At 60.9% G+C, this 230,686-nt stretch carries 202 protein-coding genes and 2 pseudogenes (2 of these 204 running past the window's edge); 111 read left to right on the plus strand and 93 right to left on the minus strand.

What is annotated here, in order from left to right:
• The 8 genes in view from ACQY1L_RS17740 to ACQY1L_RS17775 are tightly spaced (at most 36 nt apart) and all read left to right on the plus strand, a layout consistent with a single transcriptional unit that may run on beyond the window.
• A protein-coding gene (locus ACQY1L_RS17740; RefSeq protein WP_430245208.1) for an ABC transporter substrate-binding protein crosses the window boundary here: on the plus strand, positions 1–759 show its 3' portion. The gene continues 276 nt to the left of window position 1, outside the view; the window shows 759 of its 1,035 coding nt (coding positions 277–1,035); its start codon lies beyond the left edge, outside the window; it ends in the stop codon at positions 757–759.
• Between the two features lie 17 nt (positions 760–776).
• On the plus strand, positions 777–1,580 hold the full coding sequence (locus ACQY1L_RS17745; RefSeq protein WP_430245211.1) for an ABC transporter ATP-binding protein: 804 nt from the start codon (positions 777–779) through the stop codon (positions 1,578–1,580).
• Complete coding sequence (locus ACQY1L_RS17750; protein WP_430245213.1) at positions 1,577–2,416, plus strand: ABC transporter permease; 840 nt, start codon at positions 1,577–1,579, stop codon at positions 2,414–2,416. The genes ACQY1L_RS17745 and ACQY1L_RS17750 overlap by 4 nt, the downstream gene beginning before the upstream one ends.
• Positions 2,417–2,444: 28 nt before the next feature.
• A complete protein-coding gene (locus ACQY1L_RS17755) occupies positions 2,445–3,803 on the plus strand; it encodes an FAD-dependent oxidoreductase (protein ID WP_430245215.1) in 1,359 nt (452 codons plus the stop codon).
• Complete coding sequence (locus tag ACQY1L_RS17760; protein ID WP_430245217.1) at positions 3,800–4,957, plus strand: CaiB/BaiF CoA transferase family protein; 1,158 nt, start codon at positions 3,800–3,802, stop codon at positions 4,955–4,957. Before ACQY1L_RS17755 ends, ACQY1L_RS17760 begins: the two co-directional genes overlap by 4 nt.
• On the plus strand, positions 4,954–5,727 hold the full coding sequence (locus ACQY1L_RS17765; RefSeq protein WP_430245219.1) for an enoyl-CoA hydratase-related protein: 774 nt from the start codon (positions 4,954–4,956) through the stop codon (positions 5,725–5,727). Before ACQY1L_RS17760 ends, ACQY1L_RS17765 begins: the two co-directional genes overlap by 4 nt.
• 36 nt (positions 5,728–5,763) lie before the next feature.
• The gene (locus ACQY1L_RS17770) at positions 5,764–6,687 is read left to right on the plus strand and encodes a LysR family transcriptional regulator (RefSeq protein ID WP_430245221.1); all 924 of its coding nucleotides are present in this window, start codon (positions 5,764–5,766) and stop codon (positions 6,685–6,687) included.
• Positions 6,684–8,090 carry an amidohydrolase family protein gene (locus ACQY1L_RS17775; RefSeq protein ID WP_430245223.1) on the plus strand — a complete coding sequence of 469 codons (1,407 nt, stop codon included), beginning with the start codon at positions 6,684–6,686 and terminating at the stop codon, positions 8,088–8,090. The genes ACQY1L_RS17770 and ACQY1L_RS17775 overlap by 4 nt, the downstream gene beginning before the upstream one ends.
• Here the strand turns inward: ACQY1L_RS17775 and fdxA are convergent.
• From fdxA to ACQY1L_RS17800, 5 genes are all read right to left on the minus strand, one after another.
• On the minus strand, positions 8,066–8,419 hold the full coding sequence (gene fdxA / locus ACQY1L_RS17780) for a ferredoxin (protein ID WP_430245225.1): 354 nt from the start codon (positions 8,417–8,419) through the stop codon (positions 8,066–8,068). The two genes, ACQY1L_RS17775 and fdxA, sit on opposite strands and share 25 nt — an antisense overlap.
• A 395-nt stretch (positions 8,420–8,814) precedes the next feature.
• Positions 8,815–10,152 carry an LLM class flavin-dependent oxidoreductase gene (locus tag ACQY1L_RS17785; RefSeq protein WP_430245227.1) on the minus strand — a complete coding sequence of 446 codons (1,338 nt, stop codon included), beginning with the start codon at positions 10,150–10,152 and terminating at the stop codon, positions 8,815–8,817.
• Between the two features lie 10 nt (positions 10,153–10,162).
• Entirely contained in the window at positions 10,163–10,885 is a 723-nt protein-coding gene (locus ACQY1L_RS17790) for an ABC transporter ATP-binding protein (protein ID WP_430245230.1), read from the minus strand.
• Entirely contained in the window at positions 10,882–11,733 is an 852-nt protein-coding gene (locus tag ACQY1L_RS17795) for an ABC transporter permease (RefSeq protein WP_430245232.1), read from the minus strand. The genes ACQY1L_RS17790 and ACQY1L_RS17795 overlap by 4 nt, the downstream gene beginning before the upstream one ends.
• A gap of 11 nt (positions 11,734–11,744) precedes the next feature.
• Positions 11,745–12,725, minus strand: a complete 981-nt coding sequence (locus tag ACQY1L_RS17800) for an ABC transporter substrate-binding protein (RefSeq protein ID WP_430245235.1) — start codon at positions 12,723–12,725, stop codon at positions 11,745–11,747.
• A 449-nt stretch (positions 12,726–13,174) separates the two neighbouring features.
• On the opposite strand from ACQY1L_RS17800, the gene ACQY1L_RS17805 reads away from it, so the two are divergent.
• The 5 genes from ACQY1L_RS17805 to fhuB all read left to right on the plus strand — a co-directional run bounded on the left by ACQY1L_RS17805 (position 13,175) and on the right by fhuB (position 20,022).
• Positions 13,175–15,298 (plus strand): TonB-dependent siderophore receptor, encoded by a 2,124-nt coding sequence (locus ACQY1L_RS17805; RefSeq protein WP_430245237.1) that lies wholly within the window; start codon positions 13,175–13,177, stop codon positions 15,296–15,298.
• A 156-nt stretch (positions 15,299–15,454) separates the two neighbouring features.
• A complete protein-coding gene (locus ACQY1L_RS17810) occupies positions 15,455–16,321 on the plus strand; it encodes an alpha/beta hydrolase (protein ID WP_430245239.1) in 867 nt (288 codons plus the stop codon).
• 17 nt (positions 16,322–16,338) lie between these two features.
• Complete coding sequence (locus ACQY1L_RS17815) at positions 16,339–17,151, plus strand: ABC transporter ATP-binding protein (protein WP_430245241.1); 813 nt, start codon at positions 16,339–16,341, stop codon at positions 17,149–17,151.
• A 13-nt stretch (positions 17,152–17,164) separates the two neighbouring features.
• Positions 17,165–18,055, plus strand: coding sequence for an iron-siderophore ABC transporter substrate-binding protein (locus ACQY1L_RS17820; RefSeq protein WP_430245244.1), 891 nt, complete (start codon positions 17,165–17,167; stop codon positions 18,053–18,055).
• Positions 18,052–20,022, plus strand: a complete 1,971-nt coding sequence (gene fhuB, locus ACQY1L_RS17825; RefSeq protein WP_430245246.1) for a Fe(3+)-hydroxamate ABC transporter permease FhuB — start codon at positions 18,052–18,054, stop codon at positions 20,020–20,022. Before ACQY1L_RS17820 ends, fhuB begins: the two co-directional genes overlap by 4 nt.
• Positions 20,023–20,219: 197 nt before the next feature.
• On the opposite strand, the gene ACQY1L_RS17830 is transcribed toward fhuB, so the two are convergent.
• From ACQY1L_RS17830 to ACQY1L_RS17885, 12 genes are all read right to left on the minus strand, one after another.
• Positions 20,220–21,167, minus strand: coding sequence for an ABC transporter ATP-binding protein (locus tag ACQY1L_RS17830; protein WP_430246057.1), 948 nt, complete (start codon positions 21,165–21,167; stop codon positions 20,220–20,222).
• 19 nt (positions 21,168–21,186) lie between these two features.
• Entirely contained in the window at positions 21,187–21,822 is a 636-nt protein-coding gene (locus tag ACQY1L_RS17835; RefSeq protein ID WP_430245248.1) for an ABC transporter permease, read from the minus strand.
• Positions 21,819–22,451 (minus strand): ABC transporter permease, encoded by a 633-nt coding sequence (locus ACQY1L_RS17840; protein ID WP_430245250.1) that lies wholly within the window; start codon positions 22,449–22,451, stop codon positions 21,819–21,821. The genes ACQY1L_RS17835 and ACQY1L_RS17840 overlap by 4 nt, the downstream gene beginning before the upstream one ends.
• 43 nt (positions 22,452–22,494) lie before the next feature.
• The gene (locus ACQY1L_RS17845; RefSeq protein ID WP_430245252.1) at positions 22,495–23,310 is read right to left on the minus strand and encodes a phosphate/phosphite/phosphonate ABC transporter substrate-binding protein; all 816 of its coding nucleotides are present in this window, start codon (positions 23,308–23,310) and stop codon (positions 22,495–22,497) included.
• Between the two features lie 2 nt (positions 23,311–23,312).
• Positions 23,313–24,317 (minus strand): ornithine cyclodeaminase family protein, encoded by a 1,005-nt coding sequence (locus ACQY1L_RS17850; RefSeq protein WP_430245254.1) that lies wholly within the window; start codon positions 24,315–24,317, stop codon positions 23,313–23,315.
• A 159-nt stretch (positions 24,318–24,476) separates the two neighbouring features.
• Complete coding sequence (locus tag ACQY1L_RS17855; RefSeq protein WP_430245257.1) at positions 24,477–25,370, minus strand: glycine betaine ABC transporter substrate-binding protein; 894 nt, start codon at positions 25,368–25,370, stop codon at positions 24,477–24,479.
• A 100-nt stretch (positions 25,371–25,470) separates the two neighbouring features.
• Complete coding sequence (locus ACQY1L_RS17860; protein WP_430245260.1) at positions 25,471–26,970, minus strand: HAL/PAL/TAL family ammonia-lyase; 1,500 nt, start codon at positions 26,968–26,970, stop codon at positions 25,471–25,473.
• Positions 26,967–27,737: a histidine utilization repressor gene (gene hutC, locus ACQY1L_RS17865; protein WP_430245262.1), complete on the minus strand. Its 771-nt coding sequence runs from the start codon at positions 27,735–27,737 to the stop codon at positions 26,967–26,969. The genes ACQY1L_RS17860 and hutC overlap by 4 nt, the downstream gene beginning before the upstream one ends.
• Complete coding sequence (locus tag ACQY1L_RS17870) at positions 27,734–28,585, minus strand: MaoC/PaaZ C-terminal domain-containing protein (protein ID WP_430245264.1); 852 nt, start codon at positions 28,583–28,585, stop codon at positions 27,734–27,736. The genes hutC and ACQY1L_RS17870 overlap by 4 nt, the downstream gene beginning before the upstream one ends.
• Positions 28,586–28,588: 3 nt before the next feature.
• A complete protein-coding gene (locus ACQY1L_RS17875; protein WP_430245266.1) occupies positions 28,589–29,389 on the minus strand; it encodes an SDR family NAD(P)-dependent oxidoreductase in 801 nt (266 codons plus the stop codon).
• The gene (locus ACQY1L_RS17880; protein WP_430245268.1) at positions 29,386–30,936 is read right to left on the minus strand and encodes an acyl CoA:acetate/3-ketoacid CoA transferase; all 1,551 of its coding nucleotides are present in this window, start codon (positions 30,934–30,936) and stop codon (positions 29,386–29,388) included. The genes ACQY1L_RS17875 and ACQY1L_RS17880 overlap by 4 nt, the downstream gene beginning before the upstream one ends.
• A gap of 289 nt (positions 30,937–31,225) precedes the next feature.
• Entirely contained in the window at positions 31,226–32,113 is an 888-nt protein-coding gene (locus ACQY1L_RS17885; protein ID WP_430245269.1) for a LysR substrate-binding domain-containing protein, read from the minus strand.
• 108 nt (positions 32,114–32,221) lie between these two features.
• Here ACQY1L_RS17885 and ACQY1L_RS17890 point away from each other — a divergent pair, with 108 nt between their 5' ends.
• On the plus strand, positions 32,222–33,232 hold the full coding sequence (locus ACQY1L_RS17890) for a YeiH family protein (RefSeq protein WP_430245271.1): 1,011 nt from the start codon (positions 32,222–32,224) through the stop codon (positions 33,230–33,232).
• 733 nt (positions 33,233–33,965) lie between these two features.
• Here the strand turns inward: ACQY1L_RS17890 and ACQY1L_RS17895 are convergent.
• Positions 33,966–34,634, minus strand: a complete 669-nt coding sequence (locus tag ACQY1L_RS17895; RefSeq protein ID WP_430245273.1) for a glutathione S-transferase family protein — start codon at positions 34,632–34,634, stop codon at positions 33,966–33,968.
• Between ACQY1L_RS17895 and ACQY1L_RS17900 the strand changes: the two genes are divergently transcribed.
• The 3 genes from ACQY1L_RS17900 to ACQY1L_RS17910 all read left to right on the plus strand — a co-directional run bounded on the left by ACQY1L_RS17900 (position 34,627) and on the right by ACQY1L_RS17910 (position 37,453).
• Positions 34,627–35,646, plus strand: coding sequence for a LysR substrate-binding domain-containing protein (locus tag ACQY1L_RS17900; RefSeq protein WP_430245276.1), 1,020 nt, complete (start codon positions 34,627–34,629; stop codon positions 35,644–35,646). The two genes, ACQY1L_RS17895 and ACQY1L_RS17900, sit on opposite strands and share 8 nt — an antisense overlap.
• Positions 35,647–35,831: 185 nt before the next feature.
• Positions 35,832–36,281, plus strand: coding sequence for a MarR family winged helix-turn-helix transcriptional regulator (locus ACQY1L_RS17905; protein WP_430245278.1), 450 nt, complete (start codon positions 35,832–35,834; stop codon positions 36,279–36,281).
• 53 nt (positions 36,282–36,334) lie between these two features.
• Entirely contained in the window at positions 36,335–37,453 is a 1,119-nt protein-coding gene (locus ACQY1L_RS17910; RefSeq protein WP_430245280.1) for an FAD-dependent monooxygenase, read from the plus strand.
• 453 nt (positions 37,454–37,906) lie between these two features.
• On the opposite strand, the gene ACQY1L_RS17915 is transcribed toward ACQY1L_RS17910, so the two are convergent.
• Entirely contained in the window at positions 37,907–38,536 is a 630-nt protein-coding gene (locus tag ACQY1L_RS17915) for a TetR/AcrR family transcriptional regulator (protein ID WP_430245282.1), read from the minus strand.
• Positions 38,537–38,692: 156 nt separating this feature from the next.
• Between ACQY1L_RS17915 and ACQY1L_RS17920 the strand changes: the two genes are divergently transcribed.
• Positions 38,693–39,604: an alpha/beta fold hydrolase gene (locus ACQY1L_RS17920; protein WP_430245284.1), complete on the plus strand. Its 912-nt coding sequence runs from the start codon at positions 38,693–38,695 to the stop codon at positions 39,602–39,604.
• A gap of 168 nt (positions 39,605–39,772) precedes the next feature.
• On the opposite strand, the gene ACQY1L_RS17925 is transcribed toward ACQY1L_RS17920, so the two are convergent.
• The gene (locus ACQY1L_RS17925; protein WP_430245286.1) at positions 39,773–40,498 is read right to left on the minus strand and encodes an SDR family NAD(P)-dependent oxidoreductase; all 726 of its coding nucleotides are present in this window, start codon (positions 40,496–40,498) and stop codon (positions 39,773–39,775) included.
• A gap of 95 nt (positions 40,499–40,593) precedes the next feature.
• On the opposite strand from ACQY1L_RS17925, the gene ACQY1L_RS17930 reads away from it, so the two are divergent.
• Complete coding sequence (locus ACQY1L_RS17930; RefSeq protein WP_430245288.1) at positions 40,594–41,016, plus strand: winged helix-turn-helix transcriptional regulator; 423 nt, start codon at positions 40,594–40,596, stop codon at positions 41,014–41,016.
• A 491-nt stretch (positions 41,017–41,507) separates the two neighbouring features.
• On the opposite strand, the gene ACQY1L_RS17935 is transcribed toward ACQY1L_RS17930, so the two are convergent.
• Complete coding sequence (locus ACQY1L_RS17935) at positions 41,508–42,404, minus strand: LysR family transcriptional regulator (RefSeq protein WP_430245290.1); 897 nt, start codon at positions 42,402–42,404, stop codon at positions 41,508–41,510.
• Between the two features lie 191 nt (positions 42,405–42,595).
• Here ACQY1L_RS17935 and ACQY1L_RS17940 point away from each other — a divergent pair, with 191 nt between their 5' ends.
• From ACQY1L_RS17940 to ACQY1L_RS17960, 5 genes and pseudogenes are all read left to right on the plus strand, one after another.
• The gene (locus ACQY1L_RS17940) at positions 42,596–43,330 is read left to right on the plus strand and encodes an SDR family NAD(P)-dependent oxidoreductase (RefSeq protein ID WP_430245292.1); all 735 of its coding nucleotides are present in this window, start codon (positions 42,596–42,598) and stop codon (positions 43,328–43,330) included.
• Positions 43,331–43,376: 46 nt separating this feature from the next.
• Positions 43,377–44,129 carry an SDR family NAD(P)-dependent oxidoreductase gene (locus ACQY1L_RS17945; RefSeq protein ID WP_430245294.1) on the plus strand — a complete coding sequence of 251 codons (753 nt, stop codon included), beginning with the start codon at positions 43,377–43,379 and terminating at the stop codon, positions 44,127–44,129.
• Positions 44,130–44,158: 29 nt separating this feature from the next.
• The gene (locus tag ACQY1L_RS17950) at positions 44,159–44,761 is read left to right on the plus strand and encodes an NADPH-dependent F420 reductase (RefSeq protein WP_430245296.1); all 603 of its coding nucleotides are present in this window, start codon (positions 44,159–44,161) and stop codon (positions 44,759–44,761) included.
• 81 nt (positions 44,762–44,842) lie between these two features.
• Positions 44,843–45,256: pseudogene (locus tag ACQY1L_RS17955) on the plus strand (nuclear transport factor 2 family protein).
• 107 nt (positions 45,257–45,363) lie between these two features.
• Positions 45,364–45,996, plus strand: a complete 633-nt coding sequence (locus tag ACQY1L_RS17960; protein ID WP_430245298.1) for a class I SAM-dependent methyltransferase — start codon at positions 45,364–45,366, stop codon at positions 45,994–45,996.
• A 416-nt stretch (positions 45,997–46,412) separates the two neighbouring features.
• On the opposite strand, the gene ACQY1L_RS17965 is transcribed toward ACQY1L_RS17960, so the two are convergent.
• A complete protein-coding gene (locus tag ACQY1L_RS17965; protein ID WP_430245300.1) occupies positions 46,413–47,312 on the minus strand; it encodes a LysR family transcriptional regulator in 900 nt (299 codons plus the stop codon).
• 219 nt (positions 47,313–47,531) lie between these two features.
• On the opposite strand from ACQY1L_RS17965, the gene ACQY1L_RS17970 reads away from it, so the two are divergent.
• The gene (locus tag ACQY1L_RS17970; RefSeq protein WP_430245302.1) at positions 47,532–48,314 is read left to right on the plus strand and encodes an NAD(P)H-dependent oxidoreductase; all 783 of its coding nucleotides are present in this window, start codon (positions 47,532–47,534) and stop codon (positions 48,312–48,314) included.
• Between the two features lie 22 nt (positions 48,315–48,336).
• On the opposite strand, the pseudogene ACQY1L_RS17975 reads toward ACQY1L_RS17970, so the two are convergent.
• A pseudogene (locus tag ACQY1L_RS17975) lies at positions 48,337–48,723 on the minus strand (transporter); the annotation flags it as partial.
• A gap of 18 nt (positions 48,724–48,741) precedes the next feature.
• Positions 48,742–49,098, minus strand: a complete 357-nt coding sequence (locus ACQY1L_RS17980; protein WP_430245306.1) for a hypothetical protein — start codon at positions 49,096–49,098, stop codon at positions 48,742–48,744.
• Positions 49,099–49,126: 28 nt separating this feature from the next.
• Between ACQY1L_RS17980 and ACQY1L_RS17985 the strand changes: the two genes are divergently transcribed.
• Both ACQY1L_RS17985 and ACQY1L_RS17990 read left to right on the plus strand, forming a co-directional pair.
• Positions 49,127–49,732 carry a VOC family protein gene (locus ACQY1L_RS17985; protein WP_430246059.1) on the plus strand — a complete coding sequence of 202 codons (606 nt, stop codon included), beginning with the start codon at positions 49,127–49,129 and terminating at the stop codon, positions 49,730–49,732.
• Positions 49,733–49,859: 127 nt separating this feature from the next.
• On the plus strand, positions 49,860–50,528 hold the full coding sequence (locus ACQY1L_RS17990; protein ID WP_430245308.1) for an isochorismatase family protein: 669 nt from the start codon (positions 49,860–49,862) through the stop codon (positions 50,526–50,528).
• A 76-nt stretch (positions 50,529–50,604) separates the two neighbouring features.
• Here the strand turns inward: ACQY1L_RS17990 and ACQY1L_RS17995 are convergent, their stop codons facing one another.
• Positions 50,605–51,543: an NAD(P)-dependent oxidoreductase gene (locus tag ACQY1L_RS17995; RefSeq protein ID WP_430262099.1), complete on the minus strand. Its 939-nt coding sequence runs from the start codon at positions 51,541–51,543 to the stop codon at positions 50,605–50,607.
• Between the two features lie 156 nt (positions 51,544–51,699).
• Between ACQY1L_RS17995 and ACQY1L_RS18000 the strand changes: the two genes are divergently transcribed.
• From ACQY1L_RS18000 to glpD, 9 genes are all read left to right on the plus strand, one after another.
• Positions 51,700–52,425, plus strand: a complete 726-nt coding sequence (locus ACQY1L_RS18000) for a GntR family transcriptional regulator (RefSeq protein ID WP_430245311.1) — start codon at positions 51,700–51,702, stop codon at positions 52,423–52,425.
• A 6-nt stretch (positions 52,426–52,431) separates the two neighbouring features.
• On the plus strand, positions 52,432–53,613 hold the full coding sequence (locus ACQY1L_RS18005) for a mandelate racemase/muconate lactonizing enzyme family protein (protein ID WP_430245313.1): 1,182 nt from the start codon (positions 52,432–52,434) through the stop codon (positions 53,611–53,613).
• 108 nt (positions 53,614–53,721) lie between these two features.
• A complete protein-coding gene (locus ACQY1L_RS18010) occupies positions 53,722–55,287 on the plus strand; it encodes an ABC transporter substrate-binding protein (RefSeq protein ID WP_430246061.1) in 1,566 nt (521 codons plus the stop codon).
• A 60-nt stretch (positions 55,288–55,347) separates the two neighbouring features.
• Complete coding sequence (locus ACQY1L_RS18015) at positions 55,348–56,307, plus strand: ABC transporter permease (protein ID WP_430245315.1); 960 nt, start codon at positions 55,348–55,350, stop codon at positions 56,305–56,307.
• Complete coding sequence (locus ACQY1L_RS18020; RefSeq protein ID WP_430245317.1) at positions 56,304–57,173, plus strand: ABC transporter permease; 870 nt, start codon at positions 56,304–56,306, stop codon at positions 57,171–57,173. Before ACQY1L_RS18015 ends, ACQY1L_RS18020 begins: the two co-directional genes overlap by 4 nt.
• Before the next feature lie 9 nt (positions 57,174–57,182).
• Positions 57,183–58,238, plus strand: coding sequence for an ABC transporter ATP-binding protein (locus tag ACQY1L_RS18025; protein ID WP_430245319.1), 1,056 nt, complete (start codon positions 57,183–57,185; stop codon positions 58,236–58,238).
• Positions 58,235–59,254: an ABC transporter ATP-binding protein gene (locus ACQY1L_RS18030; protein ID WP_430245321.1), complete on the plus strand. Its 1,020-nt coding sequence runs from the start codon at positions 58,235–58,237 to the stop codon at positions 59,252–59,254. Before ACQY1L_RS18025 ends, ACQY1L_RS18030 begins: the two co-directional genes overlap by 4 nt.
• Positions 59,255–59,301: 47 nt before the next feature.
• Positions 59,302–60,360: a 2-hydroxyacid dehydrogenase gene (locus ACQY1L_RS18035; RefSeq protein ID WP_430245323.1), complete on the plus strand. Its 1,059-nt coding sequence runs from the start codon at positions 59,302–59,304 to the stop codon at positions 60,358–60,360.
• A gap of 67 nt (positions 60,361–60,427) precedes the next feature.
• A complete protein-coding gene (gene glpD, locus ACQY1L_RS18040; protein ID WP_430245325.1) occupies positions 60,428–61,951 on the plus strand; it encodes a glycerol-3-phosphate dehydrogenase in 1,524 nt (507 codons plus the stop codon).
• 54 nt (positions 61,952–62,005) lie between these two features.
• Here glpD and ACQY1L_RS18045 read toward each other — a convergent pair whose 3' ends face one another.
• Both ACQY1L_RS18045 and ACQY1L_RS18050 read right to left on the minus strand, forming a co-directional pair.
• On the minus strand, positions 62,006–62,587 hold the full coding sequence (locus ACQY1L_RS18045; protein WP_430245327.1) for a cysteine dioxygenase: 582 nt from the start codon (positions 62,585–62,587) through the stop codon (positions 62,006–62,008).
• On the minus strand, positions 62,587–63,765 hold the full coding sequence (locus ACQY1L_RS18050) for a CaiB/BaiF CoA transferase family protein (RefSeq protein ID WP_430245328.1): 1,179 nt from the start codon (positions 63,763–63,765) through the stop codon (positions 62,587–62,589). Before ACQY1L_RS18050 ends, ACQY1L_RS18045 begins: the two co-directional genes overlap by 1 nt.
• A gap of 249 nt (positions 63,766–64,014) precedes the next feature.
• Here ACQY1L_RS18050 and ACQY1L_RS18055 point away from each other — a divergent pair, with 249 nt between their 5' ends.
• Both ACQY1L_RS18055 and ACQY1L_RS18060 read left to right on the plus strand, forming a co-directional pair.
• Complete coding sequence (locus ACQY1L_RS18055) at positions 64,015–64,767, plus strand: IclR family transcriptional regulator (protein WP_430245330.1); 753 nt, start codon at positions 64,015–64,017, stop codon at positions 64,765–64,767.
• Between the two features lie 31 nt (positions 64,768–64,798).
• Positions 64,799–65,530, plus strand: a complete 732-nt coding sequence (locus ACQY1L_RS18060) for an enoyl-CoA hydratase/isomerase family protein (RefSeq protein ID WP_430245332.1) — start codon at positions 64,799–64,801, stop codon at positions 65,528–65,530.
• A 204-nt stretch (positions 65,531–65,734) separates the two neighbouring features.
• On the opposite strand, the gene ACQY1L_RS18065 is transcribed toward ACQY1L_RS18060, so the two are convergent.
• From ACQY1L_RS18065 to ACQY1L_RS18085, 5 genes are all read right to left on the minus strand, one after another.
• Complete coding sequence (locus ACQY1L_RS18065; protein WP_430245334.1) at positions 65,735–66,478, minus strand: IclR family transcriptional regulator; 744 nt, start codon at positions 66,476–66,478, stop codon at positions 65,735–65,737.
• 120 nt (positions 66,479–66,598) lie between these two features.
• Entirely contained in the window at positions 66,599–68,035 is a 1,437-nt protein-coding gene (locus ACQY1L_RS18070; protein WP_430245336.1) for an NAD-dependent succinate-semialdehyde dehydrogenase, read from the minus strand.
• 74 nt (positions 68,036–68,109) lie between these two features.
• The gene (locus tag ACQY1L_RS18075; protein ID WP_430245338.1) at positions 68,110–69,195 is read right to left on the minus strand and encodes an extracellular solute-binding protein; all 1,086 of its coding nucleotides are present in this window, start codon (positions 69,193–69,195) and stop codon (positions 68,110–68,112) included.
• Positions 69,196–69,246: 51 nt separating this feature from the next.
• Positions 69,247–71,037 (minus strand): ABC transporter permease subunit, encoded by a 1,791-nt coding sequence (locus tag ACQY1L_RS18080; RefSeq protein ID WP_430245340.1) that lies wholly within the window; start codon positions 71,035–71,037, stop codon positions 69,247–69,249.
• On the minus strand, positions 71,034–72,203 hold the full coding sequence (locus ACQY1L_RS18085) for an ABC transporter ATP-binding protein (protein WP_430245342.1): 1,170 nt from the start codon (positions 72,201–72,203) through the stop codon (positions 71,034–71,036). The genes ACQY1L_RS18080 and ACQY1L_RS18085 overlap by 4 nt, the downstream gene beginning before the upstream one ends.
• A gap of 295 nt (positions 72,204–72,498) precedes the next feature.
• On the opposite strand from ACQY1L_RS18085, the gene ACQY1L_RS18090 reads away from it, so the two are divergent.
• Genes ACQY1L_RS18090 through ACQY1L_RS18150 form a run of 13 tightly spaced genes read left to right on the plus strand, consistent with a single transcriptional unit; the run spans position 72,499 to position 87,324 of the window.
• A complete protein-coding gene (locus tag ACQY1L_RS18090) occupies positions 72,499–73,308 on the plus strand; it encodes a CoA transferase subunit A (RefSeq protein WP_430259707.1) in 810 nt (269 codons plus the stop codon).
• Positions 73,305–74,093, plus strand: coding sequence for a CoA-transferase (locus ACQY1L_RS18095; RefSeq protein WP_430245343.1), 789 nt, complete (start codon positions 73,305–73,307; stop codon positions 74,091–74,093). Before ACQY1L_RS18090 ends, ACQY1L_RS18095 begins: the two co-directional genes overlap by 4 nt.
• Positions 74,090–75,304: a CaiB/BaiF CoA transferase family protein gene (locus ACQY1L_RS18100; RefSeq protein ID WP_430245345.1), complete on the plus strand. Its 1,215-nt coding sequence runs from the start codon at positions 74,090–74,092 to the stop codon at positions 75,302–75,304. Before ACQY1L_RS18095 ends, ACQY1L_RS18100 begins: the two co-directional genes overlap by 4 nt.
• Positions 75,301–75,975, plus strand: coding sequence for a class II aldolase/adducin family protein (locus ACQY1L_RS18105; protein ID WP_430245347.1), 675 nt, complete (start codon positions 75,301–75,303; stop codon positions 75,973–75,975). Before ACQY1L_RS18100 ends, ACQY1L_RS18105 begins: the two co-directional genes overlap by 4 nt.
• Positions 75,976–75,993: 18 nt before the next feature.
• Entirely contained in the window at positions 75,994–77,508 is a 1,515-nt protein-coding gene (locus ACQY1L_RS18110; RefSeq protein ID WP_430245349.1) for an FGGY family carbohydrate kinase, read from the plus strand.
• Positions 77,508–79,058 carry an acetolactate synthase large subunit gene (locus ACQY1L_RS18115; protein ID WP_430245351.1) on the plus strand — a complete coding sequence of 517 codons (1,551 nt, stop codon included), beginning with the start codon at positions 77,508–77,510 and terminating at the stop codon, positions 79,056–79,058. Before ACQY1L_RS18110 ends, ACQY1L_RS18115 begins: the two co-directional genes overlap by 1 nt.
• A gap of 36 nt (positions 79,059–79,094) precedes the next feature.
• A complete protein-coding gene (locus ACQY1L_RS18120) occupies positions 79,095–81,407 on the plus strand; it encodes a molybdopterin-dependent oxidoreductase (RefSeq protein WP_430245353.1) in 2,313 nt (770 codons plus the stop codon).
• A gap of 29 nt (positions 81,408–81,436) precedes the next feature.
• Positions 81,437–82,006, plus strand: coding sequence for a peroxidase-related enzyme (locus tag ACQY1L_RS18125; protein ID WP_430245355.1), 570 nt, complete (start codon positions 81,437–81,439; stop codon positions 82,004–82,006).
• A gap of 3 nt (positions 82,007–82,009) precedes the next feature.
• Positions 82,010–82,399, plus strand: coding sequence for a rhodanese-like domain-containing protein (locus tag ACQY1L_RS18130; RefSeq protein WP_430245357.1), 390 nt, complete (start codon positions 82,010–82,012; stop codon positions 82,397–82,399).
• 39 nt (positions 82,400–82,438) lie between these two features.
• Entirely contained in the window at positions 82,439–83,431 is a 993-nt protein-coding gene (locus tag ACQY1L_RS18135; protein ID WP_430245359.1) for an MDR family oxidoreductase, read from the plus strand.
• Between the two features lie 43 nt (positions 83,432–83,474).
• Complete coding sequence (locus ACQY1L_RS18140) at positions 83,475–85,112, plus strand: acyl-CoA synthetase (protein WP_430245361.1); 1,638 nt, start codon at positions 83,475–83,477, stop codon at positions 85,110–85,112.
• A gap of 1 nt (position 85,113) precedes the next feature.
• Positions 85,114–85,899, plus strand: a complete 786-nt coding sequence (locus tag ACQY1L_RS18145; protein ID WP_430245364.1) for an enoyl-CoA hydratase — start codon at positions 85,114–85,116, stop codon at positions 85,897–85,899.
• 3 nt (positions 85,900–85,902) lie between these two features.
• Positions 85,903–87,324, plus strand: a complete 1,422-nt coding sequence (locus ACQY1L_RS18150) for an FAD-binding oxidoreductase (protein WP_430245366.1) — start codon at positions 85,903–85,905, stop codon at positions 87,322–87,324.
• Positions 87,325–87,579: 255 nt separating this feature from the next.
• On the opposite strand, the gene ACQY1L_RS18155 is transcribed toward ACQY1L_RS18150, so the two are convergent.
• Positions 87,580–87,738 (minus strand): hypothetical protein, encoded by a 159-nt coding sequence (locus ACQY1L_RS18155; protein ID WP_430245368.1) that lies wholly within the window; start codon positions 87,736–87,738, stop codon positions 87,580–87,582.
• A 560-nt stretch (positions 87,739–88,298) separates the two neighbouring features.
• On the opposite strand from ACQY1L_RS18155, the gene ACQY1L_RS18160 reads away from it, so the two are divergent.
• Complete coding sequence (locus tag ACQY1L_RS18160; protein WP_430245370.1) at positions 88,299–88,733, plus strand: RbsD/FucU family protein; 435 nt, start codon at positions 88,299–88,301, stop codon at positions 88,731–88,733.
• A 338-nt stretch (positions 88,734–89,071) separates the two neighbouring features.
• Here the strand turns inward: ACQY1L_RS18160 and ACQY1L_RS18165 are convergent, their stop codons facing one another.
• The 5 genes from ACQY1L_RS18165 to ACQY1L_RS18185 all read right to left on the minus strand — a co-directional run bounded on the left by ACQY1L_RS18165 (position 89,072) and on the right by ACQY1L_RS18185 (position 94,692).
• Positions 89,072–89,434, minus strand: a complete 363-nt coding sequence (locus tag ACQY1L_RS18165; protein ID WP_430262129.1) for a triose-phosphate isomerase — start codon at positions 89,432–89,434, stop codon at positions 89,072–89,074.
• 165 nt (positions 89,435–89,599) lie between these two features.
• Complete coding sequence (locus ACQY1L_RS18170; protein WP_430245374.1) at positions 89,600–90,550, minus strand: sugar-binding transcriptional regulator; 951 nt, start codon at positions 90,548–90,550, stop codon at positions 89,600–89,602.
• 108 nt (positions 90,551–90,658) lie between these two features.
• On the minus strand, positions 90,659–91,591 hold the full coding sequence (locus ACQY1L_RS18175; RefSeq protein WP_062578348.1) for a sugar phosphate isomerase/epimerase family protein: 933 nt from the start codon (positions 91,589–91,591) through the stop codon (positions 90,659–90,661).
• 15 nt (positions 91,592–91,606) lie between these two features.
• Positions 91,607–93,124 carry a glycerol-3-phosphate dehydrogenase gene (locus ACQY1L_RS18180; protein ID WP_092663369.1) on the minus strand — a complete coding sequence of 506 codons (1,518 nt, stop codon included), beginning with the start codon at positions 93,122–93,124 and terminating at the stop codon, positions 91,607–91,609.
• Complete coding sequence (locus ACQY1L_RS18185) at positions 93,121–94,692, minus strand: FGGY-family carbohydrate kinase (RefSeq protein WP_430245377.1); 1,572 nt, start codon at positions 94,690–94,692, stop codon at positions 93,121–93,123. Before ACQY1L_RS18185 ends, ACQY1L_RS18180 begins: the two co-directional genes overlap by 4 nt.
• A gap of 773 nt (positions 94,693–95,465) precedes the next feature.
• Here ACQY1L_RS18185 and ACQY1L_RS18190 point away from each other — a divergent pair.
• From ACQY1L_RS18190 to cysG, 18 genes are all read left to right on the plus strand, one after another.
• Entirely contained in the window at positions 95,466–96,137 is a 672-nt protein-coding gene (locus tag ACQY1L_RS18190) for a DUF2291 family protein (RefSeq protein WP_430245379.1), read from the plus strand.
• Positions 96,134–97,672, plus strand: a complete 1,539-nt coding sequence (locus ACQY1L_RS18195) for a sugar ABC transporter ATP-binding protein (RefSeq protein WP_430245381.1) — start codon at positions 96,134–96,136, stop codon at positions 97,670–97,672. The genes ACQY1L_RS18190 and ACQY1L_RS18195 overlap by 4 nt, the downstream gene beginning before the upstream one ends.
• 26 nt (positions 97,673–97,698) lie before the next feature.
• Complete coding sequence (locus ACQY1L_RS18200) at positions 97,699–98,751, plus strand: ABC transporter permease (RefSeq protein WP_062578340.1); 1,053 nt, start codon at positions 97,699–97,701, stop codon at positions 98,749–98,751.
• A gap of 119 nt (positions 98,752–98,870) precedes the next feature.
• Positions 98,871–99,791: a D-ribose ABC transporter substrate-binding protein gene (locus ACQY1L_RS18205; protein WP_430246065.1), complete on the plus strand. Its 921-nt coding sequence runs from the start codon at positions 98,871–98,873 to the stop codon at positions 99,789–99,791.
• Positions 99,792–100,038: 247 nt separating this feature from the next.
• Positions 100,039–100,905: a DeoR/GlpR family DNA-binding transcription regulator gene (locus tag ACQY1L_RS18210; RefSeq protein WP_062578335.1), complete on the plus strand. Its 867-nt coding sequence runs from the start codon at positions 100,039–100,041 to the stop codon at positions 100,903–100,905.
• A 148-nt stretch (positions 100,906–101,053) separates the two neighbouring features.
• A complete protein-coding gene (locus ACQY1L_RS18215) occupies positions 101,054–102,580 on the plus strand; it encodes an FGGY-family carbohydrate kinase (protein WP_430245383.1) in 1,527 nt (508 codons plus the stop codon).
• Entirely contained in the window at positions 102,577–103,347 is a 771-nt protein-coding gene (locus ACQY1L_RS18220) for a DeoR/GlpR family DNA-binding transcription regulator (RefSeq protein WP_430245385.1), read from the plus strand. Before ACQY1L_RS18215 ends, ACQY1L_RS18220 begins: the two co-directional genes overlap by 4 nt.
• A complete protein-coding gene (locus ACQY1L_RS18225) occupies positions 103,340–104,995 on the plus strand; it encodes a glycerol-3-phosphate dehydrogenase/oxidase (RefSeq protein ID WP_192079051.1) in 1,656 nt (551 codons plus the stop codon). Before ACQY1L_RS18220 ends, ACQY1L_RS18225 begins: the two co-directional genes overlap by 8 nt.
• 832 nt (positions 104,996–105,827) lie before the next feature.
• Positions 105,828–106,427: an ANTAR domain-containing response regulator gene (locus ACQY1L_RS18230; protein WP_062463239.1), complete on the plus strand. Its 600-nt coding sequence runs from the start codon at positions 105,828–105,830 to the stop codon at positions 106,425–106,427.
• A gap of 19 nt (positions 106,428–106,446) precedes the next feature.
• Positions 106,447–107,730, plus strand: a complete 1,284-nt coding sequence (locus ACQY1L_RS18235) for a CmpA/NrtA family ABC transporter substrate-binding protein (protein ID WP_430245388.1) — start codon at positions 106,447–106,449, stop codon at positions 107,728–107,730.
• A 349-nt stretch (positions 107,731–108,079) separates the two neighbouring features.
• Entirely contained in the window at positions 108,080–109,378 is a 1,299-nt protein-coding gene (locus ACQY1L_RS18240) for a CmpA/NrtA family ABC transporter substrate-binding protein (protein ID WP_430262101.1), read from the plus strand.
• A gap of 246 nt (positions 109,379–109,624) precedes the next feature.
• On the plus strand, positions 109,625–110,521 hold the full coding sequence (gene ntrB / locus ACQY1L_RS18245) for a nitrate ABC transporter permease (RefSeq protein WP_430245390.1): 897 nt from the start codon (positions 109,625–109,627) through the stop codon (positions 110,519–110,521).
• A 10-nt stretch (positions 110,522–110,531) separates the two neighbouring features.
• A complete protein-coding gene (locus ACQY1L_RS18250; RefSeq protein ID WP_092663347.1) occupies positions 110,532–111,329 on the plus strand; it encodes an ABC transporter ATP-binding protein in 798 nt (265 codons plus the stop codon).
• Between the two features lie 5 nt (positions 111,330–111,334).
• Entirely contained in the window at positions 111,335–113,782 is a 2,448-nt protein-coding gene (nirB, locus tag ACQY1L_RS18255; RefSeq protein ID WP_430245392.1) for a nitrite reductase large subunit NirB, read from the plus strand.
• Positions 113,783–113,786: 4 nt separating this feature from the next.
• Complete coding sequence (nirD, locus tag ACQY1L_RS18260) at positions 113,787–114,122, plus strand: nitrite reductase small subunit NirD (RefSeq protein ID WP_062463257.1); 336 nt, start codon at positions 113,787–113,789, stop codon at positions 114,120–114,122.
• A gap of 32 nt (positions 114,123–114,154) precedes the next feature.
• Positions 114,155–114,601, plus strand: a complete 447-nt coding sequence (gene cynS, locus ACQY1L_RS18265) for a cyanase (protein WP_213014982.1) — start codon at positions 114,155–114,157, stop codon at positions 114,599–114,601.
• Between the two features lie 16 nt (positions 114,602–114,617).
• A complete protein-coding gene (locus ACQY1L_RS18270; protein ID WP_430245395.1) occupies positions 114,618–117,275 on the plus strand; it encodes a molybdopterin-dependent oxidoreductase in 2,658 nt (885 codons plus the stop codon).
• Positions 117,247–118,722 (plus strand): siroheme synthase CysG, encoded by a 1,476-nt coding sequence (gene cysG / locus ACQY1L_RS18275; RefSeq protein ID WP_430245397.1) that lies wholly within the window; start codon positions 117,247–117,249, stop codon positions 118,720–118,722. Before ACQY1L_RS18270 ends, cysG begins: the two co-directional genes overlap by 29 nt.
• A 240-nt stretch (positions 118,723–118,962) precedes the next feature.
• Here cysG and ACQY1L_RS18280 read toward each other — a convergent pair whose 3' ends face one another.
• Positions 118,963–119,718 carry a phosphatase PAP2 family protein gene (locus ACQY1L_RS18280; RefSeq protein ID WP_430245399.1) on the minus strand — a complete coding sequence of 252 codons (756 nt, stop codon included), beginning with the start codon at positions 119,716–119,718 and terminating at the stop codon, positions 118,963–118,965.
• 95 nt (positions 119,719–119,813) lie between these two features.
• On the opposite strand from ACQY1L_RS18280, the gene ACQY1L_RS18285 reads away from it, so the two are divergent.
• The 7 genes from ACQY1L_RS18285 to ACQY1L_RS18315 all read left to right on the plus strand — a co-directional run bounded on the left by ACQY1L_RS18285 (position 119,814) and on the right by ACQY1L_RS18315 (position 126,442).
• A complete protein-coding gene (locus ACQY1L_RS18285) occupies positions 119,814–120,512 on the plus strand; it encodes a response regulator transcription factor (RefSeq protein WP_062578313.1) in 699 nt (232 codons plus the stop codon).
• A complete protein-coding gene (locus tag ACQY1L_RS18290; RefSeq protein ID WP_430262104.1) occupies positions 120,505–121,647 on the plus strand; it encodes an ATP-binding protein in 1,143 nt (380 codons plus the stop codon). Before ACQY1L_RS18285 ends, ACQY1L_RS18290 begins: the two co-directional genes overlap by 8 nt.
• Before the next feature lie 357 nt (positions 121,648–122,004).
• A complete protein-coding gene (locus ACQY1L_RS18295) occupies positions 122,005–123,570 on the plus strand; it encodes a GMC family oxidoreductase (protein ID WP_430245401.1) in 1,566 nt (521 codons plus the stop codon).
• Between the two features lie 68 nt (positions 123,571–123,638).
• Complete coding sequence (locus ACQY1L_RS18300; protein ID WP_430245403.1) at positions 123,639–124,382, plus strand: SDR family oxidoreductase; 744 nt, start codon at positions 123,639–123,641, stop codon at positions 124,380–124,382.
• Positions 124,379–124,825 (plus strand): SRPBCC family protein, encoded by a 447-nt coding sequence (locus ACQY1L_RS18305; protein WP_113111346.1) that lies wholly within the window; start codon positions 124,379–124,381, stop codon positions 124,823–124,825. The genes ACQY1L_RS18300 and ACQY1L_RS18305 overlap by 4 nt, the downstream gene beginning before the upstream one ends.
• Before the next feature lie 84 nt (positions 124,826–124,909).
• On the plus strand, positions 124,910–125,830 hold the full coding sequence (locus ACQY1L_RS18310) for a LysR substrate-binding domain-containing protein (RefSeq protein WP_430245405.1): 921 nt from the start codon (positions 124,910–124,912) through the stop codon (positions 125,828–125,830).
• 36 nt (positions 125,831–125,866) lie between these two features.
• Positions 125,867–126,442 carry an NADPH-dependent FMN reductase gene (locus ACQY1L_RS18315; protein WP_430245407.1) on the plus strand — a complete coding sequence of 192 codons (576 nt, stop codon included), beginning with the start codon at positions 125,867–125,869 and terminating at the stop codon, positions 126,440–126,442.
• A gap of 145 nt (positions 126,443–126,587) precedes the next feature.
• On the opposite strand, the gene ACQY1L_RS18320 is transcribed toward ACQY1L_RS18315, so the two are convergent.
• The 3 genes from ACQY1L_RS18320 to ACQY1L_RS18330 all read right to left on the minus strand — a co-directional run bounded on the left by ACQY1L_RS18320 (position 126,588) and on the right by ACQY1L_RS18330 (position 130,454).
• The gene (locus ACQY1L_RS18320) at positions 126,588–127,595 is read right to left on the minus strand and encodes an Atu2307/SP_0267 family LLM class monooxygenase (RefSeq protein ID WP_174197826.1); all 1,008 of its coding nucleotides are present in this window, start codon (positions 127,593–127,595) and stop codon (positions 126,588–126,590) included.
• A gap of 135 nt (positions 127,596–127,730) precedes the next feature.
• Positions 127,731–129,314 (minus strand): Na+/H+ antiporter, encoded by a 1,584-nt coding sequence (locus ACQY1L_RS18325; protein ID WP_174197825.1) that lies wholly within the window; start codon positions 129,312–129,314, stop codon positions 127,731–127,733.
• A 366-nt stretch (positions 129,315–129,680) separates the two neighbouring features.
• A complete protein-coding gene (locus ACQY1L_RS18330; protein WP_197978113.1) occupies positions 129,681–130,454 on the minus strand; it encodes an SDR family oxidoreductase in 774 nt (257 codons plus the stop codon).
• Between the two features lie 108 nt (positions 130,455–130,562).
• Between ACQY1L_RS18330 and ACQY1L_RS18335 the strand changes: the two genes are divergently transcribed.
• Both ACQY1L_RS18335 and ACQY1L_RS18340 read left to right on the plus strand, forming a co-directional pair.
• On the plus strand, positions 130,563–131,438 hold the full coding sequence (locus tag ACQY1L_RS18335; RefSeq protein WP_430245410.1) for a helix-turn-helix domain-containing protein: 876 nt from the start codon (positions 130,563–130,565) through the stop codon (positions 131,436–131,438).
• Positions 131,439–131,552: 114 nt separating this feature from the next.
• Positions 131,553–131,864, plus strand: coding sequence for an SDR family oxidoreductase (locus tag ACQY1L_RS18340; RefSeq protein WP_430245412.1), 312 nt, complete (start codon positions 131,553–131,555; stop codon positions 131,862–131,864).
• Here the strand turns inward: ACQY1L_RS18340 and ACQY1L_RS18345 are convergent.
• The 6 genes from ACQY1L_RS18345 to ACQY1L_RS18370 are packed head-to-tail and all read right to left on the minus strand — an operon-like array spanning position 131,812 to position 139,222.
• Positions 131,812–132,663 carry an ABC transporter permease gene (locus tag ACQY1L_RS18345; protein ID WP_325265080.1) on the minus strand — a complete coding sequence of 284 codons (852 nt, stop codon included), beginning with the start codon at positions 132,661–132,663 and terminating at the stop codon, positions 131,812–131,814. The two genes, ACQY1L_RS18340 and ACQY1L_RS18345, sit on opposite strands and share 53 nt — an antisense overlap.
• Before the next feature lie 44 nt (positions 132,664–132,707).
• Positions 132,708–133,649 carry an ABC transporter permease gene (locus ACQY1L_RS18350; protein WP_062459249.1) on the minus strand — a complete coding sequence of 314 codons (942 nt, stop codon included), beginning with the start codon at positions 133,647–133,649 and terminating at the stop codon, positions 132,708–132,710.
• Between the two features lie 4 nt (positions 133,650–133,653).
• On the minus strand, positions 133,654–134,784 hold the full coding sequence (locus ACQY1L_RS18355) for an ABC transporter ATP-binding protein (RefSeq protein WP_430245415.1): 1,131 nt from the start codon (positions 134,782–134,784) through the stop codon (positions 133,654–133,656).
• Positions 134,781–135,821: an ABC transporter ATP-binding protein gene (locus ACQY1L_RS18360; RefSeq protein ID WP_113111576.1), complete on the minus strand. Its 1,041-nt coding sequence runs from the start codon at positions 135,819–135,821 to the stop codon at positions 134,781–134,783. The genes ACQY1L_RS18355 and ACQY1L_RS18360 overlap by 4 nt, the downstream gene beginning before the upstream one ends.
• Before the next feature lie 15 nt (positions 135,822–135,836).
• On the minus strand, positions 135,837–137,357 hold the full coding sequence (locus ACQY1L_RS18365) for an ABC transporter substrate-binding protein (RefSeq protein ID WP_092663319.1): 1,521 nt from the start codon (positions 137,355–137,357) through the stop codon (positions 135,837–135,839).
• 32 nt (positions 137,358–137,389) lie between these two features.
• On the minus strand, positions 137,390–139,222 hold the full coding sequence (locus ACQY1L_RS18370) for a gamma-glutamyltransferase family protein (RefSeq protein WP_430245418.1): 1,833 nt from the start codon (positions 139,220–139,222) through the stop codon (positions 137,390–137,392).
• Between the two features lie 204 nt (positions 139,223–139,426).
• Here ACQY1L_RS18370 and ACQY1L_RS18375 point away from each other — a divergent pair, with 204 nt between their 5' ends.
• From ACQY1L_RS18375 to ACQY1L_RS18390, 4 genes are all read left to right on the plus strand, one after another.
• Complete coding sequence (locus tag ACQY1L_RS18375) at positions 139,427–140,152, plus strand: GntR family transcriptional regulator (protein ID WP_430245420.1); 726 nt, start codon at positions 139,427–139,429, stop codon at positions 140,150–140,152.
• Positions 140,136–140,525: a YybH family protein gene (locus ACQY1L_RS18380; RefSeq protein ID WP_430245422.1), complete on the plus strand. Its 390-nt coding sequence runs from the start codon at positions 140,136–140,138 to the stop codon at positions 140,523–140,525. The genes ACQY1L_RS18375 and ACQY1L_RS18380 overlap by 17 nt, the downstream gene beginning before the upstream one ends.
• A 158-nt stretch (positions 140,526–140,683) precedes the next feature.
• Positions 140,684–141,430, plus strand: coding sequence for a histidine phosphatase family protein (locus ACQY1L_RS18385; RefSeq protein WP_430245424.1), 747 nt, complete (start codon positions 140,684–140,686; stop codon positions 141,428–141,430).
• Between the two features lie 474 nt (positions 141,431–141,904).
• Positions 141,905–144,073 carry a methyl-accepting chemotaxis protein gene (locus tag ACQY1L_RS18390; protein ID WP_430245426.1) on the plus strand — a complete coding sequence of 723 codons (2,169 nt, stop codon included), beginning with the start codon at positions 141,905–141,907 and terminating at the stop codon, positions 144,071–144,073.
• Positions 144,074–144,358: 285 nt separating this feature from the next.
• On the opposite strand, the gene dhaL (ACQY1L_RS18395) is transcribed toward ACQY1L_RS18390, so the two are convergent.
• The 8 genes from dhaL (ACQY1L_RS18395) to ACQY1L_RS18430 form a co-directional block, all read right to left on the minus strand.
• Positions 144,359–145,003, minus strand: coding sequence for a dihydroxyacetone kinase subunit DhaL (dhaL, locus tag ACQY1L_RS18395; protein ID WP_430246068.1), 645 nt, complete (start codon positions 145,001–145,003; stop codon positions 144,359–144,361).
• A gap of 42 nt (positions 145,004–145,045) precedes the next feature.
• Entirely contained in the window at positions 145,046–147,115 is a 2,070-nt protein-coding gene (locus ACQY1L_RS18400; protein ID WP_430246070.1) for a bifunctional sugar-binding transcriptional regulator/dihydroxyacetone kinase subunit DhaK, read from the minus strand.
• 192 nt (positions 147,116–147,307) lie between these two features.
• The gene (gene dhaL / locus ACQY1L_RS18405; protein WP_430245428.1) at positions 147,308–147,955 is read right to left on the minus strand and encodes a dihydroxyacetone kinase subunit DhaL; all 648 of its coding nucleotides are present in this window, start codon (positions 147,953–147,955) and stop codon (positions 147,308–147,310) included.
• 10 nt (positions 147,956–147,965) lie between these two features.
• Positions 147,966–148,958: a dihydroxyacetone kinase subunit DhaK gene (locus ACQY1L_RS18410; RefSeq protein ID WP_062578282.1), complete on the minus strand. Its 993-nt coding sequence runs from the start codon at positions 148,956–148,958 to the stop codon at positions 147,966–147,968.
• 9 nt (positions 148,959–148,967) lie between these two features.
• Positions 148,968–149,741 (minus strand): SDR family oxidoreductase, encoded by a 774-nt coding sequence (locus ACQY1L_RS18415; protein ID WP_192078551.1) that lies wholly within the window; start codon positions 149,739–149,741, stop codon positions 148,968–148,970.
• Positions 149,742–149,815: 74 nt separating this feature from the next.
• The gene (locus ACQY1L_RS18420) at positions 149,816–150,802 is read right to left on the minus strand and encodes a substrate-binding domain-containing protein (RefSeq protein WP_062578278.1); all 987 of its coding nucleotides are present in this window, start codon (positions 150,800–150,802) and stop codon (positions 149,816–149,818) included.
• 84 nt (positions 150,803–150,886) lie between these two features.
• A complete protein-coding gene (locus ACQY1L_RS18425; RefSeq protein WP_062578276.1) occupies positions 150,887–151,891 on the minus strand; it encodes an ABC transporter permease in 1,005 nt (334 codons plus the stop codon).
• A 67-nt stretch (positions 151,892–151,958) separates the two neighbouring features.
• Positions 151,959–153,437 carry a sugar ABC transporter ATP-binding protein gene (locus ACQY1L_RS18430; protein ID WP_062578274.1) on the minus strand — a complete coding sequence of 493 codons (1,479 nt, stop codon included), beginning with the start codon at positions 153,435–153,437 and terminating at the stop codon, positions 151,959–151,961.
• Between the two features lie 368 nt (positions 153,438–153,805).
• Between ACQY1L_RS18430 and ACQY1L_RS18435 the strand changes: the two genes are divergently transcribed.
• Positions 153,806–154,852, plus strand: coding sequence for an NAD(P)-dependent alcohol dehydrogenase (locus ACQY1L_RS18435; protein WP_175487276.1), 1,047 nt, complete (start codon positions 153,806–153,808; stop codon positions 154,850–154,852).
• A gap of 191 nt (positions 154,853–155,043) precedes the next feature.
• Here ACQY1L_RS18435 and ACQY1L_RS18440 read toward each other — a convergent pair whose 3' ends face one another.
• The 9 genes from ACQY1L_RS18440 to rsgA all read right to left on the minus strand — a co-directional run bounded on the left by ACQY1L_RS18440 (position 155,044) and on the right by rsgA (position 167,115).
• Positions 155,044–156,159 carry a TRAP transporter substrate-binding protein gene (locus ACQY1L_RS18440; RefSeq protein ID WP_062578270.1) on the minus strand — a complete coding sequence of 372 codons (1,116 nt, stop codon included), beginning with the start codon at positions 156,157–156,159 and terminating at the stop codon, positions 155,044–155,046.
• A gap of 62 nt (positions 156,160–156,221) precedes the next feature.
• A complete protein-coding gene (locus tag ACQY1L_RS18445) occupies positions 156,222–157,790 on the minus strand; it encodes a TRAP transporter large permease (RefSeq protein WP_062459274.1) in 1,569 nt (522 codons plus the stop codon).
• 21 nt (positions 157,791–157,811) lie between these two features.
• The gene (locus ACQY1L_RS18450; RefSeq protein ID WP_062459277.1) at positions 157,812–158,360 is read right to left on the minus strand and encodes a TRAP transporter small permease subunit; all 549 of its coding nucleotides are present in this window, start codon (positions 158,358–158,360) and stop codon (positions 157,812–157,814) included.
• Positions 158,361–158,748: 388 nt separating this feature from the next.
• Positions 158,749–159,852 carry a branched-chain amino acid ABC transporter substrate-binding protein gene (locus ACQY1L_RS18455; protein ID WP_092663305.1) on the minus strand — a complete coding sequence of 368 codons (1,104 nt, stop codon included), beginning with the start codon at positions 159,850–159,852 and terminating at the stop codon, positions 158,749–158,751.
• A gap of 414 nt (positions 159,853–160,266) precedes the next feature.
• Entirely contained in the window at positions 160,267–161,868 is a 1,602-nt protein-coding gene (locus ACQY1L_RS18460) for an ABC transporter ATP-binding protein (RefSeq protein ID WP_430245434.1), read from the minus strand.
• A 1-nt stretch (position 161,869) separates the two neighbouring features.
• Positions 161,870–163,003, minus strand: coding sequence for an ABC transporter permease (locus ACQY1L_RS18465; RefSeq protein WP_062459285.1), 1,134 nt, complete (start codon positions 163,001–163,003; stop codon positions 161,870–161,872).
• Entirely contained in the window at positions 162,996–163,919 is a 924-nt protein-coding gene (gene oppB / locus ACQY1L_RS18470) for an oligopeptide ABC transporter permease OppB (RefSeq protein ID WP_062459288.1), read from the minus strand. The genes ACQY1L_RS18465 and oppB overlap by 8 nt, the downstream gene beginning before the upstream one ends.
• A 57-nt stretch (positions 163,920–163,976) precedes the next feature.
• Positions 163,977–165,560: a peptide ABC transporter substrate-binding protein gene (locus ACQY1L_RS18475; RefSeq protein ID WP_244508866.1), complete on the minus strand. Its 1,584-nt coding sequence runs from the start codon at positions 165,558–165,560 to the stop codon at positions 163,977–163,979.
• 553 nt (positions 165,561–166,113) lie between these two features.
• Positions 166,114–167,115, minus strand: coding sequence for a ribosome small subunit-dependent GTPase A (gene rsgA / locus ACQY1L_RS18480; protein WP_430245436.1), 1,002 nt, complete (start codon positions 167,113–167,115; stop codon positions 166,114–166,116).
• Between the two features lie 446 nt (positions 167,116–167,561).
• Between rsgA and ACQY1L_RS18485 the strand changes: the two genes are divergently transcribed.
• From ACQY1L_RS18485 to ACQY1L_RS18495, 3 genes are all read left to right on the plus strand, one after another.
• Positions 167,562–167,771 (plus strand): cold-shock protein, encoded by a 210-nt coding sequence (locus ACQY1L_RS18485; protein ID WP_062459297.1) that lies wholly within the window; start codon positions 167,562–167,564, stop codon positions 167,769–167,771.
• Between the two features lie 129 nt (positions 167,772–167,900).
• The gene (locus tag ACQY1L_RS18490; protein ID WP_062459299.1) at positions 167,901–168,131 is read left to right on the plus strand and encodes a hypothetical protein; all 231 of its coding nucleotides are present in this window, start codon (positions 167,901–167,903) and stop codon (positions 168,129–168,131) included.
• Between the two features lie 13 nt (positions 168,132–168,144).
• Positions 168,145–169,134: a sensor histidine kinase gene (locus tag ACQY1L_RS18495; RefSeq protein WP_113166133.1), complete on the plus strand. Its 990-nt coding sequence runs from the start codon at positions 168,145–168,147 to the stop codon at positions 169,132–169,134.
• Positions 169,135–169,245: 111 nt separating this feature from the next.
• On the opposite strand, the gene ACQY1L_RS18500 is transcribed toward ACQY1L_RS18495, so the two are convergent.
• Complete coding sequence (locus ACQY1L_RS18500) at positions 169,246–169,647, minus strand: response regulator (RefSeq protein ID WP_062459305.1); 402 nt, start codon at positions 169,645–169,647, stop codon at positions 169,246–169,248.
• 746 nt (positions 169,648–170,393) lie between these two features.
• Between ACQY1L_RS18500 and ACQY1L_RS18505 the strand changes: the two genes are divergently transcribed.
• The 3 genes from ACQY1L_RS18505 to ACQY1L_RS18515 all read left to right on the plus strand — a co-directional run bounded on the left by ACQY1L_RS18505 (position 170,394) and on the right by ACQY1L_RS18515 (position 174,088).
• Complete coding sequence (locus tag ACQY1L_RS18505; RefSeq protein WP_430245439.1) at positions 170,394–171,584, plus strand: glycine C-acetyltransferase; 1,191 nt, start codon at positions 170,394–170,396, stop codon at positions 171,582–171,584.
• A 44-nt stretch (positions 171,585–171,628) separates the two neighbouring features.
• Positions 171,629–172,663, plus strand: coding sequence for an L-threonine 3-dehydrogenase (gene tdh, locus ACQY1L_RS18510; protein ID WP_113111568.1), 1,035 nt, complete (start codon positions 171,629–171,631; stop codon positions 172,661–172,663).
• A 150-nt stretch (positions 172,664–172,813) separates the two neighbouring features.
• Complete coding sequence (locus ACQY1L_RS18515; protein ID WP_430245441.1) at positions 172,814–174,088, plus strand: MATE family efflux transporter; 1,275 nt, start codon at positions 172,814–172,816, stop codon at positions 174,086–174,088.
• An 18-nt stretch (positions 174,089–174,106) separates the two neighbouring features.
• On the opposite strand, the gene ACQY1L_RS18520 is transcribed toward ACQY1L_RS18515, so the two are convergent.
• Together ACQY1L_RS18520 and ACQY1L_RS18525 are read right to left on the minus strand one after the other, a co-directional pair.
• Entirely contained in the window at positions 174,107–174,670 is a 564-nt protein-coding gene (locus tag ACQY1L_RS18520) for an NIPSNAP family protein (RefSeq protein WP_113111566.1), read from the minus strand.
• Between the two features lie 85 nt (positions 174,671–174,755).
• Positions 174,756–175,655: a helix-turn-helix domain-containing protein gene (locus tag ACQY1L_RS18525; protein WP_062459325.1), complete on the minus strand. Its 900-nt coding sequence runs from the start codon at positions 175,653–175,655 to the stop codon at positions 174,756–174,758.
• Between the two features lie 116 nt (positions 175,656–175,771).
• On the opposite strand from ACQY1L_RS18525, the gene ACQY1L_RS18530 reads away from it, so the two are divergent.
• Genes ACQY1L_RS18530 through ACQY1L_RS18540 form a run of 3 tightly spaced genes read left to right on the plus strand, consistent with a single transcriptional unit; the run spans position 175,772 to position 178,993 of the window.
• Entirely contained in the window at positions 175,772–177,481 is a 1,710-nt protein-coding gene (locus ACQY1L_RS18530) for an FAD-dependent oxidoreductase (RefSeq protein WP_430245444.1), read from the plus strand.
• The gene (locus tag ACQY1L_RS18535) at positions 177,478–178,257 is read left to right on the plus strand and encodes an SDR family NAD(P)-dependent oxidoreductase (RefSeq protein WP_430245446.1); all 780 of its coding nucleotides are present in this window, start codon (positions 177,478–177,480) and stop codon (positions 178,255–178,257) included. The genes ACQY1L_RS18530 and ACQY1L_RS18535 overlap by 4 nt, the downstream gene beginning before the upstream one ends.
• Positions 178,250–178,993: an SDR family NAD(P)-dependent oxidoreductase gene (locus tag ACQY1L_RS18540; RefSeq protein WP_430245448.1), complete on the plus strand. Its 744-nt coding sequence runs from the start codon at positions 178,250–178,252 to the stop codon at positions 178,991–178,993. Before ACQY1L_RS18535 ends, ACQY1L_RS18540 begins: the two co-directional genes overlap by 8 nt.
• Before the next feature lie 40 nt (positions 178,994–179,033).
• Here ACQY1L_RS18540 and ACQY1L_RS18545 read toward each other — a convergent pair whose 3' ends face one another.
• From ACQY1L_RS18545 to ACQY1L_RS18580, 8 genes are all read right to left on the minus strand, one after another.
• A complete protein-coding gene (locus ACQY1L_RS18545; protein WP_184655471.1) occupies positions 179,034–179,756 on the minus strand; it encodes an ABC transporter ATP-binding protein in 723 nt (240 codons plus the stop codon).
• A 1-nt stretch (position 179,757) separates the two neighbouring features.
• Entirely contained in the window at positions 179,758–180,516 is a 759-nt protein-coding gene (locus ACQY1L_RS18550) for an ABC transporter ATP-binding protein (RefSeq protein ID WP_430245451.1), read from the minus strand.
• On the minus strand, positions 180,513–181,487 hold the full coding sequence (locus ACQY1L_RS18555; protein ID WP_430245453.1) for a branched-chain amino acid ABC transporter permease: 975 nt from the start codon (positions 181,485–181,487) through the stop codon (positions 180,513–180,515). Before ACQY1L_RS18555 ends, ACQY1L_RS18550 begins: the two co-directional genes overlap by 4 nt.
• The gene (locus tag ACQY1L_RS18560) at positions 181,484–182,362 is read right to left on the minus strand and encodes a branched-chain amino acid ABC transporter permease (protein ID WP_430245456.1); all 879 of its coding nucleotides are present in this window, start codon (positions 182,360–182,362) and stop codon (positions 181,484–181,486) included. Before ACQY1L_RS18560 ends, ACQY1L_RS18555 begins: the two co-directional genes overlap by 4 nt.
• 101 nt (positions 182,363–182,463) lie before the next feature.
• Positions 182,464–183,591, minus strand: a complete 1,128-nt coding sequence (locus ACQY1L_RS18565) for an ABC transporter substrate-binding protein (RefSeq protein WP_430245458.1) — start codon at positions 183,589–183,591, stop codon at positions 182,464–182,466.
• A gap of 116 nt (positions 183,592–183,707) precedes the next feature.
• Entirely contained in the window at positions 183,708–184,520 is an 813-nt protein-coding gene (locus tag ACQY1L_RS18570; RefSeq protein ID WP_348635234.1) for a shikimate dehydrogenase family protein, read from the minus strand.
• Positions 184,521–184,628: 108 nt separating this feature from the next.
• Positions 184,629–185,516, minus strand: a complete 888-nt coding sequence (locus ACQY1L_RS18575; RefSeq protein ID WP_430245460.1) for an NAD-dependent epimerase/dehydratase family protein — start codon at positions 185,514–185,516, stop codon at positions 184,629–184,631.
• Positions 185,513–187,243, minus strand: coding sequence for an FAD-dependent oxidoreductase (locus ACQY1L_RS18580; RefSeq protein ID WP_430245461.1), 1,731 nt, complete (start codon positions 187,241–187,243; stop codon positions 185,513–185,515). The genes ACQY1L_RS18575 and ACQY1L_RS18580 overlap by 4 nt, the downstream gene beginning before the upstream one ends.
• 141 nt (positions 187,244–187,384) lie before the next feature.
• Here ACQY1L_RS18580 and ACQY1L_RS18585 point away from each other — a divergent pair, with 141 nt between their 5' ends.
• The 6 genes from ACQY1L_RS18585 (at position 187,385) to ACQY1L_RS18610 (ending at position 194,062) form a co-directional block, all read left to right on the plus strand.
• Positions 187,385–188,482, plus strand: coding sequence for a Gfo/Idh/MocA family protein (locus ACQY1L_RS18585; RefSeq protein WP_092663265.1), 1,098 nt, complete (start codon positions 187,385–187,387; stop codon positions 188,480–188,482).
• Entirely contained in the window at positions 188,479–189,315 is an 837-nt protein-coding gene (locus ACQY1L_RS18590) for an IclR family transcriptional regulator (RefSeq protein WP_430245464.1), read from the plus strand. The genes ACQY1L_RS18585 and ACQY1L_RS18590 overlap by 4 nt, the downstream gene beginning before the upstream one ends.
• A 51-nt stretch (positions 189,316–189,366) precedes the next feature.
• A complete protein-coding gene (locus tag ACQY1L_RS18595; protein ID WP_430245466.1) occupies positions 189,367–191,109 on the plus strand; it encodes an FAD-dependent oxidoreductase in 1,743 nt (580 codons plus the stop codon).
• Positions 191,106–191,717, plus strand: a complete 612-nt coding sequence (locus ACQY1L_RS18600; protein ID WP_430245468.1) for an NIPSNAP family protein — start codon at positions 191,106–191,108, stop codon at positions 191,715–191,717. The genes ACQY1L_RS18595 and ACQY1L_RS18600 overlap by 4 nt, the downstream gene beginning before the upstream one ends.
• A 200-nt stretch (positions 191,718–191,917) precedes the next feature.
• Complete coding sequence (gene pobA / locus ACQY1L_RS18605) at positions 191,918–193,087, plus strand: 4-hydroxybenzoate 3-monooxygenase (protein ID WP_430245470.1); 1,170 nt, start codon at positions 191,918–191,920, stop codon at positions 193,085–193,087.
• Between the two features lie 315 nt (positions 193,088–193,402).
• Positions 193,403–194,062 (plus strand): helix-turn-helix domain-containing protein, encoded by a 660-nt coding sequence (locus ACQY1L_RS18610; protein WP_192087257.1) that lies wholly within the window; start codon positions 193,403–193,405, stop codon positions 194,060–194,062.
• Here ACQY1L_RS18610 and cydC read toward each other — a convergent pair.
• Both cydC and cydD read right to left on the minus strand, forming a co-directional pair.
• Positions 194,056–195,717 (minus strand): thiol reductant ABC exporter subunit CydC, encoded by a 1,662-nt coding sequence (gene cydC, locus ACQY1L_RS18615; protein WP_430245472.1) that lies wholly within the window; start codon positions 195,715–195,717, stop codon positions 194,056–194,058. The genes ACQY1L_RS18610 and cydC overlap by 7 nt on opposite strands.
• Positions 195,714–197,480 (minus strand): thiol reductant ABC exporter subunit CydD, encoded by a 1,767-nt coding sequence (gene cydD, locus ACQY1L_RS18620; protein ID WP_430245474.1) that lies wholly within the window; start codon positions 197,478–197,480, stop codon positions 195,714–195,716. The genes cydC and cydD overlap by 4 nt, the downstream gene beginning before the upstream one ends.
• Positions 197,481–197,640: 160 nt before the next feature.
• Between cydD and ACQY1L_RS18625 the strand changes: the two genes are divergently transcribed.
• From ACQY1L_RS18625 to ACQY1L_RS18645, 5 genes are all read left to right on the plus strand, one after another.
• Positions 197,641–199,221 carry a cytochrome ubiquinol oxidase subunit I gene (locus tag ACQY1L_RS18625; protein ID WP_430246072.1) on the plus strand — a complete coding sequence of 527 codons (1,581 nt, stop codon included), beginning with the start codon at positions 197,641–197,643 and terminating at the stop codon, positions 199,219–199,221.
• 24 nt (positions 199,222–199,245) lie between these two features.
• Entirely contained in the window at positions 199,246–200,394 is a 1,149-nt protein-coding gene (gene cydB / locus ACQY1L_RS18630) for a cytochrome d ubiquinol oxidase subunit II (RefSeq protein WP_430245476.1), read from the plus strand.
• Positions 200,395–200,406: 12 nt separating this feature from the next.
• Positions 200,407–200,565 (plus strand): cytochrome bd-I oxidase subunit CydX, encoded by a 159-nt coding sequence (gene cydX, locus ACQY1L_RS18635; protein ID WP_184655460.1) that lies wholly within the window; start codon positions 200,407–200,409, stop codon positions 200,563–200,565.
• Complete coding sequence (hemN, locus tag ACQY1L_RS18640; protein WP_430245479.1) at positions 200,562–201,893, plus strand: oxygen-independent coproporphyrinogen III oxidase; 1,332 nt, start codon at positions 200,562–200,564, stop codon at positions 201,891–201,893. The genes cydX and hemN overlap by 4 nt, the downstream gene beginning before the upstream one ends.
• Before the next feature lie 123 nt (positions 201,894–202,016).
• Positions 202,017–202,463: a pyridoxamine 5'-phosphate oxidase family protein gene (locus tag ACQY1L_RS18645; protein WP_430245481.1), complete on the plus strand. Its 447-nt coding sequence runs from the start codon at positions 202,017–202,019 to the stop codon at positions 202,461–202,463.
• 84 nt (positions 202,464–202,547) lie between these two features.
• On the opposite strand, the gene ACQY1L_RS18650 is transcribed toward ACQY1L_RS18645, so the two are convergent.
• The 3 genes from ACQY1L_RS18650 to ACQY1L_RS18660 are packed head-to-tail and all read right to left on the minus strand — an operon-like array spanning position 202,548 to position 208,167.
• Positions 202,548–205,616 carry an efflux RND transporter permease subunit gene (locus ACQY1L_RS18650; RefSeq protein WP_430245483.1) on the minus strand — a complete coding sequence of 1,023 codons (3,069 nt, stop codon included), beginning with the start codon at positions 205,614–205,616 and terminating at the stop codon, positions 202,548–202,550.
• Positions 205,613–206,743, minus strand: coding sequence for an efflux RND transporter periplasmic adaptor subunit (locus ACQY1L_RS18655; protein ID WP_174197628.1), 1,131 nt, complete (start codon positions 206,741–206,743; stop codon positions 205,613–205,615). The genes ACQY1L_RS18650 and ACQY1L_RS18655 overlap by 4 nt, the downstream gene beginning before the upstream one ends.
• Entirely contained in the window at positions 206,743–208,167 is a 1,425-nt protein-coding gene (locus ACQY1L_RS18660; RefSeq protein WP_430245486.1) for an efflux transporter outer membrane subunit, read from the minus strand. Before ACQY1L_RS18660 ends, ACQY1L_RS18655 begins: the two co-directional genes overlap by 1 nt.
• A 145-nt stretch (positions 208,168–208,312) precedes the next feature.
• On the opposite strand from ACQY1L_RS18660, the gene ACQY1L_RS18665 reads away from it, so the two are divergent.
• The 5 genes from ACQY1L_RS18665 (at position 208,313) to ACQY1L_RS18685 (ending at position 213,905) form a co-directional block, all read left to right on the plus strand.
• The gene (locus ACQY1L_RS18665; protein ID WP_062459393.1) at positions 208,313–208,999 is read left to right on the plus strand and encodes a response regulator transcription factor; all 687 of its coding nucleotides are present in this window, start codon (positions 208,313–208,315) and stop codon (positions 208,997–208,999) included.
• Between the two features lie 2 nt (positions 209,000–209,001).
• Positions 209,002–210,294: a HAMP domain-containing sensor histidine kinase gene (locus tag ACQY1L_RS18670; RefSeq protein WP_430245487.1), complete on the plus strand. Its 1,293-nt coding sequence runs from the start codon at positions 209,002–209,004 to the stop codon at positions 210,292–210,294.
• Positions 210,295–210,375: 81 nt separating this feature from the next.
• Complete coding sequence (locus ACQY1L_RS18675; protein WP_325264763.1) at positions 210,376–211,389, plus strand: NADP-dependent oxidoreductase; 1,014 nt, start codon at positions 210,376–210,378, stop codon at positions 211,387–211,389.
• 253 nt (positions 211,390–211,642) lie between these two features.
• Positions 211,643–212,764 carry an alpha/beta hydrolase gene (locus ACQY1L_RS18680; RefSeq protein WP_430245490.1) on the plus strand — a complete coding sequence of 374 codons (1,122 nt, stop codon included), beginning with the start codon at positions 211,643–211,645 and terminating at the stop codon, positions 212,762–212,764.
• Positions 212,765–212,891: 127 nt separating this feature from the next.
• Complete coding sequence (locus ACQY1L_RS18685; protein WP_430245492.1) at positions 212,892–213,905, plus strand: DUF4105 domain-containing protein; 1,014 nt, start codon at positions 212,892–212,894, stop codon at positions 213,903–213,905.
• A 24-nt stretch (positions 213,906–213,929) separates the two neighbouring features.
• Here the strand turns inward: ACQY1L_RS18685 and ACQY1L_RS18690 are convergent, their stop codons facing one another.
• From ACQY1L_RS18690 to ACQY1L_RS18725, 8 genes are all read right to left on the minus strand, one after another.
• The gene (locus ACQY1L_RS18690) at positions 213,930–215,657 is read right to left on the minus strand and encodes a M14 family metallopeptidase (protein WP_430245494.1); all 1,728 of its coding nucleotides are present in this window, start codon (positions 215,655–215,657) and stop codon (positions 213,930–213,932) included.
• 31 nt (positions 215,658–215,688) lie between these two features.
• On the minus strand, positions 215,689–216,537 hold the full coding sequence (locus ACQY1L_RS18695) for an ABC transporter permease (protein ID WP_062459423.1): 849 nt from the start codon (positions 216,535–216,537) through the stop codon (positions 215,689–215,691).
• Between the two features lie 6 nt (positions 216,538–216,543).
• Complete coding sequence (locus tag ACQY1L_RS18700; RefSeq protein WP_092663235.1) at positions 216,544–217,467, minus strand: ABC transporter permease; 924 nt, start codon at positions 217,465–217,467, stop codon at positions 216,544–216,546.
• 67 nt (positions 217,468–217,534) lie between these two features.
• Positions 217,535–219,067: an ABC transporter substrate-binding protein gene (locus tag ACQY1L_RS18705; protein ID WP_430245496.1), complete on the minus strand. Its 1,533-nt coding sequence runs from the start codon at positions 219,065–219,067 to the stop codon at positions 217,535–217,537.
• 42 nt (positions 219,068–219,109) lie between these two features.
• Complete coding sequence (locus ACQY1L_RS18710) at positions 219,110–220,927, minus strand: dipeptide ABC transporter ATP-binding protein (RefSeq protein WP_430246074.1); 1,818 nt, start codon at positions 220,925–220,927, stop codon at positions 219,110–219,112.
• 2 nt (positions 220,928–220,929) lie between these two features.
• Positions 220,930–222,696, minus strand: a complete 1,767-nt coding sequence (locus tag ACQY1L_RS18715) for an acetyl/propionyl/methylcrotonyl-CoA carboxylase subunit alpha (protein WP_430245498.1) — start codon at positions 222,694–222,696, stop codon at positions 220,930–220,932.
• Complete coding sequence (locus ACQY1L_RS18720; RefSeq protein WP_430245500.1) at positions 222,693–224,291, minus strand: 5-oxoprolinase/urea amidolyase family protein; 1,599 nt, start codon at positions 224,289–224,291, stop codon at positions 222,693–222,695. Before ACQY1L_RS18720 ends, ACQY1L_RS18715 begins: the two co-directional genes overlap by 4 nt.
• Positions 224,292–224,335: 44 nt before the next feature.
• A complete protein-coding gene (locus tag ACQY1L_RS18725; RefSeq protein ID WP_430245502.1) occupies positions 224,336–225,103 on the minus strand; it encodes a LamB/YcsF family protein in 768 nt (255 codons plus the stop codon).
• Positions 225,104–225,412: 309 nt separating this feature from the next.
• Between ACQY1L_RS18725 and ACQY1L_RS18730 the strand changes: the two genes are divergently transcribed.
• Positions 225,413–226,075 (plus strand): GntR family transcriptional regulator, encoded by a 663-nt coding sequence (locus ACQY1L_RS18730; RefSeq protein WP_062578442.1) that lies wholly within the window; start codon positions 225,413–225,415, stop codon positions 226,073–226,075.
• Positions 226,076–226,079: 4 nt separating this feature from the next.
• Here ACQY1L_RS18730 and ACQY1L_RS18735 read toward each other — a convergent pair whose 3' ends face one another.
• From ACQY1L_RS18735 to ACQY1L_RS18750, 4 genes are all read right to left on the minus strand, one after another.
• On the minus strand, positions 226,080–227,060 hold the full coding sequence (locus tag ACQY1L_RS18735; protein ID WP_430245504.1) for a L,D-transpeptidase family protein: 981 nt from the start codon (positions 227,058–227,060) through the stop codon (positions 226,080–226,082).
• A 109-nt stretch (positions 227,061–227,169) separates the two neighbouring features.
• Positions 227,170–227,766, minus strand: coding sequence for a hypothetical protein (locus tag ACQY1L_RS18740; protein WP_430245506.1), 597 nt, complete (start codon positions 227,764–227,766; stop codon positions 227,170–227,172).
• On the minus strand, positions 227,763–228,953 hold the full coding sequence (locus ACQY1L_RS18745; protein ID WP_430246076.1) for a glycosyltransferase family 4 protein: 1,191 nt from the start codon (positions 228,951–228,953) through the stop codon (positions 227,763–227,765). Before ACQY1L_RS18745 ends, ACQY1L_RS18740 begins: the two co-directional genes overlap by 4 nt.
• Positions 228,953–230,023: a glycosyltransferase family 4 protein gene (locus ACQY1L_RS18750; RefSeq protein WP_062578174.1), complete on the minus strand. Its 1,071-nt coding sequence runs from the start codon at positions 230,021–230,023 to the stop codon at positions 228,953–228,955. The genes ACQY1L_RS18745 and ACQY1L_RS18750 overlap by 1 nt, the downstream gene beginning before the upstream one ends.
• 31 nt (positions 230,024–230,054) lie before the next feature.
• Between ACQY1L_RS18750 and ACQY1L_RS18755 the strand changes: the two genes are divergently transcribed.
• Positions 230,055–230,686 carry the 5' end (the start) of an HAD-IIB family hydrolase gene (locus ACQY1L_RS18755; protein ID WP_430245508.1) on the plus strand. It continues 1,435 nt past the right edge of the window, so 632 of the gene's 2,067 nt are visible here — the first part of the coding sequence; the start codon lies at positions 230,055–230,057; the stop codon falls past the right edge of the window.

Below are 230,686 nucleotides of genomic sequence, written 5' to 3' on the forward strand. Positions count from 1 at the left end.
ACAACAGGGCAGATCTCATCCAGCCCATCGGTGATGCTGGCGCGTGCTGCAGGCATTCCCGTCAAGGCGTTCCTTTCCGGATACCAAAAGCACCCGTTCACCTATTTCTCGCTGAAGGGCGCGCCTATCCGCGAGCCGAAGGACTTGATCGGCAAGACGATCGCCACCCAGCCGACCGCCTTTATCCTCTTGCGCGCGCTTCTTGCCCAGAATGGCATTGCAGAAGATCAAGTTAAGATGGTCAACATGGGCTCAGACATGAACCAGCTGATCACCGGCCAGGCGCAGGCGGTCACAGGCTGGCTGACCAATGTCAATGCTCTTAAGGTGCTGGGCGACGATCGCATCGACATGATGTTGTGGGACAGCGGCCTGCAGCTCTATGCCAACGTCTACTACACCACAGACGAACAGCTCGACAAACATGCCGACGTTCTAGCGCGCTTCACCCGCGCCACCGCAAAGGGCTGGGGGTATGTCCGTGACAACCAGCAGGAAGCAGCCGAGCTTCTCGTCGGAGCCTATCCGAACCTCGACAAGGCGAGCGAACTCGCTGCTGTCGGCGCTGTGGTGGAATTCTCCTTCGGAGACACCACCAAGGCTGCAGGCTGGGGCACGATGACACGGGAGAACTGGGCGGCGCAGATCAAGGCCTACTCGGAACTAAAGCAGTTTACCGGCAAGGTTCCGACTGTCGATGATGTCGCAAGTTTTGCGATCCTCGATGCGACCAGCGACAGCCGCAAAACGGTGGGTTGATCGTCATGCAGGGAGCCGTGCAATTGCAACCAACCGCGCCCGTTGCCAACCTTTCGGAACCGGCGGTCTCGATCCGTAATGTGTCTGTGCGTTTCGGCGATAAGGGCAACCAGTTCACAGCGCTCTCCGACGTTTCCGTCGAAATCCCGGAAGGTGCCTTCGTCACCATGCTTGGCCCTTCCGGCTGCGGAAAGTCGACCTTGCTGCGATGCGTCGCTGATCTGGTGCACGTCAGCGAGGGATCGATCTCCGTCCTAGGGCGCAGCCCGCAGAAAGCACGCGAAGGGCGCGATTTCGCGTTTGTGTTCCAGGATGCGACGCTGCTGCCGTGGCGTAGCGTCATCGACAATATCTGCCTGCCGCTGGAAGTCGGCAAACACGCATATACAGGCGATCACGCCGATCCCCATGAGCTTCTGGCAATGGTTGGGCTGAAAGGGCGCGAGAACGCCCTTCCACATGAGCTTTCCGGCGGCATGCGGCAGCGCGTGGCAATCGCCCGGGCACTGGTAACCCGTCCGCGCATTCTGTTGATGGACGAACCGTTCGGGGCGCTCGACGAGATCACCCGCGACCGGCTGAATGAGGAACTGCTGCGCGTCTGGCAGGAAACCGGGACGACAATCCTGTTCGTTACCCACTCCATCCCCGAGGCTGCGTTTCTTGGCCAGCGGGTGCTCATGCTCAAGGCACATCCCGGCAGGGTCAAGGAATTCATGGAGGTCGACCTGCCATTACCGCGCTCGCTTGCAGTGCGCGACACGGTGGAGTTCATTCGGGTAACGGCGCATCTGCGCAAGCTTCTGGAGGAATGCTTGTGAGCAACGCCATCCCTGACGTCGGCCCTGATGAGGCCACGACGACGGTAAAACGTGAAATTGCCTTTCTGGAGGCGACATTGGGTGTGTTCGGCCGACATGCGCCGGCCATCGGGGCCGCCATCGGCCTGATCGTTCTGTGGCAGCTGGTGATCTGGATCTTCAAGATCCCGACCTTCATGGCGCCAAGTCCGGCGGAAGTCGTGGCGGCGTTTCGGGACAATGCCACCACGTTGTGGCGCAACCTGCTGCCGACCCTGCTTGAAGCCGTGCTCGGCTTCGTGTTCGGCAATCTCGTCGCAATTTTGCTGGCGATCTGGTTCGTGCACAGTACCACAGCGGAAAAGGCATTTTATCCGATCGCGGTATTCATCAAGGCCATCCCGATCATCGCGCTGGCACCGATCCTGGTGCTGATCTTCGGCAATGGCATCGCCCCCAAGATCATCATCGCCGGGCTGATCTGCTTCTTCCCGACGCTGGTCAACATGGTTCAGGGCCTGAAGTCCGCCAGCCCGGCAATGCTCGATCTGATGCGCGTCCTGTCCGCCAGCAAGATGGAAATTCTCTGGAAGGTCCGCCTGCCGAGTTCGCTGCCTTTCCTGTTTGCGGCCCTGAAGATTGCCGCGACCAGCAGCGTCATGGGCGCGATCGTTGCCGAGTGGATCGGCTCCAGCTTCGGCCTCGGGGCGTTGATCATCGAGGCAACCTATAATTTCCGCTCGCCGCTGCTTTACGCAACCGTCGTCATCGCAGCTGTCCTTGCCGTCATTCTGTTCTTCATCGTGTCTGTGATCGAGGCTCGCGTCATCCGCTGGAAACCAGCCGGATCGCATTGAGCCAAGCCGCACAAGGAGTGTTCAAATCATGCTACAGACCATCATTCAGCCGGCGCGCGACGTCAAAGTCGTGGATCGCTCCGATGTCGTCGTCGTGGGCGGAGGCCCGGCTGGCATATCCGCTGCCGTTTCTGCGGCTCGCAACGGCGCAAAGGTGACACTGCTCGAACGTTATCCCTATGTCGGGGGCCTTGCGGCCGGCGGTATGGTGCTGGTGCTCGACGACATGATCAACGAGCTTGAGATCACCGTGCGTGGCATCTGCATGGAAATGATCGAGCGAATGAAACGCTGGGATCTCTGCGTCACCCCGACAGGTCGGGACCGCGAACTCGATATCCGCGAGACACCGGAGGCCTGGCGCCGCTGGGCGCGCTGGGGCCTGTTCGATTTCCATACCCAGTCCATGCCGCATCCGATCTGCTTTTCGGCGGCATTCGACCCGGATGGGTTCAAGCGCGCATCCTACGATATGCTGACGGAAGCGGGCGTCAAGCTGCGCACCCATAGCTGGTTCTCGTCGGCGATCGTCGAGGCCAGAACCATAAAGGGGGTTATCTGCCAGACCAAGTCCGGCATGGAAGCGATCCTGGGCGATGTGGTGATCGACACGACCGGGGATCTGGATGTTGCTGCCTCGGCCGGCGCGTCGCATGTGGAGTCCAACTTCATCCTGACCACAGTATCGCGCTGGGGTGGGGTCGATACCGACGCTGCCGAACGGTTCGAATTCGAAGAGCCGGAAGCCTTCAAGAAGATCGATCACGAGGCCAAGCGGTTGATCGGCGGGTGCTGGTCGTTCTGGTGGCTGAAGACGCCACTTCCAGGTGTCGTCTGGTTGAACTGCCCGCATATGCCGAATTTGAGTGGCCTCAAGACCGAGGACCTGACCAGGGCCGAAATCGAAGGCCGCAACCGCATTGCGCGGCTGCTCGACTTCACCCGTGAAAAGATGCCCGGTTTTGAAAAGGCTTATGTCGTCGATTTCGCACCTCAGACGGGTGTGCGCCAGACACGCCTGCTGCAGGGCGATTATGTGGTGAGCAAGGACGATGTGATGAACCGCGTCCACTTTGCCGATACGGTCTGCCGTGGCCGCGATTATTATACGCCCTATCGCTCCATGTTGCCGCGCGAAGTCGATCAACTGATCGTCGCCGGGCGGCATTATTCGGCAACACCCCAAGCGCAAAAATCGAGCCGCGAGATCCCGCCCTGCATGGCCATGGGCGAAGCGGCCGGCGTTGCCGCTGTCGTGGCGCTCAACGCCGGAACCACCGTGCGCAAGGCGGATGTCGGCGCGATCCAGAGACAGATGCGGGCGCAAGGGGCAGACCCCGGCGATATCCCATCCCTGAATGCAAGCATGCTGGAGGCTGCGGAATGACCATTCTTCCTCTCGACGGAATTCGCATCATCGATTTCACCCAGGTGATGCTCGGTCCCTGCTGCACCCAGACGCTGGCGGATTACGGTGCCGATGTCATCAAGATCGAAAAGGCGAAGATCGGCGACCTGTCGCGCTGGTCGCTCGGTGCCGATCCTGATGGCCTGAACAATCCGGTTTTCTGCTCGCTCAACCGCAACAAGCGGAGCCTAGCCCTCGATCTCAAGCAGGACGAGGCCAAGGCTGCGGTTCTGGCGCTGATCGAAGGCGCCGATGTGGTGGTCAACAATTTCCGGCCCGGCGTGATGGAACGGATGGGTTTCGGCTATGAGGACCTGAAGAAGATAAATCCCGGCCTGATCTACGCGGTTGGCACGGGCTTCGGCCTCACCGGTCCCTACCAGCACAAGGGCGGACAGGACATTCTGGCGCAGGCTCTTTCGGGCGTGATGCGCAGGAAGACGGATCCTGCTCACCCGACTGCGATCTACGGCACGTCGCTCGCCGATTATTCGGCAGGCATGCATCTCGTTCAAGGTATTCTTCTGGCCCTGCTGCAGCGGCAAAAGACCGGCCAAGGCCAGCAGGTAGCCGTTAGTCTCTACAGCTCGATGCTGGCGATGCAGATGCAGGAGGGCGCCGCCCATATGATGCGCAAGCGCGACCTCAACTGGGGCGCCTTTCCGCTGACCGGCGTATTCGAGACCACCGACAGCGCGCTGGTGATGGTCGGCGCGTTCAAACAGAACCCCTTGCAGGATATCTGCAATGCGCTCGGCATCGAGGATCTGTCGCTTCAGGAGCGATACAAGGATTTCGATGCTCAGATGGCACATCGCCCGGAACTGCAGGCGATATTCCGTCAGAGTTTCGCCACCAATAGCACGGCGCATTGGCTGAAGCGGCTGGAAGAAGTGGATATCCTCTGCGCACCGGTGCGCTCGCTGGGTGAAGCGCTGGAAGACGAACAGACGCTGATCAACAAGATGATCCTTGAGGCAGGCTCGACAGCGGCAGGTCCGGTGCGGCTGATCGGTTCGCCGATCGACATGTCCGCTGCGGAAGTGTCGGTGCGGATCGCCCCGCCACGCCTGGGCCAGCATAATGACGAGATCCTCGCGTCTCTAGAGGCACGGCGAGGGGACGCCGCATGAGCGTCGATTTTTCAGTCGAGAACCGTGTCGCACGGGTTACGCTCAATCGACCGGAGCGGATGAATGCGGTTGATGCCGCGACCGAACAGGAACTCGAGGCCATCTGGCACGAGATCGAGATGCGCGACGACATCAGCTGCGTCGTGCTGACCGGTGCAGGCGAAAAGGCTTTCTGCACCGGCGCGGACATGAAGGGCGTCAGCAAGACAGGGCTCGAATATTGGGCCGAGAACCGTGGCAACGGTTTTGGTGGCCTGGCTTTCCGGCGGTCGCTGGATGTGCCGGTGATTGCTCGCGTCAATGGATATGCCCTCGGCGGTGGGTTCGAACTGGTGCTCGGCTGCGATATCGTGATTGCTGCAGAGACCGCGAAGTTTGCGCTGCCCGAAGCCCGGGTCGGGCGGATGCCGCTCGATGGCGGCATGGTGCTGCTGCAGCGCAAGATCCCGCACAATCAGGCAATGGCGGTTATGCTGACCGGACGTCATTTCAACGCCACCGAAATGATGGGCTTCGGTCTCGTCAACGAAGTCGTGGCCATGGCGGACCTTGATGCCGCGGTTGAAGGATGGGTAGCGGATATTCTTAGCTGCGCGCCGCTCTCTCTGAAAGCCATCAAGCAAACCGTCAATCGGACGGGGCATCTGGGTCCTGCCGAGGCACAGGCACTGCGCACGCCAGCCCTGCTGCGAGCGCTTCAGAGCGAGGATGCGGAAGAGGGCGTCACAGCATTCCGCGAAAAACGTCAGCCGGTTTGGCAGGGCCGATGAGCATGATATGAATTTCGGCGTGTCGGGAGATCATCAGTGCACGCCAGTATCCTGAAATATTTCGTCGAAGTTGCGCGCGCGGGCTCCATCCGCAAGGCATCGGAAGAACTGCATGTCGCAACATCGGCAGTGAGCCGCCAGATCAAGAAGCTGGAAGAGGAGCTGGGTGCGCCGCTATTCGAGCGGTTTTCCGACGGATTGAGGCTGACCTCTGCGGGCAAGATCGTTCTGCGACATGCGCGTGAGACGATGCATCACTACGATATCATGAAATCGGACCTTGGCGATCTGCAGGGCAAGAAGGCCGGACGGGTCCATATCGCTTGCCTCGACAGCCTGACGGTGCAGTTCCTGCCGGAATTCGTTAGCGGCTTTCATAACAAACACCCGGCGGTCGATTTTCGCATTCGTGCCGACAACTTCAACAACATCTTTCGTTATGTCGCCGATGGCGATTGTGACGTCGGTTTCAATTTCGATCTCGCCAGGCCACACGATATTAAACTGGTCTGCGGCGTGCGGATGCCGTTGATGGTGATTGTTGCCAGACATCATCCGCTCGCCCGGCAGAAAAGCGCGACATTGCAGGAATGCGCCCAGTTCAAGCTGTTGTTACAGCTTGATAACGAAGTGATGAGTTCGATGATTTCCATCGAGCTCGCCGCACTTGATCGGGTTGGCCGAACCTTTGTTGCGACAAACCACCAGATGATGCTTAAGCCGCTCATTCTGTCCGGCGAAGGTGTCGCTTTCTTCACGCCCCTTGGTCTTCTGGAAGAACTGAAGGCGGGCGACGTCGTTGCTCTGCCGATTGCCGAATCCAAGCTACAGAATTTGGAAGTCGGCATCTTTGTGCCGAAATACCGGCAACTGACCCATGCCACCGAGGCGGTGGTCGAGGCCATGAGCCATGACCTGAAGAAATTCAGCCATCAGATTGAAAAGGCAATCCAGCGATGACGGAACCACGCGGTGAAATCCGTTATCTCGAGCGGCCTGGCCACCAGAAAGCCTTGCGCGGTGAAGTTGCCCGAGCCGCACTGCCGGTGGTTGCCGCAGGTATCCCGCTTAAGGCCGGTGACCTCATCCTCGCGTCACCTGTGAATGCCCATGATCATGGCTATGGCATCCGGACGCTGGATTTCGGCTTGCTCGACGAGGCGTTGGAGGTCTGGATTCCCGGGATGCGGTTGCGGCCTCGCACCGATCCTTATCTGGAGGCACTTGTCGCATTTTCCCGCTTGGCGAGGACCGGCGTCGGGGCGACGATGCATTGTCACAACTCGCTCAATATCGATAGTCTTGTCGACGAAGCAGGTGCCGTCATCCGGGCTGCCGGCGAGGTCGGAATCCGGCTGGCCCTATCGTGTCCGCTTGTCGACCACGACGCCTGGGCCTATGACGGTGGTCCGGAAAGGCTAGAGCCGTTTTTGGCGCCGGAGGATTGGCGGGCCTTGTCTGCAACATCGCCGCGATACGCTCCGGTAGATGTCCAGATCGCAGCGGTCGAGGCGGTCGCTGCCGCAAACGACAGTCCTCTCGTCGATGTCCAATATGGACCGATTGGGCCGCAATGGTGCTCTGACGCCCTACTGGAGGCGATTGCTGCGGCGTCCCTATCGACCGGCAAACGGATCCACATGCATCTGCTGGAGAGTCCGCGGCAACGGCTGTGGCTGGACCGGCGCTTTCCGCAGGGCGTGGTGTCCTTTCTCGACGAGATAGGATTTCTATCCCCACGGCTGGCCGTGGCCCATGGTGTGCACCTGCGACCTCACGAATACGAACTGCTCATGGATCGCGGTGTCCAGCTGGTCTCCAATCCGTCAGCCAATCTGCGCCTGCGATCCGGAATTGCGCCACTCGCTGCGGCCGCCGCGCGCGGCCTGCGGTTCGGCGTAGGACTTGATGGCGGCGCAATGGATGACGATCAGGATCTCTGGCGCGAGATGCGGCTTCTCCATCTTCTGCAGGGTGGTCGCGCATTGCGACGCAGCTTTACGACTGCTGCGGTTTTCGACGCCGCGATCGGCACAGGCGCGCATGTCATCAATGCGCCGACCGGGGAGGATCTCACGGTGGTGAACTACCATGCTCTCACTGAGGACAGCCTGTTCGATGATCTGGACGAGGCGGAGGTTCTTCTTTCGCGGATGACTGCGGCGCATGTGCGCGGGCTGTACGTTGCCGGGCGCCCGATCCTGCGCGATGGCCAATTGCTGACTGTGGATTTCGATACAGCCCGGGCGGAATTGCTGGCTCAGGCGAAGGCCGATCTGCCCCGCCTCGCCGTCGAGAGGCAGCGCTGCGAAAAACTCGCGGAAGCGACACGCGCGTATTACGAAAGCTGGACCAAAGCCTGATGCTGCCCCACAGATTTTGCTGAAACCAATGGATGATCCTTTGTGGTTGTCCGGTCCTTGTCCCATCCACCGGGCGAGCCCAGACCGGTAACCTCGACGCCGAAATAATCCCGATTGACCTGAATGAATGCCTGCTGTTCCGCCGTCGCCTCTTCGTCATAGGCGATGGCGTCGACTGGGCAAATGGAAAGACAGACACCGCAATTGATGCATTCATCTGGGTGGATATAGAACATGCGGCCGCCTTCGTAGATGCAATCTACCGGGCAGGCCGCAGTACAGGCGCCATCCTTGATATCGATGCAGGGTTCCGTGATGAGATAAGCCATAATATCAGCCTGCATGGGAGGGTACGAGCCGGCACTATCCCAGACATAGGGGTTGCTTGAAAGTGCTGTGTTTAGGCTCAAGGATTGCCGTTATGGCAACGCGAAATAATGTGCTGAGACAAACGACCGAAGGCCAAATCGTCATCCAGCACGACAGCCACCGGCCTAACACTACGCAATAATCCGCTCTGGCGGGATTTTCGATCGGCGATTAACTCTCAAACGGGTCGTTGGTTCGAATTGTTTCAAGGCGAAGAAGCTCATCCTGCGAAATTGACCGATGCAATATCGTCTACCTGAACAGCGGCTTCGCGCCATCAGCAAGGAAGTTATGACAAGCTTTCCCATCACCCGGAAGCTGCGTTGAATTCCGTTCTTGAAGTTCGCCGTGGGGATCACGCAGATCGCGCAATCGACTCCGAGTTTCCAACGGGGGCCAGTCCAAAATGTGAGCGTAGCGTGTGGCCTTCGTACTCCTTCCGGAACAGCCCGCGCTTCTGCAGTATTGGAACGACTTCCTCGGCAAACAGCGAGAGCTGGCTGTTGATAATCGGCGGCATCACGTTGAAGCCGTCGGCAGCGCCGGTGCGGAACCAGTCTTCAATGATGTCGGCGACTTGTTCGGGCGTGCCGGTCGCTACGAAATGCCCGCGGGCGCCCGCAAGCTTGCGCAGCAATTGCCTGAGGGTCAGATTTTCCTTCAATGTCATGTCGATATAGCCAATGACCCGGCTCTTCGAAGCTTCGACGGAATCCGGATCTGGAAAGTCGTGTTTGGTCAAAGTGCGGTCCAGCGGGACGCCGCTGAAATCGTGACCGCCGAACCGGGCCGCGAGCCGCGTCAGTCCCACATCCGTGCTGGTCAGCGCGTCGAGCTCCTCCCAGACCTGTTCCGCTTCCTTTGTCGTCGACCCGATCGCCGCGCTGATGCCTGGCAGAATGACGACATCCTCCGTGCTGCGTCCATGACCCACAGCGCGGTTTTTCACATCCGTGTAGAAGGCCTTGGCAGATTCCTTCGTCATGTGGGCGGTGAATATCGCTTCCGCCCATCTTGCCGCAAATCCGCGACCGGCGTCGGATTGGCCTGCCTGGATATAGACCGGGCGGGACTGCGGGCTCTCCGGAACGTTGAGGGGACCCTTGGTGCGGTAGTGGTCGCCTGCATAGTTGACGGGCTTGATCCGATCGATGTCAAGATAACGTCCCCCTACGCTGTCATCGAGAACGGCTTCTGCCGGAAAGCTCTTCCACAACGCATCGACGGCTTCGACGAATTCTTCCGCGAGCTTGTATCGATCCGCGTGGTCGAGATTTTGTTGCAGGCCGTAGTTCGCACCGGCCTCAGGTGCCCAGGAGGTGACGATATTCCATCCGGCGCGACCATTAGAGAGATGGTCGAGCGTGGCGAACTGGCGTGCCAAAGTGTAGGGCAGGCTGTAGGTCGTCGAGGCCGTTCCGATGAGGCCGATCTTCTTTGTATGAGCCGCGAGCAACGAGAGCAACACGATCGGCTCCAACGACCCCGACGACGCCAGGCCGCTGCTGTTTCCGGCCGCCAATGTATCGGCAAGGAAGACAGCATCGAACCTTGCGCTCTCCGCGATTGCGGCAGCTTCGACGTAGAGCTGAAGGTCGGTCAGAGCCTTGCGGTTGGCATGCGGATGACGCCACGCCCCTTCATGGTGGCCGCGGGACATAAGGAAGAGATTGAGATGCAACTGGCGCGACATGGGGTGCCTTTCAAATATTGTCGGCTTCGACGCCGAGGCTCTTGAGCAGTTTTGACCGAAGCGAAAACAGTTCGGCCTGATGCTCGTGGCGCGGGTGGGGAAGCGAGATCGAGTGATCTTCGATGATGCTGCCATCCTTGAGGACAAGGACGCGGTCTGACAAAAGCAGGGCTTCGTCGACGTCGTGGGTCACCAGGATAATGGTCGGTCGCTGACGTTCGACAAGGCGCATCAGCAGCGCCTGCATCTTCAGCCGCGTGAGCGCGTCAAGCGCACCGAACGGTTCGTCCGCCAGCAGAAGGTCTGGCTCGCGCAGGAGGGAACGCGCCAGTGACGCCCTCTGCTTTTGTCCGCCAGAGAGTGTCGACGGCCAGACGTCCGTCTTGTCACCTATCCCGACATCCCTCAACATATCACGTGCGGCAGCCTGACCATCGGCGCGGCGCAGCCCGAGCGTCACGTTGTCGATCACCGTCTTCCACGGCAGAAGCCGTGAGTCCTGGAAAAGCACGGAGACACTTTCCGGCGTAGTGTAATGTCCCTTGGTTTCCGCATCGTCGTCGAGCCCGGCAAGCGCCCGCAGCAGGGTTGTCTTGCCGGAACCGGACTCTCCAAGAAGAGCCACGAACTGCCCTGCCGGAATATCGAGCGAGATGCGGTCGAGCACGGTCTTCCCCTTGAAACTGCGGGAAAGGTCGCGCAGGACCACGGCATTCGTCACATGCGCGTTCATGAGCCCAGAGCCCGTCGATAGGAGAGCGCGCGGGCCTCAATGAATCTGACGACAGCGTCGGAAAGCAATCCGAGCAGCGCGTAGATCATAATGCCGACGACGATGATGTCGGTCTGGCCCCAGTCGCGTGCCCGGTTCATGAGATAGCCGATCCCTGTTTGCGTATTGATGAGTTCCAGCACGACGAGTGCCGTCCAGCACAGCGCGACGGCAAGCCGCAGTGACACGAAAAAGCCGGGTAGCGCCCCGGGCAGTGCGACATGACGGATGAACTCGGCGCGGGTCAGGCCGAGCGTGCGTGCAAGCTCCACATGCCCTATGTCGATTCCGCGCAACGCCGCATGGGTGTTGATGTAGACGGGGATGAGGACCGCCGTGAAGATCAGGAAGACCTTCATGGCCTCGCCGATCCCGAGCCAAATGATGACTAGCGGGATGAGCGCAAGTGTCGGCACCGCACGCTTGATCTGTACAAGACCATCAATCAGGGCTTCGCCGGTTCGCGTCAACCCCGACAGGAGAGCGAGGACGACACCAACCACGACGCCAAGGAGGAGCCCGGAATAGGCGCGTGCTGCCGAGGCGGCAAGGTGCGGCAGAAGGCTGCCGTCCACGACCATGTCATAGCCTGTCTTTACCGCCGTGGAAGGGGCGGCGAGTGTGCTGGGCGAGAGGACGCCGATGCGAGCCGCCGTCTCCCAAACGATCAGAAGGATGATAGGGCCGAGAAGCCTCAATCCGGGTGGAAGCTTTGCGGGCGTCAGTTGTGTCGGCCTGCGGTCGAGGGCACGACCTTTTATCCGCTCCGCGCGCGCGTTGACTACCCTGCCTGAAGATATGTCCGTCATACTACCTCCGATCAGCGCGATTGCTCTACGACCTTGTCGAACGTATCGACGAACGATCCCTTGGCATCCAGACGCTCTTTGATGGAGCCTGCCTGGTACAGGATGTCGATCAGCTTCTGGTGATGCGGGATCGCCTCAACCGATGTCTGGAAGAGAAGGGGCGACTGTCCTGCAAGGATAGCGGCGCTGTCGTCCGGAGACACACGCTGGAAGGTGGTATAGTAGAACTTCGCCCATTCTTGCTGGTGCTCGTTGCTCCAATTGCCGGCTTTAACGAAAGCGGCCAGAAATTGCTTGATCGATTCCGTCTTCTTCGGGTCGGCAAGAACATCTGGACGTGCATAGAAGTAGGATGTGCTCGGTAGAAGCTTGCGCTCTTCTGGATCAAGTACCGGGCTCGCGCCGGCTTGGTTCGTCAGCCGTGTGACGAAGGGCTCCTGGAGGACCGCGACATCGACTGCGCCGGACCGCAGAGCATCGGGCAAGTCCGCCACGCGAAGGTTAACGAGGGTAACATCCTTCAGCGTCAGCCCGGCCCGGTTGAGCGCCTCGATCAGGAATACCTGGCGGCCGGAGCCCTCCACATAGCTCAGCTTTTTGCCCTTGAGTTCGGACAACGCGTTGATCTTTAGGCCGGGACGACTGGTCAGCCGATACTGGGCGATCTCTCGTGTGAACGTGGCGACGATTGGTAGCAAGGTGCCGGAGGAGCGCGCCTGGATCGGCGGGGTGTCGCCGACATAAGCTATGTCCAGCGCGCCTGCCCGGATTGCCTCGAGGATGGCTGGGCCACCGGCAAAGTTTGGAAAATCGATGTCGAATGCCAGGTTCTTTCGCTCTCCGCTGGCGTCCAGCAGATTGCGCACGAATTCGGCCTGGTCGGCTACGATCAGCTTGGTTGCCGGATCGGCTGCGCTCGCCGCAGACGCGACCAAGGAAAGACCCGCGATTACGACGGACGCGGACGCTTGCAGAAATGTTCTACGATACAAGGAAGGCTCCATTCTGAACCTGCAAGCCCGGAGGACAAGCGGTGGTGAGGAAAGAGATTTCAGTGTAGTTTAACTCGACCGCATTGGTAGAGATACCGATGCGCCGAACATCGGAGCTGCGCATTTTCGTTCTTCAAGATGGAATCTGTTGAGGCGATCATTCTAATTTCACGAGTAACTGGAACGCTGGGGTAGGATGTTTGCCCTCAATATTAAGTCCGCCGTCAGTAAGCGGGTCTTTGACGCAATAGGATCTGCGGAGGCCTGTTGCAATTTTGACAACGACCACACAATACATGACAGATCCTCTCCACATTTATTGATTGCGCGAAATCTGGCTCTTATAGGTGGCACCCGTGGCAGCGTAGTGCTGTCTTCGCGACACCTTCGAATCCGCAACCTCTCGGGTCGCTGCGATAGTTTTCAGTTTTCAGACAAAGGGTCAGGCAATGACGTTCTTGTTCACTCGGCATCCTTTTTGCCGCATGCTCCAACACTCTACTGCCTTTGTCGGTTTGGTGGTTGTTTGCGCGCCGAGTGCGGCACTTGCGCAAGAGGCTCCTGTCAATACGACCCTTGCCCCAATTATCATTACAGGCGCTGGGCAAACCATCCGCGAAGACAACAATACGATCGTACCGACGCGTGCGATCACTGCCTTGAAGACAGATACGCCGCTCGCCGAAACACCCCGCTCGATTTCGGTGGTGACCCGCGAGGAAATCGAACAACGTGGCGCAACCGATCTGATCCAGGCAACGCGCTACAGTTCCGGCGTAAACACGGGTGGATTTGGTTTCGACCCGCGGTTCGATCAGGTCACTATCCGTGGTATCGAGACGACCACGAGCGGCGATTTCCGTGACGGCCTGCGCCAGCCGGTGATGACCTACGGCACGTTCACAACAGAAATCTATACGCTCGATCGAGTCGAAGTGCTCAAAGGGCCGGTATCCGTCATGTATGGGGCCGCGAGCGCGGCGGGCATCGTCAACAAGATTTCCAAATTGCCGCTTGAGGAAGCCCATCACGAGGTCGAGGTGCAATACGGGACGGTTGGTCGCAAGCAGGCCGCCTTCGATTTTGGCGGTCCGGTTGGCGAAAGTGGCGATCTGTTTTACCGCGTCGTCGGACTGGCCCGCGAGGGAGAAACCAATAATGAAATCGCGGACGACCGCTACCTGCTCCAGCCGTCCTTTTCCTGGGCGCCAACCGACAGCACGAAGCTGACGGTTTACGGACTGGCGCAGAAAAGCGAGGGAGAGGCCAGTGCCTGGACCTTCAAAAACGACGGCAAGATCTTCCGCGTAAGCGATCCGGATTACGATTATCAAAAGGTTCGCCAGTACCAGCTTGGCTACCAGTTTGAACATGAGTTCGAAAACGGTCTGACGTTTCGGCAGAACGCACGCGTGAGCGACCTCGACCTCGAAGCGCGTTATGTTGACCGTACGACGATGTTCAGCGCGCCGGCCGCGCCGTGGGGCACCGCCGCGGTGACTGAAGATGTGCGGGCCTACCAAATCGACAACCAACTACAGGCCAAGTTCGACACTGGTGCTGTGTCCCATACTGTTCTTGGGGGACTGGATTACACAAGCGTCACTTCAGACTTTGCCGATGGATATGGATCCACGCTACCGGAGGAAATAACCAGCGCACCGTCTCCGGCTCTGACCGGCTTTACCGGCAACGACCTTCGCCAGACAGGGATCTACGCGCAGGAGCAAGCCGAGATCGGAAACTGGCGCTTCGTGGGAGGTCTGCGTTACGACTGGCTGCATCAGGAGACCACGGACAAAGTGGCGGGTACGGGTGCCGAGAAAAGTGAAGGTGCACTGTCGGGCCAGGTCGGGCTGCTTTATCTCTTCGACAATGGTCTTGCCCCTTACGTGAGCTACGGTACTTCCTTCGTGCCCTCGACCGAGCGCTCCGCCGGGGGTGGCGTGCTTGATCCGACGGAAGGCCGCCAGATCGAAGCCGGTATCAAATACCAGCCGGACGGCGGCAATTTCTCGCTCAGCAGCGCTGTCTACCACCTCGTTGAAACCGGCAAGCCCCAGTATGCCGGCGTCTCCGGTCCGCTCTACATCTACGAGAATTCGGGCGAGAATACCTATACCGGATTCGAGGTCGAGGGCCGGAAGGAGTTCGACAACGGTATCAGCTTGATTGCCGCCTACACCTATACCCACGGGAAAATCACCGACAATCTCGATGGTTCGCTGGTCGGCAACACGCCAACGACAACTCCGCGGCATACGGCCTCGCTTTGGGTGAACTATGCTGTGCCGGAGGATTCCGTCATCGGCGGCCTCAGCATCGGCGGGGGCGTTCGTGCAGTGAGCACATCCTACACCGACGACTACAACACGGCGAAGAACGCGGGCGTCGGCTATCTGGATGCTTCCCTTTCCTATGACTTCGGTGCCAAGTCGCCGGAGCTGAAGGGGCTCTCGCTCATGGTCAGCGCAACGAACCTTGCCAACCGCGAGGAGCAGGTGTGCAATGGCGGCTATTGCTACTTCGGTCAGGGACGAACGGTGGTCGGTTCGTTGAAGTACAAGTGGTGATCGGCGTCAGATACCACCGACCATACCGCTCGGGTTCTCCTCGTTGCTCTGAGGAGGTAAGGGCAGCCTGCGCGGGGCCGTCCGTGGACTATCCGTCAGAGCCGGGACAATGCGTTCCTCGGCCGGCAAGCGCCATACAATTTTCGAGAGATTAGCATGACTGAACAGGCCTATTGCCTGCCCGGCACCACCTATTTCGACCTAGCGCCAGAGACCGGCGGCGAGCCCTATCGCATCTTCCTGTTCAGGCCGGCTGACGAGGCGCCCGTCGGGGGATGGCCGCTTCTGGTCATGACGGACGGCAACGCAAACTTTCCCTTCGCTTTCGCAAGCCTGGTGACGCAGGCGCCTTATCCAACGGGCACCGGGGTCGACTGGGGCGTTATCGCGGCGATCGGTTATCCGACCGACGACCCCTATGATGCCATGCGACGGGCGTGGGATCTTGGCCCCCCGCCGGTCAAATCCTATCCGCCCTATGTCGAGGGGGGGCCTCCGGTGCTCATCGGCGGATCCGGTGAGTTGCTTGATTTCATCGACAAGCAATTGCTGCCGCGGCTGGCCGAACTGGTTCTGCTCGATCCGGCACGGCGATCGCTCTTCGGGCATTCTTTCGGCGGCCTCTTCACGCTCTACGCCTTGTTTGAAAGGCCGGAGCTGTTTGTCAACTGGATTGCAGCGAGCCCAACCATTTACTGGGAAGGCAGCGAGATCCTTAACAACGAGGCGCGTCGCCAAACAGTCGCTGGCAACGAGGTGATGCTGCATCTTTCCGCCGGAGAATACGAGGGGGAGGAGCTCGCGCCGTTCCAATATTTGAACGAGGATGCCGCCGTCCGCCTGGATCGGAGGAAAGCCGAAAGGACGGTTGCGCTGGCGCAGGAAATGGCTGATCGGCTGGATGGCACGGCGGACGGCATCCGGACGCAGTTCGAGCTTTTCGCCGGCGAGACCCATATGTCCGTGGTCGGACCCGCGGTCAACCGCGCCATTGGCATCGCCTTCCGGCGTCTAAATTCGTGACGAGAGGAGCACGCGACATGGTCATGGGGGAACGCGTGCAGGACGCGCCTGATACGCAGAAAGCCTTCGGAGTCGACGGAGTCACTCTTGTGATCGACGGGAATGCCATCCTCTCGGACGTAAGCCTCGATTTTCCGGAGGGAGAGGTGGTGGCTCTTGTCGGCCACAATGGTTCAGGCAAATCCAGTCTCGTCAAAATCCTTGCGCGGCAGCTGACGCCAACTACCGGATCTGTCGCCTATGCCGGCCGCGACGTTTGGCGCTATCACGGTCATGATTTTCCGCGGACCGTTGCTTACCTGCCGCAGGATCTGGGCACCGGGTCGGATATGACGATCCGCGAACTGGTCGCATGCGGACGGTACCCGTGGCACGGCGCGCTCGGTCGCTTTTCTGCCGTCGACCGCGAGAAGGTGGAGGGAGCGATCGCTGCCACGCAAATCGACGCATTTGCCGATCGCATGGTGGGAACGCTTTCCGGCGGAGAACGGCAGCGGGCCTGGATCGCCATGCTGATCGCTCAGGACGCACGTTGCCTGCTACTCGACGAGCCGACCGCGGCACTCGATATCGCGCATCAGATCGAGGTGTTGTCGCTGGTACGACGTCTCGCGCATGAGAACGGTCGCAGCGTCGTCATCGTTTTGCACGACATCAACATGGCCGCACGCTTTTGCGACCGCATCCATGCGCTGAAAGGTGGACGGCTGGTCGCAAGCGGAACCCCAGCCCAAATCCTGGTACCCGAAACGCTTCATGCCATTTACGGGATTGAAATGAAGGTGATTTCCGCTCCCCACCTGCCGCATCCGCTTGCCTATGCCTGCTGAAGTGCGCAACGGAATGCAGATTTCAAGGCGCTCATTTCTGAATGGCGCAGCGGCGGCGGCGGCAGCGGTTTCCATACCGGCACCGCTGCTGGCGGGTGCCGGCGGCCAGAGGATCGTAAGCCTCGACTATGGGCTGGCGTCCACATTGCTGTCGCTCGGGGTGCAGCCAGTCGGCATTTCCGATCTCGCCGACTGGAACAAATGGGTCGTCGCGCCCGAAATGCCGAGCTCGGTCGTGGATATCGGCAGCTCCCACGAGGTCGATCTTGAGGTCCTCATCCAGCTGAAGCCGGACATCATCCTAACGACGCCCTATCTTGACCAACTTCTGCCAAGGCTCCAGCCGATCGCGAAAATCCTTCGGCTGGAGATCTTCACGCCCGACGGCGGTCCCATCTTGCCGGCGGCGATTTCGGCGACGCGCAAGCTGGGCTCAGGGCTCGGCCGCGAAAAGGAGGCGGAGCAATTCTTGACGCGGTCGGATGCATTCTTCGAGAGCTGCCGCGCACGGTTGGCGAGGAGAACCCTTCCACCGGTTGCACTGGCGTCGTTCATGGACGCCCGGCACGCCCGTATCTACTCCGCTCCAGGCCTGTTCCACAACGCGCTGGAGCGCATCGGGATACGCAACGCCTGGACCCGTCAATCGAACTACTGGGGCTTCGAGACGATCGGCATCGAGGAGCTTTCGACCATTACAGACAGGGACGCTCGCCTGATCACCTTTGAGCCTGTGCCGCCCGATGTGTTGCCAAAACTCGTGGAAAGCCCGCTGTGGCAGACGCTGCCGTTTTCCCGGCCCGGACACATGTCGGTCGTTCCGCCGGCGCTGATGTTCGGCATGGTCAACGAGGCGATGCGGTTTGCCGGTCTGGTGACCGACGTTCTGGACCATGGCGCATGACCGCCCTTAGTCGCGATAGTCTCGGGCCTGGCCTCGTCGTTTTCCTGCTGATTTGCGGCGGGTGTGTCGCATCCTGGTTTCTCGTTCAACCAGCGCTCTCGGGAACGGTGGCGCCGGGCTACGACATCGAGCGGATGGTGCTCTATTATTCGACCTTGCCGCGGCTGGCCACGGCACTGCTGGCGGGCGCGGCGCTGGCTTTGTCGGGCGCACTTTTCCAGCAGGTGCTGCGAAACCCGCTGGCCGACCCGACGACGCTCGGCGTGTCGGCGGGCGCCAATCTTGCGCTGGTCGTGGCCTCGCTTTTCATGCCGGTACTATTGGGCGCCGGCCGCGATCTCGTTGCCCTGCTGGGAAGTGCGGCGGCTGCCGCCATCGTCATCGGGTTGGGTGCTCGACGAGGTTTCTCGCCGTATTCCCTGGTGCTTTCGGGCCTCGTGCTCAGCCTATGGTGCGGCGGACTGTCGGCCATCCTCATCTATTTGAACCAGCGCTACCTCGCGAGCTTGTTTATCTGGGGCGCAGGATCGCTGGCGCAGCAGAGCTGGGTCATTCCGATCTCGCTCATCTGGAAAATTGTCCCCGTCGCAATCGTCTGCATCCTGGTCATCCGGCCGCTGTCGCTGCTCGATCTGGGGGAAAGCAGTTCGTCCTCGCTTGGGGTCAAACTCGTGCGCCTTCGTATCGTCGCTGTTGCCTGCGCGGTGTCGCTTGCGGCCTTTGTCACCAGTGCCGTGGGCGTCATCGGCTTTATCGGGCTGGTCGCCCCGACGCTGGCGCGGCTTTCGGGCGCGCGCCGGCCGGTGCAGTTGATACTGTGGTCTCCGCTCATCGGGGCGTCACTTCTCTTCCTCGCCGACTCCGTGCTGCAACTCGTTGCGGGCGGTCTCGGAGACTTTCTTCCGACCGGCGCAGTCACCGCAATCTTCGGATCGCCGCTGCTCCTGGCGCTGCTACCTTGGCTGAAGGTGCGTCACCGGGTCCAACACGCGGTGGCGGTGCGCGAGCGGCAGCGCCGATGGGGCGTAGGCAAACCAGCAACGGTCGCCCTTTCGAGCGTCCTGGTTATTGTTGCGCTTGGCCTTTTTGTCGGGCGCGGACCTGGCGGCGTCTGGTCTGTGCCTTCCGGCGAGTTTTTCAACGACATCCTCGCTATCCGCACACCCAAGGTGTTTGCAGCGCTCGCATCCGGCGCGATGCTGGGTGTTGCGGGAACGATCCTGCAGAGGTTGACCGGCAACGAAATGGCAAGCCCAGAGGTTCTGGGGATTAGCGCCGGTGCCACCTTTGGCGTCGCCATCGCGTTATTCGCCGTTGCGCCCGGCTTTGTTGGGCAGTTCGCTTTTGCAGCCGTCGGCGCGATCACGGTGCTCGCTGTCATTCTGCTGAGTTCGAGGCGGTCAAACTTCGCGCCGGAGCGGGTCCTGCTGGCAGGCATAGCGCTCAGTGCAATGGTGGATGCTGTCGTCGGCGTGCTGAGCTCCACCGGCGATCCGAGAGCGGTGCTGCTGATGCGTTGGATAAGCGGCTCCACCTATATGGTGGACGGCCAGACAGCCACCATGGAACTGGCAATCGGAGCTGTGCAGATTGCAATTGCTCTGTCAGCACGGCGTTGGCTCGATATCCTGCCGCTTGGTCCGGCCCCGGCATCGGCCGTCGGCATCCCGCTGGCGCGCTCAAGATTGGCGTTGTTCGGCCTCGCGGGCCTGATGACTGCGGCTGCGACCCTCACAGTCGGGCCGCTGTCCTTCGTCGGCCTCATGGGGCCGCACCTGGCGCGGGAGGCCGGGTTGAAGCGCGCTCTGCCGCAGATGATAGGCGCCGCCTTGATTGGCGGGGGACTGATGGTTTTAGCGGATCTGATTGGCCGCACGGCTGCAGCACCCTACCAGATCCCGGCTGGGCTCGTCTCAGCTCTCATAGGCGCTCCGTGCTTGATGATTTTGTTGGGTAAAAGGAGGTAGATTTTCTCGTTGCAGGATGCAGGTCGTAGGTTCGAACCCGCTCAAGGCGGTCACCGGCATCTATGCGTCCGCCAGCGTGGAAGTGGCGAATGCCCTCGAGATCGCAAGCTGCGGTGTACTCGGTCATCGAGCAGCGTGCCTAAGGCAATACCGCCCTGTCCGTCGTACGTTTCAAGCCCCCGCAAAGTGTTAGTGCCTCATCCGGCTCTGCGAAGCGCAGCAAGGACGGCGTCGCGCGACAGGTAGCCGACGGTCGCTCCATCCGGCCCATGAACGTCGAGACCTTGCAGATCGTCTGCCAGCATCAGGGCTAGTGCTGCATGCAGGCTTCCGCTCTGTTCGACCGAAGCGCCGGAGGCCTGTGCGATGGGCGCCGACATGGAGCCTGCCACAGGGATCAGGCTCAACCGCTTGATGGCGCGGTCCGGGCCGAGAAAGCTTTTAACGAAATCGTTGGCGGGATTGGCGAGGATCGCTTCCGGCGTATCGTACTGCAGTAGTCGTCCGTCGCGCATGATCGCGATGCGGTCGCCCATCTTGATCGCCTCGTCGAGATCGTGGGTGACGATCACCACTGTCTTGCTGACTTTCTTGAGGATCTGGCGGAATTCATCCTGCAGCTTGACGCGAGTGATCGGATCTATCGCCCCGAACGGCTCGTCCATCAGCATAATCGCCGGATCCGCGGCGAGCGCGCGGGCGAACCCGACACGCTGGCGTTGCCCCCCAGATAGTTCATGCGGCAGACGGTTCCGCATGATTGCCGGGTCGAGGCTGACCAGTTCGAGCAGCTCGTCGATGCGCCGGTCGATGCGCACCTTGTCCCAGCCGAGAAGGCGAGGCACTGTGGCTATGTTGCGCTCGATCGTCATGTGAGGGAACAGGCCGACCTGCTGGATGACATAGCCGATGCTGCGGCGAAGTTCCTTCGGATCCGTTGAGGCAATGTCTCGGCCGTTGACCAGCACACGTCCGACGGTTGGTGTCTCGAGCCGGTTGATCATTCGCATGGTCGTGGTTTTTCCACAGCCGGATGGCCCAATCATCGCAACCGTCATGCCACTTTCGATTGTCAGGCCGAGATTGTCGACAGCATGGCGGTCGCTCCCCTCGTAATTCTTGGTCACATGATCCAGTCGTATCATCGTCATGGCTTTCCGAGGGTCATCGTCTCTGGGTGAAGGAGCGTTCCAGCCAGCTGAACAGCAGCTCGGCGAGGATCGCGAGAAGGGCAATCGGTAGTGCACCGACCAGCAGGCGAGGCATGTTCATGATGGCGATGCCAGCATTGATGAAATCGCCCAGGCCGCCGCCGCCGATAAACGATGCAAGTGCAGCGCCACCGATTACCTGGATGGCGCTGGTGCGCGCACCGGCAAGGATGGATGGCACAGAAAGGGGCAGCTCGATCTGCCAGAGAATGTCGCGCTTGCCCATGCCCATACCAGTCGCCGCATCGAGAAGGGCCGGATCGATCTCGCGGATGCCGATGATGGTGTTGAGCAGCTGTGGCGGTACGGCGAGCACGACAAGCGCCAGCACAGATGGCCAAAGGCCGATGCCGAGGATTGGCATGGCGGCGGCAAGGATTGCAAGGCTCGGGATGGAGCGTAGTGAGCCAGCGATGTTAATGGCAATGAACGAGGCGCGCGGCGACCGCGCCACGACGAAACCCAACGGTAGCGCGATCAGCAAGGCGATGCCGAGCGAGATTCCGCACATCAGCAGATGACGGTTGAAGGCGCCGAAGAAACTGCTTGAGTTACTGGCGATCCAGGTGATGGCGTCGATCAGCATCATGCCAGCTGTCTCCCGCTGCGGCGACGAAGCGCAGTTTCAATCGAGGCAAACAGGTAGTCGGTGGACAGCGCCAGCACTGAGGTCATCAGGCCACCGGCGATGATCTTTTCCGGAAACCGCTGGTCTATGCCTTCGAAAATGATGACGCCGAGGCCGCCGGCATTGATGTAGGCAGCCACGGTGGCGATGCCGATGACGGTGACCATGGCAATACGGATGCCGCCGACAATGAAGGGCATGGCGAGCGGCAACTCGACTTCCCAGATGCGGCGCGCGGTGCCGTAACCCATGCCGTGGGCGGCATCGAGCACATCACGCGGGATAGACTGAAAACCGAGGCCGATATTGCGGATGAGGATCATCAGCGAATAAAGCGCGAGGCCGGTGATTGCCGGCGCTGCCCCGATACCGAGAACGGGAATGAACAGGGCAAAGAGTGCAAGGCTCGGGATGGCGAACAGCACGCCGGTCACGATGACGATGACGCCGAACGCCCGGGGCCTGCGCGAAGCCCAGATACCGACGATCAGCGAGATCACCAGCGCGATGACAACCGAGGAGAACACCAGATAGAGGTGTTCGAGCAAGGCCTCAAACAGGCGGTCATAGTTTTTTGGAACCCATTTCATGGGCAGGCTCCAGTCCTCGTGTGGTGACGAGGTATTTCAGGTTTCACCATGGCGAAAGAACCTCATCGGTGCGGCGGGCTCGGGCAGGCAGGTTTTCGTAGGATGCGAGATCGGGTTCGGTGAACGCTGAAAGCCCCAGCGAACTGCGAATCGCACGAGATTTGGCGTGCTTATGCGCGCTCCATAGCGCTTGCCGCAGAGCCGAAATGATCTCGGCTGGCTGCCGGCGCGCGGCAACGAGCATCGGGAAAGGAGCAGGCGCCGTCGTAGCGATTACATGCAGATCCGCGATCATCTGTGGCTCGTGCATCTCCATCAACTGGTAGGCATAGGCGTCGATGGCACCGACATCCGCCCGTCCGCTGGCTATAGCCTCGGCCACACCGGTCGGGTTGAGAAGCGGGCCGACGGTTTCGAAAGCGGAGTTGCCCTGTTGCAGACTTGCTGCGAATTCCCGCGGCGCATGGTAGCCCGATTGCGAATCCCGCACGGTCCAGCCCCATCGTGCCGACTGCAGATCGGCCGCCGTCAACGCCGAATTTCGGGCGGTGATAACGCGGCTGGCGTAAAGCGGCTTTCCACGGCCCCAGTCCGCGGTGGAGACGGGAGCGGCGAGAGGCAGCGGCCGTTGCTCCGGCTTCAGCTGCGAGAACGGATAACCGCACATGAAAACGGCCCCCATGTCCGGCCGTGCCCACAGGTCCGACAATGGTGCAGGCGACGCGTGCGCAACTATATCCATCGCAACGCTGCTTTCGTGGCCAAGCCATGCGAACAGTGCGTCCCACAAGCCGCGGATCTTCGGGCTGAGGTTGTACATCCGCGAGTTGGCAATGGTAGGGACGATGGACTCCGTCATGATCAGGCGAACCGCAACCGCTGGCCGAGCCCCATGGCCTTGGCCTTGTCGACCATGGCGGCTCCGAGCGCGATGTCCGTGGTGCTGAGGCCGCGATGCCAGAAAAGGATTGTCTCGTAGTCGCTTTCGCGGCCCGATTTCATGCCGCAGACGATCTGGCCGATCTCGGCATGCAGCGTCTCGGCCGTCACCTTGCCTTCGTCCACATGGCGGCGTAGCGCGCCGTAGGGCTTGCCGGGACCGCACTGGCCCCAGTCATCGACGACGACCTTGTCCATAATGTCGGTATGGTCGAACTCCAGCGCGCTCATCGTGCCGTAAGGTACGACGAAAGCGCCCTTCTTGATCCAAGCGGTCTTGAACAACGGCGTCGGCTCGGGCAGCCGGCTTGCCTCGATCATGATATCGGCGTCTTTGAGGCAATCTTCCCAGTTGTCGGTGAGGATTATCTTCTTGTCGAGATCCTGTTCCAGACGAGCGGCAAAGGCATTGCGGCTTTCGGGACGGCGCGAATGGATGCGGATCTCGTCGAAATCGAACAGGTGGTCGAGCAGCCGCACATTCCAGTAGGATGTGCCGCGGGCACCGATATGGCCAAGTACCTTGCTGTCCTTGCGGGCAAGATATTTGGCTCCGAGCGCGGTAACGGCGCCGGTCCGCATGTCGGTGATCGCCGTCGCATCGACGATGGCCTTGGGCATGCCGGTTTCCGGATCGAACAGGTTGAGGAGTGCCATCTCCGACGGCAGGCCGACCTTGTAGTTATCGACGAAATCGCCCACCACTTTCACGCCAGCATAACCCAACGCCTTCACGTAGCCGCGCAGCACATTGAAATGTCCCTTGTCGGAGCTTTCGGGCACCAGGTGGACACGCGGCTCAATGACTGTTTCGCCACGTCCCTGCGCCTCGAGTGCCTTCTCCACGGCCGAAAGGATCTCGTCATTGGTCAGGGCCATGGCCTTGATGTCCGGTCCGTTGAGATAGTCTATCCAGATTTCCTGCATTCCCGTTCTCCAGGGATTTGTCACCGGTTTTGCCGGTCATTTCGATTATGGCGACAGTGCCGTCTGCATGCGAACAACATTGCCGGCTTGGGGCCGCGTTGCCACTTGTCTTAAGGTGGGCGGCAGCTTGCGACCGCCGCCCATAGCTTGCAACTGGTCTTACTTGATCAGGCCCTTGTCCTTCAGGAACTCCTCGGCGACGTCCTTTGCTTCCTCATGGTCGGTTTCGACCTTTGCGTTGAGGACGCGCATGGTGGAGTTGTCGAGATGGGAGCCAAGCGCTTCCAACACTTCGGCGACTTTCGGATTGGCATCGATGGTCTGCTGGCGAACGACCGGAGCGACGTAATAGGGCGGGAAAAGGCCCTTGTCGTCTTCCAACGCCGTCAGGCCTTGAGCGCCGATCTGCCAGTCCGTCGCGGCACCGTTGGCGACATCGATATCCTTCTGGCCGAGCGCGTCATACCGTAAACCGAGCTTGGCGAACTGCTTGAACTCCTTGAACTCGGCTTCGTAGACGCGCTTCAGGCCCGGCAAGCCATCAGCACGGTCAGGGAACTCGGCACCGCCGCCGAAGACCAGCGTCTTAGATACCTTGGCGAGATCCGACAGCGTCTTGAGCTTGTTGGCATCGGCCGTTTCCTTGCGGACGACGATAACATAGCCGTTATTGATACCGGTCGGCTTCAGCCAGTTGAGCTTGAATTCCTTTGCATAAAAGGCCTTCACGTCGGCGTAGACCTTGTTGGCATCGGTTGACATCGTGCCCTTGACGACGGCTGACAGTGCCGTGCCGGTATATTCGGGATATATGTCGATTTCTCCGGTAGTCAGCGCCTGATGAGCGATCAGCGTACCACCCAGGTTGATCTTGCGTTCGACCTCGAAGCCAGCGTTTTCGAGTAGCTTTGCGTACATCTCGGCAAGAATATACTGCTCGGTAAAGTTCTTGCTGCCGACCTTGATCGTGTCGGCGGCGGCTGCCGGCTGGAGGCCGGTGGATGCGAATACGGCCGCCGCAATGGCGGAAAGGATCGATCTTTTCATCTTCATTCCCTCTGGTTCAGCTCATGGAAGGTGGTCTTGGCTTTTTGCCTTGCACTCGGGCCGTTGCGGCCTTCTCGTTGTTGAACTGCTTCGCTTTCCCGCACGGTCAGGGACTGCTGCGGATGAGCGCGGCAATCTGTTCGAAATCCGGCCCCTGGGCGCGGTCCTCCTCCAACGGCGCAACGCGTTCGCGGACGGCCTGATAGGCCTGCCGCGTGCGGGTGCCGAGCTCGTCCGCAACGCCACGCAGCTCGACGGCCTGGGCCGAGGCGATCAGCTCGATGGCGACCAGATAGCGCAGCCGTTCGACGATCGACCCCGTCTTGGCAATCACGCTCGGGGCCAGCGACGCCTGATCCTCGACGCCGTCGGCAACCGGAATGGGCGTCAGTGAAATGGGCGCCGCCAGATGGCGGATCTCGGCCTCGAGCGCTGACACGGTCTTCTGGACAGTCGCAAAGCCTGTCCGGCTCTGGCCGAGCGGCGTCAGGAAGCGCGGCAGGTCGGACATGCCGGCCGACATGATCTTCATCGTCCGGTAGGCGGTTCCGGCCGCGCAATGCGCCATCGCCTGGCCGAGCCGCTCCCAGGCGAGCACGAAAGCGGTCATGTCGAAATTGCCGTGCGACAGGATCAGGCCTTCGTCGGGGAGCACAACGGGATTGTCGCCGGAGCTGGCGATCTCGATCTCGGTCACCTGGCGCGCTTCGCCGATCGCGTGGAGGAGGGCGCCCCAGACCTGCGGTGCGCACCGGTAGCTCAAGGGATCCTGCAACCGCCGCGCCGCGCCATCGGCTAGCAGCGAGCTTCCGGCAAGTAGTTCGCGAAGCCGTGCGGCGGTCTCGCGCTGGCCGAAAGCCGGCCGTGCTGCCAGTGCCCGGTCGTCGAAGGCGGTGACGTTGGCGCGGAAGGCCTCGAAGTTGAGCGCGATGCCCGCCAGCGACCACTGGAACAGACGCTCGACATCGTCTAGGCAGAGGCAGGCCCTGCCGACGGACAGGCTGTTGGCGACGACGATGGCATGGCCGTCCTTCGGCGCCAGAGGCAGCGTCGCAAGCCCGGCTTTCGACAAAGCCTCCGCTGCCGCCATCACCGTTCCGCCGAATTCCGCCTCGCCGTCTCCGAGCAGTGCCCGGCCCATATGGGCGAGCGGTGCCAAATCGGCGGCACCGATCGAGCCCAGCGACGGGACAACGGGATGGACGCCGGCATTCAGTGCGGCGACGAGACCCGAAAACACTGGCAGCGATACGCCTGCGCCGCCGGCCGCCATTCCGGCGATCCGGACGGCCATCATTGCCCGGACGGCTTCGCGCGGCAGCGCCGATCCGACGCCGACGGCACGGGCCTGCGGCACGCGCAGCTGGAAGGCAACCAGGTCTTCGGTTGCAAGACGTGTATCGACGCCGGCACCGAGCCCCGTTGTCAGCCCGTAGACCGGCACGTCGGATGCAACGTAGCGGTCGACCACAGTGCGGGCAGCGAGGATTTTTTCCTCCACTTCGGGCGATATCACCAGATGAGCCGTGTGCCGCGCAATGGCGACGATATCGCCGATTGTCGGGGCCGTGCCGGCGAACGTGATGATATCGGTGGGTGCGGTCATTCTTCCCTCCCTTCGAGAAGAGCCAGTGGTTTTTGCGGGGCCTTCTCAGATCGGGCTTCGAGCCGGTATTTGTCGCCCGGATAGGAGAGCAGGGCGCAGGTCACCACTGCATCGCCCGACCAGGTGCGGCGGAAGACCCGCAGGCACGGCTGGTCTGCCTTGATTCCGAGCAGCTTCCGCACCGTGGCGTCAGGCTTGATTGCCTCGACGAAATGTTCGAACTCGGTGATCGGTGCAACTTTGGTCAGGTATTCGTTGGGCGTGGCAAGGGTGAAGTCGTTCGACAGATAATCGGGTGCGACGAAAGGATTGACGTAGCGTTCCTCGATCTGAATCGGCTGATCGTCCTCGAAATGCACGATCAGCGTCTCCATCACCTCGATGCCGGGATCAAGCTCCAGTGATTGCGCGACATCTGCGTCGGCGACGATACGGCGGGCCAAGAGTACCTTGGCGGTGTGACGCCGGCCGCGACTTGAAATCTCTTGGGCGATGCTCTTGATCTGAAGGAGATCGATGTCCTGGCGCTGCGACGAGACAAAGGTTCCAAGACCCGCCGAACGGGTCAGCACACCCTCGAACATCAATTCCCTCAGTGCCCGGTTGGCGGTCATCCGGCTGACCCCGAAGGAGGTTACCAGCTCGCTCTCGGAATAGACGCGATCGCCCGGCTTAAACTTGCCGTCGGCGATCAGCTCCATGATATTTTCCTTGATCCGAAGATATTGCGGCGCATCGCTCGCCGATTTGGGCCTTGGTATCGTCATGCCAACCTCGCAGTTCCGTTGTCGAGCGCGGTCACGCCGCGTGCAGCCACCTTTGCTCGGAAGCCTATGTCTTGACCGTCGCGCCAGATTTCGAAATCGAGCGTCTCGCCCGGATAAACGATGCCGGTGAAGCGGGCGGCAATCGAACTCACATCCGCAAGGCCTGCCGAACCGCATACCCGGCCGATCGCATAAGCCGCATGCCCGAAAGTGCAGAGACCGTGCAGGATTGGCCGCGCAAAGCCGGCGCCCCTGGCATAGTCCGGATCGGAGTGAAGCGGATTGAGATCGCCGTTCAGCCGGTAGAGAAGGGCAGCATCCTCACGCATCTCGATCGAAAAGACGGCGTCGGGATCCCGTTGGGGTGCTGCGGGGAGGGCATCGGGCGGCGTTCCGGCCGATCCGCATCCGCCATCGCTCCGGCAGGCATTGGTCTGGATAATCGTTGCCACTGGCTGCTCGTCCGCCATAGAAAAGATCACCCGCTCGAATGTCGCGAACATGCCCTTGTCCTGCCCCCGATCGACGACCGAGAGCATGCGCGAGCGCGACAGTAGCGGCTGATCGAGCGGAACCGGCCGACGGATGGTCAGCCGGTGCTCCGAATGTACCAGCTTCTGCCAGTCGACACCGGCGTCCTTCATCCACGGACCGGCATGGGCGACGACATTCGCAAATGTCGGGGCGTGCAGGAGGTCAGTTTCCGTCGTCCGCCTCATATGAGCCTTGTCGACCGGCGCGGCGCCGTATCCGACCGAAAGCGCATAGAGGATTGCATCACGCGCGGAGACCGCCTGCCGTGCTTGCGGGATCGGAAACGCCATCAGCGCATCTGCGGAAATGGCCATGGGTCAGGCTCCCGTCTTCGGAGCAGGCTTGCGGGCGCCCCCGGCCAGGCGAATGCCGCCATCTACGGAGAGCAGCTCGCCGGTGATGAAATCGGCGCCTTCTACCAGCCAGACGACGGCGCCTGCGACATCCTTGGGCGTCGCCACCCGGCCGAGCGGCGCGGTGTCGGAAAAGCGGGTGGCAAGCGCGTCGTAGGCGTCGGTCCCGAGCGTCTGGCGCATCCAGCGCGTATCGATGACACCCGGGCAGACCGCATTGACCCGGATATCCGGGCCGGAGGTTCGGGCGAGTGCCATGGTCAGCGCATTCAGCGCACCCTTGGAAGCGGTGTAGGCGAGCGAGGTGCCGCCTCCGGTGAAGGCGACGTTTGAGGAGACGTTGACGATCGCGCCGCCGCCGGCTGCGCGCATGGCGGGAATGGCGGCCCGGCACATCTGGTAGGCGCCGACGACGTTGACGCCGAAGACCTTCTGGAAATCCTCCGCCGACAGCGTCTCGAGGTCGAACGGGTCCGACTTCACGGTGACGGCCGCATTGTTGACGAGCGCATCGACCCGACCCCAGCGCGCGACGGCTTTGTCGACCATCCCCCGGCAGGCGGCATCGTCCGAGACGTCGGCCTGGACGACTTCCACTTCGGCGCCGATTGCCCGGCAGGCAGCGGCAGTCTCCTCCGCTTCCTCGCGGCTGCGGGTGTAGTTGACGACGACGCGGGCGCCCTTTTCGGCAAACATCTGCACGCAGGCGGCCCCGACGCCGGTGGCCGATCCCGTGACGATGACGACAGCACCTTCGATGATCATGGCTGGAAATCCTTCATGGCGGACAGGACGAAGAGACGGGGGTCCATCTGGGTGAGCTGGTCGGCGATCGGGACACCGGCCGGAAGCCTGTCGATGACATCCGTCTTCGGATCGATGCCCGGCGCCACTTCCGTCAGCGTCAGGCGGCCCTTGATTACATGGAAAACGGCGCGCTCGGTGATGACGATCTGGGTCTGGCTTTCCGGCGCTGCAGCAGGATCCGAACTGACCTGCGCCACCCGTTCGACGATCTTGCAGAACCGGCCGTCGGTAACGATCAAAAGCTTGCCGTCAGCGACTTGGATATCGGCGCCCCCATGGGAAAACGATCCCATGTAAATGACCCTTCCGGCAGTCTGTGAGATATTCGTGAACCCGCCGACGCCGATGATGGAGTTGCCGAACCGGCTGACATTGACTGCGCCGCGCACGTCGACTTCGGCCATGCCGAGGAAGGCGATGTCGAGGCCGCAGCCATCGTAGAAATCGAACTGCGAGGCTTGCGGGATGATCGCATGCGGATTGACCGCTGCCCCGAACGAAAGCTCTTCGGCCGGAATTCCACCGATGACGCCGGATTCGATCGTCACGGTATAGCCCTCGAAGTGCTCTTCGCTGGCAATGCGGCCGATTCCCGCTGCTATGCCGATCCCCAGATTGATGGTCGGATGGCCGCGCCCTGCCAGTTCCTGAAACGCGCGGCGCTGGATAACCTTGTCGACGGATAGCGGAAGCGGGGTTATGCTGCTGACCGCCGCGCGGAAACGGCCGGTATAGGCCATGTTGTCGGTCTCGCCGAAGCTGACGCCATGCTGTGCCGGATCGTCACAGACCACGACGTAGTCGACAAGCATTCCGGGGATCCGCACGTCGGCCGCCGGCATCGAGCCGCGTCCGGCGATGCGCTTAACCTGCACGATGACGATCCCGCCCGAGTTTCGGCCGGCCTGAGCCATGGCGAGGACGTCGACCGGAAAGGCTTCGTCTTCCATGGTGATATTGCCGTCCTCGTCCGCCGTTGTGCCGCGCAGCAGCACGCAGTCGAGCGGCATTGACGGATAGAGAAGCCAGTCGCGGCCGCGTAAGGTAATGCGCTCCACAAGTTCGGCCGTAGTGCGGGCGTTCATCCGGCCGCCGCCATGGCGCGGATCCATGAACGAGCCAAGACCGATATGGGTGACAACGCCCGGCTGACCTGCGGCAATCGCCCGATAGAGCTGGGCAATGACGCCTTGCGGCCAGCAATAGGCATCGATCTTTTCCGATAGCGCGAGCTCTCCAAGCCGCGGCGTCCCGCGCCAACCGCCGGCGATCACCCGCGAAACCAGGCCTTCATGACCGAAATGGCCCATGCCGCGCGTCTTGCGGTCACCCGCGCTTGCGGCAAACAGCAGCGTCAGATCCCGGGGTGCGCCCTCTAAAAGATAGCGTTCCTCGACAGCGGCCGAGATCATCTCAGGATGGCAGCAGCCGCCGAAGCCGGACGCGGCAACAGTCATGTTGTCTCGCAAAAGACCTGCTGCTTGAGTTGAGGAAATTACCTTCATATGACTTTTCGATTGCGGCACCTGTATATACAGGCACGGAGTTTGATCATTTGCAAGGCAGATTCTGGCTTCGTCTAATAATTGAGCTTCCGTTCGCAGCATGCCCATCTTCGCCGTATGAAATTCCGCGGCTGAACATGCGATGGCAATCCTAGACGCTGTTTTTCGCGAGTGGGTTCGTCCGGCCAGTGGAGGCCGATCAGTGCCGTCAACCGCCGCCACCGGTCTTTTACAAAAGCGATGCTTGTTAAAAGCACGCTTTGGGCACTGCCTCACCTCCGAGGTCTTGCTAGCCTTTCAGCTGGCGGCACAAGTCGATCAGCGCCAAGGCCGCCTTGCTGCTGTGCCGCTCCTTGTGCTTGAGAAGACGGAACTCTCTGACCGGTCGGCAGAACTCAACTTCAAGCAGTTTTCCCGCTTCGATGTGTTGTTGCGCCGCAAGCCGTGAGACCGCCGCTGCACACGAACCTTCCTGCAAGGCTGAAAGCACGGACTCATTGGAGGGCAGAACCAGGGCAATATCAAGATCGCGGGGCAAGATGCCGATCTCGGCGAGCGCATCTTCAAATACGGAGCGGGTCCCTGACCCGACCTCACGCATCAACCAGCTCGCTCCAATGAAATCACTAGCCGAAAGCGTGCCCAGGCTGGCCCAGGGATGAGACGACCCAACCACGACGACGAGCTCGTCTTCTGCGACGACGGCTGCGGCAAGCGCGGGCTCATCAAGCTCCCCCTCGACGAAGCCTATATCGGCCTCGCCATTGATGACGGCATCCGCGACCGTCCGGGTATTGCCAATTGTTAGCCTAAGATCAATCCCAGGATGTGCGGCGTGGAATTGCATGAGGCGAGGGGGAAGCCAGTAGCTGGCGATTGTCTGGCTTGCAAAGACGCTCAGCGTTCCTTTTTGCAGCCCCCCGAGCTCACCAAGGACGAGCTCCGTCGAGCGCGCCCGAGCCAGAAGCGTCCTTGCCTCTCCTAGAAAGATCCGGCCTGCTTCCGTCAGCTCGATGCGCCGGCCGACACGATTGAAAAGTTCGACACCGTAGTGATGTTCGAGGTTCTTGATCGTCGAACTGACCGCCGACGGTGTGAGGTTAATTGCAGCCGCCGCCTTTGTAAGGTGTTCGCGCTCAGCAACCGCCACAAAGATTGCCAGTTGTTCAAATGTCATGGGAAATCATTCTATTTCTTCGAACGAAACGTAGAAGAATATTCGATGGAAGTCGACGTCATTAGTTGAATAATCTGCGGGTTAATGTTGCTGAATGCGGGTGTGTAGATGAGATTGGTCGACAGCGCCCGAATTGTTCCCGGCCTTATGGTTTGTCTCGCAGTTGCAGGTGTCGCCTATCTGTTGGAGCGTCTTGAGCATGTCCTGTTCGGCGCTAATTTGCTCGAAGCGCTGGTATTCGCGATTGTCATCGGCATAGCGACACGAACAGCCATACCTGGCAAAAAATCTTGGCAGCCCGGCATCGATTTTGGGGCAAAGACATTACTAGAGATCGGCATTGTTCTCCTTGGAGCATCGATCAGCTTCGGAACCGTTCAAGGTGCCGGATTACTGGTTATCGTCTGCGTCATCGTCGTCGTCGTGCTCTCGATCTGTGTCAGTTTTGCCGTGGCGCGGCTGCTGAGACTACCTCCACGGCTCGCTGTGCTAATCGCCTGCGGAAATTCGATTTGCGGCAATTCGGCCATCATTGCCGTCGCCCCGATCATCCATGCGGACTCCGATGAGATCGCCGCAGCTCTTGCCTTCACTGCGGTCCTCGGTGTATTTGCGGTTCTGGCGCTCCCGGTTCTTTATACCTATACGGGCTTGAGCGTCGCGCAGTACGGTGCCCTTGCTGGGCTTACCGTATATGCTGTACCGCAGGTGCTTGCCGCCGCCGCACCCGCCGGCCTGGTTGCTGTGCAAGCCGGGACGGTCATCAAGCTACTGCGTGTTCTCATGCTGGGACCGGTTATATTCACACTGGGGATCCTGCAGAAGAAGATGGTCGGAAAAGAAGCCGGGGACCGGCGCAGTCACCTAGTTCCCTGGTTCATTCTCGGCTTCATTGCCATGGTCATCGCCCGGTCATCCGGATTGATCCCTGTCGACGTCATCCCTGTCATCCTGTCAGTGTCCAGCGCCCTTACGGTTATCGCTATGGCAGGGCTTGGCCTTTGCGTGAACGTGCGAACTGTTGCAAGCGCCGGCGGTCGCGTCATCCTGGCCTCTTTGGCTTCGTTGGTGTTGCTGGCGGGCATGAGCTACCTCTTGGTGACAGTAGTCGTGGCATGATAACCGGCGGACGCGATCCCGTCCCAACATCTGCGCCTCGTACATCGTCCCATTCATGGTTCTGGAGATAGAGATCATCGGATATCGGAGTCATCCGTCGGGCGCAGGCACTTACTCACATAATCTACACGCTGACTGACAGCCAAATCCAGACAAGTTGGTCTTCTTAATTATTTGGGGTTCCGATGGTCCGCAACTTAGCGCAAGCTAACGTCAGCGAGCGTTCCCAGATGCCTGGGAAGCCAAGCCGTGTCCTTGCCGGGGACTACGTTACGAAACCTTGCAACAGCGTGCAGACCGAGACTTTGCCGTAGGGGGTGTGCGGAAATCACTAAGCTCGAACGCTCATTCCTCAATGATACCATTGACAATCACGTTGGCTGCGGACGCCACGAGCTCGGTGTCCATGGCGACCGCAGTCCCTGTCTTCAGGCCCCTTCTACGAATATGCGTTCCACAGTTTCGTAGAAGGCGTTGGGTCCGCCAGCGGCACTGATGAGTGAAAGTTGATATGCAGCATTGGCTTTATGAACCGTGGCGGTGCTCGTCGGTATTGAGATCGCCAAACATAGCTGAGACGGCGTCCGAGAGCATCTTATGTGGGGCGCTGGCCGCATTGTGGTTGGAATAAACGGCGGGTCGTAAGTTCGACTTGGTTCAAGAGCAATAGTATGCGAATCCGCGTCTTCGACGTGGCGCCGGTCGCCATCCTGTTAACGCCGGCGCCAACCTGCTAAATTTCTACACCAGCCGCTTCGATAGCACGGTTCATGCGTTCATCCACCTCGCGCTTAGTAGCAGCCCATCCAGGGACTGTGTCCAGTAGGCGCTGTTGCCAGGCGACCAGATTGGGGAACTCATTGAGCGGGATTTTCGTCCGCTCATTCTGCGAGAAAGGGCCTGCGATGTCGAAGTCGGCGAGCGTCAGCCGATCGCCTACAATGTATCTGTGCTTTTCCAAGTGCGAGTCTAGCACGACCGCGGCTGCCCGTAGCTTGTCGGCCGCCAGCTTCACGATGGCAGCGTCAGCGAGTTCACCGACGAAGCGCTTCGCGAGCACTTCGTCAAAGGTGAGGGTGGCGAAGACGCGCCACTGTTCACCCGACCAGAACATCCACTGGAGGACCTCGTACCTCTCGCGGCTTGTTCTGCCAGCGAGATCGCTTCCGGCTTTCTCAGCGAGATAAAGGTTGATAGCAGCCGACTCGTAAAGAACAAAGTCGCCGTCGACCATAACGGGCGACAGACCATGCGGGTTAAGCTGCAGAAACTCGCGGGTATGGCTCTCGCCTTTAAACAGATCGATGTCCACAATCTCGATCTCGATGCCCATGGCGGCCGCTGCTGCCGTGACACGACGGCGGCTGCCCGAACCAGGGTCGCCGTAAATCTTGATGGCCATTGTGAGTTCTCCTTTTCATGATTGCTTGCCGGCGATTAAAGATCGGCAGCAGGAAACTAGGCGATCAACAAAAGTTGGTATATCCGTTGGTTTTGAAAAGCATTTATCTGGATTTCGAATGAGTGATCGTTGGCAGGAGATGAACGTGTTCGTTCGCGTCGCGGATTGCGGCAACCTTTCGCGGGCCGCACGCGAGCTGAAACTTTCACAGCCTTCAGTTTCGCGGATCGTAGGCACCCTGGAAGCGCGACTGGGCACGACACTACTGTTGCGCACTACGCGCAGTATCTCGTTGACGGAAGCTGGCGCGTTTTATCTCGAAAGAACGAAACGTTTGCTCGCGGAAATGGAGGAAGCAGATCAGGCGACAAGAGGCATAGATTCTCTCCACGGAGTGGTTCGTCTTGCGATGCCGCTCATGTATGGTACTCGCGCGATCATACCAGCGCTCGCTCCATTCCTGGCTCGGCATCCCGATCTCAAAGTGGAGCTCGTCATGAGCGACACTCGACAAAACCTGATCACGGACGGTGTCGATCTCGCGATTCGGATAAATGTTGGCCCCTTGGACGATTCAACCTTCGGCGCGCGCAAGCTGGGCCTGGTCGAGCGGCTTGTTATTGCGTCGCCGGACTATCTCTCCTCTCATGGCACCCCTGCAACCCCAGCCGACCTTTCTCGACACGACTGCATTCTTCAGCATGGCTCGTTTGGCGGCGAGAGCTGGCGTTTCACCCAAAATGAGACGGTTACTTCTGTCGATGTCCAGCCGAGGATTTGGATCAACTCAGCTCCGGGAGTGTTGGCTGCGGCGGTCGCAGGGCTGGGCGTTGCGTTAGGGACACGGGTCATGGCGGGGGAAGAGCTGCGCAACGGCCGTGTCAAGCAGTTGCTCAACACTTACAGTCTTGATCCGGCAGAGGTCTATGCAGTTTTCCCGGCAGGTCCAAGGCCGTCAGCGAAAGTGCGCGCGATCGTGGGGCACCTCGAGACGACGCTTGGGACTGTGTGACGCACGAGCAGCTGGCCGAGGCGACGGCCGTTTTGAATAATCGAATGCTACACCTCGATCACCCCCCGTAGGATGCTGCACTCTGTAATCTCGTTTCGAGGGTCGTGGGTCGTATTCCATCGGGGCTGTACTGCCGGCCAAACTGGCAGCTGGCCACACGATCTTGCTTGTCCTAAGAGTGAGCCATGTCAGATCAGGACGATCATATCCATCCGGAGGCGGCGGTTGCTCCCGGTTATCTTGCGAACCACGCTGCCCGTGTGTTCAACCGGCTTGTCGATGCGGAGCTCCGGCCATACGGACTATCACTTTCTCTGATTGGTCCGATCATGCTTCTGTCGTGGAAAGGATCCATGCTCCAGCGTGACCTTGTGCGCTCATCGGCTGTCAAGCAGCCGGCTATGGTGGCGCTTCTCGACAAGCTGGAGACAATGGCCTTGATCCGCCGGTCGCCATCGCCGACAGATCGACGCGCGGCACTGGTTGAACTGACAGACAACGGCCAGGAAGCAGCCTCACACGGCCGCGACGCGCTCCTATCGGCAAACGCCAAGGGTCTCGAAGGTTTTTCTGCCGAGGAGGCAAGCGCGTTGGTTCACCTATTTCAGCGACTGATCGAGAATTTCGAGCGCTAAAAGCGGAACAAATATATCATGTGTGATGTTCTTTTTGAAAAGGAGATCATCCCATGTCTCGTCGCATCCTCATTACTGGAGCCAGCATAGCCGGCAACACCGCCGCCTGGTGGCTCGGCCAATATGGCCTTGACGTCACCGTCGTCGAGCGCGCCTCCGAGTTCAGAGACGGTGGCCAGAATATCGATATACGAGGTGTCGGTCGTGAGGTGCTACGCCGAATGGATCTCGAACAGGTTGCCCTGGATCAGGGAACAGGGGAGGAAGGGACCATCTGGATCGACGAAGAAGGAAAAGAGGTCGCCAGGTTTGTCACCGACGAACTCGGAAGTGATGGCCCGACAGCAGAAATGGAGATCTTGCGCGGCGATCTCGCGCATCTGTTGTATGAGCCGGCCCGCGAACGTGCCACGTTTCGATTTGGCGATTGGATCGATCGGATTGAAAATGGCGTAGATGGAGTGTCGGTCAGTTTTGCAAGCGAACGATCCGAACACTACGATGCAATCATCATTGCCGAGGGTGTCGGCTCCGCGACCCGCGAGCTTGTCTTTCCGGGAGAAAACGAGCCGCGGTGGATGGATCTGACGATCGCTTACTTCACCATACCTCGACAGCGGGATGACGATCGGATGTGGCGCTGGTACAACGCAACCGAAGGCCGAAGCATCTCATTGCGACCCGACACGCACGGAACCACACGGGCGATGCTGTCGCTTCAGCAGCCGCCAAATGGGGAGCAGGAGTGGAGCGCTGAAAAACAGAAAGCCTATCTGCGCGAACGCTTCGCAAACGCTGGCTGGCAGGCAGGTCGCGTGCTGGCTGCAATGGACGACACCGACGACTTCTACTTCGACGTCCGACGTCAGGTCCGCATGGATGGATGGTCGAAGGGACCGGTCGTGCTCACCGGCGATGCCGCGTGGTGCAACGCCGCTCGCCGGAATTGGCGCCACACTGGCAGTGACTGGTGGCTACGTGCTCGCGAGCGAACTTGCCCGTTCCAGCGATGTCGGACACGCATTTTCGGCCTACGAAGAAGCGATGCGGCCGCTGGTCGAAAAGGGGCAGGGGGTGCCGAAGATAGCGCCGCGTATCATGAACCCTCATTCACGCCTTGGCATCAACCTCCTGCACAACGTCCTCAAGGTCGCGAGCAAGCCGGCCATTAGAGGAATTGCCGCCAAACTCTTTGCGAGCGAGCCAGAGGGCCCTGATCTTTCACGGTACGACGAGTTGTTGCCGAAGACGCCATGATCTCAAGAAAATCGCAGAGGCGGGCGTATGAAAAGACCTGGAGGGAAGCACTCGGGCTTCCTCGAGAGTAGCGGATCGGCGCTATAGGAAGAAGCTATGGCGTTTCATTTGCTGATTTTTAACGGGTCAAAGGTTCACATCCGGTCAAGGCGAGGACCACATTAGCCTGGCGCTCGTTCGGTACCGAATGCAATATGTATCAGCCTGGGCACGTCTCTGGTAAGGGCCCGTCCGCCCCGTCATCAAATGGATTTCCATAGAAAAGTTATCTCGCCTCACGGATTTAAGGCATCGACAGCTTCATGAACAATTGGCACGTATCTACGGCGAACGGCCGGACCGGAGCATGGCTAATCGGGTAGACAGCCTCAATCGTTAACAACAGCGTTTTGGCTTGCTGGTTTAAGTGGCAATGTCGCGCAGACGCCCGCCAAGACTTGATCAATGACTTGCTTTAGTTCGTCATGGGTTGCGCCGTCTCGGGCCTGCACAGACAGTCCTTGCAAGACGGTCACGAGATAACGAGCGAGAGGGTCGGCACGTGCCCTATCGATCCAGCGAAGTAGGGCTTTTGAGATCGAGTGACGCATGTCATCTCGCCGTGCGGTCAGTTCCCGCGCGAGATCGGAATGCTCCGACGCACTAGTCACCATTCCGCTCGAGACCATGCAACCACGCTCGCCCTCTGGTGATGTCACAGCGGCGACCGCACTATGCAACATCGTTTCTACAGCTTGCGGCAAATTCGTGGCGCCGTCGAGATCAGTTAACGCGCCCTGCATTCCGAAATATCGATCCAGCGCCTCTCGGTACAGCCCTGCCTTGCTGCCGAACGCGGCGTAGAGGCTTGGTGGAGCAACGCCAATTGCCGAGGTGAGATCGTTCAGAGATACCCCCTCGTAGCCGTGTCGCCAGAACAGACGCATCGCGGTCTCGATGGCTTCGTCTCTGTCGAAAGTCCGAGGACCGCTGCGCCGCTTACGAATGTTCTTATCCATAGTGATCACTAAAGACGAGTTGACATCAAAAATCAAGCTGCTAGTGTTTAGCGATCGATACAAATCAAGCGATGGCCATCGCGTCCCCTTTCTCTGCTGCGGCCTGCATTCCAAAATTATGGAAAGGCCCTGGCTATCAGCTATGGATGCTATTGGATGAGATTGAAGAGCTTAACCGGACTGGTGTGTGCGCTAAACTTCGCTGTCTTGATCGTGTTTTCGGCGTCGGCGGTGCACGCGGCCGGAAAAAATTACAGTGTAGAGTCGACGGATGGGGTCGAGATCGCCGTTCAGGAAAGTGGAAATCCTGATGGCAAACCGATTGTCTTTATCCACGGCCTGCTCGGGAGCCGCCTCAATTGGGAAGAGCAGACAAGCAGCCCAGAATTGCAGCAATACCGGATGATCACCTATGATCTTCGTGGCCACGGGCAATCGGATAAGCCGGATGACGCAGACGCCTATCGAGACGGGCGTCGTTGGGCTGATGATCTTGCCGCTGTGCTCAAAGCGAGCGACGCCGAAGAGCCGATCGTTGTAGGATGGTCGCTGGGCGGTATCGTCATTTCGAACTATCTTGCTGCCTATGGTGACGAACAAGTTGGGGGCATCGTCTATGTAGATGGCGTCATCGAGCTCACTTCGGCTCTCATCACGCCTCATCCTGAGGTCTATGCGGGGCTAGCATCCGATGATCTGAAAACGCACCTCGATGCCGTACGCACCTTCCTTGCTCTGTGCTTTCAGACGCAACCCGATGCGGCGACCTTCGAGCGGCTACTGTCGAATGCCGCGATGGCGTCTTGGGTGATGACAGAAACAGTACCGTCAATGACGGTTGATGTAGCGGATGGGCTGCCGAAAGCTCGGGTGCCCGTGTTGCTACTTTACGGTGGCAAAGACAATCTGGTCATGACTGGCCCCAGCATCTCCCGCGCGAAGGAGATCAATTCAAACGTGCAGTCAAAGGTCTACGCTAAATCGGGCCACGCGCCTTTTCTAGAGGAAGCCTCTCGCTTCAACAAAGATCTCATAGAATTTGCGAATTCGACCCAAGCGGTAAAGTGATTTGTGTCGGGGCGGCTCTCTCGCCCCGATTAGCTGCTTCAGGTCCTAAGATTCCTGCACGCAACGAAATGTAGGCGAACGAGGACCATACTGCTGTTCAATGAGCACACGCCTTCTAACCTGCGGCACGCCAAACTCAATTCTCGACGGCGATGGCGAAGTCCGGCATCAGATCTGTGCCATACCACCGTCGACAGCGATCTCTGAACCAGTCGTAAAACTGCTCTCGTCGCTTGCAAGGAAGAGAGCTGCCGCTGCGACTTCTTCGGGTCGGCCCATGCGCCCGAGAGGGATCATATTTGACAATGCGTCGCGAACTTCTTGAGAGGCTGCGGCCATCATCGCTGTATCGGTGGGACCAGGGCTGACGACGTTAACGCGGATGCCTTTGGGAGCAAGTTCGTTAGCCCAGGTTCGTGTAAACGAACGGACTGCAGCTTTGGTCGCTCCGTACACGCCATAGCCTTTGGTGCCGATGTCTCCCGCAATCGAGCCGATCAACACAATCGTTCCGCCCGTCGGCATCATGTTAATGGCACTTTGCGCCGCGAACACGAGGGATTTCACATTCAAGCCAAATGTCCGATCGAAATGATCCTCGGAAATGTCTTCAAGCGGTGCGTATTCGGATATTCCCGCGTTCACGACGAGTACGTCGACGCGGCCTTGCTCTAATCGGATTTGCTCGAATACGCGCTGAAGATCGGCTCGATCACTGGCATCTGCCCGGATCGTCTGGAGGTTTACGGTTTGGATCTGTGACTCGTCCCCAGCTCCACTGCGGCTGGTCGCGTAGACCTGTGCGCCTTCGGCTACGAACCTTTCAGAAATCGCTCCGCCGATCCCACCCACGCCGCCGATAACCACGGCAACCTTGCTTTCTAATCTGCTCATAATAACTCCATCAAATGTGACGGGGCAAAGATATAATTTCTATACCTACGGTCAATTACGCACTATTTGTAAAGCAGATATCAAGGAGTATATCTATGCCGATGGAGAGCGAAGGTCTGCTCATCAAAGCCTGCACGTCTCAAAGCCACAAGGCTGTCTCGGCTGAGGCTCTGCTGGACGTCGAGAAGGCGAGGCCGGTACTTGAGCAAATCGCCAATAAGTGGTCGATCCTGATCCTGACCGTCCTGTGCAGTAGGCCGTCACGCTTCAACGAGATCATGCGACGCCTCGAAGGGATCACGCACAAAGCGCTAGCAGATGCACTGAAGCGCCTGGAGCGCAATGGGCTCATTCGTCGCGAAGTGCTCACGACAACAACGCCTGTCGGCGTGGAATACACCATCACGTCGCTCGGCCGGTCCCTTCAGCAGCCGTTCGAGGCTCTCTATGCCTGGTCCATGAAATACGGACCCGAAATCGAACGGGCTCAACAGAAATACGATCAAGTACGAGACTAATTTTCTCAGAGTGGAATCACATCCAAGAACGCCAACAAGTATCCGGCGTAATAGGTCGGATGGTATCGCTTACAAACAACGGGTGGACCGCGATCCAAGCCGCCGGTTGCAATCGCCCGTCGTTAGAACGCATCGGAGTTCTATCTTCCTCGAAGCCAACGGCAATGTGTATCGGTTCCTTGACAATTGTGTAGCCACGTAACCACGCACGCGGATACGTAGTGCTGAATCATGGATTATGCCGCGGCTCCCCTATGGCGCCTCGCGTCGTCATTGAGAGCGCTGGCGACCTCGTCAAAAGCATCCCATGGCCTTTTGCCGACCGCTGAGAGCACTGCTTCTGTCAACCGTAGCAGGTCGAAATGTGCGAGCATGATAGCATTTATTACAGGTGATTATGCTCGCTGCAATTGGTGGGTCGACGGTTCACATCCCATCAAGGCGTGGGACGGCGATATTGGCCGGAATCGGCTGACATGCAGAACTGGGCGTTAGTCGCGCGACATGGACAGTCCGGCGAGGAGCTGAGCGTGCCCGGCAAGCCGGTGGGATATGAACTCCGTGAAGAGCCGCACGCGCTTCGTCTTGCGTGTCTCCCCCTGTGTGAGAAGCCAAAGCGTTCCGTACATGTTTAGCTCAGTGCCCGGCACCCTTACCAGCAGTGGGTCGGCATCTCCAACGAAACACGGCAATGTCGTGATCCCGAGCCCTTGCCGTACCGCCGCGATCTCCGCCGCGGCGTCCGTGACCCTGAAGGGTGCCCCTGTGGTAACAACCTCACCCGCACTGGCCCAATCTGGAATTCCATGCGTGCTTATGACGATCCATCGGATGGGATCAGGCGCGCCCGCATGCCATGCGGCCAGACGATCGCGGGATATGTAGACGCCGCCGAAGAGCTCTGGTCCCTTCAAGCCATGAAGATTGAGCGGCAGGGTTTGGCGATCGTAAACGACGCGGATCGCGACGTCGGCTTCTCGGTTGGTCAGGTTTGCCAGCTCGCCGGACGATAGGATTTCCATCTCGATATCAGGATGCAGACGCACGAAATCGGCGAAGTCTTGCATGAGCAGATGTGTCGCAAGGATCGGCGTCAATGTTACGCGCAGAAGCCCGCGCACGCTCTGGTCGCGCCCGAAGACGCGCGTCTCCAGCTGGTGCGACGACGCCTGCATTTGTTCCGCGAACTCGAGGACCTCTTCGCCTGCAGCCGTCAGGCGGTAGCCTGCGGGCAGCTTTTCGAACATCTGCGTGCCAAGGCGTTCCTCGAGCTGGGCGATGCGGCGCAGTACGGTCGCGTGATTCACCCCGAGGCGCTTGGCGGCAGCCCGCACTGAGCCACCACGCGCGGCGGCAAGGAAGTAACGAATGTCATCCCAGTCGATCATGGTGCATTCCCGCGCCGCCAGTTGTGCGTTCCGAACGCCATCATAACACAATGAGACGTAATGCACGCGAGGGGCGCCGCATTCATTCTCCCACCCGGATCGTTTTTGCACCACCGATATGCGGTCTTACGCACTGAGCATCCTACCTCGGCGGGCCTATCTTGATGTTCACCAACAAAAGGATGCATGACATGACCAGATTGAATGGAAAGACCGCCGTTATCACCGGCGGCGCTACGGGCATCGGCCTCGCTGCTGCAAAGCGCTTCATCAAGGAAGGCGCCTTCGTCTTCGTTTATGGCCGTCGGCAGGAAGCGCTCGACGCGGCTGTCGCCGACCTCGGGCCCAATGCCCGCGCGGTGAAGGGCTCGGTCTCCGATGAGGCCGACCTCGACCGGCTGTTCGCGGCGGTCAAGGCCGAGCGCGGGACGCTCGACATCGTCTTCGCCAATGCCGGCTCGGGAGGCCCGCTTGCACTAGGGCAGATCACCGCCAAGCATATCGACGACACCTTCGACACCAATGTGAAGGGTACGATCTTCACGGTCCAGAAGGCGCTGCCACTGATGGGCAAGGGCGGCTCGATCGTCCTGACCGGGTCAAGCGCTGGCACCACGGGTGCTCCCGGATTCACCGCCTACAGCGCAAGCAAGGCGGCCGTGCGTAACCTGGCCCGGACCTGGTCCGAGGACCTGAAGGGCACCGGGATCCGCGTCAACGTGCTGTCACCGGGAGCGACAGCGACCGAACTTGCGAAGGAAGCACTCGGCGAGGAAGGCCAGAAGGCCTATGGCGCCATGACGCCGCTTCAGCGCATGGCCGATCCCTCGGAGATCGCGGCCGTTGCCGCCTTTCTCGCCTCGGACGACAGCAGCTTCATGACCGCCAGCGAAGTCGCCGTCGACGGCGGGCTTGCGCAACTCTGACCGGCGCGATCCTGCGCCCGGGCAACACAACGAAGGATAAAACATCATGAAAAAACTCGAAGGCAAAGTCGCAGTCATCACGGGCGGAAGCAGCGGGATCGGGTTGGCCACCGCCAACCGCTTCGTGGAAGAGGGTGCGCATTTCGTGATCACCGGGCGACGGGAGAAAGAGTTGAATGAGGCTGCGCGCTTCATCGAGAAAAACGTTACGACGGTTGTGGGTGACGTGTCGCGCCTGGAAGATCTGGACCGGCTTTACGCCGTCGTGAAAGAGAAACATGGTCACATCGACATTCTCTTTGCAAACGCGGGCGCGGGGACAATCGCACCGCTCACGGCAGCAACCGAGGCCCATTTTGACCAGACCTTTGATGTGAACGTGAAGGGGCTGTTCTTCTCGGTGCAGAAGGCCCTACCCCTCTTTAATGACGGCGGTTCGATAATCCTGACCTCTTCGGTCTCCAACGTGTTGGGGCTGCCAGGATTCAGCACCTACGCTGCCAGTAAGGCGGCGGTGCGCAACTTCGCCCGCGCTTGGACACTGGAGCTGAAAGACCGCAAAATCCGCGTGAATTCAATGAGCCCCGGACCGATCGACACCCCCGCCCTGGCGACAACGACGGGCCTTACCCCTGAGCAAGCCGAGCAAGCAGCCTCCCAGTTTGCTTCGCAGATCCCGATGGGTCGCAGCGGCAAGCCAGAGGAAGTCGCGGCTGCCGTCACGTTCCTCGCGTCCGACGAGAGTTCTTTCATCACCGGCGTCGATCTCGCCGTCGATGGAGGCATGGCGCAAGTCTGACCCCGGCATCACACGATAGGAGAACCATCATGAGCTACGCAATTATCGGCTTTGGCGCTATCGGCAAGGCCCTGGCCAAGGCCTTTGCCCGCAATGGCATCGACGTATCCGTCGCGACCACGCGCGACCCTGAAACATTCGCAGCCGCAGCCGCCGCGATCGGACCGACGATCATTCCCCAAAAGCTGGCGGATGCGCTCAAGGCGGACATCGTCTTCCTGGCTGTTCGTTTCGAGCAGCACCGGGAGGTCGCCAAGGCACTGCCCAGTTGGCAGGGCAAGACAATCGTCGATGTGACCAATGCCTACGGCGTGTCTTCCGAGGAGCTGGGAGGACAGCCTTCGGCCCAGGTCGTCGCACAGGCATTCTCTTGTGCAAGGCTCGTTAAAGGCTTCAACCATCTGGTCGCTGCCGTCATGGACCAGGACCCGGCCGTGCAGGGCGGCAGGAGGGTCTTGTTCCTGGCGAGCGACGATGACGCAGCCGCATCGGAGATCGGTACGCTCGCGGAAAATCTCGGCTTCTGGCCGATCAAACTTGGCGGGCTGTCGGAAGGTGGACTGCTCGTCCAAGCGCACGGGAACAGCTGGGGTCATCTGATCTTCAAGGACCTGGTCAAGTTCGATGGATGAACACGACGTGCCAACCGGCACGGCGACAATGTACGGATCGGATGGAAATCGAACCGATCCGTGCGAAATGGAGACATTCCCATGAGCATTGAGAAGAACATCCAGACCGTGAAGGTCTTCTTTGCCGCGATCGGCCGAGCCGACAGGCAGGCTCTGGTGGCGCTGGTCACCGAGGATATCGAGTGGATCATTCCGGGCGAGGACTGGCCGCTGGCCGGCACGCGCAACGGTCACGCCGGGCTGGCGGATTAGCTGGAGACGGCAGCCAGGTCGATAGAAACCTCCACGGAACCCCGGGAGTTCGTGGCGCAGGGAGACCGGGTTTTCGTCCTCGGCTTCGCGAGCGGAAGGATTAAAGCCACGAACAAGACGTTTGAGGACCATTGGGTATTCGCCATCACGGTCCGCGACGGTAAGCTGACGAGCATTCGAGAGTATATCGACACCCAGGCACTGGCGCGAGCCTCGCGGATCGACGCATCCGGGCCTGCGTAGCGCTGGCCATTCGCGGCGATTGGCTCTCTGAGGAGACGGTCGATCAGCCGAAAATCCTTCATTGCAAGCCGCGTGTCCGATGCCCTCAACTGTAAAGGAGATTTCCCATGTACGATCAATCCAAGCTATCCGAGTTGACGCGGTTCGCACGTGTCGATGCGGGCTCCACCGTCATCGACGTTTACCCAGGCGAAGGCGATTGGACTCGTCTCTTCTCCGACGTCGTGGGACGCGAAGGGCGGGTTTACAGCTTCGTGCCTTCCGAAGTCGCCCACTTCAAAAACGATCCGGTCGGCCGCATGCAGGCGCTTGCGGAGGAACCGGGCCGAGAGAACGTCGAAGTCATCTCGTCGGACCTTGTGAATATGCCGGAGGTCACGCAGCCAGCGGATCTCGTGTGGCTGCACCTGTTCTATCACGACCTCCACACCGCGCTGATCCAGGCCGGGGGCGCGACGGCGGCCAAATTCAATCGAGCCGTCTACGAACAGCTGAAGTCCGGCGGGTCCTACGTCATCGTCGATCACGCCGCCGCCGTCGGCTCAGGCACGACGGACACCCAGTCGCTGCATCGGATTGAACCTGCTTCCCTTCGCGAAGAGGTCGAGGCAGCCGGCTTCATCCTTGACGCGGATAGTACCATGCTCGCGAACAGCGACGATCAGCACTCGATCAAGGTGTTCGATCCTTCGATCAAGGGCATGACCGATCGCTTCGCCTATCGGTTTGTGAAGCCATGACAAGGGCCGGCGCCAATCTCAAGTCTGCCGTCGGTTCAGATCCGTTCAAGGCGATAGCCGCGGTGATCGTGAAAGCGGCTAGATCCATCGCTTGGGCATGGGCCAATGGCTTCGGTGGCCGATCAATTCGGGCGTGAGTTCGGCCCTGCCGATATCGGCGCAGCCTCGGCAATGTGCCCGGCGGAGCCGTGCTGAGCGCTGGCGGCTATCGCTGGCTGCTCCTTCTATCTACACTCCAGCCGCGCTCATTGCAGGCAGGCGCAGCCACGCCTGTGTGACGGCGCGGAAAGAGGCGATTTGATTGCCGGTCAGCACGCTTCGGCACCACGCACGCTGCCATGCGGCGACCAGAAGCATGGAGGCGGTCACGGTCTCGCCCAACCTTGCGGTCGTTGGTGAACAAGAGGGAAGGGTGGCTACCCTTGTGCCAACGCAGCGAGCCTGTCGCGCAGCCAGCTTTGTGCTTGATGGCTGGTTGTGCGTTCGTGCCAGATACTGGCGATGGCAAATCCGGGTATGTGGAGCGGCGGTTCCAGCACCTGCAACCGGTCTGACCAACCGTCTGCGATTCGGCGTGGGATTAGCGCGATCATATCGGATCGTGACACGATCTCCGGCACGATCAGGAAGCCCGATGTGGACAAGGCGACGGTACGACGGCGGCCGATCGCCTCAAGAGCCGCATCGGTAGGCCCGGCAAAGCCGCCGCCCTGAGGTGAAACGACGACGTGGTCCAACGCGCAGAACAAGTCGAGATCAAGGACACCGCGTACGGCTGGATGCCCCTGTCGCGCGACGACCACATACTCCTCCTCGTAGAGTTGGCGCTGGCGCATCGCAGCCGGCGCCTGTTCGGGCGTTCCCAAGGCCAGGTCCACCTCGCCACGCTCCAACTGTGTCGTGAGTGCCATCATGTCTAACCCCCGCCAGGCGATGCGGATCATCGGCGCCTCGGCACGCAAGGCGACCGAGTAGCGTGCCAGCAGCGCATACTGCACGTAGTCGCTCGCCGCGATCACCACGGTCGCACGCAGGGTCTCCGGATTGATCGTCGCTCCTTGCTCGACGACGCGGCGAACACCCTCCAGTGCCTCGTGCAGTGGCTGCATCAGCTCGAGTGCCCGCTGAGTGAGGATCATTCCGCGCTGACCCGGGAGCAGGAGCGGATCGCCAAGTGCATCACGAAGTCTTGCCAGCCGTGCCGACAAGGCCGGCTGACTGAGGTTTAGCCGGCGCGCGGCGTGTGTAACGTTGCGCTCCGCAAGCAGTGCCTCAAGCGTCACGAGAAGTCCGAGATCGAGGTTTCTGGTATCCATCGTATGGATAACGACACATAAAACGTTTGATTTCAACACCCGAAGTTGCCGCACTACATTGCTTGAAAGCGGGCTAAGTCCTGCGGCGCTTCAATCGACGGCACGAAGACCAGTTCGCTTACGAAAGCTATTCAGGCTCATCCGCAGCAGGGTCTCGACGGCCGTTTCGGCAAGATTGTCGTCGGATGCTGACACCCCCAACTATCAGAAAAGATCATCATGAAAGTTCTTATTGTTTACGCGCACCCTGAGCCCACTTCGCTGACACGGCAGTTGGTCGACGTGACCGCCGAGACGTTGTCGGCAGGGGGACACACCGTGGTCCATTCGGACCTTTACGGCATGAAGTGGAAGGCGGTCTACGATGCCGATGACTTTCCAGTCCGTGACAATCCCGAACGGCTGTCGTTCATCATGGAATCGGGCCATGCTTACGCAAGCGGGCATCAGACGCACGACGTGATCGCTGAGCAGCAGAAGCTGCTCGCGGCCGATGCTGTGATCCTGCAATTCCCGCTATGGTGGTTCGGCGTGCCCGCCATTTTAAAGGGCTGGCTAGAGCGGGTCTATGCTTTCGGCTTTGCCTACGGCTATCAGAATGGCTCCAACCAGTTCCGCTTTGGGGAGGGCATACTCAAGGGCAAGCGAGCACTGGTCAACGTGCAGGCAGGCGGCCCAGCGGCCGATTATGGCCCGCGGGGTATCAACGGGCCGCTTGATCAACTGCTGTTCCCGCTAACCCATGGCGCGCTGTTCTACCCCGGCATGGACGTGCTCCCGACGCACGCGGTCTATGGCGCGGGTCATGTTTCTACGGCGGAGGAAGTGGAGGCGATCAAGGCAGCATGGCGTGTGCGTCTCGCCGGGCTATTCACCGACAAGCCGATCGCCTTCCGATCGCAAAACGGCGGCGACTTCCCCGATCGCCACAGCATGGCCCAACACGTTGCTCCGGGCCAAACTGGCCTCACCGCGCACTTAGCCGATCGGGGAGACGCATAAGGAGATGGAATGAATCTATCATTTATCGGGCTCGGGCGGATGGGTTCGGGCAGGGCTGCCGACCAATCTCGATTGCGCTCGACTTAAAGTCGCCAACGATGGGAGCCTGACCCTTGTGGGGCGAAGTTTGCTCATAGGCGTGTCCGACCACACCCACGAACAGTTTCTCGGTCAAGAGCTTTGCCATGCTCATATCGACGTGTGCGTCCATCCCGCTGGTGTAATCCGTCGATGGGTTCTCGAGATTTTTGGTAAGGCCAGCAGTCACAGAAAACTCCCATCCCGTCTGAGGATCGAGATAGCTGCACGCCCCGCCCAGATCGATCGCCGCATGGCCCATGCCGATATTGGCTAGCCTGTTGGCATCGTAGAAGCCTGTCGGAATGCTCCCAGCTACGTCGGACATCCAGTTGTTGGTGCCGGAGTTTCAGAAGATCTGCGCTGTGGGGTATAGATCGCTCAAACCAGCGCGCTCATCGGAAATTCCTACACGAATTGATCTGATACTTGCATCGGCCGATGTCTTCGTATGAGCGGACAAGTAGGTGACCGAGAAGTTCGGCTTGCCACCGAGCAATGTCGTATCAGGTGCGCAACTAGCAACGATGAACTGTTCGATAAGACTTCCGTTCAGTCGAAGATTGACGGAGCGGTCATCGCGAATGCTCTGGCTGGCGCCTGGAAAGACTTGCTTTGTAACAAAATCGCGTCTGGCCGCGTAGGCATTGAGATACTGACGATGATCAGTTGAACACAACATTGTTTCATATGGAGAATGTGCCATGAATTTCCTGAGGCGACATATAGTGAAGATGATCGCCCACGGTGGCGCGGCCGCCGCGATCGTCAGTCCAATCTTGGTCAAGGCGGAGGACGGTGAAAAGCCATCCGTAGTTGCTGAAGGTGGTGCTGCTGGTTCGGACGTGATGAAGCCTCTTCACCTTCTCCATGGTTCCGGTCTCCACCATGTCAATGTTCGGGTTCGCGACATGGACAAGGCAATCGATTTCTATGAGAAGTCGTTTGGCTTTGACCTCCTGTTTCGATGGGATGGTGTTGAAGCAACGCAAGATAGAACCGTATACTTCCGCAACCCACTTCAGGGTGCACATCTCGATATGGGAGATGGGGCAGTCCTCGAGCTGATCCCTGCCCCTGAAGATGCAATTCCACCCGACGATCGTTCGTCTAGCTTCAATCACATCGGTCTGCGTGTATCCAGTCTCGATGAAACCTACGCCAAGGCGCTGGCCGCAGGAGCCAAACCGTTCCCAATAGAAGACGGATCAGGCGGTGTGTGGGATGGGCCGACAAATATAAAGCTGCAAGCCAGGCCACCCTTCCAGCAACCATTTGTCGTGCGTGCTGCACATGTGCTGGGTCCTAATGATGAAATCATAGAACTGTTCGAGGAGTGACGAGTAAATATCTTCTTTAAAAAGCCGGGGAGAGTGTGCCACGGGGATACCTCTATGCGCAAGGCGTACCGTGATCCCGCCTCCGAAGTTCAAGGTACTCAGTACCGAAACGGACAACGTCCAAATCTTGTTTGCTGTAATGCCGCAGCCAATTGTCGTTTCTTCAGTGACGCATCCTCCAGATTCGATCAGGCGTGCGGCGGCTGCCCTAACGCAAATTGCCCGTGATTTGGCGATACCTGGGACGGCCTCATTTGTTCGCCTCGGTGAAGAGGCACCGGTGGCGATTGAGGAACTTCGCTCCCACAGCTGTCTTGTCCGCAGTACGGTCAGCGTTCTGGCAGACGCACCATGCTGTGACCAAATCGCCAGCAATCGGCGCAACACGATACTATTCGCCGGCGTTTCCAGCGAAATTGCGATCCTGCACACAGCGCTCGATGCGCGACGTGCCGGATATGAAGTTTCGGTTCTGATCGATTGCTGCGGGGGACTGAGCAGCTCGACCGAGGCGACGGCACTCGACCAGATGGCTGCGGCGGGCGTCTGTGTTTCGGCGTGGAATATTCCACGCCGAAACACAATCTCGTCAACGCTGATGGAAGGACATTCTGCGGGCCCCGTTCAGAAGCTGATGGTGAACGACGAAATCGCTCAAGGCACTCCGTTGCGCATTTTACCCGACTACGAGGCAAAGCCGACGGAAGCGGTCCCGGACTATGCATCTGTCCAATTTACGGAGCTCGGTCATGCGGGCATTCAGCGGACTTTCTGTGCCGAAACTCCAATCGGTTGAGGGGCTTATTGACCAGCGGTACTTGCCCAGAGACACTGCTGCTGGAGCGCTAACTCAGAGACGGCCGACGTGGCGATCAATAGCCGCGCACCGCGTCGATAATGTCGTTCAGCGGTTCGGTCGCCAAATAACGGCGGATATTATCCAGCATCTGTTCGTCCTGGCGCACCTGCAGGTCTTCGCGACCGCGCCATGAGCAGTGGGGCGTCAGGAAAATCTTCGGATGGCTGTAGATCGGGTCGCCTGGCACGGGCGGTTCCGGCGAGGTCACGTCGAGCGTGGCGCCCGAGAGCTGGCTTGCGTCGAGAGCAGCATAGAGATCCTCGATGACGATCTGCGCACCGCGGGCGATGTTGATCAGGTGCAGGCCCTTTTTGGCGTGGTTCAGTACATCGGCGTTGATCATGCCGCGGGTCTTGTCGGTCAGTGGCGCGGCGAGCACGAGGTGGTCGACGGTTGCGACCAGCGATTTGATGTCCGTCGCTGCGGTGAAATCCGCGGAGGTCTCGCCGCCCGAGCGCTTGAGTACGACGATTTCCATCCCAAAAGCCTTTGCCAGCCGGGCGATTGCCTTGCCCAGCGCGCCATAGCCGACCAGACCGAGCTTACGCCCGTGCAATGTCCCCATTGACGGGATGCCCCAGTCTTCTGCGCGGCGAACGCGGGCGGTGAGGAAGTTCTTTTCGTGGTTCAGCATCGCGCAGATGACGTATTCGGCGATCGGCTCGGCGGTCAGTCCGCGGCCGCAGGTGACCAACGGAACTGAGAGAAGCCAGCTCGGAAAGAAATCGACGCCGGCGGAGACGGCCTGAACCCATTTGAGCGCCCCCCAATGGTCCGGCAGGTCCTTTGGCGGATTGCGCCAGCCGGGGCCGGGGCCGACAAAGGCCACCTCGGTTCCGGCCGGGATTTTCCACGGTTCGCTCTGAGCCACATTGGTGATCGCAACCTGTGGAAACCGCTCGGTAATCAGCGCGCCAAATTCCTCGCCCAAGCCATTTGCCAAATTCACCACTGATGCCTCCCGTTTCATTCAATACACACAGCGCTGCCTTACCCGGCCTCGCCGCCTCCGTGAAGTGCTCTTAACAGAAAAAATATACGGGATTTAGTTTTTAATATATGAAGTAGGAAATTTTCGTATATGAAGGTCGTCAGGAGGAAATTCAGCATGAACATTCGCCAGCCACTTTCCCGGCTCGTTGCGGATCAGATCCGCGATCACATTTCCAATGGTGTACTTTTACCCGGGCAGAAACTGAACGAGCGCGAGATCATGGACCGGATGGGGATCACCCGCACGCCACTGCGTGAAGCGATGTCGATCCTTGTAGGTGAGAAGCTGATCGAGATGTCGCCGAACCGCGGCGCGATCATCACCACGCTGACCGATACCGACATCAAGTCGATGCTCGAAGTGCGCGGCATGTTCGAATATCGGGCTGGCGAACTGGCGGTCGGGCGGGTCACCGGCGCCGAGGTCGATCATCTGGCCGGCCTCTGCGAAAAGATGGATGCGCTGCGTTTGGATAACAATCCGAACGACTGGTGGGCGACCAACCGTCTGTTTCACAAGACGATCGTGGCACTGAGCGGCAATCCGATGCTGATCGACTATTACGCGAATATTTCACTGCGCATGACGGTCTACAATTATTTCAACCGTCTGGGCGTCACCACCACTGATCGCTGGGAAAGCTCTGAGGAGGAGCATCGGCAGATCGTGGAATTGCTGCGGCAGCGTGATGGTGCAGGTCTTGGCGCGGTGCTGGAGCAGCACCTGATGAGCTCATGGCTCGTCGCACGCCAGATCGTGCAAACGCATGGGAGGGAGACGGAGCTGTTTTCCGCCAGGTTCCGGGAGTTAAGGACGGCGCAAGCCGAACGGGAGAGGTAACTACGCATGAAAATCGTGAAGGCCGAAATTTTCGACATCGAATGCCCCAAGCGGCCGCCATGGCACCCGGTGCTGTTGCGACTGGAGACGGATGAAGGTCTGACGGGCGTCGGCGAAGCGGCCATGGCTTATGGTATTGGCCGCAGTGCGGCGGCGCATATGGTCAAGAACCTGGTCGAGTCGTTCGCCATGGGCGCCGACCCGATGTCGAACGAGTTGTTGTGGGAACGGATGTACCGCGAATCCTTCTGGGGTCTCGGTGGCGGTGCCGTCGTGTTCGCCGGCATCAGCGCCATCGACATGGCCTGCTGGGACATCAAGGGCAAGGCTGCCGGACTCCCGGTCTACAAGCTGCTGGGCGGCAAGACCAATCCGACGCTGCGCTCCTATGCCAGCCAGCTGCAGTTCGGCTGGGGGCAGGAGAAGGTCGAAAGCATGACCGATCCGAAGGACTATGCGGATGCGGCTCTTCGCGCCGTTGCCGAAGGCTACACCTGCGTCAAGGTCGATCCGCTGATGTTCGACGCCGGTGGCAAGCGTCACTACGACCTGACCCGGATGTTCCAGCCGAAGCAGATCCGCATGTATGTGGAGCGTCTCGAGGCCATTCGTGATGCAATCGGCAGCGATGTGGACATCATTCTCGAAGTGCATGGCGCCACCAGCGTCACCTCGGCGCTGCAGGTCGCACGTGCCTGCGAACACCTGGACATCTTCTATTACGAAGAGCCGGTGAACTACCAGAATTCCCGTCTGCACGACAAGGTAGCGCGCGGTACCCGCATCCCGATAGCCGGCGGGGAACGCATCTATACGCGCTCAGGCTTGAGGCCCTATCTCGAAGACCAGAGCCTTGACGTCATCCAGCCGGATATCGGCCTGACGGGTGGCCTGACGGAAGCAAAGAAGGTCTGCGATTACGCCCATATGTATGATGTCGGCGTGCAGGCGCATGTCTGCGGCAGCCCGATCTCGACGGCGGCAGCCCTGCATCTGGAAACGGTGATTCCGAACTTCACCATCCACGAGCACCATACCTACGCGCAGAAATCCTGGAATATCGAACTCTGCGATGTGGATCTGCAGCCGGAGCGGGGAACCTTCACTGTTCCGGAAACCCCGGGGCTCGGCATCGGTCTCAACGATGCGGTCGTCTACAAATCTCCGAACATGGTCATGAAGGCATAAGCATAAGACATCCGAGGAGGCGCAATTCCGGCCGCGTGAGGACGGTCGGGATTGTGAAAAGTTGAGCGCACAAGGGAGGAAACTATCGTGCTGCTGAAGACATTGAAAATGACTGCCGCGTCGATCGCAATCGGTGTGGCCATGGTGCCGATGGCCACCACGGCCTTTGCCGCCGACAAGACGCTGACCGGCGGTTTCGACGTCGGCCCGGGCGGATTTCCTGGCAACTTCAACCCGCTGATGGCGACCACCGGCTATATGGCGATGACGCTCGCCTATGAACCGCTGGTCGTCTACGACAAGGCGCTGCAGAACGTCGTCGGCAAGCTCGCGCAGAGCTACGAGATCAGCCCCGACCAACTGACCTACACGTTCAAGCTGGTGCCGAATGCCAAGTGGCATGACGGCCAGCCGTTCACCTCCAAGGATGTGAAGTTCACGCTGACGCTGGCGTCCAACAAGGAATCCGGGTCGGTCTATGCAGCCCGGCTCGGCGCGATCAGCAGCATCGATACGCCGGACGACCAGACGGTTGTCCTGCACCTGTCGAAGCCCAACGTATCGCAGCTCGACACGCTGACCAAGGTGATGATGCTGCCGGAGCACAAGCTTGCTTCGTTCAAGCCGGACACGCTGCCGCGCAACGAATACTGGACCAAGGAGCCGGTCGGCACCGGCGCCTTCCAGTTCAAGACATACGTCACCGACCAGTATGTCGAATACGCCGCCTTCAAGGATTATTACCGCGGTGCACCGAAGCTCGACCGGCTGGTGAACCGATATTTCAAGACCACGGCCGGTGCTGTTGCCGCTTTGAAGTCGGGTGAGATCCAGACGTCCTATATCGAATCCGACGACGTCGCGAGCTTCGAGAAGGACACCAACTACACCGTCATCCCGGGCGATTCCTATGTCGTCAATTATCTCGGCTTCAACTTCGGTGACACGATCTGGAAGGACACCCGCGTCCGCCAGGCGGTGATGTATGCGATCGACCGCAAGACGATCGTCGACAGCCTTTATGGCGGCAAGGCAAAGCTTGCCAATTGCGGTTACGTTGCCGATCGTTTCGTGCCGGGAGATCTCAACCCTTACGAATACAGCCCGGAAAAGGCAAAGGAACTGCTGGCTGAAGCCGTCTGGGACAAGATCAACGGTTCCGCGCCGATCCCGATGCTGACCTATTACAACACGCCGCTTTCCGACAATGTCATGGGCGCGATGCAGGCAATGCTAGGTCAAGTCGGGATCAATGTCGTGCCGCGAGTGGCCGACTCGGGCACCTATAACTCGACCATCTATGCCCAGAAGCCCGACTTCAAATCCTTCTCGCTGGTATTTGCCGGCCTGACCAATGGTCCAGACCCGAGCAATCTGAATATTGGTCTCAACGCGGCGCAGATCCCGCCGAATGGTGCCAATTATTACCGGGCCGATATTCCTCCGGTCACCGCCGCTTTCGACAAAGCTTTGTCCGATCCGGATACCGGCAATTTCGAGAAGAACTTCCAAGATGTCTGCAAGGCGATGAACAGCGAAGTGCCGTGGGCGACGCTCTGGGTCACCCAGCGTTACGGCGTCGCATCGACCAAGCTGAAGGATTTCACCTGGATCCCGGCACCGGGCGGTGGACCTTACGAGAGCCATCCGGAGCTCTGGGACGTGGCGAACTAAACCCAATCCGGAATTCGGCGCGGGTGGGCTAAGGCTCGCCCGTGCCCAGGAGGAGAAATCATGGCAGGTTTTATCGCCAGACGGCTTCTGACAGGGATCATGCTGGTCGTGGCACTCAGCATGCTCGTGTTTGGCCTGTTGCGGCTGGCGCCGGGCGATCCGGTCGATGCCTATGTCGACCCGATGGTGTCGATGTCGCAGGAGGACATGGAAAAGCTGAGGGCGCGGTTCGGGCTCGATAAACCCTTGCCGGTGCAATATGTCGCCTGGCTGGGTGCCACGGTGCAGGGCGATCTCGGGCGCTCGCTGCAACGAAACGGCGAGCCGGTGGTGCGACTGATCGGACAGCGGATCGGCCCGACCCTGCTGTTGATGCTGACCGGTTTCGTGATCGCCATCGTCGCGGGTGTCTGTTTCGGGGTTCTGGCGGCGGTCTTCCGTGGATCGATCATCGACCGGCTTTTGATGCTGTTCGGGTCGGTCGGCGTCTCCAGTCCGGCGTTTCTGACGGCGCTGATCGGTCTCTACGTGTTTTCCATGGTGCTCGGCTGGTCGCCCGCCGGCGGCATGCTGACCCCGGCAACGCCGTTCAGCATGGCCGATTTGCTGGACCATCTGATCCTGCCGGCCCTGCTGCTGGCCTTCTACCAGACGGCCTTGGTGATGAGCTACATGCGCTCCTCCGTGCTGGAAGTCATCAATCAGGATTTCGTCCGCACCGCCCGTGCCAAGGGCCTCAGCGAGTGGCGAATCATCCGCCGGCATGTGGTCAGCAATGCGCTTCTGCCAGTGGTGACGCTGATCGGCTCGACGCTCGGGCTTGCCGTTGGCGGCGCGATCTTCATCGAGAGCGTCTTCAACTGGCCGGGCATGGGCCTGCTGCTGGTCAATGCGGTCGAGCTTCGCGATTACCCGGTCGTCATGGGGGCGACGCTGGTGATCGGCGCCTGGGTGATCTTCATGAACATCGTCACGGATCTGGCCTACCGGTCGATCGATCCCCGCGTAAAGGTGGCATGATGGCTTTTGCTTTTCCCATCCGTTCCAATGGCCCGACGGCCCGCGCAGCCGGCCGCTTTCTTGGCCGCACGTCGTCGATCTTCGGATTGGTCCTGGTGCTCGGCGTCGTGCTCGCCGTGCTGGTGATGCCGCTGTTCGGCTTCAATCCGAATACGATCGACCTCATGTCGATCAACAAGGCGCCGAGCCTGACACATCTGCTCGGCACCGATGGTCTTGGCCGCGATGTGTTGGCGCGTGTGCTGGAAGGCGGGCGGATCTCGCTGCTCGTCGCCTTCGTATCGACGGTGATCTCCACCATTGCCGGCTTCCTGATCGGCGCCGCGGCGCCGCTCGGCGGCAAATGGACTGACAGTATCATCATGCGCATCGTCGATCTGGCCATGACCTTGCCGCCGGTCATCCTGCTTCTGGTGCTGGCCTCGATCACCGGCGCCGGCATCGGCTCGACGATTATGGTGATCTCGCTTTTGTCCTGGCCGATCCTTGCCCGGCTCGTGCGCTCCCGCCTGCTGGAACTGCGCGAACGCGACTTCGTGGTCTATGCCCGGGGGGCAGGTGCTGGGACATGGCATCTGGTGATGCGGCACGGCCTGCCGAACACGCTCGATATCATCGTCGTCTACGCCATGCTGCAGGTGGCCAATGCGATCCTGCTCGAAGCCGGCTTGTCCTTTCTTGGTCTCGGCGTGCCGCCACCGGCTGCAAGCTGGGGCAACATGCTCAACGCCGCGCGCAGCACCGTGGTGCTCCAGAATTACCCCTGGCAATGGCTTTTCCCCGGTTGTGCCATCGTGCTCACCGTGATCGCGATCAACCTGGTCGGCGACGGCTTGCGCGACGCCTTTGATCCCCGGGCGGAATAGGAGATGTCCATGATCATCGAACAAATCCGGCCATCCGACATGCTGGCAAACGAGGCGCAGGACGATGCGGTACTGCGGGTGGAGGATCTCTCCATCGATCTGGCCGGCAAGACCGGCGCACTGAAGGCGATCAACGACGTGAACTTCTCGATCCGCCCTGGCGAGACATTGGCGCTGGTGGGAGAGTCCGGATCGGGCAAGTCGCTGACCAGCTTGTCGGTGCTTCAGCTTCTGCCCAAGACCTTGAAGACCGGGCAGGGATCGAAGATCCGCTTTCGCTCCAAGGACGGCAATTTCCATGATCTTGCCACGGCCTCGCCGCGGGTGATGCGCTCGATCCGCGGCCGGGACATCGGCATCGTGTTTCAGGAGCCGTCCTCCAGCCTCAACCCGGTGCAAAGGGTGGGCGAGCAGATTGCCGAACCGATCCGGGTGCATATGGGCCTGTCGAGCCGTGCCGCCTGGAAGCGGGCGGAGGAGCTTCTGGCGCATGTGGGCATTCCCGACGCGCCGCGCCGCGCCCTGCAATATCCGCACGAGTTTTCCGGCGGCATGAGCCAGCGCGCGACGATCGCCATGGCGCTGGCCTGCGATCCGGTGATGCTGATCGCCGATGAGCCGACCACGGCGCTCGACGTGACGACGCAGGCGCAGATCCTCGACCTGATGCAATCGCTGCAGCGCGAGCGGCAGATGGCGATGCTGTTCGTCACCCATAACTTTGCCGTCGTCGCGCAGATCGCCCATCGAGTCGCGGTGATGTATTCCGGCTACGTGGTCGAATACGGTCGCGTCGATCAGGTGTTCGCGCACCCGCGCCATCCTTATACGGCGGGGCTTCTGGCCTGCGTGGCGCGGGAAGGCGAAGCGCTGGCGCTGAGACGCGAAGGCAAACATCTGCCGACCATCAGCGGCTCGGTGCCGAGCATTGCCAACCGTCCGCAGGGCTGTCCATTCGCGCCGCGATGTCCGCTGGCGATCGACGCTTGCCGCGCGCAGGTGCCGCCGCTCGAAGTGACCGACGAAGGTAATATCAGCCGCTGCATACGGTGGAAGGAATTATGACCAAGATGAACCCCTTGCTCTCGGTCAGAGGCCTGACAAAACATTTCTCCGTGCCTGGCAGCAAACAGGTCGTGCGGGCGCTGAATGATGTATCCTTCGATCTCGCCAAGGGCGAAGTGATCGGCCTGGTTGGTGAATCCGGCAGCGGCAAGACGACGATCGGGCGATCGGTTCTGCGGCTGGTGGAGCCGACCAGCGGCCAGGTTTTGTTCGATGGCGTCAATCTTATCGGCATGAAGCAGAAACAAATGCAGCTGCAACGGCGGCGGATGCAGTATATTTTCCAGAGCCCGTTCGCCAGCCTTTCGCCGCGCATGACGATCGGTGAAATCCTCACCGAAGGCATGAGCCTGCAGAAGATCGGTACCCGTGCCGAGCGCATGCAGACCGCGGCCGAGGCCCTGCAGGTGGTCGAACTTTCGCCCGACGTGATGGAGCGTTACGCCCACGAGTTTTCCGGCGGCCAGCGGCAGCGTATCGGCATCGCCCGGGCGCTGACCCTGAAACCGGAGCTGATCGTGGCCGACGAGCCGGTCTCGGCGCTCGATGTGTCGATCCAGGCGCAGATCATCAACCTGATGCGCGACCTGCAGATCAAGCTCGGCCTCAGCATGCTGTTCATCACCCATGATCTCGGCGTGGTCGAATATATCTGCGATCGGATCATCGTGCTCTATCTCGGCCGGATCATGGAAATTGCGCCGGGCGACAGGCTGCATTCGGATGCCCGTCATCCTTATACGCGAGCTCTCTTGTCGGCCATCCCGTCGGTCGATGTCGGCGCTGCCAGCAAGCGCCAGATGCTGGAGGGAGACATTCCCTCACCACTGTCGCCGCCCTCCGGCTGCGTGTTCCGGACCCGCTGTCCGCACGCGCTGCCGATGTGCGGACAGGGCGTGCCGCCGCTGGTCGAAGTCTCGCCGGGGCATCTGAAGGCCTGCTGGCGCGACGATGTTTCGGGGCCGCCGATGGCGGGTCTCATGCCGGAGCGCAGCAACGTGGGCGAGCCGGCGTGAGCGGTGCGACGGTTACGGTTTTGAAATGAAAGGGAAGGGAATACACAATGGATAATAACAACGCTAATCCGATCCGTGTCGGGATCATCGGCGACGGCTTCATGAAACCCTCCTATTTCAAGGAGGCGCTTGAGAGCGAGATGCCCGGCCGGGCATTCACGATCGAGACGATGGAACTCGGCTGGCCGATCGAGCGCAACATCACCAAGGTCGATCCGACGCTGCCGATCGGCGAATTTGTCGGACGCCCGGAACAGTTCTACGATTTCATCAGCGGTTGCGAGATCCTGATCTGCCATCTGGCGCCCATCATCCGCGATACGTTCGAGGCCTCGCCGGACCTGAAGTTCATCGCCGTCTCGCGCGGCGGGCCGATCAATATCGACATGGCGGCAGCCAAGGACTTCGGCGTCAAGGTGTCAAATTCGCCAGGTCGCAATGCGTCGGCGGTAGCTGAATTCGCGATGGCGTCGATGCTGGCGGAAATCCGTAATCTCACCCGCGGCCATGTGGCGCTGATGAACGGCGAGTACCGCGGCGATCTGTATCATGAGGAAATCACCGGTCGCGAACTGTGCGAGATGACGGTGGGCGTGATCGGTTACGGCGAAGTCGGCAGCCGCGTCGTCAAGATGCTGAAGCCATTCGGATGCAAGATCATCGTCTGCGATCCCTATAAGCAACTGACCCGTGAAGATGCCGACGATGGCGTGACGACTGCCGATCTCGATACCCTTCTGGCAGAAAGCGATGTGGTGACATTGCATCCGCGTGTCACGGCAGAGACCCGGGGCATGATGAGCGCCGAAAAGTTCGCGCTGATGAGGGACGGCAGTTATTTCGTAAACACCGCGCGTGGGCCGCTGGTCGACTACAACGCGCTTTATGAGGCGCTGACGTCCGGCAAGCTGCGTGGTTGCGCCCTCGACACGTTCGAAAAGGAGCCGCCACCGGCGGACTGGCCGCTACTAAAGCTGCAGAACGTGACGCTGTCACCGCATATTGCCGGCGCCTCGCGCTTTACCATCCGCAAGGCGGCCTCCCAAATTGCCGGTGATGTGCGAAGGTTCCTCGACAAAGAGGCGCTTCGGTACCCGTGCAATTAACAGTCCCTCCAAGACAGACGGCGTGCCATTGGGGGTACGCCGTAACGGTGATTACAGGGTAATAGCAGTGAGCGATCCGATCTACGACCTCTTCATCATCGGTGGCGGCATCAATGGTTGCGGCATCGCCCGTGATGCGGCAGGGCGCGGCTATTCGGTGGCTCTGGCCGAAATGACGGACTTTGCCGCCGGCACGTCGTCTGCGGCAACGAAGCTTATCCATGGCGGGCTGCGCTACCTCGAACATTACGAGTTCCGGCTGGTGCGCGAGGCGCTGATGGAACGCGAGATCCTGTGGGCGATGGCGCCGCACATCATCCGGCCGATGCGCTTCGTGCTGCCCTACCACAAAGGCGGTGTTCGGCCGGCATGGCTAATCCGGCTGGGGCTTTTCCTCTACGACCATATCGGCGGTCGAAAGCTGCTTCCGCCGACACGGTCGATCGACATGCGGCGCGATCCGCTTGGCAAACCGCTGAAGCCGATCTTTTCCAAGGCGTTCGAATATTCCGATGGCTGGGTGGACGATGCGCGGCTTGTGGTCCTCAATGCCCGTGACGCACAGGCCCGGGGCGCTGCCATTCTCAGCCGTACCCGCGTCATCTCCGCTCACCGCGAAAACGATCTCTGGCGGATCGAGGTCGAGGCAAACGGAGCAAGGGCCATTCATAGGGCGCGGATGCTGGTGAATGCTGCAGGCCCCTGGGTCGACAAGGTCCTCGGCCAGGCACTGGGGCGCAACGACGCCCGCAATGTCCGGCTGGTGCAGGGTAGCCATATCGTCATCCGCCGCAAGTTCGAGGATGAGCGGGCGCTGTTTTTCCAGAATCCGGACGGACGGATCATCTTCGCTATTCCCTATGAGGGCGAGTTTACCCTGATCGGCACGACCGACCGCGATTATCAGGGCGACCCGGCCAAAGTCGCGATCAGCGATAACGAGGTGGATTATCTCTGCAAGGCTTCGAGCGAATATTTCAAGGAGCCGGTGACGCCTGCGGATATCGTCTGGACCTATTCCGGCGTCCGGCCGCTGTTCGACGATGGCGCAACGGCGGCGCAGGAGGCAACCCGCGATTACGTCCTGAAACTGGAAGAGCAGCTAGGCGAAGCGCCTGTGTTGCATGTGTTCGGCGGCAAGCTGACCACCTATCGCCGCCTTGCCGAACATGCGCTGCAGAAGATTTCCGCAGGGATCGGTGAAAAGGGCAAGCCGTGGACGGCGTCCTCGCACCTTCCGGGCGGTGATTTTCCGGCAACCGGATTTTCCGATGCGCTTGTCGATCTGCGCAAGACCTATCCGTTCCTGACGGCTGCCCATTCGAGGCGATTGCTGCGGCTTTACGGCACCGATGTCCGTCAGATCCTGACGGGGGCCGGCAGCATGGCCGACCTCGGCCGGCATTTCGGGGCCGATCTATACGAATGCGAGGTTCGCTGGTTGATGGCCAAGGAGTGGGCCTTCAAGGCCGAGGATATTCTCTGGCGGCGGACCAAGCTTGGTCTGCACCTGGTGGCCGAAGAGGTTCAGGCCCTCGCTGAATATCTGCGCGATCATGCCGAGGCGCGCGGGCCGGCTCCGGTCGCCTGAGGCGCTTATCCCGCTACCGGATGAAGAGGGGCGGGCCGATCGTCGGCCTCGCCGTTATGGCTTGTCGGCCATCCAGATGTTCGGCACGGTTTCAGAGCTGTAGCCGCTGACAAAGGAGTTCTGGCTGCCGTCATTCTTGAAGGCATGACGGTTGATGCGGCCGATATTGCCGCCATAGACGTGGATCGACACCGACGGCCTGGTCTTCAGGCCGTTGCGGACCTGGTGGATATCGCCGATCGTCGGCGAGACCATGTCGATCTGGCCGCTTTCGAGATATTCCAGCTCGCCGACCTTGTGCATGGCGCCGGCTTCCTGTTCGTAACGCTGCGAGATTTCCGAACCGCGCAGCACGCCCAGCAGGCCCCAGACCGTGTGGTCGTGAATCGGCGTTTCCTGTCCCGGGCCCCAGACGAAACTGACGATCGAGAAGCGCTCTTTCGGGTCGCAATGCAGCAGATACTGGCTGTAGCGATCCGGATTGGGCTGGGCATACATGTCCGGCAGCCACTGGTCGGCGCGCAGCAAGTCCTCCATCAGCGGGTGAGCCGCCTGCAGCATCACAGCCTCGTCGGGATCGCGGTCGGCAAGCTCGGTCAGATTCGTCACGAAGTCCCTGAAGGTCTTGATGCTCATCACGCCACCTTTTCTTTTGGCTGCATGGCAGGCTCCAGCGAAGCGATGATCTCGGCGTTATGTTCGCCGAGCGCCGGAGGGTTCTGGCGGATCTTCAGCGTTTCGCCATCCAGCCTGACCGGCGAACCGAAGGTGCGGGCGGTGACGCCGCCAGGCAGGTCGATGTTCTGGATCCAGCCCATTGCCTCGACCTGCGGGTCGGAAAGCGCCGCTGCATAATCGTTGATCGGAGCGCAGGGAACTCCCGCGGCACGGAACTTTTCCAGCCACTCGGCCGAAGAGCCTGTGGCGAAGACCTGCTCCAGCAGGATGCGCAACTCGACCTGATGGATCGCCCGGTCGCTGTTGGTCGCGAATCGCGGATCGAGGAGCAGATCGCCCTGTCCGACGATCTCGCAGACGGACCGCCAGAGCTTGTCGTTTCCTGCTGCCATGACAAAATGTCCGTCGCCGGATTTGAACGCTTCGTAAGGCGCGTTGCGCGGATGCGCAGCTCCCATTTTTCTCGGCGAATCTCCCGTTCCAAAATATTCCGAAGTCTGCAGGGCCGCAACGCCCAAGGTAGCGCCAAGCAGGGAAATGTCGATGAACCGGCCCTTTCCATCGATGCCTGCCTGCCGCAGCGCGCTGGAAATCGAAAAGGCGGCATAAAGTCCGGTCGAAAAGTCGCTGATCGGCACGCCGCATTTGACCGGGCCGCCGCCCTCTTCGCCGGTAACGCTGATGACGCCGGCCATGGCCTGGATCGTCACATCGAACCCACCTTCGAAGGCGCGCGGTCCGGTCTGGCCGAAACCGGAAATCGAGGCGTAGACGAGAGCCGGGTTGATTTGACTGAGCTGGCTATAGCCCAGCCCAAGCCGATCCATGACGCCGGGCCGGTTGTTCTCAACCACGACATCCGCCTCGGAGCACAGTTTCAGCGCGATTTCCTTGCCTTCAGGGCTCTTCAGATCCAGCGCCAGCGACCGTTTGTTGCGGTTGAGAGAGGCGAAATTCTCGCTATAGCCATTGTTGATCGGCGGCCATTTGCGCATGCCGTCGCCGCCGGCGACATTCTCGATCTTGATCACGTCTGCACCGAAATCTGCCAGCAGCATGGCGCAGAAGGGGCCGGCCGCGACCTGGCAGAATTCTATCACTTTGATGCCAACTAACGGCAGTTCACGTCCGCTCATCCAGGCTCTCCTCCCGCGGAGCGCGATCTAATCTGACTGCAGCTCCAAATGTTCCAAATAGTGATACGTCGTATCGAATATTGTCTATTAGAGATTAGATGAGGCCGTTTGTCCATAAAAACGTGCGCCTTCAGCGGCGCGCGGAGCGTGACATTTGCGGTGGCATATTCTATTAAAAGAAACAGCGGATCGGATGTTGGACCGGTATCGCGGTTAATCCGGCATGAATTTTCCGTTTGAAAGGCGCTTATGGATACGACTTTCGTCAAGGGCCTCACCCTGATCGAGCTTCTTGCCAAGAGTGACGAGCCACGCGGCGTGACCAGCCTTGCGCGCGAACTGGATCTGACCAAGAGCAACGTCCACCGGCTGCTGACGACGCTTGTGGCGACCGGTTACGTCCGCCGCGACGATGCCAATGCCAGCTACGAACTGTCGTCCAAGGTCTGGGAGATCGGGCTCAAGGTCGGCTCGCGCTTCAATCTGGCCAAGATTGCCCGTCCGCGCATGACCCAGCTTGCCGAACTGACCGGTGAATCCGTCCATCTCTCGGTGCTGGACATGGCCGAGGTGGTCTATATGGACAAGATCGAGAGCCTGCAGCCGATCCGCTCCTATACCAGCGTCGGCGGTCGCGCACCGGCCTGGTGCGTGGCGACCGGCAAGGCGATGCTGGCGCAACTGCCGCCCGAGAGCCTGCGCCTGCCGCAACCACTAACCGCCTTCACCGACCAGACGATCACCGATTCCGATGCCCTGGCGGCGGAATTTTCTACCATTCGCAAGCAGGGTTATGCGGTGAATCGGGGAGAATGGCGCGACGGCGTGTTCGGCATCGCGTCGGCGATTTCGGACGCGACGGGCCGGGTAGTCGGAGCGATCGGCATTTCCGGGCCTGGCACGCGGTTCAAGCCGCGCGAGATCAAGTCATGGGGGGCGATGGTCGTGGAGGCGGCGCAGGCCGTATCGCGATCGGTCGGAGGAAGCGGGAGAGGAATTTAACATGGCAGTTGTGACTGCGGGCGGAGGCCAAATGTCTGCGAGCGTATCGGTGCTCGAAAGGGAGGGGCGGCATCATCTAATCGTCGATCGGGCCGCCAAGGGCAATGCACTGAGTTCGGAGATCGTTGCCGATCTCAGCGCCGGTTTCGACCGGTGCCTGGACAAGGGGGCGCGGGTGATCGTGCTGGAGGGGCAAGGAAAACACTTTTGTACCGGTTTCGACCTCTCGACGCTGGACAGCGAGACGGATGCGAGCCTGCTTTTGCGGTTCGTGGAAATCGAAAAACTGCTGCAGAAAGTGCATTCTTCGCCTGTGATGACGGTGGCGATCGGCAAGGGGCGGTGTTTTGGCGCAGGTGCCGATCTGTTTGCCAGCTGCGACCGTCGGATTGCGCTGGACGGCGCGAGTTTTGCCTTCCCGGGCGCAGCCTTCGGGCTGGTACTTGGGACGTCGCGGCTTGCCGGGCGGATCGGGCGCGATCATGCGCGGGCCTGCCTGACGGGCGGTTTGACGCTGACCGACACCGTGGCTCTGGCGCAGGGACTGGCAACGGATCTGGTTGCGGCGGATGGGCTGGAGGGGCTGTTATCGGCAATCGGCCTCGCCGGCCACCGGCTGGAGGCGGACACGGTGCGGGCGCTTCATGCGGCAACCGATGCCGCGGACTATGACAGCGATCTTGCCAATCTTGTGCGCTCCGCAAGTCGGGCCGGGGTTCGGGAGCGAATCAGGAGTTATCGGGACAAGGTGAGGGCTGCCTGAGAGGGGGCCGTTCAGGGGTGGTGGCTCATTCACCTTGGAACATGGGCTCCGGATGTTGCTGATACGCGCAAGGCGCGACAGCATCGGTGCTAATCAGCGCCAAATTTTGGAGAAATAACTACGACGCTAATGTTGCCTTGAGACTGAGAGGGCAATTTGCGTCGGGCGAGGTCAGCAAGGACGGCAGCTTCCCCGCCAAAAATCTCACCCGCCGAGTGCCAGCCGGATCGTCCTTGCAGCCTCGATCACGTCGCCGGAGAATTCCTTGATCTGCTTGCGCTTCAGGCGCGAATCCGGACCCGACATGCCGATCGCACCCACAAGTTCTCCGGCTCGGTCGGTGATGGCGCAGGCGCAGGCGGAGATGCCTTCGCGCCACTCGCCGTGATAGACGGCGGCATATCCCTGCTGGCGCACCAGCTTGATATCGTTCAACAGTTCGGCAAGGCTCTTTTTCGATGAGGGCGTGTAGGGTTTGATGAGCGGCTCGAACCTTTCGAGATAGACGTCGGGCAGCTCCGCCAGCATCGCCTTCCCGGTCGCCACTGTCCAGGCTGGGGCCCGCGAGCCGACGCTGGTATGGGCGCGAATGTGGTGGGCGCCTTCGATCTTGTCGAGGTAGACCACATCGGTGTCTTCCAGAACCGAAAGGTGAATTGTTTCGCCGGTCTTCTCCGCCAGTTTCAGCATGGCGGGGCGGGCAAGCGAGGTGACGTCCATCCGCCGGATGACATTGCTGCCAAGCTGCCAGATCTTGGTGGTCAGCTCATAAGTGCTGTAACGCGGCAGCTGGCGCACATATCCCTGATCGGTCAACGTCGTCAGCATGCGGTGGACATTGCTCTTGGTCAGCTCCAGCTCCACCGAAAGATCGGTGACGCTGCGCGGACAGTCGCTATTGGCCAGCGTTTCCAGAAGCCGCAACCCTTTGACGAATGCCTTATCCATAACCTGCGCACTGCTTTCTAAACCAGGCTCGCATTGTATCGCCATTCCGTTACGAAGGCATCTCATATAAAGCCCCGAGCGAGGGTGCGCTCCGGAGCCGATTGCCCGGAGCGCCGGTCACTAGCTCAGCTGGCTGACGAAGCGGGTTTCGAGATAGGCCTGCGTAGCCTCGGAGCCGCCCTCGGTACCGTAGCCGCTGTCCTTGATGCCACCGAACGGCACTTCCGGCAGAGCAAGGCCGTTATGGTTGATGCTGAGCATACCGGCCTCCATCTGCCGGCTTAGATCATGCGCCGTCTTGACCGAGCCGGTGAAGGCATAGGATGCAAGGCCGAAGGGCAGGCGGTTGGCCTCCGTGATGGCCTCATCATAATCCGAGAAACGGTTGACTATGGCGACCGGGCCAAACGGCTCGTCATTCATGATCTCGGCGCTGACGGGCACGTTGGCAAGGACGGTGGGTTCGAAGAAATGGCCCTTGTTGCCGATTCGGCGGCCGCCGGTCCTGAGTTCCGCACCGCGAGACACGGCATCGTTGATCATCGTCTGGATCGCCGTCATGCGGCGTTCGTTGGCCAGCGGTCCCATCTGAGTATCGGCATCAAAACCATTGCCGACCTTGATCGCCTGCGCCGCCTTGACCATGCCGTCGAGGAACTGGTCGGCAACGCCATCCTGAACCAGAAACCGGGTCGGCGCGACGCAGACCTGCCCGGCGTTGCGGAACTTCGAGGCGGCGGAGACCTCGATCGCCTTGTCGATATCGCAATCGTCGAACACCAGAACCGGGGCGTGGCCGCCAAGCTCCATCGTTGCCCGCTTCATGTGCTGGCCGGCCAGGGCTGCCAGATGTTTGCCGATCGGGGTAGAGCCTGTGAAGGAAATCTTGCGGATGACCGGGTGCGGGATCAGGTATTCGGAGATTTCCGACGATTTGCCGTTGACCAGATTGACGACGCCGGCCGGAATGCCGGCATCGGCAAAGGCGCGGATCAGTTCGGCAGGCGAGGCCGGCGTCTCGTGCGGCGCCTTGACGATGATCGAGCATCCGGTGGCGACTGCGGCAGACAATTTGCGCACGACCTGGTTGATCGGGAAATTCCACGGCGTGAAAGCGGCGACCGGGCCGACCGGCAGCTTGATCGCCATCTGCGATACACCGCTGATGCGGGCCGGAATGATCTGACCATAGGTGCGTCGGGCTTCCTCGGCAAACCAGTCGATGATGTCGGCACCGCTCAACACCTCGGCCCTGGACTGGGCGAGCGGCTTGCCCTGTTCCCGGGTCATCAGGAAGGCGATGCGGTCGGCGCGCTCGCGCAGGATGTCGGCAGCCTTGCGCATGATCTTCGAGCGTTCGAAGGGCGAGGTGTCGCGCCAGATCCTGAAACCCTTTTCGGCGGCCTCGAGAGCAAGGTCGAGATCCTCTTTACGGGCGCGGGCAATGTTGCCGATGACTTCTTCGGTGGCCGGGTCGGCGACGGGAAGGGTTTCGCCCTTCAGCGCATGGCGCCACTCGCCGTTGATGAAGAGCAGGACGTCAGGATAGGTCTGCATGGGAATACCGGATTTCCGTTCGGGAAGGTGTTGAAAAGAGAAGGCCGCGACTTGGGCCGCGGCCTCCGACGAGGTTATTGGGCCAGAAGCGCGTTCAGCTTCTCCTGGGCGTATTCCTCATTGGTGGACTTGCCGTCAGGCGACGGAGCACCCCAATAATCGGCGCTCCACTCGACTGCCTGCTTGACGTTGTCGGGGTTGTTGGCCCACAGGCGGCTGATTTTCGGATCGGCGGCCTCGTAGACCAGCTGCGAGGGAACCGGCACCGGATAGGCGGTGGAAAGCGCCGCGGCGCGGTCGGCATCAAGCCGGTAGGACAGCAGTTTCAGTGCGTTTTCCGGATTGGGCGAGCCATTCGGGATCGAGAAGAAGTCGTAATAGATGAAACCCTGGTTCCAGGTCATGTCAACCGGCGCGCCTTCGACCACGACGAGATTGTTGATGCGTCCGGCATAGGCCATGCACATGTCGGCCTCACCATCGAGCATCAGTTGTGGCGCTTGAGCGGCCGTCGTCCACCATTTGCTGACGTTTGGCTTGATCTCGGCGATCTTCTTCAGCGCCCGGTCCATATCCACCGGATAGAGCTTGTCCTTCGGCACGCCATCCGCCATCAGCGCCGCTTCGAACACGAAACGCGACCAGCCTGGCATGCAACGTTTGCCGGGAAACTCCTTCACGTCCCAGAAATCCGCCCAGTTGTTCGGCTTTGCGTCGGCGTATTTTTCCGTGTTGTAGGCCATGGCGACGCCGATGACCTGCAGCGCCACGCCTTTCTTGCGCTTCAGATTGTCCGGCATGGTGGCCAGCGTCTTCTGGGCGCTTTCGGACAGCTTGCTGTAGTCGATATCAAGCAGGCAGCAATCACCCAGCAGCTTGGTTTCCTGATCGAAGATGAAGGTCAGGTCCCAGCCGGCCTTGCCGGTGGCGCCCTGCGCCTTGATCTTCGGGCCGCTGCGCGCCTCCTGCACGGTGACAACCTTGATGCCGGTTTCCTTCTCGAAGGGGTCGTACATGATCTTGCGCAGGGCTTCGCCATAAGCGCCGCCGGGATCCTGCATGATGACTTCCTTGCTCTGGGCGGCCGCTCCCGAAATGCCGCCAAAAGTGATTGCCGTTGCCAGCAATCCGGTTGCTACGCTTGCCTTCAATACTCCCATGACATGTCTCCTCAGCATGTTGGTTTCCTCCTCTCGAGATCGTATGCGGTGTCACACGACGGCACGCTTGGGGCCGGCCAGGACCGGCCGCGCGAGCAGGATGCCACCGACGACCAGCAGAACTTCCAGTGTCGACACGACGGCGAGCACGGGATTGAGCTGGTAGTTCACGTCTGCCCACAAACGCAGGGGCAGTGTCTTCAGCTGCGCGCTCGACAGGAAAAGCGACAGCACGAGTTCATCGAATGAATGCAGAAAGGCGAAGAAGGTGGCGGCCGAGAGCCCCGGCGCGATTGCCGGCAGCGTCACCTTGCGAAACACCGTGATCGGCGAAGCACCGTGGATGGCGGCGGCCTGTTCGAGTTTGGTGTCGACGCCCTGCAGGCTGGCGGCGATGATCACCACGACCAGCGGAATGCCGCCGATCGCATGCGCACCGGCAAGCCCGAACATCGAACCGATCAGGTCGAAATGCAGGAACAGGCTGTAAAGCGACAGGCCGAGCACCACCGGCGGCACGATGATCGGGCTGACCAGCAACAGCATGATCGCCGTCTTGCCCCTGATCGAGCTGCGGACGATGCCCATCGCCGCCGAGGCGCCGAGAACGATTGCCATGCAGGCGGACATGGCGGCGATCGTCAGGGATGAGGTGAACGCCGCCATCCATTCCGAATCCGAGAAGAACTTCTCGTACCAGCGCAAGGACAGGCCGGGTGGTGGGAAGGTCAGGAAGCTGGCGCTGCTGAACGAGATGATGATGACGACGACGATCGGCAGGATCAGCGTCAGGATCACCAGTCCGCCCATTGCGCGCACCGTCCATTCGCCGGCGCTGGCGGGAAGCTTGCCGAGCAGGCGCAGCAAGGGCCAGCCGATCGTGTCGGCGGCGATCATGCCGAGCGAGTTGCCACGCGCCGCCTTGCTGGCCTTGCCGATCGTCGGTCTGGCATCGGTCAGCTTGCCGCCACCCCAGATGAATTCGAAGCCGAGGAATTTCCCGGCAATGCCGACGACGATCAGGGTGATCAGCAGCAGCACCACGGCCAGCGCCTGCAAAAAGCCTTCGCTGGTGAGGAAGTCCGCCTGCTGCGTGATGTGCATGGCAAACATCTGGTCGCCGGGGCCACCAAGCAGGGTAGGCGTGATGAAGAAGCCGAGCGCCGTGACGAACACCAGCAGGAAACCGGCACCCATGCCCGGCATGGTCAGTGGCAGAAGCACACGCCAGAAGACGGCGATCGGGCCGGCGCCGCTGGCAAGGGCCGCCCGGGTCAGGCTCTGGTCGATGCGCGAAATGCTGGAATAGATGCTGAGCACCATCAGCGGCAACAGCACAGCGGTCATGCCGAGCAGCACGCTGCCGCGGTTGAACAGCAACTGTGCCGGTTCATCGGATATGCCGAGCCACATTGCCATCTTGTTGAGCGGCCCGTTGCGGCCGAGCAGCACCATCCAGGCATAGGTGCGGATCAGGATGGCGATAAAATAGGGCAACACAACTGCGGTTGCGATCAGCACCTGAACGATGCCGCGGCTGCGGTGGATGAGCAGCGCCGTCGGATAACCGAACACCAGGCAAAGGCCCGCCACGGTGAACGAAATCTGCATGGTGCGCACCAGCGACTGCCAGTAGAGCGGGACCGAGAACACTCGTTCGAAATGGGTGGTCCAGGTTTCGCCGCCGACGCTGAGGCGGAACAGGTCGATCAGCGGCCAGACATAGATGAAGGCCAGGAAGGCGGCGGCCGGCACCAGCAGCAGGGCCGGGTTCTTCAGCCGTTCCGACAGGCTCGCCGCTTGTGGTTTGATTGTCTGGAGGTCGGTTGCAGCCATGGTCATGACAGCACCCAGCAATCTTCCGCATCCCAGCTCGCAAAGAGCTTTTCGCCGATATCGGGCAGGCGCCTTGCGTAAGTATCGGCGCAACGGATCAGCAGCTTTTCACCGCCCTCCATCTCCGCCTCGATGCGCAAGAGTTCGCCGAGGAACAGTGCGGATGTGACGGTGACGGGAAGCGCGTTGGGTGAAGGCGTATTGCTGATGGCAATGCGCTCCGGGCGAACCAGAACAGTGGCGCGGCCGACCATGTCAGGATTGCGGCTTTCGGCTTCAAAGGTGAAACCGGCGCGGTTCTTCAGCACCAGGCGAGTGCCGCGGCGTTGCACCAGTTCGGCATCGATCAGATTGGATTCGCCGACGAAAGACGCGACGAACTTGGTGGCGGGATGGCGGTAGATTTCCACCGGGCTCGCGACCTGCACGATGCGGCCCGCATCCAGCACGGCGATACGGTCGCTGAGCGTCAGGGCCTCGCCCTGATCATGGGTGACGAACAGGATGGTGCTGCCGATCGTGCGGTGCAGTTCACGGATCTCGATCTGGATCGATTCACGCAGGCGACGGTCGAGCGCGCTGAGCGGCTCGTCCATCAGCACCACGCGCGGCCGCATGACGATGGCGCGGGCAATCGCCACGCGTTGCTGCTGGCCGCCGCTCATCTGGTTCGGCATCTTGTTGGCATGTTCCGAAAGCCGCATCACTTCCAGCGTTTCGGCAACGCGCCGCTCCGTGGTCTGGCGATTGACGCCGGCCATGCGCATCGGAAAGGCGACGTTCTGGGTCACGGTCATGTTCGGAAACAGTGCATAGCTCTGGAACACCATGCCGAAACCGCGTTTGTGCGGGGGGACATGCTGGACCGGTTTGCCATCCACCAGGATCTGGCCGGAATTTACCTTCTGGAAACCTGCAACGAGGTTCAGCAATGTGGTCTTGCCGCTGCCGCTGGGGCCGAGCAGGGTGATGAACTCACCGGCTGCGATGTCCATGGCGACATCGTCCACCGCGACGAAACTGCCATAGGTCTTGCCGACATGGTCTATTTGGATGCTGGCGCCGATGGCGGGTGCGATGGCTGATTTCTGTCCTGATGCCGGCACGGTGGTGTTTTGCGAGTCGTGCGAACCCTCGCGGCGCTCTGCGCGCCACGTCGAATTATCTGCCATGGTCTCCTCCCCACGTGTTCTAATATTTAGAACGATATTTCATAAACAGCTTATTCTGGATATCTCACTTGTCAAGCGGGTTGAGCCGACGAATGAAAGAGAGGCCTGAAACGCCACTGTTGGTGAGAGAGTGCGAAACGGTGATTGACAGACACCCGAGCCGGAGCGTACCTTATTTTTCGGAATGATGTTCTATATAGTGGAACGCTAATCGGAACAGCTTGCTGCAGTGGAGGACCCTTGACGAGGTATTGCAGCAAAAAGCCGGTTCTGGCCGGCATGGTTGGAGGACAGTGTGCTGAAGGATCTGCACGAACTTGCACGACAGGTGACGGATGGCATGCGCATTGCGCTGCCGGTGGATTACGCGGGTGTGTCGATGGCGATGACGAGGCCGCTGATCGACAATGGCGCCCGCAACCTGCGGCTTGTCTGTGTGCCGACCGGCGGTCTGCAGGCGGATATGCTGATCGGCGCCGGGTTGATCGCGTCCGTCGAAACAAGTGCGATGTCGCTTGGCGAGGCCGGTGGTGCGCCGCGCTTCAACCAGGCGGTCAAGGATGGAGCGATTACCATTCACGATGCCACATGCCCGGCCATCCATGCAGGATTGCTGGCCGCCCAGAAGGGCAGTCCTTTCACCGCCATGCGCGGGCTGATCGGCACCGACGTTCTCGCCAACCGGCCGGACTGGAAGGTGATCGACAATCCTTTCGCGGAAACCCCGGATCCGGTGGTTCTAATACCCGCCATTCACCCCGATATCGCGATCTTCCACGCCGCCGTTGCGGACCGGTTCGGCAATGTCTGGATCGGCCGTCGGCGTGAGCTTGCCAGCATGGCCTATGCCTCGGCCCGGACCATAGTCACGGTCGAGAGGATCGTCGATCACAGCCTGCTGGCCGACGAACAGAGTGCTGCGGGTGTCCTGCCGGCGCTTTATGTCGATCATATCGGGCTTGCACCGCGGGGTGCCTGGCCCTACGGCCTGTGGGGCGAATATCCTGTCGACGCGGCAGAGTTGCTGACCTATGCCAAGGCGGGCCGCAGTGCCGAAGGTTTTGCCGACTATATGGCGTCCAAGCTGTTGGAGCCGGCGCAATGAGAACGTCGCTTCCCCGTGAAACCCTGATTTACACCATTGCCCGGCTCCTTGATGGCGTGCGGCATGTGGCTGTCGGCGCCTCGTCGCCGATGCCGGCCGCCGGCGCCATGTTGCGCCGCGCCTTGAATGAGCATCAGCAGAAAGAGCAGGTCCGCATCTCGATCCTCGGTTCGGTCGAACACAATTTTTTCACCAACGGGTCGGTGGAGCTGTTCGATTGTGCGGGGCAGGGCCGGATCGATGCGTTCTTTCTCGGCGGTGGCCAGATCGATGGCGAGGGCAATGTCAATCTCGTGGGTGTCGGAGAGTATCCCCAGTCCAGCGTGCGCTGGCCGGGATCGTTCGGTTCGGCCTATCTCTATTTCGTCGTGCCGCGCGTCATCCTGTTTCGTGAGGAACATTCGCCGCGGGTGTTTGTCGACAAGGTGGATTTCATCAGCGCGCCGGGCACCAGCGAGCCGGGTGTCTATCGTACCGGCGGGCCTTATGCGCTTTTGACCAGCAAGGCGCTGTTCCAGTTCGACAAGCAACGGCCGGGTTTCACGCTGCAGAGCGTGCATGACGGCAGCGACCTGGCTGATGTCACCGAGGCGACCGGATTTTCGTTCGAACATGCCGAGAAACCGGAGACGACGTCCGGTCCCGACGAAGTCGCCTTCGATCTGCTGCGGGGCCGCGTTCTCGACGAGCTTGCCGAGACCTACCCGGAATTTGCCATCCAGATGCGCCGCGATATCGCTATGCAATCGGGACCGGCCATAGAAACAATGGGAATGAGAGCATGACAGCACAGATACCGAATATGGGCTCGTTGTCCGGATTGAAGGTGATCGATGCCAGCCGCGTTCTGGGTGGTCCCTATGCCGGTCAGGTTCTGGCGGATCATGGCGCCGATGTGATTAAGGTGGAGCCGCCAGGAGGTGACGAGACGCGCGGCTGGGGGCCTCCCTTTCATGATGGTGCCGCCAGCTATTTTCTCGGGCTGAACCGCAACAAGCGGGGCATGGCGCTCGACATGTCGAAACCGGCTGGACAGGAACTGTTGCTGCACCTGCTTGAAACTGCCGATGTCCTGATCGAAAACTTCAAGGCCGGAACCTCGGAGAGGTGGGGTTTGACACGGGAGATGATGACGGAGCGGTTTCCGAGGCTGGTGCATTGCCGGATTTCCGGCTTCGGCGGAGATGGTCCGCTGGGTGGTCTGCCGGGTTACGACGCGGCGATCCAGGCGGCGTGCGGAATCATGAGTGTCAATGGCGAACGCGGCGGCGATCCGCTGCGGGTCGGTCTGCCGGTGGTGGATATGGTGACGGGCCTCAACGCGGTCATCGGCATTACCATGGCGCTCAACGAGCGCAACGTCAGCGGCAAGGGCCAGTTCATCGAAACGACGCTTTATGACTGCGGCATTTCCCTGCTGCACCCGCATCTGCCCAATTATTATCTTTCGGGCAAGGTTCCCGGCACGTCCGGCAATGCGCATCCGAATATCTGCCCCTACGATACGTTCGCGACAGCAACCGATCCGATCTTCCTGGCAGTCGGCAATAACCGCCAGTTCGTCATCCTGTGCAAGATGATCGGCCGGCGGGATCTGCCGGATGATCCGAAATTTTCCACCAATGAACACCGCAACAACAATCGTGATGCTTTGAAAATGGAACTTGAACTTGGCCTGTCCTCGTTCGAATGCAAGGCCATTGCCAAGGATCTGATCGAGGCGGGTGTGCCTTGCGGCGCGGTGCGCAGCATCGATCAGGTGGTGGCCGATCCGCATACGATCCACCGCGAGATGGTGATCGATATCGATGACTTTCGCGGCACCGGAAGCCCGATCAAGATGTCGCGCACACCGGCCAGCTACCGCATGAAGCCGCCGGGTTATGCCCAGCACACGTCGGAAATTCTCCAGGAATACGGTGTCGAAGCCGAGCGTTATGCCGACGTTTTGCCCGGCCACGAAGCCAATATCCCAAACAGGGCGAAAACCGCATGAGCGACGAACTTTCTCTCCGCACCGAAGTGATCGAATCCTGCCGGGCCATGAACCGGCTTGGCATCAACAAGGGTACGTCCGGCAATATCAGCGTCCGTCATGGTGACGGTTTCCTGATCTCGCCGACCGGTATTCCGTATGACAAGCTGATGCCGGACCATGTGGTCGCCATGCAGTGGGACGCAAGTTACAAGGGCGACGTTCTGCCCTCCAGCGAGTGGCGTTTTCACCGTGATATCCTGATGGCACGGCCTGATCTGCAGGCGGTGGTGCACACCCATTCGACCTATGCGACCTCGGTGAGCATTCTGGAAAAGGACATTCCGGCTATCCATTACGCGATTGCCGGTGCCGGTGGCCCGTCGATCCGCTGCGCGCCTTACGAAATCTTCGGATCGCAGGAGCTGGCCGACCGGGTGGTGGAAGCGTTGAAAGGCCGGCGTGCCTGCCTGATGGCGCATCACGGGGTGATCGCCGGGCACGTGTCTATCGCAAGGGCTCTAGCTCTGGCCGTGACCGTCGAGGAACTAGCGCATCAATATCTGCTGTGCCTGCCGTTCGGTGAACCGCCGGTGCTGACCGACGACCAGATCGCGGCGGTGCTGGAAAAGTTCAAGACCTACGGCCAGCAGAGCAGTACGGCGCTCGAAGGCCTGCGGCACGCATCCTGACCTCAAAAGGCAAATTCCGTGGACGATCTGATCTTCTGCCTCGATTCAGGCACAACAACAGTCAAGGCTGCCGCGTTCGATACGCGCGGCCGGCTGATCGCCGTGGCGCAGCGGGCCAACGGCGCCCTGCGCCGCGACGGGTTGAAGGTCGAGCAGGACATGCTGGTATCGCTGGACGATGCGCTTGCGGTGCTGAAGGACTGTGTCTCCCAAACGCAGGGTACGGCGATCGGCCTGGTGGTGACCGGTCAGGGCGACGGGCTGTGGCCGGTTGACCGGCATGGCGAACCTGTCGGTCGGGCGATGACATGGCTGGACGGCCGCAGCGCCTCGCTGGTGTCGGAACTGAACGAACGATGTGTGCTGACCGGCGTTGAACAGCTGACTTCGGTGCGACCGACGGCGGCGGCCCAGAGCGTTCAGCTGCTGTGGCTGCAGCGCAACCAACCGGAACGTTACAACCAGATCGCGCATGTGATGCGGATCAAGGAATGGCTGTTCCTCTGCCTGACGGGAGAAGTACGGGCCGAACCGACGTCGCTGCTGCATACCTGGGGGAGTTGGCGCAGCGGCGCGCTGGTGCCCGAGATCGACCAGGTTCTGGGGCTGAAGCGGGGCACATCGCTTGTTCCCGAGATGCAGCCGATCGGCGAATGTGTCGCGACGCTGTCAAATGATCTGGCAACGGATCTCGGTCTGCCTGTCGGTTTGCCGGTGCTGATGGGGCCGGGCGATGTGCAGGCGAGCATGATCGGGCTTGGCCTCGGCCTGCGCGACGAAGTCGCTCGCTGTTCGGTGTTCGGCACCAGCGCCATCCATGCCAGCCTTGTCGATGACCCCGCGGAAATCCGTAACAAGCCGTCGGGCGCGCTGATCCAGCCTTTTGCGATCGGCGGATATTTCTGCTCCTATCCGAGTTTCAACGGCACGACCCTGTTCGAACACGTGGCACGGCTGACCGGCCGACCGGACCTCGCACGCGGTTCAAAACCGTCTTTTTCCAGTCTTGTCGTGCACCCGTTCTTCGAACCCGGCGGCGAGCGTTCGCCCTATACAACGCCGCATGCCAAGGGCGCGATGGTCGGACTGACATCGGCGACGACGCATGAGCAGGTGGCCTGGGCGGCGCGCGAGGCGCTGGTTTTCGTTGCCCGCAAGAGCCACGACATGATGAGCGAAGGCGCCGGTGACATCGCGCTGGGCGGCGGGCTCGCGGCGGATACGGCGTTTGCCGCGTTCATGGCCACGGCTACAGGGCGCGCCGTGCATCGCACCACCACCGGCCATGCCAGTCTCAAGGGTGTCGGCGCCTTGGGGGCGATGCATCTGCTCGGCGCCTCCAGACAAAGTCTCGACGATGACTGGATCGGCCGCGCCGATGATGTGGCCGTTCCGGAGACAGGTGCTGTCGCCGAATATGCGGCGCGCAAATACGAGCTGTTCCTCACTCTGGTGGGGGCGATCGAGCCACAATGGGCGGAACTTTCGGCGCTGGCCAAACTGAGCGCCCAACAGACCAAGGACAATGCCTGATGAACGGTGCCGACCTCCTGTGCGAAACTTTGCTCGCAAACGAAATCGACGTCTGCTTCGCCAATCCGGGCACGTCGGAAATGCATTTTGTCGCGGCACTCGACCGACAGCCGAAGTTGCGCTGCGTGCTTGGTCTGTTCGAGGGCGTCGTGACGGGGGCTGCCGACGGCTATGCGCGGATGGCCGACAAACCGGCCGCGACGCTGCTGCATCTGGGACCGGGCCTCGCCAATGGGCTTGCCAACCTGCACAATGCGCGGCGGGCCAATACACCGATCGTCAATATCGTCGGCGACCATGCGACCTATCATCTGAAATATGATGCACCCCTGACCTCCGACATCGAATCGCTCGCTCGGCCGATGTCCGGCTGGGTCGGGCGGATCGATGCCGCCGACGAGGTGGGGCGAGCGACCAGCGAGGCCATCGTCGCCGCGCGAACGCCGCCGGGAAGGATATCGACGCTGATCCTTCCAGCAGATACCGCCTGGGGTGAAATTACTGTGCCGATCCCTGCCGCCGCCGAGCTTGCCGGCGCGTCGAGGCCTGAGGCTGCCGTCCTGCTTCAGGCAGTGGAGGCTCTGCGGTCAGGCAAGAGTACGACGATCCTCGTTTCGGGTCTGGCCTTGCGGGAAAAGAACCTCGAAATTCTCAGCCGGATCGCGATCGCGACCGGGACGCGGTTGCTGGCGCAGCAATCGAATGCGCGCATGCAGCGCGGCGCCGGTCGGGTGCCGGTGGATCGCGTGCCCTATGTGATCGACCAGGCGGTCGCGTGTTTTGCTCAGACCGAGCAGGTGATCCTGATCGGCGCGAAGGCTCCGGTCGGTTTTTTTGCCTATCCGGGTAAGCCGAGCAGCATGTTGCCGGATGCCTGCGCCGTGCTCGATCTCGCGCCGGAATCGACAGATATCCCGCAGGCGATCGCCATGCTGGCGGACGAGTTGGGCGTCTCTGCCTCGGCGTCGCCATTGCTGGCATCCCGCGAAAAGCCGAAGATGCCGGCCGGGACCCTGACGCCGCAGGCGATTTCGATCGCGCTTGCTCATTACATGCCGGCAAATGCGATCATATGCGACGAGTCGGTGTCGTCCGGCCGGGATTTCTTCCGCCACACCCACGGCGCCGAACCGCACGATTTTCTGCAACTGACCGGTGGTGCGATCGGCATGGGATTTCCGCTGGCCACTGGGGCAGCGATTGCCTGCCCGGATCGCAAGGTGATCGGCCTGCAGGCGGATGGCAGCGGCATGTACACGGTGCAGGCGCTATGGACGCAGGCACGCGAAAGACTGGATACGCTGACCATCGTCTTTGCCAACCGGCGCTACCAGATCCTGCATAGCGAGTTGATCAATGTCGGGGCGGGGGCCGCCGGTCACAATGCCAGCCGGATGCTTGATCTCGTCGACCCGACGCTTGACTGGGTGGGCATGGCCAACAGCATGGGCGTCGACGCGGCGCGGGCAGAGTCGGCCGGGGAATTCGCAGATATCCTGAAGAGCGCCTGCGGGCGAAAAGGGCCTTTCCTGATCGAGGCCGTGATATGAACAAGTCGATTCCAGACCAAGGCAAGGTGCAGCGACATGGGTGACATCAAGCGAATTCCGCATTGCAGCCATTGGGGCGCCTACACCCTTCTGGTGGATGGCGAGGAGATCATCGGCGCCGAACCGTTCGCGCATGATCCGGCGCCTTCGCCGATCATCTACTCAGTCAAGGAATGGGCCAACCCGGAACGCCGCGTGCTGCGGCCGATGGTGCGCTCCGGATGGCTGGAACAGCGCGAGAAAAGCGATACAAGTGGCCGTGGCCGCGAAACCTTTGTTCCCGTCAGCTGGGACGAGGCTTTGGATCTGGTGGCGGGCGAGATCACCCGTGTGGGTAGCACTTACGGCAATGAGTCGATCTTTGCCGGCTCCTACGGCTGGACTAGTTGCGGCCGGTTCCATCACGCCTCGACGTTGTTGAAGCGGACACTCAATCTGGTGGGCGGTTTTACCGGCCATGTGGATACCTACAGCATTGCCGCCGGTCCCGTTATCCTGCGCCACACACTGGGCAGCGATGTAGCCTGCGGCGGTCAGGCGAACACGCTGGACGGCATCAGCGAGCATACGGAAACGCTGATCGTGTTCGGGTCGCTGTCGCCGCGCACAGCGCAAAGCGAGGCCGGCGGAGTGGGCGCGCACAGGCTCGAAGGCTATCTCCAGCGGATCGCCGAGCGAAATGTCCGGGTCATTCTCGTGTCACCGCTCAAGGATGATCTGCCGGACTGGATCGACGCCGAATGGTGGCCGATCCGGCCTAATACCGATACGGCGCTGATGCTCGGTCTGGCCGGCGAGATCGTCGAAGCCGATGCCCATGATGCCGAGTTCCTGGAGCGCTGCTGCAGCGGCTCCGACACGTTCCTTGATTATCTGACCGGCAAGAGCGACGGCGAGCGCAAGGATGCCCGCTGGGCATCGCGGATCACCGGGCTTGATCGCGACAGGATTGCCGAACTTGCCAAGGTGATGGTCAAAACCCGTAGTATGATCACTGTCAGCTGGAGCCTACAGCGAGCGCATCACGGCGAACAGCCGTTCTGGGCCGGGCTGGGTCTGGCCGCGGTGGCTGGACAGATCGGCCTGCCGGGCGGCGGTGTCGGTTACGGTTATGCTTCGCTCGGCGGTGTCGGCGCGCCCTTCGGCATCGGAAAGTCGCCGGCCATGTCTGCCGGACGCAAGGCGATCGACAGTTTTATTCCGGTCGCGCGGATCACCGATATGCTGCTCAATCCGGGCAAGGTCTACAGCTATGAGGGCAACGAGCGAACCTATCCGGACGCGAAACTGGTCTATTGGGCTGGTGGCAACCCGTTCCATCACCATCAGGACCTGAACCGGCTGATGGAAGGCTGGCAGCGGCCGGAAACGATCATCGTGCAGGACCCGATGTTCACGCCGACCGTCCGTCGCGCCGACATTATCCTCCCGGCATCGACCTCGATCGAGCGGAATGATCTGGCAGGCAACAAACGCTCCGACTTTATCCTGGCCATGCATCAGGCGATCTCGCCGATCGGTGAGTCCCGTTCCGATTTCGACATCTTCAACGGCCTTGCGGAAAAGCTTGGTGTCGGCGATGCCTTCAATGAAGGCCGCGACGAAATGGGCTGGATCCGGCATGTCTTCGAACTGTCGCGCAAGGACGCCAAGGACCGGCTCGATTTTGCCATGCCGGACTTCGACACCTTTTGGCAACAGGGTTACGCCCGGGTGCCGGTGAAGGAGAACCACACCTATCTCGATGACTATCGGGCGGACCCGGAAGCGCATCCCCTGGCGACCGAGTCCGGCAGGATCGTGCTCGGCAGCAAGCTGCTGGAAAAGCTGGATTACGACGACTGCCGCAGCCACCCGGCCTGGATCGAACCGGCCGAATGGCTCGGAACCGTTAATCCGGAAAACCGGCTGCATCTGGTGTCGCACCAGCCGGCCGGGCGGCTTCACAGCCAGCTCGAAACCGGATCGGAAAGCCGCCGGCACAAGAAGAACGGACGGGAGGTCGTTCGCGTCAACCCGGAGGATGCGGCGCGATTCGGTATCGGGCCGGACCAGACGGTGCGGTTGTGGAACGACCGCGGCCAGTGCTTGGCGACCGCCGATGTGACCGACAGCGTGCGACCGGGCGTCGTGGTGCTGCCGACCGGAGCCTGGTTCACGCCGACCGGTAATAACGGGCTCGAGATCTCGGGCAATCCCAACGTGCTGACGCTCGACGTTCCAACATCGAAATTCGGGCAGGGCTGCTCGGCGCATACCTGCGTCGTCAGCATCGAGCCCTATGTCGGCGATGTGCCGGATGCCATTGCCCATTACCAGCAGGAGCTGTCGGTTTCCGTCGGCAGCTAAAAGAATGACCATCTTTGGAGGAGGATATTATGAACGCCCCAGCAATCAGCCGTTTCCCGGTACCCGAGATCAAGGATCTGCCCGAGGATATCCGTGACCGGATCCTTGCCGTGCAGGAGAAATCCGGTTTCGTGCCGAACGTATTCCTGACGCTCGCCTATCGACCGGATGAGTTCAGGGCGTTTTTCGCCTATCATGATGCGCTGATGGACAAGCCCGGCAACATCACCAAGGCCGAGCGCGAGATGATCGTGGTGGCGACCAGCAATGCCAACCAGTGCCAGTATTGTGTCGTGGCACATGGCGCGATCCTGCGCATCCGCGCGAAGAACCCGCTGATGGCGGATCAGGTGGCGATCAACTATCGCAAGGCCGATATCACTCCGCGGCAGATGGCGATGATCGATTTCGCCATGAAGGTTTCGACCCGCGCCTACGAGGTCGGAGACGAAGATATCGCCATCCTGAAGTCGCATGATTTCACCGATGACGATGCGTGGGACATTACGGCGATCTCGGCATTTTTCGGGATGTCGAACCGGCTGGCCAATGTCACCAGCATGCGCCCGAACGACGAGTTCTATTCGCTGGGACGCTGAGCCATGCAGAAAGGCTACAAGGATATGCTGGCGGAGGCAGACGCGGTTGTCACCTCCGTGGATGTGGAGGAGGTTTCGGCACAGGCGGGCGAAAGCGATCTCGTTCTGGTTGATATCCGCGATGTGCGCGAGCTGGAGCGGGAGGGCATGATCGAACATGCTGTCCACGCCCCGCGCGGCATGCTGGAATTCTGGATCGATCCGGAAAGCCCCTATCACAAGCCGGTTTTCGCTGAAGACAAGACCTTCGTCTTCTACTGCGCTTCCGGCTGGCGGTCGCTGCTGGCGGCGCGCACGGCGCAGGAGATGGGGCTGCAATCGCGCAGCATGCGCGGTGGTTTCAGCGCCTGGAAGGCGGCCGGAAAACCGGTCGCGGAGCGCAAGCCGCGCTGATTTTTCCAATGAGCAAGATTTGAAAACGAAAGACACGAGATGACCCAGACCTTCACCGCCATGATGATTGAGGACGTCGACGGCAAGCCGAAAGCGGCTTTGCGCGAGCTCTCGATCGATGCCCTGCCGGACCACGACGTTTTGGTCGAAATCGAATATTCCAGCCTGAATTACAAAGACGGTCTCGCGATTGCGGGCAAGGGCCGCATCGCGCGCCGGCTGCCGATGGTCGGGGGGATCGATCTGGCTGGCACGGTGATGGAGTCCCGCTCCGGCGACTGGAAGCAAGGCGACCGCGTCGTCGTCAACGGCTGGGGCCTGTCCGAGACCGAATGGGGCGGGTATGCCCGGTTCCAGCGTCTGAAGCCGGAGTGGCTGATCCGCCTGCCGGAGGCGCTGAGCTTCGAGCAGGCCATGGCGGTCGGCACCGCTGGCTATACGGCGGCGCTTTGCGTCAACGCGCTCGAAGACTGGGGCGTGATCGAAAAGGGCGGACGTGAGGTGGTGGTCACCGGTGCGGCGGGCGGTGTCGGGTCGGTTGCGATCTCGCTTTTGTCGCGGCGCGGCTACACCGTCACCGCCTCGACTGGTCGTCCCGAGACCCATGACTACCTGACGTCGCTCGGCGCGACGTCCTTCGTGGATCGTGCGGCCTTGTCTGAGAAGGGCGGTGGTCTCCAGAAGGAACGCTGGGCCGGTGGCGTCGATACGGTGGGTTCGATCACGCTTGCCAATGTGCTGGCCCAGACGGTCTATGGCGGTGGTATCACCGCCTGCGGACTGGCGGGCGGTGCCGATCTTCCCGGAACGGTGTTGCCGCATATCCTGCGCAGCGTGGCGCTGCTCGGAATCGATTCCGTCATGGCGCCGCATGCCAAGCGGCAGCGCGCCTGGCAGCTCCTTGCTGAAAGCCTGGATGCCGCCAAGCTTGCGGAAATGACGACCGTGGAGCCGATGAGCAATCTCCCGGCTCTGGCAGAGGCCATCGTGGCCGGCAAAATCCGCGGACGCGTCGTCATCAAGGTTGCATAGGGTTCCACAAACCGGCAGCTTGAGTGCATCTGGGAGGGTTGCGATGACGAACAAGTACGAGGACGGCCTTGAGCGCTGCGGGGCCAATCACAGAGCGATGACGCCCATCACGTATCTGGAACGGGCGGCGCGCACCTTTCCCAGCCGCATCGCCGTGATCCATGGATCACGGCAGATCAGCTATGCGCAGTTCTGGACCAACTGCCAGCGACTGGCCTCCGCATTGTCGCAGCACGGCATCGGCAAGGGCGATACTGTGACGGTGATGCTGTCGAACACGCCACCCATGCTGGAGGCTCACTACGGCGTGCCGATGGCCAACGGCGCGGTACTGCACTCCATCAACACACGGCTTGATGCCGACAGCATTGCATTCCAGCTCGATCATGCGGAATCCAGGGTGGTCATCGTCGATACGGAGTTTTCCGGCGTGATGAAGCAGGCTCTTGCAAACGCCAAGGTCACGCCGCTGGTGATCGATTTCGAGGATACGGAATATCCGGCCGATGCGCCCTTTCCGAGGGCGGCCACGATCGGCGACCTTACCTATGAGAAATTTCTCGCAGGTGGCGAGGAGGTCTTCGCCTGGACGACGCCGTCAGACGAATGGGATGCCATTTCGCTGAACTACACGTCCGGCACCACCGGCAGTCCCAAAGGCGTGGTCTACCACCATCGAGGCGCCGCGCTGGCGTCGCTGGCCAACAATATCCATGCGGGCATGGGCAAGCATCCGATCTATCTGTGGACGCTGCCCATGTTCCACTGCAATGGCTGGAGCTTTCCTTGGGCGATCTCCGTCCAGGCTGGAACCCATGTCTGCCTTCGCTGGGTGCGGGCGAAATCCATCTACGACGCCATTGCCGATCACGGCGTCACGCATCTCTGCGGCGCACCGATCGTGATGTCAGCGCTGGTCAATGCGGTGGACTCCGATCGCCGCAGCTTTTCCCAGACCGTGACCTTCAACACCGCCGCCGCCCCGCCGCCCGAGGCGGTCCTTGCCGCCATGGCAGAAGCTGGTTTCGAGGTCACCCATATTTACGGACTAACCGAAACCTATGGTCCGGCCGTGGTCAATGAATGGAATTCCGACTGGGACGCACTGGATGGCGGACAGAAGGCGGCCAAGAAGGCGCGTCAGGGTGTGTCCTATCTGACGCTTGCCGATCTTGCGGTGCTCGACCCGCTGACTATGGAACGGGTTCCCGCCGATGGAGAGACGCTGGGTGAAGTGATGATGCGCGGCAATATCGTCATGAAAGGTTACCTGAAAAATCCGCAGGCGACCAAAGACGCTTTTGCGGCTGGCTGGTTCCATTCGGGCGACCTTGGGGTGATGCATCCTGATGGCTATCTGCAGCTCAAGGACCGCTCCAAGGACATCATCATTTCCGGAGGCGAGAACATCTCTTCTATCGAGATCGAGGATGCCCTGTACAAACATCCGGCGGTGGCAGTGGTGGGCGTGATCGCCAAGCCGCACGAGAAATGGGGAGAAACGCCCGTCGCGGTTGTTGAGCTGAAGCCCGGGAGTGTGGCCAGCGAACTGGAACTGATCGAGCATTGCCGGGGGCTTCTCGCCCGGTTCAAGTGCCCAACGCGCGTCGCTTTCGCTGAGATTCCCAAGACATCCACTGGCAAGATCCAGAAGTATGCAATGCGCAAGATGGATCTCTGAAATGACTCCGGACGATCTTCTGATCCGCTCCGACGCGAACGGCATCGCGACGCTTACTCTCAATCGCCCGGCCCAGCGCAATGCCCTGTCGCTGGCCCTAATGGACGTGCTTTGCGAGACGCTGGAGGTGATTGGCGCAGATCGCTCCGTGCGAGTGGTCATCCTGCGCGGCGAAGGGCCTGCTTTCTGCTCCGGCCATGACCTGAAGGAAATGCGCGCCAGCGATGACCGCGCCGCAGCCAGCATCTTCGACACCTGCTCGCGGCTGATGCTGACCATCGGCAACCTGTCGCAGCCGGTGATTGCTCAGGTGCACGGCATTGCCACGGCTGCCGGCTGCCAGCTCGTCGCCACCTGCGATCTGGCGATCTGCGCCGACGATACGCGGTTCGCGACGCCGGGGGTCAATATCGGCTTGTTCTGTTCGACGCCGATGGTGGCGCTTTCGCGGGCAGTAGGCCGCAAGGCGGCGATGGAAATGCTGTTGACGGGCGAAACCGTCGACGCGCAGAAGGCGGTCGAGATCGGGCTTGTCAATCGTGCCGTGCCACATGCCGAACTGGAGGCGACAGTCCTGCAGTGGGCAAAAAACATAGGTTCGAAGTCCGGTACGGTCGTCGGCATCGGCAAACAGGCATTCGCGGCGCAGGCGCAACTCTCGGTCGAGGATGCCTACCGGCTGGCCTCGCAGATCATGACCGACAACCTGATGCTGGACGACGCGCGAGAAGGCATCGACGCCTTCCTGCAGAAACGGCGACCGCAATGGTCGATCATGCAGGAATAGAGGATGATCGATCGACGGCATATCGACGCTCTCGGGCGGATCCTCTGCGACAAGGGCATGCTTACCGATGAGCAGGATATCGCGCCTTACCAGACCGGCATTCGGTTCGACCGGGGGGTCGCCGCGCTCGTGCTGCGACCGCGCAGTACGGAAGAGGTGTCTGATAGCCTGGCCTATTGTGTCGGCGCGGGCATCGCGGTCGTCCCGCAATCGGGCAATACGGGCGTGGTTTCGGGGTCGACGCCGGATCAATCCGGCAATCAGGTCGTGCTCAGCCTCGACCGTGTGACGCAGGTGTTCGAACTTGATGTCGACAACCGATCGCTGCGCGTGGGTGCGGGGATGCGGCTGTCCGAGGTCAACCGGCGACTGGAACCGCACGGGCTTTTCTTCCCGATCGACCTCGGTGCTGATCCGGCCATCGGCGGCATGCTGGCGACCAATACCGGTGGATCGCGCTTTCTCAAATACGGCGATGTCCGGCGCAATACCCTCGGCCTGACGGCGGTGATGGCGGATGCGGACGGCACGGTGGTCGACCTGGGCAAGGACCTGCGCAAAAACAACACAGGCCTCGACTGGAAGCAGGTCTTCATAGGAACGTTCGGCGTGTTCGGTATCGTCACGGAGGCCGTGCTCAATCTGGAACAGATGCCGCAACAGTCTGCGACGGCCTATCTCGTGCCGCAGAGCGCCGTCCATGTCATGCCGCTGCTGCGGATGATGGAGGACCGGCTCGGCGCCTATCTCTCGGCATTCGAGGGCATGTCCGGCAACTCAATGCGCGCAGCGCTGGCGCATTTTCCAAGCCTGCGCAATCCGTTTCAGGGCGGGGTGGTGCCAGACTACACGATCCTGATGGAGTTGAGCCGCACCTGGAAACGCCGCGACGGTGAAGAGGCGCTCGAGGACGTGCTGAATGCGGTGCTGGCCGAAATCTGGGAAAGCGCGGAAGCGCCGCTCGCTGACGCTCTCGTCGGGCCTGCCCACGAGATGTGGGCGATGCGGCATGCTCTGTCTGAGGGCGTCAAGCATGCCGGAAAACTCACGGCGCTGGACGTGTCCTTCCGACGCGGCGAGATCATGAATTTCTGCGAGCGGATGAAACGCGACATGCCGGTGCTCTTCCCCGAGACCACCATCTGCGATTTCGGCCATATCGCCGATGGCGGTGTGCATCTGAATGTCGTGGTGTCAGAAACTGGTGCGCAGGCGGCGGACCCGACCTTCCAAGAGCGGTTGCGCGACTGGGTGTTCAAGGTCGCAGTGGAAGAATTCGGCGGCAGCTTTAGTGCCGAACACGGCATTGGTCGCAAAAACCAGGCCTACTACGATCTTTATACGCCTGACACGCTCAAGCGTCTGGCACGGGGCCTAAAGGCGGTCACCTCGCCCGGCGAGGTGGGGGTCGCGAAAATCGGATAGATGGGTGGCTCGGGAAATCTGCACAGCCAGGACAAGTGGAATTTCCGCCTGACTTCGGCATACATGCCGGGAACACGAGATGCAATGACAAGACGCCCGCTCATTGAGATCAGTGGTTGGGTAAGGGTCACTCCAGCAAATCAACACATAGAGACCTTTAACGAATGAAATCGATGAAAATTCCATAAATCGCATTATCCACAGGGGGCCAGTTCTAGCGATCTAGAAGCGGGTCTCTTACAAGTCTCCGTGCAATCAGGCCCCCGCAACCAACAAAACGTGTAAATTCGAGCACTTCAAATAATTGCTCTGGAGCTCCTCGCCATAACGGTCGAGGAGTTTTTTGCGTTTTTTCCGCTTATCAATCTCGGCAGCCACAAGCCGCGCCATGAGAACGTTGCCAGCGGTCGCCATTAAATGTTGCTCCATAACATCGAGGACCGCCCTTCAAAGCCAATGATGTTGGCAATTGAACTATGCACCTGCAGGGATGATGGCTTATCGCCGGGTGTTCGCAAATTACCACCGTCTGGATCAGGACGCGAATGGCAACCTCGACATTGGGGATTGGACTGCTACTTCAGTCCGGCGATTTATTACAGATAATCGTCCGCCAGCACGTCGATGCAGGCGAGCCGAGACCACCTTCTAACGCGTGCTTCGAGTTCATCGTGCTGAGCGTCTAGGATGGCAAGGCGCGGCCGGCGCTCTGTGTGTTTGGCGTGAAAGGCGGTCAATCGAATGGACTGAACCCTCGTCGTTTTGGCAATGTCGGAGATACGGAAAGCGCTCCGGCCAACGCTCCCAGCATCCTGTTTCGGTCCCTGGCTGACGTTCGCAAAAGACGCCATATCTGTAGAAGAGAGGTGGATTTCATTGCCACTGACTCGATTTTTTGTCAGTCTGTCCCCTGGATAATCTCGGCCACGACATGATCGAAGCAACTCTACAGGGATGACTGGAATAGTATGACAATGTTGAAAAATATCCCGAAGCATCTGAGTCCAGACGTTCTTTGGGCACTCGCAGCAATGGGGCATGGTGATTGTCTCGTAGTGGTGGATGCCAATTATCCAGCATATTCCCGTCATCAACGCGTCTTGCCGATTGTAGGGGTCCCTCTCGTTTCGATCATCACCGATATATTGAAGCTGATGCCGGTCGACGATTTCCTCGAAAAGCCCGTTGTGAAAATGGTCCCTGACGGCGACCTCGGCTACGGCACGTCGGTTCATGACGATGTCGAAAAAATAGTAAACGAAATAGAGCAGCGGGAGGTTGGCTTCGAACCCGTTGAGAGGTCGAAATTCTACGATGTGGCGGCTGGTGCATTTGCTGTTGTCGCGACTACGGACGATCGACCATTTGGATGTTTCATTTTCACAAAAGGCGTCATCCGATCTGTCTAATTTGCATCCAAGGGCTCAATTTACCAGCCTTTTGATATGGTCATGCCGCCCATCGAGAGCAGGATCGAACCTGCGAGCATGAGTCAGCAATGCAACGGAAAGTGGCTACTGCTCGCGATCTTGCCTAACAATATAGAGGAAAGAGCGCTTGCCACATCATCGGTCACGCCAGCGGTTCGCGTGTTGATGCCCTCTCCCCCAGCCAGGCCGCGGCTACGCCGACGTCCAACACGGCGCCTATAAAATTGCCAAAGCCTAAGAGTTGCCACCGCCCAAACGAGCAGCGCGGAAGATTCGGCTGAAGCCAGCCGTTGAAGGGGAGGCGAAGATTGCAACGCCTACCGCAGCGTCGGCAAGACCCCTCCGACATAATCCGCAAAAGCAGTATGTTGGTCGGAACCACGGTCAACAATAACTGATTCCTGCCCACTGGAAATGCCGTGACGCACAACGCCGCCGCGCACCGGATGGATACAATGCCGGTATACTTTTGGGAAACCCGCAGGCGCGCGCCGTCCGGAATAATCCAGTTCCACGATGTGGAGGTTGCACTCCTTCAACATCGGGGTTGAGAACTCGCCGGTCCAGGCCGCTCGTTGGCCCAGTGCAATGTTCTCCGCTCCAATCTTCCCGGAGGTCTCCGCGTGCGAGGCCGTCGCCTCGCGCATGGAGTTGAAAGGCGAAATGACGAAACGCTGAATTGGGGATCACGCATCGCGTCAGCGGCTATCGGCCCTCGACAAAGGTTTCGCCTCTGGCATTGCCTTGTTCATCTTCCAACTGATGCCGATCCGCGCACGCGGCTTTGGCTGTTTTTATTCCAGTTGTTCGGTTGCAATCGTCAGATGTGCCGGTACATCCTCTTGTCAGCTCACGAGCGCGCGGGCGGTCGGTTCGTCGGTGATCAGGCCTTTGAGGCGGCGGCTGCGCAGCACGGCGCGGATCGAGGCAAGCTTTTGCAACCCGCCCGCGATTGCCACGATGCGGGTCTGTTCAGGCGTTTCGAGATCGACCGAGAGCGTGCGGGCACTGAGCGTCGTTTCAAGGACGCGGCCATCACCATCGAAGAAGTGGCCGAGCATTTCCCCGACAGCGCCGACGGCGGCGATTTCCGTGATTTCGCGCCGTTCGATCATACCGGAGGCAACAAGCTGTGCGCTGGCGTCTGCCGTTCCGATGCCGACGAATTTGAGGCCGGCACTGTTCGACATGTCAAAGATTTCCCGCACGCCGCGCTGGGCCAGCAGGATTTCGCGATCTTCTGCAGAGTTGGCAAAAAAGGGTACTGGCATCACAAAAGATTGCGACCCGGTCTTTTCCGCCAGATTATACATTACGTCATGCGGATTTGCGGCGTAATTGCGGGTGAGCCCACCAAGCAGTGATACGAAGCACACGCCGGTCGCTTCAAAGCGCGGCATTTGGCGCACGGCAGCAGCCAGTGTGCGGCCATGGCCAAGGCCGATGACTTTGTAATCGCCTCCCTCGATCGTTCGACGCAGGAAGCTGGAGCCGGCAAGGCCGAGCGCGCGAAGCGGCAGGCCGTCCTCTCCCAGATCCGGCGCCACCTCGCAGGTAGCGAGTCCATAGCGATCGCAAATCTGAGCTTCCAGTTCGGCGCATTCGACGATGGCGCCATCGATCGAGACCTTGACGGCACCGTCGGCCACCGCGCGTGCGATGAGTCGATGCGCCTTAACAGAGGGCACGCCGAGCCGTTTTGCCACCGCAGCCTGCGTCAGTCCGCCAGCGTAATGCAGCCAGGCCGCGCGGATCGCCAGGCTTTCTTCGGGATCGCTGTCACTGCGGCGGGCCATTGCTCTTCCTTCTGCTGCTGTCTGTCGTCAGGCTGGTCAAGACAAGGATCTCCTGCAATTCGCCCTCTGCGCCGTTTCCTGCAAGAGCCGCTATCTGATGAGATCGGATCAGATATGCAGGTCCTTGATGCCGCTCTCGATATGGGGTGCCCAGAAGGCAATGCTTTCGGCGATCTGGGAAATCACCTGACGGTCGTTCGGATCGCGCTCCTTGAAGGACAGTTCTAGGCAGATCTCGTTGTTCTCCGCGCCGCCTTGCGCAAAGGCTTCGAGCAGCGGCTCGGGATGGATGCGGCCCTTGGCGTTGAATTCGGCGATGAACGGCCGGTGACCGCCCTTGTCCATCAGGCTCTGCTTGATGTGGATGATCGGCGACACTTTTGGCACCGCGCGGGCCCAGGCATAAGGGTCGAAATCGTCCGGATTGGCGGAGGTGACATCGCCGTGGTCGATATCGGCCATCATCCACATCGGGATCGCCATATTCGCTGATGTCAGCCGATCCTGAAGGTGAAGACAGCCTGCGATCGTTTCGCCGAATTCGCGCCCGACGCTCATCGGTTCCCAGAACAGGAAGGAGAGGCCGGCACCCTTGGCATGTTCCGCCACCTCGGCCCAGCAGTCGATGGCGATCTTGATCAGCTCTTCGCGACGGGCCGGATCATCGAAATCCTTATAGGTGAAGATCGCAAACTGCGTGCCGACGGAGGTGCCGCCGAGATCGGCGGTGATATCGGCAAAGGTCTTGAACCAGTCGATATAATAGCGCCGCACATCGGCATCCGGATGGCCGAAATGGTTGAGGCGGCCATAGGGTCCGGTCATGCCGCTGGTCACGCGAACGCCGGTGCGGTTAAGGGCAGTGCCCATCTCCCGCGTCAGGCGGCGGATGACGGGCGCCGGCCAGCTCGGGTTGATGAACTCATGGGTCAGCTGCAGGTCGCGGACTTTCAGGTCGCGCGCCACCGTTTCGATGAGATCGGCCGGCTCGGCAAAACGGTTCACCAGCGGGTTGGTGTTGAGGGAAAGCGTCAGCGGCATGGGCGGTCTCCGGTCTCAGGCGGCACTGGCGAGATTTGCTTCGTCAAACCAGGCGGTAAAGGCAGCCTGTTCTGCCTCAGTCAAGTGCAGGTAATGTTTCGTGCGGCGGTAGAGCACGTCCTTGGCTGTGCGTGCCCATTCGCTTTTCACGAGGTAGCGCACCTCCGCCTCGTAAAGCTGGCCACCGAAATGCCGGCCTAGATCTGCAAGACTATCTGCCGTGCCGGCAATCTGGCGCGTGCGCGTGCCGTAAAGGCGGCCGTAATGCTGCAGAAGCGCACGCGGCATCCACGGATAAAGATCACGTAAGGTATTGGCAAAACTCTCGTAGTCAGCATTGGGCATGTCGCCGCCAGGAAGCGGCGCCGTTTCCGTCCAGTTGCCCCCCATTGTGGGAAAGACCTGGGTCAGCTTCTGCATCCCGCGCTCGGCAAGCTCGCGGAACGTGGTGATCTTGCCGCCGAACACATTGAGGAGCGGCGCGCCGCCCGTTTCGTCGAGATCAAAGACATAGTCGCGCGTGACGGCCGACGGATTGCCCTTCCCATCGTCAAACAGGGGCCGCACGCCGGAAAACGTGTGCAGCACATCCTGGCGCCGGAGCTTTTCCTTGAAATACCGGTTCACGGCAGACAGGAGATACTCGATCTCCCGCTCGTCGGCACTCACCTCTTCGGCACGGCCTTCATAGGCAATATCGGTGGTGCCGATCAGAGCCTTATCTCCCTCGTAAGGGTTGATGAAGATCACCCGCTTGTCGTGGTTCTGCACCAGATAGGCCTGCGGCCCTGCCCACCATTTGGGCACGATGATATGGCTGCCCTTGACGAGGCGCACATTGCGCGCCGAGTTGGAGCCGGCCACCCGGCCGATAATGTCCGATACCCACGGGCCGGCGCAATTGGCAATGCAGCGGGCGCGGAATTGGCGAGTTTCGCCGGTCAGAACATTCTTCGTGGTAATGGACCAGGCGCTGTCTTCGCGCCGTGCGGTGACGGCGGCTGTGCGGGTCAGAACCTCGCAGCCCTTTTCTGCGGCATCCACTGCGTTCAGTACGACCAGGCGCGCATCGTCCACCCAGCAGTCGGAGTATTCAAACCCCTTGGTGTAGTCGTCGAGGATCGGTGCGCCTTCGGGATCGCGGGTGAGATCCAGCGTACGGGTACCCGGCAGTTTCTTGCGGCCGCCGAGGTGATCGTAGAGAAAGAGGCCGAGCCGTACCAGCCAGGCGGGGCGATCCTGCGGGCTATGCGGCAGAACGAACCGCATCGGCCAGATGATGTGCGGGGCGGCCTTCAGCAGCACCTCGCGTTCGATCAGCGCCTCGCGCACCAGACGGAATTCGTAGTATTCGAGATAACGCAAACCGCCATGCACCAGCTTGCCGGAGCGGGAGGACGTGCCTTCGGCTAGATCGTCCTTCTCGCACAAGACCACTTTGAGGCCGCGGCCGGCAGCGTCGCGCGCCATCCCGGCGCCATTGATGCCGCCGCCAATGACGAACAGATCGATCATCTGTGTTTGCGTGCTCATGTCTTTTTCCTCTGAAGTGTCGCATCGCGGGCCGCCGCCAGCCTCGTCCAGGCGGGAACAAGCGCGTGACGCGCGGATTGGAAAGCGGGAAACAGCCGATCATAGGTGGCGGCAAGTTCTGCGTTCGGGGTCTCCGGTGCAGCAAGCAGCGGCGTCACCCATTCGCCAACGCAGGCGTTCATGTCGGGATAGGCGCCGATGGCAACGGCTGCCATCATTGCGGCACCCGCAGCGCCTGCCTCTTCACGATCGGAGACGCGGACCGGCGCGTTGATCGCAGCTGAGAGAACCGCGCGCAGACCGCGCGAGCGCGCCGCGCCGCCGCTGAGGCGTAGTTCCGAGGGAAGGCCGCCCATCGCCGCATAACAATCGCGCATCGCCATGCCGAGACCTTCAACCACGGCGCGCACCAGATCCGGGTAACGATGACTGGCCGAAAGGCCGATGAAACCGGCACGGGCCTGCGCGTTAACGAAAGGCCCACGCTCGCCAGCTTCGGAAATATAGGGATGGTAGGCGATCTGGCCGGGAGTGGATTTTTCAAGCCAGCCCTCGATACGGCCCATCAGGTCGCGTGGTGTGATCTCCTGTCCCATCTCGCGCAGCAGGTCTGTGCCAAGGCTTAAGACCCAGTCGAGATTGAGGGTGGCGGCCATATTGGTTTGGGCCTGCACGACCGTATTCGGTACGGGGAGCGCCATGACATATCCGGTGCCTTCGGCGTTGAGATGTACGCCAGCGATATTGGTTGCCCGCATGTGGACGCCGGTCGAGCCGACGATGGAGCAGGCGGTATCGCCGGTACCACCATAAACGCCGGCACCCAGCGCCGTCATCACCATGTCCACGTAACCGAGGCAAACGGGCGTGCCCTCCAGCAAACCCGTCTGTTTTGCCGCCGTCGCTGTCAGCGGATTGAGGGTCTGCGTGCCCTCGATGATTTCAGGCAGCAGATGGCGGCGGTGGCCAAGACCCAGCGCGTCAAAAACCTGTTCCTCATAACCGCGCGTGCGGAAATTCCCGAAGGTAAAATTTGCTTCCGACGGATCGGTGGCGCGCACGTCTGTGAGGTTGAGATAAAGCCAGTCCTTGCAATGGAGGGCAACGTCGGCAGAATCGAGAAGTTCTGGAAAAAACCGGTCCATATGCGCCATTTGCGCACCCTGCTGGCAGGTGTTTAGCCCTGTACCCGTCAGTTCGAAACGCGCCCGGTTCTCAGTCTTTGCGGCAAGCACATCAACGGTCGGGGCCGCGCGGGCGTCAAGCCACAACCAGGCATCGCCAACGGGCCGGTTGTCGCGGTCGACAAGCCAAGTGCCGTCGCCCTGCGCAGTCACGGCAACCGCTGCCGTACGACGGGAAAGATCGGTGACCTGCTCTCCAAGACCGCGTAGCGCCCGCGTGCAATCGGCCCAGGTTCTGTCGAGCGGCTGCGTCGCGGATCCATCGGACCCGGACAGGTAGCTGTTGGGCACGCTGGAGGACGAGATTTGCCGGCCTGCAAGATCAAAGGCCACCGCCTTGATAACCGAGGTGCCGGCATCAATGCCGATGATCACATCACGCATGGCGCATACCGCGGATCGTCGCATGGACAGGGACGCACAAAGGCGCTTTGGAGATAGTCTTCATGCAGTTTCATCCTCCTCCGCGCGATACCGTTGCGTCCTGTCGAAGGCATTCCTCACCCCGCGCCCCGGATCGCTCGCACGTTGATAATACATATCACAATGATAACAAGGAACATGATTTTTTTTGCAGACGCGGAAGTTTTTTTCAGTTATGTTAGAAAGCTATAAGGTTTTTTCGTTGCTTGCGTGCGGCCGGCGCTGTCTCGCTACATCCGACAGTCTTTTGCGCTGGTACGCTCGCCTCGGCCACCGGCAGACTTTAGCGTGGTCGCATCGTGGTTTGCGGATTTTTGTTTAAGTTCAAGACATTGCTGCAAGTGCGTTGTGTCGGTCCGGAAGAGTGCTCTGCCCTCAAAGAGCGTCGGGCGGCTTGCACAATCGGCGGCCGGCGCGCCTGGAAGGCCTTCGGATCTGGCGAATGTGCCGTCGATCCCGTGCAAGATCTCACCTCTGCGTGAGCGATCTCTCAAAAAGGACCTGTCTTCAACATAACATACTTGACGGCCTATATAACGTGAATATAGCGTAGAGGGATGAAGCGATCGTGGGGCCTGGAGGAGGCGCTGCGGCTATCAAGAATGGGAGGAGGCCATGCTGCTTTACGCCGCGCGCTGCACGCGTTTGCCGCCGATCAGGAAGGCCCGGCTTCGGGCTGCCTTCCTGCTTCTTTCCATACTCTTTCAACATCGGGCGAAAGGCGAGGCCGGCTCATGAGCACCCTCCAATCTTCAGTCGCCGCATTGCGTGCGCGTAAAGCCAAGCAATCGTCGAAGCGCACGGGTGTCGTCCTTTTGGGTGCCGGCCTGCTTGTTCTGTCTGCCATCGCGCTCGACACGACGGTTGTCCATGTCGGGTCGGAAGCCGATGTTCGCCAGCAGGCGTTTTCGCCCGATACGTTCGGCACAAAGGAATTTCCGCGTGTTCAGTCGGTGGTGGTGGAAAAGGCTGCCGACGCCGTGGCGATCGCGCCGGAAGTGCTTGCCGACAAGGCAGCTGCCGGCAAGAAATACGGCACCGCGTCTACGACCGGTACGGTGATGATGGTCGAATTTTCCGGTGTCGTGGGCGAAGGCAAGTCCGGCATCTATGAGGTGGCTGTCGCCGGAATGCCGGCCGATATCAAGCTGCGCATGCAGACCGGGCCCGCCATCAACGGCACAGATCTGCGCGATGCGCCGGGCGATATCGCCTTCGGGTCGTTCAAGAACCAGATCGAATACCAGGACGCCGGTTCGGCCATCAACCGCGCCATGAAGGCTTCGGTGCTCGATCCGATCGATACGTCGGCGCTGACGGGCAAGACGGTCGAAGTCGTCGGCGCCTTTCGCCTCGTCAACCCGAAAAACTGGTTGATCACGCCGGTGAAGGTGGATGTGAAATGAGCGAGCCAGAGACGAAAGGCCCCCGCCGCGGCGATGTCGTGCTGTCGGCGCGCAACATCGCCAAGTCGTATGGCAACATCCATGCTCTCAAGGGCGTGAATTTCGATATCCGTTATGGCCAGGTCACCACGCTGTTCGGCGAAAATGGTGCCGGCAAGTCGACGCTGATGAAGATCCTGTCTGGCGTCGTTCAGCCGACATCGGGTGAAATCGTGCTGGATGGCGAGGGGGTGAACTTTACCTCGTCGACCGAGGCGCGTGACCACGGCATCTCGATCATCCACCAAGAACTCAGCCTGGCACCCAATCTTTCGGTGCGCGACAACGTGTTCATGGGCCGCGAGATCCAGGGCGCCACGGGCGTAGATTTTTCCGAGGAAGAGCGTCAGGTGCGGCTTCTGCTCGAAGAGTTGGAAGAAGACATCGACCCGCTGACGCCCGTAGAAGACCTGCGTCTCGGCCAGCAGCAGATCGTGGAAATCGCCCGCGCGCTTTCAATCGACAGCCGCATCCTGATCATGGACGAGCCAACCTCGGCGCTTTCGGCGGCCGAAGTCGAGGTGCTGTTCAAGGTTATTCGGGATCTCACAGCCAAGGGCGTATCGATCGTTTATATCTCGCACCATCTCGAAGAAGCGCTGGAAATCACCGATCACGCCGTCGTGCTGCGCGATGGTACCATGACCGCTTATGCGCCGCGCGCCGAGATCGATCTGGAATGGATCGTGCGCAACATGGTGGGCGAACATTATGATCTGGGATCCCCGCCGTCAGGTTATGATTTTGGGGAAACGGCGCTTTCAGTGGTCGATCTGACGGTTGCCGATCCCAATGCCGGCTTCAACCTAGTGGACCGCTTGTCGCTCGATGTGAAGGCCGGCGAAATCGTCTGCATCTACGGGCTGATGGGGGCAGGGCGCACCGAGTTGCTGGAAACGCTGGCCGGCCGCCTCAAGCCGAAATCCGGCAGTATCTTTCTGGAGGGCGAGGAAATCTCGTCTCTGTCGATTGCCGATCGCATTGCCTGTGGTCTAGCGCTCGTGCCGGAAGACCGCCAGCGCGATGGCCTGGTGCAGACCATGAGCGTCGGTGAAAACATGTCGCTCGCATCGATCATGAAATTCACCCGCGGCCTCTTTACCAGCCGGCGGATCGAGCAGTCGCTGATTGCCGATACCATCCGTAAGGTCACCGTGAAGACGTCTGGCGGTGGCGCCCCCATCGGCTCTCTTTCGGGGGGCAACCAGCAGAAGGTGGTCATCGGCAAGATGCTGGAGACCGATCCGACCGTGCTCCTGCTCGACGAGCCATCGCGCGGCATCGATATCGGCGCCAAGGCAGAAGTGTTTAAGCTTCTGGCAGAGCGCGCGCGCACCGGTCTGGCGGTGGTATTTTCCACGTCGGAAGTCAGCGAGTGCCTGTCGGTCGCACATCGCATCATCGTCATGCACAAGGGTCGCATCTCGGCCGAGTTCGATTCGAGCGTCACCAAGGAAAAGATCATGGCTGCCTCCGGCGAGTCTGTGGCTGCCTGATGCCGTCAATTGGGGAATTCTAGACCATGAACCAAGCCATCGCACCGAAAGCCGAAACTGCCAAAGTCGACAAAGCTGGCGGCATGAGCATTGGCCAACTCCTTTTGGAGGGGCGCGCCTTCTTCGCCCTGATCCTCATCATTGCCGTGTTTTCCTACCTGTCGCCGAACTATTTCACCGTCGCCAATTTTCTCATCATGGCTTCGCATGTCGCCATTTACGGTATCCTTGCCATCGGCATGCTGCTAGTGATCCTGAACGGCGGCATTGACCTGTCGGTCGGCTCGATCCTTGCACTCTGCGGGGTCGTTGCCGGCGCCATGATGCAGGGCGTCGAGCTTTCGGCCTTCGGCGTCATCCTTTACCCGCCGGTCTGGGCGGTAGTGGTGCTGACCTGCCTGTTCGGCGCTTTTGTTGGCGCCATCAACGGCATCCTGGTCGCCTGGTTCCGCGTACCGGCCTTCGTTGCAACGCTCGGCGTCATGTATGTTGCCCGCGGTATCGCGCTGTTGCAGACCAATGGCCTCACCTACAACAACCTGTCGGGCCGTCCCGAACTTGGCAATACCGGCTTCGACTGGCTTGGCTTCAACCGTCTGGCTGGCGTCCCCATCTCCGTCATCGTTCTGACCGTGATCGCCCTCTTGGCCGGCCTGATGCTTGCCCGCTCGGCTTTTGGCCGCTGGCTGTATGCATCTGGTGGCAACGAGCGGGCGGCAGATCTCTCCGGCGTGCCGGTCAAACGCGTCAAGATCACCGTCTATACGCTCTCCGGCATCCTTTCGGCCATTGCCGGGCTGGTGCTGTCATCACAGCTGACATCTGCTGGCCCGACAGCCGGCAGCACCTATGAACTGACGGCAATTGCCGCTGTGGTTGTCGGCGGTGCGGCACTGACCGGTGGTCGCGGCACGGTACGCGGCACGATGCTTGGCGCTTTCGTCATCGGTTTCCTTTCCGATGGCCTGGTCATCATCGGCGTCTCGTCCTACTGGCAGACCGTTTTCACCGGCTCGGTTATCGTGCTGGCCGTCCTCATGAACACAATTCAGTACGGCTCCGGCGCACGCAAGGGCTGACGTCCAAGAACTTGTCCGCAAAGGCCTGTTGGGAGGGTACCGCGGAAAGGATGCCTGAAGAGGCGAAGACTGCAACATTCCAATGGGAGTAGAAAATGTTGAAATCCTTTCAGAAATTCATGCTTGCCGCCGTCGCGACAGGCCTCATGACGACAGCTGCCATGGCAGACGGCCTGATCTCGATCATCGTCACGGATCCGGCCAACCCCTACTGGCGCACCGAAGGTGAAGTTGCGAAGAAGACGGCGGAAGGCCTTGGCTACAAGGCGAATGTCGCCGCCCACAAGGGCGACACCAACACCGAATCGACCCTCATCGATACGGCGATCACCAACAAGTCGGCCGCCATCATCCTCGATCCAGCCAATGCCGATGGTTCGGTCGGCGCGGTGAAGAAGGCTGTTGCCGCGGGTATCCCGGTCATTCTCGTCAATGCCGAGATCAACCAGGAAGGTCTTGCCAAGGCGCAGCTCGTTTCCAACAACGCGCAAGGGGCAGCGCTTGGTGCCGAAACCTGGATCTCGATGGTCGGCGAAAAGGGCACCTATGTGGAGCTGTTCGGCAACCCCGCAGACAACAATGCCGCGACCCGCTCTAACGGCTACGAAACCGTCATTACCCAGTATCCGGACATGAAGAAGGTCGGCAGGGAAGTGGCCAACTGGGATCGCACCCAGGGCTACCAGAAGATGCAGTCCCTGCTTCAGGCCAACCCGAACATCAACGGCGTTATCGCCGGCAATGACGAAATGGCGCTGGGTGCGATTGCAGCGCTGAAGGAAGCCGGCAAGCTCGACAAGGTCAAGGTCGGCGGCTTCGACGGTTCGCCGGATGCGGTTGCCGCCATCAAGTCTGGCGAGATGCAGTATACGGTGCTCCAGCCGGTTGCCGTCTTCTCGGCCGAAGCCGTGAAGCAGGCCGATTCTTTCATCAAGACGGGCAAGACCGGCGCTGCCACCGAAAAGCAGCTCTTCGATTGCCTGCTGATCACCAAGGACAACGTCGACAAGTATACCGGCCCGTTCACGCTCTCGCAGTAAACGGATACGATCTATCCGGGGCCGCACTCGCTGCGGCCCCGACCTCTTGCGATTTCAGCTCTTCTTTGCGCGGAAGATCATTCCAACCGGTGGCGCCCCGCTGAAGACGTGCTAGATGTCGATTGCACCAGAGGCGCGTATGGCGTGCGGATGTTCCCTGTGAGCGAGCAGCGGTGCGACAGACCGGAGCCATGGAGATGTGCGTTCACCAGTTCGCGCGGTTCTCCGGGAGATGTGGGCAATAAGCATGCGCGACCAACAGGAACGTCCTCTCGAGCGCCTGATGGGCGAGGAGATTTCCAGCGATAGCCGCCAAGCCCGCCAGATCGCTCGAAGGCAGCTGGTGGCCGAGGCCGTGATGGCTGAGGGCACGATGCGCATCGAGGATCTGACCGAGCGGTTTGGCATCAGTCTGATGACCGCTCACCGCGATCTCGATGAGTTGGTGAGCCGCGGCCTGCTCCGCAAGACACGCGGCATTGTCTCAGCGGCACCGACAAGCCTCATCGAATCCAGTGACGTCTATCGATCCACGCGGCAGGCATCCGAAAAGCGCGCCATTGCTGCTGCTGCTGCCGAGTTTATCCAGCCGGGGCAGGCGATCTTCTTTGATGATTCCACGACCGTTTTGCAAATGGTGCCGCATCTTTCAGCGCGCGTGCCGCTCACGGCGATTACCAATTCCATCACGATGATCAATGCCCTGCGTGAGGTGAGCGACCTGACGCTGCTCTGTCTTGGCGGGCAGTTCCAGAACTGGTGCAATGCCTTCATGGGACCCGTGACCACCAACGAGATCCGCCGCCTGCGCCCCGATCAGGTGTTTCTCTCCGTATCCGCCATCAGTGAAGACATGCTGTTTCACCAGTCTCCGGATATGGTGGACATCAAGCGGGCCATGTTCGAATGCGCCTCGCGCCGCATCCTGCTGGTCGACCATACCAAATTCGAGCGGCGCGCGCTGCATGCCATGGGATCGCTGGATGAATTCGACGTGGTCATCGTCGACAGCGCCACGCCTCCGCGCACCATTGAGCGGCTGCGCGCGCGAGGCATCAATCTCGTCGTTGCCGCACCAAACGGCAATGCGGATGATACAAAGAGTGATTTGTAACAGTACATCCTGTGAAGTTAACAGTAGAGTGCTCGTTCTAACGAAGCGGGCCGTCTGCCCGTGCGGGCCGGGCGCCTGACATCTCACGCATTGCGCCGGCCAGACAAGCGGATCTTCGACCACGCGATGCATTTTTTCGGAGCTTCCGATGCCCTGTCTGCTTGGGATCGACAATGGCCTCACCGTCACCAAGGCGGTTGTCTTCGATGAGACGGGTGCCGTCCTGTCGGTGGCGCGGCGACGTATTTCCCAGATCATGACAAAAGCCCGCCATGTCGAGCGCGATATGGCAGGCCTCTGGGCGGCAACCGCCGAGGCCATTTCGGACGCGATTGCCGAAAGCGGCCGGCCGGCATCCGAGATCGCAGCGGTGGCCGCAACCGCTCATGGCGACGGGCTCTACCTTCTGGACCGCGACGGCAATCCGCTCGGCCACGGCATCCTGTCTCTCGACAGCCGCGGCGGCGACATCGTTGCCCACTGGGATGGCGATGGCACGGCAGAGGCGGCGCTGGCCTTGAGCGGCCAGCGGCCGCATGCATCCGCGCGGGCATCACTTCTGGCCCATATCCGAGAGCATGAACCTGAGCGGTTTGGTGCCATCGGAACGGCGTTTGCCTGCAAGGACTGGCTGCGTTACTGCCTGACCGGCACAATCGGCACGGACCTGACGGAAGCCAGCACTTCCTTCACCGAAGTAGCGTCGCAGGCCTACGCGCCTGACATCCTCGAGCTCTACGGCCTCGGCGCGCTTTCCGGCGCTCTGCCGGAGGTGGCGCTGCCGGATGCGGTGATCGGTGGCGTGACACCGCAGGCAGCGGCTTTGACCGGGCTTGTCGCCGGAACGCCTGTTGTCGCCGGCCTACATGATGTCACGGCCTCGTCGCTCGGCATCGGCGGTTATGGCGTGGGTCAGGTGGCAGTGGTGGCCGGCACCTATTCCATCAACGAGACTGTCTCGACGCGCCCCGTGGTCGATGCCCGCTGGTTCTGCCGAAACGGGTTGAGGTTCGGCGAGTGGAACAATATGGCGATTTCGCCGGCGTCTGCGGCAAACTATGACTGGTTCCTCGACCGCCTGTGTAAATCCGACCAGAAGGCGGCAGAGGTTGAGGGTGCTTCCATCCATGAGCGTCTCGGCCGCGAAATCGGTGAAGCAATCGAGCGTCCCTCGACGGTGCTGTTTCACCCCTACCTGTTCGGCTCTCCGCATGGATCGACGGCCAGCGCCGGATTCCTCGGCCTGCGCGGTTGGCACGGCCGGGCCGACATGCTGCGGGCGGTGATCGAGGGTATTGCCTTCAACCATCGGGTTCATGTGGGCGACCTGCGCCAGGGTTTTGAGATGAAGACGGCAAAGCTGACGGGCGGCATCTCCCGCAATCCGCTTTTTGCGCAGTTGTTTGCCGATGTGCTTGGGATGACGGTGACCGTCACGGACACCGAAGAGGCCGCAGCCTGGGGAGCCGCACTCTGTGCTGGCTCCGGTATCGGGCTTTTTTCCTCCCCGACGGATGATCCGCGCGATCTGGCCTCCATCGGCCACGACTACCATCCCGACCTTGTACGGCAAAAGGCGCTCGACGAGCGGTATGGCCTGCATAGCGATCTGGCGAAGGCGCTTGCGCCGCTCTGGCCCCGTATCGAAGCCTTCGGATCGGAGGGCGCGGAATGACCGCTGATACCCGCCGCGAGGCCATCGCCGCTTTTGTGATTGAACGCGGCGAAGCCCGTATCGACGATCTCGTGACCGAATTCGGCGTCTCGCGCATGACAATCCATCGGCACGTGGAGGACTTGGCAAGGCAGGGCGTGTTGCGCAAGCTGCATGGTGCCGTCAGCGCCCAGCCGTCAGGCGTCTATGAGAGCCTGTTCAGCTTCCGCAAGACCCGCTCGCTTGCCGCCAAGGCGGCGCTGGCCAGGGCTGCGGTTGGCGAGATCGAGCCGGGGAGCGTGATCCTCATCGATGATTCCACCACCGTCAACGCGCTCGCGCCGCATATCACGGAGGTGAGGCCGCTCACCGTCGTCACCAACAGCCTTGATCTTTCGGAACGGCTGAGCGGGGTTGATGAGGTGAAGCTGATTTGTCTCGGTGGCGAATATCACCCGACCTATCACGCCTTTATCGGCCATCTCTGCGAAAGCGCCTTGTCGCGCCTGCGCGTCAATCTCTTGATATGCTCGGCGTCGGCGATCAGCGGCACCTCTGCTATGATCCAGGATCCGCTCGTCGTGCGCGTCAAGCAGGCGATGATGGCTTCCGCCGTGCGCAAGGTTCTGCTGGTGGATTCGGAGAAATTCGACCGGGTGGCGCTGCACCTTTTTGCCGATCTCAAAGAGTTCGACTTGGTTTACGTCGATGATCGCCTTCCCGTAAAAACAGCCGATGCCCTACGGGCGGCCGGTGTTAGCCTCAAGCTGGTGACGGAAAATGACTGATATTGAAGACGTGGACGTTCTGATCCTTGGCGCTGGCATCAATGGAGCCGGGGTGTTTCGCGATCTCTGCGAGCAGGGGCTGACCTGCGTCATCTCCGACAAAGCCGATTTCGGTTCCGGCACCTCGGCGGCCCCTTCGCGCCTCATCCATGGCGGAATCAAATATCTTGAGACGGGCGAGTTTCGCCTTGTCGCGCAGTCGACTCTGGAGCGCAATCTTCTCCTCAAGAACGCGCCGCATTGCGTCAGCCGCCTGCCGACGGTGATCCCCATCTTCTCCTGGTTCAAAGGAATTCCGGCAGCACTTCGCACGCTCTTCGGCTCTACAACGGCGCCGCGAAGCCGTGGCGCGGTGCTGATGAAGATCGGTCTCGCGCTTTACGATTTCTATGGCTCGCGTCATCGCATGATGCCGCGCCATTCGCTGTGGAGCAAGGCGCGGGCACTCGCCACCATTCCGGCGCTCACGCCGCGCATTGTGGCGGCCGGCCTCTACTACGACGCCAAGATCAGTCATCCGGAACGGCTGGTGCTGGAACTCGTCGAGGATGGCCTGCGGGCAAGTCCTTCGTCACGTGCCCTAAATTATACGCGGATCGGTGGCACGGATGGGCAGGCCGTGGTCCTCGTCGATGAGGACGGGAATGAGCAGCGTATTCGCCCACGCCTCGTCATCAATGCCGCCGGCCCCTGGATCGACCGGGTCAATGAAGATCTGGGTGTAACCTCCCGCCTGATCGGCGGCACCAAGGGGTCCCACATTCTTCTCGATCATCCGGATCTCATCGAAACGCTCGGCGGGCGGATGATCTATTTCGAGGCGGATGATGGGCGCATCTGCCTCGTGTTCGATTATCTCGGCAAGGCGCTGGTCGGCTCGACAGATATTCGCGACGACGACCCGGATCAGGTCACCTGCAGCGATGCCGAGATCGATTACCTGCTGCAGAGCCTCAGCGGCCTGTTGCCGGGTCTTTCCTTCGACCGCAGCCAGATCGTCTATACCTATGCCGGCATCCGCCCGCTCCCGGCCTCCGATAGCACGGCCCCCGGCCTGATCAGCCGCGATCATTCGGCACCGGTCATCGAGCCGGAGGGGGAGAGACCGTGGCCGATTGTCTCGCTCGTCGGCGGCAAGTGGACGACATTTCGCGGCTTTGCCGAGGAAGTGACCGACATGGTTCTGGTCCGGCTTCAGCAGACGCGCCGCATCAGCACGCAAAGCTTGGCCATTGGAGGAGGACGCGGTTTTCCGCGCGAGAACGAGCGGGTCAAGTGGCTGGACATGGCCTGCTCAAGGACCGGCGTGGATCAGGCTCGCGCCGACACGCTGCTATCGCGTTATGGCACGACGGCGCTTGCCATTCTGGAAGCCGAAGGGAATACGCCCACCATGCTGGCGGATGCACCGGATTATTCATTTGATGAATTGGCCTGGATTACGGGCCATGAGCAGGTGGCGCATCTGGACGATCTTGTGCTGCGCCGCACGGCGCTTGCCATCACCGGCCGCCTCAGCGGACGCGATCTAGATGCCATGGCAGATCGCATGGCGGCGCAGAAAGACTGGAACCCGGAGCGTCTTGCGGTGGAACTTCGCGCCACCAAGGCAAGACTTGCCGCGCGTCACGGGTTTTCGTTTGCTTGAGCAGCTCGGCGACTCCGCCGGTCGCACTTGCCTCAAACCGGTATATTCAAGACCAGCCGAATACGTTTCGTGCCGAGACGGCACCGATGGGTTGTTTTGTTTCCAACCGCGTTAGGCGGCAATACAACGAAAACCCAGTACTCTCTCTTATATCCAGAATAACACGTCCTGCGCGTATTTATTTAGGTATTCAGAAGCGCTTTTTCCTCGAACCGATTGCCGCGTTTTTTGTATCCATCGCGGTCATGGGATTGATGCAGATTTTGGTATGAACTCAATCTGTTAGACTGCAAGCCTACGAGAGTTTCGAAGTTCGCTTTTAGGGACTTGCATATGGATAAGCTCCAGTCTGTTAGCCTGCGCCGAGGGAAAGCAGACTAAATTTTCGATGGAGGCTCCTGTCCGGAGCAGGGTCACCAAGCCGCGCGCGATCAATCGGGCTTCCCTCCAAAGCATCTTCCTAGTGTCTAAGAGGAGATAGCGCCGAAAAGCTTGGTCCTTGCCCGATGTCCCAACACTCCAACTAGACACATGGCCTAAGAATTGCGTGTGACCGGGAGATAGTGAGCCGGGAGACGTCATTGGCAGTTTACGCGCCCATCCAATGCATCGTGATTGCGCTGAGCTGCATCGGAATGAGAGCGATCAGCGCATTTTTGCGCCATGATAGGACCAAAGCACTTGTGTTGCCGGTCATTGCCGTACGCGATCTCGAAGTAAGGCAAACCCTGATCGTCGCGAGCAACAGGAGTGCGTCTTTGCTCCGGGGTCGGGGGGCTGCGTCAAGCGTGGGTCGCTTGCATCTCGCATGCCATTGCTCTGTTGCCCCGGCATGAGCAGATCAAAAATCACCACCGACCTGACGATCCTGGTCATCGACGAGAACGCCATCCGGGGTTCGATCATCGAAGAGGGTTTGAACGAGGCGGGGCACCTGAATGTCAGGGTCATCCATGAAATGCAGGGCGTGGCGCGGCTGATCGAGACGATGGATCCGGATGTCATCATCATTGATATCGAAAATCCAAATCGTGACATGATGGAGCATATGTTCCAGCTCACCCGGATGATTTCGCGGCCAATTGCCATGTTCGTGGACAGATCCGATACGGCGGCGATCGAGGCTGCTGTTGATGCCGGGGTTTCGGCCTATGTGGTCGATGGCCTCAAGAAAGAACGGATCAAACCGATCCTCGATATGGCGGTGAGCCGCTTCAATGCCTTCAGCCGGCTGCAGCGCGAACTCGCCGAGGCACGCAGTGCGCTTGAGGAGCGCAAGGTCATCGAGCGGGCCAAGGGCATTTTGATGAGGATGCGGGGGATGAGCGAAGAACAGGCATACGCGCTGCTACGCCAGACGGCGATGAACGAGAAGAAGAAGCTGGCAGACATCGCGCAAAGCGTCGTCACGGCTGCAGGAATGCTGCTTTGAGCGCGGCATCGATCGGAGAATGCTGGTGAGTGATCGTGTTTCCACGCAATCTGGCGACAGCGCCGTCAAAGCGCCGTCACGTGTCCGCGGCAAGGAGCAGAGGCTTCTGCGCGCGGGATACATCCCTTTGATGGATGCCGCGATCCTGATCGTTGCAGCCGAGCTCGGCTTTGCGAAAAGGGAGGGACTGCGTCTCGAACTGGTACGGGATGTCACCTGGGCCAATGTGCGGGACCGGCTGGCGTTTCGTCAGTTCGACATTGCCCATATGCTGTCGCCGATGCCGGTCGCCTCCATGCTGGGGCTGGGATCCAATCCTTCGCCGACGATCACACCCTTTTCGCTTGGCCGCGGCGGCAATGCCATCACGCTGTCGGCGCGGATCTTCGAGCGGATGAAGTCGTTGACGGGGCTTGCCGATGATGCGGGCGCGCTTGCCAATGCGAAGGCTCTCGCGGCTCTACTCGCCGACATGCGCGCCCGCGGCGAAGCCATGCCGACGCTTGGCATGACCTATCCGTTTTCCTCGCACAATTACGAGTTCCGCTACTGGCTGGCAGCTGGCGGCATCAATCCGGACCGCGACGTCAAGCTGGTCGTAGTGCCGCCGCCGCTGACATCCGATGCGCTTTCGGCAGGCGCGATCGATGGATTTTGCGTCGGTGCGCCCTGGAACATGATCGCCTCTGAACGCGGGACTGGCAGGATCGTCGCGGCCAAGCAGGACATATGGCCTCTGGCGCCGGAGAAAGTGTTGGGCATGCGGCCGGAATGGGCTGAGACCAATGCCGATACGGTGTCGCGCCTCATCGTTGCGCTCGACAGGGCAGCGCGGTGGTGCGACGACGCCCAGAATCACAACGAACTCGCAGAGATCCTCAGCGCCCCCGATTATATCGCGGCGCCGACGAGCATTATCCGCAGTGTCCTCAGCGGCGAATTCAGTCTGGATGCGCAGGGCACGACGCGGGTCGTTCCCGACTACTTTCTCTACCACGGCAAGGCGGCAAACTATCCGCGGCCGGACCAGGCAAGCTGGATCTACAGCCAGATGATCCGCTGGGGGCAGGCTGATTTCAGCGAAGAAGGCATGGCACGGGTCACGAGCGCCTTCCGGCCCGACCTCTACGAGATGGCGCTGGGTGCAAACGCGGCCACCCCGGATGAGCCGGGCGAACGAAGTGCATCGGGATATGATGGCTTCATGGACGGGGAGATTTTCGACCCTCGTGATGTGCAGGCCTATGCGGAGCATTTTGCGGTTCGCTCGACGTCATCAGGCGACGACGTGACCGAAGCGTAATCGCGCGCGGTGCGCAAAGCTGAGGCATCTGCATCGAAAGTCAGGCTTCATAACGTGCAGCGCCGCTTGCCCTGCAATCGGCTACGCGTTCGGCAACTGTCCGTAAATGCAAACTAATCGTTCCCGTTGATGGCCTTATTTCGATCTGGCACGATGTTTGCTTGTATCTAACTGTCCGCGGTCAATGGCGATCGCAGGACAGATGAGCGCCCGATCAGGCGCAAATACCCATCCGACACCGACGTCGCATGCTCCCTTGCCGTCCGGCGCTTATCGCCCGGACCCGGCAGACGGGCACGCGGCGTTTTTTTGTTTCCGGATCTCCGTCACACCAGAGGGGCACAACGCTATGACGAAGACTACAGGAATGAACATCAACCGCCGGCAGATCCTGAAGATCAGTTCTGCCGTTGCTCTGGCAAGTGCTGTGCGCGCCGCATTTCCGTCCGGCGCCTTCGCCGCCTCGGCAGGTCCGGAAGTCAGCGGCCTCAAGATCGGCTACATCGCGCTGACCGACGCCGCGCCGCTGATCATTGCGCAGGAAAAGGGCCTGTTTGCCAAGCATGGCCTGCCGGATGTGGAAGTGCTCAAACAGGCATCCTGGGGCGCGACGCGCGACAATCTCGTGCTCGGCGGTGCCGCCAACGGCATCGACGGCGCGCATATCCTCACCCCGATGCCCTATCTCATGTCCACCGGCAAGGTGACTCAGAACAACGTACCGGTGCCAATGTCGATCGTTGCCCGCCTCAACCTCGACAGCCAAGGCATTTCGGTTGCCAAGGAATATGCCGGGACCGGGGTCCAGCTCGATGCTTCCAAGCTGCGGGAGGCGTTTGCCGCCAAGAAGGCTGCCGGCAACGAGATCAAGGTCGCCATGACCTTTCCTGGCGGCACCCATGATCTCTGGATCCGCTACTGGCTCGCCGCCGGCGGCATCGATCCGGACAAGGACGTGTCGACGATCGTGGTGCCGCCGCCGCAGATGGTGGCGAACATGAAGGTCGGCAACATGGACGCCTTCTGTGTGGGCGAGCCGTGGAACGAGCAGCTCGTCAACCAGGGTATCGGCTTCACGGCCTGCACCACCGGCGAGATGTGGAAAGGTCATCCGGAAAAGGCGCTCGGGCTTCGCTCCGACTGGATCGAGAAGAACCCGAATGCCGCGCGTGCGCTGATGATGGCCGTCATGGAAGCCCAGATGTGGGCCGATAGCATGGACAACAAGGAAGAGATGGCCGCCATTCTTGGCAAGCGCCAGTGGTTCAACGTGCCGCCCAAGGATGTCGCCGGACGCCTCAAGGGCACCATCAACTACGGCAACGGGCGCCTTGTCGAGAATACCGGGCTGGAGATGAAGTTCTGGAAGGACCACGCCTCCTATCCGTTCAAGAGCCACGACGCCTGGTTCCTCACCGAGAACGTCCGCTGGGGCAAGTTCGCACCCGACACCGACATCAAGGCGCTGGTCGACAAGGTCAACCGCGAAGACATCTGGCGCGCTGCCGCCAAGGATCTCGGCATTGCTGCTGCCGACATCCCGGCCTCGAGCTCGCGCGGAAAAGAGACCTTCTTCGACGGCAAGGTCTTCGATCCGGAAAACCCGAGGGCCTATCTCGACAGCCTGACGATCAAGGCTGGCGCCTGACCCCCCTCTCGCCTGCGGGCCATCTCCCCCACAACGGGGGAGATACAGCGCGGCAAGCTTCCGGTTCCTGCCTCAGAGGGGTCGGCCGGGTTAGGCCCTCCCCCTTGTGGGGAGGGTTTGGGAGGGGACTTTCTTCTCATGCAAAACCCCTTCTCCCGCCTGCGGGAGAAGGGGGATGAGGGGCAGCCGCAACCATCGCATGACCTGTGATTGATCCTGACAACACCGCGTGAAGAGGACCACACCATGACAGCAACAGCCCGCAAGGCAGACACAGAAGCGACGGCCACGTCTTTGAGCAAGACTGGCACCGTCGTCATGATGGGAAAGCGCCCGGCGCGTGCGCTTAATATCCGGCATGCCGCCACTGCCGTCTGTCGCAACGTACTGCCGCCGCTGGTGGTGCTGATCGCGCTCCTCGCCATCTGGCAGATCGCCTGCTCCGGTGCTGGCGCTACTTTGCCACCGCCATCGCAGGTCTGGATCGACAGCTATGACCTGATCGCCCATCCGTTCTTCGATTTCGGGCCGCAGGACATAGGTCTTGCCTGGCGCGTGCTGATCTCGCTTCAGCGTGTCGCGATCGGCTTCGGGCTTGCAGCAGTGGTTGGCGTCTTCCTCGGCGCCCTTGTCGGCCAATCGGTCTGGGCCATGCGCGGCCTCGACCCGATCTTCCAGATCCTGCGCACTGTTCCACCACTCGCCTGGCTGCCGCTCTCGCTCGCCGCCTTCCAGAATTCCAATCCATCGGCGATCTTCGTGATCTTCATCACCTCGATCTGGCCTGTGATCATCAACACCGCCGTCGGCGTGCGCAACATTCCGGATGACTATCGCAACATCGCCCGGGTGCTGCGCCTCAATCAGCTCGAGTTCTTCATCCGCATCATGGTGCCGGCGGCAGCCCCTTACATCTTCACCGGCCTTCGCATCGGCATCGGCTTGTCGTGGCTTGCCATCGTGGCGGCGGAAATGCTGACCGGCGGCGTCGGCATCGGCTTCTTCATCTGGGATGCGTGGAATTCCTCGCGCCTCACCGACATCATCGTGGCGCTCGCCTATATCGGCGTGACCGGCTTTGTCCTCGACAAGCTGGTGGGCCTGCTCGGCTCGATCGTCACCCGCGGCACCGCCAGGAATTGAGGAGACGGCCATGAGCGCCTACCTGAAAATTGATCACGTCGACAAGAACTTCGAACGCGCCGGCACAACAACAGAGGTGCTGAAGGACATCTCGCTCACCATCGACAAGGGCGAGTTCGTCTCCATCATCGGCCATTCCGGTTGTGGCAAGTCGACCCTGCTGAACCTGATCGCCGGCTTGACGCGGGTTTCCACCGGTGCCGTCCTGCTCGAAAACGTAGAGGTCAATGCGCCGGGCCCGGAACGCGCCGTCGTTTTCCAGAACCATTCGCTGCTGCCCTGGCTGACCGTCTATGAAAACGTCAATCTTGCGGTCTCCAAGGTCTTTGCCGGCAGGAAGACGCGGGCCGAAAAGCATGACTGGGTGATGCGCAACCTCGATCTCGTCCAGATGGCGCATGCCAAGGACAAGCGCCCTTCCGAAATTTCCGGCGGTATGAAGCAGCGCGTCGGGATTGCCCGCGCGCTCGCCATGGAACCGAAGATCCTCCTGCTCGACGAACCGTTCGGTGCGCTCGATGCGCTCACGCGTGCCCATCTGCAGGATGCGGTGATGGAGATCCATTCCCGCCTCGGCAACACGATGATCATGATCACCCATGACGTCGACGAGGCCGTGCTCCTCTCCGATCGCATCGTCATGATGACCAACGGTCCGGCCGCCCGCATCGGCGAAGTGCTGGATGTGCCCATCCCGCGGGTGCGCGACCGCATCGCGCTCGCGGCCGACCGAACCTACCTCAAGTCCCGCGAAGCCGTGCTGAAGTTCCTCTACGAACGTCACCGCTTCGTCGAAGCTGCGGAGTAACCGACATGACGGAAAAGCTCGTTATCATCGGCAACGGCATGGCGCCCGGTCGCATGCTGGAAGAACTGTTCGAAAGGGCCCCCGGTCGTTTCGACGTGACCATCTTCAACGCCGAACCGCGCGTCAACTATGACCGCATCATGCTCTCGCCGGTTCTGTCCGGCGAAAAGTGCTACGACGACATCGTCATCCACAATGACCATTGGTACGCCACCCATGGCGTGACACTGTATAAGGGTGCAAGGGTCACTGAGATCGACCGCCAGGCGAAGACGGTCACCTCGGCCAACGGCATCACCGCAGCCTATGACAAGCTTGTCATCGCCACCGGTTCTCTCCCATTCATTATCCCTGTTCCGGGCCACCAATTGCCCGGGGTTCTCGCCTACCGCGATCTCGCTGATGTCGAGAAGATGGTCGAGATTGCTGGCGCCAAGGGCCGCGCCATCGTCATCGGCGCCGGTCTGCTGGGCTTGGAGGCCGCTTACGGGTTGAAGCGGCAGGGCATGGAGGTGACCGTCATTCACCTCAACCCGACCATCATGGACCGTCAGCTCGATCCGCCAGCCGCCTATCTGCTCGAAAAGGCGCTGACCGAACGCGGCATCGACATCATCACCAAGGCCAATACCAAGCAGATCCTCGGCACCGACAAGGTGGAGGGTATCGAACTGGACGACGGCCGCGTCATCACCGGCGATATGGTGATCATGGCCGTCGGCATCCGCCCGGCCTCGAGCCTTGCCAAGGATGCCGGCATCGCCGTCAACCGCGGCATCGTCGTCGATGACGGCATGATGACCTCTGACCCGAACGTCTTTTCGCTCGGCGAATGCGCCGAACATCGCGGCATCTGCTATGGGCTCGTTGCGCCCCTTTATGAGGCCGCAAGGGTTCTTGCTGATCGCCTCATCGGCGGTACCAGCGAATATCATGGCTCTGTCGTCAACACGAAGCTCAAGGTCACCGGCATCAACCTGTTTTCGGCAGGCGATTTTGCCGAAGCGCCGGACCGCGAGGAAATCGTGCTGCGCGATGCGTCCGCCGGCATCTACAAGCGGCTGGTCCTGAAGGACAATCGCATCATCGGCGCGGTACTCTACGGCGAGACGGCGGATGGCTCTTGGTTCTTCGACCTGATGAAACGCGGGACCGATATCTCGCAAATGCGCGACACCCTGATATTCGGCCAGTCCTACCAGGGAGGGTCTCCGCTGGACCCTATGGCGGCCGTTGCAGCCTTGCCGGATGATGCGGAAATCTGCGGCTGCAACGGCGTCTGTAAGGGCAAGATCACCACGACCATCACCGGCAAGGGTCTGACCTCGCTGGATGACGTCCGCGCCCACACAAAGGCATCCGCATCCTGCGGCTCCTGCACTGGCCTCGTCGAGCAGCTGATGGCGCTGACGCTGGGCGATGCTTACAATCCGGCCGCCGTCACGCCAATGTGCACCTGCACCGAACTTGGCCATGACGACGTCCGCCGCCTAATCAAGGCCAAGGGTCTGAAGACCATTCCCGCCGTCATGCAGGAACTGGAATGGAAGACCTCCTGCGGCTGCGCCAAGTGCCGGCCTGCGCTCAACTACTATCTCGTCTGCGACTGGCCGGACGAATATGCCGACGACTACCAGTCGCGCTATATCAACGAGCGTGTGCACGCCAACATCCAGAAGGATGGCACCTATTCGGTCGTGCCGCGCATGTGGGGCGGTGTAACGAACGCCGCGGAACTGCGCGCCATCGCCGATGTCGTCGACAAGTTCGAAATACCGATGGTGAAGGTGACCGGCGGCCAGCGCATCGATTTGCTCGGCATCGAGAAGGAAGATCTGCCGGCCGTCTGGGCCGACCTCGGCAAGGCCGGATTCATCTCGGGTCAGGCCTATGCCAAAGGCTTGCGCACGGTAAAAACCTGCGTCGGTTCCGACTGGTGCCGCTTCGGCACCCAGGATTCGACCGGGTTCGGCATCCGCGTCGAGAAGTTCATGTGGGGCTCGTGGACACCGGCCAAACTGAAACTTGCCGTCTCCGGCTGTCCGCGCAACTGCGCCGAAGCCACCTGCAAGGATATCGGAGTGATCTGCGTCGACAGCGGTTTCGAGATCCATTTCGCCGGTGCCGCCGGTCTCGACATCAAGGGCACGGATGTCCTGGGTCTGGTGAAAACCGAGGATGAGGCGCTGGAGCATATCGTGGCGCTCACCCAGATGTATCGCGAGCAGGGCCGTTACCTTGAGCGCATCTACAAATGGGCCAAACGCATTGGCCACGACGAGATCCGCCGCCAGATCATGGGCGATCCCGAAAAACGCCGTGCCTACTACGACCGCTTCGTCTTCTCCCAGACATTCGCCCAGGTCGACCCCTGGTCGGAGCGTGTCTCGGGCAAGGACAAGCACGAGTTCAAGCCCATGGCGACCATCAGCTACAACCAGGCAGCGGAGTGAGGCGATGAACAGCAACTGGATGACGATCGGTCGAATCGACGACATTCCGCTGCGCGGGGCGCGTTGCGTAAAGACGCCGCAGGGCAAGGTTGCCGTGTTTCGCACGGCCGAAAACGAGGTCTTTGCAATCGAGGACCGTTGCCCGCACAAGGGCGGTCCGCTCTCCCAGGGCATCGTCCATGGCAAGGCCGTGACCTGCCCCTTGCACAACTGGGTGATCTCGCTTGAGAGCGGCCGCGCACTCGGCGCCGACGAAGGCTCCGTCGCGACACTGCCGCTGCGCAACACGGACGGCGAATTGTCCATCCTCCTGGAGAGGCGGCTGGAAGCGGCCGAGTAAACACCCCCATCCTGCATATTCCCAAGGAGGCGATGATGCTGTCAAAATCAGACGTGACCGAGATGATCTACGAGAAGAAGCGGCAGGCCGGCCTGAGCTGGGCCTCGATTGCCGAAGGGATCGGCATGAGCGAGGTATTTGTTACCTCGGCCTGCCTTGGAATGAATGCGCTGCCACGCGTGAAGGCCGATCTTCTGGTGCGCGATCTCGGTCTGCCCCAGGAATGTGCTGTCGTCCTGGCGGAGTTCCCGACCAAGGTCTGGGGTCGCGATATCCCTACCGATCCCTGCATCTACCGGCTCTACGAGATCGTTGGAGTTTACGGCGAGACCCTGAAAGAGCTCATCCAGGAGAAATGCGGTAACGGCATCATGAGCGCCATCGATTTTGACATGGTGGTGGAGAAGGTTGCCAATCCGAAGGGCGACCGCATTGAGATTCGCATGAGCGGAAAATATCTCGGTTACAATAGTTGGTGAGATGCGGGAAGCCACCATGTCCGGTGTAACCAAGACGACCTGCCCCTATTGCGGTGTCGGCTGCGGCGTGATCGCCGCAGTCGACGACGAGGGCAAGATCAGCGTGTCGGGCGATCCTGACCATCCCGCCAGTTACGGAAGGCTTTGTTCGAAAGGCTCGGCGCTGGCCGAAACGCTGGATATGGACGGTCGCGCACTTTACCCTCGAGTTCATGGCGAAAGAGCCGGCTGGGACGAAGCGCTCGATCTCGTTGCCGCAAATTTTCAGCGGGCCATCGGCAATCATGGCCCGGATTCCGTTGCCTTCTATGTTTCCGGGCAGATGTTGACCGAAGATTATTATGTCGCCAACAAGCTGATGAAGGGGTTTATCGGCTCCGCCAACATAGACACCAACTCACGCCTGTGCATGGCCTCGTCCGTTGCCGGTCATCGCCGCGCCTTCGGCGCCGATACCGTCCCGGCCTGCTATGAGGACCTGGAGCTGGCGGATCTCGTGGTCCTGGTCGGCTCCAACATGGCCTGGTGCCATCCTGTCCTTTACCAGCGTCTGGCGGCGGCCAAGGCTGCCCGGCCTTCCATGAAGGTGGTGGTGATCGACCCGCGCAAAACCGCGACCAGCGACATCGCCGATCTGCATCTGGCCGTGGCCGCCGATGGCGACATAGCCCTGTTCAACGGCCTGCTCACCTATCTGTCCGAGACCGGAGCGGTGGACGAAAACTACGTGTCAAGGCACACATCCGGGTTCCCCGAAGCGTTGATGGCAGCGGCATCTGGCTCTGTCTCTGACCTTTCGGAGGCGACGGGCGTGTCCGGCATGCTCATCCGTCAGTTCTACCGTCTCTTCGGACAAACCGAGAAGGTCGTCACCTGCTACAGCCAGGGCGTCAACCAGTCTGCCGTCGGCACGGACAAGGTCAATGCCATCATCAACTGCCACTTGGCGACAGGCCGGATCGGCCGGCCCGGCATGGGACCGCTGTCGCTGACCGGCCAGCCGAACGCCATGGGCGGACGCGAAGTCGGCGGCCTCGCCAACATGCTGGCGGCCCACATGGCGATCGAGAACTCGGTGCACAGGGATCGGGTGCAGCGCTTCTGGAGTTCACCCACCATCGCCGACAGACCCGGCCTGAAGGCCGTCGACATGTTCGAGGCGGTGGCGGACGGTCGGATCAAGGCGATCTGGATCATGTCGACCAATCCGGTTGTCTCCATGCCCGAGGCCGATGCGGTCAAGGCCGCCCTGCAAGCCTGCCCCTTCGTGGTGGTCTCGGACATCCAGCAGGATACCGATACGGCACGTCTCGCCCATGTCCTGCTTCCGGCCACCGGATGGGGCGAAAAATCCGGCACGGTGACCAATTCCGAAAGGCGGATCTCCCGGCAGAGACCGTTCCTGTCCGCGCCGGGCGAGGCCCGCGCCGACTGGTGGCAGATGGCTGAGGTCGGGAAACGCATGGGGTTCGGCCCGGCCTTCGATTACAGCGGCGAGGCTCAGATCTTTGCCGAGCATGCAGCCCTGTCCGCCTTCGAGAACGAGGGCGAGCGCGATTTCGACATCGGCGCTCATGCCGTAATCAGCCACGGCGCCTATAAGGAGCTCCAGCCATTCCAGTGGCCCTTGCGTGGTGACGGTTCAAAGCTTGCCCGTTTCTTCGCCGATGGCGGTTTCTTCACTGCCGATCGAAGGGCGCGCCTTGTGCCGGTGGAGACACCTGCGCTTGAAAAGACGGACGGCCGCTTTCCCTTTACCCTCAATACGGGCCGGATCCGCGATCACTGGCATACGATGACGCGGACGGGAAAGAGTGCCCGGCTCTCCGCCCATATTGCCGAGCCCTTCTGCGAGATCCATCCGGCAGACGCGGCACAAGCCGGTATCGGCGACGCCGACCTCGTGCATGTCGAAGGCGAAAACGGCAGGTCGATCATCGTGCGCGCCCTGTTGACTGAACGGCAGATGCGGGGGTCGGTCTTCATTCCCATGCACTGGACCGGCGAGACGGCGCCGAGTGCCCGCGTCGATACGCTGGTCCCACGCCGCGTCGATCCGGTGTCCGGCCAGCCCGCCTTGAAGATGGCGCGTGTTTCGATCGCCCGCCACGAGGCGCAGGCGCATGGCTTTCTGGTGACGGCGAAGCGTCCGCTCGACCTTCCGTTTGCCTATTGGGCGATCGCGAGAACCGAAGGCGGTTACCGACTGGAATTTGCAGGCGACCAGCCCGCCGATGGCTGGGAGGAATGGTTGCGGCGCAGTTTGCGGCTCGACGAGCGCCAGGACTTCTCCGGTTACCTCGACCGGCAGGCCAGGGATCACCGCCTGCTCGCCTTTGACGGCGAGCATCTGCTGGCAGCCTTGTTCGTGTCACCGGAACCGGTCAGCGTATCGCGGCAATGGGCGGTCGAGCAGTTGAAGGAGCGGCATCTGGACAGCCGCACCCGTTCCATGCTCATAGCCGGCCGTCCGGCAGCGGGGCGACCGGACAAGGGCGCGATCGTCTGCTCTTGTTTTTCGGTCGGTATAAATGAGATTAGTGCCGCCGCCCATCGCGGTTGCCGTTCTGTGGAAGCCGTCGGCCTAGCCTTGAATGCCGGAACCAATTGCGGCTCCTGCCGCCCCGAAATCAGGAGGATCCTGGATGCGACGCAAACCCTTGCAGCAGAGTGACGAAAACGAACGCATCTCCGCACTTGCCAAGCTGCCGGTCTTCTGGAACCTTACGGGCAAGCGGGCGGTCATGGCGGGCGGATCGGACGGCGCCGCCTGGAAGGCAGAGCTTCTGCAAGCCTGCGGCGCTGAGGTGGAGCTTTACTGCGAAACCGCCGAGCTTGGCGACACGATGAAGGCGCTGGTCGAGCGGACCGGGCTGACGCATCATGACCATCCCTGGCATTGCGGTATCTTCACCGGGGCATCGCTGGCGCTCGCCGACTGCGAGACCGAAGCCGAGGCGCAGGCCTTCTACTGCGCGGCGCGCGCGGCCGGCATTCCCGTCAATGTGATCGACAAGCCTGCCTATTGCCAGTTCCAGTTCGGTTCGATCGTCAACCGGTCGCCGGTGATCGTGTCGATCTCGACGGACGGGGCCGCACCAATTCTGGCCCAGGCAATCCGCCAGCGGATCGAAACACTGCTGCCGCCGGCGCTGAAGCAATGGGCAGGCCTTGCGCAGTCGGTGCGGGAGGCGGTCAACCGCCGGCTTTCGCCGGGCCCTGCACGACGCCTTTTCTGGGAGCGTTTCGTTGCCCGAAGCCTGTCGACTAACGAGCCACCCGCGCAAGATACCGCGGACCGGTTGCTCGCCACCGCCGATCAGATCGCTTCGGTTCCGAGTTTGGGATCGGTGACTCTGGTCGGTGCGGGGCCGGGAGATGCCGAACTGCTCACGCTCAAGGCCATGCGGGCGCTGCAGGCCGCCGATGTCATCCTGTTCGATGATCTTGTCTCGCCGGAGGTGCTGGAACTGGCGAGGCGTGAGGCAAAGCGGTTCCTCGTCGGCAAGAGAGGCGGACGGGAGAGCTGTCGCCAGGATGACATCAACGACATGATGGTGCGGTTCGCAAAGGACGGCAAACGCGTTGTCCGGCTTAAATCCGGTGACCCGATGATCTTCGGGCGGGCAGGCGAAGAAATCGCCCGTCTGCAAAGCGAGGGCATCGCCGTGGACGTGGTGCCGGGGATTACCGCAGCGTCGGCCATGGCTGCGTCGCTGAAGACATCGCTCACCAACCGCGACCACGCCCAGCAGGTCCGCTTCGTCACGGCCCATTCGCGGGATCATGAACTGCCCCAGACCGTCGACTGGGCCTCGCTCGCCAAACCCAACCAGACCTCGGTATTCTACATGGGCGGACGCATGGCAGGCCAGATCGAGCAGCGCTTGATGGACAACGGGATGACAGCTGACACGCCCGTTGTCGTTGTCTCCTCCGTCAGCCGCTCGCACGAACAGCGCTGGTCTGGCCCGCTCGCAAGCCTCGGCGATGCCATGCGCACGATCGGCGTCGAGGAGCCTGTGCTGATCGGGGTCGGAGATGTGTTCGGCGCGGTCGCCGGAGAACACGGTCAAAGTTTCGACCAGGAAGGGCAGGAGCATCGGGTTGGAAGCGTTTGAGCGATGCTGAGCGACGTCGCTGGGAGGGAGCGGCAAACAAAGGATAGGCCCTGAATGCGCCGAGACTTGCAAAAGTTGCTACATTCTACTTCCGTGCGCCACGTGGCAGTAACTTCGATGGCCTGCCGCGACGCCGGCCGGTGTCGTTCGTCTTTGCAACCAACGCAGTGTGTGAAAACTGACGCACGATCGGATTTGGCTTGACCTAGCTCCGCGCTCTGATGCGATCTCGACGAAGACTTACGTTCGGCACGGATCTCTCTTAAATAGTGCGTCGATCTGAGGCGCGTTTTGAGAAAACGATTGCCAGAGGAGCACGGCCAGAACGAACATCACATTCCAGGCAATCACCACGTCCGAGAGGAAGTGGCCTCCGAACATCACTCGGTTGAATGAGAAGGCTGCCGCGACAATGCCGACCGCTGCGAGATAAGTTGTCCGGTGTCTGGGGGTGACGAACACGACAAGTGTGAGCAGCGCAAAGGCGCTTGCGGCCTCTCCCGAGATAAAGGAACAATTCCTGACGCATTGGTCGGTGAGCTGCCACGGAGGGGTAAAGATCGCACTGCCGCCGAATTCGTCGAGTGCTCTTGGACGCGCCCTCCCGACCAGCATCTTGATGACTTGAACGCCCAGCCCCGGACCTGCTGCAAAGAACGTCAGCACGAATAACAACTTATGCGGTGCGGCTGAGTATTTCGGGTTCCTGAGGAAAGGACTTGCAAGCAAAAGCACGATTGCAAACCCGATCACGACCCAAGGCAGAAGCCTGTTGAGGTCACGAAACGCAATGAGGAAACTGTATTCCTCGAAAGCGAAGCCCGCGATGGGATCCCAGAAATAACGACTGACGATCAGGTCGATTTCCGGCACAGTCGCAAAGATCAGCGATACAAAACCCAGAAGCATAAGCGCCTCTGGAAGCAAACGGTGTGCTTCGTCTTCAACGGTCTTCGGATTTGCTTTCTGAGCGTGGTTGAGATCAGTTACGTCCATGGGTGGTTCCTCTGTGAGGACCACGTTCTCTCGCCGGATTATCAAGATTTGACCGAGAACCGGAGAAGAGCATGTCAAAGTCAGAGAGTTTGACGATGATCTCATCGCTCGTGCTGGTCGTCGAGGACGACCAAGAGATTGCTTCCCTTATTGAAAAATATCTCGCAAGAGCCGGCTACAGGACGGTAAAGGCTTCGACAGGCCTAACGGCTCTCACCCATGTCCAGAGATTGCAGCCCGACCTGATCCTGCTCGATATCGGCCTGCCTGACATCGATGGCTTCGATCTTCTGGCGAGGGTCCGGGCAAATTCCAGCGTGCCGGTCATCTTCCTGTCGGCGATGGATGACAGTACCGACAAGTTGCTCGGCCTGAAGCTCGGCGCCGATGACTATGTCACCAAACCGTTCAACCCGCAGGAAGTCGTGGCGCGGGTGGGCGCTGTCCTCAAGCGCACCAGAGGCGTTGGCGCTCATGAGGTTGTCCGGCACGACGGGGTCGAGGTTCAGCTGGAGTCCCACATCGCGATTGCATCGACGGACAAAGGCCGGGTCGAACTGCCGCTGACCGCAACGGAGTTTCGCCTTCTCGTTTGTTTCGTCCGGTCGCCGTTTAAGACCTTCGAAAGAGCATCCTTGCTGGACGCGTGCATGCCCGAAAGCGATGCGCTCGATCGAACCGTCGATACGCATATCGCCAACCTCAGGCGAAAGCTGGCGAGTTGCGGCCTGGACGGCTTTATCGTTGCCGTGCGCGGGATAGGCTATCGTTTCGCGAGGTCGACAGGTGTCTAGACCGGCTCTATCAACACTGACGGCGGCTCTGGTTTCCGTCATTCAACTGATGACCATCGCGCTCCTCTATATCCTGACCGACTGGTATATCGATCATGCCGAATTATCGGCACTGGACGCGCTGCCCCCCGATGCGAAACGTGCCTGGGTCAGCATCAACAATGGCGAGATCCCCGCACCGAGCGATCTCGCGGCACTCGCGCCGCTCTATCCGACACTGGAAGAGGCGACCGAGGCGTCCCCTGTCGAGGGTGTTTTAGGTTTCGGATTTCTGCTGATCGTGTTTACCAGCGGCATTGGCGTCGTCCTGGCCTACCGGCTCGTCGCGCCGCTCACCCGCCTGACGGCCGCAGCCGAAAAGATCCGGCAGGGCGATTTTCAGGTCACGGTCGAACCGGGCGCAACCAAGGAAGTCGAAACGCTTGCGATCACCATCAATCGCATGGCGAGCGAGTTGCTTGCATTGGAGACCCGCCTGAAATTCAACACGCGCGCGGTGGCCCACGAACTGCGCACACCACTGACGGTGCTGCAGGGCAATCTGCAAGGCATGACTGACGGCGTCATTCCCGCCAGCGAAGACCAGTTGCGTGCGCTCTTGGCGCAGACACGGGGCATGTCGCGGCTGGTGGACCAGCTGAACACGCTCTCACTGGCGGGCACGATCGACTTTGTGTCCGCGACCACGGCGACCGACCTGGCCTTGCATGCTTCGGAGACGGTGACCCTGTTCCAGATCTCCGCAGGCGGTGATGTCAATTTCCGAACCTACCTTGCGCCCGCACCGGCAATGATCGATCCGGACCGTTTCCGCCAGGCTATCCTCGCTCTTCTGGAAAACGCACGGCGATACGCGGGCGATTTCGGGCCGATCGATGTTCATACTGGGGTGGATGACACGGGGCGGTCGTTCATTTCTGTCCAGGACAAGGGTCCAGGACTACCAGACTATGCGCAGCACTCCTCTTTCGACATGTTCTGGAGAAGCGAGAGGCTCAGCGGTCGTGGCACGAGCGGTTCAGGGCTTGGTCTGACGGTCGTCAAAGCGATTGCGGAAGGCCACAATGCCCGCTTGGAGGTCGGAAACAATCCTGACGGCGGCGCATACGCCAAGGTTACATTTGAGGTCGCGTAGACCTAAGCGATCCTGAGGACCCTCCAACCGAAATGGATGCGAACAGAGCCTGCCTGTCGCACCGGGTAAGAATCTACCGCTTCTGACCGGCAGCGGAAATGCCTCCACCTTGCGCCTCATGTCCGGTCGTCAAGCACTGCATCGCTCAGTTCAGACAGTTGGCCTAGCTTCGTGACGTCGTCACGTCGTCGGTGTGCATCGTCCATCCTGTTGAACGTAGCTTCCGGGATGGGCCCGCTGTTCGCACAATCCCGTATTCGCTACTTCCCTGAAACAGAAGTGAAGCCTTGCCTGCAGCGCTCATAGCGCTCGACGAGGGACAATTTCACGCAAGTGGCGATGACGAGGAGACGTTTCATGGCTGGAAGCGGCAAAGCAACGGGCGCTGTCCTGATCGGCCTGGCGCACGCCCATGCCGAAGCGCCACCGGTCGACGTGATCATCGTCGGAGGTGGGTCCGCCGGAGCGGTGCTTGCGACGCGCCTCAGCGCCGATCCTCATCGCACCGTACTGTTGCTGGAAGCGGGGCCTGATTTTGCGCCGAGCGCCTATCCGCAGAGCCTGACCGATGCCGGCACTGTGCGGACTCCGGATTTCGATTGGCACTATCACAGCGATGACACGACAAAGCTCGGCCATGACATTCCATTGCCGCGGGGCAGGGTGGTCGGTGGCAGTTCCGCCGTCAATGGCACGGTCGCCATGCGGGCACGGCCGTCCGATTTCGCACGCTGGGCGGCGCGTGGGATCGAAGGCTGGTCCTGGAACGATGTGTCGGCCGCTTACAAGGCTTTGGAAAACACCCCGACCGGCGACGATACCCTGCATGGTCGATCCGGCCCCTTTCCGTTCCGGCAGCGAACCCTCGAGGAACTGACCGCGTCCTCTCGCGGCTTCGTTCACGCCGCGTGGGCCTTGGGTCTGGCTGACGTTTCGGATTTTAACAGCGCGGCTGCGGACGGGGCAGGGGCCTATCCGCTCAACGTCGTCGACGAGAGGAGGATGAATACCGGCATCGTCTATCTCACCGAGGAGGTTCGCGCCCGCCCGAACCTCACCATCCGCGGCGAGACAGAAGTGGATCACGTTGTCTTCAGCGGCAATCGGGCCACCGGCGTCCGGCTGGTGACGGGAGAGGTTTTGACCGGCGGCGAGATCATCTTGTCGGGCGGGGCGTTCGGAAGCCCGGCCATGCTGCTGCGCTCCGGCATCGGCCCTGCCGGCGATCTCAGCGCGCTCAAGATCCCTGTTCTGGTGGACTTGCCGGTCGGCGCGCGTCTCCAGGACCACCCGTTCTTCTACAACGTCTACGCACTGAAGGCCTCCGACAGGGCCATGAGCCCCGCAGCCGGTGCGCTTGTCTGGACGGGCTCATCGGCAGCGACCGGCGGCGATCTCGACCTCCAGATATCCGCGACCCACTTCATCGACCCGAAGGCGAGCCCGACGGGCGGCGCGATCGTTCTCGCGGCTGCAGTAACGCTGCCAAAGTCTGTCGGCAGCTTCCGCCTGGCCTCGCGCGATCCGCGCGTCGCGCCGCGCATCCACTATAACTTCTTCGACGACCCGAGCGATCTCGACAGGATGGTGGAAGCGGTCAGGCTGTCCCGCGAGACCGGCAGAACCGCTCCTTTCGCGGGCATGGTCGATCACGAGATGGCGCCCGGCGATGCCGTGCAAAGCGACGCGGACCTGCGCGCCAATATCATCGCCAACATCGCGGCTTACCAGCATCCGACCTCGACGGTTCCGATGGGGACAGACACCGACGAGACTGCCGTTGTCGATGCCTTCGGGCGCGTGCGTGGCATCGAGAACCTTCGCGTCGTTGACGCCTCCATTCTTCCCGACATCCCGTCGGTCCCGACCAACGTCACCACCATCATGGTCGCCGAGCGGATCGCCGCGCGCATCCTCGCCTGACCGGCCGGATCGAAAGTGCCAGGCCGGCGCTCTCGCCGATCATAGCCCACATACGAAGGAGCATTCTCATGACATCTCTCAAAGGCAAGGTAGCGCTGATCACCGGTGCATCACGCGGCATCGGCCGGGCGATCGGCGAGCGGCTCGGCCGCGAGGGCGCGACGGTTGCGATCAACTATCGCAGCCGTCCGAAGGAAGCGGCGGAAGCGGTGCGGGCCGTCGAGGATGCCGGCGGCGTGGCGCGTCCCTTCCAGGCCGATGTCGCCGATATGGCGGACATCCGGCGGCTGTTTGACGAGGTCGATACGGCCTTCGGCGGCCTCGATATCGTCGTCGCCAATGCCGGGCTGCCGTTCATCGGCGTGCCGGTCGTCGACGTGAAGGAAGAGGATTTTGACCGAATTTTTGGTCTCAATGCCAAGGGCTCGTTCTTCGTGCTCCAGGAGGCGGCCAAGTGGGTGCGGGACGGCGGAAGGATTATCGACATCTCGACCTCGACCACCGCGTTCACGGCACAGGGCATGGGCCTGCACGCGGCCTCGAAGGCCGGATCGAAGCTGATCGTCGAGGTTCTGGCGATAGAGCTGGGTCACCGCGGGATTACCGTAAACTCGGTCATGCCCGGCGCAACCAACACCGAGTTCATCAAGGATGCGCCGCAGGAAGAGCGTGACCGGATTGCGGCCGGGTCGCCACTCGGACGCCTTGGCGAACCCGACGAGATCGCCGATGTCGTCGCCTTCCTAGCTTCCGACCAGGCACGCTGGCTGACGGGGCAGCACGTTCTGGCCAACGGTGGAGCACGGGTATGAGCAAGAGCTATGTCGCCGTCTATACCGCGACCCTTGCCGCAAGCCCGGAACGGATCTGGTCCGTCGTTCGCGATTTCGCAGCGGTCGCCTCGTGGAACCCGATTGCCCGTGAAAGCCGTCTGCTCGCCGACGGAGAACGGGAGCTGGTCACGACTGACGGGACGACCGTCCGCGAGCGGCTGATATCCAGTGATGACGGGGCGTGTCATCTCACCTACCAGATGGTGACGTTTCCGATCCCAGTCAGCGAGCAGACGAACCAGATCCAGGTTCGTCCCGGCGTGAGCGCCGATGAAGCCAGCATCCGCTTCGAGGCGTCGTTCGTCCCGGTGAATGGCGTCGATTCGGAGGTGGTGATGGGGATCAACCTCTCGGCGTTTGCGGCGGCATCTAGAGGGCTGGCCCATCATCTCGGGGTTGCGCTTGTCAGGGCGTCTCTCTAATGCTGGTCGTGGTCTCCTTGGAATTGGCCCATAAAAAACGGCCTTTGGCGGTCTTTGCGCCGATCTCGTGGAGGGACTGAACCCGTGCTCGACCTCAATGATTTCCGTACCTTCGTCCAGGTCGTCGACAGCGGCGGCCTGACAGCTGCAAGCCGCAGCACGGGCGTTGCGAAGTCGACACTCAGCCATCGGCTGCAGCAGCTTGAAGCCGCCCTCGGCGTCCGGCTGATCAATCGAACGTCACGGGTGCACACGCTGACCGAAGCGGGCACTCTCTTCTATCGCCACGCGCTTGTCATGCTTCAAAACGCCGACATCGCCGAGAACGCGGTGCGCCAGAGGCTGGAGGAGCCGACGGGGGTCATCAAGTTCACGACGGCAATCGCGACCTCGGTCTATGTCCTGCGGCAGATCATACCGCAGTTCGCGATCGACCACCCGAAAATCCAGCTCGTCCAGCACACGGGCGACGAGCAGACGGACATCATCGGCGGCGCCTTCGATCTCGCGATCCGGGCTCACGAGGGGCAGATGACCGATTCGGCCCTGGTGCAGCGGACGCTCTCTCCGGCGCCCTGGTTCATTTTCGCAGCGCCGAGCTATATCGAGCGTCGCGGCGAACCGAAGACACCGGACGACCTATCGGAGCATGACCTTCTGGCGATGCACCGTCCCGGGCAGGCAACGGTGTGGAAGCTCAGCCATCCCGTGATCGGCGACCGGGTGCTTCCCGTCCAGCCACGAATGGCGGGCAACGACCTGATCATGCTGAAACAGGCTGCGGCAGACGGCATCGGGATCGCGGCGCTTCCCGGTTACATCTGCCGGGAAGACGTGCTTGAGGGCAGATTGCAAAGGGTCATGCCGGAATGGCTGGCCGGCAAGGCGGAGATCACCGCCGTCCTGCCGTTCCGGGATTACGTGCTGCCATCGGTGCGTGCGTTTCTCGACTATCTCATCATCGAGCTGCCGAAAGTGGTCAATTTGGATTCTGATCCCGTTTGATCCGCCTTTTCGTCAGCATTCTCATTTGGAGCCTTCATGTTTGAACCCAAGCCGCTGCACTTCGTGACCCTTCTCGGAAGCCTGCGTCATAAATCCTACAATGCTGCAATCGCTCGCTCCCTGCCGTCTCTCGCCCCCGAGGGCGTGACCATCACGGCACTCGGCTCGGTCGGCATGTTCCCGCTTTATGACGAGGATGTGCAGGCGGCAGGGTTCCCTGCGGAGGTGACGGCGATGGGTGAGGCGATCCGTCTCGCCGACGGCGTAATCATCGTCACGCCCGAGTACAACTACTCGGTCCCGGGTGGCATCAAGAACGCCCTGGACTGGCTTTCGCGCCTGCCGAACCAGCCGTTTTCCGGCAAGCCGGTGGCCATCCAAACGGCGTCAGCCGGTATGCTCGGCGGCGCCCGGGCTCAGTACCATCTCCGACAGATCCTCGTTTATATGGATGCCGCCGTTCTCAACAAGCCGGAGGTCATGATCGGGCATGTCGCGGCCAAGGTGCACAGCGAAACGCTGGAACTGACCGACGCCGAAACCCGTCACTTCCTGGAAAAACAGGTTTCGGCCTTCGTGCACTTTGCGCAAAGGTACCGAGTCTCAGGCTGAACGCCGCCTGCAACGCGTGCGGATAACCGACGGACCAGGCGCCTTTTGGCTCAGTAGGTCGGAACCCGCATTTTCGTCGCCTTGTCCTCCGGCGGATACGGAAAGGCCGCCTCGGCAACCGTCGCTTTGAGAAACGACCTTTTGCTCAGGCCGAGAGGCGTGGCTTCACCTCGCGGCCGAGCATTTCGATCGACCGCAGCATCGCCGGCTGGTCGCTTGCCGCGGAGCTCATCTGGAACGTCAGCCGGTCGATGCCGCCGAGGTCCTCGGACGTCTGCCGGATCTTTGCCGCCACCGTTTCGGGATCACCGACGAGGAACGCGCCGCCGGGCCGAACCAGGTTGTCGAACTGCGCGCGCGTCGACGGTGCCCAGCCACGCTCGAGGCCGATCTTGGTGAACATCGCCTGCCAGCCGGGGAAGAAGCGATCCTCCGCCTCGCGGTCCGTCTCGGCCACGAAGCCGAGCGCATGAATGCCGACGCGCAGTGCTTCGGGCGCGTGCCCGGCGCGTGCTCCGGCCTCCCGGTAGAGATTGACCAGCGATCGAAACCGCCGGAATTCCCCGCCGATAATCGCCACCATCAGCGGAAGACCAAGGATCCCGGCACGGGCGAAGGATTGCGGCGTGCCGCCAACCCCAAGCCATATGGGCATCTTCGGCTGGGCAGGACGTGGGTAGACACCCTGGCCGTCAAGTGGCGCACGAAACCGGCCGGACCATGTCACATTGGTCTCGTCGCGCAGGGCGAGCAGCAGTTCCAGCTTTTCCTCCGACAGGGCATCGTAGTCGTTGAGGTCGAGACCGAACAGCGGATAGGCCTCGATCGAGGATCCCCGACCGACGACGATTTCAGCCCGTCCCCGCGAGATGAGGTCCAGCGTCGCGAACTCCTGGAAGACGCGGACGGGGTCTGCGGCGCCAAGCACCGTTACCGCGCTGGTCAGCCGGATCGACTTCGTCCGCGCGGCGGCGGCGGCAAGGATGACGGCCGGTGCGCTGTCGAGATAGTCGCTGCGGTGGTGCTCACCAATGCCGAACACGTCGAGGCCAGACGTATCGGCCATCTCGATCTCGTCGAGCAGGAAACCCATGCGATCCATGTCGCTGACACCCTTGACGGTTGCCGCAAAACTGTCAATTCCGATTTCCAAAACCATAGTTCCTTCATTTGCAGTCGATCGCCGGTGATGCGATCGTTTTAAGTCATGGGCTCCGGCATCAGAAGGGACACGAGCAGGACGCTAAGTCCAGCACGTTGGACAGAGGTAAACGCCGCAAGCGTCATGTCAGAGGGATTTCGCGGCTGTCGCCGATAGCTCTTCCAGATCGAGGTCCCGCTCCAGGTCATGCAGCGTTTCGTCACTGATCTGGTGGGCGCGATGAAGGCGCACGAGTTCGGCCCGGCCGGCCCTTACCGCCTCGAGGACGAGGTCGTAGTGGGCCGTGATCTCGTCTACGAAAGTGTCTTCGTCGTCCGCGTTCTGGAATGCCTGGTCGGCGCGCCGCTGGAAGCCCTCGAGCAATCGCGGGTGGGCAAGCGTTCCGTCGTCGGTATAGGCCTGCGACCGGACGGCGACGAGCTGGGCTGCTGCGACCGCCGCTTCCGCCTGTGCAAGGCTCAATGCCGGGCGCACGCCCCGATCAGACAGGTTCGCCGCGCGGATAACCAGCCCAAGCGTCGTCCCCTGGAGAAGAACAGTGACGAGAATGGCGGCGAAAGCTGCGACCAGCATGAGGTCGCGACCTGGCATTGTTTCGGGGACGGTCAGGGCAACAGCGAGGGTGACCACGCCACGCATGCCCGCCCAACTCATCACCGTCGCGGCCCTCGGGCCGAGCGGGTCGTCGATGGGAAATCCTATCCGGTTGAGCAGCGCAAGAACGGCGTCACAGCCAAAGATCCAGACGAAACGCGCCAGCGTCATCGCGACGATCACGCCCACGACCGGAACCGCCATGGTGGCAAGGACAGTCTCGAATCCCCCGACGCGCTCCAGCACGCCGCGCAGCGAAAGACCGATGAGGATGAAGATCATGGCCTCCATCAGGAACACCATGACGTGCCAGAAGGCGCCGGCGCGGATGCGAACGCTCGCGGTAAAGACGACGTGCTGGTACCAGCCGAAAACCAGGCCCGCGGTGACTGTGGAGATGACGCCCGAGATGTGGACCGCTTCGCCAGCCAGATAGGCGGCCCAGCCGAGGATCAGGGAGGCGAGGATCATCAGGGTCTCGTCGCCCAGCCGCCGGAGGAGGAAGGTCCAGGCCCCACCCACGACGGCGCCGACCACGACGCCGCCAATCGCCAGGAAGCCGAACTCGAGGCTCGCATCCACGGCATCAAAACTTCCCGTCAAGGCTGCCGCGACAGCGAAGCGGAAAAGCACCAAGCCGCTGGCGTCGTTCAGGAGGCTTTCACCCTCGAGAAGCGTTGTCAGCCTGCGGGGAAGCTTCACGCGCTGCAGAACCGCCCGTGCCGAGACGGCATCCGGTGGCGAAACAATGGCGCCAAGGGCGAAACAGGCGGCCCAGGGCAGCGCCGGGACCAGCCAGTGAACAACAAGTCCCACCACCAGGGTGGTGAAGACGACCGCGCCGATGGCCAGCGACAGAATGCCGGCGCTGTGGCGGCGGAAGGCGGCAAGCGCGGTATAATAGGCCCCGTCCATCAGAAGCGGCGGCAGGAAAAGCACGAGAACCAGCTCGGGATCCAGCTCGATCACCGGCAGTCCGGGAAGGAAGGCCAGGGCCCCGCCGCCGACGAGAAGGGCGACAGATGGCGGAAGCTTGGCGCGTTCGGCAAACCAGTGCAGGGCGAGGATCGCGAGAAGCAGGGTGAAAACCAGTTCGAACGTTTCGGCCGGATGCATCTCTCTCTCCCCAAGGTGCCAATCTCTCTGATGGCGGCATACCTCCAGAGTATAGGGCCAGTCGCCCAAAATTTACGGTGTGTAACAGATCAATGGATGTGCATTGCTGCTCCTGCACCCTTAGGTATTCGAACAGCTGCTTAAGGCAGTTACTCTGAGCATTTGCGACATAGCAAGAAAGGCCGCCTGATCGCAACGCTGCTGATGAACCGATCATATGGTTCGTCGCGGGCATGCAGACCAAAAGATAGGATGGGTCGCGATAGCGGGCCACACCTGATCAAGTTCGCGCTGCCTCAGGCGGGTTGGATGCCGGCTGACGTCCTGATCGACGGGCCGTCAGCCTTGTGTTGTGCAGTCGAGGGATCAGCGGGCGATGAAGCCGCCGTTGATGAAGAGGGTCTGCGCGGTGACCCAACTGCCGCCCGGGCTGACCAGGAACTCGATCAGCGGCGTGATCTCGTCGATTTCGCCGAGCCGGTTCTGCGGGCTCATGCCGGAGAGGAAGGCCTTCGATTCCGCGCTTTCCACCGGGTAGAAGAAGGAGGTGTTGAGCGGGCCGGGTGCTACGGTGTTGACGGTGACGCCCCGGTGGCCGATCTCCTTGGCAAGCGCGCGCGTGAAGTGTTCGAGCGGCGCCTTGGAGCCCGCATAGATCGCGTATAGCCCGGTCGTTGCCGCCTGCAGCGTCGTGCCGATGTTGATGATACGGCCGTTGTCGGCGATCCTTTTTGCGGCTTCCTGCATGCAGAAGAACGCCGCCTTGCTGTTGATTGCGAAGCTCTGGTCGAAGTCGGCCTCGGTGATCTCGACAAATGGCTTCTTGACCACCTTGCCGACCGTGTTCACCACGATGTCGAGCTGGCCGAACGACTTGTCGACCGCGTCGAACAATCTCGCGACATCGGCGACCTGGGTCAGGTCGGCGCTGAACAGGAGGGGTTCGGCACCGTGATGCTTGATCTCGGCGGCAGTTTCTTCCGCTTCGCCGCGGGAGGCCTCGCCGTGATAGTGGACGGCCACGCCGCGGCAGCCGTTGCGCGCCAGCATGACGGCATAGGCCCGACCCTGGTTGCGCGTTGCACCCATCACCACTGCAACCTGGCCGTCGTTATTTTTGATCATGTCGCTGGTCGTCATTGTCTTTCTCCTTGTTGATGATCAAGGAATAGGCGACATGGAGGGGGTGCGGCTTTCAGGATACGCGCATCGTTGTTAGTAAATCCGCACGCTGGACGGGAAACAGCCATGTCAGATGCCATTCCGCCCGAAGCACCGCATGTCGCCACTGCCGACACGCCGGTGCCGAACTGGGGTCGGCTCGTCCGGTCCGATTTCGGGACGGCGGCGTGGAACCGGCGGAACGCAGGCGAGATCAGCCAGTCGATCCCCCATCATCTCGTGCTCTTGTCGTTCAAGCCCTTCAGCAACCGCGAGTCACGCCTTGGCGGGACGCGGATCCGCACCGCCTCGGCTGCGAGCGGATGCTGTGAAATCGTTCCGGCAGGCGCAGACTACTGGGCGCGCTGGCATGAGCCCAAGGAAGTGGCGGCATTCTCGCTGTCGCAGCCATGGCTTGACGGTCTCGCCCAGTCCGACCTCGACCTGCCGGCCGCAACCGTCGTCGCGGATGCCTTGCCGGTCGTCGACCGCCGCGTCGGACTGCTGGGCGGCATGCTGCGTGAAGAGCTGCGTTCAGGCACGCATGGCACGATGGCCGGCCTCGAGCTTGATTCGCTCCTCAACCTGCTTGGCATCCACCTCATCCGGCAATATGGCGTAGCCCGGCCCCAGAAGGATCTGGGTGGGCTGTCTGACCGGCAGTTCCGGCAGGTGCGCGATCACATGCAGGCGCATATGACACTCGGTGTCAGGCTCGAGGACCTGGCCTCGCTGGTCGGGCTTTCGTCGAGCCAGCTGCTTCGCTCGTTCAGGCGTCGAACGGGAACGAGCCCGCACCAGTACTTCACCCGACTTCGCCTCGACGAGGCCCGTGCACTGATCGTCAACGGACCGCTGCCCCTGGCAGAGATCGCACTTACCTGCGGCTTCTCCAGCCAAAGCCACCTGACGGCCATCATGCGCCGGGAAGACGGCCTCACCCCCGGCGCGCTGCGGGTGTGATGATGTCCGGATCATTGAGGTTTCCGACGGTCTCATGCTTTGCAATTCAGCCGGTGAACGGCCGAAGTTCGCGGCGCAGGTTCTAACGATCTCGGGCAAGCCAGCGGGACGATCGTGTTGATCGGCTCCAGCGCGTGCGACATCGGGACCAAAGGATATGGCGTTTACGGAGCCACAACGACTGATGTGCGCTCCTTCACCCGCACCTGGGCCAACGGGTTTGCTCCGAAAGGCATCTGTGTCAACGTCGTAAGCTGTGGCCCAAACGATACGGCCTTGATGGCCGCAGCCCCGCAAGAGGTCCGGGATGAGCTTCTCCGGTATGATCCCGCTAGGGCGCATGGGCCGGCCAGACGACGCTGCCCATGCCGTCCTACCGGGAGCGTGGATCAAGCGCGTCGCGCAGACCGTCGCCGAGCAGGTTGAACGACAGTACGGTCATGAAGATTGCCATGCCCGGCCATAGCGCCATCCAGGGAGCGTTGCTCATGAACCGTTGGGCGGAATTCAGCATGGAGCCCCAGGATGGTGCCGGCGGCTGCAAGCCGAGGCCGAGGAAGGACATGCTGGCTTCGGCGATAATCGCGGATGCGATCGTCAGGGTCGCCTGTACCATCAACTGGGGAAGAATATTCGGCAGGATATGGCGAACCGCGATCCGCCAACGTGGATTGCCCACGGCACTTGCCGCTTCGATATACTCTTCGGCCCGGATCGAAAGAACCTGACCCCGGGTCAGTCGGATAAAGAGCGGCATGGCGGTGATGCCGATTGCGAGCATCGCATTCGTCAGGCTTGGACCGAGAAAAGCGGCCAGCGCGATTGCAAGGATCAGGAACGGACAGGCGAGCATGGCATCCGTAAACCGGCTGATAAAGCCATCGACCACGCCGCCGAGAAAACCTGCCGCAAGCCCGAGGGGCACGCCGATTGCCATCGCGATCCCGACCGATGTAAGGCCTGCCAGCAACGAAGCGCGGGTGCCCCAGATGATGCGGGAAAGTATGTCGCGGCCAGCTTCGTCCGTGCCGAACAGATGCGCCATTGACGGTGCCTTGCGAACCGCCGTCCAGCTCTGGGATGCCGGATCGTAGGGTGCAAGCAGGGGGGCAAGAATGGCGACGGCCACCACGAACAGCACCACGAAAAGGCCGACGAGCGCACTCTTGCGCTTCGACAGGCGTCGCCACAGGCGACCATGGAAAAAGTTCGTGACGGGGCTGATCTTGGGGGAGACAGCAGGTTTGGTCGTTGCGATCGTTGGCACGGTCAGCCTCTCAGTCTCGGGTTAACAAGGATATACCCGATGTCGGCCAGCAGGTTGAGGGTGATGTAGAACAGCGAGGTGACAAGCACCACGCCTTGGACCACAGGATAATCGCGCGTGAAGACCGCATCGACGATCAGCTTCCCGAAGCCGGGGATCGTAAAGATCTGTTCCGTCAGCACGGCGCCGGATAGCAGGGCGCCGAACTCCAGCGCACCGAGCGTGATGATAGGCGTCAGCGCGTTACGCATTGCGTGCTTAAATACGACGACCCACTCGCTTAGACCTTTGGCCCGGGCGGTGCGGACATAGTCGCTTTCCAGCGCCTGCAGCATGGCGCCGCGGGTATGGCGCATGATGACGCCGGCAATCCCGGTGCCCAGAACGAAGGCGGGCATGATCGTCGTCATCAGGTTCATCTTCAGGTCTTCCCACGGGCTGACGAAGCCGGAGGCAGGAAGCCAGCCAAGGTACACCGAGAAGAACATGATCAGCATGATGCCAAGCCAGAAATTCGGCAGCGAGATGCCGGCCAGCGAGACGACATTGGTGGCGTAATCGACCGGAGTGTTCTGGCGCAGCGCCGAAATTACACCTCCGGTAATGCCAAACACCAAAGCAAGGACAATTCCCATCACGGCGAGCTGCAGTGTCACGGGCAGCTTCAAAAGGATAAGTTCGAGAACCGGGCGATTGTGGCGCATGGATTGCCCAAGGTCGCCGGTCAGGACGCCCTTCACCCAGTAGAGATATTGCACGAGCAAGGGCTGATCGAGATGATACTGGGCGCGGATTGCGGCTAGCGTCGCTTCGTCCGGACTTTCACCCGCAAGCACAAGCGCCGGGTCACCAGGAAGCAGATGCTGGAGCGAGAAGATGATCAGCGACAGCAAGACGATGGTCGGAATGAGCTGCAGCAGACGACGTGCAAGAAGCGAGGTCAAGGAATTAGCCTCCGGTCACGGTTGAGGAGGGCGTGGGCGTCATCCGGGCTGCCGCCATCGCTTCGAAAACCGCAAACAGCTTTTCCAGCTTCGGATCGCGAGGTTCGCGGGTGATCTCGGCCGTATCGAGTTCGGGTAGCTCTCGCCAGAACGCACAGGCATTCGCATGGCCGCTTGCCTCAACATCGAGCGCCATGCTGACCGCCGTGCATTCGGGTCGCGCGTGGGGACATCGCGTATGCAGCCTGCAACCTTGCGGAGGCGACATCGGGCTTGGCAGATCGCCATGCAGGCGCGCTTCCTTCGAACGCTGCTGGCTGGGCGGGGCGGCGACCGGAATGGCAGACAGCAACGCCCGGGTATAGGGATGGCGCGGGGTCGCGAAGATTTCGTCCGACGTCCCGATCTCGACGATCTTGCCGAGATACATGACCGCAACGCGGTCGGCGATGTGTTTCACGACGCTCAGATCGTGCGAAATGAAGATGAACGCCAGACCCAATCGGTTCTGCAGGCTCTTCAGAAGGTTCAGGACCTGCGCCTGGATCGACACGTCGAGGGCAGACACGGCCTCGTCGCAGATGATTGCCTTCGGTTCGGAGGCAAGCGCACGCGCAATCACCACGCGCTGACGCTGGCCGCCGGAGAATTCATGCGGATATCGGCTGGCCTGCTCTGGACGAAGGCCGACCATTTCGAGCAGTTCCGCAACGCGTCGAGCGCGCTCGTTTGGCGGCACGATATCGTGCAGCATCAGCGGTTCGCCGATTGTCTGGGCAATCGTCATGCGCGGATTGAGCGAAGCGTAAGGGTCCTGGAAGATCAACTGCACATGCCGGCGCTGACGGCGCATCGCCGCATGGCTGATGTTGGTGATATCCTGACCATCGATCAGGACCTGACCGTCGGTCGGCTGGATGAGGCGCATCAACAACCGGCCGAGCGTCGACTTCCCGCAACCGGATTCGCCGACGATTGCCAGCGTCTCGCCGGGCATCAGGGACAACGACACGTCGTCGACAGCGCCGACGGACGCCAAGGGCCGGCCGAAGACGCTGCGTTTGACGACGAAATTCTTGCCAAGGTGACGCGCCTCGATGATCGGCGTCTTGGCTTTCAAGAGGGCTTCACTCATGGGACGAGGTCCTGCAATGGCGCACGCCAGCAGCGGCTGAGGTGACCTGGGGATATTTCCATCAGGGTGGGCATCTCGGCGCATTTGTCGATGCTGAACGGACATCGCGCCCGAAACCGGCAGCCGGACGGTGGGTTGGCCATGTCCGGGACCGTGCCGGTGATGGCGACAAGCTGTTCTCGCTTCTCGTCCAGGCGCGGCAACGAACCGAGAAGACCAACGGTGTAAGGATGCTGCGGAAAGGTGAAGAGGTCTTCGACCGAGCATTGCTCGACAACCTGACCCGCATACATGACGATCACGTCGTCGCAGGATTCCGCGACAACGCCAAGATCATGGGTGATGAGAACGATGGCCGTTCCGGTCTTCTGCCGCAGTTCCCCCATCAGTTCGAGGACCTGAGCCTGGATCGTCACGTCCAGGGCCGTCGTCGGCTCGTCGGCGATCAACAGTTCCGGCTCGCAGGCGAGCGCCATGGCAATCATCACGCGCTGGCGCATGCCACCGGAGAGATTGTGCGGATACTGGCGGTAACGCGTTTCCGGTGACGGAATACGAACCAGCTTCAGCATGGCGATGCCGCGCTCTGTCGCCTCTTTCTTCGAAATCTGTCGGTGACGCAGGATGACTTCGTTGATTTGCTCGCCGACCGTATAGGAGGGATTGAGAGAGGTCATAGGCTCTTGGAAGATCATTCCCATCCGGTTGCCGCGCAGGCTGCGCATACCGCTCGTCGTTTCCTCGAGCAACTCGCGACCGGCGAAATTGATGCTGCCAGACACGCGTGCTGTGTGTTCGGGGAGGAGGCGCATGACGGCCAGGGAGGTCACGCTCTTGCCGCTGCCGGACTCGCCGACGATCGCGAGCGTGCTCCCTTTTCGAACGTCAAAACTCACGCCGTCGACGGCAGTGACGGTACGCGTGTCGTCTTCAAAGACGACACGCAGATCATCGACCCGCAGCACCAAGGCCGCGTGGTCGTCAGCCCGATCCGATCGGGCTGACTTGTCTTGGATGAGATCAGGTGAGGTGCTCATTACAGCCTTAAGCCATCAATTCTTCCGGCTCACACCACTCAGGCGGATGATGCCATCCGGAGCGGGCGCAAGGCCGGTGATGTTGGAATTGTGCGCGAAGATCCACTGCGAATGATACATGTAGACGATCGGAAGGTCCTTCTGGAGGATCGCGATTGCCTTGCTGTATTCTGCCTTGCGGGTCTCGACGTCTCCCGATGCGCGGGCTTTCGCCAGAATCGCGTCGAGTTCCTCGTTGCAGTAATGCGCGTCATTGGTCGGAGCACCGCAAGACAGCATCGGCGTGATGTTGAGGTCTGGATCGACGCGTCCGCTCCATCCGACGAGATGCGACTGGAACTTGCCCTGGCGAGCAACGTCGAGCAGGGTCATCAGCTCAGTCGGCTTGATGGAGACATTGATTCCGACTTCGGCAACCATCGCCTGGATAAGCTGGGCAACTTGCTGACGTTCGGCATCGGTGGGCACCAGAAGTTCAAGATCGACGGATTCGACGCCGGCTTCCTGCATCTTCTTTTTGGCAGCGTCCAGATCCCGCTGCGGAATTGGGAAGTTCTTATCGTAGTACTGATTGGAAGGCGGGAACGGCTGGTTGCCGATGCTCGCCTGACCATCGAATACAACGTCGCTGATGGCCTGGCGGTCGATTGCCAGGCTGAACGCTTCGCGGATTGCTGCCTTCTTGCCGGCATCGAGGTTAGCCCCCTCGCCACCGATGCTGAATGTCACGCCGTAATATCCAAGTCCGACGACCGGCTCCACGGCCAACGATGAATCCGCCTTCACGGCTTCGACTTCGGTGGCAGCGAGCCGTTCGATCAGATCGAGCTGGCCGGAACGAAGGTTGAGCAGTCGCACGTTCGAGTCGGGCATGCCGCGATAAACGAGCCGGTCGAAGTGGTATTTGTCGGCGTTGTAGTATTTTGGGAATTTAGCAAGGACAATGCGGTCCTGGATGACGCGTTCGGCGAAGGTGTAGGGGCCTGAACAGACCGGAGCATCGGTGAACTTCTCACCGAGCTTTTCAGCTGCAGTCGGGCTAACGATCATGCCGGCACGGTCGCTGAGAGCTGCCAGCAGTGGTACCGATGGCTGTTTCAGATTGATCTGGACGGTTGTCGGATCGACTACGTCGACGGTGCTGATGGAGCTGATTTCGGGTTTGCGGCGCGAGAACTTGGCATTGAGAGCCCGCTCGAGATTGTACTTGATGGCGGCGGCGTCGACCTTCGTTCCGTCATGAAAGACGGCATCGTCGCGCAGTTTCAGCGTCAATGTCTTGCTGTCGTCACCCCATTTCCAGCTGGCAGCCAGCATCGGGATGATCTCACCCTTCTCATCGATATCGACGATCTTGTCACACAGCGACTGAAGAACGTGGCGACCAACGAAGCTCCAGTTGGTTGCGGGGTCGAGCGTATCCGGATCGTCCTGAAGGCCGATATTGAGCGTCGATTGTGCGGCCGCTGGGGCAGCTGTCGCTTGAATGCCTGCGAGCGCCAGTGTGGCGGCCAGTGCGAGATAGTGTGGTTTCATCGCTATTCCCTCTCTTATTCGAAAAGTCTCATTCATCGGGCAACGGCGTAGCCCTGTACGCCCCGCGGATTGGCGCCGGCCTTTACGAGTTGCACGTCACCGTCCATTTCGCGGGCAACTGCCGACAGACGCCCTTCCGACCACGCGTCGCCGACCGTTATTTTGTGACCGCGTGCAGCCAGCTCTTCGCAGACCGAGTTGGAGAAGCGTGATTCAAGCGTCACCGCACCGAGGCTGATTTCTCGCGGCCAGAAGGAGCTCGGCAGGTGATCGGTATGGAATGACGGAGCGTCGATCGCCTCCTGCAGGTTCATTCCGTTGTGCAAGTGGCGCAGCAGCATGATCAACTGCCACTGGTCCTGCTGATCTCCGCCCGGAGTTCCCAACGCCATGTAGGGCTTGCCATCGCGGAAGACGGTGGTGGGCGTTAAGGTCGTGCGGGGTCTTGTCGATGGCATCAGCGACGAGTTGAGACCCTCCTCCAACCAGAACATCTGGCCGCGGGTCGTGAGGCTGAAGCCGAGACCTGGAATGACGGGGCTCGATTGGAACCACCCGCCGGACGGCGTGGCAGAAACCATGTTGCCCCATCGGTCGATAGTGCTGACTTGCACGGTATCGCCGCGCTGAGCACCCTCGCGGGTCAGCGCCGGTTCGCCCTGCCGGTCATTGGGCAACGGCTGCTCGCGCGCGACCGTCGGCTCGCCGCCGCCGAGCCCCGGCTGCATAATTGTACCCACAGCGCGCAGGGGCGGCAGGTTGGGGTTGCGACCGTCAGGCGAGCCTGGACGCACCTCAAGAGATGCAGAGCGACCAATCAGAGCGCGACGGATGTCGGCGTAATCTGCAGACAGGAGTGTCGCCATCGGCACGTCGACGCTATCGCCGTACCAGGCCTCGCGATCAGCCATGGCAAGCTTCGCGGTTTCAACAACGAGATGCACGAACTCTGAGCCCATCGGGTCAAGGTCCGCGATGTCGGTTCCCTTGAGGATCTGCAACATCTGCAAGAGGACCGGCCCTTGAGACCAAGGTCCGCATTTGAACACTTCACAATCGCCGTAAGTTACCGACACCGGCTTCTCGATCGATGGCGTATAGTCTGCCATATCCTGCGCTGTGATCAGGCCCTTGTGTCGTCGGCCTGAGACATCCAATACTTCCTGCGTTTCGCAGAACTGCTCGATCTGCTCGGCAACCGGTCCGCGATACCAGAAATCCAGGGCGGCATTGATCCTCGCCTCGCGGCTGCCGGCCGATTTCGTCTGATCGAGGATCAGTTGGTACATGTCGGCAATGTGCGGGTTACGAAAGAGCTTGCCCGACTGGGGCAGGGCACCGCCTGGCAGATAGACGGCGGCCGATGTTGGCCAGTGCGTCTGAAACAGCTCCTGCATCGATGCGATCGTGTTTGCGATGCGCGGCACCAGCGGGTGACCAGTCCTTGCATAGTAGATCGCTGGGGCAAGAACTTCCTCGAGTTCAGCCTGTCCGTAGTCTCGCAAAAGCGTGAGCCATGCGCCAAAAGCGCCCGGGATACAGGCTGCGAGAAGCCCTGTCCCGGGAATGATGTCCAGACCAAGTTCCTTGAAATACTGAATGGTCGCCTTCGCAGGAGATGGGCCCTGACCGGAAATGACAACCGGAGCATCGGCGCCCGCTGGGGTGACGATAATGGGAACTTCGCCGCCGGGGCCGTTCAGGTGCGGCTCCACCACCTGCAGTACGAAACCCGCTGCCACGGCCGCATCGAACGCCGTGTGCCCTTTTTCGAGAATAGACATACCAACGGTCGAAGCCAGCCAGTGCGTCGACGAAACTGCCCCAAAGGTGCCGCGCAGTTCCGGTCGGGTGGTAAATGTCATTTGCTTCACTCACTCCTCGTGGGAAGGCGGCAGCGGAGACAGGACCATTGTCTATCTCCACGCAAATTGCCTCCAACGTCCCTTTGGGATACAATCCCGTCCTCTGTGGACACATTGTATATTATTCGGGCGCATGGCAAGTCAGTTGTGTAATTTACTTTCGTCGCGATAGGATGGTGTGTGACCTTGTGGGGAAGGAAACCTATGCTGGATGGACGGACGCCACTGAAAAAAGCTCGTAGCGATGTTATCGCCGACCAGCTGGAAGAAGCTGTGATTACAGGAGAAATTGCTGCTGGATCGCGGCTCGACGAGAACTCTCTCGCGGTCCAGTTCCAGGTGTCTCGCACGCCCGTCCGTGAGGCTCTTCGCATCCTGTGCGGACGGGGACTGGCCGAGCGGGAAGCATTCAAGGGCGTCATTGTCACCCAGATTTCCACGGAGCGCATCGACGAAATGTTCGAGGCCATGGCGGAACTGGAAGCGACATGCGGCAGGCTGTCGTCCCAGCGCATGACGATGCGCGAACGGGCTGAGCTGGAAGCCATGCATCGTGAGATGAACGGCCTCGCACAGGGTGGAGACCACGTTGGCTACAACGCCGTCAACACGGAGTTTCACAGCCTGCTGTTTCAGGGTTGCCACAACAGGGATCTGATCAGTGCAGCGCAAACGCTGCGGTTGAAGCTTGCACCCTTCCGGAAATATCAGCTGAAGGACGTCGGGCGTCTGAAACGATCGTGTGACGAGCATCAGCAAATCGTTGACGCGGTTCTCGAGCAGGATGCGAAAGCCGCCGAAAACGCGCTGAGGCGGCACCTCGTCTCGGCCGCGCAAGAGGTTTTGGTCCGACGGCAGCAGCAGAAGGTAAAGACCATCCAGGACAATGATCCGCTGGATAATAAGGAGGCTCATGATGACGCAGGATGATGAAAAACAGGCCATCCGCGACGTCATTGGCGTCATGCAACAAGCGTGGAAGACCGGCGACTTTCATGGCTACATGGCTGGCTTTGCCAACCCGGATATAATTTTTGTTTCCCGCGGTCGAATCCAGAAGGACTGGCAGGCGACGCTTGACCATTACATCAGCGATTATGGCGGGTCCGAGGGCTCGCAAGGTCAGCTGACCTTTTCCAATATCAGCATCGAAATTCTGTCCGACGACGCAGCCCAGCTCATCAGCAACTACCAGCTGATCCGCCCAGCGGGAAATCAGACGGGAGTGAACACGCGGCTGATGCGCAAGCGCAAAGGAAGGTGGCTGATCGCCCTCAACCACGTTTCGCAGATCGAGATGTAATATATGGCGTATGCTTGTTCGCTCAGTCGACTTGTTGTCGCTACCGATCTGACATGAAGGGATAACAGGCAAGCTTTGCTATTGCCGACTGGGTTGCTGATCGTCAGGCGCGCGCCCATGGTAGCCGTCGGATCTAAACCTACGCAGCGGGATGGCTGATGCGCGTTTTTCTTGTTCGCCACGGCGAATCCCTCGGTAACCTCGACGAACGGGCTTACAGCCAGTTTGGAGATCACAACGTACCGCTGACGCAATGGGGACATCGCCAGGCCGCCGAAGCCGGGGCTGTGATCGCGGCCTATATGTCCGGCCTGACCGGGCGGGGGGTGCAAAAGCTGCGCGTATGGTACTCACCGTTCCTGCGGACACGGCAAAGCAAGGACGCGCTCCTTGAAGCCTTGCCTGTCGAACGCATTGGCAAGGTGCGCGAGGACTATCTCTTGCGGGAGCAGGATTTCGGCCTCTTTACTGAAATCTATGACCACGCCGAGCGGAAGCAAAAGTTTCCCGACGAATTCGAGAAGTGGGCGAGACTGCGTAGCAACAGCGGTAAATTCTACGCCCGGCCGCCAGATGGTGAAAGCCGCGCCGATGTTGCACAGCGCATGCGGTTGTTCCTGCAGACGATCATGCACGAGGCCCGACACGGCCACGACAACGTGGTGATCGTCGGCCATGGTGTCACCAACCGAGCCTTCGAGATGAATTTTCTGCAGCATCCTGTCGACTGGTTCGAACGTTCGGACAATCCCGGGAATGCTGACATCACTCTGATCGAGGGAACTCGCGAAATGGGATACACCTCGACGCTGGTGCACCAGGCGACCGACCGTCAGCCTGGTCAGAACGATCTGCGACAGGCGTATGGCGCAGAGCTAACGATCAGGCCAGAGCCGGAGGCCTGAAATGCCTTTTCCAAACTGGACCTCGTTTTCGCCGGCGATAGATATCAAGCTGGGTATGGGTATCCCGATAACACCCACCGAATGACACTGCAGATCGATAACCGGGCTCGCTTGTCGGGTACCGCGAGCGGTCGCTGGTTCCGTTCAACGTCCCGCAAATCAGCGATGGTGACGTACTGATGCCGGTGGCGGAGAATACCAGCTGACAATCGACTAATCGCTATTTTGGGCATTTGCCTTTGATATCAATTGTCATCGATGAGATTCTAGGCACGGTAACCAAGCCTCAATACGTTTTCTCTATCAGGTTCGGTATCGTCCTACCTTTGAGCCTTGGCAGTTTTCCTGCAGCTCATTCAGCAAGATATCGAGGCCTACGTGAGGTTTTTTGGAAATTTGAAAATAAGGACGCGGGTCGTTCTCGTAGCGTCGATCCCGACCATTGCGTTGATCGCTGCTGTCGTACAGGACAACATGAAGCGCCTTGAGCAGGCTTCGGAAGCGCAATCTGTCGCCGAAATTTCTTCGATGGCGCCCGTTATTGGCTCAGCCATCCATGAAATCCAGAAGGAGCGCGGTGCTTCCGCTGGTTTCGTCGGTGCCAAGGGCCTCGGTGAGTTCGGGTCGCTCCTGGAGAAGCAGCGTCTCGCAGCGGATGCAGCACTCGCCAGTTTCAAGGCCTTGAACCTGACGACGAGCGAAGCTCCGGGTGGCTCTGAATTGCAGCAGCTTGCGCTCGCAGCCCAAGCCAAGCTCGACCAGCTCAAGACAATGCGTGACGAGGTTACGGCCTTAAAGGCAGGCGTGCCTGATATTGCGTCCTATTTCGAGGATACGATCGGTAGCCTCATCAAACTGATCGGATCCATGAGTTCGCTCACCACCGACAGCACGATCTCAAACCGGATTGTTGCCTACTCGGCTCTTCTGCAGGGTAAGGAACGCGCTGGTCAGGAACGCATGATCGGCACTGCAGCATTCGCGGCCGGTAGTTTCTCGCCGGAAGGATATCAGCAGTTCGTGAAGTTTGGCGTCATGCAGAACGTCTACTTTGCGGATTTCAACAGCTATGCAGGCGCACCGCAGCGTGCCGCGCTTCAGACGGCCCTTGCGAGTGATGCCGGTCAGCTGGTGGAGAAGCAGCGCAGCGTCGCGCTGAAGGCTCCGTTCGGCGGACAGATGGGCGGAATCTCCGGTGAAGACTGGTATAAGGCTTCGACCAACCGCATCAACGCGCTGAAGACAGTGGAAGACCAGACCGGTCTGGAGCTAAAGAATTATGCGTCCGCTTCGGCTGCGGTTCAGCACAGGAATTTCCTGATTTCGGTCTTCACCTCGCTGGGCGTTCTGGCGGTCGTTGCTGTTCTCGCGACCATCGTCACCCGCTCCATCACCCGTCCCGTCACGCGGATCGTGCAGACGATGCGTGAGCTCGCGGCCGGCAACGCAGAGGCTGAAATCGATGCCATTGCCGATCGAAGCGAAATCGGCGACATGGTCAAGTCTGTTGCCGTCTTCAAGCAGAACGCGCAGGACACCTTGCGCATGGAAGCGGAAGCGCAGGCTAACCGTTCGATGTCCGAACGTCAGCGCCTCGAGCAGCACGAGCGTCAGGCGGAAGAAGCAGCCGAAGTGCAGTTCGCAGTCGATACGCTCGCCGTTGGCCTCGGTGCCATGGCGAATGGCAAGCTGAACCATCGGATCGACCAGGCGTTTGCAGAACGCCTCGACAAGATCCGCGTCGACTTTAACGGTGCGATCGAGCGTCTCGAAGATGCGATCGTGGACGTCAGCGGCAACGCGCAGGCGATCTCGGCCGGTTCGAACCAGATCCGCTCCGCGGCTGACGACCTGGCAAGGCGCACCGAACAGCAGGCAGCATCTGTCGAGGAGACCGCAGCAGCCCTTGAGCAGATCACCACCACGGTTGCCGACACGACGCGTCGCGCAGAAGAAGCAGGTCGCCTGGTCAGTGAAACGCGCAAGAACGCCGAGCACTCGGGCCTCGTGGTGACGAACGCAATCAACGCAATGAATGCGATCGAAGCGTCATCCAACGAGATCTCCACCATCATCGGCGTCATCGACGAAATCGCGTTCCAGACCAATCTTCTGGCACTGAATGCGGGCGTGGAAGCGGCCCGGGCAGGTGACGCCGGCAAGGGCTTTGCAGTCGTCGCACAGGAAGTTCGCGAACTTGCGCAACGGTCCGCAAGCGCCGCCAAGGACATCAAGAGCCTGATCGCCAAATCCGGTGAACATGTCAGAAGCGGCGTTTCCCTTGTCGGCGAAACGGGCGAGGCGCTTGGGCAGATCGTCGATCAGGTCAAGGCAATCAGCGTGAACGTCCTCTCGATCGTGGAAGCCTCGCGCGAACAGTCTACGGGTATCAAGGAAATCAACCATGCCGTCTCGTTGATGGATCAGGGGACGCAGCAGAATGCCGCTATGGTGGAAGAATCCACCGCAGCGAGCCATTCTCTCGCGAGAGAAGCCGAAACGCTCTTCCAGCTCGTTGGTATGTTCGAGACAGGATCAGTGGCAGGTGGCATTCACCACTCGCATCAATCCGGCGACGCTCCAGCTCCTTCGAACCGGTTGATGACCCGAGTGACCTCGTCCTTCTCCAGACGCGTGGCATAAGCTTCACGGCATCCCGGCTAACCTCCCAAAGCACACGCAGAGAGTGAACCGTAAAAGCCGCCGAAGAAATCCTTTCGGCGGCTTTTGTATGAGGCTGATCCGTGCTGGTTGGTGAAAAGAAGCTTCCAGCTGTCACGACATCTTTCGCTTGATCTGCAGCCGCCAAGACACCCCCAGCCACGTGCTCGTGTCATCGTGGCCGCGATGGACGAAGTGACAGTGAGAGACGCGTTCCTCAAACATCTTCTCATGCTCGCGCAAGATTTCGGCCAACGTCCCCAATCTTCAGCGAGATGCCGTCCCGTCGAAGGTTTCTCGCATCGCCTTGAGGATCACGACCGCGGAGGCAGCGCCCGGGTCGATATGGCCAAGCGAGCGTTCGCCCAGTCTTGCGGCGCGACCACGAAGCGCGAGCATGGATTGCGTTGCTTTGGCGCCCAATTCTCCCGCTTCGCAGGCCGAGGACCAAATGTGTCCGGGTTCGCCGGATCTCGCCTCCGCCGCATCGGCTGCCGGCATCCAGGCATCGAGCATGGTCTTGTCTCCGCGCATTCCTTTGCCCCGCTGCTGAATGCCGGTTGTGATGGCTCTCAGCATCGCGACCTGGCCAGCGGCATCGAGAGGTCGATGTGCGTTCATACGATCGGATGCATGGAGAAAGCCGGTCGCATAGAGCGGGCCCGTGGATGCGCCTACCGCATCGAGAAACGTGGTCGCAGCAGCCGTCATGACTTCGGCGGCAGTCATGCTGTCGAGATCGCTCCGCGACAATTCACTCGCAACAGCGCTGAAGCCAAGCGACATCGTGATGCCGTGATCGGCGTCTCCGATCGCCTCATCAAGCTCGGTCAGGTAATCCTTCTCCTTGGCCATCGCATCGGAGATCTTGTTGAACATTCGGCTGAGTAAGCGCGCATCGTTTCCGTGCACCATGTCCCTCCAACTGTTGCACTGTGCCATTGAAAGCCTGCCTTACCCTATTTTCAACGCCGCAGTGTCGCAGGGATGATGGAGCAGAGTAGACAGATCGTCATCGAGATGAAGGATTGAGATCGAGGCGCCGACCATATCCAATGATGTGCAGTAGTGGCCAATCCAGTTTGCTTCGATCTCGATGCCCTTGGCCTTCAGCCTCTGCTCGACACGCCTGAACAGAATATAGAGCTCCATCAATGGCGTTGCACCGAAGGAGTTGACCAGCACGGCGACACGGCTGCCTGCGACCGCCCCCATCTCGTGAAATATGCGATCGATAATCTTGTCCGCAATCGCGTCGGCATTCTCGATCTTCTCGCGACTGACACCCCGTTCACCATGGATGCCGATGCCGAACTCCATCTCGTCTTCCCCGATCTCGAAACTCGGACGGCGCGTCTGCGGCATAGAGCCGGCTTCGAGTGCGACACCCAGCGTGAATGTGCGGGAGTTGGCCTTGCGTGTCAGTGCTTCGCACGCGTCGAGCGAGTGACCGCGGTCGCAGGCTGCACCTGCGATCTTGAAGGTAAAGAAATTGCCGGCGACACCACGTCGGCCGTCCCGGTCTTCCATGGAGGACGAGGCGACATCATCGGTGGTCAGGACCGTGCGCACCGCGATGCCCTCGGCCTCGGCCATTTCTGCCGCCATCTCAAAGTTCATGACGTCCCCGGCATAGTTGCCGTAGACGAAAAGCACACCGGCATCACCCGAAGCGGCCCGGGCGCAATGCAGGATCGGCATCGGCGGCGGGGAGGAAAAGACATTGCCGACGGCGACCGCATCCGCCAGCCCCTTTCCCACATAGCCGAGAAAGCAGGGTTCATGACCGGAGCCGCCGCCGATGACAAGACCGACCTTGCCGGGCCGCGGACCTTCCCTGGCAATCAACGCCCGGTTGGATTTTCCGGCGGGCATCAGATGTTTTTGATGCGCCCGCACGACGCCTTCCAGCATTTCCTCAACCACATGATCCGGATCATTGAGGAACTTCTTCACGCGATTGCGCGTCCGCGTCCCTGTCCCTTGGCTAGACGGGCTTTCGGAGCGAGGGCGCTGCGCAAGCATCTGGTCGATCACGGTCACGCCGTCGGCATTCAGAATACCCCGTCCGGTCGCCGCATCGGTGATCAGCACGTTGACATAGCCGCCGCGCAGGGCAGCGAGGATCGCCGGCACCTTGTCGAATCCTCCGGCCGCAGCAACGCGGAGGCCGACCGATTTGAGCATGTCGAGTGACATGCCGATCAGGCGCTCGTCCAGCGGCCCTGCCACCGGACGCCCCTGGCCGTCGATGAAGCGGCCAGAGACGGCGCCGACGGCGCCCTTGGCGAGATAATCCTGCAGCGCCACGTCTTCGAAAAAGCCGCTTGTGTGAATGGTCGAATTCGGCCTCAGTGACGAGATGCCAAAAAGCGCCTTGTTGGCACGCGACAGCATGCCGAACTGATCGGCCACCAGCGGCTCTTCCAACAGAGCGTCACGCATCGTTCGAGACGAGAGGATGGCAGGGGCAGATATGTTGACGAGCCTGCCGCCAACGGCCCCGGCCACAGCCGCTGCGCAAAGCTCCGGCGTATAGGAAAAGCTTGCCCGTGTTCCGCCCGCCGCCTGAATGACCGTGACATCCTGCAATCCGGGAACATGGGCAGCTTCGCCGATCGCAAGCATTGTGCGCCCCCAGGAAACGGCGACCGTATCGCCCGACTTGATCAGACGCTGCAATGCCTGGCCGCCGGCAGCACCGATCCGTTCGATCAGCGATTTGCCGGTTTCTTCGCTGGGGACGACAAGACAGTCGACGAGCCCGAAATGCCGCTTGAGTTCGCGCGCGATGGTCAGTGACGCAAGCCGGGCGGGTTCGATGGCGATGTTAACGATGCCGCGCTCACGCGCCTCTGCGAGATAGTTGTTCACTGTGGCGCGCGACACACCCATCGTGGCAGCAATATCGCCTTGGGTAAGACCATCCTCGTAATAAAGCCAGCAGGCCCAGACGAGGGGGTCGTCGCCATATCTCAGAGACATGCCCTCGCGGGCGTGTTCGACATCGTTGGTGCCGATCATCGCATTGCCGGACTGCTGTGTCTTCACTGGTGTCAATCCGAAACGTGCTCCGACAGTCGATACGGGGCCGAGCTATCCGGACCGCCGGAATTTTTTAGGACAATTTATCGACGTTGGCTTCTTATTTCTGGAATTCGGCGGCGACCTGCCCGAGAAGGCAGGTCGCCCGGTCCTGGGGGAGGTTTGCTGAGTTCAGGGCGCCTGCAACTTGCCTGTCACGCCCTTCGCGATTTCCTTGAGGATCAAGGCGCATGACGTGGCACCGGCATCGAGAACGCCAAGCGAGCGTTCGCCGAGACGGCTGGCGCGCCCGATCTTCGCGACGAGGTCGATGGTGGAATCACGTCCCTTGTCGGCGGCTTCGGTCATCGCCGCCAGCGCGTCAGCAAAGGACTGTCCGCCTGCGACCGTGCTGTCGAACGCTTCGATGGCCGGCACGAACGCGTCGATCAGCGTCTTGTCGCCAACCTTGGCAGAACCGATCGACTGAATGCCGGCAAGGCCCATATGAAGCATTGTCGAGAAGAGGCGAGCGTCAACGACATCCTTGCCTTCGAGCGTTTCTGCGAACTCAGTGAACATCACGCCGTAAAGCGGACCCATAGAGCCGCCAATCTCCGTCATCAACACAGTGCCGAGCGTATCGAAGGCTTCGGCCAGCGACACGTCTTGGGTCTTGAGGCGCTCGGACGTCATGCCGAAGCCCTTGGCCATGTTGACGCCGTGGTCACCGTCACCGATCTTGCCGTCGATCTCACTGAGATAGGCGCGGTTTTCGATGATGCGGTCGGCGATCGCAATCACGATATCGCCCGCGTGGACATTGAGGAAAGTCTGCATCGCCAGGTCCTTAAAGCAGCATGGTGCAGCGCGTCTCGAGATCGAGAAGCGGCTTAGTTTCGTCGTCGAGCGCCATGACCGTCAGGGTCGCTCCCACCATTTCCAGCGACGTGAAATAGTTGCCGATGAAGGTCTTGTAGACCTTCAGGCCACGCGCGGAAATCTCGGTTTCGATCGTATCGTTGAGGATGTAGAGTTCGTTGAGCGGCGTCGCGCCGAGGCCTGACACGAGCACGGCGACTTCGACGCCGGCCGGCAGGTCATGATCGTCGAGCACGATCTTCACCATGTCCCTTGCAACGTCTTCGGCTTTTTTGAGCGGTTCGACCCGCACCCCAGGCTCGCCATGGTGGCCGATGCCGACTTCCATCGTGCCGGGCTCGATCTGGAAATTGGGATGGCCGACGGCAGGAAGCGTGCAGGGTCCAAGGCCAACGCCGATCGACCGGCAGTTGTCGATCGCCTTCTGCGCGACGGCGCGAACCTCCTCAAGCGAACCGCCCTGGCTGGCCTTGGCGCTGCCGATCTTCCACATGAAGATCTCGCCGGCGACCCCGCGGCGCTTCTCCCGCTCGGACAGGGGAGCCGAGCAGACGTCGTCATTGGCGACGACCGTCAAAACCTCGATTCCTTCCTTGGTGGCAAGCTTGGTTGCCATCTTCACGTTCATGTTGTCGCCGGCATAATTGCCGTAAAGGCACACCACTCCTGCGCCTCCATTTGCCTCGCGGAATGCGTCAGAGAAGCTCTTGGCCGTCGGTGAGGAGAAGAGTTCGCCAACGGCCACCGCATCCAGCATGTTCTTGCCGGTGTAGCCCATGAAGGCGGGTTCATGACCCGAACCGCCGCCGGTGACGATGCCGACCTTGCCTTTGACGGGCGCATTCTTCGCCACGACGACACGTGGGTTTTCCGCAAGCCGGACGATATCGGAATGGGCCTTGACGAAGCCCTTGACCGTATCTTCGACGACAAGATCAGGATTATTGACGAAACGCTGCATGGTTTGTCCTCAGAGAATTGTGTAACCGCCGTCGATCAGGAGATCGGCGCCGTTGATCATGTCCGCACCGTTGGAGACCAGAAAGACGGCCGCTGCGGCGATTTCCTGCGGGTAGGCGAACCGACCGGTCGGGATACGCTTCTTCGCATTTTCACCCTTTTCGCCGGCCCAAGCCTTCTTTCCGAGTTCCGTCAGCACGACTGTCGGCGAAATGGTATTCACGCAGATACCGTATTTCCCCCACTCGGCCGCGAAGGTCTTCGACATGCCGATGACGCCGAATTTGGAGGCGCAGTAGGCGACATGCTCCTCGATTGCGACGGTGCCCGCCTGCGAGGCGAGATTGACGATCTTGCCACCCTTGCCGGCGGCGATCATCGCCCTTCCGACTGCCTGCGTGAAGAGAAAAGTGCCCTTCAGGTTGATGTCGATCGTCTTATCCCAGTAATCGAGCGACAGATCCTCGGCCGGAGCGAGGAAGACGACCCCCGCGCTGCTGACGGCTATATCGATGTGGCCGAAGGTGTCGAGGACGCCCGCGATCGCCTTCTCGACGGAAGATGCCTGCGAGACATCGCAGACGAAGGATTTCGATGCGCCACCGAGTTCGGCCGCTTTTGCTGCGGCCAGTTCGGCATTGAGGTCAAGTACGGCGACGGTCGCGCCCTTTTCGGTCAGCGCGTCGCAGACGGCAGCGCCGATGCCGGATGCGGCGCCGGTGACGACGGCAATCTTGCCGTTCAGGGGGAAATTCAGGTCGATCTGGGGAGCGGTATCACTCATGTCTTCAAGCCTTTGCGACGGAGACGGGAGGGGCGGCGGTCACCGCCCCTCCCTTGGATCGAAAACGAAAAATATCAGTTACGGGACTCGAGCAGCTTGTCGGCGTTTTCTTTCGTGACAGGCGTCCAAGGCACGAGGTAGTCCTTCTCGGCGCCATCCGCCCACTTCATGTCCGGATACTGGGTCCAGATCTTCGATTCGGGCTTGTAGTCCTTGTTGGCGGCTTTGATGGCGACGTCGAGCGCACCCTGAGCCTGGGCGTTGGCGTCCTGCAGGATGGAAGCCATCTCGCCGCGCTTCACCGAGTTGATCGCATCCGTCACGCCATCGACGCCGGCAATCGCGAAGTCTTCAACCTTCAGACCTGCAGCCTTGATTGCCTCGATCGCACCGAGTGCCATTTCGTCGTTCTGGCCGATGATGCCATTGATCTGGCCCGGATGGGATGTCAGCCAGTTTTCCATCAGGGTCTGAGCTTCGGCGCGCGACCAGTTGCCGGTCTGCTTTTCGAGAACCTTTACGTCCGGGCAGGCAGCGAGTGCCTTTTCATTGCCTTCCAGGCGCTGGATCTGGCCGGACTGGCCGATCGGGCCTTCGATGATGACGAGATTGCCCTTGCAGCCCATCTTGTCCAAGACTGCCTTGGCTTCGAGCTCGCCGGCTTCCACGTCGTTCGAGCCGACATAGGATGTGAGGAGATCGGAATTGACGCGGGCATTGGAGCCGACAACGGGGATGCCGGCATCATGGGCCATCTGCACAGCGGTCGCGCCGGCCTCGATATCCATCGGCACGAAGATGATCGCGTCGAATTTCTGTGTGATCATCGTGTTGAACTGTTCCTGCTGGACCAGCGCGTCATATCGGCCATCGAACACCGTGACATCGACCTTGCCGCTCTTGACGGCCGGATGTTCCTTCAGAGCCGCCGACCAGATCTGCATGAATTCAGCATTGAGACCATAGGTGGTCGCGCCAATCTTGAGCTTCTTGTCCTGCGCCATTGCGGGTGCCGAAAGCATCGCCGCACTGGCGACGAGAGCAAGCAAAAGTTTCTTCATTTTCTTCTCCTCCACGGAATGTCCGGTCGCCGTTTTGACGCGCGGTACATGTCGGACCGTTTCGCGATCCGAATTGTTCTGGGGTCAGGCCCCTTGATTGCGTTTTTGATCCAGCATGACCGCACCGACGATCAGCGCCCCTTTGAGGACCTGCTGGTAGTAAGATTCGATGCCGAGCAGATCGAGACCGTTGTTCATGACGCCGATAATGAGCGCGCCGATCAGGGTTCCCGTGACGCGACCGACACCACCCGAGAGGCTGGTACCGCCGATGACCACGGCCGCGATGGCGTCGAGCTCGTAGGCAACACCGGCCTGCGGCAGGCCGGAGCCCGTGCGAGCGGCAAGGATCATACCGGCAAGACCCGCAAGTGCTCCCGAGATGCAGTACACGGCGAACTTGATGCGGGTGACGTTGATGCCTGAAGTCACGGCGGCATGCGGGTTGCCGCCGACGGCGTAGATATAGCGGCCAAAGCGCGTGCGGTTGAGAACCCACCAAGAGGCAATGAAGACGACGGCGAGAACGACGACCGGCATCGGGATGCCGATAATGTTGCCGGTTCCAAGCCAGCGAAAATCCGGGATAAGCGCCGGGACAGGTCTGCCGCCGCCATAGATCAGCGTCATGCCGCGTGCCGCCGACAGCATGCCGAGGGTGGCAACGAAGGCGGGGACGGAGAAGCGCGAGACGATTACACCGACGACCATGCCGCATGCGAGACCGACGAGAATGCCCGCCGCGAACGCGACGAATGCCGGATAGGGGCCGCCCGCAACGCCGGCGGTCGCTGAAGTCGTCGCAAGGCTCGCGGCCACCATACCAGCGAGCGCTACGACCGAGCCGACGGAGAGGTCGATGCCCCGGGTCAGGATGACGAATGTCATGCCGATCGCCAGCACCCCATTGATAGATGTCTGTAGAAGCACGTTCGAGATATTGCCGGCGGTGAGGAAGTACTCGTTGGAGACCGACAGGATGAATGCCAGGAGCAGGAAGGCGAGAAAGATGCCGTATTCCTGGATGAGCAACTTGCGGTTATCCGAACCGAACCATGCGGCTGCCGGCTTGTTTTCTGTGGCGGACACTGTTCTTACCTCTTCCCATGCCGATCGAATCTTGAAAATGCGCGTCTGGCCCAGTGACCCGGGCCCGTCACGTAGAAAGGTGCACCAACGCCTGCGCGTCTGTCTCCGCGCGCGGATAGATGCCAGTCGAGCGACCGTTGCGCATGACGAGGATGCGGTCGGACATGCCCAGCACTTCGTCGATTTCCGATGAAATCATCACTACGGTTCCACCGGCCTCGGCGAATTCGCAGATGATGCGATAGATCTCGCGCTTGGCGCCGACATCGACGCCACGCGTCGGTTCATCGAGCAGAAGCACCTTAGGATTGCGCAGGAACCACTTGCCCAGGACGACCTTTTGCTGATTGCCGCCTGACAGGCCCGAGACCGGCATCGTGTCGCGGGCCGCCTTGATCGCAAATCTTTCGATCATGTTCCGGCTGGCAGCCTGCTCGCCGCGGCGACGCATGACGAAATTGGGGCTGAGTTCCGGCAGGCTGGCAAGCGCAATGTTGCCTCTGACGCTATCGGTCAGATTGAGCCCGGTCAGCTTGCGGTCCTCGGTAACGAAAGCGAGCCCGTGCTCCATCGCGTCAGCCGGCTTGCTGACCTTGACCGGCGCGCCATCGATCCTGATTTCGCCGCTATCGAGACGATCGAGACCAAAGATGCAGTTGAAAATTTCCGACCGGCCGGATCCCATAAGTCCGTAGATCCCGAAGATCTCACCCTTGCAAACCGAAAACGAAATGTCGTCGATCTTGCCGGCGGCTGTCAGCCCCGTAACCTGTAGGCCATCCGTTTCCGTCGGCGTGTTGGTCTTGATATATTCCTCGCCCAGTTCCCGACCGACGATCATCTTGATCAGGCTCGGCCTGTCGATATCAGCCAAGTCACCCGAGCCGATATAGGAGCCGTCGCGGAACACCGTGTAGGCATCCGCGATCTGGAAGATTTCTGACAGGCGGTGCGAGACGTAGACGATACCCTTGCCGGCGGCCTTCAGCCGTTCGATCGTTTTGAAGAGCTGCTGCGCTTCCTTTTCGCCGATTGCCGATGTCGGCTCGTCCATGAAGATGACTTCCGCATCGTGGCTGAGCGCCTTGGCGATCTCGACCAGTTGCATCTGCGCAACCGAAAGGTTCATCATGAACTGAGTGGGACGGATCTGGAATTCGAGCTGATCCAGCAACCGCTGGGCGTTACGGTTCATCGTCTTGAAGTCGACGCCGCCGAAGCGCCCGGAGGGTTCGCGACCAAGATAGATGTTTTCCGCCACGGTCATATGAGGGACAGGGCTCAGTTCCTGTTCGATGATCGCGATGCCGGAGGCGAGCGCTTCGGCTGGGCCTGAAAAATCGACGTCCTGACCGCGACGGCGAATGGAGCCGGCATCGCGCTTGTAAATGCCCATGAGGATTTTGAGGAAGGTCGACTTTCCGGCGCCGTTGCCGCCACACAGCGCGTGCACCGAGCCCGGCTTCAGCTGAAAGCGACCCTCACGCAATGCGGCAACGCCGCCGAAGGACTTCTTCAGTCCTTCCACCTCAAGCAGATATTCCACGCTAATTTCCTCCGATGATCCTTCCGCTCGATGAGCGTCGGACCAATCACTGTCTGGGTTAACCGCCCTCCAGCGGCCAGCACGTGACATTTGTCAGATAGTTTTCGACAAATGTCAACATGCCTTCATTGTAGGCTGAAGGTGTCCCTATGGTGAGCAAAAATCCTGTTTTTATCGTTTTAAAACAAACGGATGGACTGCTTGGTGGGGAGAGCGAGACCTTGGGGGCGAAGGGGCGATACGCGCAAGAAAGAAGCGATAGCTGCTGAAAATCTCACCAAACAGCACTTTTCTTTTTCAAACCGGTCGCTATTCCTAGGTCAACCGATGCGCCGAATTTGGCGCCCATCGAGCAAAAGGATCCGATGATGAAAGCCTTGGTACTGGAAGAAAAGGGCGTTCTCGCCCTTCGAGACATTGACCTGCCGCTGGCGGTCGGAGCTTCGGAACTGAAGATCAAGATTCACACGGTTGGCGTCTGCGGCAGCGACGTACACTACTACACGCACGGCGCAATCGGACCGTACGTGCTGCGTGAGCCAATGGTTCTGGGACATGAGGCGGCAGGCACGGTGATCGAGGTCGGCTCGGCCGTTTCCGGTTTCAAGGTTGGAGACCGGGTGTGCATGGAACCGGGAATACCGGACCTCTCGTCGCGCGCATCCAAGCTCGGCATCTATAACGTCGATCCCAGCGTCCGGTTCTGGGCAACGCCGCCGATCCATGGCGTTTTGACATCCGAAGTTGTCCATCCCGCGGCGTTCACCTACAAGCTTCCCGACAACGTGTCCTTCGCCGAAGGCGCGATGGTGGAGCCATTTGCCATTGGCATGCAGGCTGCAGCGCGTGCCCGCATCGCCCCCGGCGATGTTGCGGCGGTGATCGGAAGCGGCCCGATCGGGATCATGGTCGCTCTGGCGGCGCTCGCTGGTGGGTGCAGCCGCGTGTTCATTTCCGATTTCAGCGCACCGAAACTCGCCATCGCTGCCCAGTATTCCGGTATCACCCCTGTCAATATCGGGGAGGAAAGCTTCGCCGAGGTCATCGCACGGGAAACCGACGGCTGGGGCGCCGATGTTGTTTTCGAAGCCAGCGGCAGCCCGAAGGCCTATGACGGGATATTCGACCTCGTTCGCCCGGGTGGAGCGATCGTGATGGTCGGCCTGCCGGTGGACAAGGTTTCGTTCGACGTGGCAGGCGCGATCTCGAAGGAAATCCGAATAGAGACGGTCTTCCGCTACGCCAATATCTTCGACCGGGCGCTGCAGCTGATTGCATCCGGCAAGGTGGACCTTAATCCGCTGATTACCGAGACTTTCCCTTTCGACAAGAGCATTGAGGCCTTTGAGAGGGCAGCAGCCGGCAACCCGTCAGACGTCAAGCTGCAGATCCTTCTGGGTGACGCCGCGGTTTAGGAAAATCCGATCAGTTCTGAAGGCCGGTGGCCGGGAAAGCATGGGATCGTCACGCGAGATCATGCCGTCCCGGCCGCGGCTTTTGCGATGTGACGGTAGGACCACCTGGACATCCCAACGATAGACCTGTCTCTTCGGTGCCAATTGATCGTGAGTGCGGAGGCCGGCCTTAAAGCCGACCTCCGGTTTTGTTACTTGCCCGAGGCCTGGGCAGAGTACATGTAGCTGTCATAGCTGTATTCGGCGACGCGGAACCACTCGAAGGACTCGTCCCTGAACTTCTTCCAGCCCGGATAGATCTTTGCCCATGCCGGGTGCTTGGCGCTATATTCCGCGTAGAGTTCGAACGTCGTCTTGTAGGCGGCATCCATGACATCGCGTGGCAGCGGTCGCAGTTTGACGCCCTTGCCGACGAGCGAACGGATCGCTGCAGTGTTCTTCACATCGTAGAGTGCCTGCATGTTGATGTTCGCCGCCTTGCAGGCGGCATCGAGTGCGGCCTTGTAGGCGGGAGGCAGACCCTCATACTGTGCCTTGTTGATGAAGAAGTGGATCGTCAGACCACCTTCCCAATAGGCCGGGTAGTAGTAGTTCGGCGCAATCTGGTAGAAGCCGAGGCGTTCGTCGTCATAGGGACCGATCCACTCGGCCGCGTCGATTGTTCCGCGCTCGAGAGCCGGATAGATATCGCCCCCCGGTAGCTGCTGCGGCACCACGCCGAGCCGAGACATCACTTCGCCGGCGACACCGGCGATGCGCATCTTGACGCCCTTGAGGTCGGCGACGCCCTTGATCTCCTTGCGGAACCATCCACCCATCTGGGCACCGGTGGCCCCGCCGGGGATGCCAACCACGCCATAGGCAGAGAGAAACTCGTTATAAGCCTCATTGCCGCCGCCGTGGTAAAGCCAGGCGTTCTGCTGACGACCATTGAGACCGAAGGGGATGGTCGAGCCGATCGCAAATGTCGGATCCTTGCCGGTGAAATAGTATCCGCAGGTATGAGCGATCTCGACGGTGTTCGCTTTCACCGCATCGATCGCCTGCGGTCCGGGTACGAGTTCGCCGGCCTGAAACACCTGAATCTGGAATTTCCCGTCGGTGATCTTCGACAGTGTCTCCGCCATGACGGTTGCGCCGCCGTAAATCGTGTCGAGGTTGTTCGGGAAGCCCGAAGTCAGGCGCCATTTGATGCTCGGCAGTTCTTGGGCAACCGCCGGTGCGGCGAGTGCGGTCGCGGCGACTGTTGCCGCCCCTCCGACTGCGCCTTTCGTCAGGAAATTGCGTCTGTTGATGGTTTCCGTCATTGCGTTTCCTCCTCCTCAGGTTCGGCAGTATCGAACGCACGCTGTGCGATCAAAGCGTGTGTCTAGTTTTTCGGTGCGCCGAAGCTTGGCGTCGGGGAACCGAAATCTGGTGCAGGGATATCAACGGCCGGGGCGGCGGGATCGCCGGAAGACTGCTCCGGTGCGCCGAAAGGCTGGGTCGGTGTTCCAAACGGGTTAGCGCCATCGGCACCCGGCATCGGTACGTTGAGCTCAATCGTCGATGGATCGACGACGGCAGATCCTGATTTGTAGTGGGTCACGAGACCCGGAAAGACGATGACGACGACGACCATGACGAGCTGGATTGCCAGGTAGGGCAGGGAGCCCATGTAGATCTGGCCGGATGTGACCGGCTGGATTGTCGCACCGGTGATGCGATCCTTGTAGGCCCGTGTCGGAGCGACGGAGCGCAGGTAAAACAGCGAGAACCCGAACGGCGGATGCATGAACGACGTCTGCATGTTGATCGCCAGCATCACGCCGAACCAGATCAGGTCGATGCCGAGCGCATCGGCAACCGGTGCCAGCAGCGGGATGATGATGAAGGCCAGCTCGAAATAATCGAGAAAGAAGGCCAGGAAGAATACGAGCAGATTGGCAACGATCAGGAAGCCGATCTCGCCGCCCGGGATCGACGTCATCAGGTGCTCTACCCAGACGTGACCGTCGACACCGTAGAAGGTCAGCGAAAACACGCGCGCGCCGAGCAAGATGAAGATCACGAAGGAGGACAGTTTCGCCGTCGCGTAAAGGGCCGACTTGACCATCGCCAGCGTAAGCTTGCGATTGAAGGCTGCAAGAAGCAGAGCACCGACTGCGCCCATCGCGCCGCCTTCGGTCGGCGTCGCAAGGCCGATAAAGATTGTGCCGAGAACGAGGAAGATCAGCACGAGCGGCGGCACGAGCGAGGTGATGACCTTGGCCACAAGCTTCCAGCCACGAAGCGATCGCGCCTCGATAGGAAGAGCCGGCACGCTTGCCGGACGCAGGAAGGACATCAGGATGATGTAGCCGGTATAGGCAGCAACCAGCATGAGACCGGGCACGAGTGCGCCCTTGTACATGTCGCCGACCGACCGGCCGAGCTGGTCGGCCAGAATGATCAGCACGAGGCTGGGCGGAATAATCTGGGCAAGCGTTCCCGACGCTGCGATCGTGCCGGCCGCGACCCGTCGGTCGTAACCATATCGCAGCATGATCGGCAGCGAGATCAGGCCCATCGAGATGACGGAGGCCGCAACGACGCCTGTGGTGGCTGCAAGGATGGCGCCCACGAAGATGACCGCGAAGGCGAGCCCGCCGCGGATCGGGCCGAACAGCTGGCCGATCGTATCGAGCAGATCCTCGGCCATTCCGCTTCGTTCGAGAATCAGCCCCATGAAGGTGAAGAAAGGAATGGCGAGCAGCGTCTCGTTCGACATCTGCCCGAAGATGCGGTCAGGGATCGCTCCGAACAGGTTGATGGGCAAAAGGCCCATTTCGATGCCGATGAAACCGAAGACAAAGCCGACAAAGGCGAGTGCGAAGGCAACCGGATAACCAAGCAGCAACACGACGATCAGTGATAGAAACATGATCGGCGCGAGATTTTCCGCAAAGAATGCAAACATATGAGCGTATCCTGCTACGAATTAGAGCGCTTGCGCTTCGGCGTCGGCGAGAGCGACGGCGTCGGGCATCGCACCGCTGAGGATCGCTAGCCGTTTAATCAGTTCCGACAGTCCCTGGAGTGCCAGCAGGCCGAAACCAATCGGGATCATGGCCCAGACTGGCCACAGCACCAGCCCACCGGTATTGTTGGAGACCTCTCCGCTCACATATTTGGCGATGACGATCGGCCAGGACAGGTAGATGGTGACGAGGCAGAACGGCATCAGGAAGAAGATTGTCCCGAACACCTCGATCCAAAGCTGCGCCCGTCTGGGGAGCTGGCCATAGACCAGATCAACCTTGACGTGCTCGCTGCTCAGCAATGTCCAGGCCGCCGCCAACAGGAAGGCTGCGGAGAAAAGGTACCATTGCGCCTCGAGCCAGGCATTTGAGCTCAGATTGAAGACTTTTCGGGTCACTGCGTTGATGGCGCTGATCAGCACTGCTGCCAACAAAAGCCATGAAACGGCTTTACCGAAAAGCGTGTTCATCGCGTCGATAGCGCGCGACACGGCGAGTAGACCAGACATTACAAACCCTCCCAGGCAAGCTGCCCGAAGGCAGCTGTCCCATGCACTACTATCGCCGCAAATCACACGCGACAAGAGCATTATGACAAGCGGCCAATCTCGCGGTCTGGGAAAAGGCTTCGATACACGTTGCTATGGGCTGGAACAGACAGTGACGCAGGGAGCGGAAACGTCCCCGCTGATTCTCGATTTCGACGCGTATTCTGTTCGCATGCAGCATGGACGCGTGACGCGCATGACGAGCTATTTTTGTCGTCAAATCAGTGGCTTTGAGAAAAGAGACCTGGTTGCATCCGCCGTCGCTTCTGGCGACAATTGACGGATAGTGCACCGACGGCAAGCAAACGGGCGCCTAGGGCGCCCGTCGCAATACAGAACCGGAGCGGCCTTATTCGGCCACAACCGTCTTTCCGCCTTCCCACTTGTAGACGGAAAAGCTCTGCGAGCTGAGATCGCCGGTTTCACCGTAGGTCAGTTCGCCAATGGCAGTCTTGATACCGGTGCCATCCTTGAGCGCGGCAGCAACTGCCTCAGCGTCGTCGGTGCTGCCAGCCTTGGCGATGCCGGCGGCGATGACCTCGACGGCTGCATAGGCGTTGAGGGTAAAGGCTTCGGCGGGGATCTTTTTTGCAATGAGCGCATCGGCCGCGGCCTTGCTGTCGGCATTCTTCAGCGCGTCGGCAGCGTTGGTGAAGATCGTGCCGTTGGCTGCGTCGCCGCCCGTGGTGATGAACTCGCTGTTGGAAAGGCCGTCACCCGCGATCAGCTGCACGTTCATGCCGGCATCCTTCATCTGGCGCACCAGAAGGCCTGCTTCCGGGTGATAGCCGCCGAAATAGAGGACTTCGGTGCCTTCCGACTTCAGGCGTGTCACCAGCGCGCTAAAATCCTTGTCGCCCGCCGTCAGCGCGTCGTTGAAGACTTCCGTGATGCCGGCCGCATTCAGCGATGCCTTGAAGGCATCGGCGAGACCCTTGCCATACTGCCCCTTGTCGTTGAGGATGGCGATCTTCTTGTCCTTGAATTTCTCGACCACGAATTTCGCGGCAACGTCCGCCTGCTGGTCGTCCCGGCCGCAGGTGCGAAACACGGTGGAAAGGCCACGCGCGGTCAGTTCCGGCGAAGTGGCTGTCGGGGTAACCATCAGTGCACCGTTTTCGGCAAACGCGACCGAGGCGGGGATAGAGACGCCCGATGTGACAGGCCCAACCACGAAACGGATATCGTCGGCGATCAGCTGATTGGCGGCAGATACGCCCTGTTTGGGTTCGCCGGCATCGTCGACAATTTTGAGCACGAGCTTCTCGCCGTTGACGCCGCCCTTCTTGTTGATTTCCTCGACCGCGGTTTCCGCGCCGTTCTTGATCTGCGCGCCGATCGCAGCAACCGGGCCGGTCAGCGGCGCGATGAGGCCGACCGTGATGTCGGCGTAGGCAAGCGGGGCGAATGCGAGTGTGGCAGCGAGTGCCGCAGTGATTGTCTTCAATGTCATGTCAGTCTCCTGGGATGCGGACCTCCCGACCCGCGTGCTAATCGTGCGCCGAACCCGCTCAAACCGTCGGCAATGCCATGACTGGTGGAAGAGGGAGGGCGCGTCCGTCCGCGCGTGGCCATATTGAGCTTCTCCGCGCATCCGACAATTTTCCTAGAAATATTGGGACGGTGACGCAAGAAGATAACTGGAAGCCATGACCTCTTGATTGAATAATTCACGCCTTCTTGTGGCGACGTGATGGGCGGCTGCAGCCGTGCCCTTTCATGCCGGCAACTCACACGACGGAACCAACCCATGATTCAGGCAGCCGTCCATGGCGCCCCGCCGGCGATCAGGCGGATACGTGTCTTTCTCCACACTGCGCCGCGGTTCGAAGACGACGACGGTGGGCATATTGCTGATAGTGGCGACTCAGATGCTGAAAGCGGCTCCGATCAGCGCCCTTGTGTAATCGGCCTTCGGGGCGTCAAAGATCGCGTCCGTATCGCCTTCCTCAACAATCTTTCCGTTGTTCATGACGATCACATGATCCGCGATGGCCCTGACCACGGCAAGGTCGTGGCTGATAAAGACGTAGGAAAGGTTGTGGTCGGACTGCAGCTTGCGCAAGAGGTCGATCACCTGTCCCTGCACGGACCGGTCGAGTGCCGAGGTCGGTTCGTCGAGGATAACCACACGCGGCTTGAGGATCATCGCGCGGGCAATCGCGATGCGCTGGCGCTGACCGCCGGAAAATTCGTGCGGGTAGCGATTGCGCGCCTGGGGATCGAGCCCGACTTCGGTCAGGGCGGCGATCGCGCGCCGGTCTCGATCCGCCTTGTTCAGCGAAGGCTCGTGGACGAGCAGACCTTCGGTGATGATCTCGCCGACTGTCTGACGCGGCGAGAGAGACCCAAAGGGATCCTGGAAGACGAGCTGCATCTCCTTGCGCAGGGACCGCATCTGCCGACGGTCGAAGCCGGAGATGTCGGTCTTGTCGAAGCGGTAATGACCATCGCTGTGGCGAAGCCGGAGCAGCGCGCGCCCAAGCGTCGATTTCCCCGAGCCGGACTCACCAACGATACCGATCGTCTGGCCCTGCCTGAGCTTGACGGTGACGCCGTCGACGGCCCGGAAACTCTTTGGACCCTTCGAAAAAAGTCCGCGGCCGATCGGAAAATCGACCGTGACATCGCGTCCCTCCAGAATGATCGGCGCGTTTTCCGCCGGCGGTTGCTTGCGACCCTGCGGTTCGGCATCGATCAGCATGCGGGTATAGGCGGAAGTCGGAGCCTCGAAGATCTGTGATGTGGCTCCCTGTTCCACCACTTCGCCGCGCCGCATGACGACGACACGTTCGGCAAAATGCCGGACAATGCCGAGATCGTGGGTGATCAGCACAATCGCCATGCCGAAACGCTCCTGGAGCGAGCGCAGCAGTTTCAATATCTGCGCCTGGACCGTCACATCAAGCGCCGTCGTCGGCTCGTCGGCGATCAGGACGTCGGGTTCGTTGGCAAGCGCCATGGCGATCATGACGCGCTGCCGCTGGCCGCCGGACAGTTCATGCGGGTAACTGTCAATGCGGCGGGCGGGATCGGGAATGCCGACCAGTTCCAAGAGTTCCAGCACGCGGCTGCGGGCCGCTTTCCGGCTGCCGCCGCGGTGGTAGACGATCGGTTCGGCGATCTGGCGGCCGATCGTGTAAAGCGGATCGAGCGAGGTCATCGGTTCCTGAAAGATCATCGTGATCTTGGCACCGCGGATCTTGTTGAGCTCGTTATTTCGCAGTCCGACCAGTTCCTTGCCCCGATAGGCGGCGGAGCCAGTGACGGTGCCGTTTCCAGCGAGCAGGCCCATAATGCCCATCATCGTCTGGCTCTTGCCGGAGCCGCTTTCGCCGACGACGGCGAGCGTCTCGCCGGCACGGACATCGAAGCCGATGCCCTTGACCGCATTGACCGTGCCATCCGGCGTCGTGAAATTCACTTTCAGGTCGCGGATCGAGAGAATGGTGTCTTTTTGATCGGTCATGTCAACGATCCTTCGGGTCGAGCGCGTCGCGCAGGCCGTCGCCGATAAAGTTCAACGAAAACAGCGTTGCCACGAAGAAGATGGAGGGAAAGATCAGGAGCCAGGGTGCCGACTGGATATTGTTGGCGCCTTCCGAAATCAGAGCCCCCCAGCTGGTCAGTGGCGCCTGAACCCCGAGCCCGAGGAAAGACAGAAAGCTTTCCAGGAGGATTACCTTCGGAACCACGACGGTGACGAAGACGATCACCGGTCCGATCGTGTTCGGGATGATATGCCGGCGGATGATTTGCCAGTCGCTCAGGCCGAGCGCTTGGGCAGCGCCCACGAATTCCCGGCGCTTCAGCGCCAGCGTCTGGCCTCGCACGATGCGCGCCATGTCGAGCCATTCCACAGCGCCGATCACCAGGAAGATCAAGATGAAGGAACGACCGAAGAAGACGACTAGGACGACGACAAGAAAGACGAATGGCAGAGAATAGAGGATCTCGACGAAGCGCATCATGACATTGTCGACACGGCCGCCAAGATAACCCGCGGTCGCGCCGTAGAGCACGCCGATGCCAAGCGAGACGAGGCTGGCCAGCACGCCGACGGCAATCGAGATCTGGCCGCCGAGCATGACACGGGCAAGCAGGTCGCGGCCGTTCGGATCCGTGCCGAACAGGAAGTATTCCCGGCTGACATTCCCTTCGACCTTGAGAACGCGCCCGTCTTTTTCGGTCGCCACTACCTTGGTGTCGTCGAACTCGTTGGCACGGTCGAAATAACGCGTCGTGCGTGGGTCGATCGGATCCTCGGCGCTGATGGTCGCGGAAAAGATCTGGCCCGTCACCTCGAACGCGTCGAGGTTGACGCGGGCGCGAGTCGCGACGCCTTGCATGGCGCCCTCCAGCGATGCCTCGTCTGGCCGCGGCTCGAGACTTGGCGCCACCGTCACATAGGAAGAAAAGACCTGGTCATAGCTATGCGGCACAAAAAGTGGGCCGAGATAGGAAAAGAGCGCGATCAGAACGAGCATCACGCAGCCGCCCATCGCCGCCTTGTTGCGACGGAAGCGGATGGCGGCAAGCTGGAAAAGACTGCGGCTTGTGCTCTGGGGCGGGGTGGAAGCCGGATCGGTGGCGATATCAGTCATGACGGACCCTCGGATCGAGCAGGCCGTAGAGAAGGTCGACCAGGAGATTAAAGACGATAACAAAGATGGCGATCAGAACGACGGTGCCCATGACCAGCGTATAGTCACGATTCAGCGCGCCGAGCACGAAATAACGGCCGACGCCCGGAATGGTGAAGATGGTCTCGACGACGGCCGAGCCGGTCATCAATGCGGCGGCACAGGGTGCGAGATAGGAGACGACCGGCAGCATGGCGCCGCGCATGGCATGCGTGATGACGACGATCCGCGCCGGCAGGCCATAAGCGCGCGCGGTGCGGATATGGTCGGCATGCAGCGCCTCGATCATGGAGCCGCGCGTCAGCCTGGCGAAAACGGCAAGCTGCGGAAGCGCCAGTGCGATCATCGGCAGGAGCAGGAACGAGAACGAACCATCTCCCCAGCCACCGGCCGGCAAGAGCGCAAGAAGAATCGCAAAAATAAGCGTCAAAACCGGGCCGACAACGAAATTCGGGATCGTCGTACCCATCGTTGCGAGCGTCATGATGGAAAAATCGAGCACGCTGTTCTGGCGCAGGGCCGCGATCGTGCCGAGCGTCACGCCGCCAATCAGGGCCAGAAGCAGAGCGTAGAAACCGAGTTCAATGGAGTAGGGAAGGCCTTTTCCGATCAGTTCCGCAACGGTGTTGTCCTTGTAGATATAGCTTGGACCGAAATCACCCTGTACGGCATTGCCGATATAGGTGAGATATTGACGCCATAACGGCTGGTCTAGCTGGTAGGTCCGCATGATGTTTTCCATCGTTGCGGGTGGCAGCGGACGTTCCAGGTTAAAGGGACCGCCCGGAGCAAAACGCATCAGGAAGAAGGAAATCGTCACGACGATGAACAGCGTCGGGACGGCGCTCGCGAGGCGGCGCAGGATAAAAGACAGCATGCAGTAGTCTCCTGCGGGATGGCGTCCGAAACGCTGTCGGACGCCATCCCGTGTCGATTATTCGGAAACGCTCAAGAAGCGGCTCAGGTGTTCATTGGCAGCATTGTCCTGCCAGCCCTTGATGCGGTCCGAAACAAGCCACAGATCGGCCTGGGTCAGGAAGGGAGCAATCGGCTGGTCGCGCATCAGGATTGTTTCCGCCTCATGCATGATCTTCGATCGCGCAGCCGGATCCGTTTCCGCATACGACTTCTTCATCAGATCGTCGAATTCCTTGCTCTCGTAATGCCCGTAATTGAAGGTCTTGTTGGTCGAGAGGTTCAAGGCGAGGAAGTTTTCCGGATCGGCATAATCGGCAACCCAACCGGCACGTGCCACGTTGAACTTGCCGCCTTCCTGGAGATAGGCGTAGTGCGAGGAGACATCGAGATTGCTCATCGTCACCTTGGCACCGAACGTGTTTTTCCACATGTCGGCAACGGCGGTGGCGACACGTTCGTGGTTCGGGTTGGTGTTGTAGCGGACCTCGATATTGAGCGGCTTGCCGCCTTCACCGTAACCGGCTTCCTTCATCAGTTCGATCGCCTTGTCTTCGCGGTCGAGCTGGGAAAGTTCTGCGAAATCGGCCTTGGCGGGTTCGCCATAGTTCGCCATGCCCGGCGGCACCAGCGAATAGGCGGGAAGCTGCGATCCGCTATAGATCTTCTTGGCCAGGAAATCGCGGTCGACGGCCATGGACAGGGCCTGGCGGACACGAACGTCGTTGAAGGGAGCCTCGCGGCCATCGAAGACGTAATAATAGGTCGCAAGCGTCGGCGACACATGAACCTGGTCCTTGTAGGCCGAGCGCAGCCGCTCGATCTGGTCGGCGGAGAAGTTATAGACGAGATCCATTTCCTTCGCCTCGAAGCGGCGGACGGACGCGGCCTGGTCGTCGATAGGGTAGAAGATCACCTTGTCGAGCTTGACGTTGGCGGCATCCCAGAAATTGGGGTTCTTTTGGACAACGAGGCTGTCGTTCGGCACATGGCTGACGAGCTGGAAGGCCCCGTTCGACACCATCGTGCCTGGCTTGACGAAATCGGCGCCGTTCTTCTCAAGGCTTGCCTTGGAGACAGGCAGGGCAGTCTGGTGAGCAAGAAGTTCAAGGAAGAAGGGGGTCGGGCGCTCGAGGGTGATCTCGAACGTCTTGTCATCGACGGCCTTGATGCCGAGTTCCTTCGGATCGGCCTTGCCGGTGTTGACCATTTCCGCGTTCTTGATCGGGTAGAGGATGTTCGCATATTTCGCGGCGGTCTTCGGATCTTCCACGCGCTTGAACGAGAATTCGAAATCCTGCGCCGTGACGGGCGAGCCATCGGACCACTTGGCATTCTCGCGCAGCTTAAACGTGTATGTCAGTCCGTCGTCGGAGACCTTCCACGACTCCGCTGCACCCGGTACAATCTTGCCCGCAGCGTCGTAGATCGTCAGACCTTCATAAAGATCCTTCAGGATGAAGGCTTCGATATTGATCGAGGTCTGGGCCTGATCGAGCGTCTGCGGTTCGCCGGAATTGCCACGATGAAGCACCGTTTCAGCAAATGCCGGTGCCCCGGCCAGCAGAGTTGATCCGAGCAAAGCGACCGCAGCCGCACGCATGAGACGAGATGACATACCGTTATCCTCCTGGTTTTCCGTCCGATTGGGCGAGTGAATGCCAGAAATATCGGAACCGCAAGGCTTTTTTGCTCTCGACTCAAATGCGGAGTGTATATCCGCGCGCCTCGACTAACCTCATAATTGCAGGGTCCTGCAGGGGCGGTAGCCCGGGTATCGTGACCTCGCATCCGCGCCAGACCGTGAATCGAGAAAGCAGCGACATTTTACGTTCAGGTAAACCGAGCAGCGAATACCATGGTGTCGCGATCAGGGTGCCTAGAGTAATTTTATTGCAGAAGCACAAATGAAAGCGGTTCCCGCCGATCCATCTCGATACAATCAGGGAGGGCACGGCGGGGCATCCTCTCACTGCCATATGCGCCTCTCGCAATATGAAGATCCGGCACCCCATCAGCGGCTCTCAAACATCGGGGACGGTGTAGCGTCGGCTACGACGGGCAACGAGCCGATGAGGCAAAGCGTCACGAATCTGCACGCTTCGCGGCTCATCCCTTCAGGAAAGCGCTTCGGCCAAGCATGCGGCAGGTCGCGCCTAGTGGCGCTTTCTTCTGGAAATCTTGTTGCCGTGGGGACCGCTGACGACCGGCGTCCTGTCCCGATTTTCGGTGACCAGGGTTCGCCACCGGTCGAGACGATCGCCTGCAAGTTCGCCGCTTGCGACTGCAGCCTGAACGGCACATCCGGGTTCGTGGACATGGCTGCAATCGCGAAACCGGCACTGCGATGCCAGTTCGGCGATATCGGAAAAGAAGACATCGATACCGTCGGCAACATCACTTACATACAGCGTCCGGATCCCGGGTGTATCGATCACCCATCCGCCACCCGGTAGCGCGTGCAGCGATCGTGCCGTCGTGGTGTGTCTGCCCTGCGAGTCGTATTCCCGGATCGTGCCGGTCTTCTGTGTGTCCGACTGAGACCCGACGAGCGAGTTGACCAGGGTTGATTTCCCAACGCCCGACGATCCCACGAGCGCGCAGGTCTGTCCCTCGCCGCACCACGGCGCCAGGAGTTCGCGTGCCTCTACCGAGCGTCCGTTCAGGAGGATAACGGGCAGGCCAGGCTGCAGTCCCTGCGCCTGGACCCGGAAGACGTCAGCGTCTTCGGTCGTGTCCGCCTTTGTCAGGACGATCACCGGGTTGCTCCCGGCTTGTTCGGCCAGGATCAGATACCGTTCCAACCTTGAAAGGTTGAATTCGGCGTTGCAGGACGTCACGATGAACAGGGTATCGACGTTGGCAGCAACCAGTTGCGGGATCGTGTCGTTCCCCGCACGTCGTTGAAAGAGAGTTTTCCGTTCGAGACGGCGAACCAGCATGCCGCTGATCGGGTCGGCGAGGATCCAATCGCCGACCGCGAAATCGGCTGTGTTGGCGTTGGCTGGGAGCTCGAGGGCGGCCGGACCACCGGCATCAATAGCCTCCACGCGCGACCGGTGGACGGAGGCAATGCGCCGCGGCGCGAGTTCGTCTCCATCGGATGTGAGCTGATCCGAAAAGAAGTCCGACCAACCAAGTCGTTTAAGCGCTGTCATGTGAAGGGGGTCGATCAAAGGAAGGTCGCAATCTTTGGAGCTGTTAAGGTTGGACGGGGCCTGTTGGCTTCGGTTTCCCTTGGCTGCGCGAGAAGTTTGGCCGAAAAGAGTCTATGAGCGTCGGTGCGTCGCGGACGGAGGCAAGTTCTTTTGGACGCTGGCATACACAACCATCCTCTTCAGACTGTATGCGCGGGGCAGTTGGCGGACAAGCCCTAACGAACCTCGTCGTGCGGGACGGGTCTGCAGAGCAGGTCAAAACTAAAGGTTGACTTGGCGGCCCTTCGTCTCTATCTTTGGTTTATCGATCTTTTGCTTGCTGAACTTTGGTTACCGCGCGATTGGCACCGCGCTCTGAACGAACTTCCCTCTCAAAATCAATCGTTACACTCATCCGTTCGGCTTCGGTCCTACGGTCACTCAACATTGCTTTGAAAGGGTTCATCATGACCACAGGCACAGTAAAATGGTTTAATTCCACCAAGGGTTTCGGCTTCATCGAGCCTGACAACGGCGGCGCTGACGCGTTCGTCCACATCTCTGCCGTCGAGCGCGCGGGAATGCGCGAAATCGTAGAAGGCCAGAAGCTTGGCTACGAACTCGAGCGCGACGCGAAGTCGGGCAAGATGTCGGCCTGCAACCTTCAGGCTGCCTAATCGTACCTGGTTTCGTCCTTGACCACGGATGTACTGGCACCGACGACACCAAGTTATCTGAGAGGCCGGGCTTATAGCCTGGCCTTTTTTGTTGGCTCGCTCAAAGCAGGCTCAACCACAGGAAAATCCATGACACAGACCCATTCGAAATCCAGACAGCAGGCCGAGATTGCCTTCGGCAACACGCAGACGCAGTTCTTTGCCCGAAATCACGCCGTCGCGGAAATGGACTCCCTCGTTGCGGCGCGCGAGACGAAAACACAAAGGCTGCGGCAGGCACGCCTCGCGAAGGATGCCGACGACATCGCCAAGGCATCCGCAGGCCTGATCGCAATGCGCGCCCGCAAGTCCGACCTTTAAGGATGCCATCTTGATGGACCAGAACACCGAGTGGACATCCGGTCAGCTGCGACGCGCGATCAAGGCGGCAGGCGTGGCGCTGTGGACCTGGAACGTCGATACGGACGCGTTCACGATGGACCAGCGTGGATATGCACTATGGGATTTGGAGGTCGATGGCGTCCTGTCCTTTGAGGACCTGTCGGCCAAGGTCCATCCGGCCGACCGCGATCGTGTGAGGGCAGCGTTCTCGGCAACACGTGCCGTCGTTGGACCTTACGAGATCGACTTCAGGATCATGAGCGATGTTGAAGTTCGCTGGATCTCAGCACGCGGTCAGGGGAGCGATGAGGATATTCTGGCTCGGCAGATGACCGGCATCTTTCTCGATGTCACAGGCCGCAAGCAGGCTGAAGAAGGGCATGAGCTTCTCGCCGGAGAAATGAGCCACCGGGTCAAGAACCTGCTCGCCATCGCGTCAGGGCTGACGCAGATGACATCCCGGTCCTCGAGTTCGATCGCCGATATGACCTCACAGCTCACTCTAAGGCTAACCGCTCTCGGCCGTGCTCACGACCTTGTCCGGCCTTTACCTGGCGGGCAGGGCAAGGCCGCTCTTCTCGGTGACCTGATCACGATCTTGCTCTCCCCCTATGACGAGACGGCGGCGTTTGCTGGCCGTATTCGGGTAGCAGTTCCAAGGATGGGCGTGGGAGAGGCGGCAGCCACAGGCCTCTCGCTGGTGATCCACGAACTCGCCACGAATTCACTGAAATACGGCGCCCTGTCAGTCGGCACCGGAACACTGGATGTGTCCGGATCGGTCGAGGAGAACAATCTGATGGTGACCTGGATCGAGCAGGGCGGGCCCGAGGTTGTCTTCCCACAGGGCCCGGCCGGCTACGGTAGCAGAATGCTGGACCGTACCATGTCCGCTCACCTTGGAGGAACGATCTCCTATAACTGGACACCGGACGGAGCGCTGGTCACGCTTATCATCGACACGAGCCGGCTTGCCTCTTGACCGCTTGGAAAAGGCCTCGGCCGCAAGCCCGCGCCGGAAAACCGACGGGCTAACGCGCAGCTGTTTTGTCGTTGAACGTCTGCGCGGTCGCCTCGGTTGCCGGTGAATAAGTTAGCGTCCGCTTGTTTCGGAAACATGGCTAGATGAAGCGCGCTGATCAGCGCTTTTCGACATCGACTCGAAGCGCGCAACGATCAGATCAAGGTCATACGGCTTGGAGAAAAATTGTGCCGAAGATGGCAGATCGATCTCACCGGGCGTGATGCGACCGGAGGCAACCACGATCCCGGCGTGAGGGAAGCGAGCGGCGACTTCGTGGGCAAGGTCCACACCCGTCAGAAGGCCTGGCATCTGGATATCCGTGAACAGGAAGTGAATGGTCCCGTCGTCAATCTTGTCCAGGGCCTCGTCCACCGTGCCGGCTTCTATGACCTCGAACCCCGCATCCTCCAGGGCGTCTGTGACCGTCATCCGGATCAACACCTCGTCGTCCACCACCAGTACTTTGCGCATGTCCCACTCCCTGCATGTGGCCCTACAACAGACCGACGCGGTTATCGTTCCAAAAAACGCAGTGGGTATCAGACAACTGCATTGGCCTTTCCGGCTAGTGCGTTGGATTGCAGTGGCAGTGGCAGCTTTCGGTGAGTAGCACGGAGATGGCAGTATCCTTTGGTCTGCTTCGGGTGTGGGGACAATCTTTTGTAGCCGATGGGCGATCGGCGGCGCTTTCAACACCACGGCTGTGACCGAAGCGGCCACCCAGGGAAAAGACGCAAACATGTTGGTCGTTGCGCTGCCGGCCGACGGCCAAAAGACAGAAATGCACCCTACCGGACATCTGAACACACGGGTGTGTTCAGATGTCCGGTAGGGTCTGGCGCACGTACGTCGCGCGCCTTGCTGCAACGCGCAGGATCCATGTCACGAGACGGTACCGGCTCCACGAAGCCGGTGTCCGGATCTTCTCGGCGATGTACGGGCGTGATTTCGCGGCTGAGAACGATCTTCTCAACGCGCTTGATCTAGACGTAATGTCATTGGATGAATTAAAGACCCTTTGCCAAAACGGGTTTGCACCCTCGGCCGCGTGACCATCGTAAGCCTTCGATCATTGCTTCATCGTCCGGCAAACGGACCGAGCAGCTTAAGGTCGAGGCAGGGGAGGCAGGAGCGTCAACGCGCTTCTCCTGTCCCATATCCGAATTTCTCCAAGCCGCGACGCGGATGCGTCGGAGGCAAACAAGGTTGCATTCACAATGAGCAACGCATTCCTCGCACATCTCTCCACCGAACTTGCGGGTCTGAGGTCTTCGGGTCTCTACAAGACCGAGCGGGTGATCGTTTCCAAACAGGCCGGCGAGATCGAAGTCGCATCTGGTCGCAAGGTTTTAAATTTTTGCGCCAACAATTACCTTGGCCTTGCCGACAACGCCGAACTGGTCGAAGCCGGCAAGAACGCGCTGGATCGTTACGGCTACGGCATGGCATCTGTGCGTTTCATCTGCGGGACGCAGGAAGAGCACAAGCAGCTCGAAGACCGGATTTCGAAGTTTCTGGGATTGGAGGGTACGATCCTCTATTCGTCCTGCTTTGATGCCAATGGTGGATTGTTCGAGACGCTTCTCGGCGAGGAGGACGCGATCATATCGGACGCACTCAACCACGCTTCGATCATCGACGGGGTGCGCCTCTCCAAGGCGAAACGTTTCCGCTACGCCAATAACGACATGGCGGCGCTGGAGGAGGAACTGAAAAAGGCCGAAGGCAGCCGGTTCAAGATGATCGCCACAGACGGCGTGTTTTCGATGGACGGCATCATCGCCAATCTTGCGGGCGTCTGCGACCTTGCCGAGAAATATGGCGCCATGGTCATGGTCGATGACAGCCATGCCGTCGGCTTCGTCGGCAAGCACGGTCGCGGCTCGGCGGAACATTGCGGCGTCGAGGGCAGGGTGGATATCATCACCGGCACGCTCGGCAAGGCGCTCGGCGGTGCATCCGGCGGCTATACGTCCGGCAAGAAGGAAGTGGTCGACTGGCTGCGCCAGCGCTCGCGTCCCTATCTGTTTTCCAACACCCTCGCTCCGGTGATTGCGAGCGCCTCGCTGAAGGTGTTTGACCTGATCGACAATGGTGACGCATTGCGCGCCCGGCTAGAAGCCAATTCCCGCCTCTTCCGCGATGAAATGAGCAAGCTTGGGTTCACGTTGGCGGGCGAGGGGCATCCGATCATTCCCGTTATGCTCGGCGATGCGTCGCTGGCGCAGGACATGGCGGCGAGGATGCTGGAAAAGGGTGTCTACGTCGTCGGCTTCGCCTTCCCGGTCGTACCGAAAGGCCAGGCGCGTATCCGCACCCAGATGTCTGCGGCGCATAGTGAGGACGATGTGCGCCGGGCCATTGCGGCGTTCGAAGAGGTCGGCAGGGAACTGCGCGTGATCGAGTAGATGCCCGGCCCGAACCGATCCAACTCATTGACAGGAATTTTTCGATGACCAACATGATGCGCGCCCTCGTCAAGTCGAAAGCCGAAACCGGTCTCTGGATGGAGCATATCCCTGTTCCGGACCCCGGCCCCAACGACGTGCTGATCCGGGTGAAGAAGTCCGCGATATGCGGCACCGACGTTCATATCTGGAACTGGGACAGTTGGGCCCAAAAAACCATTCCGGTGCCGATGGTCGTCGGCCACGAGTTCTGCGGTGAGATCGCGCAGGTGGGCTCTGCGGTCACCAAGGTCCAGGTCGGCGCGCGCGTCTCCGGCGAGGGGCATATCGTTTGCGGCAAGTGCCGCAACTGCCGCGCGGGGCGCGGACACCTTTGCCGCAACACGTTGGGCGTGGGTGTCCACCGGCCCGGATCTTTTGCCGAATTCGTCTGCATTCCCGAAGACAATGTCGTGCCGATCCCGGATGATGTGCCGGACGAGATTGCCGCGATCTTCGATCCGTTCGGCAACGCCGTGCACACCGCTCTCTCCTTCGATTTGGTCGGCGAGGACGTCCTGGTGACCGGAGCCGGTCCGATCGGCATCATGGGTGCGATGGTTGCCAAGCGCTCGGGCGCCCGCAAGGTCGTGATCACCGACATCAACCCGGTGCGTCTGGCACTTGCCGAAAAGCTCGGCATCGACCACGTCGTCGATGCGTCCAAGGAAAACCTGTCGGACGTGATGAAGCGCATCGGTATGACCGAGGGCTTCGATGTCGGTTTGGAAATGTCGGGCGCGGCCCCCGCCTTCCGCGACATGATCGACAAGATGAACAATGGCGGCAAGATTGCCATTCTCGGCATCGCGCCGACCGGGTTCGAGATCGACTGGAATAAGGTGATCTTCAAGATGCTCAATCTCAAGGGCATCTACGGGCGGGAAATGTTCGAGACCTGGTACAAGATGATCGCCTTCGTGCAGGGCGGCCTCGACCTTTCGCCTCTCATTACCCACCGCATCGGCATCGACTCCTTCAGAGACGGGTTCGAGGCCATGCGCTCCGGCAATTCCGGAAAGGTCGTCATGGACTGGTGAAGCCAACATGAGGTCCAACAAAAAGCCGACCGATGGGGGCAATACGATGTCGATCAAGACTATAGGGCAGGCGAAGCTCTTCTGCTTAGGCCCTTTCGGCTTATGACCATCTTGCCGGAACAGGGAGCAAATGAAAACTGGAACCGTCGGATGGTCTTTCTGGCGCTTCCCATCATTCTCGCAAATCTGGCTCAGCCGATCCTGTCACTTGTCGATACGATGGTGGCGGGACATCTCCCGGGGTCTTTCTTTCTCGGCGGGGTCGCGCTGAGCGGCGTGCTGTTCAATTTCCTTTTCTGGAGTTTCAGTTTTCTGCGCATGGCAACGACCGGTCTGGTCTCCCAGGCATGGGGTGCCAAAGATAGCACGCTCATGCGCATGCATCTGTTTCGGGCGCTGCTTATCGCCGCTGCCGGCGGTGCCGTGATCATCCTGCTGCAAAAGCCGATCATCGAGATCGGACTCGGATTCCTCGGCGGCAGTGAAGCGGTCTACCGGAGCGCGTCGGATTATGCATTCGCCAGAATCTGGTCAGCGCCTGCGACGCTCGGAAATTTTGTCCTTCTCGGCTACCTTCTCGGTTGCCAGCGCGTGATGATCTCACTGGCGCTACAAGTCGCCCTTAACATCGTCAACTTGCTCGCAACTCTCACGCTGGTTCTTGTTTTCGACTGGGGTGTCGCCGGGATTGGGGCGGGGACCGCCCTTGCCGAATGGGTGGCCTTGATCGCAGGCCTCTTCATCATCAAGCCGTTCGGTGCACATCCCGCAGTGCGGATGAAAGAGCTGCTGGACGGATTGGCACTTCGACGGCTGGTCGCGGTCAACCGGGACATCTTTCTGCGGAGCTTCTTCCTTCTGCTCTGTTTCGGCTGGTTTGCCCGCAGCGGTGCCAAGGAAGGCGACACGATCCTCGCCGCCAATGCCATCCTTCTCAACCTCCACGGCTTTACATCCTATGGGTTGGACGGGTTTGCGAACGCCACTGAAACCCTGGTCGGTTCAGTCATCGGCGCGCGGCAAAAAAAGGCGCTTGCCCAGGTGATCAAGGCCGCGTTTGTGTGGTCGGGGCTGGTGGCGTTTCTGTTTTCGGTCGTTTACGCCTTCGCTGGCTCATCGATCGTCTCGCTCCTCACCGATCAGGAAGATGTCTGTACCGCCGCCATTGCCCTGCTTCCCTTCCTGATCGCGTTGCCGCTCGTTTCCGTGACCAGCTTCATGCTTGATGGCATCATGATCGGAGCCATGCGCGCCCGCGATATGCGCAACAGCATGATCATCTCCACCTGCATCTTCATCGCCACCGCTTATGGTCTGCAGCAGATCTGGGGAAATGAAGGGTTGTGGACAGCGATGATGATCCTGATGATAGCGCGTGCGGTAACGCTCGGCTTGAAACTGAAAGAGACATTTGCGCAGGTGTAGCGGCAATTTGCACAGCGCTCATAGCGGCGAAAATGACAAGGGGCGAAGCACGGTGTGCTGTCCGTCATACCCACCGACGAACCTCAACGGATCAGCGTGACGTGGAAGCAGGGCAAGTGGACCTCTAACTGAACCGGAAAACGGCTCGAGCAGCGCGACCGCATCAGGCGGCGCATGCCCGGTCACCAATCCTGCACAGTCAGGGGCAAATAAGGGCGTGCCTGCGGGCCGTGGGCCATGCTGCCTGTGACGGTCGGCGACGGCCGTGTCGAAAACGGGTGATCCGCGCCCAAGCGTCGCCAGATAGTTGTGCTGCTGCAACACCATCGGGAAAGCCTGGGGGATGAAGCCGTTTACCCAAGCCTCTTCATTCGAGAGTGCGGCGCGGCATGCTTCGCGTTCAGCCCAGTCCGCATAGGTCCAGAGATGGTGGATCACGTTCAGAGGGCCGGTTTCCGCCTGCCAGTAGCCGAGAAGTGGCAGGTGCCGTGTCACAAGTGGAAGCCCGAGGTCTGCAAGCAGCGCGAGGTACTCGCCGGTTGCGCCCGGCTTTAGCTGATAGGTTCGCCATTCGTGGATCATCACCGTCTCCCATCGCGTCAATCTGGCACGCCGGACCGGCCGCGAACATGGATAAGGTCTGCAAGAGATTGGACAATTGAGCCTATCAGTTGTCGTGTCGTGCCGCCTGTTTGCGATAGGTCCCCGGAGAGATTCCGACACGCTGGGTAAAGAAGCGGTTGAAATAGGCGGGGTCGTCGAAACCGGTCATATGGGCCACCTGCGCGACGCTGCTCTCGGTATAGACGAGGTAGCGCTTGGCTTCCATCAACAGCCGCTCGTAGAGCAGGTCCGACGCGGTCTTGCCGGCGCGAGCCTTGCAGGCCGCATTGAGCCGCGCCTGCGTCGCCGCCAGCTCTTTCGCGTAGAAGGTCAAGGATCGCTCCGTCCGGAAGTGGCGTTCCAGAAGGGCCCTGTAGCGCAAAAGCAGATCATAACCCCGGTCTGGCGTGGATATACCGGTCTCGTCATGGGTGATGTTAAGCCTCAGCACGATCACGAGCAGCCGCATGTAGTGTGCCATCATCGATATGCGCCGGCCAGGTGCCGACCAGATGAATTCCCGATGCAGCCAGTGAAACGTATCGACGACGGCCGGAATGCTGACGCCGGTTCCTTCGATCGGGTAGACTGCCGGTCTCGATGCGGCCGTTTCGAGCCGCGGGTCCGAGCTTGACGCTGCCTTCAGGCAACCGAGTGCGGCCGTCACCACGTAGCCGTCAGTCCCCGGATCAAAATCGATCTGGTGAACAATTCCGGCTGGAACGACCATGATCGCAGGCGCGGGTATGAATGAGATTTGATCCTCCATGCGGATCGTTCCACCCCCCTCTCTAACGAGCAGAACCTGCATGTGGTCCGGATGGGCATGCGGACGAATTCTCCAATCGTTTGGCCCGCTGCGGTCACGCAAGGGTTCGATATGCAGGAAGTCCAGATCGACGTCGGCACCCTGATCGCCATAGAGATAGTAAAGCGGAATGCCGCCTGCGGCCAAGCTTCCCATGTGTGCTCCTCATTATCTCCCTGCCAAATAGTGCAACAATTGCGCGACGGCGTCCATTGGTCATCCCCGGTATGCGGGTTAGCAAGATCTCCATCAAACGCGACCGGGAGAAGCGGATGGAGCCGAAGAGGGAGGAGGGGCACGTCTGTGACGTGCTGGTCGTCGGATCGGGCGCGGGAGGGCTTGCCACCGCGATCACGGCGAGGAAACACGGCCTGTCGGTCATCGTGATCGAGAAGGAGCCGGTATTCGGCGGCACGACCGCGTTTTCGGGTGGCGTGCTGTGGATACCTGGAAACCGGCACGGGAAATCGAACAACCCGAACGATACGCGCGACGCGGCGCGCCGTTACCTCAAGGCCGAGACCGGGAACTGGTTCGACGCGCAAACGATCGACGCGTTTCTCGAGGCCGGTCCGAAAATGCTCGACTGGTTCGAACGCGAGACGGTGGTGAAATTCGTCCCCACGCTTTACCCGGACTATCACCCGACGGTGGATGGCGGCGTCGATGTCGGGCGCTCGGTGCTGGCGGCGCCTTTCGACAGCAGCGTGCTCGGCAGCGATCTTGCCCGGCTGCGGCCGCCGCTCGGCTCGATCACGTTCATGGGCATGATGTTCAACTCGTCCAATGCCGATATCAGGCATTTCTTCAACGCCACCAAATCGCTGACCTCGTTTTCCTACGTGATGAAACGCCTTGTCGCGCATGCCGGCGAGGTTGTGCGTCACGGCCGCGGCGTCCAGGTCACGAGCGGCAACGCGCTGGCAGCGCGGCTGGCCGCAGCCTGTCTCGATCTCGATATTCCGATCCTGACCGATACGCCGGCGCTACGGATGACCAAGGACGGTAGTCGTATCACCGGTGTCGAGGTCGGTGGCGCGTCACCCGGCCGTATCGTCGCCCGGCGGGGCGTAGTCCTTGCTTGCGGAGGATATGCGCAGGATCTCGCGAGGCGAGCCGGGATCTACGCCCATCTCAAGGCAGGCGGTGAGCATTTTTCGCCGGTACCGGAGGGCAATACCGGTGACGGCATCCGTCTCGGCGAAGAGGCAGGCGGCGCATTTGATGCCCAATTCGCCCAGCCGGCCGCCTGGATGCCGATCAGCCGTGTGCCAGGCATAGGCTATTTTCCGCATCTGCTCGATCGCTACAAGCCGGGCATGATCGCCGTTCTGTCCAATGGCCGGCGATTTACCAATGAGAGCGAGAGCTACCACGATGTCGGCGCTGCCATGGTTGCGGCGGGCGAGGGGGGCGCGTGGCTGATTTGCGACCATCGGGCGATCCGCAAGTATGGTCTTGGCCACGCAAAGCCGGCGCCGGTGCCACTCCTGCCGTGGCTACGGAACGGGTACCTCAAGAAAGGCAAGACGCTTGCCGATCTCGCCAAGGTCTGCGGGATCGATGCGACCGGTCTGGTGGCGACCGTGGCCGAATTCAACCGGGGCGCCAGGCAAGGCCTAGACGAACAGTTCCATCGGGGCGAGACGACCTTCAACCGATACCTCGCCGATCCCGACCACAAGCCCAACCCTTCGGTTGCGCCTGTGGAGCAAGGGCCGTTCTACGCCGTCCGGTTGGAAATCGGCGACCTCGGAACGTTCGACGGACTGAAAACCACAGTGGAGGGCGCGGTCGTCGATCGGGATGGCCGGGTGATCGATGGCCTGTTTGCGGTTGGTAACGACCGGGCTTCGATCATGGGCGGCAATTATCCCGGTGCCGGGATCACGCTCGGCCCGGCAATGACATTCGGCTGGATCACCGGGCGCTATCTCGCAGGGATCGCACCGGCGGCGACGGGGGAGGGAGACGCGGCATGAGCTGGCTTGGACTGGAGGGAAAGACGGCCGTCATCACCGGCGCCGGAGGCGGCATCGGTCAGGGGCTGGCGCGCGCCTTCGCTGCGGAAGGTGTGCGGGTCGTGCTGCTCGACCGTGACGAGGCGCAGACGGCGTCGCTCGCTGCCGAACTGGGTATGGGTAGTTTCTCGCTCAAGTGTGATGTGTCGCGGGCAGACGACGTTGCCGCAGCGGCGGAGGCGGTCGAGGCGCAGGGAGGCGCTGATATCCTCATCAACAACGCCGGAATTCTGCGGCCCGGCCCGCTCGAAAGCGTCTCCGAGGCCGACTGGTCGGCGATGCTCTCCGTCAACCTCACGGGTTATCTCGTGACCGCGCAGGCGTTCGGTCGCGGCATGATGTCCCGTGGGCGGGGCGCATTGGTGCATGTGGCAAGCATCTCGGGCAGCCACCCTCAACCCGCAAGCGGCGCCTATTCCGCATCGAAGGCGGCGATCCTGATGCTGTCGCGACAGCTTGCCTATGAATGGGGACCGAAGGGCATCCGCTCGAACACGTTGAGCCCGGGACTGGTGCGCACGACGCTTTCCGAAACCTTCTACGCCGATCCGCAGGTCAAAGCGCGGCGCGAAGCCATGGTCCCCATCCGCCGTATCGCAAGCCCCGAAGATGTGGCAAACGCGGCTTTGTTCCTCGCCTCGCCGCGCGCATCCTACATCACGGGACAGGACATCCTCGTCGATGGGGGACTGTCGCAGTCGCTGATGGGAATGGTGCCGAGGCCTGGTTATGCGTGAAGCTCTGGTCACCGGTGGCGCCGACGGGATCGGCCTTGCAATCGCCCGAGCGCTTGCACAAAGCGGCCACCGCATCACGATCGCCGATATCGACGGCGACAAGGCTGCTGAGCGGGCGTCTGAGCTGGGCGATGTCCATCGCGGCATGGCGTGCGATGTGACCGACGAGGCGCAGGTGGCCGCGGTAGCTGGTTCAGCGCCGTTCGATGTGCTGGTCAACAATGCCGGGATCGGCGACAGCCACCTGCCAACGCTGGAGCAGGGGATAGAGGCGTTCCGTCGCGTCCTCGACGTGCATTTGGCCGGCACGTTTCTGATGTCGCGGGAAGTAGCGCGTGGCATGGTCGCGCGTAGCGATGGCGCAATCGTCAATTTGTCCTCGATCGCGGGACTGACGGGTCTTCCCAAGCGCAATGCCTATGGTGCTGCCAAGGCCGGGATCGTTGCCATGACGCGGGCGATGGCCTGCGAGTGGGCTGGGCGTGGTGTGCGGGTCAATGCCGTTGCGCCGGCTTTCGTGCAGACGGCGCTGGTGGAAAAGCTGGCGGCCGCAGGCCGGATCGATCTGCCAACGCTTCGCCGCCGCACGCCGATCGGGCGACTGATCATGGCCGAGGAGGTGGCGGCCGCCGTCAATTTTCTAGCCTCTCCAGCGGCATCGGCGATCACCGGCGTGGTGCTGCCGGTCGACGGCGGCTGGACCGCGTTCGGTGATTTCGGCGACGCGTCCCCTTGAGAACGCGTCGCCGAAAAGGTTATGCGATCGCGAGGATCGATCAGGCGGCATCCTCGATGTGACCGCCGAGAAACAGCTGGCCGACACGCGGATCATTGAGCAGCTTATCCGACTTGTCGAACATACGCGTCTGGCCGAGTTCCAGCACCAGCCCGTAATCGGACATGGCGAGCGCCGCCTTGGCATTCTGTTCGACCATCAGGATCGTTACGCCCTGGTCGCGCAGGCGGGTCAGCGTCTGGAACACCTCCTGCACGAGATTGGGGGACAGGCCGATCGACGGTTCGTCGATCAGGATCAGCTTCGGATCGAGCAGCAGCGCGCGGGCGATCTCAAGCTGTTTCTGCTGGCCGCCGGAGAGCTCGATCGCCTTCTGGTCCTTGCGCTGGCGCAGCATCGGGAACTGGTCCATCACCTGTTCCATCCGCATTTTCACCCGCGCCTGATCCTTGGCGGTAATGCCGCCGAGTTCGAGATTGTGCAGCACGGACAGTTGCGGCACGACATTGCGGCCCTGCGGCACGTAGGTAACGCCACGGGCAATCATGTCGGCCGGGCGCTTTCGCGTCACGTCCTCGCCTTCCAGGTGGATGGAGCCGGAATTGATGTTGAGCAACCCGAAGATCGCCTTGAACACCGTGGATTTGCCAGCGCCGTTCGGACCGATCACCGTGGTGATGGACGCCTTCGGTATGCTGAAAGACGTCCCGTTGAGGATTGTGATACGGCCGTAACCGCCATTGAGGTTTTTCACTTCCAGCATGTCAGCCTCCGAGATACGCGTCGATGACCAATTGGTTCGCCCGGATTTCATCCGGTGTCCCCTCGGCGATGATCTCGCCCTGCGCCAGCACGATGACGCGGGTGCAGAGCGACATGACGAATTCCATATTGTGTTCGATGACCACGAAGGTCGTGCCATGTTCGCGGTTGTAGGTGATCAGCCGGTCCTTGAGATGCCCAAGCATGGTCAGGTTGACTCCGCCTGCCGGCTCGTCGAGAAGCACGATCCCGGGTCCGGCCATGAAGGCCATGGCCGCATCGACCAGCTTTTGCTGGCCATAGGAGAGCGAGCCCGCCGGCGTATCGCGGTAAGGCGTCAACCGGAAGAACTCGATCAGCTGTTCGGCCTTCGTCGTCAGTCCCGCATCCGATTTGCCGAACAGGCGCGACAGCATCGAGCCTTCATGTTCCTGGCCTGCCACAATGATATTGTCGAGCACCGTCATGTTGGGGAAGACCGAGAGCTGCTGGAAGGTGCGTCCAACGCCCAACAATGAAAGGTCGGCAGGCCTTACGCCGTCGGTGGACTTGCCGTTGATCTTGCAGTGACCCTCGGTCGGCTTCGACTGGCCGAGAATGCAGTTGAACAGCGTCGATTTGCCCGACCCGTTCGGGCCGATCAATCCGAGAATCTCGCCTTTGTGCACATCGAAGCTGACCTGGTGGACGGCACGGATGCCGCCGAACCGTTTCGAGATGTTGTGAACCGAAAGAATGACCTCCTGGGCCGCCGCATTCATAGCTGGACTCCCTGTTTGAGATCGCGGCGGGCCTCATGCTTTGGCCGGAACCTTTCCGCGAGTTTCTTGCCGGCCCCGATCAGGCCGGTTGGCGAAAACACCATCAGGACGATCACCAGCGTCGAGTAGATGATCAGGTAATAGCCTTCCGTGAAGCGCAGCAGTTCCGGCAGGAGGATCACCACGGCGGCACCCAGCATCGGGCCGAAGAAGAAGCCCGAACCGCCGACCACCACCATCAGCAGGATTTTCAGGGAATGGATCAGTGCAAAGCTGCTGGGCTCGATGAACTGCACCAGCGGTGCCTGCAGCGCGCCGGCAAGACCGCCGAACGCAGAGCCGATGGCAAAGGCAAGCAGTGTCTGGCGTCGAACCTTAAGGCCAAGGCTTTCGGCGCGGATCGGATTTTCGCGCAGCGCCCTGAAGGCTCGCCCCCAGGGAGAGCGCAGGATCCACCACATGGCGCTAGCGGACACGACGAAGCAGACCAGCGTGAAATAGTAAAAGGCGATGTTGCCGTCGGTGGTGATGCCGAAAAACGACGGTCGAGGCATGCCGACAAGGCCGAACGACCCGCCGGTTATCTCTTCCTCGTTGCGCAGCACGAGGAACAACAGTGTGTTGAAGGCAAGCGTGACGAAGGCGAGGAAGTGGTGCTGAACCCGCAGCGCGGGGTAGCCGAGCAGCAAGCCGACCGCGAAGCTTGCTGCGATCGACACGATCACGGCCAGTCCCCAGTGAATGCCGTTGAGCGTCATCAGCGCGGTGATGTAAGCGCCGATGCCCATGAAGGCGGCCTGCGCCAGGCTGACTTGTCCGGCATAACCGAGCGTCAGGTTGAGGCCCATGGCAGTGATCGAGAAAATCAGCCACGAGGCCAGCGTGTAGACAATGTAGTTGCCCTGGCCGATCGGAGCGGCGACGAGGGCAGCAATACCCAGCAGAAGCAGAAACGGTTTCAGGCGGATCATACGGTTCTCCCTTCCGAGGTGCCGAGCAGGCCCTGCGGACGCAAGAGGATGATGGCGATCAGCAGCAGAAGCGGCATGGCCGAGCGGTACTGGGCGGAGATGTAGACGGCTGACAGATTGTCGATCACGCCGATCAGCAGGCCGCCGACCAGCGCGCCGCGGATCTGGTTAAACCCGCCCACGATAGCGGCGATGAAAGCGACGAGACCGAGCGTTTCACCATTGGAAAACTTGGCAAGATAGATCGGCGAGATCAGTACCGAGGCGACGGTGGCAAGGCCGGCATTGATCAGAAATGTATAGAGCACCATGCGCTTGACGTTGACGCCGAGGATTTCGGCAACCGCCGGATTCTGGGCGCTGGCCTGCATGCAGCGGCCGGTCCGTGTTCGGTTGAGAAACAGCTGCAGGCTGCCGATTGCGAGCATCGAGACAACGAGATTGCCGATATCTTGCATAGAAACGCTGGCGCCGGCGATCTCGTAGACCGTCTGCGGAAAGATCGCAGGGAAGGGCTGGGCGGTCGCGCCGTAAAATTCCTTGACGCTTTCCTTCATCAGGAGGCCGAGCGAAATGGTGGCGATGACCAGCGGCAGCGTTCCGTGCGGCAGCATCGGTTCGACGATCAGCCGCTTGAAGGCGACGCCGAGGATAAGAAGCGACAGCGCGAGCGCCAGCGCCACGGAGGGCCATAGCGGCAGGCCAAACACTGTCATACCAACCAGCACGAAAAACGCTGGCAGCATGACGAACTCGCCTTGGGCAAAGTTGATGGTTTGCGTTGCCTGCCACAACAGGGTGAAGCCGACTGCCGCAAGGGCGTAGATGGAGCCGGCGGCGAGACCGGAGACAATAATCTGGATAAACTCGGCCATGGGGTCGTCCTCACGGGCTGGTAATCGGCGTGACGTGCAGGATTGATGACGACGTGCCGGCGGCGCGAACCGCCGGCACTTGTCTCGTCATGCGATCAGCATCAGTTCGGCGGCAGCACCGCCTGGACCACCTGTTTGCCGTTCTCGACTTTCACGACAAAGCTTTCGCGCGACATCTCGCCGGTGTCGTCCCAACTCACATCCATCAGGACGCCGGGGTGCTCCTTGGCGGTCAGCTTGAGACCGTGCAGCTTTTCCGCGATGGCCTTGCTGTCCGGCTTGCCGACCATTTCCGTGACGTATTTCAACGTCCAGGCGGCGGTGTAGCCTTTGATGGCATTGTGGTCGGGCGTGTACTTGAACTTCGTCTTGAAGCGCTCGACCATTTCCTTGACGGCGGGGATATCGGCATCGGGCGTCAGACCGACATGGCCCATGGCGCCGTTCGCCGCATCGCCGGCAAGTTCGATGACCTTGTGGCCGATCAGAGTAGTTTCGCCGAGAAGCGGTTTGTTCAGGCCTTGCTTGCGGGCTTCGCGCAGGAAGCGGGCGCTTTCTTCCTCGGTGTAATAGATGAAGAAGGCTTCGGCCGTGGAGCCCTTCAGCTTCAGCACGTCGGCGGAGAAGTCAGCCTGCGCCTGTTCAGACGGCACATCGACGACGACCTCGATATTGGCAGCCTTCATCGCATCGACGAAAGCCTTGTGGCCGCCCTTGCCGAATTCGGTATTGGCCCAGGCGACGCCGACCTTTTTCAGACCCATCGTCTCGGACATGTATTTGGCAAGTTTCGGCACGCCCTTTTGGGAGCCGAAGGCGGTGCGGAAGATGTAGGGGTTTTTCATGGCGACGATGGACGGAGCCTCGGAGCCGGTGAACTGCGGAATGCCGGCCTGACGCGCGACCAGCATGTTGACCACGGTTGATGACGAGAACACCGTTCCCATGATCGCGTAGATGCCGTCGTCGATACCCTTCTGCACCATGGCGCGCGAAACCTGTGGGTCGGTCTGGCTGTCATATTCCAGAACCTTGACCGGCTCCTTGAGAATGCCGCCCTGGGCATTGATTTCCTCAAAGCCCATCTTCACGCCATCGCGGAAGTTGGTGCCGGCCGCGGCACCGGGTCCGGACAACTCGACGATCGAGCCGACCTTCAGTTCGGCAAGCGCCGGCATTGCGCCGAGCGCCAGTACCATTGCAGTCGTGGTGATAAGTTTTCTGATCATGACCTTCCTCCTTGGCTGATCGATATTTCCGTCCCGGCGGCCAGGTCTCCTCCCTTGTCGCCGTATCCTCATGCCCGGGCGTAGACCCGGGCCTGCGGTGTCTTCGTCTCGATCGCCTAGGCGTCGATCGTGCGTGTCCCCATCAACAGATCGGCCAGCAGCACGGCCTGGGCGTCGAACATGCCTGACCCGGACATGGTGCCGCAGCCCTTGTCGCGGGCAGCAGCAATCAGCGGCGGCACGGCCGGCCGCGTCACGACGTCCGAGACGAACTGGTCTGCGGTCAGAAGATCCGTCTGCACCGGCAGGGGATCGGTCTCACGCATGCCAAGTGGCGTGGCATTGGCGACCAGTGCAAAACCGCGTGGATCTGTTGAGCCTATCCGCGCACGACCCGGAAATGCCTTGTTCAACTGCGCGATCAACGCATCGCGTTTGTGCGTGTCGAGATCGTGCAGGGCCAGTTCCGAGGCGCCGCGCGCCAGGATTTCGTAGGCGATGGCCGCTCCGGCGCCGCCGGTACCCACCAGAAGCGCAGACTTGCCGGCGATCTCGAAGCCTTGGGCCGCGATACCGTCAAGGCAGCCGTGTCCGTCGGTCGCGTCGCCCACCCAGTCGTCGCCATCGCGGATCATGATGTTGACGGCGCCGGATGCCTTTGCGCGGGCCGATATGCGGGCGCAGAATTCGAGGCAGGGGACTTTGTGCGGTACCGTGACAATGATGCCCGCGACATTGCGCATGCTCTTTGCCTGCGACAGCCAGCCGGCCAGGTCTTCGGGGAGAATATGGACCGGTGCGACGATGCCGTTAAAGCCGCGATCGGCCATGATCTGGCTGAGCGAAGCGGGCGATTTCACCTGTCCGATCGGATGGCCGATGATCGGGAAGAGCTTGGTCTCCCCGTCGACCTTTATATTTATACTCACGCCTTCCTCCCCTCGGCATGCGATCCGACCCTTGTCCGGTCGTTCTCAAGCTCGACAAAAACATAGGCCCCTTCGTCGGCAAATGGACGATGGGGGCGAAACGTTGGACTATTCAACACCGGCGGTCTCCTTCAGTTCGGCCAAGGCCCGGGCGATGCCGTTGCCGACAGTCGTGACAGGCTGATTGCCTAGGATGTGCGGCACCGGGTCCGACGCCAAATCGGCGGGAATACGCAAGGGCGGTCCGCTGATCCGGATCTCGTTCCAGCCGGACTGGTGACTGAGTTCGGCGACAAAATCGGTCATCTCCACCGTATCTCCGGCCATGGTCAGAACGGTCGCTCCTTCCAGCGGCACTGTCATCGCGGTCGATAACATCTGTGCCACGTCGTCCACGTAGACGAAGCCGACGCGGCCGGAAAAATGGATTTCGGCCGGTTCGCGGCGCACGGCTGCTCCAAGCGCGATCGACGGACCAGCCGCGATGCCAGCGCTTTCGCCGGGGCCGTAGACGATGTAGGGGCGAAGGCCGAGGCTCGGGATGCCGTGGTCGATCAAATAGGCCCGCGCCATGCCTTCGACCGCAAGCTTTGTCGCCCCATAGACCGTCATCGGCCTCGGATTGACGGCATCGTCGAGTCCGAACACGCCGGCCGAACTCAGATAGGCAACCGGTAGGTGCTTTGCCTTTGCCGCCTCGAACACATTGATGCTGCCTAGAAGATTGACGCGCGTGCCGAGCGCCGGGCTGCGGGCACAATCGACCGTCATCAGGCCGACGAGATGGACAATTCCGTTGCATCCATCGGCAGCTTTCGCCACCGCGGCGGCATCGGTGATATCGCCCGAGACGATCTCGACGCCATCCGTGACGGATAGTCGTTCGGGCTTCGGAGCCAGGTCGAAGATCCGGACCCGGTGCCCGGCCGCCTGCAATGCCCTGAAGGTTCGCAGGCCGACGAAGCCGGTTCCGCCGGTCACAAGGACGAGGCTCATGCAGCTTCTCCCTTGCGAGCAGCGACGGCGCGGCGGGCTGCATGACGGGCGGCGATGGCCCCGAACACGATCGCCGGGCCAACCGTGATGCCTGGGCCGGGATAGACCCCGCCCATGATCGACTGCAAATCGTTGCCGCAGGCGTAAAGACCTGAGATCGCCGATCCGTCGCGCCGCAGAAGCTGGGCATTTTCGTCGCCGACCAGGCCTATGGCCGAGCCGATATCGCCAGGCCAGAGTTTGACGGCATAATAGGGAGCCGTCTCGAGCGGCCCGAGCGTCGGATTGGGCCCATGCGTCGGATCGCCATTGGCCTTTTCGTAGACGGTGGTGCCGCGGGCGAAATCGGCGTCCGTGCCGGTCCTTGCATAGGCGTTCATTCTGGCCACGCTGTCGTTCAGGCCGGCAGCGTCGATGCCGAGCTTTCTGGCGAGTTCGTCGAGCGTCGCAGCCTCGGTCAGGTAGCCATCGGCAAGATAGGGGGCAATGTTCGCACCACCGGGCCGGATCATCCCCATGCCGTATTTCTTCAGCGCCGCAGCGTCGGCAATCAGATAGGTGGGCACATGGCTGCCGTCCTTGTTCGCCGCATACATGGCCGACACAAACAGGTGGTAGCTGGTGCTTTCGTTGACAAAGCGACGACCGTCTCGGCCAACCGAGATGATGCCGGGTTTGGAACGGTCGAAGACGAAATGCGGAAAAACCGCCATCGAGCCATCGGCGCGCTTGCGATGCGAGACCGGCGCCCAGAAGCACGGCTGCGCCGCCGTGTCGCCGTGATAGGCGCCCGCGGTAAAGGCGAGATCATGCAGCGTGCCCGTATGACCAGGCGCCGACGGGCTGAATTCGGGCAGTGGTTGCGGCAACTTGTCTGCACGCATGGTCGGGTGACGGGCAAAGCCGCCGGAGGCGAGGATCAACCCGCCCGTGACGTGAATCTGCCGTTCGGTATCCTTCTGACGGAGTGTCACGCCTGTTACGCCGCGAGGCCCGGTCGTGAACGCCAATGCCTCGGTTTCGGTGAGGATGGTGACCCCAAGCTTTCGCGCGGCAAGCAGCATCCTGCCGATGAGAGCATTGCCCATCACCAGCCGCGTTCCGCGGCCATGGCGGATCTTGTCCAGGTAGTAATGTCCGATCAGTCGAGCCGAGTAAGCGGTCGACTTCGCCAATTTGCCGATTTTCATCAGATGGGCGATGTCGTCACGGTCCACCATGAGGCCGCCGAGAATAGTAAATTCCGGGATGGGCGGACGGATGAGATGCAGGTCTTTCCCGAGCGCCGATGCATCGAACGGCAAAGGTTCGAGAGCCCGCCCGAAGGACGTGGCGCCCTCGAGCTCGTAAAGATAGTCGGGGTGAAACGGGCGCGCACGGAATTTGACGTCCGTTTTGTCTTCCAGCGCATCGACCACGCCTGTTCCGGCTGCAACAAACGCATCGCGCACGGATTTGGAGCTGTGGTTGCCGACAGCGCGATCGAGAAAGCCTGAAACCTTATCGCGACTGTCGTCGGCACCCATGGCCTGCGCGTGACGGGTAAGCGGGATCCACGTGGTCGCGGCGGAATAGGAGGTCGTGCCGCCGAGATATTCGGTGCGCTCGACCAAAAGGACACGTGCGCCTTCCATCGCGGCAAAGATGGCGGCCGACATGCCGCCTGCGCCAGCTCCCAGTACGACGACATCGTAATCTGGCCCGACTTTCGTCAGTGCATGTTGCATGTGGCAATCCTCCCAAAAGACGAGACAGGCCAATCTTCTGTGGCCACCATCACAAATTATGGAATGACATTCAAGAATAAAAACTAGTTCCATTTTTTTCGTCTGTCTGATACCTCATATCTCCGTTCTGGGAGGATCTGGATGAGAAGTGTAATCGACATTGCTGTGATTGGAGCCGGTGCCATCGGCCGCACGCATATCGATACGCTGGCTGGAATGCCGCGTTTTCGCCTGACCTCGATCGTCGACCCGATGCCGGCGGGAGCTGTTCTCGCTGCCTCGCTCGGCATTCCCTGTCTTCCTTCCGCAGAGGCGTTGATCGATTCGGGTCTCGCTCAAGCGGCGATCGTTGCTACGCCGAACGAGACGCATCTTCCCGTATCCGAAGCCCTGTTGCGGGCCGGAATTCCGGTGCTTTTGGAAAAGCCGGTTGCCGAAAGCCTGGCTTCGGCGCTGAGGCTGATCGCGATTGCCGACGAGACCGGTCTGCCGCTTCTGATCGGCCATCACCGTCGCCATAACCCGATCATCCGCGCAGCCCATGCGGCGATTCATGCCGGCCGGATTGGCGATCTGGTGATGGCGACCGTGACCTGTTCGCTTGCCAAGCCGGCCGGATACTTCGAGGCCGCGTGGCGCAGAACTCCGGGCGCCGGCGGGCCACTGCTGATCAACATGGTCCACGAAATCGATCTGCTGCGGCATTTCTTCGGCGAGATTGCGCAGGTCCAGGCGATCGCCAGCCATGCGCGCCGCGGTTTTGCCGTCGAGGATACGGCGGCGGTCAATCTCTCCTTTGTCGATGGCGGGATCGCGACCCTGTGCATTTCCGATACCGCGGTCGGCCCCTGGGCCTGGGACCTGACAGCGGCGGAAAATCCGGCACGCTTTCCAGCTCATCCGGTAACCGCCCATCATTATGCCGGCAGCAAAGCTGGCCTCTCGCTGCCCGATCTGACGCTCTGGGAACCGAAGGGCGAGCCGGACTGGACTGAGAAGTTGCGACCGACAGTACTCGATGTCATCCAGGCCGACCCCTACGAGCGCCAGCTTTCCCATTTTGCCGATCTGATGGACGGGTCAGGCACGCCGATCGTGTCAGTACGGGACGCGACGGCCAACCTGATCGTGCTCGATGCGATCCGCACGGCAGCCGATACCGGACAGTCCGTCACAGTTGACCTTTCACCGCTCGAAAGCCTTAGTGGAACCGTGTTCAACAACGGAATGGGTCCATGAGCAGCGTTCTCGGAAAATCCCTCGCCATCATCGAACTGCTGGTCAATCATCCGGCCGGCCTCACCGTGTCGGCGATCGCCAGCGAAATCGATCAGCCGGCAAGCGGCGTACACCGGACTTTGCAGGAGCTCGCGCGGCTAGGTTATGTGCGCCAGGCGCAGGCGCAGGGCGATTACGCCCTGACCATCAAGCTGCCGGCCATGGGCGTCGGGTTTCTCAGCCGTGCCGGCATTACGGATGTGGCGCAGCCGGTGCTCGACGAACTGGCGGCGCATTCCGGCGAGTTGATCCGGCTTTCCGTCATCGATGGCGACCGTCTGACCTGGGTGGCGGTGGCGCAGGGGGCAACACGTGGCCTCCGTTACGATCCGGGCCAGGAACAGGGCGTTGTCGTGCATCTGGCGAGTTCCGCCGGCGGTAAGGCGTGGCTTTCGTCGATGAGTGATGAAGAGGCGCTGTCGCTTGTCTCTGGCCAAGGGCTTTTGCGACAGGCGGAAGGCACGGGACCGAACGCCCCGCGCAGCCTTACGCTGCTGTTGGAACAACTGGCTGAGGCCCGCGCCCTCGGTTACGCGACGGCGGTGGATAGCTATATCGCCGGCATGGCGGCTATGGCCGTTCCGGTCCGGTATCACGGCCATGGTCAGGTGCTCGGATGTCTCTCGATCGCCGGCCCGGCCGTGCGGATGACGGCGGAGCGGATGGCGGTGCTCGCACCCCGGCTCCAGGCCGCGGCCATCGAACTTGGCGAGGCAGCCTCGGGATCGCAATATTTTCAGGCAGTCGTGAAGGCGGTTGAGCCGGCCAGAGGAATGGAACGGAAGACCGCGTAGCAACGCTTCGTTCCACTGTCTTGTCCGGGCATGTACGTAAGGCGGGGATGGATGGAACGGCAATCTGTGAACACCATGACCTGTGATGTTCTCGTCATCGGTTCCGGCGCTGCCGGGCTCGCGGCGGCGGTGACGGCAGCGCACTACGGCTGCAAGGTCATCGTCGCTGAAAAGGCTTCTGTTTTCGGCGGTACATCGGCTTGGTCGGGCGGCTGGCTCTGGATACCCCGCAATCCTCTGGCGCGGGCTGCGGGAATAGACGAACCACCGGAGGGCCCCCGCGGATACCTGCGCAGCGAACTCGGCAACCGTTACGGTGATCCGCGCGTCGCGGCCTTCCTGGACAAGGGTCCGGAAATGGTTTCCTTCTTTCAGGATCATACGGAGGTCCGCTGGGTGGACGGCAATCGCGTGCCGGATTTCCACGACACGCCCGGTGCTCTGAAGGGTGGCCGGTCGGTGACCGCGGCCCCGTATGACGGGCGGCGTCTCGGTCCATGGATCGACAAGCTCCGCCCGCCGCTCGACGTCGCCAGCCTCTGGGGCATGGGGCTCGCAAGCGGTGCCGACATCGGACATTTCTTCAAGGCAACCCGCAAGCCGCGTTCGGGGCTTTACGCAGCGGGCCGGCTCGTCCGGCATTTTCGCGATCTTGCATTGCACCGCCGCGGCATGCATCTCGTCAACGGCAATGCTCTTGTTGCCCGTTTGCTGCGCTCGGCGCTCGATCTCGGCGTTTCGATGATGGAACAGGCGCCGGCAAAAGAGCTGTTGCAGAATGGCGATCGGGTCGTCGGCGCGCGGCTGGGCAATGAAGGTGGCGATACGATCGTTCATGCGGCGCGCGGCGTCGTGCTGGCGACCGGTGGTTTTCCGCATGACCGCGACCGTCTGACTGCGCTCGCCGGATCGGCCGGCGGCGGCGAGGGGCATTTTTCGGCAGCACCCAGCAGCAATACGGGCGACGGATTGCGGCTGGGGGAAACCGTCGGCGCCACCGTTTCCGCAGATCTCGCATCGGCCATGGCGTTGGCGCCGGTGTCGCTGGTGACACGGCCGGATGGCAGCGTGGCACATTTCCCGCACCTGATCGAACGCGCCAAACCCGGCATCATCGCCGTCAACGCGTCGGGCAGACGGTTCGTCAACGAGGCGGACAGTTATCACGACTTTACCAAGGCGCTGCTCGATGCGACGCCGCAGGCAAGCGCGCCCGTTGCCTGGCTGATCGCCGACCACAAGGCACAGCGGCGCTGGGGCCTCGGATGGGCAAAGCCGTTTCCCTTTTCTCTCGGCCCGGCGATCCGTTCCGGTTACCTCAAGAGAGGTCGAACGCTGGCCGAGCTTGCCGCGGTCTGCGGCATTCCCGAAGCAGCTCTCACAGACACGGTCGCGACTTTCAATCGATATGCCGAGCGTGGCGAAGACCCCGAATTCGGGCGCGGCCGGTCCGCCTACAACCGGGTCCAGGGCGATGCCGACCACGCGCCAAATCCATCGCTTGCCCCGCTTGCCCATGGGCCGTTTTACGCGGTGAAGATCGTGCCCGGATCGCTCGGAAGCTTCGCCGGCCTTCGCACCGATCCGCAGTCGCGGGTTCTGGATGCGGGCGGCGAGGCAATCCCCGGTCTGTTTGCTGTCGGCAACGACATGACGTCGATCATGGGCGGCAATTACCCGTCCGGCGGCATCACACTCGGTCCGGGCATGACGTTCGGATACATCGCCGGTCGGGTTCTGTCCGGCCAGCCCGTCACGGTATCCGAGACAATTTCACAGGAGGAAATGGAATGAGCCTTTATGAACTTGCGACGCTCGATACGGTGATCTTTGGCGCTGGCAAGGCAACGCCCGGGATCGAAGCCTGGGTGGCATCAGGCGTGGGGCGCCTCTGCGGAGCCTGGGGCACCGATATCGGCTCGCTGAACCGAATCTTCCTGCTGCGCGCCTTCGACAGTCTCGATAGTCTCTACGGCGAGCGCGAGCGGGCGTTGCGCAGCGACAACCCCTTCGGCTGCGTCGAGCAACTGGTTTCGCTCAGCATGGAAAGCTACCGCGCGCTGGAATTCCTGGCTCCCGTCGAGGCGGGCACGTTTGGCCCGGTCTATGAATTCCGCACCTATCACACCCGGATCAACGGCATCACGCCGACCGCGGAAAAATGGGCCGATGCGGTGCCCGCGCGCGAGGCCTATTCGAAGCTCACCGTTGCCATGTATGGGCTCGACGGCAGACCACGGCTCACCCAGATCTGGCCCTATGCCAGCCTTGCCGCCCGCACAGAGGCACGCGGGAAATCGGTCACCGACGGAAAATGGCCACCGAAGGGCGGGCCGGACTGGCTGACACCTGAAATGACCAGCCAGATCGCCATGCCGCTGCCCTTCTCGCCGCTGAAGTGAAGGCGTCGATCGGGCAGGCCGTCGTCGCGACGGCCTGGTATGATACGTCTGGACGTCATCCTACGGCTCTCCGTGTCCGGCGAGCGTTGCTTTTCTCCGTAAAGGCGGACCGGCATCAGTCCTATAGATTGGCCGTATAATCCATTGTTCAAACGCCTGCGGGTGCGCTTAAAGAGACCCCAAGATCTACGGAGGATTTCATGCGCACCCAAGTCGCCATCATCGGTTCTGGCCCTTCGGGTCTCTTGCTTGGCCAATTGCTGACCAATGCCGGTATCGAAAACGTCATTCTCGACAGGGTGAGCAAGGACTACATCCTTGGCCGGGTGCGGGCGGGCGTGCTGGAGGAAGGCATGGTCAGCATGATGGAGCGTGCCGGTGCGGCGGACAGGATGCACAGGGACGGCCTCCCACATGACGGGTTCTCGCTTGCCTTCGACGGCCGCGACCACCGCATAGACCTGTTCGGGCTAACAGGAAAACGCGTGCTGGTTTACGGCCAGACCGAAGTCACCCGCGACCTGATGGATCAGCGCGAAGCCTCCGGCGCAACCACGATCTATAGTGCCGAAAACGTAGCGCCGCATGACTTTGATGGAACGAACCCGTACGTGACATTCGAAAGAGAGGGCGTCAGCCACCGGATCGACTGCGATTTCATCGCCGGCTGCGACGGTTACCACGGCATCAGCCGTAAATCGGTGCCGGAGCACAGTCTCACGACGTTCGAACGGGTCTATCCGTTCGGCTGGCTCGGGATCCTGGCGGATGTGCCGCCGGTCAGCCACGAACTGATCTACGCCAATCACAGCCGCGGTTTCGCACTGTGTTCGATGCGCTCGGCCAGCCGCAGCCGCTACTATATCCAGTGCGGACTGGACGAGAAGATCGAGGATTGGTCGGATGAGCGCTTCTACGACGAACTGCGTCGGCGGTTGCCGGCGGAGCATGCGGAAAGCATGGTCGTCGGCCCCTCATTCGAAAAATCGATCGCGCCGTTGCGGTCCTTCGTTGCCGAGCCGATGCGGTTCGGCCGCCTGTTCCTGGTCGGCGATGCCGCCCATATCGTGCCCCCGACCGGCGCCAAGGGGCTGAACCTTGCAACCAGTGACGTGTTCTACCTGTTCGAAGGTCTGCAAGAGTATTTCGCAGAGAAATCAGCCGCGGCAATCGACGCCTATTCGATGCGAGCGCTCAAGCGCGTATGGGGCGCCGTGCGCTTCTCCTGGTCGATGACGACGATGATGCACCGCTTTCCCGAAGCCGGCGAGTTCGACCGGAAAATCCAGGAAGCGGAACTCAATTACCTCGTAGGCTCGAAGGCTGCCGCAACAGCACTCGCCGAAAACTATGTCGGCATGCCCTATTAGGCTCCGTCGGAAAGAGTTGTCGGCCGAAGCTGCGGTGCGGCGGCCATACACGTCGATCGCGATCATTGCTCATCGCAAACGTGATAATCTGTTGTATTCGTCGACATGAGTCATACACTTGACGGGATGGTCGGGGCGTTCCTGATCGTCGGCAGCCGCAATATCGGTTGTGTGTCCCACTGGATATTTTATGTTGAATTGACAGCAGACGAGAACGATCGATTGGTAGATACGCACGACAGTCCTTTCACCACTCAGAAATCAGTACATCGGCGGAAAGCGTGCAGCGCTTGCGCCAACTGCGATGTGCGCACAATGGCTGTTTGTGCTGCGTTGGCTGACGAGGAACTTTCCGAACTCGACAAGATCATGACCTCTCGGCATCTTGCTCCCAACGAGATGCTTGTGAGCGAAGGCGACCCTTTGCATCGGACCTACAGCCTTACTGCAGGCATGTTGCGACTATCGATCGCGCTCCCCGATGGACGCCGCCAGATCACCGGCTTTCTGCTGCCGGGCGACTATCTTGGCCTGGCGGATGAGGACGTCCATTCCTCCACGGCGGAAGCGATTGGTTCAGTCCAGCTCTGTTCGTTCTCGACGCGCGAAATGCATGCGCTGATGGAACGCTACCCCAAGCTGAAGGACCGGCTGCATTCCTTTACCCGCTCGGCGCTTCGCCAGGCCCGTGACAATCAGATGATTCTCGGGCGCCTGGCGCCAGTCGAAAAGCTTGCGAGCTTTCTTCTGGCGCTGTCTTCAAGGGCTGCGGAGCATAAACTTTCCGCCAATCCTCTGTCCCTACCAATGTCGCGGACCGACATAGCGGACTATCTTGGACTGACGATCGAAACCGTCAGCCGCTCCTTCACCAAGCTGCGCAATACGGGCATGATCCGGCTGCCCGATCCGCAAACCGTCGAACTGATCGACATGTCTGCGTTGGAGGCCGTTGCAGGCATCAACGTTCACTGATCTTCGCGCAGACGTCCGTCCGTCAGATGGAGGATGCGGTCAACGATCCCGAACGGCAAGTGCGCATGGCTGATGAGGAGGACGGTTCGTCCCACCGTCGCGTTCCTGAGATCACTGAAGAACGAGAGTTCGGTTTCCCGGTCGAGACCGCTGGTCGGCTCATCGAGAACGAGGATCTCCGCCTTGGACAGAAGTGTTCGGGCGAGGCAAAGCCGCCGTGCCTGTCCGACGGAGAGTGTATGACCGGCTTCTCCGACCGGCGTTTCCAGACCGGCAGGCAGACTGCGCACAAAATCGGCGAGACGCGCCTTGCCGAGAGCGAACCAGCATTCGTCATCGCTCGCTCCGTTGCAGCCGATCCTCAGATTGTCACCGATCGTGCCGATGAAGACCGGCGCGTTCTGTTCGAGCAGGGCGATCCTGGCGTGGAGATCGGACTGCGCGATGTCGCGGATATCCGTACCCGCAACGCGCACGGCTCCCGCGATGGGATCAGCGAGGCGCAGGAGAAGGGCGCCGAGTGTGGATTTTCCGGCGCCGCTTTCCCCCATGATGGCGACGCTGCTTCCGGCGTCCACCGTCAGATCGAGGTTCCGTAGGACAGGCCGCCGCGGATCGTAGCCGAAGGTCAGGCCTTCGATTGAGATACTTCCCCCGGCGGGAAGGGCTGCCGGATGGAGCGTATCGACGACAACAGGTGGTGTCTCCGCCAGTCTCCTCAGTCGCTCCGCCGCGGCGATCGCGCTACCGAACTTTGCGACCTGACGGGTGACGGCCGCCGTTGCCTCGAAGCTCCCGAGCGAGGCGAGAAGAAGGCCGATGAGAATAGGGCCGCTGATCAGGCCACGTTCCAGAGCCGTCAGCCCGGTCAGCAATGTGCCGACGACTGCAAGTCCTCCGAGGACGGCGATTGCTGCTGACGCCGATGCCGAGGCACGGGCGAGACGCAGCCTCGTCCTTGAAAGATCTGCAGCGATTGCATCGGAGCGTGCCCGCATCCGATCGGCAGCACCGAATGCAGTCAGATCGGCGTGGCCGTCGACCATGTCGAACGCCGCCACACGCAGTTCGGTCGAGAGGTCTATGATCCGGGCGCCCAGCCGGCGCGTTCCGCTTGAAAGGAGAATCGGAACGACAAACAGAGCTGTCGCCATGACGACCGCATATAGGATAACAGCTGCCGGCAGCATGACGGACAGGAAAACGGTCACTGCCGTTGCTGTGAGTACACCCGTCACGAGCGGACCGGCTGCGACGATGAACACACTGTCGAGCGCATCCACGTCTGCCGTCAGCCGTGAAACCGCATCGCCTTTGCGGAGCGCTTTGCTGGCTTGATGCACGCCGGGACCGAGGCGTCTGAACAGCCATTCTCTGATGTCGGCCAGTACTCGAAGCGTCGTGTCGTGACCGACGAGCTTTTCGCCGTAGCGCGACAGGATGCGCAGCATCGACAGTCCTCGGACAGCAGCCGACGGACCGAAAAGATTGAAGCTCATGGCAGCGGTGGTCAGGAATGCCGCGGTCAGGAACCAGCCGGACAGGCCCAGCAGAGCAACGCCCGCGAGAAGGGTCGCCAGCGAAAGCCAAAGCGCAATAGCGAAGCCTGCCAGATGGCGCCGAAACAGCGGGTGAAAAGACAGAAGCGCTCTCATGCGGCAAACTCCCGACCAGAGGAAACGACAGACAGGGTCGGCTTCATTGGCAAGAGATGTCCGTTCTCGAACCGCACTGTCGCGTCCATGCGGGAAGCGACTGTCATCGAATGCGTGGCAATGATCATCGTCCGCCCTTGGGCGAACCCCTGGAGGCGATCGAGCACGGTCGCTTCCGTCTCGGGATCGAGATGCGCGGTCGGCTCGTCAAGCAGGATGATGGACGGATCCGTGAGATAGAGGCGGGCCAGGCCGACGCGATGCGCCTCGCCGCCCGACAGACCGAGACCGCCTTCTCCGATGCCGGTGGCAAGGCCGTCCGGAAGGCCATCGCTGAACGCCGTGACCAGGGCCAGATCGGCCGCGCGGCAGACCTCGTCGTCGCTGGCGCCGGGATCAGCAAGGCGGATATTGTCGGCGATCGTGCCGTGAAAGAGATGCGGTTTCTGACTGACGAAGGTCAGCATCCGGCGGAGCTCGCGCTCATCGATGTCATCGAGCCGGCGATTGCCGAACTCGATTGTTCCCTCAGTGCGCGCAAGCCTTGCCAGCACATTCAGCAGCGTCGACTTGCCGATGCCACTGCGGCCGACGAGAGCGATATGCTGGCCAGCCGGGATGGAAAGTCTGCTCGATGTGAGCAGAATGGAGCAACCGTCCGGCGTTTTGATGCTGAAATTGGTGGCGAGGATCGGGACCGCGGAGGAGACAAGCCGCACCGGTGCCGGAGGGATGATCACAGCCACGGGCATGGGAAGCTCGCCGAATTGCCGCACGATCTCTGCGACCGCCCCCTTGGCATGGGCGCGGTCGTGGTAATGTGCGGCGAGCGATCTAAGCGGAAGATAAACTTCCGGAGCCAGCAGCAGACAGAAAAGCCCGGATTGGAGCGACAACTGCGTACCCGGCAGGTCGACCATGCCGAGATAGCTGAGGCCGACGTAAAGTGCGACGCCGGCAACGCCGAGCGCTGCGAAGAATTCGAGCACCGCCGATGACAGGAACGCGATGCGCAGCACGCGCAGCGTCCGCCGGCGAAGCTGGTCTGTCGCTTCGTGCATGGCTCCAGCCTCGATCTCCATTCGTCCGAACAGCTTCAGCGTGAGGAGACCACCGAGACGATCGGCAAAATACTCCGACAGCCGCGACAGCGCATTGGCCTGTGCATCGCTCGCGGCCTGCGCCCCGAAGCCGACCAGCGCCATGAACAGCGGGATCATCGGCGCAGTGAACAAGAACAACAACCCGACCACCCAGTCGAACGGCATCACTGCTGCAGCAAAGACGATGGGGAGCAATGCGGCCTGAATGGTTGCGGGCAGGAACCGCGAAAAGAAGCCGTCCAACGCCTCGACCTGATCGACAACCGTGCTTGCAAGCGCGCCGGACGACCGGTCTTGTCTCCAGTCCGGACGAGGAGCGAGCAGCCGTGTGGTCAGGCTGTCGCGCACCGTTCGCTTGATCTTTTCGGCAGCGAACGATCCCGCCACTTCGGCAGCAAAGGCAAGGGCGGTACGGAGAGCAAGGAGGGAGGCGAAACCGAAGATCTGCGGCCAGAGTTGGTCTAAGGGAACGCCATCCTCGATGGCCCGGCCAAGCACCTGCGACAACAGGAGCACCTGCCCGATCAGCAGCAGGCCGGAGATTATAGGGAGTGCGACCGCGATGCCGAGGGCGATGCCGCCGTGTCGGCGCAGGGCGGAAAGCGCTTTCCGGTCGCCGCCATCTTCACCCATTTCCTGCTCGTCTGTGCTTGTGGTCATCGGTTTCCGTACTGCCCTGATCGTCGTGGGACTATCTAATCCGGCATGCAGGAGGGCTCATTGATTGCAATCAATGCACGGGGCCCGTGCGGTGGATTATGCCGCTTTCAGACCGGGGATTTCGAACCGGAAAACCTGAAAACAGGCGGGTAGACACATGATCGACTTTACGGTTGTCGACCTTTCGCGACTGCAGTTCGCGGCGACGGCAATGTACCACTTCCTCTTTGTTCCGCTGACCTTGGGGCTGTCGTTTCTGATGGCCATCATGGAAAGCGTCTATGTGATGACCGGGCGCGAAATCTGGCGGCGCATGACGCTCTTCTGGGGCACGCTGTTCGGCATCAACTTTGCGCTGGGCGTCGCAACCGGCATCGTCATGGAGTTCCAGTTCGGCATGAACTGGAGCTATTACAGCCACTATGTCGGCGATATCTTCGGGGCGCCCCTGGCGATCGAGGGCCTGATGGCCTTCTTCCTGGAAGCCACGTTTATCGGCATCTTCTTCTTTGGCTGGGACAGGCTTTCCAAAGTCGGCCATCTGGCCGTGACCTGGCTCGTGGCGCTCGGCGCCAACTTCTCGGCCCTGTGGATCCTGATCGCCAACGGCTGGATGCAGAACCCCGTCGGCTCGACCTTCAATCCCGATACGATGCGCATGGAAATCACCGATTTCGCCGCTGTCATCTTTAATCCCGTGGCGCAGGCAAAGTTCGTCCACACGGTCAGCGCCGGCTATGTCACCGGCTCCATGTTCGTCATGGCGATCAGCGCCTGGTTCCTGCTGCGGGGACGCCATCTGGATCTAGCCAAGCGGTCGATGGCGGTTGCCGCGAGCTTCGGCCTCGCCTCGTCGCTTTCCGTCGTCGTCCTTGGTGACGAGAGCGGCTATGTCGCGACCGAGCACCAGCAGATGAAGATCGCTGCGATGGAAAGCATGTGGGAAACAGAACCGGCCCCTGCCGGCCTCAATGTCTTTGCCATCCCGGGCGTCCGCGAGAACAGCTATGAGGTGAAAATCCCCTACGTTCTCGGCCTCATCACCACGCGATCACTCTCCACCGAGGTGCCCGGCATTCTGCCCTTGGTCGAGCGTGCGGAAGTCCGCATCCGCAACGGCATGACCGCCTATGCGGCGCTGGACCAGATCCGCGCCGATCGCAACAATGCCGCTGCCCGCCAGACCTTTGCCGATACGTGGCGCGACCTCGGTTATGCACTCCTGTTGAAGCGTTACGTCGATGACGTGCCGGCGGCGACCGACGAGCAGATCGAAAAGGCCGCTTGGGATACCGTGCCGGACGTGCCGACGCTGTTCTGGAGCTTCCGGTTCATGGTCGCGATCGGCCTCTACCTGATCGTCTTCTTCGCGGTGGCTTTCTATCTGGCCTCCCGCCACAGGCTTGGTGAAAACCGCGTGCTTCTGTGGATCGCCCTGTTCAGCCTGCCGCTGCCATGGGTTGCCATCGAATTCGGCTGGCTCGTTGCCGAATACGGGCGTCAGCCCTGGGTGGTCGAGGGAGTGCTGCCGACTTTCTATGCCGCGTCGGGCCTAACCCTCGTGGATCTGGCGATCAGCCTCGGCTTCTTCCTCACGGTCTACACGACGCTTGCCGTCATCATGGTTCTGCTGATGCTCAAAATCATCAAGGCAGGTCCGAGCGAAAGAAACGTGCTGATCGACGGCATTCGCGGATCGGCAGTGGTTCCCGAACGCGCCGCCGCTGCGCCGCAACGCTGACCCTCTCATTCGAAAGCAAGGTCCATGTCCCATTTACCTCTCGATTATGAAACATTGCGGATCATCTGGTGGTTGCTGCTCGGCGTCCTCCTGATCGGCTTTGCCATCGCCGACGGCTACGATCTCGGCGTTGGCGCCCTCCTGCCATTTGCGGCCAAGACGGACGAGGAGCGGCGCATCCTGCTCAACCTGATTGGGCCGACCTGGGAAGGGAACCAGGTCTGGCTCGTTCTGGGCGGCGGCGCCATCTTTGCCGCTTGGCCGGCGCTCTACGCGGCTTCTTTCTCCGGCTTCTACCTTGCCATGATCGCCATCCTGCTGGCCCTCATCCTCCGGCCGGTCGGTTTCAAGTTCCGCGGCAAGGTCAAGGATCCGCGCTGGAGAAGCACCTGGGACTGGGCGCTGTTCATCGGCGGTTTCGTGCCGGCGCTGATCTTCGGTGTCGCGGTCGGCAACGTGCTGCTCGGCGTACCTTTCGGCCTCGATGGCACGATGAGGGCCCATTACGACGGGAATTTCTTCGGTCTTCTTCGGCCATTTGCCCTGGTCGCTGGCCTCACCAGCCTGTCGATGCTGGTCATGCACGGAGCCGTGGTCATTGCCATGCGCTGCTCGGGGCCGGTCGCCGAACGCGCGACGCGCTTTGGCCGGATGGCGGCCGCAGCCACCGTCGCCCTGTTCGCGCTCGCCGGCTTGTGGGTCGCCTTCGGCATGGACGGCTATGTCGTCACCAGTATTCAGGAAGCTGCCGGTCCATCCAATCCGCTGGCGAAAACCGTCGTCACGCAGGCTGGAGCATGGCTCAACAACTACCATGCATATCCCTGGATGATCATTGCGCCGGTTCTCGGCTTCGTCGGGTCGCTCGTCGCCCTGGCAGCACTCGGCAGCCGTCGGTTCAAGATCGCACTCGCTGGATCGAGCCTTGCCATCTTTGGCATCATCTCGACCGCGGGCCTGTCGCTCTTCCCCTTTCTGCTGCCGTCGTCGATCGATCCGGCCGTGAGCCTGACGGTCTGGGACGCGTCATCCAGCCACCTCACCCTGTTCATCATGCTGCTGGCGACCGTCGTCTTCCTGCCGATCGTGCTCGCCTACACGGCCTGGGTCTACCACGTGATGCGCGGTCCAGTGAACGCGGCTTCGATCGGTCGCAATCCGAACGCTTACTGAAGGAGATCATTCATGTGGTATTTTTCCTGGATCCTCGGCGTCGGCCTCGCCTGCGTCTTTGCCATCCTCAACGCCATGTGGTTCGAGATGAAGGAAGACCGGCGCCTCTCGGCGCTTCCGGACCCCTCAAACAAGCCAAAACGCAGCTCCCTCGGAGATCCGGCCGCATGAAACCGGATTTGGTTGAGCGTCTCGCGGAAATGCCGGTTCCACGATACACATCCTACCCCACCGCCGCGGATTTTAGCGAGGCGGTGGGGCCCAAGGAACAGGCCGCCTGGCTCGGCCAACTTGATCCGGCCGAACCGGTCTCTGTCTATCTGCACGTTCCCTATTGCCGGCAGCTTTGCCACTATTGCGGTTGCCATGCCAAGGCGGTTCGGAAGGCCGAGCCGGTCGAGGACTACCGGACCACGCTGGAGGCAGAGATCGCGCTGGTTGCCGCTCACCTGCCAGCCCGGCTGAAGATCGGCCGCATCGCCTGGGGCGGCGGCACGCCCTCCATTCTGGGCGAGGCAGGCTTGAGCTCCGTTCTCGGTATGCTCAAGAAGCATTTCGACCTGGAAGACGACTACGAGCATTCGATCGAACTCGACCCGCGGATGCTCGGGCGCGATCTTTGCCAAGCGCTCGGCCGGCTCGGGATCAACCGCGCCAGTCTCGGCGTCCAGGATCTCGACACCGTTGTGCAACAGGCGATCGGGCGGGAGCAGCCGGAAGAAAAGGTGGCCGCCGCTGTCCGTGATCTGCGCGACGCCGGCATTTCACGCATCAATTTCGATTTGATCTATGGTCTACCGAACCAAACCCAGGAAAGCTTGCTGACGACCTGCCGTTCCGTCGTGGACCTTAATCCGGATCGCATCGCCTTTTATGGATACGCCCATCTACCATCACGAAGGGCCAACCAGCGCCTGATCGATAGTGCATCGCTTCCTGGACCCATCGAGCGTTTGCAGCAGGCAAGCGCGATCGCGTCTTTCTTCTACCGCGAGGGCTATCAGGCGATCGGCATCGATCATTTTGCCAAGCCTTCCGATCGATTGGCGGCTGCCGCAAGAGAAGGTCGGCTCCACCGCAATTTTCAAGGCTACACGGACGACGATCGCCCGACCCTGCTGGGGTTCGGGTGCTCTTCCATCTCGCGGCTCCCCGGTGGCTACACGCAGTCGGAATCCGGTATCGAGGCTTACAAACGCCATATCGCGGAGGGGTCTCTACCCACACGACGCGGACATGCCTTTGTCGAGGACGATCATGAACGCGCGACAATCATCGAACGCCTGATGTGCGATTTCTCCGTCGATCTGGGACAGAATGCCGCCGGTTATGCCGACGAATTGGCCTTGCTGCGACCGCTCGCTCTGAGCGGTCTGTTGACGGTGCGGGCGAACCGCATCTCGATGACGGCAAAGGGGAGACCCTATGTTCGCACTGTTTCGGCGATCTTTGACCGGTTCAGAAGCCAGGGGCAAAATCTGTTCAGCCCGAGCGTATGAACGTCACCACTGAACGTCATCACTGACATAATGAATTTGAGGATTTCGGCTTGAGGAGCGGAAAGCGCGCCCTCACGAAAGGCAGACGGGATGAATATAAGAGAACTTGATTATCAGGAGTGCATGGCATTCCTTTCAAAAACCCGGATGGGGAGATTGTCCTGCGTCCTCGAAGGCCGCCCGTACACGGTTCCGATTTCTTTCATCATTGAGGACGACTGGTTCTACAGCTTCTCGCTCGAGGGCAAGAAGATCTCGTGGATGCGCGAGAATAACTCCGTCTGCATTCTGGCAGACGAAATCTCCAGTCCGCAACAATGGCGGACCGTTATCGCGAATGGGCAGTTCAAGGAATTCGATCAGACTGCCGAATGGGCGAAGTATGCGCGTGCATGGTCTCTTCTGCAGTCCAGCAACGCAACCTATTGGTTGCCTGGAGGACTGAAAACAGCAGCGGCCGGGGTGCAAAACAAACCCGTCTACTATGGAATTCGGATCGAAAGCGTCTCGGGGAGAGAGGCCTATCTCCCGACCGAAACCGGACGTGTGTCCGGCATGCATCCGCATTGATGCGCACGGTGTCGCCCGGTTCACGCGCCAGCCGGGCGACACCAAAGCCGTACGGCTTCGGCTGCCGCCAGACTTATACGCGCGCTACTCTGCGGGGTGCTGCTTGCGCGTGTGGAACCGCGCTTTCAGCCAGACCAACAGATCATCCAGGAATGTGAACACGACCGGGATGACCAGCAAGCTCAGGAAGGTTGAGGTGATGAGGCCGCCGATCACCACGATGCCCATCGGCTGGCGGAAGCTTGAATCGCCGGATACGAGGCTGAGGGCGGCGGGCAGCATGCCGCCCGCCATGGCGATCGTCGTCATCACGATCGGCCGCGCCCGCTTGTGGCAGGCATCCACCAGCGCGTCATAGCGTGACATACCGGCGCGCCGCGCCTCGATCGCGTATTCGACGAGCAGGATCGAGTTTTTCGACACGATGCCCATCAGAAGCAGCAGGCCGATGACCGCAGGCATCGAGAAGCTTGTTCCCGTCAGCACCAGTGGCAAGAGCGCGCCGCCGAGAGCCAGCGGCAAGGCCATCAGGATCGTGACCGGCTGCAGGAAGTCATGGAAAAGCAGGACCAGCACCGCGTAGACGCAGAAGATGCCGATCGCCATCGCCAATCCGAAACTGCTGAACAGCTCGCTCTGGCGCTTCAACTCTCCCTGCTCGACGAATTTCACGCCCTGCGGCAGGTTCTTGTAGCCGGGAAGCTGCGCTGCCTCGTTCGTCACTTCCGAAAGGCTCCGGCCGTTGAGCTCGATCGTGAGCGAGACGTTGCGCGACCGGTCGAGCCGGTCGATCTGGCTGGGGCTGGAGCCTAGCGATATGTCGGCGATGGCGCCGAGCGCGACATTGCCGTCCTTGCCCTCGACCGGGATGAGCGACAGCGCATCCAGCGATTGCCGGCTCGCCGTGTCGAGCATGACCCGGATGGGGACCTGGCGTTCCGGCAGGTTGAGCTTCGACAGGGCCGCATCATAGGCGCCGGCCGTTGCGACCCGAATGGCGTCGGCGATCGCCTTCGAGGTCACACCCAGAGATGCGGCTTCCGCGAGATTAGGGCGGATGGTGATCTCCGGCGATTGGGTCGCGGCCGACGAGGTCACGTTGCCGATGCCGGGCAGCGTGCGCAGGTCGGACTCGAGGCTGGCGGCCGCTTTTTCCAGAAGGTCGGAATCGTCGCCGGCCAGCGTCAGCGTCAGCTGCGTACCATTGCCGCCGGATCCGATCTCAAGACGGACGCCGGGCAAGGTTTCCAGCGCCTTGCGCAAATCCGCTTCGATCTGAGATTGCTTGACGTCACGGTCGTCGATCGACGTGAGGTTGACGACGAGCGTCGCACTGTTGGTGCTGGCATTCGAGGTGCTGTTCATCCCGCCCGTGGAGGCCGTGCCCGTTGCCTGGAAAACCGAGGTAACGTGGTCGACGCCGGCAATGACCGCGGACGCCTTTCGCGCCGCTTCGTCGGTCGATTCAATGGTCGAGCTTGGAGGCGTCGTGATCGTGACCTGGGTCTGGCTGCTATCGGAAGCCGGAAAGAACCCGGTCGACAGATGGCTGAGCAGCAGGACCGTGAAGGCCAGAAAGCCGACCGTGCCGAGCACTGGTATCCAGCGCCGACGAAGCGCGCCTTTGACGGCCCAGAGGTAGGACCGCATCAGGCGACCGTCGCCTTCGTGTGTCTTGCCGCTCGGCTTCATGATGTAGGCCGCCATCATCGGCGTCACCAGGCGCGCGACGAGAAGCGAGGCCAAGACGGCGACGGAGGCCGTGATGCCGAACTGCTTGAAGATGATGCCGGGAATACCGCCCATGAAGGCTGTCGGCAGGAACACGGCGACCAGGGTGAAGGTGGTGGCGATCACGGCGAGGCCGATCTCATCGGCCGCTTCCATGGCTGCATCCATGGGGCTTTTCCCCATGTTGAGATGTCGCTCGATATTCTCGATCTCGACGATCGCATCGTCGACCAGGATCCCGACCACAAGAGACAGCGCTAGAAGCGTGATCGTGTTCAGTGTATAGTCGAGGAGATACATCACGAGGAACGTCGGGATGATCGACAAGGGCAAGGCAACAGCGGCCAAAAGCGTTGCCCGCCAGTCACGCAGGAAGAGCCAGACCACGAAGATCGCAATCAGCGCGCCCTCATAGACCATATGCATCGACGATTCGTAGTTCTGCTCGATCGGTACGATCGTGTTGTAGGCCTCCTCGATCGTCACTTGCGGATTGGTGGCGGCAAAGGTCTTCATCGCTTCGCGGATACTGTCCGTGACGGCAACGTCCGAGTAGCCCTTGGACCGCTTGATCTGCGCGGCAATGACCGGCTTGCCGTTGATATAGGCAAGCGAGCTGAGATCGCTGTGGGAATCGGTGACTGTACCGAGTTCATCCAGCCGAACCCAGTTTCCCGCCGGCAATGGTATCGGCAGTGCGCGGAGCTGTTCAACGCTGCCGACGGCCGCCAGCGTTCGGACAGACTGGCTTTCGCCGCCGATCCGCCCCTTGCCGCCCGACAGGTCAGACTGCACTGAATCGAGCTGCCCGTTGACGTCGTTTGCAGACAGACCGAGGCCATCGAGCAGATTGGCGTTGAGTTCGACGCGGACCTCCCGGTCGACACCGCCCAGGCGCCCAACTTCGCCGACGCCTTCGACAGCCATCAGGGCACGCGACATGTTGTTGTCGATGAACCAGGAGAGTTCCGCCGCATCCAGCGTGTCTGACCGCACCACATAGGTAATCAGCGGCGATGCATTCAGCGACTGTTTGGAAACCGTCGGTGCGTTCATTTCTTCCGGCAAGTCGTCCTGCGCCTGATCGACGGCGCTCTTGACCTCGTCGAGTGCCTCTTGCGTGTTCTTTCCAACTTCGAAGGCGACGGAAATACTGACGGAACCATCGGTGACCGTCGTGGTCACGGAATCGAGCCGTGTCAGTCCCGTCAGTTCGTCTTCGATCTTGCGGGCGACCTCGGTCTCAAGCTGTGAGGCTGCGGCCCCGTCGAGCGACGCACTGATCTCGATCGTCGGAAGATCCATGTCGGGAAAGTTCTGGATGTCGAGACGGTTGAACGCCCACAGGCCGCAGGCCGTCAGCAGGACGAACAGCAGGATTGGCGGAACGGGATTGCGGATGGACCAGGAGGAAAAATTCACTTCGTCGCCTCCGTCTCGGCTGCGGCGACCGTATCGACCACCCGCACCACGGAACCGTCCGCAAGAAACGCGCCGCCGGAGACGACGACCTCCTCGGTCGTGTCGATCCCCGATACGATCTCGACCCGGTCGCCTTGCCGCCGGCCGGTCTCGACACGCTTGCGGGTTACCGTCGGCTGATCTGTCGCGTTGAGGACGAATGCGTAGGAAAAGCCGTCCCTCAGGGTGACTGCCGTTGCCGGAACTGTCAGCGCATCGGTGGCGCTGAATTCGAAATTGCCGCTGACGAGAATGCCGGTCTTCGGTTGTGGCATTCCGACTGCGGGCTGCAGGGCGACATAGACAGTGACCCGACCGCTGGCGGTCGAGCTCGTGGGCGAGACAAGCCGCACCTCGCCACGGACATCGCCGAGCGGCGTCGGAATGACCGCTTTGGTGCCTTCCTTGACATCGGCCAGCCGCTTGACCGGCAGCTCCGCCTGCCACTCGATGCGGTTCTGGCGGATCAGCTTGAACAGTTCGTCGCCGGCGGTCACCACCTTGCCAAGCGACGCGGACCGTTCAGAGATTACGCCATCGTCGTTCGCGTAGACGTTCGTGCGGTCAAGGGTCAGCTGCGCGGACGCCAGCGCGGCCTTCGACGACGCAAGGGCTGCTTTCGACTTGCGCTCCGTGATCAGATACTCCGTCGTCTGCTGGGCGGAGATCGCACCGGAGCCGGTCAGCCCGCGGGCACGGTCGGCATTCGCGACCGCCTGATCGAGATCGGCCTTTGCCTGTTCGACGCTTGCCTGCTGTTGCTCGAGCTCGGCCTGCGCGGTTTCGGCGTCGAATTGCACCAGCAACTCACCTTTTTTTACCGTCGCTCCCACATCCGCATTGATGCCGATGATCCGCAATCCACTGACTTCGGCCGAGATCACCGCTTCATGCCAGGCCGCAAGCCGCCCGCTTGCCGGAATGAGCACCGGCCACTGGGAAACCTCCGGTTTCGTCACGCTGACCGTGAGGGCGGCCGCGCCGGCGGTCGTCTGCGTCGCGTCCTGTGCCCGGCCTGCCGGGGTGAAAGCAAGACAGACGACGCAGGCAAGCGCCATCGTCGTGAGCGGGTGTGATGTTTTAAGCATTAGTTGAGTTCCCGTGCAGAAGAGGCAGCGGCGGTCGGAATGGACCAGCCTCCGCCAAGCGCTTTGTAGAGGGCGATCCAGTATTGGACGGCGTCACGCCTGATTTCGATGAGAGTGATGGCCGCCGATTGCGCCGATCGGCGAGCTTCTTCGCGGTCGAGAATGCTGACGCCCCCGGACGCCCAGTTCTGGTCGACCGCGCGGAAATAGCGCTGATAGTTGTCGGCAGCGCTTTTTGCGTCGGCAATCCGCCGCAGCGCCGTGTCGACCCGCAACAGCGCCGTCTCGACTTCGGCAACGGCGCCAAGCACGCCAGACTTATAGTTCGCAACCGCGATATCGTAGTCGGCAACCGCACTGCGCACAGCCGCCCGTCGTGCTCCGCCATCCAGCAACGGCACCGACAGCGCCGGTCCGAAGGACCAGGGAACGGATCGACCGGTCACGCTGGACTGGCTGATCGAGATCGATCCGCTGAGGCTGAGGCTGGGGTAAAGATCGGCCTTCGCCGCGCCGACGTCCGAAATCGTTGCGGCGACTTCAGCCTCCAGCGCATTGACATCGGGCCTCTGTCGCAGGACGTCGGCAGGCACGGCAGTGATCCGCACCGCAGATGGCTGCGGGATACGCCGTTTGCCCTGATCGAGTAGCCGGCGGACCGCCGGTTCGTCTCCGCCCGTCAATTGTGTGATCGATTTGATCAGGATCTCGCACTCGCCGCGCTGGGCCGTCAGGCCTGACGAGGAGGCCGCAGCGCTTGCCCGTGCCAGCGCCAGGTCGCCGGTGGAGGTAAACCCTGATTGCGCCGACCGTTCCGTGGCGCGGATGGTGGCCGTCTGCGATGCAAGCTCGTCGCGGTAGAGGCGCTCCAGTTCGCGGCAGGCGCGGTACTGGACATAGTCGTCGCCCACTTCGGCGGCAATCGAAACGCGGGCATCGTGCCAGGACCAGACTTCGCCAGCGGCCCGCGATGCAGCGGCGCGCACCTGCTTCTTGGTCTTGCCGAACAGATCGACTTCCCAGGCGGAATCAAGCCCGCCGCTCTTTGTCGTCCCGGCGGTCAGCCTGTTATTGTCGTTACCCTTATTGCCCTCACGGCTTGCCGATGCAGAGACGTCGAGCGATGGGAAAAGCCCTGACGCGGTGCTGTCGAGCGTAGCGCGCGCCTTGTCTATATTTGCCACCGCTTGCTCGATAGTCGGGTTTTCGCGGTCCGCCATGTACAACAAGGCGTCCAGCGAGGGATCCTTGAAGCTTGCCCACCAGGTCACGAGATCGGCTGTTCGACCGCCATGCGGAAGCGTCGCATGCCAGAAGGCGGCAACAGCCGGCGTCGCCGGCTTGAGAGTGCCAAGGCTCGTGCATCCGGTAAGCAAGGCCGCGATGGCCAGGACTGGTAGAACTGAAGAAAGAGTGCTGCGCATCGATTGGACACCGCCTTAACTGAAGGCCGCAGTATAGGGATCGCCATGTTAATGTCGGTCAAGAGCAGGTTAAGTTAGGTAAAACTGCTGTCTTCGCAGCCTCAAGGTCGTAAAGCTGAAGTTATCGAAGGAGCAAGAGCAGGGCATGACCAAGCTACTATTGATCGATGACGATGCCGAGCTGACCAACCTGCTGGGCGAGTATCTGACAGAGGAAGGCTTCGCCGTCGAAACGACTGCGGATGGTCGCGTCGGCGTGGCCGAGGCCATGTCCTCCTCGACGGATCTGATCGTGCTCGACATCATGATGCCGCGGATGAACGGCATCGAGGTTCTGCGCAAGATCCGGCAGGTGAGCGACGTGCCGGTGCTGATGCTGACCGCGAGGGGAGACGATATCGACCGCATCGCCGGCCTCAATCTCGGCGCAGACGATTACGTCTCAAAGCCCTGTTCGCCGGGGGAGCTGGCCGCCCGCATTCGCGCCATCCTGCGCCGCTCGGGCCGAACCGAGCGGGACGGCACCGTCAATGAGATCAGGACGGGCGAACTGGTGCTTTATCCGTCGAACCGCAGGGCGATGTGGCGGGCGGCACCCCTGGAACTGACCGGAACCGAGTTCAGCCTGCTGGAAGTGCTTGCCCGCTCCTCCGGCCAGCTCGTCTCCAAGCAGGAGATATCGTTGCGGGCGTTTGCCAAGCCGCTCACCGCGTTCGATCGCCGGATCGACGTCCACATCAGCAGCATCCGGCAGAAACTCGGCGCCCGCCCGGATGGGCAGCCCTGGATCCAGGCCGTGCGCGGCCGTGGCTACCAGTTGCTGGAAGGCTGACCATGCATCGCCTGTTCTGGAAATTCTTCACCGTCGTCTGGTTGGCCATGGCCGGCTCGATTGCGATCCTGTTTGCGATCAGCACGCTGTTCCAATCACCGTTCGAGGAGGAGGTTGCTGGCCGGGAACTTAGCCTGACGCTGGAGACCGCAGCCCAGGTGCTCCAGTCGGATGGCCTGGAGGCGACGGCCAGGCTGGTGGCAGCGGTTCGGCGGACCGGTCGCGACATCCCGGTTACCGTCACGACCGACGGGCCGGCGATCGATTGTGCCGAACAAAATGAGGAGGCGCTCGTTCGGACCGCCGTGCGCGACGGAGAGTGTTATCGCCTGGAAATTGCCGGCGCAGCGCCGAGCATGATGGCTAAAACCTGGCCTCGGGCTGTTCCGTGGCTGGCAGCCCTTCTTGCGGCAGCAGCTGCGGCCTATTGGCTCGCCCGCTATTTCATTACCCCGGTCGAGCAGCTGCGCTATGGGCTGCGCTCGCTTGCCAGGGGAGAACTGGACGTGCGGATCGCCCACAAGATCGGCGCCAAACGCGACGAGATCGCGTCGCTGGTGCACGATCTGGATATCACCGCTGCCCGGTTGCAGGAGCTCCAGATGGCTCAGCGGCAGCTGTTCCACGATATTTCGCACGAACTGCGCTCGCCTTTATCGCGTCTGCAAGCTGCTATCGGCGTTTTGCAACAGAACCCCGTACGGCTGGCGGTGATGATCGAGCGGATGAGCCGCGAGGTCGAGCGGCTCGACGAACTGGTCGGCGAAATCCTGACTCTCGCCCGGCTGTCGGATCGCGATACACCGAGGTTCGAGCGGCAGACGCTCGACCTTGTCGATCTCCTGCGTGAGATTGTGGACGATGCCGGCTTCGAGGGACAGGCGCGCGGGGTAACCGTCCAGTATGAGGGCGTCGACACATTCGTGGCTTCCGTCAACGGCGAGCTGATCTACCGCGCGCTGGAAAATGTCATCCGCAACGCCATCACCCACACGGGACCAAGCACCGCTGTCCGTGTGACGTCCAAGGTCTTGGACCGGAAGCTGATCGTGACCGTCGAGGACGACGGCGAGGGTGTGCCGGAGACGGAACTGGAGGCGATCTTCAAGCCGTTTTCGCAAAGTTCAACCGTCACCACCCGTTCCGGCTTCGGCCTTGGGCTTGCCATTACCCGGCGTGCGGCGGAATGGCACGGCGGGGGCGCAAAGGCAGAAAACAGACCGGCCGGTGGTCTGTCCGTCCAAATCACAATTCCGACCTGTGCTGTCCCACGAAAGCTTGTGGCAGCAAATTAAGCGCCCATCGCGGTTCGGCCTTGGCAAATCGGTGTCGCCGACTACTTCACCCGGGAGTCGACAACGACAAGGAGACACAGGATGACCGCCATTCGCCGCATCGTCTTGGCAAGCCGACCGACCGGTCAGCCCGAGGCTGGGAATTTCCGCATCGAGAATTTCGAACTTCCGGAAGCCGCAGAAGGAGAGGTCACCTTGCGATGCCTCTATCTTTCGCTCGACCCTTACATGCGCGGTCGCATGAGCGACGCAAAGTCTTATGCAGCGCCCGTTCCCATTGATGGCGTTATGGAAGGCGAGACGATCTGCGAAGTGGTGAAGTCGCGCCACACAGCCTTTTCGCCCGGCGATATCGTTCGTGCTCGGACCGGATGGACGACCAATGCGGTTGTCCACGGAGATACCCTGACGCGTGTCGAAACGCACGGCGCACCGCTGACGACGGCACTCGGCGTGCTGGGAATGCCAGGCTCCACCGCCTGGAGCGGAATGAAGTTCATCGGGAAGCCGAAGCAAGGCGAGACCGTCGTTGTCGCCGCTGCCTCCGGGCCTGTCGGTTCGCTGGTCGGCCAGCTTGCGAAACTTGCCGGGGCGAGGGCAGTCGGGATTGCCGGTGGACCGGACAAATGTGCGTATGTGAAAGATGGCCTCGGCTTTGACGCCGTTGTCGATCACCGCTCGCAAGATTTTGCGTCCGATCTTGCTGCTGCATGTCCTGACGGCGTCGATGTCTATTTCGAAAATGTCGGCGGGCACGTTTGGGACGCCGTCCTGCCGCTGCTGAACCAGTTTGCCCGTGTCCCCGTCTGCGGGCTTGTCGCGCACTACAATGGCGCCGGATCTGCGGACACGGACAGGCTTCCGATCACCATGTCGGCGGTTCTGAGGCGCAGCCTTCTCATCCGCGGCTTCATCCAGACTGAATTCATCAGCCACTTTGGAGACTTCCTCGATGAGGTTGGCCCGCGCGTCGCGTCCGGCGACATAAAGTATCGGGAAGATATCGTTGACGGCCTCGAACGTGCGCCGGAGGCTTTCATCGGTATGCTCACCGGCGGCAATTTCGGAAAGCTGATCGTGAAAATCGCTGACTGACTGGCTCAAGCAGCCTAATCCGGCCATGAATTCGCCGTGTGTAACAAAGACCAGACCCCGCACCGTGGCAACACCGTCGGGGGCCTGCAAATCATGGCCTGCCTCGGATCTCTCCGCTTGAATGATGCACTCGCGTTCCGGTCGACTGGCCAGGTGGTGCAGGCGAATTTGGCGTGGATTTCAGCCAGTTGAGTTCGGCAACATTTCGTGGCATCAACCGGCACCATTCACCTTTCGAAAGTCGCTGGTTACGATGCAGTATTCCGTATTGACGCGGCGATGGATCTCGGTTGCGATTATCGCGATCGTGTCCGCTCAGCTCGTTGCCTGTGCCAACAGGCCTTCGGCCTCTGTTCTCGATCCGGTCGCGGTCAACCCGGCATCCAGCCGTCAGCTTACCGTCCTTACTGCGACGAACCGGTCGCGGGACGGCGACGGATACTCGTCCCGCCGTAACGCAGATCCGGCCTTCGAAACGTTCACGGTCGCAATCCCGCCCTCGCACCGCCCGCCGAAGATCGAATGGCCTGTCGGTAGACCCGACGCGTCGACGGACATGGTTGTTTCCGAAAGACGCTCTCTCGACCAAAAACAGTTTCTGGCGTTGGCGGACGCGCCCAACAAGGATGGGGCGGTTGGCATCTTTGTCCACGGGTATAACTATACGTTCCAGGAGGGATTGTACCGGCTCGCTCAGGTCGCAGCCGATTCCAAGACGGATGGAAAGCCCGTCCTTTTCTCTTGGCCGTCGCAGGGATCCCTTGCCGGATATCTCGCGGATCGTGACGCGGCCCTGGCTTCGCGTGACACCCTGGTCTGGCTCGTCAAATCGATGGCAGCCAAACGCGATGTGAAACGGGTCATCCTGTTCGGGCACAGCATCGGCGGCTTCCTGATCATGGAAACGCTTCGCCAGCTGAAGCTGGAAGGCCGCGGCGACGTCCTCGACAAGTTGGTCGTCGTGCTCGCGGCTCCAGACATTGACGACGATCTGTTCAGGTCGCAGCTGGAGGTCGTCGGTCGGATGCGTACCCCCATCACGCTGTTTGTTTCCAAGGACGACAAGGCGCTCAAGATCTCCAGTTTCATCAGCGGGGAGAAGCCGCGCGCGGGATCGCTCAATGTCGATAGCCCTTCGGTGCGCGACGCAGCCTTGCGCTATGGTCTGCGGATCATCGACATCTCGTCGGTCAAGGCAGCAGATGGGGTCGGGCACGACCGGTACGCCAATCTCGCACAACTGGGTCCGCAGCTTGCGCAGGCGGGTGGCGGGGCGGTTTCGGTGCCGGAGGCGGGCGCCTTCGTCTTCGACGTCGCGGCATCGGTCATTTCAAGTCCGTTCAGATTGGCAGGCGCGGTCGTCGGCGGGCGCTGAGCTTGCGGTTTCTGGCGAAAGACCAGGGAAGAATGCTTGATCCTTCTCTCTCATTCTTGTGTCCGTGCGTGGTCGCACTTGTCGATTGTCACCCTATGTTGCGTGTGTTGAACCGAGAGACACCGATTTGCGCCGAGCATTCCACTTCCTCGCCCTGACGGGCGTTTTCATCGTCATTCTACTCGTCTCGGCGTGGTCATCGCTGGCACTGTGGTACCGTCTGCCATTGCCGCTCCCGGCAAGAGCGGTGTTCGCTGCGCTGTTTGCCGCTCTCGGTGTCTGGACCATCGTCTCTGTGATCCGCCACCGATGGCGGGCTCCGACGGGCGTGTTCTCGGTGGCCTTCGCGATCGTGCTTTCGTGGTGGTTCACGCTCGCGCCCCCAGCGGTAGGAGACTGGTCGCCGGACGTTGCGCGACAGGTCACCGGAACGATTTCGGGCGACACGTTGACCCTGAACGGTGTGCGAGACTTCACCTGGAGAAGCGATGCCGACTATACCGAAAACTGGAAGACCAAGACGTATGATCTGACGACGCTGACGTCGGTTGATCTCTTCATGTCCTACTGGTCGGGACCGCTGATGGGCCACATGCTGGTCAGCTTCGGCTTCTCGAGTGGAGAACACGTCGCCTGGTCCGTCGAGGTCCGTCGCCAGCAGGGTGGTGCGTTTTCGCCGATCGCAGATCTCTTCAAGAGCAATCCGCTGGTGATCGTCGCGGCAGAGGAGCGGGATATCATCGGGGTTCGTTCGATCGTCCGCGGCGAGGATGTCCAGCTCTATCGGGTAAACGTCTTGCCCCAGACGGCACGCAATCTTCTGGTCGCCTATGTCGAGGATGCAAACAGGCTGTACCGCCAGCCGCAGTGGTACAACTCGCTGATGACGAACTGCACGACTGCGGTTGTGGCCATCGTCAGAACGCTTGGAGGCACGGTCCCTCTCGACTGGCGGCTGTATGTGAACGGCTATCTACCCGAATACGCCTACGATCAGGGCATCCTCGACACTGGGTCCTCGATGGCGGTGCTCAGGCAACAGTCCCATATTGCCGATAAAGCCAAGGCGGCGGGCATGTCCGAAGACTTTTCAGAGGCGATCAGGCGAGATCGGGTAACCGAACCGCCTGCAACGAACTAGACGCAGCGCCGGGAGCCTGTCACCTTACGCTGTATAGGCGTTAAGCGTCTGCCAGACATCATAGGCCGAGATCACCGTCTCCATCTGCGCCGTATGGCCCGTGACGAAATCGTCGCCGTAGATAGTCTCGTCAGGATATTCGGTGATCAGCGTCAGCGGTACGGTATGGCGATCGTCGACGGACGACAGGCACGGGAAGCCGTTGATGATGCGGAAACCCGTCTCGCCGGCATGGGTTTCGTAGAGTGCGATCTGGCGATTGTTGTAATCGAGAATGCCCGGAATTGCGCCAAGATGGCGGGTGACGTGGTCGAGTATGGCTTCCGCCTGCTGCGTCCAGCCGGCGTGGTGGCGCATGATCAGGAAGAAACCCTTCGGCAGCGTCCACATGCCAAAACCGCGCGGCACGTAGCCGGATAGCGGCCGCGTCCATTCATGCGACGGATAGCCGTGCAGGTTGATATGCAGCTGGGCGCGGCTCATCTCCTGCGCCGTGAAGCGGATGGCTTTCTCGTTCAGATGCGCGCCGGAGTTTTCTAACGTCCGGTATTCGAGATCGTCGCCGAGCGCCGTGTAGCGGGCGGCGTGGTGCATGTGGCGCGGGTTATCGACACGCAGGCGCTGGTGCAGCGCGTAGCCATCCGGGTTCTCGATCGGCGAGATGGTGAAATGGGCGCCGGCCCGCTGCTTCAGCGCACGGGCAGCGCGGATCGCGCCGACAATGCCGGTTGTCTCGTTCGGATGCTGGCCGCCGCTGATCATGACCGCCGTGTCGCTGCCACGCACATAGCCCGCCGAGAGAACGCGGCCGGAGCGCGACCGGGCATCGAATTCCTCTCCGCCGATGTCCGACAGCAGTCTCGACATTTGCGCAACGGCCGGTGGTTCGCTGGCCGTATCGATTTCCTGTTCGGGGCCATCCCGAAAACCTGTGCTCAACGGCCGGGTCTCCACCCGAACACTGATCTCACCACTGCTGCGCACGATTTCCGGCACGATCTGGCCGGGCTTCAGGCCACGGTCGCCGAGCGGGCGTCCGGACTTCTTCTGGAAGAATTCGAGCAGCGAGAAATAGAAGTCCTCGTGCAGGGCCTCGCGAAGGCTGACGACCTCGTCGCCAACCGCCAGCGGCATGTCGTCCGCCGGATGGGAAACGGCGATGTTGAGTTCTTCGAAATAGGGTTCTTCGTTGCCCCAGTCGTGGTTTGCGATCGCGTCGATTGCGAGGCTGAACAGGCGCTCGTAATCCGTCTCCAAGCGCTCGCCGGTCGTGCCATTGCGGCTGATCCAGCCGGTCGGGGAGAGATTGGTTTCCCCGACCGCATCGGCATGCACGCGGTTCGGCGCCTGAACCTTCAGCGTTTCCGTCTGGCCGTTGCGGGTGAGCGTCACGTCATAGACCAGTTCGTCATCGTCGCGCGCGATGAACGCGATATCAGCGTCTCCGACAAGTGCCGCAAGCGGATAGGCTTCGAGCCGGAAACGGTTGGCCGGAGCGTCGGCATGAACCGGATAACGCACCTCGATCGAGGTCACGCCTTCAAGGTCGATCTCTTCCAGAAACGCAAACAGAAGCGGCTTGTAGGCGCTGCGGATCCGCGCCGTGACGCCTTTGTCCTTCAACGCCTGTTCGGCGGCACGGCGGCTCTTCGTGTCGTCGAATGTCCAGGCTTCGATCGACTGGCCGGGCGCAGAGCTCGCAACCAGCGTGTCGAGCGTACGCTCCAGTGTGGTTTCAAAGATCGAAGTCATGACGCTTAACCCTCGTTGAATGCCGTGCTGGTTATCGGGATGTGCGGCCGGTCGGATCGAGGCTGTCGCGCAGCCAGTCTCCGAGGAGGTTGAGGCCGAGCACGGTCAGCAGGATCGCAAGCCCCGGGAAGACGCTGACCCACCATGCGGTCTGCAGATAGGTGCGGCCGTCGGCCAGCATGCCGCCCCAGCTTGGAATGGTCGGATCAACGCCGAGGCCAAGGAATGTCAGGCTGCTTTCGAGCAGAATGTTGTTGGCGACATTGAGCGTCATCAGAACGATCACCGGTCCGATCAGGTTCGGCAGCAGGTGCTGGATGATGATGCGCCAGTCCTTCACCCCGATCGCGCGGGCCGAGAGGACGAACTCGCGCTCCCTCAGTGTCAGCACCGAGCCCCGTACCAGACGGGCATACTGCACCCATTGCGACACAATCAGAAGGATGATCGTGTTGGTCAGGCTTCCGCCGACGATGGCGATGAATGTGATAGCGAGGAGAATGAACGGCATCGCGAGCTGCAGGTCGGCAAAACGCATCACCAGCATGTCCCAGAAACCGCGGTAATAGCCGGCGATCAGGCCTACCAGCACGCCGAAGACGACGGCGCCGATGACGGAGGTGAAGCCGACCAGGAGCGAGATCTTTCCGCCGGCAACGACACGCGCCAGCACGTCGCGGCCCAGCGGATCGGTTCCGAACGGGTGAGCGGCGGTCGCAAAGGGTTTGGCGAGCCGCGCCATCAGGTCGATCTTGTCGGCGCCGCCCGGAAACAGTAGGTCGGAAAACAGCACTGCGAGGCAGATGACGACGGTGAGGGACATGCCGAGAACGAATTCGAGGCTTGCGAAGCGCCACCGACTAGAGGTTTTTGTTGCCATTGCCGGTTACTCCGTGCGGATGCGGGGATCGACGAGGCCATAGGCGATGTCGACCAGAAGGTTGATGCCGACGATCATCAGCGACAGAACGGTGATGACGGCCTGAAGCACGGGAAAGTCGCGGGCGCCGACGGCGTCGAAGGCAAGCGTGCCCAGTCCCGGCCAGTTGAAGACACGCTCGATGACGACGATGCCGCCGAGCAGGCCACCGAACTGCAGGCCGAAATAAGTGATCAGCGGAATGGCGCAGTTGCGCAGCGCGTGCTTGTAGAGAACCTTGCTCTCGCTCAAGCCTTTGGCGCGCGCGACCATGATGTATTGCGACTGCAGCGTTTCCAGCATCGAGGTGCGGACAAGACGCACATTCGTCGCGGTCAGGATCACACCCATCGTCACGGCGGGCATGACATAGCTCGAAAAGCCCGACATGCCGCTTGGTGGCAGCCAGCCGAGCGTGATGGAGAACAAGAGGACCAGCATGGTGGCGAGCCAGAAATTCGGAAACGACAGGCCGATCAGCGAGAAGATGCGGATGGCCTGGTCGGCAGCCTTGCCGCGCGAGGTGGCAGCCTTGATGCCGAGCGGGATTGAAAGCGCGATCGACACGAACATCGAGATAAAGGCGAGCAGCAGGGTCGCCGGCAGGGCATTGCCGATCAGCATCGAGACCGACGTGCCGCCGGAAAAGCTGCGGCCGAAATCGAGCGTGACCAGCCCCTTCATGAACGTCCAGTACTGGACGAGGAACGGCTGGTCGGTTCCGAGCGCTGCGCGAATGCGCGCCAGATCGTCTTCCGTCATGCTGCCGCCGCCTTGGAACATCGTGACGGCCGGATCACCGGTCAGGCGAATGGCGAACGAGACGATGAGCGTGATGGCGATGACGACGAAAATTGCCTGTAGCAATCGCTTGATGAGGAAACCGGCCACTGTGTTGTCCTTAAGGAGAAGTTCGGCCCCGCCCGGGTTGGCCCGGGCGGGGTGGCTTTTCAGATGACTATTCGACGGTGACGTCGGTCAGCTTCAGGCGGTTGTCCGGGGGCGCGATGAAGCCCTTGACCCGCTTGTTGATGCCGAAGATGGCGTTGCTGTTGTAGAGCGGCAGTTCGAGCGCGCGTTCCGACGCATAGGCGCCGACTTCCCGCAGGATCTTTTCGCGGGCCGCACGGTCGGTCAGCGGACGCTGCGATTCCAGCAGCTTGTCCAGCTTTTCGTCCTTATCGTACGGGTTCCACTTTTCGCCCGAGTGGTACATCGAATAGGCGGTGTTGTCGTAGTCGAACGTCCAGCCGCCCCACTTCTGCTGGAACATCGCGCCGGTCTTGCCCTGCGGGATGATGTCGTTCAGCAGAACGTTGGTTTCGTAAGGCTTGATGGTGGCGGTGATACCGACCATCGACAGGTAGCTCGAAATGACCTGCGCCACTTCGTTCATCGTCGCATCATTGCCGCGGATATCGATCTGCAGCGTCGCACCCGTCTTCACGCCGGCTTCGGCAAGCAGCTTCTTGGCACCGGCCGGATCGTAAGGGATTGCCTTGAGGTCCGGATCGAAGCCGAAGGAAAGCGCGCTCTGGAAGCTGGTGATCTCGGAGGCCTGGCCGGCGAGGATCGACTTGACGATCGTGGCGCGATCGACAGCCATGATGATCGCCTTGCGCACCTTTGGGTCGGCAGTGATGCCGTCGCGGGTGTTGAAGCGCAGCGCGTCGACAGTCGGGCCGGGAACGGAAACGATTTCCAGCTTGTTGTCGCCTTCGATGACCGGCAGCATGCCGATCGGAATGGTCGGCGGGATCACCAGATCGACGCGGCCAGCCTGCAGTTCGGCAACAGCGGTTGCTGGCTCAGCGATAAAGCGGAACTGGAGTTCCGACAGTTTCGGCGCGCCGCCCCAATAGTCGGCATTGGCTTCGAGCTTGATATCGACCTTGGGCTGGTAGGATACGAACTTGAACGCGCCCGTGCCGACCGGGTTGAGGTTGAAATTGTCCTCACCCTTTTCCTGGATGTATTTCGGCGGAACGATCATCGCGCCGTAACCGGCGAGCTTGGTCAGAAGAACCGGATCGGCAGCCTTGAGCTTCAGGTCGACCGTATAGTCGTCGATGACGTCGATGCTCTCGATCGAGATGTAGTTCGAACGCTGCGGACCCTTGGCACCCTGTTCGCCGAGAAGGCGCTCGAAGGTAAACTTGACGGCGGCCGCGTTGAAGGGCTCGCCGTTGTGGAACTTCACATTCTGGCGCAGCTTGAAGCGGATCCGCTTTCCTTCGTCGAGTTCTTCCCAGGATTCAGCGAGACCCGGAACCAGCTTCAGGTCCGGACCACGATAGGTCAGTCCGTCGAAGATGTTGGTGGCAACGGCCGCCCACTGCACGAGAAACGTATCGATCGGATCCCAGCTGCCCGGATCCTGCGGGCTCGAAATGGTCAGCTTTCCGGCAGCGAACGCAGGCGCCGACGCAAAGGCAGTCGAGAGCGCAAGCGCCACTGCGGTCGCCTTCAGTCCCCGTTTGATTGTTGTCATTGATCTGTTCCTCTTCAGATGGTTGCGATTGTGTCGCTGGTTTCAGGCGCTCTTCGCGACGAAGTGGCCTGGATTAATTTCCTCGTGCACGAGGATGGCGGGCTCGTCACCGACGCGCCTCACCGGATTGGGAATTTCGCCCTCGATCATCGCCGACTGGCGGGCAACGGTCGGATCGGCGACCGGTACCGCGGACAGAAGGCGACGGGTGTAATCGTGGGCAGGCGTCTCGAAAACCTGGCGCCGTGAGCCAAGTTCCATGATCTGGCCGAGAAACAGAACCGCGACGCGGTGGCTCATCTTCTCGACGACGGCCATGTCATGGCTGATGAACAGGTAGGCGAGACCGCGTTCGGCCTGCAGGTCCATGAACAGGTTGATGATCTGTGCCTGGATCGACACGTCGAGCGCCGACAGCGCCTCGTCGGCGATGATCAGCTTCGGATCGGAGGCAAGCGCGCGGGCAATGCAGACGCGCTGCCGCTGGCCGCCGGAAAACTCGTGCGGGTAACGGGTTGCCACGTCGGAGGTGAGGCCGACACGTTCCAGAAGTTCGTCGACGCGGCGGCGGACAGCCTTTGAGTCGGAGATCAGGCTGTGGGTGTTGATCGGCTCTGCAATCGAGAAGCCGACGGTCTTGCGCGGATCGAGCGAGGCGAAGGGATCCTGGAAAATGTACTGCACATCCTGGCGCAGGCGGAAGCGCTCGGCAGCCGACATGGACGAGAACGTGCGACCGTTGAAGGCGATGTCGCCCGACATGGCAGACTGAAGCTGCTGGATTGTCCGGCCGATCGTCGACTTGCCCGATCCGCTTTCGCCAACCAGTGCCAGCGTCTCACCGGGGTTGATGTCGAAACTCACTTTCTGCACGGCGCTCAGCCGATGGGTGGCCTTGCCGAACAGGTTTTTCTTGATGTCGAAGCGGACGTACAGATCCTTGACGGAGAGGAGCGGCGTTGCGCCATTCTTGACCGTGTCCTGGATCCGCTCCTCGCCGACGACGGTCGGCTTGCCATCCTGCAAAATGGTCAGCGGCAGACGCTTGGGGAAAGCCTCTCCCGTCATGCTGCCGAGCTTCGGCACGGCGGAAAGCAGGGCCTGGGTATAGGGGTGCTGCGGGTTGGCGAAGATCTCGCGAACCGGGCCTTCCTCGACTTTCTTACCCTTCCACATGACGACGACATGGTCTGCCATTTCGGCAACGACGCCCATGTCATGGGTGATGAACACCATGCCCATGCCGAGGGTCTTCTGCAGATCGCGCATGATGTTGAGGATCTGCGCCTGGATGGTGACATCAAGCGCAGTCGTCGGCTCGTCGGCAATCAGCAGCTTCGGGCGGCAGGCAAGCGCCATCGCGATCATCACACGCTGCCGCATGCCGCCGGACAGCTGGTGCGGATAGCGGGTCAGAAGTTCTTCAGAGTCAGGCAGGCGCACCATGTCGAGCAGCCGGCCGGCCTCGGCCAGCGCCGCGCTCTTGCTCATCTTCTCGTGCAGGACAAGCACTTCGCAGATCTGGTCGCCGATGGTGAAGACCGGGTTGAGCGAGGTCATCGGCTCCTGGAAGATCATGGCGATCTCCTTGCCGCGGACCGATCGCATCTCTTTCTGGCTGGCTTGCAACAGGTCGCGGCCGTTGAACATGATACGACCGGATGCGTAATTCGCACCCATCATGTCGGCAAGACGCATGGTCGACAGCGAGGTCACCGATTTGCCCGAACCGGACTCGCCGACGACGGCGACCGTCTGGCCGGCCTCGACGGTAAAGGACAGGTCGACGACGACGCGGCTTTCGCCGAATTCGACGCTCAGGCGTTCGACCGACAGGAGCGGCTTGCTGTTTTCGGTCATGCTCATGTCCGCGTCTCCGTCGTGCTAGTGGTTCCGGCGTCGTCCGGGGCGATACGGGCAATGACTGCGCCGGCAGTCTGGGAGGATCCGGCCTTTGCCAGTAGGCTGATGATACCGTTAACGGGTGCGGTGACGGCGGTTTCCATCTTCATCACGTCCATCATGGCAAGAACCTCGCCTTCACGGACGGCTGCGCCATCCTCGACATTCCATTGCACGAGCAGGCCGGGAACGGAGGCGCGAACAGCGCCGGCATCATTCTCGGCAGCGTCCGGTCCGGCGCTCGATGCCGTCGCACGCATCTGGCCCAACAGGCGCAGAAACGTATCGGGGATGCCGATCTCGACCCGTTTGCCGTCGATCTCGACATGGCCGCGTAGAAGACCGCCACGGGATGCCGGGGCAGGGCGGGCAGCGTCTTCGAGCGTCTCGGCGAAATCCGTTTCGATCCAGCGCGTGTGGACGCGGAAGTCCGCGCCTGAGAAATCCGCATGATCGAGCACCGCACGGTGGAACGGCAGGACGGACGGCACGCCCTCGATCGTGAATTCGCTGAGCGCGCGGCGGGCACGGGCAATGGCCCGTTCGCGCGTCGCACCCCAGACGACGAGCTTTGCAGCCAGCGAATCGAACATCGGCGGAATGACCGAACCTGTCGTGACGCCGCTATCGAGACGTACGCCCGGCCCCGATGGCGCCGTGAAATTCGAGATCTCGCCGGCGGACGGCAGGAAGCCGCGGCCCGGATCTTCCATATTGATGCGGAACTCGATCGCGTGGCCGCGCGGCTCCGGCATGCTGGTCACGCTGATCGGCAGGCCTTCGGCAATGCGGAACTGTTCGATGACGAGGTCGAGACCGGTGGTCTCTTCGGTGACCGGATGTTCCACCTGCAGGCGGGTATTCACCTCGAGGAAGGAGATGACGCCATCGGCGCTGAGCAGGAATTCGACCGTGCCGGCACCGGTATAGCCGGCCTCCGCGCAGATATCGCGCGAGGCCGCGTGGATCTTTTCGCGCTGCTCGTCCGAGAGGAAGGGGGCTGGCGCTTCCTCGACGAGCTTCTGGTTACGACGCTGCAGCGAGCAATCGCGGGTACCGACGACAACCACATTGCCGTGGCTGTCGGCCAGAACCTGAGCTTCGATATGTCTTGGGCGGTCCAGGAACTGCTCGACGTAGCACTCACCACGACCGAAGGCCGCGACCGCTTCGCGCGTAGCCGATGAGAACAGTTCTTCGACCTCATCGAGATCGCGCGCGATCTTCATTCCGCGTCCGCCACCGCCATGCGCCGCCTTGATGGCAATCGGCATGCCGAATTGCCGTGCAAATGCCAGTGCCTCGGCGGGCGAGGTGATTGCGCCGTCGCTACCTGCAACCAGCGGTGCACCGACCTTTTGGGCGATCGCGCGGGCCTGCAGCTTGTCGCCGAGCGCCTCGATGACATCAGGGGCAGGGCCGATCCAGATCAGCCCGGCATCGATGACAGCCTGTGCGAATTCCGCGCGCTCGGAGAGAAATCCATAGCCCGGATGCACGGCGTCAGCGCCGGAGCGCATGGCGATCGCGATCAGCTTGTCGATGTCGAGATAGGTTTCCCGGGCCGTGGCACCGTTCAGGGAATAGGCCTCATCGGCCTGCGCCACGAACATCGCATCGGCGTCGGCGTCCGCATAGACGGCAACCGAGGTCAGGCCGTAGTCCTTGCAGGCCCGAATGATCCGCACCGCGATCTCGCCGCGGTTAGCTATCAGAACCTTCTTCATGGGCATTTTCCTAGGATGGACCGGGGAGCGAAGGCGCTGATCGCGTTGAAACGGATCCTTGCTCCGACGGGGATCTGGCCTGCGAGATCGAGATGATGGCGGGCGACATTGGCAATGACCGGATAACCGCCGGTCAGCGGATGATCGGCAAGGAACAGGACCGGCTGGCCGCTCGCCGGCACCTGAAGCGCGCCGCGCACGGTCGCCTCGCTCGGCAACTCGCCATGGTTCTGGCGCTCCAGCGCTTCGCCCGAAAGGCGGATGCCGACCCGGCTCGATTGCGGCGTCACCGACCATTCCTGGGACAGGAAATTCTCGACGGCGCTTTGTGTGAACCAGTCGGTGCGCGGGCCCATGACCACGTCGAGAACGACGGTTTCCGTAGTGTCCGGCATGTCGAACGCCGGTAGTTCTGACGCAGCAACAGTCGATCCCGGCACCGGCGGGTGAATTCCGATAACGGCGCCCGCGCCAAGTGCTGCAGGCCCGATCTGCGCCAGGGTATCCGTCGCCGCGCTGCCGAGAACCGGCGTCACGTCAAAGCCGCCGCGCAGTGCCAGATAGGAGCGCATGCCGGCCGTCGGTTGCCCGAGCGAAACGATGTCGCCGTCATCGAGCGCGATTGCCTCGCCATGGGCTACCGACAGCTTTTGGCCAAAGGTGGTGACAATCTTGATCGGCGTGAATGCACCCGTCACCGCCATCACGCCGCGGCCGCGCATGCGAAAACGGAAGCCGCCAAGCGAGACCTCCAGTGCCGGCGTGCCGATCGGGTTGCCGACAAGGCGGTTGGCGGCCTTGAAACTGCTGCGATCGACTGCGCCAGATACGCTGATACCCTGGTTTGCTTGACCAGCGCGGCCCAGATCCTGAAACAGGACCGGCAGGCCGACGGCCACAACCTCGATTGAGCAGTTTGAACAGCTTGCCGCAACAGGAGCAGTCGCAGTTCTCGCAGGGGCCGAAACTTCGTAGGCTTTGTCGGCCGCCATATCGCGAAAACGCACGCGACTTCCCGGCTGGAGAAGCGAGGCGGGTGCGCGATCGATATCGAACATGGCAAGCGGCGTCGTGCCGATCAGCTGCCAGCCGCCTGGGCTGGTCTTGGGATAGATGCCGCTGAATTCTCCGGCAAGGCCGACGGCGCCGGCTGGAACCCGTGTCCGGGGCGATTTGCGTCGGGGTACGTTAAGCCGCTGATCGCCGCCGGAGAGATAGGCGAAACCGGGCGCGAAACCGGTAAAGGCTGCGACATACTCACTTTCGCCGTGCAGGCGAATGACGTCCGCGACGCTCAGGCCGAGGATGCCAGCAACTTCGCCAAGATCCTCGCCATCGTAGCGAACCGGGATTTCGACGAGCGGGCCGGAAGCCGCCTTGCGCTCGCCCCCGGCGAGTGCAGCGACCGCATCCGTCAGGGCTTCGTTGGAGATCACGCCCGGATCGAAGGCAATCAGCAGCGTGCGGGCTGCCGGAATGATCTCGCGGATACCGTCGACTGGGTTGGTATCCAGCGCATCGAACAGCGCCAGCGCCTCACCGAGATCGGCGAGTTCGACCAGAATGCTGTCGTCACGCACGGGCAGAAAGCGCATGGATGTATCACGAGGCATGGACGGGAAAGCGATATGCATGCGGGTTATACAGCCGGCGCGAACGGCTGGACGGCATGGCCGGACTCTTCCAGAAGCGCGCGCAGCCGCTGCGCGATCGCGACTGCGCCTGGGCTGTCGCCATGCACGCAGATAGACTGCGCTTCGATCTTCGTCATCGTTCCGTCGATGGCCTCGATCACACCGTCGCGGACCATGCGCAGCATCCGCTGGGCCACGAGTTCGGGATCATGCAGGACCGAGCCTTTTTCGCGGCGGGAGACAAGGTTGCCTTCCGGCGTGTAGGCGCGATCGGCAAAGGCCTCGGCAACAACGGTCAGGCCGGCAGTACGGGCCTGCTCAACCAGCTGTGAACCGGCCAGCGCCATCAGCACCAGCGAAGGATCGATGGCCCGGATTGCGGCGATCACATCGGCTGCCTGCCGCGCGTCGATGGCGATCGTATTGTAGAGCGCGCCATGCGGCTTCACATAGGTAACGCGGGTCCCGGCCGCCTTGGCCAGGCCCTGCAGCGCGCCGATCTGATAGATCACGTCGCCAATCAGTTCTTCGCTCGAAGGATCCATGTTGCGACGGCCAAAGCCTGCCAGATCGCGATAGCCGACATGCGCACCAATCGCCACGCCACGTTCTGCGGCGGCCTTCACCGTCTTGAGAATCCCTGCCGGATCGCCGGCGTGGAATCCACAGGCGACGTTGGCGCTGCTCACCACGTCGAGCATGGCGGAATCGTCACCCATCTTCCAGGCGCCGAAGCTCTCGCCCAAGTCACTGTTGATGTCGATGGTCAGCATACTGTCCGCGCGCCCTCATCCTCGTTGACTAGACGCTAACAAAGGCGAACAATGCTGTCCAGAGTGTTGAACAATTTTTATATGTTGCTCTACAGTTAGGCAAATGCGCAATAATGATGCGTCACCCGCGTTTTGCACGGTTTAGTGGACCATGCGGGTTCGAGTTCGGCTCATTTCGCTTGTGACGGGGTTCGAAGCGCTTTACCGAAAATTGAGACGAGATCCGGAGCGAGGGGCAAAGGCTTGGCTGAACGCAAACTGCAAGGCGCTGATAAAGGCGTACTTTCTGTTCCAGACGGCAACGGTCCAGTGATTGCGCGTCCGGGCGAGCCGGTGCAGACGCTTGCCGAAAGCGTTGCCAGTCGTATCCGCGAACAGGTTATCTCCGGCAGGCTTACTCCCGGCAGTCACCTTTCAGAATTGACGCTCAGCGACGAGATGCAGGTATCACGCAACACGTTGCGCGAAGTATTCCGCATTCTGACCAAGGAAGGGCTGCTGCGATACGAAGCCAATCGGGGCGTTTTCGTTTCGACGCCCAGCATGGCGACAATCATCGATATCTACCGCGTCCGGCGGGTTATCGAATGCTCGGCAATTGCCAATGCGCATCCGCGCCATCCGGGCGTTGCGAAAATGCGGGCGGCCGTCGAGGCGGCGGCACTCTCGCGGGAGACGAAGGACTGGTTGAGCGTCGGTACTGCCGATATCGCATTCCATTCCGCCGTCGTCGAACTCGCCGACAGTTCACGCCTTTCGGCGTTCTACGCACAGATATCCTTGGAACTGCGCCTCGTCTTCGGCCTACTGCGCGATCCGGAGCTGCTGCATGGTCCGTTCATCGACCAGAACCTCGAGATCCTCACCGAACTGGAAGCGGGTCGCGCGCAGGAAGCATCCATCATGCTCGAGGCCTACCTTCTGCGCGCCGAACGGCTCATTCTGGGCGCCTATGCGCGCGTGACGAAGTAACGCTTTAGTCTTCGAATTCGACCATCACGCCGGGCTTCACCATGCTGGCCAGTTCCTCGGCGTCCCAGTTCGTGAGACGCACACAACCGTGCGAGCCCGCCTTATCGATCAGCGACGGCTCCGGCGTGCCGTGGATGCCGTAGGTCGGCTCAGACAGATCGATCCAGACCGTTCCGACCGGATTGTTGGCACCGCTCGGGAGTTTAAGCTTGGACTTGTTTTGTCCCTGCTGGAAGTTGATTTTCGGATTGTATTCATAGGTCGGGTTACGGGCGACGCCGTTGACCTTATGCTTGCCGGAGGGCGACGGATTATCCTCGCTCCCGATCGTGGCCGGATAAACCGCGATGATAGCATCCTGATCGTCGTAAGCGACCAGTTGTCCTTCCTTGCGACGAGCTTCTATCCGTTTGACGACGCCGGCGCGGGGCGCACCGATGTTGGCGACCAAGATGGTTTCGCCTGCCTCGAATTTCGCCGATGGGTTCAGCGCATGCACGAGGTCCACGTCCATATGGAACCGCTCGGCGAGCTTTTCAGCGACGCTGGTAAAGCCAAGATGCTCCATCTTGGCCTGTTCGGCATAGTCCTTCGGAATCTCGGAGACGATGTCTGCAGCATCATCGGGATCGATCTGGTATGGACCGACGACATGCTGATCGTCTGCCAGACGCGTGACCACTTCGGGGTCGACTTTTCCGTCGACGGGAAGGCTCTGGAGCGCTTCGAAACCCGCGACAGCCTTGCGAACATTGTTTCCGTCCAGGCCGTCGATCACGCCCGGGGAAGCGCCGGCGCGATCGAGGAGAACCTGAAGGTGAATGATCGCGGGATCCGGGGCAGGCTTCTCCTGCTGCTGGACGGGCTCTGGCGGAACAGCCGCAATATTCGCGTTGTTGACCGCCTCAGCGGTCAATTCCTGCGCTTGCGCGGCTCCGAATGTGATTGAGGATAGAAGCGAGACGAGCAGGATTTTGTTTTTCATGGCGTTAGAAGGCGTGAGTCCGACCGAAGTTCCGTCCATTTAGAAATTCTGGTCGGGCAAGCGGCTTGGACAGCCACAGAACGCGCCAGCCGTTATCCTGACGACGGGTTTACAGCCCGCGAATATCGAGCCGTCCCGACTTCTGCATGTCTTCGAACCAGCGCTTTTCGGCGGCCCAGGCATGACCGTCCCAGCCTTCGAACGAAAAGCCCGCCACGATCACAGGCGGTGCATCTTCCGGGCGATCGAGGAGGGTTTCGAACGCATAGACAAAGCCCGAGCTCAAGGCTGCGTCCGGCGCCGCGCCACGTGCCTCCAGCTCCTGTCGGGCCTGATCGTGAACGGATTGCTCGATATAGCGCACGCATTTTCCGATGCCCTCCAGCAACGACGTCAGCTCCAAGGCGCCGCATTCGTCGCCGGGATCCGAACTCGGCGGAAAAACCAATGTAATCAGTGCGGCTTTCCGCACCGCGGGGCGATTGGTGAACTCCGGGTCGGCCAGCCATTCGGTCGCCTGTCCGCCGCGGCTGACGAGAACCAGTTCGGAGATCGCCGTCCCCGAGACGTCCATGAACCCAGCGGTATTGTTGAAGCGCGTGACCCAGTCACAGCGATCCGTCATCTGCCCGGCATCGACGAAGTCAGGGGAGTTGCCGATGATCGCGATATGGCTTTCGTCTCGGATGTTTGTCTCGTCCTTCAAGATCTTGCCTTTCCAGACTTGGCTATTGCCTGCCGGTAGAGCGCCATGGTCTCGCGACCGAGATAGGGTCTATCGAAACGGCCGGCTGCCAGCACGGCGCGATGATGCAGTTGTTCGCGCAGTTGTGGCGACTGGATAATGGATCGCAAGGAGGCTGCGATGTCCTGGGGAAGCGTTCGTTCCGCGAGTAGCCCGGCTCCGGTGGCTCCGACGAATTCCCGCGCGCTCGGATCTTCAGCCGACGCAACCACGGGCCGCCCGAACGCAATCGCCTCCTGGTAAACCAGTCCGAAGCTTTCGTATCGCGACGGTGCCGCAACGATATGAGCCTGCCGATAGAGGTCGTGGAGCATTTCGTCGGGTTGGCGGCCCAGGGCGGTTACCCGTTCGCGCGCATGAGCGCTCATCTGCGACGGCAGATCGACGGACGGCACGCCGAGCAGATTGACGTGAAACGGAGGAAGTGTTCCGGAAGCGACTTCGGCGGCCAGAATTTCTACCGCACCCATCAGCTCTGCAAAACCCTTGCGCTGTTCCGCACGTCCGACGAACAGGATTCTGACAGGTTCCTCTCCAGCCGGGTAGGGCGATGACTGTGCCGTCTTCAGCAATTCAGGCGGCAGCGAAAGACCGATCGTCCGATGCGGTATTTGGCTATCGATCTTGTAGAGGTCGACGATCCGTCGACCGTGTTCGTCCGTGTTGGAGATCAGCCCGGCGCTCGACCCTGCCTGCTTCTTTTCCAGCAAGTCCGCAGCAGCCGCGTCCAGCTTGTCTCGAACCGGCAGCTCAGCCATCCTGCTCCAGGCAGCGGGCGTCGAATTGCGCGTCACAAGCGCAAATCCGTGCCGACCCGTCAGCAAACTCGCTGGCGCGTACCAGTTGGTTGCTTCCACCACGTCGAAGGGCTTTGCCGCATGATCACGCAAAACGGCCTGCCGGAACCGCAGCGGTGCGGCGGCGTGACCGATCGCTGCCCATTTGCGCAGGCGGCCGATACGGGATTGATCCGGGATATCACAACCGACGACGCGAACGCCGTCTATGTCCTCGGCTCCCGAGCGATCGAGCGTAAAGACAGTCACGTCGCAGCCCTCGCCAGCGAGCGCCATAGCGATCTCCCTGGCCGCCGTCGAAAGTCCGCTTGGAGACGGCGGGTAGTCCCAGGCGAGAAGGGCTGTCCGCATCACGACTTCAGCATCCTCTTGTATATCTCGATATAGTCCCGCGCCATGCGGTCTGCGGTAAAGCGCTCCTCGAACCGGGCGCGGATGCGGCGGCGATCGAGGCTTCCCACCTTGTTGACCGCTTCGACTGCCTGCGCTTCGTTCTCGACGATAAAGCCGGTGACACCGTCTTCCACCACTTCGGAGACCGAACCCTTGTTCCACGCAATCACGGGCGTGCCGCAGGCCATGGCCTCGATCATGACCAGACCGAACGGTTCCGGCCAGTCGATTGGAAACAGCAGCGCTGTCGCACCGCGGAGCAGCTCGCTCTTGGCCGCATCACCGACCGGGCCGACATACTCGACACCATCGCCAAGCTTCGGCCGGACATAGGTGTCGAAATAGAGAGGATTGCCGACGTCAACCGTACCGGCGAGCTTGATGGGGTGACCGCACTCGACCGCAACGTCGATTGCCTTGTCCGGCCGCTTCTGGTCGGTCATGCGCCCGATGAAGGCGAGATAGGAACCGGGCTCAAAGGAGGGCTCGAAGCGGTCTCCGTCGACGCCGTGAAGGACGACGCCGGCGCGGTTGGCTTCTGGGATCCCACGTTGCTGGGACGCTGAGATGGCCGCGACCGGCAGGTCGGGGAAGGCATTGAAGAACAGCTTCCGGTCAAGCTCGTCGACGCGCCAATGGATCGTTGTCAGCGATTTCGAGCGCTGATCGCCCAACAAGGTCGCGTGAAAGAACTCGCCGTGGAAATGCAGGATGTCAAACTCGGCGAGCCGCTGGCGAACCTCATCCAACGTCACGCTTTCGAGCACTGCCGGTATCGAAGGCGGCACGGTGCCGTGTTCGCTCTCCAGAAACTGCAAGCTCGGCAGGGACCCGATCCGGGTGACCGGCGTGGTGCTGTCGGATGCCGCAAACAGGGTCACCTCACAACCCTGGCGTTGCATCGCTACGCAGAGATCGTGGATCACACGCTCCGTTCCGCCATGATCGCGGGGAGGAACGGGGAAGATACTTGGTGCAACCTGCGCAACCCTTATCGGCTTCGGGAGTTCCGGTGCGCATTCTAGCATTTTGTATCCTTGTTGCTCAGAAAGGTTGTGTATGTTCGTTCTTCATGTCGCACTTCAAGGGTGTCTGCGCGGAAATAATGTCGAGTATGGGCTAACGGCCGATACCGGCGGGCATATCCGCTACTTGATGGATCTTGTCGGCGCCTGTGAAGCCTCTGACACCGCCTCCAAAATAGTGATCGCAACGCGCGCCTTCGAAGGCCACGGCGAGGACTATCAGCGGCCTTCCGAGGCCGTGAGCCCCCAGATTTCGATTGTACGGTTGCGTACCAACCGCCCCGATTATGTCAGCAAAGAGGATATGCATGCAGAGGTTGCATCCTTCAGCGAAGCGCTGATCGCTCACCTTCGCGAACATGGGCTTCCTGACATTGTCCATGCGCATTACGCGGATGCTGCGGTCGTCGCTGCGCGGATCAAAACGGAGTTGGGCATTCCTTTCGTTTTCACGGGGCATTCGCTCGGCAGGGTGAAAATTGCGGCCATGCCGGAAATCGCATCGGATGCATCCATGACGCATCGTCTTGCGGCGGAAGAATGCGCGCTTGAAGAGGCGTCCCTGATCATTGCGTCCTCGCGCGACGAGGCTGAGCTGCAGTACAAAGGATATGACAACTACGACGCCGGCAAAATCCGCGTGCTTCCGCCCGGCAGCGACCTTGA

Source organism: Neorhizobium sp. DAR64862/K0K3 (assembly GCF_050500185.1).
Lineage (GTDB): Bacteria > Pseudomonadota > Alphaproteobacteria > Rhizobiales > Rhizobiaceae > Neorhizobium > Neorhizobium soli.

What these genes read in the sequence shown, in the direction of transcription:
- ACQY1L_RS18185 (WP_430245377.1), bottom strand. Translation starts at nt 94,692, where the DNA reads ATGCGTGATGTGATCATCGGCATTGATGCCGGCACCTCGGTTATCAAG.
- ACQY1L_RS18180 (WP_092663369.1), bottom strand. Translation starts at nt 93,124, where the DNA reads ATGAGCACGCAAACACAGATGATCGATCTGTTCGTCATTGGCGGCGGC.
- cydC (WP_430245472.1), bottom strand. Translation starts at nt 195,717, where the DNA reads ATGAGAGCGCTTCTGTCTTTTCACCCGCTGTTTCGGCGCCATCTGGCA.
- ACQY1L_RS18015 (WP_430245315.1), top strand. Translation starts at nt 55,348, where the DNA reads ATGGCAGGTTTTATCGCCAGACGGCTTCTGACAGGGATCATGCTGGTC.
- ACQY1L_RS18410 (WP_062578282.1), bottom strand. Translation starts at nt 148,958, where the DNA reads ATGCAGCGTTTCGTCAATAATCCTGATCTTGTCGTCGAAGATACGGTC.
- ACQY1L_RS18530 (WP_430245444.1), top strand. Translation starts at nt 175,772, where the DNA reads ATGGAGCCGAAGAGGGAGGAGGGGCACGTCTGTGACGTGCTGGTCGTC.
- ACQY1L_RS18360 (WP_113111576.1), bottom strand. Translation starts at nt 135,821, where the DNA reads ATGAGCACCTCACCTGATCTCATCCAAGACAAGTCAGCCCGATCGGAT.
- ACQY1L_RS17890 (WP_430245271.1), top strand. Translation starts at nt 32,222, where the DNA reads ATGAGATTGGTCGACAGCGCCCGAATTGTTCCCGGCCTTATGGTTTGT.
- ACQY1L_RS18145 (WP_430245364.1), top strand. Translation starts at nt 85,114, where the DNA reads ATGACTCCGGACGATCTTCTGATCCGCTCCGACGCGAACGGCATCGCG.
- ACQY1L_RS18025 (WP_430245319.1), top strand. Translation starts at nt 57,183, where the DNA reads ATGATCATCGAACAAATCCGGCCATCCGACATGCTGGCAAACGAGGCG.
- ACQY1L_RS18215 (WP_430245383.1), top strand. Translation starts at nt 101,054, where the DNA reads ATGCCCTGTCTGCTTGGGATCGACAATGGCCTCACCGTCACCAAGGCG.
- ACQY1L_RS17960 (WP_430245298.1), top strand. Translation starts at nt 45,364, where the DNA reads ATGTACGATCAATCCAAGCTATCCGAGTTGACGCGGTTCGCACGTGTC.
- ACQY1L_RS18075 (WP_430245338.1), bottom strand. Translation starts at nt 69,195, where the DNA reads ATGGGAGTATTGAAGGCAAGCGTAGCAACCGGATTGCTGGCAACGGCA.
- ACQY1L_RS17875 (WP_430245266.1), bottom strand. Translation starts at nt 29,389, where the DNA reads ATGATCATCGAAGGTGCTGTCGTCATCGTCACGGGATCGGCCACCGGC.
- ACQY1L_RS18535 (WP_430245446.1), top strand. Translation starts at nt 177,478, where the DNA reads ATGAGCTGGCTTGGACTGGAGGGAAAGACGGCCGTCATCACCGGCGCC.
- ACQY1L_RS18525 (WP_062459325.1), bottom strand. Translation starts at nt 175,655, where the DNA reads ATGGGAAGCTTGGCCGCAGGCGGCATTCCGCTTTACTATCTCTATGGC.
- ACQY1L_RS18080 (WP_430245340.1), bottom strand. Translation starts at nt 71,037, where the DNA reads ATGACCATGGCTGCAACCGACCTCCAGACAATCAAACCACAAGCGGCG.
- ACQY1L_RS18135 (WP_430245359.1), top strand. Translation starts at nt 82,439, where the DNA reads ATGACCCAGACCTTCACCGCCATGATGATTGAGGACGTCGACGGCAAG.
- ACQY1L_RS17935 (WP_430245290.1), bottom strand. Translation starts at nt 42,404, where the DNA reads ATGATCGACTGGGATGACATTCGTTACTTCCTTGCCGCCGCGCGTGGT.
- ACQY1L_RS18445 (WP_062459274.1), bottom strand. Translation starts at nt 157,790, where the DNA reads ATGTTTGCATTCTTTGCGGAAAATCTCGCGCCGATCATGTTTCTATCA.
- ACQY1L_RS18210 (WP_062578335.1), top strand. Translation starts at nt 100,039, where the DNA reads ATGCGCGACCAACAGGAACGTCCTCTCGAGCGCCTGATGGGCGAGGAG.
- ACQY1L_RS18670 (WP_430245487.1), top strand. Translation starts at nt 209,002, where the DNA reads ATGCATCGCCTGTTCTGGAAATTCTTCACCGTCGTCTGGTTGGCCATG.
- ACQY1L_RS18680 (WP_430245490.1), top strand. Translation starts at nt 211,643, where the DNA reads ATGCAGTATTCCGTATTGACGCGGCGATGGATCTCGGTTGCGATTATC.
- rsgA (WP_430245436.1), bottom strand. Translation starts at nt 167,115, where the DNA reads ATGACAGCGCTTAAACGACTTGGTTGGTCGGACTTCTTTTCGGATCAG.
- ACQY1L_RS18715 (WP_430245498.1), bottom strand. Translation starts at nt 222,696, where the DNA reads ATGAAGAAGGTTCTGATAGCTAACCGCGGCGAGATCGCGGTGCGGATC.
- ACQY1L_RS18400 (WP_430246070.1), bottom strand. Translation starts at nt 147,115, where the DNA reads ATGATCGGCACCAACGATGTCGAACACGCCCGCGAGGGCATGTCTCTG.
- ACQY1L_RS17810 (WP_430245239.1), top strand. Translation starts at nt 15,455, where the DNA reads ATGACTGAACAGGCCTATTGCCTGCCCGGCACCACCTATTTCGACCTA.
- ACQY1L_RS18560 (WP_430245456.1), bottom strand. Translation starts at nt 182,362, where the DNA reads ATGGCCGAGTTTATCCAGATTATTGTCTCCGGTCTCGCCGCCGGCTCC.
- ACQY1L_RS18270 (WP_430245395.1), top strand. Translation starts at nt 114,618, where the DNA reads ATGTCCGGTGTAACCAAGACGACCTGCCCCTATTGCGGTGTCGGCTGC.
- ACQY1L_RS18505 (WP_430245439.1), top strand. Translation starts at nt 170,394, where the DNA reads ATGAGCAACGCATTCCTCGCACATCTCTCCACCGAACTTGCGGGTCTG.
- cynS (WP_213014982.1), top strand. Translation starts at nt 114,155, where the DNA reads ATGATGCTGTCAAAATCAGACGTGACCGAGATGATCTACGAGAAGAAG.
- ACQY1L_RS17805 (WP_430245237.1), top strand. Translation starts at nt 13,175, where the DNA reads ATGACGTTCTTGTTCACTCGGCATCCTTTTTGCCGCATGCTCCAACAC.
- fdxA (WP_430245225.1), bottom strand. Translation starts at nt 8,419, where the DNA reads ATGGCTTATCTCATCACGGAACCCTGCATCGATATCAAGGATGGCGCC.
- ACQY1L_RS18475 (WP_244508866.1), bottom strand. Translation starts at nt 165,560, where the DNA reads ATGCGTGCGGCTGCGGTCGCTTTGCTCGGATCAACTCTGCTGGCCGGG.
- ACQY1L_RS18450 (WP_062459277.1), bottom strand. Translation starts at nt 158,360, where the DNA reads ATGTCTGGTCTACTCGCCGTGTCGCGCGCTATCGACGCGATGAACACG.
- ACQY1L_RS18335 (WP_430245410.1), top strand. Translation starts at nt 130,563, where the DNA reads ATGTCAGATGCCATTCCGCCCGAAGCACCGCATGTCGCCACTGCCGAC.
- ACQY1L_RS17900 (WP_430245276.1), top strand. Translation starts at nt 34,627, where the DNA reads ATGGCCATTGTGAGTTCTCCTTTTCATGATTGCTTGCCGGCGATTAAA.
- ACQY1L_RS18045 (WP_430245327.1), bottom strand. Translation starts at nt 62,587, where the DNA reads ATGAGCATCAAGACCTTCAGGGACTTCGTGACGAATCTGACCGAGCTT.
- ACQY1L_RS18065 (WP_430245334.1), bottom strand. Translation starts at nt 66,478, where the DNA reads ATGGATAAGGCATTCGTCAAAGGGTTGCGGCTTCTGGAAACGCTGGCC.
- ACQY1L_RS18420 (WP_062578278.1), bottom strand. Translation starts at nt 150,802, where the DNA reads ATGAAGAAACTTTTGCTTGCTCTCGTCGCCAGTGCGGCGATGCTTTCG.
- ACQY1L_RS17910 (WP_430245280.1), top strand. Translation starts at nt 36,335, where the DNA reads ATGTCTCGTCGCATCCTCATTACTGGAGCCAGCATAGCCGGCAACACC.
- ACQY1L_RS18150 (WP_430245366.1), top strand. Translation starts at nt 85,903, where the DNA reads ATGATCGATCGACGGCATATCGACGCTCTCGGGCGGATCCTCTGCGAC.
- ACQY1L_RS17950 (WP_430245296.1), top strand. Translation starts at nt 44,159, where the DNA reads ATGAGCTACGCAATTATCGGCTTTGGCGCTATCGGCAAGGCCCTGGCC.
- dhaL (WP_430245428.1), bottom strand. Translation starts at nt 147,955, where the DNA reads ATGCAGACTTTCCTCAATGTCCACGCGGGCGATATCGTGATTGCGATC.
- ACQY1L_RS18600 (WP_430245468.1), top strand. Translation starts at nt 191,106, where the DNA reads ATGAGCCTTTATGAACTTGCGACGCTCGATACGGTGATCTTTGGCGCT.
- ACQY1L_RS18305 (WP_113111346.1), top strand. Translation starts at nt 124,379, where the DNA reads ATGAGCAAGAGCTATGTCGCCGTCTATACCGCGACCCTTGCCGCAAGC.
- ACQY1L_RS18010 (WP_430246061.1), top strand. Translation starts at nt 53,722, where the DNA reads ATGACTGCCGCGTCGATCGCAATCGGTGTGGCCATGGTGCCGATGGCC.
- ACQY1L_RS17905 (WP_430245278.1), top strand. Translation starts at nt 35,832, where the DNA reads ATGTCAGATCAGGACGATCATATCCATCCGGAGGCGGCGGTTGCTCCC.
- ACQY1L_RS18235 (WP_430245388.1), top strand. Translation starts at nt 106,447, where the DNA reads ATGCTGGTGAGTGATCGTGTTTCCACGCAATCTGGCGACAGCGCCGTC.
- pobA (WP_430245470.1), top strand. Translation starts at nt 191,918, where the DNA reads ATGCGCACCCAAGTCGCCATCATCGGTTCTGGCCCTTCGGGTCTCTTG.
- ACQY1L_RS17940 (WP_430245292.1), top strand. Translation starts at nt 42,596, where the DNA reads ATGACCAGATTGAATGGAAAGACCGCCGTTATCACCGGCGGCGCTACG.
- ACQY1L_RS18020 (WP_430245317.1), top strand. Translation starts at nt 56,304, where the DNA reads ATGATGGCTTTTGCTTTTCCCATCCGTTCCAATGGCCCGACGGCCCGC.
- ACQY1L_RS17920 (WP_430245284.1), top strand. Translation starts at nt 38,693, where the DNA reads ATGAGATTGAAGAGCTTAACCGGACTGGTGTGTGCGCTAAACTTCGCT.
- ACQY1L_RS18645 (WP_430245481.1), top strand. Translation starts at nt 202,017, where the DNA reads ATGGCATTCCTTTCAAAAACCCGGATGGGGAGATTGTCCTGCGTCCTC.
- ACQY1L_RS17970 (WP_430245302.1), top strand. Translation starts at nt 47,532, where the DNA reads ATGAAAGTTCTTATTGTTTACGCGCACCCTGAGCCCACTTCGCTGACA.
- ACQY1L_RS18415 (WP_192078551.1), bottom strand. Translation starts at nt 149,741, where the DNA reads ATGAGTGATACCGCTCCCCAGATCGACCTGAATTTCCCCCTGAACGGC.
- ACQY1L_RS18140 (WP_430245361.1), top strand. Translation starts at nt 83,475, where the DNA reads ATGACGAACAAGTACGAGGACGGCCTTGAGCGCTGCGGGGCCAATCAC.
- nirB (WP_430245392.1), top strand. Translation starts at nt 111,335, where the DNA reads ATGACGGAAAAGCTCGTTATCATCGGCAACGGCATGGCGCCCGGTCGC.
- ACQY1L_RS18105 (WP_430245347.1), top strand. Translation starts at nt 75,301, where the DNA reads ATGAGCGACGAACTTTCTCTCCGCACCGAAGTGATCGAATCCTGCCGG.
- ACQY1L_RS18035 (WP_430245323.1), top strand. Translation starts at nt 59,302, where the DNA reads ATGGATAATAACAACGCTAATCCGATCCGTGTCGGGATCATCGGCGAC.
- cydB (WP_430245476.1), top strand. Translation starts at nt 199,246, where the DNA reads ATGTCCCATTTACCTCTCGATTATGAAACATTGCGGATCATCTGGTGG.
- ACQY1L_RS18485 (WP_062459297.1), top strand. Translation starts at nt 167,562, where the DNA reads ATGACCACAGGCACAGTAAAATGGTTTAATTCCACCAAGGGTTTCGGC.
- ACQY1L_RS18655 (WP_174197628.1), bottom strand. Translation starts at nt 206,743, where the DNA reads ATGCTTAAAACATCACACCCGCTCACGACGATGGCGCTTGCCTGCGTC.
- ACQY1L_RS18495 (WP_113166133.1), top strand. Translation starts at nt 168,145, where the DNA reads ATGGACCAGAACACCGAGTGGACATCCGGTCAGCTGCGACGCGCGATC.
- ACQY1L_RS18380 (WP_430245422.1), top strand. Translation starts at nt 140,136, where the DNA reads ATGATGACGCAGGATGATGAAAAACAGGCCATCCGCGACGTCATTGGC.
- ACQY1L_RS18230 (WP_062463239.1), top strand. Translation starts at nt 105,828, where the DNA reads ATGAGCAGATCAAAAATCACCACCGACCTGACGATCCTGGTCATCGAC.
- ACQY1L_RS18520 (WP_113111566.1), bottom strand. Translation starts at nt 174,670, where the DNA reads ATGATCCACGAATGGCGAACCTATCAGCTAAAGCCGGGCGCAACCGGC.
- ACQY1L_RS17855 (WP_430245257.1), bottom strand. Translation starts at nt 25,370, where the DNA reads ATGAAGATGAAAAGATCGATCCTTTCCGCCATTGCGGCGGCCGTATTC.
- nirD (WP_062463257.1), top strand. Translation starts at nt 113,787, where the DNA reads ATGAACAGCAACTGGATGACGATCGGTCGAATCGACGACATTCCGCTG.
- ACQY1L_RS17850 (WP_430245254.1), bottom strand. Translation starts at nt 24,317, where the DNA reads ATGCAGGAAATCTGGATAGACTATCTCAACGGACCGGACATCAAGGCC.
- ACQY1L_RS17980 (WP_430245306.1), bottom strand. Translation starts at nt 49,098, where the DNA reads ATGGCACATTCTCCATATGAAACAATGTTGTGTTCAACTGATCATCGT.
- ACQY1L_RS18585 (WP_092663265.1), top strand. Translation starts at nt 187,385, where the DNA reads ATGAGAAGTGTAATCGACATTGCTGTGATTGGAGCCGGTGCCATCGGC.
- ACQY1L_RS18205 (WP_430246065.1), top strand. Translation starts at nt 98,871, where the DNA reads ATGCTTGCCGCCGTCGCGACAGGCCTCATGACGACAGCTGCCATGGCA.
- ACQY1L_RS18070 (WP_430245336.1), bottom strand. Translation starts at nt 68,035, where the DNA reads ATGCAGACCTATCCTGACGTCCTGCTCTTCATCAACGGCGAGTGGCGC.
- ACQY1L_RS18435 (WP_175487276.1), top strand. Translation starts at nt 153,806, where the DNA reads ATGAAAGCCTTGGTACTGGAAGAAAAGGGCGTTCTCGCCCTTCGAGAC.
- tdh (WP_113111568.1), top strand. Translation starts at nt 171,629, where the DNA reads ATGACCAACATGATGCGCGCCCTCGTCAAGTCGAAAGCCGAAACCGGT.
- ACQY1L_RS17760 (WP_430245217.1), top strand. Translation starts at nt 3,800, where the DNA reads ATGACCATTCTTCCTCTCGACGGAATTCGCATCATCGATTTCACCCAG.
- ACQY1L_RS17945 (WP_430245294.1), top strand. Translation starts at nt 43,377, where the DNA reads ATGAAAAAACTCGAAGGCAAAGTCGCAGTCATCACGGGCGGAAGCAGC.
- ACQY1L_RS18710 (WP_430246074.1), bottom strand. Translation starts at nt 220,927, where the DNA reads ATGACCGAAAACAGCAAGCCGCTCCTGTCGGTCGAACGCCTGAGCGTC.
- ACQY1L_RS18580 (WP_430245461.1), bottom strand. Translation starts at nt 187,243, where the DNA reads ATGCAACATGCACTGACGAAAGTCGGGCCAGATTACGATGTCGTCGTA.
- ACQY1L_RS18060 (WP_430245332.1), top strand. Translation starts at nt 64,799, where the DNA reads ATGTCTGCGAGCGTATCGGTGCTCGAAAGGGAGGGGCGGCATCATCTA.
- ACQY1L_RS18280 (WP_430245399.1), bottom strand. Translation starts at nt 119,718, where the DNA reads ATGGACGTAACTGATCTCAACCACGCTCAGAAAGCAAATCCGAAGACC.
- ACQY1L_RS17915 (WP_430245282.1), bottom strand. Translation starts at nt 38,536, where the DNA reads ATGGATAAGAACATTCGTAAGCGGCGCAGCGGTCCTCGGACTTTCGAC.
- ACQY1L_RS18200 (WP_062578340.1), top strand. Translation starts at nt 97,699, where the DNA reads ATGAACCAAGCCATCGCACCGAAAGCCGAAACTGCCAAAGTCGACAAA.
- ACQY1L_RS18675 (WP_325264763.1), top strand. Translation starts at nt 210,376, where the DNA reads ATGACCGCCATTCGCCGCATCGTCTTGGCAAGCCGACCGACCGGTCAG.
- ACQY1L_RS18725 (WP_430245502.1), bottom strand. Translation starts at nt 225,103, where the DNA reads ATGCTGACCATCGACATCAACAGTGACTTGGGCGAGAGCTTCGGCGCC.
- ACQY1L_RS18440 (WP_062578270.1), bottom strand. Translation starts at nt 156,159, where the DNA reads ATGACGGAAACCATCAACAGACGCAATTTCCTGACGAAAGGCGCAGTC.
- ACQY1L_RS18610 (WP_192087257.1), top strand. Translation starts at nt 193,403, where the DNA reads ATGGCTGTTTGTGCTGCGTTGGCTGACGAGGAACTTTCCGAACTCGAC.
- ACQY1L_RS18555 (WP_430245453.1), bottom strand. Translation starts at nt 181,487, where the DNA reads ATGATCCGCCTGAAACCGTTTCTGCTTCTGCTGGGTATTGCTGCCCTC.
- ACQY1L_RS18385 (WP_430245424.1), top strand. Translation starts at nt 140,684, where the DNA reads ATGCGCGTTTTTCTTGTTCGCCACGGCGAATCCCTCGGTAACCTCGAC.
- ACQY1L_RS18750 (WP_062578174.1), bottom strand. Translation starts at nt 230,023, where the DNA reads ATGCTAGAATGCGCACCGGAACTCCCGAAGCCGATAAGGGTTGCGCAG.
- ACQY1L_RS18330 (WP_197978113.1), bottom strand. Translation starts at nt 130,454, where the DNA reads ATGACGACCAGCGACATGATCAAAAATAACGACGGCCAGGTTGCAGTG.
- ACQY1L_RS17755 (WP_430245215.1), top strand. Translation starts at nt 2,445, where the DNA reads ATGCTACAGACCATCATTCAGCCGGCGCGCGACGTCAAAGTCGTGGAT.
- ACQY1L_RS17830 (WP_430246057.1), bottom strand. Translation starts at nt 21,167, where the DNA reads ATGATACGACTGGATCATGTGACCAAGAATTACGAGGGGAGCGACCGC.
- ACQY1L_RS17785 (WP_430245227.1), bottom strand. Translation starts at nt 10,152, where the DNA reads ATGTCGCGCCAGTTGCATCTCAATCTCTTCCTTATGTCCCGCGGCCAC.
- ACQY1L_RS18370 (WP_430245418.1), bottom strand. Translation starts at nt 139,222, where the DNA reads ATGACATTTACCACCCGACCGGAACTGCGCGGCACCTTTGGGGCAGTT.
- ACQY1L_RS18130 (WP_430245357.1), top strand. Translation starts at nt 82,010, where the DNA reads ATGCAGAAAGGCTACAAGGATATGCTGGCGGAGGCAGACGCGGTTGTC.
- ACQY1L_RS17870 (WP_430245264.1), bottom strand. Translation starts at nt 28,585, where the DNA reads ATGGCCATTTCCGCAGATGCGCTGATGGCGTTTCCGATCCCGCAAGCA.
- ACQY1L_RS18190 (WP_430245379.1), top strand. Translation starts at nt 95,466, where the DNA reads ATGAGCACCCTCCAATCTTCAGTCGCCGCATTGCGTGCGCGTAAAGCC.
- ACQY1L_RS18285 (WP_062578313.1), top strand. Translation starts at nt 119,814, where the DNA reads ATGATCTCATCGCTCGTGCTGGTCGTCGAGGACGACCAAGAGATTGCT.
- hemN (WP_430245479.1), top strand. Translation starts at nt 200,562, where the DNA reads ATGAAACCGGATTTGGTTGAGCGTCTCGCGGAAATGCCGGTTCCACGA.
- ACQY1L_RS18355 (WP_430245415.1), bottom strand. Translation starts at nt 134,784, where the DNA reads ATGAGTGAAGCCCTCTTGAAAGCCAAGACGCCGATCATCGAGGCGCGT.
- ACQY1L_RS18660 (WP_430245486.1), bottom strand. Translation starts at nt 208,167, where the DNA reads ATGCGCAGCACTCTTTCTTCAGTTCTACCAGTCCTGGCCATCGCGGCC.
- ACQY1L_RS18175 (WP_062578348.1), bottom strand. Translation starts at nt 91,591, where the DNA reads ATGCCGCTGACGCTTTCCCTCAACACCAACCCGCTGGTGAACCGTTTT.
- ACQY1L_RS18550 (WP_430245451.1), bottom strand. Translation starts at nt 180,516, where the DNA reads ATGAATGCGGCGGCCCAGGAGGTCATTCTTTCGGTTCACAACATCTCG.
- ACQY1L_RS18240 (WP_430262101.1), top strand. Translation starts at nt 108,080, where the DNA reads ATGACGAAGACTACAGGAATGAACATCAACCGCCGGCAGATCCTGAAG.
- ACQY1L_RS17895 (WP_430245273.1), bottom strand. Translation starts at nt 34,634, where the DNA reads ATGGCCATCAAGATTTACGGCGACCCTGGTTCGGGCAGCCGCCGTCGT.
- ACQY1L_RS17790 (WP_430245230.1), bottom strand. Translation starts at nt 10,885, where the DNA reads ATGAACGCGCATGTGACGAATGCCGTGGTCCTGCGCGACCTTTCCCGC.
- ACQY1L_RS18720 (WP_430245500.1), bottom strand. Translation starts at nt 224,291, where the DNA reads ATGCGCTTTCTGCCCGTGCGTGACGACAGCATTCTGGTCGAACTCGCC.
- ACQY1L_RS18545 (WP_184655471.1), bottom strand. Translation starts at nt 179,756, where the DNA reads ATGCTGGAAGTGAAAAACCTCAATGGCGGTTACGGCCGTATCACAATC.
- ACQY1L_RS18575 (WP_430245460.1), bottom strand. Translation starts at nt 185,516, where the DNA reads ATGAGCCTCGTCCTTGTGACCGGCGGAACCGGCTTCGTCGGCCTGCGA.
- ACQY1L_RS17985 (WP_430246059.1), top strand. Translation starts at nt 49,127, where the DNA reads ATGATCGCCCACGGTGGCGCGGCCGCCGCGATCGTCAGTCCAATCTTG.
- ACQY1L_RS18170 (WP_430245374.1), bottom strand. Translation starts at nt 90,550, where the DNA reads ATGGCCCGCCGCAGTGACAGCGATCCCGAAGAAAGCCTGGCGATCCGC.
- ACQY1L_RS18300 (WP_430245403.1), top strand. Translation starts at nt 123,639, where the DNA reads ATGACATCTCTCAAAGGCAAGGTAGCGCTGATCACCGGTGCATCACGC.
- ACQY1L_RS18155 (WP_430245368.1), bottom strand. Translation starts at nt 87,738, where the DNA reads ATGGCGACCGCTGGCAACGTTCTCATGGCGCGGCTTGTGGCTGCCGAG.
- fhuB (WP_430245246.1), top strand. Translation starts at nt 18,052, where the DNA reads ATGACCGCCCTTAGTCGCGATAGTCTCGGGCCTGGCCTCGTCGTTTTC.
- ACQY1L_RS18160 (WP_430245370.1), top strand. Translation starts at nt 88,299, where the DNA reads ATGTTGAAAAATATCCCGAAGCATCTGAGTCCAGACGTTCTTTGGGCA.
- ACQY1L_RS18595 (WP_430245466.1), top strand. Translation starts at nt 189,367, where the DNA reads ATGGAACGGCAATCTGTGAACACCATGACCTGTGATGTTCTCGTCATC.
- ACQY1L_RS17845 (WP_430245252.1), bottom strand. Translation starts at nt 23,310, where the DNA reads ATGACGGAGTCCATCGTCCCTACCATTGCCAACTCGCGGATGTACAAC.
- ACQY1L_RS18055 (WP_430245330.1), top strand. Translation starts at nt 64,015, where the DNA reads ATGGATACGACTTTCGTCAAGGGCCTCACCCTGATCGAGCTTCTTGCC.
- ACQY1L_RS17820 (WP_430245244.1), top strand. Translation starts at nt 17,165, where the DNA reads ATGCAGATTTCAAGGCGCTCATTTCTGAATGGCGCAGCGGCGGCGGCG.
- ACQY1L_RS18005 (WP_430245313.1), top strand. Translation starts at nt 52,432, where the DNA reads ATGAAAATCGTGAAGGCCGAAATTTTCGACATCGAATGCCCCAAGCGG.
- cysG (WP_430245397.1), top strand. Translation starts at nt 117,247, where the DNA reads ATGCGACGCAAACCCTTGCAGCAGAGTGACGAAAACGAACGCATCTCC.
- ACQY1L_RS18375 (WP_430245420.1), top strand. Translation starts at nt 139,427, where the DNA reads ATGCTGGATGGACGGACGCCACTGAAAAAAGCTCGTAGCGATGTTATC.
- ACQY1L_RS18515 (WP_430245441.1), top strand. Translation starts at nt 172,814, where the DNA reads ATGGTCTTTCTGGCGCTTCCCATCATTCTCGCAAATCTGGCTCAGCCG.
- ACQY1L_RS18195 (WP_430245381.1), top strand. Translation starts at nt 96,134, where the DNA reads ATGAGCGAGCCAGAGACGAAAGGCCCCCGCCGCGGCGATGTCGTGCTG.
- ACQY1L_RS18590 (WP_430245464.1), top strand. Translation starts at nt 188,479, where the DNA reads ATGAGCAGCGTTCTCGGAAAATCCCTCGCCATCATCGAACTGCTGGTC.
- ACQY1L_RS17840 (WP_430245250.1), bottom strand. Translation starts at nt 22,451, where the DNA reads ATGAAATGGGTTCCAAAAAACTATGACCGCCTGTTTGAGGCCTTGCTC.
- ACQY1L_RS17775 (WP_430245223.1), top strand. Translation starts at nt 6,684, where the DNA reads ATGACGGAACCACGCGGTGAAATCCGTTATCTCGAGCGGCCTGGCCAC.
- cydD (WP_430245474.1), bottom strand. Translation starts at nt 197,480, where the DNA reads ATGACCACAAGCACAGACGAGCAGGAAATGGGTGAAGATGGCGGCGAC.
- ACQY1L_RS18250 (WP_092663347.1), top strand. Translation starts at nt 110,532, where the DNA reads ATGAGCGCCTACCTGAAAATTGATCACGTCGACAAGAACTTCGAACGC.
- ACQY1L_RS18460 (WP_430245434.1), bottom strand. Translation starts at nt 161,868, where the DNA reads ATGACCGATCAAAAAGACACCATTCTCTCGATCCGCGACCTGAAAGTG.
- ACQY1L_RS17880 (WP_430245268.1), bottom strand. Translation starts at nt 30,936, where the DNA reads ATGAAGGTAATTTCCTCAACTCAAGCAGCAGGTCTTTTGCGAGACAAC.
- ACQY1L_RS18125 (WP_430245355.1), top strand. Translation starts at nt 81,437, where the DNA reads ATGAACGCCCCAGCAATCAGCCGTTTCCCGGTACCCGAGATCAAGGAT.
- ACQY1L_RS17860 (WP_430245260.1), bottom strand. Translation starts at nt 26,970, where the DNA reads ATGACCGCACCCACCGATATCATCACGTTCGCCGGCACGGCCCCGACA.
- ACQY1L_RS18565 (WP_430245458.1), bottom strand. Translation starts at nt 183,591, where the DNA reads ATGATCAGAAAACTTATCACCACGACTGCAATGGTACTGGCGCTCGGC.
- ACQY1L_RS17925 (WP_430245286.1), bottom strand. Translation starts at nt 40,498, where the DNA reads ATGAGCAGATTAGAAAGCAAGGTTGCCGTGGTTATCGGCGGCGTGGGT.
- ACQY1L_RS18390 (WP_430245426.1), top strand. Translation starts at nt 141,905, where the DNA reads ATGAAGCGCCTTGAGCAGGCTTCGGAAGCGCAATCTGTCGCCGAAATT.
- ACQY1L_RS18225 (WP_192079051.1), top strand. Translation starts at nt 103,340, where the DNA reads ATGACTGATATTGAAGACGTGGACGTTCTGATCCTTGGCGCTGGCATC.
- ACQY1L_RS18745 (WP_430246076.1), bottom strand. Translation starts at nt 228,953, where the DNA reads ATGCGGACAGCCCTTCTCGCCTGGGACTACCCGCCGTCTCCAAGCGGA.
- ACQY1L_RS17795 (WP_430245232.1), bottom strand. Translation starts at nt 11,733, where the DNA reads ATGACGGACATATCTTCAGGCAGGGTAGTCAACGCGCGCGCGGAGCGG.
- hutC (WP_430245262.1), bottom strand. Translation starts at nt 27,737, where the DNA reads ATGACGATACCAAGGCCCAAATCGGCGAGCGATGCGCCGCAATATCTT.
- ACQY1L_RS18540 (WP_430245448.1), top strand. Translation starts at nt 178,250, where the DNA reads ATGCGTGAAGCTCTGGTCACCGGTGGCGCCGACGGGATCGGCCTTGCA.
- ACQY1L_RS18120 (WP_430245353.1), top strand. Translation starts at nt 79,095, where the DNA reads ATGGGTGACATCAAGCGAATTCCGCATTGCAGCCATTGGGGCGCCTAC.
- ACQY1L_RS17835 (WP_430245248.1), bottom strand. Translation starts at nt 21,822, where the DNA reads ATGATGCTGATCGACGCCATCACCTGGATCGCCAGTAACTCAAGCAGT.
- ACQY1L_RS18705 (WP_430245496.1), bottom strand. Translation starts at nt 219,067, where the DNA reads ATGACAACAATCAAACGGGGACTGAAGGCGACCGCAGTGGCGCTTGCG.
- oppB (WP_062459288.1), bottom strand. Translation starts at nt 163,919, where the DNA reads ATGCTGTCTTTTATCCTGCGCCGCCTCGCGAGCGCCGTCCCGACGCTG.
- ACQY1L_RS18735 (WP_430245504.1), bottom strand. Translation starts at nt 227,060, where the DNA reads ATGAAAAACAAAATCCTGCTCGTCTCGCTTCTATCCTCAATCACATTC.
- ntrB (WP_430245390.1), top strand. Translation starts at nt 109,625, where the DNA reads ATGACAGCAACAGCCCGCAAGGCAGACACAGAAGCGACGGCCACGTCT.
- ACQY1L_RS18490 (WP_062459299.1), top strand. Translation starts at nt 167,901, where the DNA reads ATGACACAGACCCATTCGAAATCCAGACAGCAGGCCGAGATTGCCTTC.
- ACQY1L_RS18100 (WP_430245345.1), top strand. Translation starts at nt 74,090, where the DNA reads ATGACAGCACAGATACCGAATATGGGCTCGTTGTCCGGATTGAAGGTG.
- ACQY1L_RS17965 (WP_430245300.1), bottom strand. Translation starts at nt 47,312, where the DNA reads ATGGATACCAGAAACCTCGATCTCGGACTTCTCGTGACGCTTGAGGCA.
- ACQY1L_RS17885 (WP_430245269.1), bottom strand. Translation starts at nt 32,113, where the DNA reads ATGACATTTGAACAACTGGCAATCTTTGTGGCGGTTGCTGAGCGCGAA.
- ACQY1L_RS18365 (WP_092663319.1), bottom strand. Translation starts at nt 137,357, where the DNA reads ATGAAACCACACTATCTCGCACTGGCCGCCACACTGGCGCTCGCAGGC.
- ACQY1L_RS18095 (WP_430245343.1), top strand. Translation starts at nt 73,305, where the DNA reads ATGAGAACGTCGCTTCCCCGTGAAACCCTGATTTACACCATTGCCCGG.
- ACQY1L_RS18455 (WP_092663305.1), bottom strand. Translation starts at nt 159,852, where the DNA reads ATGACATTGAAGACAATCACTGCGGCACTCGCTGCCACACTCGCATTC.
- ACQY1L_RS18690 (WP_430245494.1), bottom strand. Translation starts at nt 215,657, where the DNA reads ATGACTTCGATCTTTGAAACCACACTGGAGCGTACGCTCGACACGCTG.
- ACQY1L_RS18220 (WP_430245385.1), top strand. Translation starts at nt 102,577, where the DNA reads ATGACCGCTGATACCCGCCGCGAGGCCATCGCCGCTTTTGTGATTGAA.
- ACQY1L_RS17930 (WP_430245288.1), top strand. Translation starts at nt 40,594, where the DNA reads ATGCCGATGGAGAGCGAAGGTCTGCTCATCAAAGCCTGCACGTCTCAA.
- ACQY1L_RS18665 (WP_062459393.1), top strand. Translation starts at nt 208,313, where the DNA reads ATGACCAAGCTACTATTGATCGATGACGATGCCGAGCTGACCAACCTG.
- ACQY1L_RS18500 (WP_062459305.1), bottom strand. Translation starts at nt 169,647, where the DNA reads ATGCGCAAAGTACTGGTGGTGGACGACGAGGTGTTGATCCGGATGACG.
- ACQY1L_RS18085 (WP_430245342.1), bottom strand. Translation starts at nt 72,203, where the DNA reads ATGGCAGATAATTCGACGTGGCGCGCAGAGCGCCGCGAGGGTTCGCAC.
- ACQY1L_RS18695 (WP_062459423.1), bottom strand. Translation starts at nt 216,537, where the DNA reads ATGGCAACAAAAACCTCTAGTCGGTGGCGCTTCGCAAGCCTCGAATTC.
- ACQY1L_RS17765 (WP_430245219.1), top strand. Translation starts at nt 4,954, where the DNA reads ATGAGCGTCGATTTTTCAGTCGAGAACCGTGTCGCACGGGTTACGCTC.
- ACQY1L_RS18315 (WP_430245407.1), top strand. Translation starts at nt 125,867, where the DNA reads ATGTTTGAACCCAAGCCGCTGCACTTCGTGACCCTTCTCGGAAGCCTG.
- ACQY1L_RS18050 (WP_430245328.1), bottom strand. Translation starts at nt 63,765, where the DNA reads ATGAGCGGACGTGAACTGCCGTTAGTTGGCATCAAAGTGATAGAATTC.
- ACQY1L_RS18295 (WP_430245401.1), top strand. Translation starts at nt 122,005, where the DNA reads ATGGCTGGAAGCGGCAAAGCAACGGGCGCTGTCCTGATCGGCCTGGCG.
- ACQY1L_RS18030 (WP_430245321.1), top strand. Translation starts at nt 58,235, where the DNA reads ATGACCAAGATGAACCCCTTGCTCTCGGTCAGAGGCCTGACAAAACAT.
- ACQY1L_RS18000 (WP_430245311.1), top strand. Translation starts at nt 51,700, where the DNA reads ATGAACATTCGCCAGCCACTTTCCCGGCTCGTTGCGGATCAGATCCGC.
- ACQY1L_RS18465 (WP_062459285.1), bottom strand. Translation starts at nt 163,003, where the DNA reads ATGACTGATATCGCCACCGATCCGGCTTCCACCCCGCCCCAGAGCACA.
- ACQY1L_RS18115 (WP_430245351.1), top strand. Translation starts at nt 77,508, where the DNA reads ATGAACGGTGCCGACCTCCTGTGCGAAACTTTGCTCGCAAACGAAATC.
- ACQY1L_RS18325 (WP_174197825.1), bottom strand. Translation starts at nt 129,314, where the DNA reads ATGCATCCGGCCGAAACGTTCGAACTGGTTTTCACCCTGCTTCTCGCG.
- ACQY1L_RS17815 (WP_430245241.1), top strand. Translation starts at nt 16,339, where the DNA reads ATGGTCATGGGGGAACGCGTGCAGGACGCGCCTGATACGCAGAAAGCC.
- cydX (WP_184655460.1), top strand. Translation starts at nt 200,407, where the DNA reads ATGTGGTATTTTTCCTGGATCCTCGGCGTCGGCCTCGCCTGCGTCTTT.